Source organism: Paenibacillus sp. FSL R10-2734 (assembly GCF_037963865.1).
Taxonomy (GTDB): Bacteria; Bacillota; Bacilli; order Paenibacillales; family Paenibacillaceae; genus Paenibacillus_AQ.
In genome coordinates, this window is sequence record NZ_CP150170.1 from 980,414 (window position 1) to 1,211,099 (window position 230,686).

General features: G+C 44.5%; 181 protein-coding genes, 1 tRNA gene, 1 rRNA gene and 2 riboswitches (1 of these 185 only partly in view). Of the genes, 154 read left to right on the top strand and 29 right to left on the bottom strand.

Annotated elements, in window-relative coordinates; genetic code table 11:
• Together NSS67_RS04460 and NSS67_RS04465 are read left to right on the top strand one after the other, a co-directional pair.
• On the top strand, positions 1-618 hold the end of the coding sequence (locus NSS67_RS04460) for a DEAD/DEAH box helicase (RefSeq protein WP_339320500.1). The gene continues 1,191 nt to the left of window position 1, outside the view; the window shows 618 of its 1,809 coding nt (coding positions 1,192-1,809); its start codon lies off the left edge, out of view; it ends in the stop codon at positions 616-618.
• A gap of 198 nt (positions 619-816) precedes the next feature.
• Positions 817-1,680, top strand: a complete 864-nt coding sequence (locus tag NSS67_RS04465; RefSeq protein WP_339318502.1) for a M15 family metallopeptidase — start codon at positions 817-819, stop codon at positions 1,678-1,680.
• Positions 1,681-1,706: 26 nt separating this feature from the next.
• Here the strand turns inward: NSS67_RS04465 and NSS67_RS04470 are convergent, their stop codons facing one another.
• A complete protein-coding gene (locus NSS67_RS04470) occupies positions 1,707-2,651 on the bottom strand; it encodes an AraC family transcriptional regulator (RefSeq protein WP_339318503.1) in 945 nt (314 codons plus the stop codon).
• A gap of 140 nt (positions 2,652-2,791) precedes the next feature.
• Between NSS67_RS04470 and NSS67_RS04475 the strand changes: the two genes are divergently transcribed.
• From NSS67_RS04475 to NSS67_RS04495, 5 genes are all read left to right on the top strand, one after another.
• Entirely contained in the window at positions 2,792-5,257 is a 2,466-nt protein-coding gene (locus tag NSS67_RS04475) for a glycoside hydrolase family 38 C-terminal domain-containing protein (protein ID WP_339318504.1), read from the top strand.
• A 121-nt stretch (positions 5,258-5,378) separates the two neighbouring features.
• Positions 5,379-5,855 carry a glutathione peroxidase gene (locus tag NSS67_RS04480; RefSeq protein ID WP_339318505.1) on the top strand — a complete coding sequence of 159 codons (477 nt, stop codon included), beginning with the start codon at positions 5,379-5,381 and terminating at the stop codon, positions 5,853-5,855.
• Between the two features lie 250 nt (positions 5,856-6,105).
• Complete coding sequence (locus NSS67_RS04485) at positions 6,106-7,740, top strand: formate--tetrahydrofolate ligase (RefSeq protein WP_339318506.1); 1,635 nt, start codon at positions 6,106-6,108, stop codon at positions 7,738-7,740.
• Positions 7,741-8,078: 338 nt separating this feature from the next.
• Positions 8,079-9,443, top strand: a complete 1,365-nt coding sequence (locus NSS67_RS04490) for an FAD-dependent oxidoreductase (RefSeq protein ID WP_339318507.1) — start codon at positions 8,079-8,081, stop codon at positions 9,441-9,443.
• Between the two features lie 277 nt (positions 9,444-9,720).
• Complete coding sequence (locus tag NSS67_RS04495) at positions 9,721-10,548, top strand: formate/nitrite transporter family protein (protein WP_339318508.1); 828 nt, start codon at positions 9,721-9,723, stop codon at positions 10,546-10,548.
• A gap of 138 nt (positions 10,549-10,686) precedes the next feature.
• Here the strand turns inward: NSS67_RS04495 and NSS67_RS04500 are convergent, their stop codons facing one another.
• Positions 10,687-10,887, bottom strand: a complete 201-nt coding sequence (locus tag NSS67_RS04500) for a hypothetical protein (RefSeq protein ID WP_339318509.1) — start codon at positions 10,885-10,887, stop codon at positions 10,687-10,689.
• Between the two features lie 83 nt (positions 10,888-10,970).
• Between NSS67_RS04500 and NSS67_RS04505 the strand changes: the two genes are divergently transcribed.
• The 3 genes from NSS67_RS04505 to NSS67_RS04515 all read left to right on the top strand — a co-directional run bounded on the left by NSS67_RS04505 (position 10,971) and on the right by NSS67_RS04515 (position 13,417).
• On the top strand, positions 10,971-12,191 hold the full coding sequence (locus NSS67_RS04505; RefSeq protein WP_339318510.1) for an MFS transporter: 1,221 nt from the start codon (positions 10,971-10,973) through the stop codon (positions 12,189-12,191).
• A 70-nt stretch (positions 12,192-12,261) separates the two neighbouring features.
• Positions 12,262-12,792, top strand: a complete 531-nt coding sequence (locus NSS67_RS04510) for a GNAT family N-acetyltransferase (RefSeq protein ID WP_339318511.1) — start codon at positions 12,262-12,264, stop codon at positions 12,790-12,792.
• Positions 12,773-13,417, top strand: a complete 645-nt coding sequence (locus NSS67_RS04515; protein WP_339318512.1) for an MOSC domain-containing protein — start codon at positions 12,773-12,775, stop codon at positions 13,415-13,417. Before NSS67_RS04510 ends, NSS67_RS04515 begins: the two co-directional genes overlap by 20 nt.
• Before the next feature lie 304 nt (positions 13,418-13,721).
• On the opposite strand, the gene NSS67_RS04520 is transcribed toward NSS67_RS04515, so the two are convergent.
• Positions 13,722-14,270, bottom strand: coding sequence for a GNAT family protein (locus tag NSS67_RS04520; RefSeq protein ID WP_339318513.1), 549 nt, complete (start codon positions 14,268-14,270; stop codon positions 13,722-13,724).
• A gap of 230 nt (positions 14,271-14,500) precedes the next feature.
• On the opposite strand from NSS67_RS04520, the gene NSS67_RS04525 reads away from it, so the two are divergent.
• Positions 14,501-16,207 carry a glutamine--tRNA ligase/YqeY domain fusion protein gene (locus tag NSS67_RS04525; protein ID WP_339320501.1) on the top strand — a complete coding sequence of 569 codons (1,707 nt, stop codon included), beginning with the start codon at positions 14,501-14,503 and terminating at the stop codon, positions 16,205-16,207.
• Between the two features lie 74 nt (positions 16,208-16,281).
• Here NSS67_RS04525 and NSS67_RS04530 read toward each other — a convergent pair whose 3' ends face one another.
• On the bottom strand, positions 16,282-17,505 hold the full coding sequence (locus NSS67_RS04530; RefSeq protein ID WP_339318514.1) for an MFS transporter: 1,224 nt from the start codon (positions 17,503-17,505) through the stop codon (positions 16,282-16,284).
• Between the two features lie 386 nt (positions 17,506-17,891).
• On the opposite strand from NSS67_RS04530, the gene NSS67_RS04535 reads away from it, so the two are divergent.
• The 3 genes from NSS67_RS04535 to NSS67_RS04545 are packed head-to-tail and all read left to right on the top strand — an operon-like array spanning position 17,892 to position 21,422.
• A complete protein-coding gene (locus NSS67_RS04535; RefSeq protein ID WP_339318515.1) occupies positions 17,892-19,748 on the top strand; it encodes an ABC transporter ATP-binding protein in 1,857 nt (618 codons plus the stop codon).
• Positions 19,678-20,355, top strand: a complete 678-nt coding sequence (locus tag NSS67_RS04540) for a response regulator transcription factor (protein ID WP_339318516.1) — start codon at positions 19,678-19,680, stop codon at positions 20,353-20,355. The genes NSS67_RS04535 and NSS67_RS04540 overlap by 71 nt, the downstream gene beginning before the upstream one ends.
• Positions 20,352-21,422 (top strand): HAMP domain-containing sensor histidine kinase, encoded by a 1,071-nt coding sequence (locus tag NSS67_RS04545; protein WP_339318517.1) that lies wholly within the window; start codon positions 20,352-20,354, stop codon positions 21,420-21,422. Before NSS67_RS04540 ends, NSS67_RS04545 begins: the two co-directional genes overlap by 4 nt.
• Before the next feature lie 83 nt (positions 21,423-21,505).
• On the opposite strand, the gene moaA is transcribed toward NSS67_RS04545, so the two are convergent.
• Positions 21,506-22,507 carry a GTP 3',8-cyclase MoaA gene (gene moaA / locus NSS67_RS04550; RefSeq protein ID WP_339318518.1) on the bottom strand — a complete coding sequence of 334 codons (1,002 nt, stop codon included), beginning with the start codon at positions 22,505-22,507 and terminating at the stop codon, positions 21,506-21,508.
• Positions 22,508-22,924: 417 nt separating this feature from the next.
• Between moaA and NSS67_RS04555 the strand changes: the two genes are divergently transcribed.
• Positions 22,925-23,617 carry a molecular chaperone TorD family protein gene (locus tag NSS67_RS04555; RefSeq protein WP_339318519.1) on the top strand — a complete coding sequence of 231 codons (693 nt, stop codon included), beginning with the start codon at positions 22,925-22,927 and terminating at the stop codon, positions 23,615-23,617.
• Positions 23,618-23,906: 289 nt separating this feature from the next.
• Here the strand turns inward: NSS67_RS04555 and NSS67_RS04560 are convergent, their stop codons facing one another.
• The 3 genes from NSS67_RS04560 to NSS67_RS04570 all read right to left on the bottom strand — a co-directional run bounded on the left by NSS67_RS04560 (position 23,907) and on the right by NSS67_RS04570 (position 28,269).
• Positions 23,907-24,041 carry a hypothetical protein gene (locus NSS67_RS04560; protein ID WP_339318520.1) on the bottom strand — a complete coding sequence of 45 codons (135 nt, stop codon included), beginning with the start codon at positions 24,039-24,041 and terminating at the stop codon, positions 23,907-23,909.
• A gap of 25 nt (positions 24,042-24,066) precedes the next feature.
• Entirely contained in the window at positions 24,067-27,237 is a 3,171-nt protein-coding gene (locus NSS67_RS04565; protein WP_339318521.1) for an efflux RND transporter permease subunit, read from the bottom strand.
• 114 nt (positions 27,238-27,351) lie between these two features.
• Positions 27,352-28,269 (bottom strand): TetR/AcrR family transcriptional regulator, encoded by a 918-nt coding sequence (locus NSS67_RS04570; RefSeq protein ID WP_339318522.1) that lies wholly within the window; start codon positions 28,267-28,269, stop codon positions 27,352-27,354.
• Between the two features lie 225 nt (positions 28,270-28,494).
• Here NSS67_RS04570 and cls point away from each other — a divergent pair, with 225 nt between their 5' ends.
• Positions 28,495-30,003 (top strand): cardiolipin synthase, encoded by a 1,509-nt coding sequence (gene cls, locus NSS67_RS04575; protein WP_339318523.1) that lies wholly within the window; start codon positions 28,495-28,497, stop codon positions 30,001-30,003.
• A 101-nt stretch (positions 30,004-30,104) separates the two neighbouring features.
• Here cls and NSS67_RS04580 read toward each other — a convergent pair whose 3' ends face one another.
• Positions 30,105-31,634, bottom strand: coding sequence for a phospholipase D family protein (locus tag NSS67_RS04580; RefSeq protein WP_339318524.1), 1,530 nt, complete (start codon positions 31,632-31,634; stop codon positions 30,105-30,107).
• 187 nt (positions 31,635-31,821) lie between these two features.
• Here NSS67_RS04580 and fni point away from each other — a divergent pair, with 187 nt between their 5' ends.
• From fni to argH, 81 genes are all read left to right on the top strand, one after another.
• Positions 31,822-32,961 carry a type 2 isopentenyl-diphosphate Delta-isomerase gene (fni, locus tag NSS67_RS04585; RefSeq protein ID WP_339318525.1) on the top strand — a complete coding sequence of 380 codons (1,140 nt, stop codon included), beginning with the start codon at positions 31,822-31,824 and terminating at the stop codon, positions 32,959-32,961.
• A 39-nt stretch (positions 32,962-33,000) separates the two neighbouring features.
• Positions 33,001-33,474, top strand: coding sequence for a GNAT family N-acetyltransferase (locus tag NSS67_RS04590; protein ID WP_339318526.1), 474 nt, complete (start codon positions 33,001-33,003; stop codon positions 33,472-33,474).
• 161 nt (positions 33,475-33,635) lie between these two features.
• Positions 33,636-34,994 carry a S41 family peptidase gene (locus NSS67_RS04595; protein ID WP_339318527.1) on the top strand — a complete coding sequence of 453 codons (1,359 nt, stop codon included), beginning with the start codon at positions 33,636-33,638 and terminating at the stop codon, positions 34,992-34,994.
• 136 nt (positions 34,995-35,130) lie between these two features.
• Positions 35,131-36,231 carry a redox-regulated ATPase YchF gene (ychF, locus tag NSS67_RS04600; RefSeq protein WP_339318528.1) on the top strand — a complete coding sequence of 367 codons (1,101 nt, stop codon included), beginning with the start codon at positions 35,131-35,133 and terminating at the stop codon, positions 36,229-36,231.
• A gap of 233 nt (positions 36,232-36,464) precedes the next feature.
• Complete coding sequence (gene prfA, locus NSS67_RS04605; protein WP_339318529.1) at positions 36,465-37,538, top strand: peptide chain release factor 1; 1,074 nt, start codon at positions 36,465-36,467, stop codon at positions 37,536-37,538.
• Entirely contained in the window at positions 37,531-38,532 is a 1,002-nt protein-coding gene (gene prmC / locus NSS67_RS04610; RefSeq protein ID WP_339318530.1) for a peptide chain release factor N(5)-glutamine methyltransferase, read from the top strand. The genes prfA and prmC overlap by 8 nt, the downstream gene beginning before the upstream one ends.
• Positions 38,533-38,669: 137 nt before the next feature.
• Entirely contained in the window at positions 38,670-39,854 is a 1,185-nt protein-coding gene (locus NSS67_RS04615) for an FtsW/RodA/SpoVE family cell cycle protein (RefSeq protein WP_339318531.1), read from the top strand.
• A gap of 643 nt (positions 39,855-40,497) precedes the next feature.
• Positions 40,498-41,682 (top strand): FtsW/RodA/SpoVE family cell cycle protein, encoded by a 1,185-nt coding sequence (locus NSS67_RS04620; RefSeq protein ID WP_339318532.1) that lies wholly within the window; start codon positions 40,498-40,500, stop codon positions 41,680-41,682.
• Between the two features lie 83 nt (positions 41,683-41,765).
• Positions 41,766-42,521, top strand: a complete 756-nt coding sequence (spoIIR, locus tag NSS67_RS04625) for a stage II sporulation protein R (RefSeq protein ID WP_339318533.1) — start codon at positions 41,766-41,768, stop codon at positions 42,519-42,521.
• A 108-nt stretch (positions 42,522-42,629) separates the two neighbouring features.
• Entirely contained in the window at positions 42,630-43,970 is a 1,341-nt protein-coding gene (locus tag NSS67_RS04630) for an L-threonylcarbamoyladenylate synthase (protein WP_339318534.1), read from the top strand.
• A gap of 114 nt (positions 43,971-44,084) precedes the next feature.
• A complete protein-coding gene (locus NSS67_RS04635) occupies positions 44,085-44,657 on the top strand; it encodes a manganese efflux pump (protein WP_339318535.1) in 573 nt (190 codons plus the stop codon).
• A 48-nt stretch (positions 44,658-44,705) separates the two neighbouring features.
• The gene (locus NSS67_RS04640; RefSeq protein ID WP_339318536.1) at positions 44,706-45,293 is read left to right on the top strand and encodes a low molecular weight protein arginine phosphatase; all 588 of its coding nucleotides are present in this window, start codon (positions 44,706-44,708) and stop codon (positions 45,291-45,293) included.
• A gap of 48 nt (positions 45,294-45,341) precedes the next feature.
• Positions 45,342-45,424: riboswitch (ZMP/ZTP riboswitch) on the top strand.
• A 164-nt stretch (positions 45,425-45,588) separates the two neighbouring features.
• Positions 45,589-46,173, top strand: a complete 585-nt coding sequence (locus NSS67_RS04645) for a TIGR01440 family protein (RefSeq protein WP_339318537.1) — start codon at positions 45,589-45,591, stop codon at positions 46,171-46,173.
• A 114-nt stretch (positions 46,174-46,287) separates the two neighbouring features.
• Positions 46,288-47,535 carry a serine hydroxymethyltransferase gene (gene glyA, locus NSS67_RS04650; RefSeq protein WP_339318538.1) on the top strand — a complete coding sequence of 416 codons (1,248 nt, stop codon included), beginning with the start codon at positions 46,288-46,290 and terminating at the stop codon, positions 47,533-47,535.
• A gap of 418 nt (positions 47,536-47,953) precedes the next feature.
• On the top strand, positions 47,954-48,583 hold the full coding sequence (gene upp, locus NSS67_RS04655; protein ID WP_339318539.1) for a uracil phosphoribosyltransferase: 630 nt from the start codon (positions 47,954-47,956) through the stop codon (positions 48,581-48,583).
• A gap of 62 nt (positions 48,584-48,645) precedes the next feature.
• Entirely contained in the window at positions 48,646-49,806 is a 1,161-nt protein-coding gene (gene wecB, locus NSS67_RS04660; RefSeq protein ID WP_339318540.1) for a UDP-N-acetylglucosamine 2-epimerase (non-hydrolyzing), read from the top strand.
• Positions 49,807-49,983: 177 nt separating this feature from the next.
• The gene (locus tag NSS67_RS04665; RefSeq protein WP_339318541.1) at positions 49,984-50,217 is read left to right on the top strand and encodes an AtpZ/AtpI family protein; all 234 of its coding nucleotides are present in this window, start codon (positions 49,984-49,986) and stop codon (positions 50,215-50,217) included.
• Entirely contained in the window at positions 50,210-50,587 is a 378-nt protein-coding gene (locus NSS67_RS04670) for an ATP synthase subunit I (RefSeq protein ID WP_339318542.1), read from the top strand. The genes NSS67_RS04665 and NSS67_RS04670 overlap by 8 nt, the downstream gene beginning before the upstream one ends.
• Positions 50,588-50,616: 29 nt before the next feature.
• Positions 50,617-51,384, top strand: a complete 768-nt coding sequence (gene atpB / locus NSS67_RS04675; RefSeq protein WP_339318543.1) for a F0F1 ATP synthase subunit A — start codon at positions 50,617-50,619, stop codon at positions 51,382-51,384.
• 104 nt (positions 51,385-51,488) lie between these two features.
• A complete protein-coding gene (gene atpE, locus NSS67_RS04680) occupies positions 51,489-51,704 on the top strand; it encodes a F0F1 ATP synthase subunit C (protein ID WP_339318544.1) in 216 nt (71 codons plus the stop codon).
• Between the two features lie 97 nt (positions 51,705-51,801).
• The gene (atpF, locus tag NSS67_RS04685; RefSeq protein WP_339318545.1) at positions 51,802-52,290 is read left to right on the top strand and encodes a F0F1 ATP synthase subunit B; all 489 of its coding nucleotides are present in this window, start codon (positions 51,802-51,804) and stop codon (positions 52,288-52,290) included.
• On the top strand, positions 52,287-52,838 hold the full coding sequence (locus NSS67_RS04690; protein WP_060625972.1) for a F0F1 ATP synthase subunit delta: 552 nt from the start codon (positions 52,287-52,289) through the stop codon (positions 52,836-52,838). The genes atpF and NSS67_RS04690 overlap by 4 nt, the downstream gene beginning before the upstream one ends.
• Positions 52,839-52,849: 11 nt before the next feature.
• A complete protein-coding gene (gene atpA, locus NSS67_RS04695) occupies positions 52,850-54,361 on the top strand; it encodes a F0F1 ATP synthase subunit alpha (RefSeq protein ID WP_339318546.1) in 1,512 nt (503 codons plus the stop codon).
• Between the two features lie 152 nt (positions 54,362-54,513).
• Positions 54,514-55,383 carry an ATP synthase F1 subunit gamma gene (gene atpG, locus NSS67_RS04700; RefSeq protein WP_339318547.1) on the top strand — a complete coding sequence of 290 codons (870 nt, stop codon included), beginning with the start codon at positions 54,514-54,516 and terminating at the stop codon, positions 55,381-55,383.
• 261 nt (positions 55,384-55,644) lie between these two features.
• On the top strand, positions 55,645-57,048 hold the full coding sequence (atpD, locus tag NSS67_RS04705; RefSeq protein WP_339318548.1) for a F0F1 ATP synthase subunit beta: 1,404 nt from the start codon (positions 55,645-55,647) through the stop codon (positions 57,046-57,048).
• Between the two features lie 64 nt (positions 57,049-57,112).
• Positions 57,113-57,529, top strand: a complete 417-nt coding sequence (locus NSS67_RS04710; protein WP_339318549.1) for a F0F1 ATP synthase subunit epsilon — start codon at positions 57,113-57,115, stop codon at positions 57,527-57,529.
• A 196-nt stretch (positions 57,530-57,725) separates the two neighbouring features.
• Complete coding sequence (locus NSS67_RS04715) at positions 57,726-57,983, top strand: DUF1146 family protein (protein ID WP_339318550.1); 258 nt, start codon at positions 57,726-57,728, stop codon at positions 57,981-57,983.
• A gap of 201 nt (positions 57,984-58,184) precedes the next feature.
• On the top strand, positions 58,185-59,561 hold the full coding sequence (gene murA / locus NSS67_RS04720; protein WP_339318551.1) for a UDP-N-acetylglucosamine 1-carboxyvinyltransferase: 1,377 nt from the start codon (positions 58,185-58,187) through the stop codon (positions 59,559-59,561).
• Positions 59,562-59,796: 235 nt separating this feature from the next.
• Positions 59,797-60,951 carry a stage II sporulation protein D gene (gene spoIID, locus NSS67_RS04725; protein ID WP_339318552.1) on the top strand — a complete coding sequence of 385 codons (1,155 nt, stop codon included), beginning with the start codon at positions 59,797-59,799 and terminating at the stop codon, positions 60,949-60,951.
• Between the two features lie 61 nt (positions 60,952-61,012).
• Positions 61,013-61,750, top strand: coding sequence for a M23 family metallopeptidase (locus tag NSS67_RS04730; RefSeq protein WP_339318553.1), 738 nt, complete (start codon positions 61,013-61,015; stop codon positions 61,748-61,750).
• Between the two features lie 275 nt (positions 61,751-62,025).
• Positions 62,026-62,313 (top strand): sporulation transcriptional regulator SpoIIID, encoded by a 288-nt coding sequence (gene spoIIID, locus NSS67_RS04735; RefSeq protein ID WP_019915029.1) that lies wholly within the window; start codon positions 62,026-62,028, stop codon positions 62,311-62,313.
• 128 nt (positions 62,314-62,441) lie between these two features.
• Entirely contained in the window at positions 62,442-63,440 is a 999-nt protein-coding gene (locus NSS67_RS04740; RefSeq protein ID WP_339318554.1) for a rod shape-determining protein, read from the top strand.
• A 47-nt stretch (positions 63,441-63,487) separates the two neighbouring features.
• The gene (locus tag NSS67_RS04745) at positions 63,488-64,366 is read left to right on the top strand and encodes a flagellar hook-basal body protein (protein WP_339318555.1); all 879 of its coding nucleotides are present in this window, start codon (positions 63,488-63,490) and stop codon (positions 64,364-64,366) included.
• A gap of 51 nt (positions 64,367-64,417) precedes the next feature.
• Positions 64,418-65,239 (top strand): flagellar hook-basal body protein, encoded by an 822-nt coding sequence (locus NSS67_RS04750; protein ID WP_339318556.1) that lies wholly within the window; start codon positions 64,418-64,420, stop codon positions 65,237-65,239.
• 10 nt (positions 65,240-65,249) lie between these two features.
• Positions 65,250-65,486, top strand: a complete 237-nt coding sequence (locus tag NSS67_RS04755; RefSeq protein ID WP_339318557.1) for a DNA-directed RNA polymerase subunit beta — start codon at positions 65,250-65,252, stop codon at positions 65,484-65,486.
• A 256-nt stretch (positions 65,487-65,742) separates the two neighbouring features.
• Complete coding sequence (gene fabZ / locus NSS67_RS04760) at positions 65,743-66,165, top strand: 3-hydroxyacyl-ACP dehydratase FabZ (RefSeq protein WP_339318558.1); 423 nt, start codon at positions 65,743-65,745, stop codon at positions 66,163-66,165.
• 43 nt (positions 66,166-66,208) lie between these two features.
• A complete protein-coding gene (locus NSS67_RS04765) occupies positions 66,209-67,930 on the top strand; it encodes a phospho-sugar mutase (protein WP_339318559.1) in 1,722 nt (573 codons plus the stop codon).
• Positions 67,931-68,064: 134 nt separating this feature from the next.
• Positions 68,065-70,101 carry a DUF5693 family protein gene (locus tag NSS67_RS04770; protein WP_339318560.1) on the top strand — a complete coding sequence of 679 codons (2,037 nt, stop codon included), beginning with the start codon at positions 68,065-68,067 and terminating at the stop codon, positions 70,099-70,101.
• Positions 70,077-71,213 carry a polysaccharide pyruvyl transferase CsaB gene (csaB, locus tag NSS67_RS04775; RefSeq protein ID WP_339318561.1) on the top strand — a complete coding sequence of 379 codons (1,137 nt, stop codon included), beginning with the start codon at positions 70,077-70,079 and terminating at the stop codon, positions 71,211-71,213. The genes NSS67_RS04770 and csaB overlap by 25 nt, the downstream gene beginning before the upstream one ends.
• A 6-nt stretch (positions 71,214-71,219) precedes the next feature.
• Complete coding sequence (locus tag NSS67_RS04780; RefSeq protein WP_339318562.1) at positions 71,220-71,975, top strand: WecB/TagA/CpsF family glycosyltransferase; 756 nt, start codon at positions 71,220-71,222, stop codon at positions 71,973-71,975.
• Positions 71,976-72,091: 116 nt separating this feature from the next.
• A complete protein-coding gene (locus NSS67_RS04785; RefSeq protein ID WP_339318563.1) occupies positions 72,092-73,219 on the top strand; it encodes an MraY family glycosyltransferase in 1,128 nt (375 codons plus the stop codon).
• 159 nt (positions 73,220-73,378) lie between these two features.
• Positions 73,379-77,353: an S-layer homology domain-containing protein gene (locus NSS67_RS04790; protein ID WP_339318564.1), complete on the top strand. Its 3,975-nt coding sequence runs from the start codon at positions 73,379-73,381 to the stop codon at positions 77,351-77,353.
• A gap of 217 nt (positions 77,354-77,570) precedes the next feature.
• Entirely contained in the window at positions 77,571-77,912 is a 342-nt protein-coding gene (locus NSS67_RS04795; protein WP_042131350.1) for a hypothetical protein, read from the top strand.
• Between the two features lie 820 nt (positions 77,913-78,732).
• Positions 78,733-81,468 carry a hypothetical protein gene (locus NSS67_RS04800; RefSeq protein WP_339318565.1) on the top strand — a complete coding sequence of 912 codons (2,736 nt, stop codon included), beginning with the start codon at positions 78,733-78,735 and terminating at the stop codon, positions 81,466-81,468.
• A gap of 85 nt (positions 81,469-81,553) precedes the next feature.
• A complete protein-coding gene (locus NSS67_RS04805; RefSeq protein ID WP_339318566.1) occupies positions 81,554-82,090 on the top strand; it encodes a hypothetical protein in 537 nt (178 codons plus the stop codon).
• 153 nt (positions 82,091-82,243) lie between these two features.
• The gene (locus tag NSS67_RS04810; protein WP_042131347.1) at positions 82,244-82,513 is read left to right on the top strand and encodes an alpha/beta-type small acid-soluble spore protein; all 270 of its coding nucleotides are present in this window, start codon (positions 82,244-82,246) and stop codon (positions 82,511-82,513) included.
• A gap of 339 nt (positions 82,514-82,852) precedes the next feature.
• Positions 82,853-84,055 carry a methionine adenosyltransferase gene (gene metK / locus NSS67_RS04815; protein ID WP_339318567.1) on the top strand — a complete coding sequence of 401 codons (1,203 nt, stop codon included), beginning with the start codon at positions 82,853-82,855 and terminating at the stop codon, positions 84,053-84,055.
• Between the two features lie 202 nt (positions 84,056-84,257).
• Positions 84,258-88,298: an Ig-like domain-containing protein gene (locus NSS67_RS04820; RefSeq protein ID WP_339318568.1), complete on the top strand. Its 4,041-nt coding sequence runs from the start codon at positions 84,258-84,260 to the stop codon at positions 88,296-88,298.
• 229 nt (positions 88,299-88,527) lie between these two features.
• The gene (locus NSS67_RS04825) at positions 88,528-91,260 is read left to right on the top strand and encodes a stalk domain-containing protein (RefSeq protein ID WP_339318569.1); all 2,733 of its coding nucleotides are present in this window, start codon (positions 88,528-88,530) and stop codon (positions 91,258-91,260) included.
• A gap of 57 nt (positions 91,261-91,317) precedes the next feature.
• Positions 91,318-92,478 carry a histidine kinase gene (locus NSS67_RS04830; RefSeq protein WP_339318570.1) on the top strand — a complete coding sequence of 387 codons (1,161 nt, stop codon included), beginning with the start codon at positions 91,318-91,320 and terminating at the stop codon, positions 92,476-92,478.
• A gap of 4 nt (positions 92,479-92,482) precedes the next feature.
• On the top strand, positions 92,483-93,205 hold the full coding sequence (locus NSS67_RS04835; protein ID WP_042131342.1) for a response regulator transcription factor: 723 nt from the start codon (positions 92,483-92,485) through the stop codon (positions 93,203-93,205).
• A gap of 237 nt (positions 93,206-93,442) precedes the next feature.
• Positions 93,443-93,889 carry a glycosyltransferase family A protein gene (locus NSS67_RS04840; protein ID WP_339318571.1) on the top strand — a complete coding sequence of 149 codons (447 nt, stop codon included), beginning with the start codon at positions 93,443-93,445 and terminating at the stop codon, positions 93,887-93,889.
• A gap of 452 nt (positions 93,890-94,341) precedes the next feature.
• Positions 94,342-94,464 (top strand): hypothetical protein, encoded by a 123-nt coding sequence (locus NSS67_RS04845; protein ID WP_339320760.1) that lies wholly within the window; start codon positions 94,342-94,344, stop codon positions 94,462-94,464.
• A 595-nt stretch (positions 94,465-95,059) separates the two neighbouring features.
• The gene (locus NSS67_RS04850) at positions 95,060-96,277 is read left to right on the top strand and encodes a helicase-related protein (RefSeq protein ID WP_339320502.1); all 1,218 of its coding nucleotides are present in this window, start codon (positions 95,060-95,062) and stop codon (positions 96,275-96,277) included.
• 257 nt (positions 96,278-96,534) lie between these two features.
• Complete coding sequence (locus tag NSS67_RS04855; RefSeq protein ID WP_339318572.1) at positions 96,535-97,092, top strand: ComF family protein; 558 nt, start codon at positions 96,535-96,537, stop codon at positions 97,090-97,092.
• Between the two features lie 168 nt (positions 97,093-97,260).
• Positions 97,261-97,671: a TIGR03826 family flagellar region protein gene (locus NSS67_RS04860; RefSeq protein WP_339318573.1), complete on the top strand. Its 411-nt coding sequence runs from the start codon at positions 97,261-97,263 to the stop codon at positions 97,669-97,671.
• 102 nt (positions 97,672-97,773) lie between these two features.
• Positions 97,774-98,058, top strand: coding sequence for a flagellar biosynthesis anti-sigma factor FlgM (gene flgM, locus NSS67_RS04865; RefSeq protein WP_313639213.1), 285 nt, complete (start codon positions 97,774-97,776; stop codon positions 98,056-98,058).
• A gap of 12 nt (positions 98,059-98,070) precedes the next feature.
• Complete coding sequence (locus NSS67_RS04870) at positions 98,071-98,571, top strand: flagellar protein FlgN (RefSeq protein ID WP_339318574.1); 501 nt, start codon at positions 98,071-98,073, stop codon at positions 98,569-98,571.
• 54 nt (positions 98,572-98,625) lie between these two features.
• Positions 98,626-100,209, top strand: coding sequence for a flagellar hook-associated protein FlgK (flgK, locus tag NSS67_RS04875; protein WP_339318575.1), 1,584 nt, complete (start codon positions 98,626-98,628; stop codon positions 100,207-100,209).
• A 15-nt stretch (positions 100,210-100,224) separates the two neighbouring features.
• Positions 100,225-101,142 (top strand): flagellar hook-associated protein FlgL, encoded by a 918-nt coding sequence (gene flgL / locus NSS67_RS04880; protein ID WP_339318576.1) that lies wholly within the window; start codon positions 100,225-100,227, stop codon positions 101,140-101,142.
• Between the two features lie 15 nt (positions 101,143-101,157).
• A complete protein-coding gene (locus NSS67_RS04885; RefSeq protein WP_339318577.1) occupies positions 101,158-101,724 on the top strand; it encodes a DUF6470 family protein in 567 nt (188 codons plus the stop codon).
• Positions 101,725-101,832: 108 nt separating this feature from the next.
• Complete coding sequence (locus tag NSS67_RS04890; protein ID WP_339318578.1) at positions 101,833-102,288, top strand: flagellar assembly protein FliW; 456 nt, start codon at positions 101,833-101,835, stop codon at positions 102,286-102,288.
• A 1-nt stretch (position 102,289) separates the two neighbouring features.
• Positions 102,290-102,532 (top strand): carbon storage regulator CsrA, encoded by a 243-nt coding sequence (csrA, locus tag NSS67_RS04895; RefSeq protein WP_339320503.1) that lies wholly within the window; start codon positions 102,290-102,292, stop codon positions 102,530-102,532.
• Between the two features lie 242 nt (positions 102,533-102,774).
• The gene (locus NSS67_RS04900) at positions 102,775-104,412 is read left to right on the top strand and encodes a flagellin (protein WP_339318579.1); all 1,638 of its coding nucleotides are present in this window, start codon (positions 102,775-102,777) and stop codon (positions 104,410-104,412) included.
• A 198-nt stretch (positions 104,413-104,610) separates the two neighbouring features.
• Positions 104,611-105,009 carry a flagellar protein FlaG gene (locus NSS67_RS04905; RefSeq protein WP_339318580.1) on the top strand — a complete coding sequence of 133 codons (399 nt, stop codon included), beginning with the start codon at positions 104,611-104,613 and terminating at the stop codon, positions 105,007-105,009.
• Between the two features lie 17 nt (positions 105,010-105,026).
• A complete protein-coding gene (gene fliD, locus NSS67_RS04910; protein WP_339318581.1) occupies positions 105,027-106,574 on the top strand; it encodes a flagellar filament capping protein FliD in 1,548 nt (515 codons plus the stop codon).
• 28 nt (positions 106,575-106,602) lie between these two features.
• A complete protein-coding gene (gene fliS / locus NSS67_RS04915) occupies positions 106,603-107,001 on the top strand; it encodes a flagellar export chaperone FliS (RefSeq protein WP_076285674.1) in 399 nt (132 codons plus the stop codon).
• On the top strand, positions 106,994-107,329 hold the full coding sequence (locus tag NSS67_RS04920) for a hypothetical protein (protein ID WP_339318582.1): 336 nt from the start codon (positions 106,994-106,996) through the stop codon (positions 107,327-107,329). The genes fliS and NSS67_RS04920 overlap by 8 nt, the downstream gene beginning before the upstream one ends.
• Positions 107,330-107,564: 235 nt before the next feature.
• Positions 107,565-107,762 (top strand): cold shock domain-containing protein, encoded by a 198-nt coding sequence (locus NSS67_RS04925; RefSeq protein WP_019915069.1) that lies wholly within the window; start codon positions 107,565-107,567, stop codon positions 107,760-107,762.
• 316 nt (positions 107,763-108,078) lie between these two features.
• Complete coding sequence (locus tag NSS67_RS04930) at positions 108,079-109,518, top strand: S-layer homology domain-containing protein (protein ID WP_339318583.1); 1,440 nt, start codon at positions 108,079-108,081, stop codon at positions 109,516-109,518.
• Between the two features lie 229 nt (positions 109,519-109,747).
• Positions 109,748-110,296 (top strand): ribosome-associated translation inhibitor RaiA, encoded by a 549-nt coding sequence (gene raiA / locus NSS67_RS04935; protein ID WP_094871923.1) that lies wholly within the window; start codon positions 109,748-109,750, stop codon positions 110,294-110,296.
• A 282-nt stretch (positions 110,297-110,578) separates the two neighbouring features.
• Entirely contained in the window at positions 110,579-113,086 is a 2,508-nt protein-coding gene (gene secA / locus NSS67_RS04940) for a preprotein translocase subunit SecA (protein WP_339318584.1), read from the top strand.
• 363 nt (positions 113,087-113,449) lie between these two features.
• Positions 113,450-114,563, top strand: a protein-coding gene (prfB, locus tag NSS67_RS04945) for a peptide chain release factor 2 (protein WP_339318585.1) whose coding sequence is annotated in 2 segments (ribosomal slippage) — positions 113,450-113,521 and positions 113,523-114,563 — 1,113 coding nt in all. Because the reading frame shifts where the segments join, the coding sequence is not laid out codon by codon here.
• 154 nt (positions 114,564-114,717) lie between these two features.
• Positions 114,718-115,602, top strand: a complete 885-nt coding sequence (locus tag NSS67_RS04950; protein ID WP_339318586.1) for a YitT family protein — start codon at positions 114,718-114,720, stop codon at positions 115,600-115,602.
• A gap of 182 nt (positions 115,603-115,784) precedes the next feature.
• A complete protein-coding gene (argC, locus tag NSS67_RS04955) occupies positions 115,785-116,834 on the top strand; it encodes an N-acetyl-gamma-glutamyl-phosphate reductase (protein WP_339320504.1) in 1,050 nt (349 codons plus the stop codon).
• A gap of 20 nt (positions 116,835-116,854) precedes the next feature.
• A complete protein-coding gene (gene argJ / locus NSS67_RS04960) occupies positions 116,855-118,087 on the top strand; it encodes a bifunctional ornithine acetyltransferase/N-acetylglutamate synthase (RefSeq protein WP_339318587.1) in 1,233 nt (410 codons plus the stop codon).
• Positions 118,088-118,129: 42 nt separating this feature from the next.
• A complete protein-coding gene (gene argB / locus NSS67_RS04965) occupies positions 118,130-118,960 on the top strand; it encodes an acetylglutamate kinase (RefSeq protein ID WP_339318588.1) in 831 nt (276 codons plus the stop codon).
• A gap of 69 nt (positions 118,961-119,029) precedes the next feature.
• Positions 119,030-120,298 (top strand): acetylornithine transaminase, encoded by a 1,269-nt coding sequence (locus NSS67_RS04970; protein ID WP_339318589.1) that lies wholly within the window; start codon positions 119,030-119,032, stop codon positions 120,296-120,298.
• Positions 120,295-121,263, top strand: coding sequence for an ornithine carbamoyltransferase (gene argF, locus NSS67_RS04975; RefSeq protein WP_339318590.1), 969 nt, complete (start codon positions 120,295-120,297; stop codon positions 121,261-121,263). The genes NSS67_RS04970 and argF overlap by 4 nt, the downstream gene beginning before the upstream one ends.
• Positions 121,264-121,593: 330 nt before the next feature.
• Positions 121,594-122,829: an argininosuccinate synthase gene (locus tag NSS67_RS04980; RefSeq protein ID WP_339318591.1), complete on the top strand. Its 1,236-nt coding sequence runs from the start codon at positions 121,594-121,596 to the stop codon at positions 122,827-122,829.
• 94 nt (positions 122,830-122,923) lie between these two features.
• A complete protein-coding gene (argH, locus tag NSS67_RS04985) occupies positions 122,924-124,339 on the top strand; it encodes an argininosuccinate lyase (RefSeq protein WP_060625918.1) in 1,416 nt (471 codons plus the stop codon).
• A gap of 76 nt (positions 124,340-124,415) precedes the next feature.
• Here argH and fliB read toward each other — a convergent pair whose 3' ends face one another.
• A complete protein-coding gene (fliB, locus tag NSS67_RS04990) occupies positions 124,416-125,660 on the bottom strand; it encodes a flagellin lysine-N-methylase (protein WP_339318592.1) in 1,245 nt (414 codons plus the stop codon).
• Positions 125,661-125,916: 256 nt separating this feature from the next.
• On the opposite strand from fliB, the gene NSS67_RS04995 reads away from it, so the two are divergent.
• The 3 genes from NSS67_RS04995 to NSS67_RS05005 all read left to right on the top strand — a co-directional run bounded on the left by NSS67_RS04995 (position 125,917) and on the right by NSS67_RS05005 (position 129,303).
• A complete protein-coding gene (locus tag NSS67_RS04995) occupies positions 125,917-127,116 on the top strand; it encodes a phosphoenolpyruvate hydrolase family protein (RefSeq protein WP_339318593.1) in 1,200 nt (399 codons plus the stop codon).
• Between the two features lie 100 nt (positions 127,117-127,216).
• Entirely contained in the window at positions 127,217-128,425 is a 1,209-nt protein-coding gene (locus NSS67_RS05000) for a Tm-1-like ATP-binding domain-containing protein (protein ID WP_339318594.1), read from the top strand.
• A 41-nt stretch (positions 128,426-128,466) separates the two neighbouring features.
• The gene (locus NSS67_RS05005) at positions 128,467-129,303 is read left to right on the top strand and encodes a phosphoenolpyruvate hydrolase family protein (protein ID WP_042192344.1); all 837 of its coding nucleotides are present in this window, start codon (positions 128,467-128,469) and stop codon (positions 129,301-129,303) included.
• 113 nt (positions 129,304-129,416) lie between these two features.
• Here NSS67_RS05005 and NSS67_RS05010 read toward each other — a convergent pair whose 3' ends face one another.
• Positions 129,417-130,205, bottom strand: coding sequence for an alpha/beta hydrolase family protein (locus tag NSS67_RS05010; protein ID WP_339318595.1), 789 nt, complete (start codon positions 130,203-130,205; stop codon positions 129,417-129,419).
• Between the two features lie 188 nt (positions 130,206-130,393).
• Here NSS67_RS05010 and NSS67_RS05015 point away from each other — a divergent pair, with 188 nt between their 5' ends.
• Genes NSS67_RS05015 through NSS67_RS05025 form a run of 3 tightly spaced genes read left to right on the top strand, consistent with a single transcriptional unit; the run spans position 130,394 to position 133,347 of the window.
• Positions 130,394-130,984 (top strand): type II secretion system protein, encoded by a 591-nt coding sequence (locus NSS67_RS05015; RefSeq protein ID WP_339318596.1) that lies wholly within the window; start codon positions 130,394-130,396, stop codon positions 130,982-130,984.
• Positions 130,968-131,525, top strand: coding sequence for a prepilin-type N-terminal cleavage/methylation domain-containing protein (locus NSS67_RS05020; protein ID WP_339318597.1), 558 nt, complete (start codon positions 130,968-130,970; stop codon positions 131,523-131,525). The genes NSS67_RS05015 and NSS67_RS05020 overlap by 17 nt, the downstream gene beginning before the upstream one ends.
• A 13-nt stretch (positions 131,526-131,538) precedes the next feature.
• The gene (locus tag NSS67_RS05025; RefSeq protein WP_339318598.1) at positions 131,539-133,347 is read left to right on the top strand and encodes a hypothetical protein; all 1,809 of its coding nucleotides are present in this window, start codon (positions 131,539-131,541) and stop codon (positions 133,345-133,347) included.
• 65 nt (positions 133,348-133,412) lie between these two features.
• Here NSS67_RS05025 and NSS67_RS05030 read toward each other — a convergent pair whose 3' ends face one another.
• Entirely contained in the window at positions 133,413-137,858 is a 4,446-nt protein-coding gene (locus tag NSS67_RS05030; RefSeq protein WP_339318599.1) for a DUF5057 domain-containing protein, read from the bottom strand.
• A 375-nt stretch (positions 137,859-138,233) separates the two neighbouring features.
• Between NSS67_RS05030 and NSS67_RS05035 the strand changes: the two genes are divergently transcribed.
• The 9 genes from NSS67_RS05035 to NSS67_RS05075 all read left to right on the top strand — a co-directional run bounded on the left by NSS67_RS05035 (position 138,234) and on the right by NSS67_RS05075 (position 148,052).
• A complete protein-coding gene (locus tag NSS67_RS05035) occupies positions 138,234-139,898 on the top strand; it encodes an ATPase, T2SS/T4P/T4SS family (RefSeq protein ID WP_339318600.1) in 1,665 nt (554 codons plus the stop codon).
• A gap of 44 nt (positions 139,899-139,942) precedes the next feature.
• Positions 139,943-140,992, top strand: coding sequence for a type IV pilus twitching motility protein PilT (locus NSS67_RS05040; protein WP_339318601.1), 1,050 nt, complete (start codon positions 139,943-139,945; stop codon positions 140,990-140,992).
• The gene (locus tag NSS67_RS05045) at positions 140,992-142,197 is read left to right on the top strand and encodes a type II secretion system F family protein (protein ID WP_339318602.1); all 1,206 of its coding nucleotides are present in this window, start codon (positions 140,992-140,994) and stop codon (positions 142,195-142,197) included. Before NSS67_RS05040 ends, NSS67_RS05045 begins: the two co-directional genes overlap by 1 nt.
• A 166-nt stretch (positions 142,198-142,363) precedes the next feature.
• Positions 142,364-142,846: a type II secretion system protein gene (locus tag NSS67_RS05050; protein ID WP_339318603.1), complete on the top strand. Its 483-nt coding sequence runs from the start codon at positions 142,364-142,366 to the stop codon at positions 142,844-142,846.
• A gap of 93 nt (positions 142,847-142,939) precedes the next feature.
• Positions 142,940-143,689, top strand: a complete 750-nt coding sequence (locus NSS67_RS05055) for a prepilin peptidase (RefSeq protein WP_339318604.1) — start codon at positions 142,940-142,942, stop codon at positions 143,687-143,689.
• A 59-nt stretch (positions 143,690-143,748) separates the two neighbouring features.
• Positions 143,749-144,879 (top strand): transposase, encoded by a 1,131-nt coding sequence (locus tag NSS67_RS05060; RefSeq protein ID WP_339318605.1) that lies wholly within the window; start codon positions 143,749-143,751, stop codon positions 144,877-144,879.
• 159 nt (positions 144,880-145,038) lie between these two features.
• Positions 145,039-146,664 (top strand): pilus assembly protein PilM, encoded by a 1,626-nt coding sequence (gene pilM, locus NSS67_RS05065; RefSeq protein WP_339318606.1) that lies wholly within the window; start codon positions 145,039-145,041, stop codon positions 146,662-146,664.
• Positions 146,648-147,253: a type 4a pilus biogenesis protein PilO gene (pilO, locus tag NSS67_RS05070; protein WP_339318607.1), complete on the top strand. Its 606-nt coding sequence runs from the start codon at positions 146,648-146,650 to the stop codon at positions 147,251-147,253. The genes pilM and pilO overlap by 17 nt, the downstream gene beginning before the upstream one ends.
• Positions 147,254-147,449: 196 nt before the next feature.
• Entirely contained in the window at positions 147,450-148,052 is a 603-nt protein-coding gene (locus NSS67_RS05075; protein WP_339318608.1) for a DL-endopeptidase inhibitor IseA family protein, read from the top strand.
• 44 nt (positions 148,053-148,096) lie between these two features.
• Here the strand turns inward: NSS67_RS05075 and NSS67_RS05080 are convergent, their stop codons facing one another.
• Together NSS67_RS05080 and NSS67_RS05085 are read right to left on the bottom strand one after the other, a co-directional pair.
• Entirely contained in the window at positions 148,097-148,498 is a 402-nt protein-coding gene (locus NSS67_RS05080; protein ID WP_339318609.1) for a hypothetical protein, read from the bottom strand.
• Between the two features lie 179 nt (positions 148,499-148,677).
• Complete coding sequence (locus NSS67_RS05085; protein WP_339318610.1) at positions 148,678-150,105, bottom strand: VanW family protein; 1,428 nt, start codon at positions 150,103-150,105, stop codon at positions 148,678-148,680.
• A gap of 230 nt (positions 150,106-150,335) precedes the next feature.
• Between NSS67_RS05085 and ftsE the strand changes: the two genes are divergently transcribed.
• The 5 genes from ftsE (at position 150,336) to NSS67_RS05110 (ending at position 156,595) form a co-directional block, all read left to right on the top strand.
• Positions 150,336-151,022 (top strand): cell division ATP-binding protein FtsE, encoded by a 687-nt coding sequence (gene ftsE / locus NSS67_RS05090; protein WP_339318611.1) that lies wholly within the window; start codon positions 150,336-150,338, stop codon positions 151,020-151,022.
• Complete coding sequence (gene ftsX, locus NSS67_RS05095; RefSeq protein WP_339318612.1) at positions 151,012-151,929, top strand: permease-like cell division protein FtsX; 918 nt, start codon at positions 151,012-151,014, stop codon at positions 151,927-151,929. Before ftsE ends, ftsX begins: the two co-directional genes overlap by 11 nt.
• Positions 151,930-151,959: 30 nt before the next feature.
• Complete coding sequence (locus NSS67_RS05100) at positions 151,960-153,261, top strand: peptidoglycan DD-metalloendopeptidase family protein (RefSeq protein WP_339318613.1); 1,302 nt, start codon at positions 151,960-151,962, stop codon at positions 153,259-153,261.
• Positions 153,262-153,386: 125 nt separating this feature from the next.
• Complete coding sequence (locus NSS67_RS05105) at positions 153,387-154,853, top strand: S41 family peptidase (protein WP_339318614.1); 1,467 nt, start codon at positions 153,387-153,389, stop codon at positions 154,851-154,853.
• An 854-nt stretch (positions 154,854-155,707) separates the two neighbouring features.
• Positions 155,708-156,595, top strand: coding sequence for a PDZ domain-containing protein (locus tag NSS67_RS05110; protein ID WP_339318615.1), 888 nt, complete (start codon positions 155,708-155,710; stop codon positions 156,593-156,595).
• Between the two features lie 460 nt (positions 156,596-157,055).
• On the opposite strand, the gene NSS67_RS05115 is transcribed toward NSS67_RS05110, so the two are convergent.
• Together NSS67_RS05115 and NSS67_RS05120 are read right to left on the bottom strand one after the other, a co-directional pair.
• A complete protein-coding gene (locus NSS67_RS05115) occupies positions 157,056-157,709 on the bottom strand; it encodes a response regulator transcription factor (RefSeq protein WP_339318616.1) in 654 nt (217 codons plus the stop codon).
• A gap of 56 nt (positions 157,710-157,765) precedes the next feature.
• Positions 157,766-158,923, bottom strand: a complete 1,158-nt coding sequence (locus tag NSS67_RS05120; RefSeq protein ID WP_339318617.1) for a sensor histidine kinase — start codon at positions 158,921-158,923, stop codon at positions 157,766-157,768.
• Between the two features lie 165 nt (positions 158,924-159,088).
• On the opposite strand from NSS67_RS05120, the gene NSS67_RS05125 reads away from it, so the two are divergent.
• The 6 genes from NSS67_RS05125 to NSS67_RS05150 all read left to right on the top strand — a co-directional run bounded on the left by NSS67_RS05125 (position 159,089) and on the right by NSS67_RS05150 (position 168,059).
• Positions 159,089-160,024, top strand: coding sequence for an ABC transporter ATP-binding protein (locus NSS67_RS05125; protein WP_339318618.1), 936 nt, complete (start codon positions 159,089-159,091; stop codon positions 160,022-160,024).
• A 17-nt stretch (positions 160,025-160,041) separates the two neighbouring features.
• Positions 160,042-161,217, top strand: coding sequence for an ABC transporter permease (locus tag NSS67_RS05130; RefSeq protein WP_339318619.1), 1,176 nt, complete (start codon positions 160,042-160,044; stop codon positions 161,215-161,217).
• A complete protein-coding gene (locus tag NSS67_RS05135) occupies positions 161,210-162,370 on the top strand; it encodes an ABC transporter permease (RefSeq protein WP_339318620.1) in 1,161 nt (386 codons plus the stop codon). The genes NSS67_RS05130 and NSS67_RS05135 overlap by 8 nt, the downstream gene beginning before the upstream one ends.
• Before the next feature lie 281 nt (positions 162,371-162,651).
• The gene (locus NSS67_RS05140) at positions 162,652-163,806 is read left to right on the top strand and encodes a monovalent cation:proton antiporter-2 (CPA2) family protein (protein WP_339318621.1); all 1,155 of its coding nucleotides are present in this window, start codon (positions 162,652-162,654) and stop codon (positions 163,804-163,806) included.
• Positions 163,807-164,057: 251 nt separating this feature from the next.
• The gene (locus tag NSS67_RS05145) at positions 164,058-167,072 is read left to right on the top strand and encodes an efflux RND transporter permease subunit (protein WP_339318622.1); all 3,015 of its coding nucleotides are present in this window, start codon (positions 164,058-164,060) and stop codon (positions 167,070-167,072) included.
• Between the two features lie 195 nt (positions 167,073-167,267).
• Positions 167,268-168,059 (top strand): LuxR C-terminal-related transcriptional regulator, encoded by a 792-nt coding sequence (locus NSS67_RS05150; protein WP_339318623.1) that lies wholly within the window; start codon positions 167,268-167,270, stop codon positions 168,057-168,059.
• A 63-nt stretch (positions 168,060-168,122) separates the two neighbouring features.
• Here the strand turns inward: NSS67_RS05150 and NSS67_RS05155 are convergent, their stop codons facing one another.
• The 4 genes from NSS67_RS05155 to gcvT form a co-directional block, all read right to left on the bottom strand.
• Positions 168,123-169,313: a copper amine oxidase N-terminal domain-containing protein gene (locus tag NSS67_RS05155; RefSeq protein WP_339318624.1), complete on the bottom strand. Its 1,191-nt coding sequence runs from the start codon at positions 169,311-169,313 to the stop codon at positions 168,123-168,125.
• 252 nt (positions 169,314-169,565) lie between these two features.
• The gene (gene gcvPB, locus NSS67_RS05160; RefSeq protein WP_339318625.1) at positions 169,566-171,026 is read right to left on the bottom strand and encodes an aminomethyl-transferring glycine dehydrogenase subunit GcvPB; all 1,461 of its coding nucleotides are present in this window, start codon (positions 171,024-171,026) and stop codon (positions 169,566-169,568) included.
• On the bottom strand, positions 171,023-172,375 hold the full coding sequence (gene gcvPA / locus NSS67_RS05165; protein ID WP_339318626.1) for an aminomethyl-transferring glycine dehydrogenase subunit GcvPA: 1,353 nt from the start codon (positions 172,373-172,375) through the stop codon (positions 171,023-171,025). Before gcvPA ends, gcvPB begins: the two co-directional genes overlap by 4 nt.
• Positions 172,372-173,496 carry a glycine cleavage system aminomethyltransferase GcvT gene (gcvT, locus tag NSS67_RS05170; RefSeq protein WP_339318627.1) on the bottom strand — a complete coding sequence of 375 codons (1,125 nt, stop codon included), beginning with the start codon at positions 173,494-173,496 and terminating at the stop codon, positions 172,372-172,374. The genes gcvPA and gcvT overlap by 4 nt, the downstream gene beginning before the upstream one ends.
• A 186-nt stretch (positions 173,497-173,682) precedes the next feature.
• A riboswitch (glycine riboswitch) is annotated at positions 173,683-173,780 on the bottom strand.
• Between the two features lie 179 nt (positions 173,781-173,959).
• Here gcvT and gcvH point away from each other — a divergent pair.
• The gene (gcvH, locus tag NSS67_RS05175; protein WP_076286985.1) at positions 173,960-174,352 is read left to right on the top strand and encodes a glycine cleavage system protein GcvH; all 393 of its coding nucleotides are present in this window, start codon (positions 173,960-173,962) and stop codon (positions 174,350-174,352) included.
• A 459-nt stretch (positions 174,353-174,811) separates the two neighbouring features.
• Here gcvH and NSS67_RS05180 read toward each other — a convergent pair whose 3' ends face one another.
• Entirely contained in the window at positions 174,812-175,642 is an 831-nt protein-coding gene (locus tag NSS67_RS05180; protein ID WP_339318628.1) for a flagellar motor protein MotB, read from the bottom strand.
• Positions 175,639-176,421, bottom strand: a complete 783-nt coding sequence (locus tag NSS67_RS05185; protein WP_339318629.1) for a flagellar motor protein — start codon at positions 176,419-176,421, stop codon at positions 175,639-175,641. The genes NSS67_RS05180 and NSS67_RS05185 overlap by 4 nt, the downstream gene beginning before the upstream one ends.
• A 280-nt stretch (positions 176,422-176,701) precedes the next feature.
• On the opposite strand from NSS67_RS05185, the gene uvrB reads away from it, so the two are divergent.
• The 8 genes from uvrB to galU all read left to right on the top strand — a co-directional run bounded on the left by uvrB (position 176,702) and on the right by galU (position 191,395).
• Positions 176,702-178,693 (top strand): excinuclease ABC subunit UvrB, encoded by a 1,992-nt coding sequence (uvrB, locus tag NSS67_RS05190; protein WP_339318630.1) that lies wholly within the window; start codon positions 176,702-176,704, stop codon positions 178,691-178,693.
• A gap of 462 nt (positions 178,694-179,155) precedes the next feature.
• Positions 179,156-182,029, top strand: coding sequence for an excinuclease ABC subunit UvrA (gene uvrA, locus NSS67_RS05195; RefSeq protein ID WP_339318631.1), 2,874 nt, complete (start codon positions 179,156-179,158; stop codon positions 182,027-182,029).
• Positions 182,030-182,967: 938 nt separating this feature from the next.
• Positions 182,968-183,177, top strand: coding sequence for a hypothetical protein (locus NSS67_RS05200; RefSeq protein ID WP_339318632.1), 210 nt, complete (start codon positions 182,968-182,970; stop codon positions 183,175-183,177).
• A 152-nt stretch (positions 183,178-183,329) separates the two neighbouring features.
• Complete coding sequence (locus NSS67_RS05205) at positions 183,330-184,436, top strand: trypsin-like peptidase domain-containing protein (RefSeq protein WP_339318633.1); 1,107 nt, start codon at positions 183,330-183,332, stop codon at positions 184,434-184,436.
• A gap of 30 nt (positions 184,437-184,466) precedes the next feature.
• The gene (locus tag NSS67_RS05210) at positions 184,467-186,377 is read left to right on the top strand and encodes a stalk domain-containing protein (protein WP_339318634.1); all 1,911 of its coding nucleotides are present in this window, start codon (positions 184,467-184,469) and stop codon (positions 186,375-186,377) included.
• 130 nt (positions 186,378-186,507) lie between these two features.
• Positions 186,508-187,179 (top strand): hypothetical protein, encoded by a 672-nt coding sequence (locus NSS67_RS05215; protein WP_339320505.1) that lies wholly within the window; start codon positions 186,508-186,510, stop codon positions 187,177-187,179.
• A 520-nt stretch (positions 187,180-187,699) separates the two neighbouring features.
• Positions 187,700-190,222 carry a U32 family peptidase gene (locus NSS67_RS05220; RefSeq protein ID WP_339318635.1) on the top strand — a complete coding sequence of 841 codons (2,523 nt, stop codon included), beginning with the start codon at positions 187,700-187,702 and terminating at the stop codon, positions 190,220-190,222.
• 285 nt (positions 190,223-190,507) lie between these two features.
• A complete protein-coding gene (gene galU, locus NSS67_RS05225; protein ID WP_339320506.1) occupies positions 190,508-191,395 on the top strand; it encodes a UTP--glucose-1-phosphate uridylyltransferase GalU in 888 nt (295 codons plus the stop codon).
• A gap of 70 nt (positions 191,396-191,465) precedes the next feature.
• On the opposite strand, the gene NSS67_RS05230 is transcribed toward galU, so the two are convergent.
• From NSS67_RS05230 to NSS67_RS05250, 5 genes are all read right to left on the bottom strand, one after another.
• Positions 191,466-194,201, bottom strand: a complete 2,736-nt coding sequence (locus tag NSS67_RS05230; RefSeq protein WP_339318636.1) for an O-antigen ligase family protein — start codon at positions 194,199-194,201, stop codon at positions 191,466-191,468.
• A gap of 205 nt (positions 194,202-194,406) precedes the next feature.
• The gene (rfbC, locus tag NSS67_RS05235) at positions 194,407-194,961 is read right to left on the bottom strand and encodes a dTDP-4-dehydrorhamnose 3,5-epimerase (protein ID WP_339318637.1); all 555 of its coding nucleotides are present in this window, start codon (positions 194,959-194,961) and stop codon (positions 194,407-194,409) included.
• A gap of 20 nt (positions 194,962-194,981) precedes the next feature.
• The gene (gene rfbA / locus NSS67_RS05240) at positions 194,982-195,860 is read right to left on the bottom strand and encodes a glucose-1-phosphate thymidylyltransferase RfbA (protein WP_339318638.1); all 879 of its coding nucleotides are present in this window, start codon (positions 195,858-195,860) and stop codon (positions 194,982-194,984) included.
• An 861-nt stretch (positions 195,861-196,721) separates the two neighbouring features.
• Complete coding sequence (locus NSS67_RS05245; RefSeq protein ID WP_339318639.1) at positions 196,722-196,895, bottom strand: hypothetical protein; 174 nt, start codon at positions 196,893-196,895, stop codon at positions 196,722-196,724.
• Positions 196,896-197,500: 605 nt separating this feature from the next.
• Positions 197,501-197,677: a hypothetical protein gene (locus tag NSS67_RS05250; RefSeq protein ID WP_339318640.1), complete on the bottom strand. Its 177-nt coding sequence runs from the start codon at positions 197,675-197,677 to the stop codon at positions 197,501-197,503.
• Between the two features lie 519 nt (positions 197,678-198,196).
• On the opposite strand from NSS67_RS05250, the gene NSS67_RS05255 reads away from it, so the two are divergent.
• The 7 genes from NSS67_RS05255 to NSS67_RS05285 all read left to right on the top strand — a co-directional run bounded on the left by NSS67_RS05255 (position 198,197) and on the right by NSS67_RS05285 (position 208,858).
• A complete protein-coding gene (locus NSS67_RS05255) occupies positions 198,197-198,994 on the top strand; it encodes an ABC transporter permease (protein WP_339318641.1) in 798 nt (265 codons plus the stop codon).
• The gene (locus NSS67_RS05260; RefSeq protein WP_339318642.1) at positions 198,984-200,327 is read left to right on the top strand and encodes an ABC transporter ATP-binding protein; all 1,344 of its coding nucleotides are present in this window, start codon (positions 198,984-198,986) and stop codon (positions 200,325-200,327) included. Before NSS67_RS05255 ends, NSS67_RS05260 begins: the two co-directional genes overlap by 11 nt.
• Before the next feature lie 44 nt (positions 200,328-200,371).
• Positions 200,372-202,378: a class I SAM-dependent methyltransferase gene (locus NSS67_RS05265; protein ID WP_339318643.1), complete on the top strand. Its 2,007-nt coding sequence runs from the start codon at positions 200,372-200,374 to the stop codon at positions 202,376-202,378.
• A gap of 22 nt (positions 202,379-202,400) precedes the next feature.
• Positions 202,401-203,414: a glycosyltransferase family 2 protein gene (locus NSS67_RS05270; protein WP_339318644.1), complete on the top strand. Its 1,014-nt coding sequence runs from the start codon at positions 202,401-202,403 to the stop codon at positions 203,412-203,414.
• Positions 203,404-204,450, top strand: a complete 1,047-nt coding sequence (locus NSS67_RS05275) for a glycosyltransferase (protein ID WP_339318645.1) — start codon at positions 203,404-203,406, stop codon at positions 204,448-204,450. Before NSS67_RS05270 ends, NSS67_RS05275 begins: the two co-directional genes overlap by 11 nt.
• Positions 204,451-207,852 (top strand): acyltransferase family protein, encoded by a 3,402-nt coding sequence (locus tag NSS67_RS05280; RefSeq protein ID WP_339318646.1) that lies wholly within the window; start codon positions 204,451-204,453, stop codon positions 207,850-207,852.
• Positions 207,853-207,961: 109 nt separating this feature from the next.
• A complete protein-coding gene (locus NSS67_RS05285; RefSeq protein ID WP_339318647.1) occupies positions 207,962-208,858 on the top strand; it encodes a glycosyltransferase family 2 protein in 897 nt (298 codons plus the stop codon).
• 101 nt (positions 208,859-208,959) lie between these two features.
• Here the strand turns inward: NSS67_RS05285 and NSS67_RS05290 are convergent, their stop codons facing one another.
• A complete protein-coding gene (locus tag NSS67_RS05290; RefSeq protein ID WP_339318648.1) occupies positions 208,960-209,976 on the bottom strand; it encodes a glycosyltransferase family 2 protein in 1,017 nt (338 codons plus the stop codon).
• A 328-nt stretch (positions 209,977-210,304) separates the two neighbouring features.
• Here NSS67_RS05290 and rfbB point away from each other — a divergent pair, with 328 nt between their 5' ends.
• From rfbB to NSS67_RS05355, 13 genes are all read left to right on the top strand, one after another.
• Positions 210,305-211,327: a dTDP-glucose 4,6-dehydratase gene (rfbB, locus tag NSS67_RS05295; protein ID WP_339318649.1), complete on the top strand. Its 1,023-nt coding sequence runs from the start codon at positions 210,305-210,307 to the stop codon at positions 211,325-211,327.
• Positions 211,328-211,335: 8 nt separating this feature from the next.
• A complete protein-coding gene (gene rfbD / locus NSS67_RS05300; protein WP_339320507.1) occupies positions 211,336-212,199 on the top strand; it encodes a dTDP-4-dehydrorhamnose reductase in 864 nt (287 codons plus the stop codon).
• 118 nt (positions 212,200-212,317) lie between these two features.
• Positions 212,318-213,340 (top strand): glycosyltransferase family 2 protein, encoded by a 1,023-nt coding sequence (locus tag NSS67_RS05305; RefSeq protein ID WP_339318650.1) that lies wholly within the window; start codon positions 212,318-212,320, stop codon positions 213,338-213,340.
• A 103-nt stretch (positions 213,341-213,443) separates the two neighbouring features.
• Positions 213,444-214,397, top strand: coding sequence for a glycosyltransferase family 2 protein (locus NSS67_RS05310; protein ID WP_339318651.1), 954 nt, complete (start codon positions 213,444-213,446; stop codon positions 214,395-214,397).
• Entirely contained in the window at positions 214,394-215,800 is a 1,407-nt protein-coding gene (locus NSS67_RS05315; RefSeq protein ID WP_339318652.1) for an undecaprenyl-phosphate glucose phosphotransferase, read from the top strand. The genes NSS67_RS05310 and NSS67_RS05315 overlap by 4 nt, the downstream gene beginning before the upstream one ends.
• A gap of 111 nt (positions 215,801-215,911) precedes the next feature.
• Entirely contained in the window at positions 215,912-216,778 is an 867-nt protein-coding gene (locus tag NSS67_RS05320; RefSeq protein ID WP_339318653.1) for a phosphatidylinositol-specific phospholipase C/glycerophosphodiester phosphodiesterase family protein, read from the top strand.
• A gap of 229 nt (positions 216,779-217,007) precedes the next feature.
• Positions 217,008-217,727 carry a heptaprenylglyceryl phosphate synthase gene (locus tag NSS67_RS05325; RefSeq protein WP_339318654.1) on the top strand — a complete coding sequence of 240 codons (720 nt, stop codon included), beginning with the start codon at positions 217,008-217,010 and terminating at the stop codon, positions 217,725-217,727.
• A gap of 288 nt (positions 217,728-218,015) precedes the next feature.
• Positions 218,016-220,355, top strand: a complete 2,340-nt coding sequence (pcrA, locus tag NSS67_RS05330) for a DNA helicase PcrA (protein ID WP_339318655.1) — start codon at positions 218,016-218,018, stop codon at positions 220,353-220,355.
• Positions 220,356-220,617: 262 nt separating this feature from the next.
• A complete protein-coding gene (ligA, locus tag NSS67_RS05335; RefSeq protein ID WP_339318656.1) occupies positions 220,618-222,630 on the top strand; it encodes an NAD-dependent DNA ligase LigA in 2,013 nt (670 codons plus the stop codon).
• 200 nt (positions 222,631-222,830) lie between these two features.
• Positions 222,831-223,538 carry a response regulator transcription factor gene (locus tag NSS67_RS05340; protein WP_339318657.1) on the top strand — a complete coding sequence of 236 codons (708 nt, stop codon included), beginning with the start codon at positions 222,831-222,833 and terminating at the stop codon, positions 223,536-223,538.
• 19 nt (positions 223,539-223,557) lie between these two features.
• Positions 223,558-224,670, top strand: a complete 1,113-nt coding sequence (locus tag NSS67_RS05345) for a HAMP domain-containing sensor histidine kinase (protein ID WP_339318658.1) — start codon at positions 223,558-223,560, stop codon at positions 224,668-224,670.
• 64 nt (positions 224,671-224,734) lie between these two features.
• Positions 224,735-225,340, top strand: coding sequence for a hypothetical protein (locus NSS67_RS05350; protein ID WP_339318659.1), 606 nt, complete (start codon positions 224,735-224,737; stop codon positions 225,338-225,340).
• On the top strand, positions 225,337-227,244 hold the full coding sequence (locus NSS67_RS05355) for a PBP1A family penicillin-binding protein (RefSeq protein WP_339318660.1): 1,908 nt from the start codon (positions 225,337-225,339) through the stop codon (positions 227,242-227,244). Before NSS67_RS05350 ends, NSS67_RS05355 begins: the two co-directional genes overlap by 4 nt.
• A gap of 2 nt (positions 227,245-227,246) precedes the next feature.
• On the opposite strand, the gene NSS67_RS05360 is transcribed toward NSS67_RS05355, so the two are convergent.
• Positions 227,247-228,503 carry an MFS transporter gene (locus NSS67_RS05360; RefSeq protein ID WP_339318661.1) on the bottom strand — a complete coding sequence of 419 codons (1,257 nt, stop codon included), beginning with the start codon at positions 228,501-228,503 and terminating at the stop codon, positions 227,247-227,249.
• Between the two features lie 413 nt (positions 228,504-228,916).
• Here NSS67_RS05360 and NSS67_RS05365 point away from each other — a divergent pair.
• Positions 228,917-230,474: ribosomal RNA gene (locus NSS67_RS05365) — 16S ribosomal RNA — on the top strand.
• Between the two features lie 101 nt (positions 230,475-230,575).
• Positions 230,576-230,651 (top strand) — tRNA-Ala (locus NSS67_RS05370).
• Positions 230,652-230,686 lie beyond the last annotated feature (35 nt).

Here is a 230,686-nt window from a genome sequence, read left to right on the forward strand (position 1 = left end):
GCAGCGCGCACGGGCCGCGGACCGAAGACCGGCGGCTCTGGCCGCGGCGGTGCTCCGCGCGGCGAAGGCGGCGCGCGGCAAGGTGGCCGCGGCCGCGGTAAGGAAGCAGGCGGCTGGGGCGCGCCTGCAGAAGGACGCCGCGGTGGTCGTTCCGATGCGGCGGCTGGCAAGCGTGGCGGCAGCGGCTATGACGCTGGCGCACCTAAGGGCGGCGGCAAGGCTGCCGGCGTAGTGCGAGTAGGCGGCGGCTATGGCGCCTTCGCCGCCGCCTCCAGAGGCGATGCGTCAGTCAGCGGCAACGCAGCAGCGCCTAGCGCTGGTTCGCGCGGTGCGAACCGGAAGGGCGGCCCAAGCACTGGCTACAGTGAGAACGTAGCCAGAGGCGCAGACGGCGGTGCTTACGCTGGCGGCACACCACGAGGCGGCTTAGGTAGCGGCTACGGTGCAGGTCCGTCTAAAGGCGGCGGCAAAGGCGGTAAAGGTAGCAAAGGCGGCTACAGCGGTGCCAAGGGTGGCGCTGGTAAAGGCGGTCGCAACAGCGGAAGTGCTGGTTCCTCACGCGGTGGACGAGGCAGCTCCGGCGGCTTTAAAAGCGGCGGCAGAGGCACTTCCAGATAAAGTAAGTGGAATTTCATAACTAAAACTTGTTACCATAGGGAAGTTAGCGGACAAGCTAACTTCCCTATGGTAACTTTATTTTGTGGATGGATTTGAGCGATATTTGTCTAAAAAAGGATCTTAGTGTAACATTTTTGAAGGAAAGCTTGTCTAATAGATAAATAGAGTGTTTCGACTTCGAGGAGGAAGATCTTGCAGATGTCTAAAAAATTGAAAATAGTGAGCTTGTTGATTGTCGTTATTGCAGTGGGTTGGGGAATCGGGAAATATACGACAACTTCACCCTCTGCGTCGAACAATAGCGGGTCAAATATAAATGTACAGGATAATCTTCAAGCTAAGCCTGGTGAAGACGGTAATAGCGCCGAAGGGGGCTTAACGGATCCTGTGGTAGCTAATCCATCTAATTCAACGGATCCCTCTGATCCATCTGAATCGGACAGTAATGGCAAGGGTAGTAGCACTGATAATTCTTTTAAAGAGCCTGATAGCATAGCTGTGATGGTAAATAAGGAGTATGGACTGCCAGATAACTATAAACCAGCCGATCTTGTCTATCCGGATGTGCGGTTTACGTTTAAAGAGAAGATCGAGAAGCGTATGATGCGCAAGGAAGCTGCTGAAGCATTAGAGAAATTGTTCGCAGGCGCAGAGGAAGACGGGATTTACTTGGCTGGCGTTTCGGCCTACCGTTCTAAGGAGACCCAAACGAGGCTGTTTAATCGTTATGTTGAGAAAGACGGAGAAGAACTGGCTCGTACTTACAGTGCCGTGCCTGGCTATAGCGAGCATCAGACAGGGCTTGCTATCGATGTCTCAGGAAGTGACGGCAAATGTGCTGCGGAGAGCTGTTTCGGTGGAACGAAGGAAGCTGAGTGGCTAGCGCAGCATGCAACCGAATATGGTTATATCATCCGCTTTCCAGAAGGTAAGCAGGACATTACAGGTTATAAATATGAGCCTTGGCATATCCGTTATGTGGGCAAGGATATAGCTGCTTATATAGCGGACAAAGGGATTACGTTGGAAGAATATTATGATGTAGTTCCAGTATCCAAATAGCAGAGTTATAGAAAGCAGTCCTGAGATTATTCAGGGCTGCTTCTTTTCGTTGTTTCGCTTGTGTCTACCGTCATTCCGAGCTGCTGCTTACGGAAGCTCAGCGGGCTTAGTCCGTAATGCTTTTTAAATGCCCTGCTGAAGTAGCTGAGATCGGAGAAACCCGCTTGTTCTGCCGATTCGGAGACGAGTGCGTCTGGAAGGCGAAGCAGCTCGGCTGCTTTTTCAAGCCGGATTTGGTTCATTCGTTCCACTATTGTTAGTCCTGTCAGCTTCTTGTACTGCCGGGACAGATGACCGTAGCTCATATGCAGTGATGCAGCCAATTCGGCTACACTCAGGCGATCTCCCTGATAATCCTCCAGATAGATCTCCACCTTACGGACCAGCGGGTCCTGATGGGTTCTGGACAATCCCGTTTGTCCCTCCATCGACTGCTGAAGGTGACAGAGTTGTTCCAGCAATCCGACGAGCAGCAACTGCAGCCCCAGTTCCGAACGGTTCATGGCGGCCTCCCGCAAGAAATGAATCAGCATGGGGCCAAAGCCATCATTATCACGATAAGCGCCGGGTTTCCATCTATGAAGCCCTGTCAGCCGTGAGTATAAGGAATCTCCAGTTAAGTCCTCACTCTCCCCGTCAGCGCGGCGAATGCGCCAGCGGAAGCACAGCCCCTCATGCGGATTGCCCCGGGTGTATGTATGGGAATGAACCATGCCCGGAGGAATCAGGAAAAATTCATTCTCCCGTACACAGATGGATTCCCCGTCAAACCGCGTATCCAATTGTCCGGTCAGCACATAGTTAAACTCGAACCAGGTATGTACATGAGGCGGGCATTTGCTGGCGGTGCCAATATGTTCAAAAATGATATCTACCCATTGGATAGCAACGTCCATCACGCGTATTTCATGACATAATCTATTGAAAACAGGCGGAAGAGCGCTTTTCCACTCGTTGAGTTCCAATTTCATTTTGGCTTCTTTCCTTTTTTTTTGAAACGATTATATCATAATTGGACAAATAAACGTGTGATTTGGAAATGTACGCCGGCGCTGCGCGGCCTCACAATGGTAATGAGAGATGGATTATATTACTCAAGGAGGCGGCAAGAATGAAAAGACTGCATTTGCTCAGCAATGCCCACCTGGATCCTGTATGGCAGTGGGAATGGGAGGAAGGGGCTGCAGCAGCGGTATCAACCTTTCGCGCGGCGGCGGAATTTTGCGAGGAGTATGATGGATACGTTTTCAATCATAATGAAGTGATTCTCTATAAATGGATTGAGGAGTACGAGCCGAGGCTGTTCGAGCGCATCCAGCGATTGGTCAAGGAAGGCAAATGGAGGATCATGGGCGGGTGGTACCTGCAGCCCGATTGCAACATGATTTCCGGTGAGTCATTCGTCCGTCAGATCCTGCTGGGCAAAGCCTATTTCCGGGAGAAATTCGATGCAGAGCCAACGACTGCGATCAATTTTGACTCTTTTGGGCATACCCGAGGGCTGGTACAAGTCCTCCAGCAGGCCGGTTATGATTCATATATTTTCATGCGTCCTGACGAAATGGAAGCACTTCCTGCAAGGGACTTCATCTGGGAAGGCTACAACGGTTCGAAGGTGATGGCTCACAAAATCGAAGGTGGCTACAACACACTCATGGGCAAAACTTGCGAGAAGATCGAGCGGTGGCTCAGCGATCATAGTGATGCGGACACCGGGCTTGTGCTGTGGGGAGTAGGGAACCATGGCGGCGGACCGTCGCGCATTGACCTCACCCAGATCGGCGAGCTGATGGCGGAGCGGGAGGATGTTGAGATTATTCACTCCACACCGGAAGCGTATTTCGAGGACTTGCGAGCGGTAGACTTACCGTCCTTTGCGGGCGATCTCAATCCCCGGTTTGTCGGCTGCTACACATCCATGATCCGGATTAAGCAGAAACACCGTCAATTGGAAAATGAGCTGTTCATGACCGAAAAAATGCTGTCGACGGCGGCGCTGCAAGGCCTGTTGAAGTATCCCGCGGGTGAGCTGCATGAAGCGCTGTGCGATCTGCTCACTGCCCAGTTCCATGACATTCTTCCTGGCACCTCGGTGCAGCCAGCGGAAGAGGCTTCGCTGCGCCAGATCGACCACGGACTGGAAATCACTGCGCGCCTGAAGGCCAGAGCCTTCTTCGCACTGGCCTCGGGTCAGCCCAAGGCGGCGCTCAAGGAATATCCGATTCTGATCTATAATCCGCATCCGTTCCCGGTTAAGGGTGTATTTGAATGTGAATTTATGCTGGAGGACCAGAACTGGAACGAGGAGCTCTCCATGCCTATGGTTTACCGCGATGGACAGCTGCTCCCTTGCCAGCCGGAGAAAGAGCGCAGCAACCTGAATCTGGACTGGCGCAAACGAGTGGTCTTCGAGGCAGTGCTCGCCCCGTCTTCCATGAATCGCTTCGACAGCCGGATCGCAATGGTGGCGGAGAAGCCACTTCCGCAGCTTACAGAGCGGGAGGGCATTTTCCGGTTTGAGACTGACGAGCTGCGCGTGGTCATTAATGCCAAGACTGGCCGGATGGATGAATATACGGTCAGAGGGGTCTCGTACCTGCGCCAGAATGCGTTTGCTGCATTGGTGCTGGAGGATAATGAAGATCCATGGAGAATGGATACCATCACTTTTGACCGCGTAGAAGGCGTGTTTGAGCTGATGAGCGAAGATGAGAGCGGTATTTTCTCAGGCGTGAAGAATCCGCTCCCGGCTGTACGGGTCATTGAGGATGGAGCGGTTCGCACGGTGATTGAGGCCGTACTGCATTACGGGAATTCCCGCATCTGTCAGCTTTACAAGCTGCCTAAGCAAGGCACTGAGATTGAAGTCGAGCTGCGTGTGTACTGGAATGAGAAGGACAAGCTGCTTAAGCTGTCTATTCCTACTGTTCTTGAGCAAGGGGATTTCCTGGGTCAAACGGCCTTTGGCGTGAATCCGCTGAACGGGGAGGGCAATGAAGTCGTGGCCCAGAAGTGGATCGCGGTGGAAGAACTGGCTCAGAACATGGCAGTTACCTGCATCAATAACGGAACATACGGCGGGGATTTCCGCCAAGGAGAGGTGCGTCTGTCGCTTCTGCGCGGTGCGGGTTACTGCGCCCACCCGATCGGCGATCGTCCGATCATGGTGCAGGATCGCTTCCTGCCACGGATGGACCAGGGCGAGCGCAGCTATACCTTCTGGCTGAATGCCGGAGAGCTTGCTGACCGAAAAGAAGTGATCGACCGGGAGGCGCTGGCTCATAACGAGCAGCCATACGCACTGTCCTTCTTCCCGTCAGGAGAAGGGGAACACCTAGAATCCTTTATCGTCTTGGAGGATGAGCGGATTCAGCTCAGTGCGTTCAAGAAAGAGGAGCAGGGTGACGGGTACATTCTCCGTCTGTTTGAGCCGACCGGCTCTGGCGGTTTCACCATCGTCAGCATTCCTTCGCTTGGTATCCGCAGGGAAGTAAGCCTGCAAGGGTTCGAATTCAAGACATTTCGAATTTTTCCTGCATCGGGTACCTTCGAGGAGGTTCCGCTTTGCGAGCGATAATACACCAGCAATGCTCGGAGAATCCAGAGAGATAAGGATCATCACATTTTGCATTCCGGCAGCGATAGGGTAAGATGAAAATGAAAGAAAGTCGATAAACATACGAAGGGATGGAAGCACAATGTCTATCTACAAATTTTCCGGCGTTACACCTTCGGGTAAAGAAGTATCCTTTACGGAATATGAAGGCAAGGTGCTGCTGATTGCCAATACAGCCAGCAAATGTGGACTTACACCGCAGTACGGAGATCTTCAGAAGCTTTACGAACAGTATGGAGATCAGGGGCTTGTAGTATTAGGCTTCCCCTGTAACCAATTCGCTGGTCAGGAGCCGGGTACAAGTGAAGAAGCTGAAGAATTCTGTCAGATTAATTACGGTGTCACCTTCCCCGTATTTGCCAAAGTTGATGTGAATGGGCCGAATGCCAACCCTCTTTTTAATTATTTAAAAGAGCAACAGCCGGGTACTGGAGACAGCAGCGATATTAGCTGGAATTTCACGAAGTTTCTTATTGATCGCGACGGTAATGTAGTGGCTCGTGTTGAGCCGAAGGAATCGCCAGAAACGATGAAAGAACATATTGAGTCCTTATTGTAGCCATTTAGGGTCTGATGATTTGTTATTTGATAAGAATCCTTTCGACCTCGGTCTTTGGCCGAGCCTCGACGGGATTTTCTTTTTTACATAGGACTAAGGAATAGTCGCCTTGAATTTCAATGTGATAAATTATACTTGACGCTTTACAGAGACCATGTATCCTTTGAAGAGAATGTAATGCCCATGCAAAAAATATGCATAAAGCGTGGAATGCAGCAGGATAATAACGGCAGGAGGGTTTTATACAAGCATGAAGTTAATTACAGAGGTAGCATCACAAGCGGGAATCGACGAGCAGCATCTGGAACTATACGGAAAATATAAAAGTAAACTCTCGCCGTCCTTATGGGAGGACATGAAGAACAAGCCAGATGGCAAGCTGGTATTGGTCACTGCGGTGAATCCCACCCCTGCTGGTGAAGGGAAGACCTTAACAACCATAGGACTGGCACAGGCGCTGAACGCAGCAGGTGTAAAGACGGTAGCTGCCTTACGCGAGCCATCCCTCGGACCATGCTTAGGCATGAAGGGAGGGGCCACTGGCGGCGGCAAGTCGCAGATCGTTCCGGCAGATGAGATTAATTTGCACTTTACAGGCGATATTCATGCGGTGACTTCAGCGCATAATTTATTATCTGCGATGATTGATAATCATATCTTCCAAGGTAATAAGCTGGGGCTTGATCCACAGCGTATCGTTTGGAAACGCGTGATGGATATGAATGATCGCAGTCTGCGGAACGTCGTGACAGGGCTCGGAGATGGAAATGGAGTCGTACGGGAAAGCGGCTTTCAGATTACGACAGCGTCTGAGATTATGGCCGTGTTATGCCTATGCGATAATCTGAGTGATCTGAAGAAGCGTCTGAACCGCATTTTGATTGGTTATGACCAAGAAGGTCAGCCTGTAACGGCCGAGCAAATAGGAGCTGTTGAAGCAATGACAGCGCTGCTGAAGGAAGCGGTCAAGCCTAATCTGGTGCAGACCCTGGAGGGCACTCCAGTGATTGTACACGGCGGCCCATTTGCGAATATCGCACATGGCTGCAGCAGTGTTATCGGTACTCGTTATGCACTGAAGCTGGGAGATGTAGTGGTCACGGAAGCAGGCTTCGGAGCGGATCTTGGTGCAGAGAAATTTATGGATATTAAATGCCGGCAAGCCGGACTAACGCCATCGGCGGCTGTGCTTGTCGTGACGGTAAAATCCCTGAAATATAACGGGGGTGTGCCTAAGAATGAGCTCCAAACTGAGAATCGGACGGCACTGCGCTCTGGATTGTCTAATTTGGAACGTCATGTAGAGAATCTCGGCAAATTTGGGGTACCTGTTCTTGTTGCCATTAATCATTTTGAAGGCGACAGCCCAGAAGAGATTAATGATGTAGTGGAAGCTTGTCGCCGCTTGAACGTTCCTGCTGCTATATCTAAGGTGTGGGCAGAAGGTAGTGCGGGCGGACAGGAGTTGGCTTCAGAACTGAAGAAGCTTCTGGACCACAGCGACACCGAGCACTTTACTCCTTTGTACGAGAATGATCTCGACATCTCTTCCAAGATCACCAAGATCGTGCATGAAATTTACCGTGGTGCAGAGGTTAACTTTTCTCCTGCGGCGAAACGCAGCCTAGCAGTGATCGAGCGACTCGGATTAAATGATCTTCAAGTATGTATGGCGAAGACGCCCTATTCCTTCTCGGACCAGCCTAGATTACTTGGCGCTCCTGGAGGTTTCACCATTGGCATACGTGATATCACCCTTTCGCTCGGTGCAGGTTTTGCTGTAGTCATCACGGGCAATATCGTTACGATGCCAGGTCTACCGGCTAAACCAGCTGCTGAGGCGTTATGGATGGATGAGGATGGCGAGATTCACGGTTTAGTGTAAATTTAGTTTATGATCAGGCTTCTCCTGTTGTATTAGGGGGAGCCTTTTTTTGCGTGTTATAAGAAAGTATATCCTGCGGGATTAGAACATAATGCCCTACTTTCATGGCAAAGCTAATGAGACCGCACTCGGCAGCGGTGGCGAAAGAAATATTTAAAATTGTGAACAATCTGAGGATATAGGTGAAAAAGACTTGTAATGTGATAAATATCACAATATAATCAGTTTATAAAGTGAAATAAATCACAACTAACCCATTGTTGATCAGATTCGATAATTGATCGGTCATGCAAGTCCAATTATATAACCCGATTGTCCATTTGAAGGAGGAAGAAATAATGAAAGTAGCTGTCATTGGATGTACCCATGCTGGAACTGCCGCAATTGTAAATACCGCTCAACTTTACCCGGATGCCGAGATCACTGTGTATGAGCGTAATGATAATATTTCCTTCTTATCCTGCGGAATTGCTTTATACGTTGGTGGAGTAGTTAAAGATCCACACGGGCTGTTCTATTCTTCCCCAGATAAGCTTGCAGAGCTTGGTGTAAAGACCAACATGCGCCATGAAGTGACCGAAGTGGATACGAAGTCCAAAACGCTTCGCATTCGTAATTTGACAACTGGACAGGAGTTCGCTGATACCTACGATAAGCTGATTATGACTACGGGTTCATGGCCGATTGTTCCGAAGCTGGAAGGACTTGAGCTGGAAGGTGTCTTACTTTGCAAGAACTATGACCATTCCAACACCATTATAGAAAAAGCTAAACAAGCAAACAAAATCACAGTCGTGGGCGCTGGTTATATCGGCGTTGAATTGGTGGAAGCCTTCCAAATGAACGGGAAGCAAGTCACACTGATCGATGGTGAGGATCGTATTCTGAATAAATATTTGGACCCAGAGTTCACTGCACCGATACAACAATCCTTTAAGGATCATGGAATTAAATTGGCTCTAAATGAGAAGGTCAGTGCTTTTGCTGGCGAAGGCGGTAAAGTTACCAAGGTTATCACAAGTGAAGGGGAGCATGAGACGGATCTTGTTATTCTCTGCATTGGCTTCCGTCCAAATACTGAACTCTTAAAGGGTCAAGTGGATATGCTGCCTAATGGTGCAATTTTGGTCAATGATTATATGCAGACTAGTTGCCCAGATGTGTATGCCGCTGGTGACAGCTGTGCGATTCATTACAACCCTACAGGTAAGCATGCGTATATTCCACTTGCCACAAATGCCGTACGGATGGGTACCTTGGTTGCACGTAACTTGGTGACAGAGACAATTCCTTATATGGGGACTCAAGGGACTTCGGGCATTAAAATTTATGAAGACAATATCGCTGCTACCGGTCTTACTGAAGAAGGAGCCAAGGCTGAGGGAATAGACGTAGAGACTACCATGATTATTGACAACTATCGTCCAGAATTCATGCCAACCTTCGAGCAGGTCCAATTAAAAGTAGTATTTGATCGCGCTACACGCCGTATTCTCGGAGCACAAATCATGTCCAAGATGGATCTGACCCAATCGATCAACACAGTGTCTGTATGTATTCAAAATAAAATGACGATTGACCAACTTGCCTTCATTGATTTCTTCTTCCAACCTCATTACAACAAGCCTTGGAACTTCCTGAATACAGTAGGTCTTCAATCGCTGCCGACAACAGTATCAAGTAAAGAAACCGTAACGGTGTAACGTAATTGCATAAGAATAATCAGGCGAATGAACCGAGGCTATTTATGGCTTCGGTTTTTTTGCGATGTGAAAAGTGGTACTATTTACCTTTAAAATAATTTGGATCCTATTCTGACATTTGTAATTATGTAAGCATCACGCTAAATTTGACATGTCAGTGAAAACTTTCACTTAGTTTTTCATTAAGTGATAATTATCACGTTAATGTGTTTTGTGACACGCTACAATGGTCATAAAGGAACAAATTTTAAGTAAATAGATGAAGGGGATAAGAATCATGGCTTATAATAAACCGCAGCAGATTGCCGCAGTAACAGTCGAGAACGGCATTAAAAAGGCTCACAATCCTTTAAGTACCGTACTTATTCTGGGCTTTCTGGGAGGAGCGTTTATTGCGCTCGGATTTTTACTGGATATTCGCGTCATTGCTGGCGCACCACAAGAATGGGGATCCATTGCTAACTTTATTGGGGCTGCAGTGTTCCCTGTTGGATTGATTTTGGTACTGCTCGCAGGAGGAGAACTACTGACAGGCAATATGATGGCCGTGCCGCTTGCTTTTATGGCCAAGAAGATATCTTTCTGGGAAGTTATCAAGAATCTCGTATTGATTACACTCAGCAATCTAGCTGGAGCTTTGTTTGTAGCTTATTTTTTCGGTCATGTGGTGGGTTTAACCGCAGACGGTGTGTATTTGGAGAAAGTAGTCGAAATGGCTGGACATAAGCTAGAGGCTGGATTCTTGCCAGCATTTGTTTCCGGTATCGGTTGTAACTGGCTCGTAGCTCTGGCGGTATGGCTCTCCTATGGGGCGGATAACTTCAGTGGCAAAATCCTCGGTATCTGGTTCCCGACTATGGCTTTTGTAGCTATCGGCTTCCAGCACGTTGTAGCCAACATGTTCTTAATCCCAGCTGCAATTTTTGAAGGGTATTTCTCATGGGGAGAATACTTCCAAAACTTTGTACCGGTATGGCTAGGCAATTTGACGGGCGGTGCGATATTTGTTGCGGCAGCCTATTGGATGGCTTACCTGCGTAAAGAGCCTGCGGCCATTCAATCCGTAGACAGTAAGTCCGGCAGCGCTGTGAAAAAACACGCCTAAACCTATCTTATAGAGCACTCCTTAGAATCATTCGAGGGGTGCTTTTTGCTGTATAGACAACACAAAATTCGCCGTGATGTAATCGAATTCGGGGGAACGAATTCGGATGCACGGCGAATTTTAGAAGGGGGAGTGTTTCTAGGCTCTATTACCCTGATTATGTAATAATGAATCACTTCGTTTTAATAAGTCTGCTTTACGGACGACAGCGGCAACTATAAAATATAAATAGACGCCCTGATCCATGGGGAACGGAGCCGCTTTTTTCTCAGCTACGGTAGAAGTTAGACCGAAATAAGAGGTAGAGTATACAGTGACTTTATCACGATGCAACGTCAATGTGTTTGCTTGCTCCAAGCCCTGTTTTGGGATGATACTGGATGGAATAATGACACATATATTACAGGGGATGTACACTACTTATGAAGTTTTTACAGGCTTATCCTAAAGAAGTTAAAATATTTTTAATCGCCAGCCTTATTAACGCAACGGGTAGTGCATTGATGTGGCCACTTGTCACGATGTATGTTTTTGATGAGCTTGGACGCAGCATGTCGGATGCTGGACTAGTGATTCTTATTCAATCGGTTGGAGGGATCGTGGGTCAATTACTCGGGGGCTCACTCTATCATAAGGTGGGTGTAAACCGGCTGATTGTCGGAGCGCTGGCCATGAATGCACTTGCGCTGTTCACTTTGCCAGCAGCAAGTAACAACTGGATTTTGTTTATGGCCGCAATGGGACTAGTAGGACTTTTTAATTCACTGTCATTACCTGCGATTCAGGCGTTTATCGGCTTTCGTTTTACGAAGCAGCGCGGAGAGCTGTTTAATGTTATTTATGTCGCCAATAATATTGGAGTAGCACTGGGTACGGCGTTAAGTGGTTTTCTGGCCGATATTTCTTATATGCTCAGCTTTGTGATGAACGGCGTAACTTCAGCGGTATTTGCGGTATTCTTTTTTGTATATCTCAAGAAAGTCGGAGGAGATTCTTCACAGGAGGTCGCAGAACACCAGAAGGCTGGTCCTGAGAAACAATCCACATGGAAGCTAATGGGGCATACACGGATTTATCTTTATATGGGGATTGCCTCCATGTTCCTGCTGTTAGGGAACTCTATTTGGAATACAGGAGTATCTCCATTCATTATTTCTGAAGGCTGGCCTAAGAAAACCTATGGTTTTCTCTGGACGCTGAACGGTATTCTTATCTTTGCGGCGCAGCCGCTCGTAACGGTGATTAAACGCTGGTTCGCGTCTACCTCAACGGCGCAAATGACAGTAAGTGCTCTATTTTATTTGGGTGGGTATGCTGTTCTTCTATGGATGCCGACCTATTCAGGGCTAGTGCTTGGGATGGTACTCGCTACGCTTGGGGAAATGCTGATATCTCCAGCCATGCCTTCCTTTATTTCGGATCATGCGGGACGCAGTGCCCCATTCTATTTAGGGCTAAGTGGAGGCATGGGGGCAGTCGGCAGGGTGATTGGACCCTATTTAATGGGTAGGTTATACGATAGCGGGGGCTTAGCGCCTACCGCATGGTTGGCATGTGCGATGGCGCTGCTGTCCGTAGGATTCTTCCTCGTTCATGCGTATATTAATCGCCGAGGCAATTCGCTGGAGCGGACTACAGGGTAGTTATGCATGGTGGATTTAGTTGATCTGCTGTGAATTCTATAGAGGTGCGAGGCAAGGGGTGTACATCTTTATGAAACTAAGCAATAGGGATAGGTTTATAATAAGGCTCTCAGAGATCAAAGATGTGCGGGAACTGATTCATCTGGACCATATGATCTGGACGGAGGACACTAGCCCGGGGCCATTAATGTGGCGTTCCCAAGAGGATTATCTACTGAATGCTCCCCCGGGTTCGCAGCTAGTAGCGCTACAGGATGACAAGCTGTGCGGATATGTTGGGTTTGGCTGTCCTAGTCGAATGGAGAGTAATAGGCATGTGTGTGAAGTCAATATTGCGGTTCATCCGGATTATCAACGTTTAGGTATTGGCCGACAGCTCATGGAGGCCATTAAGGAACATGCTGCGGGGCATGCCATTCGTAAGCTTCGTCTACGCGTATTATCCTGTAATGAATCAGCGCTATCTTTTTATCGTAAATGCGGTTTTGTGGAAGAGGGACGTCTGCGGGAGGAGTTTTATCTTGGCGGCCGTTACGTGGATGAGATATTTATGTACTGCATGCTGACAGGAGGCAAAGGATATGGAGATCATCTCGCTTAATGTGGGGCGGCCGGTAACGGTGGATTATCGGGGCAAGCCTTTGGAGACTGGGATTTATAAAATGCCTGTAGAGGGATCAATTCAACTACAAGTGAGCGGATTTGATGGAGATGGCCAAGCAGATCTTAAACATCATGGGGGCCCTGATAAGGCAGTTTGTGCCTATCCCATCGAGCATTATGCCTACTGGGAGAAGCAGCTTGGGAAGAAGCTCGAATACTCAGCCTTCGGAGAAAATATAACAACAGCGGGGCTTCTGGAGACAGAGGTATGCATTGGCGACGTGTACGAAATAGGCACTACTTTGCTGCAGGTGAGCCAGCCACGATATCCTTGCTTCAAAATCTCACAAAAGCACGGGCCTGCGGATTTACCAGCTCAAGTGCTGGATACCAGATACAGTGGGTTTTACTTGCGTGTGCTTCGTGAAGGAAAGATTTCAACCGGAGATGCAATTGTCAAAAAAGAAAATGGAGCTGGTAATGCGCCCGTGGCGCATGTACTGCATTTAATGCAGGCTGGTCTTCAAGAGGAAGCTGCTCTGGCAGAACTTGTGGAGCTGGACGTTCTCTCTGCCGTAGTTCGGAACAAGTTTAGGAAACAACTAGGTATGCCAGAGAGTTAGACCCTGTCTGGGACAGCTTACGAATAAACCTGCAAAAGTACATTTTTTTATGATACGCGGAGGGTTAAAGCAATGATTCCTGCAAATCTGCAGGTATTCTTACTTCAGATGAAGTCACCGAGCTATAAGTGAGGATATACCTGTACATTCGCAGATTTAGGATTTAATGAGGAGAATATCTGCTCAAGAAACTGTACCCATGCAGGTTTCCTTTAGTCCAGCGAAAGGTACGGATGAAAAAAAGGGACTGTCCTAAAAGCCATGAAATGGCTGCTTGGGAGAGCCCCTTCTTTGTTTACGTAAATTAGCCGAGCAGCTGCCACTCACTACGCAATAAACCGTATACGGCGTGGTTCACATAGCCATCAGGCAGTTTCTCTACCTGTCTAATCACACCCTCAAGCACAAATCCAAGCCGTTCTGGAATCGCCCTGCTGGAAACATTGCCGGTCGCGCAGCGAATTTCTACACGTTGCAGCTCCATCTCCAGTAGTGCATAGTCCACTAGAACCCGACAGGCACTAGTCATATACCCTTTGCCTTCATATCCTTCACCAAGCCAGTAACCGATCCCGACGGATCGGTTATGCCAGTCAATCTGATGATACCCAATTACACCTGCTAATTCACCGCGAACCCATAGCCCAGCGGTAAAGCCACCATTGTCGGTGCTTTGTTTAACCGCATTTTTGATGAAATTTAGAGTGTGAGCCTGCTCCGTAACGGCATCCACCCAAGGGAGCCATTGTCTTAGTCGTTCCCGCGAGTGCTCTACTAACGTGAATAAATGGCGAGCGTGCTCTGGCATAAGCGGCTTTAACATAAGCTCTTCATCGATGACATAATTAAACAAGCGGTTGCCTCCTTTTCGGCACAAGGCCTTATGTATGATTATGGATTATTTCTTATGATTATCATGCTACTCTATCGTCCAGACAGAAGTCAAAAGGTCTAAAGATGCTAAAAAATGATCTATGTCCTATGTTCCCTTTTATTGAACAATCTACGGTTAACGGGTATATTAGTAGGAAACATGTTTATACAAGAAGTAGTGTAACACTACAGAACGAAAGGTTGATAGCTGTGGAGAACCGTAGCACCCCCTCCAATTTTATTAAGAATGTTATTACCGAAGACCTCCGTACAGGTAAAGTTAAGGAAGTTGTCACACGCTTTCCGCCGGAGCCGAACGGTTATTTACATATCGGACATGCCAAGGCGATCTGGATTAACTTTACACTGGCGGACGAGTTCGGTGGTAAGACTAACTTAAGATTTGACGACACGAATCCGGCTAAAGAGGATATGGAGTATGTGAACTCGATTCAGGAAGATGTGAAGTGGCTCGGTTATGAATGGGAAGAGCTGCGTTTTGCATCGGATTATTTCGAGGAGATGTACAAGCGTGCCGAATTATTGATTACGAAGGGCAAAGCTTATGTCGATGACCTCAGTGCGGATGAAATTCGCCAATTGCGGGGAACGCTGACGGAGCCAGGAAAGAATAGTCCATATCGTGATCGTAGCATTGAAGAGAATTTGGATCTGTTCCGCCGTATGCGTGCAGGCGAATTCAAGGACGGTGAGAAGGTACTTCGCGCCAAGATCGATATGTCTTCCCCGAACATTAACCTGCGTGATCCTGTAATATACCGTATTACACACGCACATCACCATAATACAGGCGATAAATGGTGTATCTATCCAATGTATACGTTCGCTCATCCGCTAGAAGATGCTATTGAGGGAGTCACTCACTCTCTTTGCTCGTTGGAATTCGAAGATCAACGCCCATTCTACGATTGGGTCGTAGCTGAATGTGAGATGCCAGCTGTCCCACATCAATATGAATTTGGCCGTCTGAATCTGGCTCAAACGATGACTAGTAAGCGTAAGCTGAAGCTGCTTGTAGATGAAGGACATGTGGACGGCTGGGATGACCCACGGATGCCGACGATCTCCGGTCTGCGCCGCAGAGGATATACCCCGGAAGCGATTCGTAAATTCGTGTATGAGGCGGGGATCTCCAAGAGCCAAGGTCTGGTGGACCTGCAAATGCTGGAGCACTTTATCCGTGAAGATCTTAAGCTAACTGTACCGCGTACAATGGCTGTGCTGCGACCGCTTAAGGTTGTAATTACTAACTACCCTGAAGGCCAAACGGAATGGCTTGAAGCAGAGAATAATACAGAGAATGAGGAAATGGGTGTACGCCAAATTCCGTTCTCCCGCGAGATTTATGTGGAGCGTGATGACTTTATGGAGAATCCGCCGAACAAATATTTCCGGTTGTTCCCTGGCAATGAAGTGCGTCTGAAGCATGCTTATTTCATCAAATGTAATGAGGTTATTAAGGATGAGAATGGCGAGGTTGTGGAGCTGCATTGTACGTATGATCCAGAAACGAAGAGTGGCAGCGGATTTACAGGTCGCAAGGTAAAAGGTACTTTGCATTGGGTTGAAGCTAGCCAAGCGGTTCCTGCGGAATTCCGTTTATACGAGCCTCTGATTTCTGCGGAAGAAGCGGATGAGGTTGTGGAAGTTGAAGGATTGGATTCCTCGGTAGAGAAATCGGAGCCTAGCTTCTTAGATCAGCTTAATCCTAAGTCCATTGAAATCTTGCAAGGTTTTGTTGAACCAGCCCTAAAGGATAGCGTGGCTCAGGATAAATTCCAATTCTTCCGTCACGGTTACTTTAATGTGGATAGTAAATATTCGGCGCCAGGACATCTCGTATTCAATCTTATCGTTTCACTGAAAAGTTCATTTCAGCCTCCTAAACAAGGCTAAATAGATAAACCGAGCAAGTAAAAAGAAGGCTCCAACGTCCTGAATAGGTACGTCTGAGCCTTCTTTTTTTTGAATTATAATATTTCGATTTCGCAGATCTCGTCCTCTTCCTCTGAAGGAGGGTGGTACCCACCACTGTTAACAAAGAGCCACATGAAACCAAAGCCAAGCGTTCCAAAGAGTGTCATGAATACACCGGCCTGATACATGCTCTGTGCACCTAGATTCTGATACATCCATCCTCCGAGAAGACCTCCAATAATACCGGCTATACCGCTCCAGCTGAGCGTGTAGAGCGCTTGTCCGGAAGAACGGTAAGACCGTGGAATCAGGAGCATCGTCAATTGAGTACCTACATAGAAGAAGCCGCCGAACGTTATGCAGTGTAAAATCTGAACGAGCACCACTTGAAGGGCTGTAGTGGCTTCAGCCATAAACCACCAGCGCAGAACAAACAAACCACTTACCAATGCAAGCCAACCGAGCAAAACAGAAATTTTACGTTTAAGTAGTCGGTCACAGAGAACAAATACACCTACCTCCAAAATAGAGGACAGGAATACCGCTAGACCAATCATTTTTTTAGAACCGCCCAGATCCGTAATATACAAAGATATAAATGTGGTGTTCATAGTGTTCGGTATGGAAACCAGAATACCAAATAATAAAAAGCACAAGAAGAAGGGATTAAAAATTAACTTGCTCATGCCCTTAAACGGCATCGGAGCCATCACGATGGTATGGTTAAGTTTAGGTAATACAAGAATGGATAGTATTGATGCAAACAGTAACGCTGTAAATAGATAGGACAGGATGGATACATTAGCCCAATCAAGGATAAAACCGGCGACAATCGCTATGATAGCCCACCCCAATGAACCCCAAAGCCGGAAAGAACGGAAGCGGTGGTTGGTTCCATCAATATAGCTGAGAATCATCGTGTTGCTTTGAGCGAATAGCGGTCCTTGAAAAAAATAAAATAAAATAATGGAGTTGTAGATCGTTTCATATGTATTTGCTCGAAACATTGATTGGGATAACACTAGCATTCCGATTAACATAAACAAAATGATACGGCGTATATTCTGAGTACGGTTTGTCCAGAACGCCCAGAATGGATTCGCAATAATGGACACCAATGCTCCAACAGAGAATAAGGCACCGATCTCTAATTTAGTCATCCCCACATCCAGCAGGTACAGCTGAAAGAAGCTGGTGAAGAGGACCATGGTTCCGTATACAAAAAAATTGAACCATTTTAAAGACGTGATAGAAGACGGAATAACGCCTTTTCGCAAATGGTTCACTCCTTTCTCACTAAATATCTTGCCTGGAGTATAATTGCCAATATTAGGCCCTTCTATCACTGTAACACGTGTTGAAAAGGGATACAAACACCCTTTTTTACTTTTTTACATTATTTTGGAGTTTATTTATGTTTGAGACGATAAGCGACAAAAAACGCATGAAATAAGAGCATAGGTGGTATATATGTAAAGCGTAACGGGTGTTATTTTGACCAGTGGCTATTCCCGGAAGATGGGAAGTGACAAGGCGCTGTTGGAGCTTGACGGAATACGGGTTTAACTTCAGTTTACAATCTGATTATAGTATGGGTTTAAGGCGAGAAAGATAGTACTACACTTTCCTCGTAGAGCTACCAAGAAAAGAGGGAGTTAATATTATGAAGAAATCCGAAACCAAGGGCAAGACGGCACTGAAGCCATTTCTAACGCTACTAAGAGAAACCAAGCCTTCATACGGCTTATTGGCTATAGCCATTGCACTAAGTATGATATCAACATTGGTCAGTTTGGTGATTCCGATGTTCACAAAGAATCTGGTGGATGGCTTCTCATTGGCCTCTGTTAGCAAGCTGCAGATTGTAGGCATAGCAGCTGCATTTATTGCCCAGACCATTGCTGGAGGGATCTCCATCTATCTGTTGAATTATGTTGGGCAGAAGATGGTTGCAGGTCTACGGGATCGGCTATGGCGTAAATTTCTAGTTCTACCTGTGGCTTATTACAACGACAACCGAACGGGAGAAAGCGTCAGCCGCATGACGAATGATACAGGGATCATCAAAACGCTGATTTCTGAACATTTAGCCAGTTTATTTACCGGAGTGATTTCCATAGTGGGCTCTATTGCAGTGCTGTTATTTTTAAACTGGAAAATGACGCTTGTTCTGTTCACCGTGCTTCCTTTATCTGCGTTGATTCTGGTGCCGCTTGGTCGGCAGATGTACAAAATATCCAAAGGTATGCAAGACGAGACAGCTTCCTTTACCGCTACGCTTAGTGGTGTATTGTCAGAGATCCGTTTGGTGAAATCTTCAGGTGCAGAGAAGAAAGAATATGAGGCAGGCAAGACCGGAATTATGAACCTGCTCTCCTTTGGCATACGCGAAGGCAAGATTAGCGCTATGATCAGTCCGCTCGTTTCCTTTGTATTTATGATGCTGCTAGTGGTTATTATCGGTTATGGCGGAATGCAGGTATCTTCCGGTGTTCTGACGGCGGGTGAACTAGTCGCCTTTATTCTTTATCTTATTCAAATCATTATGCCACTTACTCAATTGACCACGTTCTTCACACAAATTCAGAAGGCCAAGGGTGCCTCAGAGCGTATTATTGAGACCCTGGCGGCGGAAGAGGAAGTATATGAAGGACAGGTGGAGGCGAATGGCACAGAGGGGCCAATCTCGGTAGAGGGTTTAAGCTTTGGATATAAAAATGGTGAGAACGTATTGACCGATGTAAGCTTCCGTATGCTTCCGGGTCAGGTGACGGCTATTGTCGGACCGAGTGGGGGCGGTAAGACCACATTGTTCTCGTTGCTCGAACGATTTTATGAGCCTCTGTCAGGACTGATTAAGCTTGGTGACATGCCAGTGTCTACTTTCTCACTGCGTTCGTGGCGGAAGCTTATAGGGTACGTCTCACAGGAAAGCCCACTATTGGCCGGTACGATTGCTGAGAATTTAACCTACGGATTAGATCGGGACGTTAGCAGGGAGGAAATGCGCTCCGCTGCAGCAATGGCTTATGCCGATGGCTTTATTGATGCACTTCCAGAAGGATATAATACGGATGTTGGTGAAAGAGGCGTGAAGCTGTCTGGTGGACAACGGCAACGGATTGCCATTGCCAGAGCACTGCTGCGGAATCCGAAGATTCTTATGCTTGATGAAGCTACTTCCAGTCTCGATAGTCAATCGGAGGCGGTGGTACAGAAGGCGCTGTCCAATTTGATGAAGGGCCGTACCACGGTTGTAATTGCTCATCGTTTGGCTACGGTTGTAAATGCAGACCAGATTATTTTTATGGAAAAGGGTCAGATTACCGGAATGGGAAGACATGAAGAGCTGCTGGACAATCATGAGCTATACCGGGAATTTGCCACCCAGCAGCTACAAATGAATAACCCTGAGGTTCGTGATAATGAAGAGGAGGCTCCAGTGATCGATGACAAAAATACTAGTAGTGGACGACGATCCGCACATCCGCGAATTGGTAGAAGTATTTCTGAGAGCTGAGGGGATGGATGAGATCTATGGGGCTTCCGATGGACTGGAGGCTCTTCAGCTTCTCGGGAGCAACAACGTAGATTTAGCCATTATTGATGTGATGATGCCCAATATGGACGGCTGGGAGCTATGCCGGCGGATGCGCCAAAACTATGATTTCCCGATCTTAATGCTGACCGCCAAAGGGGAAACCTCACAAATTGTAAAAGGGTTTGAGCTGGGAAGCGATGATTATCTGGTCAAGCCATTTGAGCCGGTTGTACTGATTGCGAGAGTTAAGGCGCTGCTCAAGCGCTACCAGATTTCTGCCGCGCAAAGTGTGACCGTGGGTCGATTGCGAATGAATCGCAAAACCTATGAGGTCTCCTCGGAATATGGAGAGATCACGCTACCACTTAAAGAGTTCGAGCTCCTATTTAAGCTAGGCAGTTATCCGGGTCAGACGTTGACTAGAGATAGGTTGATCGAAGAGATTTGGGGTTATGATTTTGAGGGGAATGAGCGAACGCTGGATGTGCATATCAACCGTTTACGTGAACGTTTTAATCAAGATAACTATGGGTTCGTTATTCGGACGATCCGTGGTCTTGGTTATCGGTTGGAGGGTCATGCATGAAAATGCTTAAGAGTATTGCGCAGCATACTTTAATGTTTATTGCTTTTTTTGGTGCAGCTGCGCTTAGCTGGACTGCGGCTTATTTTCTAATGAACAAATTGAGTGCTGCTTGGGGTTGGTCACCCTCAGAGTATGTTTTGCAATTGATTACTGTTTTAGTTGGCTTAGTGATTTTGATGCTGATATTCTTGTTGTTTTCCACCTTCTTTCGCGGCTGGGAACGTGTTCTTTATAAATCGATTATTGATGGGATTCGCCGTATCTCTAAGGGAGATTTTAATGTTGTACTTGAACAAAATAGGGAATACCGTGAATTCGGCGAAATTGTAGAGAGCATTAATGAAATGGCTAGTGAGCTGAGCCAGATGGAGACTATGCGCCAGGATTTCATCTCCAATGTATCGCATGAAATTCAATCTCCACTAACTTCCATTCGAGGGTTTGCGCTTGCATTGAAGGACGAAACCTTAAGTAAGGAGAGTAGGAGGCACTATATTGATATTATTGTGGCTGAGAGCACCCGCGTATCTGGGCTCAGTGATAATTTATTGAAGCTTTCGGCGCTCGAATCGGGCAATTTTCCGTTTGAAAATCAGGTCTATCGCCTGGATAAGCAGCTTAGAGATACGATTCTGGCTTCTGAGCCACAGTGGCTGGAGAAAAATATTGAGGTAGAGGCTGAGCTGGAAGAAGTGAAGTTCTCTGCGGTTAAAGATTTAATGACCCAGGTCTGGACTAATCTTCTTCATAACAGCATTAAATTTACTTCTCAGAATGGATGTATTCATATCAAGCTTCGAACAGTAGATGGGCGAGTAGAGGTGGAGATTCAAGATAGCGGGATTGGTATCTCTGAAGAAGACCTACCACGCATCTTTGATCGCTTCTATAAGGCAGACAAAGCTAGAACCGCGAGCGGGGGAGGTAGTGGACTGGGCCTATCGCTGGTGAAGAAGATCGTTGAGCTGCACGAGGGTAAAGTAACCGTAGCTAGTCGACCTGGTGAAGGGACGGCTTTTATAGTGAGCTTGCCAGTAAAAAATACAAATGAAATAAATAGTAAGTAGAGCAGAGTAGCTATCTTTTATCTTAAACGAAACGCCGCTTTCCCCAGAATGCTTGGGGAAAGCGGCGTTTTTAATGAGACAGACTAGCCTCCAATTTGAGACATGCGCCGAGCCGTCGGCGTGTGGCTTTGTGCTTTTTTCTCCAAGGCTAAGGCCATTTCGTGGTTATGGGGCTTGTTGCCCAGTGCTTTTCGGAATAAGGCTTGCACCGCTGCACGGTCGCTGATTAAAGGGCGCACATGGTATTCATCTGCCCAATACAGACAAGCTTTGATATGACCATCTGCTGTGAGTCTCAGGCGATTGCAGTTATCGCAGAAGTGATCGCTCACGGGATGGATCAGACCGAACGTTCCTTGAGCTCCAATAACCCGCCGATTCTGGGAAGGGCCATTACCAGATGGCATCTCCGCTTCTTCGGTTTCCCATCCGGCTGCGGTACAAGCTTCTATAACAGTTTCGAGCGGCAGATAGGATTGGCGCCAAGAATCAGTAGCGCTTCCGATAGGCATATATTCAATAAAGCGTACATTTAGTGGACTGTTCATCGTAAGGGAGATGAAGTCTTTGATCTCGTCATCATTAATCCCTTTCATTAACACAACGTTAAGCTTGATCGGCTCCAGCCCAGCAGCTTGTGCTGCCTCGATCCCCTTTAGTACCTTGGAGACCTCACCGCCTCGCGTAATCATAGAGAATCGATCCTGCCGTAAAGAGTCTAGGCTGATGTTCACCCGTGACAGACCGGCTGCTTTTAGCAGCGCTGCTTTTGCCGGAAGCATTAAACCATTTGTAGTCAGTGAAATATCGTCGATCCCAGGAATGGCGGATATCATAGCCACTAGCTTCTCCAGATCTTTACGAACAAGAGGTTCTCCGCCTGTTAGCCGTACCTTACGTAATCCGAGTGGTGCTAGTGATTCTACAACTGAGGTGATTTCCTCATAACTCAGAATCTCGTCCTTCGGCTGGAATTCCATCCCTTCCGCTGGCATACAATAAATGCAACGCAGGTTGCAGCGGTCGGTAACCGAAATGCGGATGTAATCGTGTAAACGCCCAAAAGGGTCCGTCAGCGGCTCCATAGCGTTGCTCCCTTCATTTGTTGGTATTTTAAATCCTTTCCCTCCTTGAGAGAAGACGAAGGCGGTTGTACTTGTTTAGAATTTTAAAGATCGCTCGGGAGTACGTCAATGAGCAAAGTATTGGACGAGTTAAACAGCTCTTTTTTTGAAGAAAGAGGTTTATGGTTTTATTGCAAAATAATGGACAAACTAAAGAGAATGATCAAGCCGAAACAGCCTTGTGAGAATGTGACAAAAGTACGACAAATGATGTGATTAGACATAGAATGCTCACGGAAAGCGTTTAAAATATCCGATATAATCTAGGTGCGGATTACTTTTTACGTTCACTTTTGCGAAACAGAAAGGATACCGGAAATTGCACGTCGATCATGTGATGGTGTGTGACCGGGAAACCCATTGAGGAGGATTTGCAAAATGACTATGCAAACTGTTCCATCGCTCGCCGTGCCGGAGGCATTTAGCCATTGGTTGGAAAGTCGGGGATTAATATATCAGCTTTTAGTGGATTTTTTGGGTAGAAAACCATCACTCTCTCTTGTGGCTCAGTGGAGCCAAAATCGCAAGATGCGCGTTGCTGCAGAGATGACGGAAGGCGGGCGGGAACTGAAGCGCTATTTGAGTCAGGAACCGAACAAGCTCCCTTATATATGTGAGAAAGAGATCCAAGAATATAAACGGCTTATGCATGAACAGACAGTAAGTTCCTTTAATTTACGTGAAGCAGCTATACTGGGGCGTTCGGAAGATTTCTGCAACGTGCTTGCTGATGTGTATACTTCTGCAGGAATTGTATTCAACAAATGTAATGGTGAAGCTGATGATCATATTGCTATTGAGCTGGAGTTTATGGCAGTGATGCATGAGCGTATGTTGTATAACAGCTTTTCAATAAGAAGTGCTATGGATCTACTTGATATTCAGGTAGCCTTTTTGGAAGAGCATTTACTGCAATGGACTCCACAGTTCTGCGAGAAATTGAACGCAGCAACAGAAAGTACATTGTATTTGGGACTCTCCCATATGCTCGCGGAATTTCTACCCCTTGATCTGCAAATGCTGCGTTCCTGGAGAGCTTCACTGGAGACCAGTGCAGCGACAATGGTATAGGAGTACTTTAATATTACAAAACCCGGCCTATAATTTAGGTCGGGTTTTTCGTGCTATGGAGTGATCTAAGTGAATTGAAGCTCTAGAAGAATAATCAGGGAATTCCTCCCTATAATTCTGGGATTATTGGTCACAAGACGTATGATTAGGGAAAACCTCCCTATATTTCGCCTGATTTGGCGATAAATTAGGCAAACTAGCTAATTTACAGGGAGGAATTCCCTGATTTCATTAATTTAGCGCAATTATCGGAAATTTAGAGGGAGTTTAGTTTTTCCTTAATTAGTTGTTAGACCCACCGCCCATCACCCAACCCAAAAAGTCGAATGGTTAGGTAGCCCCCGTTACTTTGCCCATTACAATAAAAAGAAGCTGCCCCATAAGTAGTATTCACTACTTTTGGGGCAGCTTCTTGATTAAGCATGCTCACTTGATTTGCATCAAATGTTCTAGTCAATTACCTTTTTGCTGCGGAATTTCATCAGGAACTCATACACGACTGGAACTACTACAAGTGTCAGTAACGTGGAACTGATCAAACCGCCGATAACTGTAACTCCTAGTCCTCTGGAGATGATCCCTGCACTGTTTTCAAGTCCTGAAACCAGCGGCAGCAATGCACCAATCGTTGCAAGTGCAGTCATCAGAATTGGACGTAAACGTGTGCCGCCTGCTTCTAGCAAGGCTTGACGCGTGGTAAGTCCTTCTTTTTCCTTATGAATAACGCGGTCGATGAGGACTATCGCATTCGTGACTACGATACCAATCAACATCAGCGCACCCATGAGGGAGGAGACGTTTAAGGTTTCCCCAGCGATCAGAAGGGCAACGAGTACCCCGATAACTGTGAAAGGAAGTGAGAACAGGATAGCAAATGGAGCTAATCCACCGCCAAATGTAACCACAAGCACGAAGTATACGATGGCAATAGCAGCCGCCATAGCAATACCTAATTGACCAAATGTATCATTGATCTGCTCGGTTACACCACCGAAGCTGACCGTTACGCCATCAGGTAAGTCCATAGCGTCTACTTTTTCCTTCACGCTGTTTGAAGCACTATTGACGTCACTCGAAATAATCTCGGCAGTGACATCCACCTTCATTTTACCGTCCATCCGAGTAATCGAGTCAGGGGAAGAGCCATTTTCAATTTTAGCGACTTGCCCGATTGGCACGGAGATGCCTAGTGGTGAAGTCAATGTTGCCTCTTCCATTTCTTTAATACTCTTATACGTTTCTTTATCTGTTTCGATATAGACCTTGTAGTTCTTGCCGTCCATTTCTACTTCTGTGAGTACTGGACGTGTACCTGCAGGAGCAAGCTTCATCGCAATTTGTCCCGCTGTAAGTCCAAGGGAGCTAAGCTTCTCTTGATCCGCTACAATCGTATATTGATCGTAAGCTTCTTTGAGACTTGTTTCTCCATCCTTGAAATTAGTGGTGTCAGCCTGAACGATTTTGGCAATCTCATCCGCGACTGGCTTAATCTGATCCAGCTCGTCACCGAATACATTCACGGTTAGAGTGCTTCCACCCATACCTCCGCTCATCATGGCGGACATATCACCCCACACACCATCTGGGACTTCTGCGGTTAAGCCTTCAATTAACTTCTCTTTAACGTTGTCGAAATCAGGAGTATTACTATCATAAACGATGAAGAAGAGTCCTGAGTTGCTAGATCCGCCCATACCCATCGGGCCGCCGCCGCCGATAGAATATTGCATTTTATCAACATGCTGCTGCGCTAAAATATATTTCTCAGCTTTCAGGCCTTGCTCTTGAACTTCTTCAGTTCTTTGTCCAGCCTTCGGTGAGTAAGTTAACATAACCGTTTTATCCTCTTGGGAAGGCATAAAGCTAACGCCGATAGGCTTGATTAGGAACAAGCTGCCCGCAAGGAGGAGAACCGCTACTCCAAACGTAACGAGCTTATGAGAAAGACACCAGTTCAGAATTTTTTGATAACCGGCAGCTAGCTTGTCTGGTTTCTCACTGTGGGTTTTCTTACCCTTCAATCCATTGCGGAACAGGGAGTGAGCCATGGCAGGAACTAGGGTAATCGCAACTACTAATGAAGCGAGCAGGGCGAAGACCATGGTTAAAGCGAAAGGCAGGAACAGCTCGCCAACCATACCACTAACCAAAGCAAGCGGTAAGAACACCGCAATGGTTACAATTGTAGAGGACATGATCGGTACGAACATTTCACGTGTGGATGCACTGATCAATTCCCGGCCTTTCAGTTTCTCGCCGGATAAGGAGAGCCTTCGGTATATGTTCTCTATGACTACAATCGAGTCATCGACTACCCGCCCGATGGCAACGGTCATCGCTCCAAGGGTCATCATATTAAGCGTAATATCCATCTGACGCAGACATAGTACTGCGATCAGCAGAGATAATGGAATAGAGATGATAGAAATGATCGTCGAACGAATATTCCGTAGGAAAACCAAAATGATAATTACTGCGAAAAGGGCACCAAATACCGCTTTGGACAGCATTGTATTTACGGAGTCTTCAATCGGCTTACCTTGGTCAAGCAGAATCGTAAGGTCAATACCTTTATATTGTGCCTTTAATTCTTCTGTCTTGTCTTTCACGCCATTTACAACATCAACTGTATTGGCATCATTGGCTTTGACAATCTGGATACCGATTGATTCTTTACCATTCGTACGGGAGATGGATTCAGAATTCCCAACAACCTCAATTGTGGCAAGCTCTCCCAGCTTCACGGTTGGCAGTCCCATATTTGCAGCTCCGCCAGCAGCGCCTGCACCAGCGGCACTTCCAGCACCTGCTCCGGCAGCACCAGTAGCTCCAGCTCCAGGAGAACCAACCCCAGCAGCGCCCGTAGCACCAGTTGGCATAACTGGAATGGTCACATTTTTAAGATCCTCAACGGTAGTGACGTTGCCATCCACGACAACTGCCTTTTGCGCTTTGTCCATCTCGAACAGTCCTAGTGGAACACGGAGGGAAGAGCCTTGAATGATACCTTTAACCGTATCTTCGGTGAGTCCGTATTGATCGAGCTTCTCTTGATTGAACTTAAGTGAAACTTCTTTGACGTATTGTCCAGAGATTTGTATAGAAGCAACACCCTCAACATCCTCGAGGGCAGGGCGAATATCGTTCTCGACAATACGGGTTAGTTCCTCAAGATCTTCTGAATCCCCATTGGATAAACTGAGGGAGACGACAGGCATTGAGCTAAGGCTAAAACGGGAAATGGAAGGCTTCTGCACATCGTCTGGCAGAGAGACCTCATTTAGAGCCTCACGAACTGCTGCTGTCGCATTATCCAGATTCGTACCATAATCGAACTCGATCTGGATACTGGAGGCGTTCTCTAGCGAAGTGGAGGTAATCGTTTTTACACCATCCACATTGCGTAGCTTCTGCTCCAAAGGTTTGCTGACATCGTTTACGACACCTTCAGGTGCAGCCCCGGGATAAATAGTTGTAATGCTAAGATAGGGAATACTAATATTAGGTAAGGTTTCTTGCTTCATCGTAAGCCCGCTATATAAACCGGCAAATACAATAATTATCGTCAGAAGCCAAATTGCAAATTTGTTCCTGAGCGAGAAATTAATTAAGCTTTTCATAAGTTTTGATTCTGCTCCTCTCGGGCCTTTTCTTTATGAAATAGGACGCCATTTTGAAAATGTATAATACTCGCTATCCATGTTCTTCTCTCTCACGAACTCTTTATAGAGCAATTAACGAAATACGCATGAATGATGTGATAATGAGGGAACCAGCTTCCTCAATTCTTCCAATTCCGTAGTGAGCTCTGAGCGGACTTGGAGGTTGGACAACATCCCCTGTATGATCGCTTTTCGTGGGTGAGGCAAGAGAACTTCGCCTTCTAGAATGTTGAGTGATTCCAGCAAGTCGGCAATCTCATCGGATTCTATACCCTTTAATTTACTGACCACAGCCTTCATTTCTTTTATGAGCTTTAGTGGATTCTTACGCTTGCTCTCTTCATTCTCCTCCATCCAGCTTGCTAAAATAGTAGAGTTAATGAGTGGAGCCTGCTTACTTGTAAGAAGACCGGATACAATAATATCCAATAGATTCATAAGATGATCAGCCATAACGGCAATGGACAAATGGGTATCCTGACGAAAAATAACTGCAATATATGATTTGATCAGTCCATGTCCAACAATACATAAATCTCCGGTATAAGGAACGATGTCTTTTCCATAAAGGGTCTCCATCTTCACCTGAAACCAGCGTAAGAAGGAAGCATTGTTTCTACGTAGCCATTCTGGTACTTCCGTATCAAATCCTTTTCCGGCAACTTCCTGAATTTGACGCTGCAAGAACTCACGTAATTCGTACACATGACTCAGTAGAATTTCTATTTGATTCCTAAGCTTCTCACGCGGTGTTCTTTGGGTTTCTTGTTCTTCACGTAATAAAGGATCACGAATCATTCGGTAACAATAGAGGAAAATACTGCGTTCCAGTTCTTCTTTTGATTTGAATACTAGATACAAGCTTCCCTTCGAAATTCCGCATAATTCAGCGATCTCTTGCATGGACGTAGAAGAGGAGCCTTTTACAGCGAATAACTGCATGGCGATCTTAATAATCTGTTCCTGCTTGTCCACTGTTTTATCACTCATTGGGGGGATAACCTCCTTTCTGACTACCCAGTTCTATAATTGACTAATTGGTCAAAATAATTATATTCGATACATCCTGTCATTACAAATTTCAGAACAGAAGGGTTACAGTTTTGTCGTAAATAGACTTTTACACAGTATTGTCTAGGAAGAAATAGGTTCTTCATGTAATATATAAATGTGTCAATACAGTGTTGCTCGTATGAATAAGAAGGTAGGTACAGTATGAGAAGAGGACTTCAAACTATAATTATCATTGGGGCTTTCATAGCATTTTATTATTTTGGTTTTGGTATTTTTGGAAGTACTGCCGGAACGATTATTAGTATTTTCTCCACACTGACAGTCATTTCGATTAGCTTGGCTATTTTTATGGAGAATCGTAATCCTTCTACAACGATGTCATGGATTCTTTTGCTTGCGTTGATCCCGGTGCTGGGCCTGGTCTTCTATTTTCTATTTGGGCAGAATGTATTCAAGCGCCGTAAATATGATAAAAAAGCACAACGAGATCTCATGGCCTATGAGCGGATTGAGAATGACGCTTTGCGTACGCATCAAGATTGGTCGGTTTTTGACTCCTCGCGCCAAAAACTGCTGTTGTTATCCAAGACTTTAGCGCGAACGCCTATTTCCTTTGCTTCAGAAACACGCATTCTCACCAATGGTGAAGAGACGTTTGGGACATTACTGCTAGAGCTGCGACAAGCTAAGCACCATATACATATGGAGTATTACATCTTCCGGGCGGATCACATTGGAACACGTATTCAACAGATTTTGATCGCGAAGGCGCGTGCAGGTGTGTCTGTCCGATTTATGTATGATGCCGTAGGTAGCTTTCAGCTTTCTAGATCCTTTTTGAAGGAAATGAGTGATGCTGGAGTACAGGTGGCTTCGTACGGTAATTCCACCTCCTTTTTCTCTAGCCGGGTCAATTACCGGAATCATCGAAAAATCGTCGTCATTGACGGTGATGTCGGGTTCATGGGTGGACTCAATGTGGGGGATGAATATTTAAGCCGCAGCAAAACTTATGGATTCTGGCGCGACACTCATATGTTGGTTAGAGGCGAAGCGGTACGGACGATGCAAATTATTTTCTTGCAAGATTGGATGCATACTACGGGTGAAAAAATACTGGAGCAGGATTATCTCACGCCACAGCTACACTTTATGACAGGTGACGGAGCAGTACAAATCATTGCCAGTGGACCGGATAACGAACGCCGTGCGCTAAAAAATATATTTTTCTCCATGATCACCTCTGCTGAAAAATCTGTATGGATTGCCAGCCCGTACTTCATTCCGGACGAGGATATCCTGACTGCGATACGTGTAGCGGCTATCTCCGGTTTAGATGTTCGGTTGTTATTCCCTGCTAAGCCGGATAAATGGATTCCGTTTCTGGCTTCGCACTCCTATTTCCCGGCATTGCTGGAGGCTGGCGTGAAGATTTATGAATATGAGAAGGGCTTTATACACTCCAAGCTGTTAATCGTGGATGGTGAAATAGCGACCATTGGTACGGCGAATATGGACATGCGGAGCTTCCATCTTAACTTTGAGGTTAACGCATTGCTGCTTCAAACAGAGAGTGTTACACGAATCGTTGCTGATTTTGAACGGGATTTATTGTCTACCACTCAGATTGTGCACGAGACCTTTATGAATAAACGCATGGTGGTACGTATGCTGGAATCCGCCGCCAGATTAATGTCTCCACTGCTATAACTTCATTACAGATTAAACCACCGCAGAGGGTATTGCCTTCTCTACGGTGGTTTTTTTGAAATATATGAAAGTATAAGCTTCGCACCTATACTTTTTGTCCCTTAAAAAGTAGTAAAGCCCAAGTTGGTCTGCAGCCTGTACAGGATGTATTTGAACCAAGTCACATCGCTCTGATAGGCCTCAAGGGGCAAAGTGAATTCATGACCCTCGTTATTCCACAGCCGATTGAAGTAGGCTTCCATTTCTGTGAAGAGTGGCTGATCTCGCTTCATAGCTACCCACAGATTATTCTCCAGATTGTAGTCATCTAGATTGCGAATGGTGAAATTGGTGGAACCGCCAAGCACGGTGGAGCTGCCAGTTTGTTTGGCAATAAAGAGCAGCTTCGAATGATATTGCTCGCTGGTTGTATTGTACCAACGAATAGAGATTTTGCCGTTCGTACGCTTGTTAAGGTCCATGGCGACTGGACGGTTGGGGATCCCGATTTTATCACGACCGAAGGCGTTTTGATTTGGATCCAGGATCAGATTCACCTTAGCCCCGCGTGAAGTAGCCTCTACTAACGCATCTAGAATTTCATCATCAGCAAGATAGAACATACCCATCCATACGGTATCCCCCTTCTGGGCGGACTTGATGTCTTGCAGCGCATATTTATATATCTTTCCTTCTGTTAAATAGCGGACCTCCAGAGGTTCCGTTGACGGTAAGCTCTTTTCTTGGGTGAAGTTGGGCTTGTGAAGCAGCAGAGGACCTGCATCTGTAAGATTGATTGCCGCCTGCTCGGTCTGGAGAATATCAGCTATAATTGGACCTTGTACCTCCAAAGCAATATTGGAGTGGTAGGCGCTGGCATCGTGAATATTACCAGAGGAGATTAGTGCGGTATTCTCACTAACAAACACCTTGCGATGGTTAGCTTTTACATTTAGCAGCTTCAGGTACGATCGAGCAGTAATATCTGGCCCCCCACTTGCCATAAGATTGGGGATGTGGCCTTTACCTGATTGTCCAAACCATTGAATGAAGGTGCGCCAGACGGCTGAATAAGCAGGAGTAGAATCTCGCAGAGCATTAACATCGGTCATGATGACTCGTATCCCAGCAGCCTTCATTTCTTCCAATAGTTGATTGGGCGCTGAGTTGTAATTGGTATTGACCTCATCGGTAATGAAGACAATCTCCATTTCGGGATAGGCTTGCTTTTGAGTAATTAATTTATCTGTCAGCATTCGACTGACTGGAGGGAATGACTGATCCTTATGGGTATAGTCATTAAATAGGAATAAGTCAATGACTAAGAACTCCCTGGATTCCTCGATGATTTGTAGAATTCTTGGAAGAATTTCACCCTCTTGTTTACCTGTGTCGGTACCATCTGAATAAGTTAGGTCATGCCAAAAGGATACATTATTCACTTTGTATACGGGACTTTCATAGGAAATCCCTGCGGGAAGAGGTTTATGTGTCTGATATATCATTACGCTGATTAGCCAGAGAATGAGAATGAAGAAAGCCCATATCACTCGTTTGCGGCGTCGTGAAGAGGTGCGTTTCTTAGGAGCAGAAATATGGGTTTGATCCTGAATCGTTTGTAGCTGCACGGGTTGTTCACGATCTGATGTCATCGGTAGCTCCTCCTGAAAGTATTGCAGAGCACTTTCTTAGTGTTAATATGCTCCGGCATGTTACCATCCTATTAACACTTAGTGGGGAAAGATGAAGCAGCCCCGTATTTTCACTCCCCTCATATTGTAAATTCATCTAGAGGGATATGTTATAATAAGTGCAGTTTAGGAATAGGAGGAACGGAGCATGAATCATACGCCAGAAGAGGCCGTACCATATGATGCGAATAGGCAGCCTGGCGCGGATCATGGCAATGGCCTACCGACTGTAGAGGCTTCTGACAAGAAGTCTTTATTGCCTGCATCTAATACAGGTGAACGCAAAATAGAACATGTACGTCTTTGTCTAAATGAAGAAGTCGGTGGCGTCGGTGTAACTACGGGGTTTGAACATTACCGATTTCGGCATAATGCTCTTCCAGAGCTGAATTTTGATGATATATCATTGCAGACTACGTTTTTGGAACGTGAGGTGCGTACACCGCTGCTGATCAGCTCGATGACAGGCGGCAGTGCAGCTACCGGAGCGATTAATGCCAGACTGGCGAAGGCGGCGCAGCACCGTGGATGGGCGCTAGGTGTTGGTTCTGTTCGGGCGGCGGTGGAGCGCTCTGAGCTAACAGCAACCTTTTATGTACGGGATAAAGCACCTGATATTCCGGTCATTGCTAATATCGGTGCGGTACAGCTATCCTATGGTTTCGGAATTGAGGAATGTCGCCGGGCTGTAGATATTGCTGGTGCAGACTTTCTTGTACTGCATCTCAATGGTCTTCAAGAGGTCTTTCAACCGGAAGGGAACACTGGCTTTGGGTCCTTGCTATCGGAGATAGAGAAGGTGTGCCACGCCCTTGAGGTCCCAGTAGGTGTGAAAGAGGTGGGCTGGGGCATTGACGGTGATACAGCAGCACGTCTTTATGATGCAGGAGTAGCTTTTATTGATGTGGCGGGCGCAGGTGGAACCTCTTGGAGTCAGGTGGAAAAATTCCGGAGTGTAGACCCTATACGGCGCGCAGCCGCTGAGGCTTTTGCGGACTGGGGTATTCCGACGGCTGAGTGCATTACAGAGGTACGCGGAGTCTCCCCGAAGGGGGCTTTGATTGGCAGCGGCGGATTGAAGCATGGCGTAGATGCAGCAAAAGCATTGGCACTTGGTGCTGATTTAGCAGGCTTTGGTCGCAATCTGTTAGGGCCGGCTGTAGATTCTGAGGAGGCGCTTGACGCTGCATTAGCTCAAGTAGAGCTGGAGCTTAAAATAGCGATGTTTGGCATTGGTGCTCCCGATTTAGCAACTTTACGTGGTACTTCCCGTTTAATACGTAAATAAAGTATTTAGCAAATATAGAAGCGAGGAAGTGAAAAAAAGATGATGATTAAACTGGTCCATATGGACGAATCCGCCTTTCAATTTTTCTTAGGTCAAGCTACCCGTGATTACGCTGAAGATAAGATTAAAGCCGGCGCTTGGGATCCTGAAATCGCGATGAAGCTGTCTGAGGAAGCCATAACAAAGTCTCTACCTAAAGGATTGAGCACAGATGGCGCTTATCTATATTCTATAGTAGAAATAAGTAGTGATATCCAGGTGGGATACATCTGGTTTAATGTAAGTGAAGGCCGCAGCGGCCGAGAAGCTTTCATTTATGATTTCTATATTTTTGAACCGTATCAGAGTAAAGGCTATGGCAAGCAGGCTATGGTCGCACTCGATGAAGAAGCCCGTGAGATGAACGTCACCAAAATCGGGTTACATGTCTTCGGTCAGAACAATCGTGCATTTGAGCTCTACAAAAAAATGGGATATACCGTAACTGACATCACGATGTCTAAAGATTTGTAATACTTAACGTGGAGACCTCGAAGGAGGTCTTTTTTTGTTGTTCTATAAAATGTAAATAATTGTGACAAATCTATTTGAATTAGGATTAATAGAAAAATATGATTATTAAATAAATAGCTGAAAATGGTTTGAATAATAAAGAGAAATAGGAGGGGATTAAGTTGAGACCAACGATTGTATCGCTGGTGGTTGTTTCGGCAGTTGCATTACTATTACTGGTCAGCTGCAACAGTGGGGATTTGCCAGGGAAAAAGCAATCTGAATCAGAACAAGTTCAGGCAAGTCCGGTTGCGCCGGTAGTCTCTTCAAAGGTAGCGGAAGAACAATCGGAAGTAGCGTTAACACCATTGACGGTAGAACAAAGGTTAGAGGATTTTGATTATATGTGGAACATTATTGAAGAGAATTATCCTTTCTTTGAAGTGAACAAGCGTTTAAACGGAGAGGATTGGCTTGCGAACAAAGAGGAGTACCGCAATAAAATTGCAGCTGTGAAAACGGATGATGAATTTTTGGAGGAAATGACATTTGTACTTAGTAGATTGAATAATGGGCATACGGCCTTCATTTCTAAGGAAGAATACCCTTGGTATCTATATATCTATACGCGGTTAGGTTATGGTTTTGAGCCATGGGTCAACGTGTTTAAGCAGCCCAATGTATTGGCTCGATATAACCAGAAACCTTTAAATGAGCAGACAAGTTCTGATGAAATTAATAAGAATAACAATATGGTGGAAGAGGAAGGGGAAAGAAAAGAGACGTCGGGAAATGTAGAGAAGGTCATTATAGAGCCTGATCAAATAGCGTATCTAGGCATGCGAAGCTTTGGTGGCCATCTCATGGAGATGGACAGTGCCGAGATCAGAGATTTTTTAAAACAGGTAAAGGACTTCAAAACTCTAATCCTAGATATTCGTGGAAATGGGGGAGGGAGTAGTGATTATTGGCGCATTCACATAGTTCCTCAGTTGATTAATAAGCCTATTACTTATAATACATATTATCTTTATAGGGGAGGCGACTATGCCGAGGCCTTTATGCAGGCACGTCAGCTGACAGAAGGGCTACAGCCTATTGCCAACATCAAAGATGAACAGTTGCCCGAAATGCCGCCAGAAGCTAACAAAATATTTAAGAACTATAACAAAAAAGTTGATATAGTAACTCCTTATCAATCTGTTGGATTCAAGGGGAAGATCTATTTGCTTGTAGATAGATCGGTATATTCATCTTCGGAAGGATTGGCCGCTTTTGCTAAAGGAACCGGATTTGCTACGGTTGTAGGCGAAAAAACTGGGGGAGACGGTCTGGGAACAGACCCTCTCGTAGTAGCATTATCGAATAGTGGTTATTTATTTAGATTTTCACTCCAAATGGGTCTTAACTCTGATGGGAGCTGCAATGAGGAGGTAAAGACAGTACCTGACATTGAGGTTGATCCAGATAAATCCAAGCCACTACTAGACCAGCCGGCGATAATGAAGGTACTAGAGCTTGCGAGTTCTAAAGGAAAATGAGGCGATAACAAAGGGGTAATTGACACAACTGCATGACATCCGGTGTTGCTGGAGAATATGTTCTAATATATAATGGTTTAGATCGTATTACTTATTCGGATGATCAATTTAGCTGAAAATAGGAGTTGTCATATAAATGGCTTTGAAAGCTGGAATCGTCGGTCTTCCTAACGTAGGGAAATCCACATTGTTTAATGCGATAACGCAAGCGGGAGCAGAATCCGCAAACTACCCTTTTTGCACGATTGACCCTAACGTTGGTGTCGTTGAAGTTCCGGACGAACGTCTTGATAAACTGACTGAGCTGGTACAGCCTAACAAGACCGTACCTACTGCTTTTGAATTTGTTGATATCGCTGGTCTTGTGCGCGGCGCAAGTAAAGGTGAGGGACTAGGCAACAAGTTCCTGGCTCATATTCGTGAAGTGGATGCTATCGTTCATGTCGTTCGTTGCTTTGAAGATGAGAACGTTACCCACGTGGATGGAAAAGTAAATCCGATCAGCGACATTCAGACCATTAATTTGGAGCTGATTCTTGCTGACATTGAGAGCATTGAGAAGCGTATTGAGCGTTCCCGCAAGAACATCAAAGGTGGCGACAAGAAATACGCTCAAGAAGTTGAACTGCTTGAACGCGTCAAAGAAGTGCTCTACGAAGATAAACCTGCACGTAGTATAGAATTGTCGGAAGACGAAAAAATTATTATCCGCGATCTTCATTTGTTAACATTAAAGCCAGTGCTGTATGCGGCGAATGTAAGTGAAGATGAAGTGGCAAGTGCTGAGGACAATCCTTATGTACAGCAAGTTCGTGATTTCGCAGCTACTGAGGGTGCAGAAGTTGTTCCAATCAGTGCTAAGGTCGAAGCTGAAATCGCTGAGCTTGAGGGCGAAGATAAGGCAATGTTCCTAGAAGAGCTTGGGCTGGAAGAATCCGGTCTGAACCGTTTGATTAAAGCGGCTTACAAGCTGCTTGGCTTGTACACGTATTTCACAGCAGGCGTTCAGGAAGTTCGTGCGTGGACGATCCGTCGCGGAACCAAAGCACCTGGCGCTGCGGGTGTAATTCATACAGACTTTGAACGTGGATTTATCCGTGCTGAGGTAGTGGCTTACGCAGATCTTTTGGCAGCCGGCTCTATGAATGGCGCGAAAGAACGTGGTCAATTGCGTCTTGAAGGTAAAGAATATTTGGTGCAAGATGGCGACGTTATGCATTTCCGTTTCAACGTTTAAGAGGACTGAAGCGTACTAATGATATGAGGGTCATCTCAGTCGGTAGAGGGTATCTACTGCTGGGATGATCCTTTTTAAAATATTAGTCATTTATTAAGGTGTTTTTGCGTGCAGAACTGTAGCCATTTCACAATATCTTTGGTATAATATAAAGTCGTATATCTATTTTTATGACATATGTTTTAATCGCTTTATTTGCGAATTTGAAATTGAACTAGGAGAGGTGAATTCCCTTGTTGGACCGATTGCAATCCCTGGCGGACCGCTATGAGAAGCTCAGTGAACTGCTTTGTGATCCGGATGTTGCAAACGACAGTAAGAAACTGAGGGATTATTCCAAAGAACAATCAGACCTACAGCCTGCATTTGAGGCGTATACTGAATATAAGAATGTAATGGAAGAGCTTGAAGCTGCTAAGCAGATGCAAGCCGAAAAGCTTGATGATGAGATGAAGGAAATGGTCAAGATGGAAATTGACGACCTTTCCAAACGTCAGGTAGAACTGGAAGAGCAAATCCGTGTATTGCTGCTGCCTAAAGACCCGAATGATGATAAGAACGTAATCGTCGAAATTCGTGGTGCAGCGGGTGGAGATGAAGCAGCATTGTTCGCTTCCGATCTTTATCGGATGTACACTCGTTATGCAGATTCACAAGGCTGGCGCGTGGAGCTAATGGATGTCAACGCGAGTGACCTTGGTGGATTTAAAGAGGTAATCTTCCTTATTAACGGCCGCGGTGCATACAGTAAGCTGAAATACGAAAGTGGTGCGCATCGCGTACAACGTATCCCAGCGACTGAATCCGGTGGACGTATTCATACCTCTACTTCTACAGTATCGGTGATGCCGGAAGCTGAAGCATTTGAGATTGAAATCCATGATAAAGATATTCGTGTGGATACCTTCTGTTCAAGTGGTGCAGGCGGACAGTCTGTAAATACGACCAAGTCTGCAGTACGTGTAACCCATGTACCTACGGGCATCGTTGCTACCTGTCAGGATGGTAAGTCACAGAACTCCAATAAGGAAAAGGCGCTTCAAGTGCTTCGTGCCCGTATCTCCGATATGAAGCGGCAGGAAGAAGAAGCGAAATATGCTGGTGAACGGAAGAGCAAAGTAGGTACGGGTGATCGTAGTGAGCGTATCCGGACGTATAACTTCCCGCAGAGCCGGGTTACAGATCATCGCATTGGCTTGACACTGCACCGTCTGGAGCAGGTTATGAACGGAGAAATCACTGAAATTATTTCGGCTCTTTCAATTGCTGAACAAGCTGATTTGATGGATAGTATGGACAATGGATAATAATGCTTTGAACGATGGCGTATTTGTCATGTCGGAAGTAAAAAGCATCCGGGAAGCCTTTGCGGAGGCTTCTTCTTTTTTGAGCCAGAGCGGTTGTAATGAGCCGCAACGCAGTGCGCAATTACTGCTTGAGCATGTGCTTGGCTTGTCCAGGGCAGCGTATTATATGGCGCTGGCAGATCCTTTTCCAGCTGCGGTCAAGGAAGCGTGGGAGGCGGGAGTTACCCGCCGGAGCATGGGTGAGCCGGTGCAGTATATCATTGGCGAGCAAGAGTTCTACGGGCGTCCCTTTGAAGTGACGCCCGACGTGCTGATTCCGCGGCCAGAGACGGAGCTTCTGGTCGAGGCGATTGTGCGGTACGGCGCGGAGCTCTGGCCGGACGGCACGGTTGCGCCGAGCGAAGCGGCGCAGAAAGAAGGCGCTGCTGCGGGGGATGCAGCGCGGGATGTTGCAGGCGGCGGCGCTAGGAGTGAGCGCGCCGCAAGGCCGCTGACCGCCGTCGACATCGGCGCCGGCAGCGGAGCGATCTCCGTCACGCTGGCGGCGGAAGCGCCGGCGTGGCGGGTGTGCGCCGGCGACATTTCGCCGGCGGCCTTGGCTGTGGCCGAGCGCAACGCCTTGCGCAACGGCACAGCCGTGGACTTTCGGCTCGGCGATCTGCTCGAGCCGTTCGCGGGGATGGAGACGGATATTCTCGTCTCCAACCCGCCGTACATCCCCGGCGAGGATATCGCCGGGCTGCAGCGTGAGGTGCGCGACCATGAGCCGCGCACTGCGCTGGATGGCGGGGCGGACGGGCTGGACCCGTACCGCCGCATGATGGAGCAGCTGGCGCTGCTCCCGGCACCGCCGCGCCTGATCGGCTTTGAACTCGGCATGGGACAAGCCGAGCAAGTAGCTGCGCTACTAGAGGCGGCGGGCCATTGGGAAGAGATCATCATCATTAATGATCTGGCTGGAATTCCACGCCATGTGCTAGGTATAGCGAGATAAATCTGCATGCTGTGATGTAGTTTTGTTTGTTGCATGGTAGTAAAATTGTATTTTCATTCCGACTTCCTTTACAATAGAATTTAACCGGACTTCTTTGTGTAAACAGAAAGCCCAGATATAGAGTAGGGAGGCAGAACGTGCTTCAGAAGATTAAAAAGATTGATGGTGCTATTGTAGTCGTTCTGTTATTACTCATGACTGTCAGCATCTTCGCCATATATAGTGTGACTCATGGAAGAGAAAAGCTGGACGGACATCATATCCGTATGATGATGTATTATGCGATAGGCTTTATTGCTTTTATTGGGATGACCTTTTTAGATTACAGAATCTTAGTGAAATATGCGCTTTATATTTATCTGTTTGGGATAGGTATACTGGTCCTCGTCAGCTTTTTGGGCGAGACCAAAAATAATGCCCAAGGCTGGTTGTCCCTCCCTGGAGGACTAAGCCTTCAGCCTGCCGAGTTGTTTAAGCTGATATTAATTCTTTTTCTGGCAGCTATGCTCGTCCGTAAGAATAAGAGTAAACTCTTGTTTTGGCGGGATGTTGTGCCGCTGGGTCTCTTGACCTTATTTCCATTTCTTATTGTCCTTACGCAGAATGACCTTGGGAATGCCTTGTCTTACATTGTGATTCTTGCGGGTCTGTTATGGATTGGCAATATCAAGTACACTCACGCATTAATCGGAATAGTGATTATTGCAAGCTCTGCGATTGCTGGGATTATGAGCTATATCCATTATCATGATGAAATTAAATCGTTCCTTAACGATATTGGTCGATCACACTGGATTGAACGTTTCGATCCTTGGCTTGTACCGGATAAAGCGACAGCGAAAGCTCTGTATCATACCAAAAACGCTAAGCTGGCGATTGCCTCAGGTGGGATGAGTGGCGAGGGCTATATGAATGGTAGTTCTGTTCAGACGGATCGAGTGCCTTATACGTATTCGGACTCTATCTTTGTGCAGATTGCCGAGGAATTTGGATTCGTAGGTTCTGCATTTGTGCTGCTGCTTTATTTTATCCTGATTCACCGAATGATTCTGATTGCGCTGGAGTCCAGAGATCGAGCGGGGCCATTTCTGATCGTCGGTATTGTCGCGATGATGTTGTATCAGATTTTTGAGAACATTGGCGCGTTTATCGGCTTGATGCCTTTAACAGGTATTACGTTGCCTTTCATCAGCTTTGGGGGTACATCCCTGCTTATCAATATGGCCAGCATTGGACTAGTAATGAGTGTGCGTCTGCATGGTCGAGATGTAGAGGAAGATTTGCCCAAGCCTACTCCTTATGCAGCCGCCAAACAGGGTTAATCACAAAATCATAAAATACCGTCAGTACCTCATCCATTGTGGATAGGAACTGGCGGTTTTTTATTGTGAAGGACATCCTATCGCTTCGTTTTCATTTTCTGCAAAAGTTAAGGCATGGATTCGAACATTGGCATTGGGGAAACCTATTTTTAATGATCCCATCACTTTGGGATGTTTAACGGACTGAGTAGACCTTATATCCGCCTAAATGCATGTTTTAGTCGAACTAACGGACACCAGCGCCGTTATTCGCCCTAAATCACCCGGAAATGGGCTTGTTTTTAGGGAATAAGTGCAATACGGTCCGTTAACCCGACTAAATGTGCTAATTTACTGGAAATAAGGTCCATACGGTCCGTCCCTCGTGGAACCTCACTACGAAGGGATTAATGGATAGCGTTCAGAATTACCGATGTACTGGGCATTGAAAAAGTAGAGGAATGCACCCAAGTAGAATAGAAGGAAACAAGAACTTCAACAACGATTGGAATACATGTCCGTCCTGCAATCCGAGAGGGGGAATTTCTTAATTCGGATGAATTACATAAATTTGGAATTATAATCTCGAATGCTCTACAATAGAAGGAAGCGACTTTCCTCGGATGAGGGCGGTTGGGGCCTTAATAGAGTAAGGGGGTTACATATGCTTGAAAAGTTTAAGAAGATCGATAGCGTGATTATTATTGTTCTAGTTATGCTGATGGTCATTAGTATTTTTTCGATATATAGCGTGACTAATGGTAGATTAGTTCAGAAACTAGATGGTTTCCATCTGCAAATGCTTAAATACTATATATTAGGGTTTTTAGCTTTCTTTGTGCTCACCTTTGTGGACTATAGAATATTTGTTAAATATGCTCTTTATATTTATATCTTGGGTATAGGTCTGCTAGTGTCGGTTAGTTTTTTTGGTAAGGTGAAGAATGGCGCTCAATTGGGGCTAGAAATAGGTGGTCTTAGCTTTCAGCCTGCGGAGCTGTTTAAGTTGATATTGATACTTCTATTGGCCTCCATTCTGGTTCGTAAACAAGGGGTCATACTAACCTTCTGGAAGGGAATCGTTCCGCTGGCACTTCTTACTTTGCTCCCTTTTATTATAGTTATTGTACAAAATGATCTGGGGAATGCGCTAAGTTACATCGTTATATTGATCGGCCTTCTATGGATCGGGAATATCAAAATTTCACATGCACTCATCGGGCTAATAATAGTCGGCGGACTAGGTCTTGCAGGGATTATGAGTTATATTCACTATCATGATGAAGCGGTATATTTTTTTGAGGAAACCCTTGGTAGGGAGCATTTAGTAGATCGTTTTGATCCTTGGCTTGTACCTGATTTGGCGTCAGATGATGCAAGCTACCACACGAAAAATGCTAAAATGGCTATCGCCTCCGGGGGGATGAGTGGTGAGGGATATATGCAGGGTAGCTCTGTGCAGAATAACCGTGTTCCGTATACCTATTCGGATGCCATATTCGTTCAGATTGCGGAGGAGTTTGGGTTCGTGGGTTCAGCGGTGCTTCTTTTGCTCTTCTTCATTTTGCTCCATCGGATGATAGTGATTGCTCTAGAGAGTAAGGAGCGTAGTGGTCCGTTTTTAATTATTGGAATTACGGCTATGCTGCTATATCAAATCCTAGAGAATATTGGAGCCTTCATCGGCCTAATGCCGCTTACTGGAATTACACTTCCGTTCATCAGTTATGGAGGTACGTCACTTTTAATCAATATGGCCTGTATGGGGATTGTGATGAGTGTGCATCTTTATGGACGGGATGTTGAGGATGATTTACAACTGCCTAAGGCACTTGCCTTGAAGTTATAGATTTAATAGATTCATAGGTTTGCAGTCTCTCATCTCTGGACATACTACTAGCATGAGTGTTAAGAGAGAGGGGCTGCGAACAAATGAACGATAATCATATGGATAAAAGAGATTCCTTACGCGTGACTTTTAAGTATACTGCCATTTTAATTTGTTTTTTCATGATAGTAATCATGGCCTGGGAAGGTCAAAAAACCGATGCTGCAGTAGCCGAAGTATCTATTCCACAGGATTCCATCCGACTGCGTATTTTGGCGAATTCGGACGGAACGCAGGATCAGCTAGTGAAGCGGCAAATTCGCGATACAATCGTGGAGCAAATGAACCAGTGGGTAACTGCACTTGAGGACCCGCAGAGCTTAGAGCAGGCACGCTCTTTAATTAGAAACCATCTACCCGAGCTTAATGCGCTGGTTGGATCGGAGCTAGAGAAACGTGGTATTCAATATTCCTATAAAGTGGAGCTTGGTGTAGTCCCTTTTCCGACCAAATTATATGGTGGCACGGTGTATCCGGCCGGAGAGTACGAGGCTGTTCGGGTCACGCTGGGTGAGGGCAAGGGGCAGAATTGGTGGTGTGTACTGTTTCCACCGCTTTGCTTTATCGATGCAGGCTCCGGAGATGCGGCAGCACCTGCTGCTAACAAAGGGGCAAAAACCGTCTCGGCTGCTAGTGTAGATAGTGGAGCTAAGGCACAGCCGGCAGTAGGGGAATCTGTGCAAGCAGATTCTTCGACAGGGGATGTCGCAGCGGCGGAACCCGCAGAGCCAGAGGTGCGCTTCTTCCTTTGGGAATTACTGCAAAACCTTTGGAACTGGATTTCTGGATTGTGGTCGTAAAGCTAAAGTTGGCTCTTTGGTTTTGTGGAAATGATCTATAGTTTTGAACCTAGATATGTTACTATTTCATAAGCAGATCGACTGCGGCTCCTTCATTGGGGCCGTTTTTTGGTAAGATCAGAAGAAATGAGCATCCAGAGTATTTATCCTAAGTCTGCAAGAAAAGCTATTGTTCAATATATATCCTGTAGAAAGCCTGTGATAAGAATGAATGAACCAAACGAACCTTTATTCGCCGTTCAGCGGCGGAGTGGAAATAGGAATGAGACAGTGTATTGGAAACTGGATTTGTTAAGGGATGTAGATCCGGATTCCGATGTACTTCAGCCAAGTGAAGTGAATAAGTTAGCCATAGTGAAGGCGGCCCAAATACTTCGCGAAGGAGGCACGGTCGCTTTTCCGACCGAAACGGTCTACGGACTTGGAGCGGACGCAAGGAATACAGTGGCGGTTGAGGCTGTTTTTGCAGCAAAAGGGCGACCGTCTGACAATCCCCTTATCGTGCATATTGCCGATCCGGGTGCTTTGGACGAGCTTGTTACAGAAGTGCATCCTGCGGCGGCGGCGCTGATGGAAGCTTATTGGCCCGGTCCGCTGACAGTTGTGCTTCCTGTTCGTGAGGGTGTTTTGTCACCCTGTGTGACGGCAGGGCTGGATACGGTTGGTGTCCGTATGCCTGACCATCCGGTGGCTTTGGCATTGATAAGTGCGGCGGGCTGTCCAGTTGCGGCGCCCAGCGCTAACCGTTCGGGTCGTCCGAGCCCGACATTGGCTTCGCATGTGATGGAAGATTTGGCCGGATACATTGGCGGCGTTCTGGATGGCGGCGCTGCCGGAGTTGGACTGGAATCAACCGTGGTGCAGGTCCAGCCTGACGGGAAGGTTGCCGTGCTGCGCCCTGGCGGGATTACTTCGGAGCAGTTGGCTGCTGTAGTGGGAGAAGAAGCTGTTTCTGCTGAACCTGCTTCGGTTAAAGAAGCAGGAGCTTCCCCAGCAACGGAAGCTCGACAAGCTTCTGCACCTGCGGAGCTTCACGGTGCAGAAGCTGCTGTCGACAGCTCGGTGCCGCGCGCGCCCGGCATGAAGTACACACACTACGCACCGCGCGGCTGGCTCGGTGTAGTGCGCGGATCTTCTCCGCAACGTGTTGCAGAAGAAGCCGCAAGTCTGCTTCAGGCGGCGCAGCTGAACGGCGAGGTGACGGGCTTGCTCCTCTTCGAGGAGCATAAACCTCTCTACCCCGCCGATCCTGCCGCCTGTGTCCTTTCCCTCGGCTCGTTATCCTCGCCCGAGGAAGGAGCGCGCTCCCTATATGCCGCGCTGCGGCGCTTCGATGAAGCGGGAGCGACTTACATCTTGGCCGAGGCTTGTTCGTATACCGGCCTCGGCGCTGCCATTATGAACCGGCTTATGAAAGCCGCCGGTGGTTCCGTCATTGACGCCGGATAGTCACGGCGCCCTCTAGCATTGTTTCTTCTACTGCGAACACCTTAAGAAGTCATGATTACCCCCTTGTCCGCATATCGTTGTTGTACAAGATATTTCCGACTTGGGGGGTTAAGCATGGGCATAGGAGATGTATATGCCGATTGGGGGCAGACGGTGACCATTGCTATAATGGCGATTGCATTAGGAATGGATGCTTTTTCACTGGGTGTAGGAATCGGGATGAAGGGTATTCGTCTGTTGCATGTTCTACAGATGAGTGTGCTCATTGCTTTTTTTCATATGCTAATGCCTCTTCTAGGTTTATTGACGGGAAGTTATGTCGGGCAATTGCTAGGTCAAGTTACGACTTATGCAGCTGGAGGGCTTCTTGTGCTGTTAGGTGGACATATGGTGTATAACTCCTTTCGTTCGGAAGTGGTAAGTACACGGGCTATGAATCATCGAACCTTATGGGGAATGCTGCTTCTATCACTGAGTGTAAGTGTGGACTCTTTTTCCGTTGGGGTATCCTTAGGGATGTTTGTGAATGGCGTGCTTCTGACCATACTAGCTTTTGGTGCTTGTGGAGGTCTGATGTCGATTATCGGCTTACTTCTTGGACGGCATGTCAGCCGTGGGCTCGGGGATTATGGGGAAGCGCTGGGCGGGGCTATTTTATTGGGGTTTGGCTTGCTATTCATCTTTTGATACAATAACGACATTACAATATTTTTAATTTCATGGGGGTGCAAAAGCATGCTACATATTTTATTCGTCTGCACCGGTAATACATGCCGTAGTCCTATGGCTGAGGGGCTTTTGCGAAAGCTCGCGAAGGAACGTGGAATTGATCTGGAAGTGCGGTCTGCAGGTGTATCCGCCATTTCTGGTACTTCTATATCGAGACATGCTGCAGCTATATTGCAGGATGAAGGTATTCATGATCATTTGGAATCGTCGCAATTAACGGGGCAATCCGTCGGTTGGGCCGATCTTGTACTGACTTTGACTAGTGGACATAAGCAGCGTTTGCTACAGTATTTTCCGGAAGCCGTAACGAAAACATATACATTGAAGGAATATGTGCATAACGAAGAAGCTGTGACTGAGGATATTAAGGAATTGGACAGCCTTTACGCAGATGCTGAGTTAAGCATAGCTCTTGGCGGTGAACCCAACGCAACGGATCTACAGCGAATAATTGAAATCCGTCAGCGTATTCCGAGCTTTGATATTTCCGATCCATTTGGGGGCACGCGTGAAGACTATGAGCTTACTGCTGCTGAGATTCGCACCGCGCTGTTTAGCTTACTAGATAAACTGGAATCTATGCGTCATTTGTAAATGGTTGATTTTCAGTCCGCTTTGCTTTAAGATGAAAGTACAAATAATCGGTTCCGATGTAACTGGCGACAAATGTGGATCAAACCACGATGGAGCATCGGAATAAACGGCCGGTCGCCTGGGCAAAAGAGCAAATCCGCAGCTACCTGCGGACTGCTCTTTTTTGTTTAAATCATAAGAAAGTTTAACTCTTAAACCTTCTTATGTTCCTCGTATAAACCTTACCGTCCTTATAAGGATGTCGAAGGAGTTTGAGTTTGAATTGGGTTTGTTTGAAGTTTGAGGAGGTAGAGTGATGGACGAAGTTGTGGAGTTATCTTTAACTGAAGCAACCGTCACTGTGTTAAGGGAGTTGGCGGAAGCTGGAAACCTTGGATCAGGCAAAATTGTTGTCGTTGGAGTTAGCACAAGTGAGGTCGCTGGTGTTCGGATTGGAACCGGTGGTGCGCTTGAAGTCGCGCAGCAACTGCTCGAAGGGGTTCGTTTGGTCGCAGAGGAAAAAGGATTTCATCTCGTTTATCAGTGCTGCGAGCATTTGAATCGTGCGCTTGTAATGGAACGCTCTTTGTTAGAGTTGCTTAGGTTAAATGAAGTTTCAGCTGTACCCATACCGGGGGCTGGAGGTTCGATGGCTGCGGCTGCTTATCGCTCTATGAAAGATCCTGTTTTGGCGGAAATGATAGAAGCACATGCTGGTTTAGATATTGGTGAGACGCTCATAGGTATGCATTTGCGGCGGGTGGCAGTTCCTTTTCGGCCGACTTTACGGTACATTGGAGCAGCTAGGGTGAATGCGGCATGGACTAGACCCCCGCTTATTGGCGGCGAACGTGCAGTCTACCGTACTCCAGAGCAAAGTGGTTCACAGGCTTGTGATTAATGAACTTAGTTTTTTATTTTTTGCAGAAACGCAGGCCTAAAGCCTCTTCGTGGCGGGTAAATCGTTTCTACTTAAATACAACATATCTACACACACTAGGGAGGAAATAAGAACATGGAACAATTACGTAAGAGTGACCCGGCAGTACTGGAAGCGATGGAACTGGAACTGAAACGTCAGCGTGCCAACATTGAGCTTATTGCCTCAGAGAATATCGTTAGCGAAGCCGTAATGGAAGCCATGGGCTCAGTGCTTACGAACAAATATGCAGAAGGCTATCCAGGCAAACGTTATTATGGTGGTTGTGAAGATGTAGATATCGTTGAGAATTTGGCTCGTGATCGTGCAAAAGAGTTATTCGGTGCGGAACATGTCAACGTACAACCGCATTCCGGAGCACAAGCGAATATGGCTGTTTATCTGGCTGCGCTTAACCCGGGTGACACTGTGCTTGGAATGAACTTGGCGCATGGCGGACATTTAACGCACGGTAGTCCAGTAAATGCTTCTGGATTGCTCTATAACTTCGTTGCTTATGGTGTACAAGAAGATACTTTCCTGATTGATTATGATGAAGTGCGCAAAGCAGCCTTTAAACACCGTCCTAAATTGATTGTTGCTGGTGCAAGTGCGTACCCGCGTATTATTGATTTCGAGAAACTCGGCGCTATTGCTAATGATGTGGGTGCATTATTTATGGTAGATATGGCCCATATCGCAGGTCTGGTTGCTGCGGGTCTTCATCCGAGTCCAGTTCCTCATGCGCATTTCGTTACAACTACAACGCATAAGACTTTGCGTGGTCCTCGCGGTGGTATGATTATGTGCAGACAGCCATGGGCTGCTGCAATTGACAAAGCGGTGTTCCCTGGTTCTCAAGGTGGACCACTTATGCATGTTATTGCTTCAAAAGCCGTTGCATTCGGCGAAGCTTTGCTGCCATCCTTTAAGACTTATGCCGAGAATGTAGTGAAGAATGCAAATGTCCTCGCGGAAACACTGATCAGCGAAGGAGTTAACATTGTATCCGGTGGTACGGATAACCACTTGATGTTGCTTGATACACGTAACCTGAACATTACTGGAAAAGATGCGGAAAAAGTACTAGATTCCATCGGAATCACTGTGAATAAAAACGCAATTCCATTTGATCCTACCAGCCCTTTTGTAACTAGTGGTATCCGTATTGGTACACCTGCAGTTACTTCCCGTGGCATGGATGAGCAAGCAATGGTGGCTATTGGTCGTATCATAGCTAATGTTCTGAAGAATCCGAAGGACGAAGCGAAATTGACTGAGGCAGCTCGTCAAGTTGCTGAATTGACGGATCAGTACCCACTGTATCCAGAACTGAAATACTAGTTCTTATTCGTATTAATGAATGAGTCTACCTCCACCAAGTCCTGATTTCGGGTTTGGTGGAGGTTTTTTGTTGTTTATTGTTCACAATATTACAATGGAGATATTGATGAAAAGAATGAAATTAATTATGAAAGTTCATGGAATTTTCATAAAAATTAGTGAAAAAAATGTGAATAGTATGAAAAATGTAAACTTGCACAACCTAATTTAGGTTTTATAGCTGGAAAGGCACTGAAATTCCAATCCTTACCTTTCTAAACAAAGGAAATACAAGGGAAAAGCTTCAATATGGATACAAGTTCCTTTCTAGGTGAAATGCGACGATGGGAATGCTATAATAGACAGGATTTAGCCATAGAGAAGCAAAAGTGCTTTCTAGGGTTATAGACACGACTTACAATTACCGGAGGGACAGTAAATGGGAAAATTGGTGATTTGCGATCATCCTTTAATTCAACACAAACTAACATTTATTCGCGACGTAAGAACAAACACGAAGGATTTCAGAGAGCATGTTGACGAAGTTGCTACATTGATGGCTTATGAGATTACACGGGATATTCCTCTAGAGACCATTACAGTACAAACACCGGTCACTGAAACCGAAAGCAAAGTGATTTCAGGAAGAATGCTTGGGCTTATCCCTATTCTTCGTGCCGGCCTAGGTATGCTTGAGGGCGTCCTAAAGCTTCTCCCTGCTGCTAAAGTAGGACATGTTGGCTTATTCCGTGATCCGGACACACTTCAACCGGTAGAGTATTACATCAAGCTTCCTACAGATGTACAGGAACGTGAGTTGATCGTAATTGATCCGATGCTAGCTACAGGGGGATCCGCGATCGCTGCCATTACCTCGCTGAAGAACCGCGGCTGTACACAGATTAAAATGATGAACCTGATTGCGGCTCCGGAAGGTGTTGCTGCAGTTCAAGAAGCGCATCCAGATGTAGATATTTACGTAGCCGCGCTTGATTCTCATTTGAATGAACATGGATATATCGTCCCAGGACTTGGCGATGCTGGAGATCGTTTGTACGGAACTAAGTAAATAGTAATCAGTAACAGGTAATACATTGAGTTTTTAATTTTTTTGATGAAAGGGTAGGGGTTATGTCCAAAATTAAAGTGATGACTATTTTCGGAGTGCGCCCCGAGGCGATCAAGATGGCTCCTCTAGTTCTTGAGCTGAAGAAGCATCCTGAGCATATCGAGTCCATCGTATGTGTTACTGCACAGCACAGAGAATTGCTCGATCAAGTGTTGGAAGTGTTCAATATAACTCCTGATTACGATCTGGATGTGATGAAGGACCGTCAGACACTTAATGAGATTACTATTCGAGTGCTTGAAGGCTTGGAACCTGTACTCAGAGAGGTTAAACCTGATATCGTACTGGTGCACGGAGATACATTAACGACGTTCCTTGCAAGTTACGCCTCTTTCCTGCAGCAAATTCAGGTTGGGCACGTAGAAGCAGGACTTCGGACATGGAACAAATTGTCTCCGTATCCTGAAGAAATGAACCGTCAACTTACAGGTGTGTTAGCAGATCTACACTTCGCTCCAACCGATTGGTCAGCTGGTAACCTGAGACATGAGAACAAAAAAGAATCAAGTATTTATATCACAGGCAACACTGTAACCGATGTGTTTCAATATACCGTACAGCCTGATTACAGGCATCCTGTTTTGGATTTCGCTTCAGGGAAAAGACTTATTTTGATGACCGCTCACCGTAGAGAATCGCAAGGTGAACCGCATCGCAATATCTTCCGAGCAGTCAAAAGAATCGCTGATGAATTCGAAGATGTTGCCATTGTTTATCCTGTGCATCCGAGTCCTGCTGTTAAGGAACCTGCACATGAAATCTTGGGTGGACATCCGAGAATCAAGCTGATTGATCCACTGGATGTCGTAGACTTGCATAATTTTTATCCGCATACTCACTTGATATTAACCGATTCCGGTGGTTTGCAAGAGGAAGCTCCTTCATACGGAGTTCCCGTGCTTGTGCTTCGTGATACGACGGAGCGTCCTGAAGGGATAGACGCTGGAACGCTAGAACTTGTGGGCACGGACGAGGAGAAGGTGTATGAACGGACACATGCTCTTTTGACTGATAATGAGCTCTATCAGTCGATGAGTCGGGCCGCCAACCCGTACGGTGATGGCAAAGCCTCCCAACGAATTGTCAATGCGATTTTGCACCATTTTGGTGTGAACAAGGAACGTCCTGAAGAGTTTCACAGAATGTTCACAAAAAATAAATAATTTCATTTAAAGTAATATTTGATCTGTTAAAATCAACATACAGTCAAACTGTACGGTTTATATGGTTTTGGAACATTTTGCTGTGATTATTTTCATGTTTTCAAGGGTTTTTAAGTAATGTTCAATGAATTGACAAAGTCTCCAGAAATTCAGTAAAATTAGTTGGGATTGTAGCCAATGAAAGAACAAAATAGCAGGGACAGCTTGTTACAGACCGCGCTTATCATTGGAAGTGCAGGCACTATACTCGCCGCTTACATTATTATTGGTTTTTTTGCGGCAAGGTGGCTGAAAGACCTGATGGAAGGCCCAAGATATTGGCTCGCCATTGGCACTATAACCGGAATGATTCTGGGGATTGTGAACGTCGTCCTGTTAATTAAAAAATTTTTGGGGGAGCAGAATGGATAATATGACTCCCATGATCAATACCGTCACTAGAGTTACGCTCGTCCTTATGGCAGGACTCTTAATGGGCTGGGCACTTCATCATGAAACCAGGGATGTTACGCTGGGCATGACTCTAGGTCTGGTGGCGGGATTGGTAAACTTTCGTTATCTGGCCGTCAAGGTTCGACGGGTAACGCAGTCGATTGCGAGCAACGAAGGGAATGCCTTCAGCCTCGGTTTTGTTACACGGATTAGCTTCGCAATTTTGGTCACCATGTTCGCGGTCAAGATTGAGCATTTCTCCCTGGTAGCAACTGTTTCGGGCGTATTCATTCCTCAGCTTCTCGCCATTCCTGCGGGGATATATCTGAGTGTGAAGAACAAACTTTAACCAGATTAAAGAGAAAGGGGGATGATACTATGCACGCTATGCCGAAAATCTTTGTCGGAGGAATACCGATAGATATATCAGCCGTATTAATGCTTCTGATCAGTTGTACAGTAGTGTTTGTACTGGTGATGTTGTCGGTTCGCAAGCTTTCGGTTGAGAATCCATCTAAGCTTCAGAATTTTATGGAATGGGTTGTAGAATTTGTAGAAGGTGTCGTTAGCAGTGCTATGGACCTGAAGAAAGGAAAACCTTACATATCTTTGGGGCTAACGTTGATTCTGTTTATCTTTGTTTCCAACCTTCTTGGATTGCCTTTCTCAGTTGTAACTGAAGCGCATGGACCTGTAACCGTGTTTGGCCATGTAATAGAAGCAACCAGGAACTTGGCGCATGGTGATCATGTTGAGATCTTATGGTACAAGTCGCCGACTGCTGACATTAATGTCACTGCGGGATTGGCAATTATCGTGTTTATTTTGATGAACTTCCTGGGCATTAAGCTCAACGGTAAGCATTATTTCAAACACTATATTGAGCCGTTTCCAATCTTTTTGCCACTGAACATTATCGAGAACTTGGCAAAACCAGTAGCTCTGGCTATTCGTCTATTTGCTAACATTTTTGCCGGAGAAGTACTGATTACAGTCATTTTGAAACTGGGGATTCTCAGTATTCCGTTCCTGGCTGTATGGCAAGGATTCAGTATTTTCGTCGGGGCACTACAGGCGTTTATCTTTACAATTCTGACGATGGTTTATATCGCACAGATGACGATTCACGAAGAAGAAGCACATTAATGAACTGCTGCGAAGAGAACGGCTATCGCCTGATTTTCTTTCGCGGGAGATATCTTATATCATTAAACACAATATGAACCAAAATTAAAGGAGGATATTTACAAATGGAATTTTTAGCAGCAGCAATAGCGGTTGGATTGGGTGCACTTGGCGCAGGTCTTGGTAACGGTATGATCGTAAGTAGAACAGTTGAGTCCATCGCTCGTCAACCAGAAGCTCGTAACGCTCTTCAAACTACAATGTTTATCGGTGTAGGTATCGTCGAAGTTATTCCGTTGGCAGCAACAGTTATCGCATTCCTGATCATGTTTTCATCTTAATAAACCGTATTTACGGTTTGGCGGGGACGGCCGATGCCATCCGCGCCTTACTTTTGTATACGTCCGCATGACGCGGTAAGGGAAGGGAGTGACCTCAGTGGAAATTGTTTGGACAAACATCTTATTTTCAATTCTAGCCTTTGGGATTCTATATTTCTTGCTCAGTAAGTATGCGTTCAGCAAACTGTTCGCAGTTATGGAGAAACGCCGTGAGCTAGTAATGCAGCAAATGGATGAAGCTGCGAAGACTAGAGAGCAAGCGGTCGCGTATGTGGAAGAGCAGAAGCAGGCGCTGAACAGTGCACGCCAGGAAGCTCAACAGATTATTCAACAATCGCAAATTACTAGTAATCAACAGGTAGAACAAGCTTTGGCGCAAGCTAAAGTTGAAGCTGCACGTGTCAAAGAAGAGGCCGTGCGCGATATCGAGAACGAGAAGAATAAAGCAGTGGAAGAGTTGCGCAGCGAAATTGGAACGGCATCTGTTCGTATTGCTTCTAAGCTTCTTAAGAAAGAAGTTAGTGCTAGCAGTGAGCAGGAGCAGCTTGTGAACCAATACCTCAATGAGGTAGGAGGCCGATCATGAGCCGCGATACGGTAGTTGCCAAGCGCTACGCTAAAGCATTGTACAGTGCAGCGGTAGAGAAGGGGATTACCCTTGAAGTAGAAGAACAGCTCAAGGCAGTGGTCGAAGTATTACATTCAGACCAAGAGGTACAGCGGTTTATTCTTGCACCGCGTATCTCAGAGTCCGACAAGCTGAAAGTGCTGCGCACAGCACTTCAAGATAAGCTCTCTCCTATCGTGATGAACATTGTAGAACTGTTAGTAGAGCGAGGCAGAACCGATATTTTTGCCGAACTGCTGGATACGTATATCAAGATTGAAGGAGACGCTCTTGGCATTGGTGATGCTAAGGTATACTCCGTTTATTCTTTAAGTGAAGAAGAACAAGCGGCTGTAGCTGCAGAATTCGGCCAGCTCGTAAACCGTAAAATCCGGGTTACGAACGTGGTGGATCCAAGCCTGCTGGGAGGACTGAAAGTTTATATCGGCGATACGCTGTATGACGGCAGTCTGTCTAGCAAATTGGAACGTCTCGAGAAATCCTTTAATGATAAGCATAGAAGATAGGGGTGAGGATATTGGGCATCAGACCTGAAGAGATCAGCACTTTGATCAAAAGTCAAATTGAGCAATATAAAGCCGATATCGAAGTTGCCGAAGTCGGCACCGTCATTCAAGTCGGAGACGGTATCGCTCGTGTCTACGGTCTGGAAAACGCAATGGCAGGCGAGTTGCTAGAGTTCTCCAACGGTGTAGTGGGCATGGCGCTCAATCTGGAAGAAAGCAACGTCGGTGTTGTTATTCTGGGTGAGTACAAGGAAATTCGTGAAGGCGATCAAGTAAAACGTACTGGACAAATCATGCAAGTTCCAGTTGGAGAGGCCCTTCTGGGTCGTGTAGTAAACGCACTCGGTATGCCGCTTGACGGTAAAGGCCCAATTCAAACGACGGAGTTCCGTCCGGTTGAGAATAACGCTCCTGGTGTTATCGACCGTAAATCGGTTCATGAGCCAATGCAAACTGGCCTTAAAGCGATTGATGCGATGGTACCAATTGGTCGTGGACAACGCGAACTTATCATTGGTGACCGTCAAACAGGTAAAACTGCAATCGCAATTGATGCGATTATCAACCAAAAAGGCAACGGAATGAAATGTATTTATGTTGCCATTGGACAAAAACAATCTACAGTAGCACAGGTTGTAGAAACTCTCCGCCGTCATGGTGCGTTGGAATATACAATCATTGTAACTGCTTCGGCTTCCGAGCCATCCCCACTGTTGTATATTGCTCCATACGCAGGTTGCGCAATGGGCGAATACTTCATGTACAAGGGCGAACATGTACTGATCATTTATGATGACCTTTCAAAACAAGCTTCGGCTTATCGCGAATTGTCCTTGCTGCTTCGTCGTCCACCGGGTCGTGAAGCGTTCCCTGGTGACGTGTTCTACTTGCATTCCCGTCTTTTGGAACGTGCGGCTAAGCTTAGTGATGCGCTTGGTGGTGGTTCATTAACCGCGCTTCCTTTCATCGAAACACAAGCATCTGACGTATCAGCTTACATTCCTACGAACGTAATCTCGATTACAGATGGTCAAATTTTCCTTGAATCCGATCTGTTCAACTCTGGACAACGTCCGGCAATCAACGTCGGTATCTCCGTTTCCCGTGTAGGGGGTTCCGCTCAGATTAAAGCGATGAAGAAGGTTGCTGGCTCGCTCCGTCTGGATCTTGCCCAATATCGTGAACTTCAAGCTTTCTCGCAGTTCGGCTCAGATCTAGATAAATCGACGCTTGCTCGTCTGAATCGCGGAGCGCGTATGATGGAAGTTCTGAAGCAAGGTGTAAATCAGCCGTTGACTGTTGAGCATCAAGTACTCAGCTTGTACACAGCTGTAAAAGGATATTTGGATGATATTCCTGTTAAAGACGTAAAACGTTTTGAAAAGGAATTTCTTGCTTACATGGATAGCAGTGCTGCTGAAGTTGCTCAATCCATCAAAGATACAAAAGATTTGACAGCAGATAACGAAGCCGCTCTTAAAGCAGCAATTGATAAATTTAAAAGAGGCTTTGCTACTAGCTAATATAGATAGTGCGTAAACGGATCTTACTAAGTGAGCTTTGGCTCTGCCGAAGCTCAGGCTTTACTTATAAAGTTAGCTTTGACTCCGTTAAAGCTAAGATGATGCTTACGAAGTTAGCTTTGACTTCGTCAAAGCTTTAAGGTGGTGAAATCATGGCAAGAAGCATGCGTGATATTAAACGTCAAATTAAGAGTGTTCAAAACACAAGACAGATCACAAAAGCGATGGAAATGGTAGCCGCCTCCAAGCTGAGAAAAGCTCAGGAGAAGGCAATTGCCGCCCGTCCTTATGCTGAGAAGCTGAAAGAGGTTGTATCGAGTATTGCTGCTGGTACAGAAGGCATCCAGCATCCCATGCTGGTCAGTCGTCCTGTGAAAAAAACCGGTTATCTTATCGTGACCTCTGATAGAGGACTTGCGGGAGGATACAACGCTAATATTCTACGTAAGGTGACGATGCTCATCGCTGAGCGACATAAATCGAAAGATGAGTACGCCTTGTTCGTCATCGGTCGTAAAGGCCGTGACTTCTTACGCCGCCGTGAATATCCGATTGTACATGAGGTTACCGAGCTTTCGGATGCGCCGAAATTTGCAGATATCAAGACTATCGCGAACTTGGCAGTACAACAGTTTGAGACAGGTGAGTATGACGAGTTGTACGTTTGTTACAACCAATTCGTCAATGCTATTACCCAGATTCCAACCGTTGATCGACTGTTGCCTATGGAAGGCGTAGGAAATCATGAGCATCATGAAGCATCCGCAAATTACGAATATGAACCTTCACCGGAAGGCGTTCTCGAAGTATTACTTCCGAAATATGCCGAAACTTTGATTTATAGCGCAATTCTGGATGGCAAAGCCAGTGAGCTGGGTGCGAAAATGACAGCGATGGGCAGTGCAACAAAGAACGCGTCGAAAATGATCGGAGAACTTACCCTTACGTACAACCGTGCCCGTCAGGCGGCAATTACACAGGAAATTACCGAGATCGTGGCCGGAGCGAACGCTCAGTCTTAAAAATACAAGAAAAGTTAAGCAGTGTGCTTGACTTACCTTGTATTTTACGAGAAACAGTGCCGTGTTAAGCGATACATAGTATCGCCTGCTTCGGGAGTATAACTCCTTAAGAACGGCACTGCAGTTCTTCTTAAAATATAAGAAAGTATAGGTTTTACACTATACAAAATGCTTATATTTCTACGAGAAACGGTTGTCATCTTTATATGACGACAATGTCGTTTCTTCTTGACGTAACAGCTTTCGAGGAGGGAATTGAAGATGAACAAAGGACGCGTTGTAAGCATTATGGGTCCGGTTGTCGATATTGAATTTGAACGCGGCCAGTTGCCCGAGATATTCAACGCTATCAAAATTGAAACTGTCTTGGATAATGGTCGCCAGATTAACCTAACACTTGAGGTTTCCAATCACTTGGGAGACAATCTGGTACGTTGTATCGCTATGTCTTCTACAGATGGTCTGGTTCGTGGACTGGACGCAATGGACCAAGGAGGTCCTATTTCGGTTCCTGTAGGGGAAGCGACATTAGGCCGGGTATTTAACGTACTTGGGAATCCAATTGATAACGCTGGTGAAGTTGCAGCTGAGATTAGGAACCCAATTCACCGTTTGGCTCCGACTTTTGATGAATTGTCGACACAAGCCGAAATTTTGGAAACGGGTATTAAAGTTATCGACTTGCTGGCACCTTACGCTAAGGGCGGTAAAGTTGGTCTGTTCGGCGGTGCCGGTGTAGGTAAAACGGTAACGATTCAAGAATTGATTAATAACATTGCCCAAGAACACGGTGGTATTTCCGTATTCGCGGGTGTGGGTGAACGTACTCGTGAAGGTAATGACCTTTATCACGAAATGACGGACTCAGGTGTTATTAAGAAAACAGCAATGGTGTTCGGACAAATGAATGAGCCTCCAGGCGCGCGTCTACGCGTAGCTTTGACCGGTCTTACTATGGCGGAATATTTCCGTGATGTAGAAGGTCGCGATACGCTGCTCTTTATTGATAATATATTCCGTTTCACCCAAGCGGGTTCCGAAGTATCCGCTCTTCTCGGACGTATGCCGTCCGCGGTAGGTTATCAGCCTACACTGGCTACTGAAATGGGTCAGTTGCAAGAGCGTATCACTTCGACCAAAAAAGGCTCCGTTACTTCCATTCAAGCAATCTACGTACCGGCGGATGACTACACTGACCCTGCTCCGGCAACGGCGTTTGCTCACTTGGATGCAACAACAAACCTTGAGCGTAAGATTTCCGAGAAGGGGATTTTCCCAGCGGTTGATCCACTGGCTTCCAGCTCACGTCTGCTAGCACCGGAAATTGTTGGTGAAGAGCATTACAATGTGGCACAAGGTGTTAAACAATTGCTGCAACGTTATACCGAACTTCAAGACATCATTGCCATCTTGGGTATGGATGAATTGAGTGAGGATGATAAGGTTATCGTATCCCGTGCTCGTAAAGTTGAGCGGTTCCTGTCGCAGCCTTTCCACGTGGCTGAACAATTTACTGGCTTCAAGGGTAAATACGTGCCAATTAAAGAAACTGTACGAAGCTTTAGAGAGATTCTGGATGGTAAGCATGATGATCTTCCAGAAGCAGCATTCCTCTTTGTGGGAACAATCGAAGAAGCGGTAGAAAAAGCGAAAACGATGATGTAACCCTAAGCTTAGTTAATGCTTTCGATGCGAGCTTTACTTCGTAAAGCTTTTAGGAGGAATGGAAGTGAATACCTTTTTGTTGGAAATTGTCACGCCGGAGCATCTCGTTTACTCTAAACAAGTGAATAGCTTGACAGTACGAGGAGTCGAAGGTGAGTTAGGTATTTTGCCGGGACACATTCCGCTTGTGACTCCACTTCAGGTTGCTCCGTTATCCGTAAAATCGAACGGTGTTACGATCTCCATCGCCGTTCATGGCGGGTTCGTTGAAGTGCATAAGGACAAGGTAACAGTGCTGGCTGAAAGTGCCGAGCTGCCAACTGAGATTGATGTTGAGCGCGCCGAAGCAGCTAGAGAACGGGCTGAGCGCCGTCTCCACTCTCGTAGCAAACAAGATGAAATCGATCACCGCCGTGCGGAGTTGGCGCTGCAACGCGCTGTTACACGGATCAAAGTGTCCACTGGTAAAGGACAACAGTAGGATATTAGCGGTCAAGCTATAAGCTTGACTGCTTTTTTTATTGTATTAATCTATGCATCTAAGGTTAAAAATTGTTCATTTTCTTGGATATTGGCATTGAATTGTTTAAAAATTTGTAAAAGTACTGGATTCTTTTGCCCTGCACAAGTATGATATAAGAGTCGATTTCCGAGTAATACGAACACGGAGGGTTAGCATGGAGGATTTATTGTCCAATGGATGGTCTAGTGCAGCTGGAACCAGCAGCATGGTCTCAATGATTGTTTCTTTGCTCAGTGTTGTATTATCTTGGTGGGCATTGCAGAACCTTAAGCTGGATTTGGTCATAAGATATCCCAAGAGTCCTCAGGGAAGGCTACTGCACTTGCTATTGGCCATTGTACTTGGTCGTTTAGTTGCAGGATTCTTTCTGGATTACCTTAGCTGGAGTGGGATGATCCGCTATATGTTTTAGGAATTTGTAGTTTGGTTATAAATGTCATAGGTCGTAGTGGTCAAAAAGTGTCGAATAATAAGGTTTTATTATGTCAACACTGAACTTTAAGGAACATGCCCGGATGAATGGGCGTAATGATGGAGTATGCGAATTTTATTGCAATTACTTTTAATCTAAAAAAACAATTTAAGAAATAATGGACGCGGAGGGAAACCGAAAATGAGCAAATTTATCGTCCGCGGTGGCAACAGATTGACCGGGAGCGTGAAAGTTAGCGGCGCAAAAAATTCCGTATTACCGATCATAGCCGCCTCTCTATTGGCAGAAGAAGGAGTAAGCGTCATTGTGGACGCACCTCCGCTTGATGATGTAATGACGATTTCAAAAATGTTGGAATCTCTGGGTGCAGGGGTTACATATCAAAACGATATTATCCAGGTGGATGCTACAAACATCACTTCCTGTGAAGCACCTTATGAATGGGTACGAAAAATGCGGGCATCTTTTTTAGTGATGGGCCCTCTGTTATCTCGACTTGGTCAAACAAGAATCTCTTTGCCTGGCGGCTGCGCCATTGGCACACGACCGATTGATCAGCATTTGAAAGGGTTTGAAGCGCTTGGTGCAGAGATTAGTCTCGGCCAGGGATACATTGAAGCGAAAAGTAACGGTCGTCTGCGCGGAGCCAAGGTGTATTTGGATGTAGCTAGCGTGGGTGCGACCGAAAATATAATGATGGCAGCGGCACTCGCCGAAGGTGTGACCGTGATTGAGAATGCGGCTAAGGAGCCTGAAATTGTTGACCTGGCCAATTATTTGAACGGTATGGGCGGAATCGTGCGCGGTGCGGGAACAGGTGTTATCCGTATTGAAGGCGTTGAACGTCTGCATGGCGTTAAACATCATGTGATTCCTGACCGAATTGAGGCAGGTACTTATATGGCGGCCGCAGCAATTACAGGTGGCGATGTATATGTAGAGGGCGCAATCGCTGATCACTTGGGTCCTGTTATTGCTAAGATGGAAGAGATGGGCGTGACCATTATTCCTGACGAGAACGGTATTCGAGTAATTAGTGACAAACCTCTTAAAGCTGTTGATTTGAAGACTTTGCCGTATCCAGGATTTCCAACGGATATGCAGTCTCAAATGATGGCATTATTGCTACGCTCTGAAGGAACCAGTGTCGTTACAGAGACAGTATTCGAGAATCGGTTCATGCATGTGGATGAATTCCACAACATGAATGCTGAGATTAAGATCGAAGGTCGCTCAGCGATCGTTACGGGTAATGCGCAATTGGTCGGAGCAAAAGTTTGTGCTACGGATTTACGTGCGGGAGCTGCGCTTATCTTGGCAGGTCTTGTTGCTGAAGGTACTACTGAGGTAAGCGGAACTCATCATATTGACCGCGGATACGTACATTTGGCTGAGAAGCTGTCCGGACTAGGTGCGGAAATTTGGCGTATTTCCATGGAAGACACAGCCGTGCAAACGGTGAAGGGTGAAACTCTTAAACCAGAAGTAGCCAAGAGCGAATCGTGTAAAAGCGAAGAGGTTAAACCTCGCTTCCAGGTTCAAGCAACTTGGGTATAATATCAGTTATTAGGAGAGATCAGGCTGCAGTGATGCGGCTTGGTCTTTTTTTAATAATAAGAAAGTAAATCTGAATCCTCATCTAATGAGGATTTTTTTCGTTTGTAATTTTTTAACGCGGGGCATAGTGATAGATACGAGAAAGCTACTCTCTTTCTCTCAAATATTGTTCTAGTAGTTGCTGTAAATTCATATCTATAAGAATCAACAGTGACTCACGGAAGGAGCCATAGAGATGAAAGATTTCCGCTACTTGCGACGTAACAAGTCAACGCGCTGGCACTCGCGTCCCCTTGCTCCCCGGCTTAGGCGACTCGGTCCGGTCGCCTGGCTCGCAGCGCCTATCCTGGCGGCGCTGCTGATTCCACTGGCGGTTGTCCCGCAGCACCGGGGACAACCGGCGCCTCCGGCCGTGCCGACGGTACCGACGGTCACGGCCTCACCGGCGGCGCCGAAGGCAGCTGCGCAGGAAGAAGCGCCGCAGCCGAAGGTCTCTGTCTATTTGTCGCGCAGCGGACAAATAGAGACATTGCCGCTGGAGGACTACGTCAGCGGCGTGCTTGCGGCCGAGATGCCGGCCAGCTTTGAGCTTGAAGCGCTCAAAGCGCAGGCCGTAGCGGCCCGCACCTTTATCCTTCGCCGCCTGCTGGCTGGCGACAGAAGCGGCGTCCCCGTTCCGGGGGCGGATGTAACAGATACGGTAAGCCATCAGGCTTACGTATCTAAGGACACGCTGGAACGGAAGTGGAAGCTCGGCGGAAGAAGCGCCGACCTTGCCAAGCTTCAGCGCGCGGTCCTTGAGACGCGCGGTGTCATTATGACCTATAAAGGGCAGCCGATTACGGCCTCCTTTTTCGCCTCCAGTGGAGGATATACGGAGAACTCGGAAGAATACTGGAATGCAGCAATTCCCTATTTGCGCAGTGTGACGAGTCCTTGGGAGAAAGAGATTACCCCAAACTATGCGGTAACAACGACCTTTTCCATTTCGGAGATACTTACTAGACTTGGGCTAAACGACAGAGTAATCCCTGCGTCAAAAGAAACTATCCATTCAGTCACGACAAAGAAGATATCTACTTCCTCAGAATTGCCGGTAGAAGTGTTGTCTCTCACCACTGGACATCGGGTGAAGGAAATCTCTATTGGAGGCACTATTTTTACTGGAAGAGAAGTAAGAGAGAAGCTAGGGTTGCGTTCCAGCCAATTCAGTTGGGGTCGAAAAGGGAATAAAATCTATATAACTACCTTCGGAAATGGGCATGGTGTGGGGATGAGTCAGTGGGGTGCAAATGGGATGGCGAAGGAAGGCGGAACGGCCACCCAAATTCTCAAACACTATTATAGAGGTATCTCTTTTACGCAAATCTCAACTCTTCTGAAAAAATAAATTGGAAGATACGTATAAAAGAGAGAAGCCCGGTAACACTGGTTACTGAGGTGATAACCATATGAATGAACAAGACAAAAACAAAACAAACCATGATGAATCTCTCAAAAAATCGCAGGGAGATTTAGGTGCTAAACCTTCTTCATGGAGCAAGATGTTATCTAAACGTTGGGTGTTCCCAGCAGTCTACACGGCGGCAGCGGCAATTATACTAACCTTGGTGTGGGTCTATCAAGATGCCGGCCAAAAGCCGCTGGACACCGCCGCCACATCACAGCAACAAGCAGGAGCTTCGACTAACGAAGCTGGTACTGCAAACAGTAATCCAGATGCCCTTGAAGTTCTTGCTTCAGCGGAAAGCTTGGTATGGCCAGTAGCCAATCCAGGAGAAGTAGAAGTGGTCAAGCCGTATTATGATGAGAATGGTACTGAGGATAATCACGTTGCCGCCATGGTGCAGTATAACGACAAATTTATTCCTAATGTCGGTATCGATCTTGCCCGTGAAGACAATAACACGTTCGACGTCAAAGCAGCGCTTAGCGGTGAAGTGACTAGAGTTGAAGATGTTGCGGTGTTAGGTAAGGTAATTGAGATTACCCATCAAGGCAACATGAAGACCGTGTACCAAAGTCTTGGCGACACGAAAGTTAAACAAGGTGATGTTGTGAAGCAAGGAGATACACTTGCAACCGCAGGTCGCAGTGAAATCGAAAAGAACCTGGGCAATCATGTACACTTTGAAGTGTATAAGGATGGCAAAGTAGTTAATCCATCAGAGTTACTGCCAGGGCGATAAGAATATCTATAGCAGGGGGCGAAAGCTCCCTGTTTTGTTTTGTGAATAAGGAGGCTCTTCGTAAGCAGCATGCTTATAAAGAGTCTTATTTTTCGGCGAGAAAGGGTTATTGTCTTAAAGGATCAACAACGTTCCTTCTTGCTAATAACAAGGCTTTTTGGGTTGTCCATTAAATAAAATGAGCCTTCCCAGGCTTGTCATGTCTTGAAAGCGCGAATATATAAGCCCGCCCCTCATATAATGTACCAAACTATCCACAGTTGGGAGGCGGGAGCGTGCACGATTACATCAAGGAACGTACGATCAAAATCGGACGCTGCATCGTGGAAACCAGACATACGGTCCGGACCATAGCCAAGGAATTTGGCGTTTCAAAGAGCACGGTGCACAAAGACTTGACTGAACGTCTGCCAGAGATCAACCCTGATCTGGCCGATCAGGTGAAGCACATTCTTGAATATCACAAATCCATCCGACATCTTCGGGGGGGAGAAGCCACAAAAATTAAATATAAAAAAACGACGGGGAAAAAACGTGAGGTTGCTGTAGCATCAAAGCCATGAGATTTTCGGAAATTTAAGGAAATATTCAGTTATAACGCATTGTGTACATCCCCTAAAGTATGTTATTTTTAAGTTTAGTACTAACTGCTGTTTTTTAATTAAAATAACACTTTGGGGGCTCTTTCATTATGTTTAGCAAGGATATCGGAATCGACCTCGGCACGGCCAATGTGCTCATACATGTTAAGGGAAGGGGAGTCGTTCTGGATGAACCTTCCGTGGTCACAATTGAAAGTGATACGAAGAGAGTCCTTGCGGTGGGAGAACAGGCACGTCGCATGGTTGGACGTACACCTGGAAATATAATAACGATCCGTCCTCTACGGGATGGTGTCATTGCAGATTTTGAAGTCACGGAAATGATGCTGAAGTATTTTATCGACCGCGTTGGCGGCCGTTCCTGGTACGCACGGCCCCGTATTCTGATTTGCGCCCCTACTAATATTACATCTGTGGAACAGAAGTCCATACGGGATGCGGCAGAACGTAGCGGGGCCAAGGAAGTATTTATGGAAGAAGAGCCAAAGGCCGCTGCAATTGGAGCGGGAATGGATATTTATCAACCAAGTGGGAATATGGTCGTCGATATCGGTGGCGGAACGACGGATGTAGCCGTGCTTTCTATGGGCGACGTCGTTACCGCTTCTTCGATTAAAGTCGCTGGAGACAAGTTCGATGAGGCCATTTTAAGATATATTAAACAAAAGTATAAATTGTTAATCGGCGAACGAACAGCAGAGGATATTAAGCTTACTATTGGTACGGTTCGTCCTGGTTTGATGAAGTCCGAGATGGATATTCGTGGTCGGGACATGGTAAGCGGACTACCCCAGACGCTCACTATTACGTCTGGCGAGATTAAGGAAGCGTTGTGGGATCCGGTTTCTTCCATTGTGGCTGCAGCTAAATCGGTATTAGAGCGTACACCACCAGAGTTGTCGGCGGACATCATTGACCGAGGTGTTGTTCTTACTGGTGGAGGTGCTTTGCTTAACGGATTGGACGAGCTGCTCTCAGAAGAATTGCACGTTCCTGTCTGGGTAGCTGAAGACCCTATGCACTGTGTAGTAAAAGGAACAGGGATTATGCTGGATAATTTGGACAAGGTCGTTAAGAAAAATTTCTAAGCAGCCGATATAAAAGGTAGCATTAGATTCGGAAGGAGACTACCTTCATGATAAGAGGATTATATACGGCCGCTGCAGGTATGGTTGCGCAGCAGCGTAGACACGATACGGCAACACAAAACATCGCTAACTTAAATACAACGGGATATAAGCAGGTTGACAGTGTTAATCGTGCTTTTCCGGATGTCTTGATCTCTGCTATGAGTAATGGCACTACCACGCCGGTTGGGCGCCTTAACACGGGCGTTTTTGCGGAACAGTCGATATCCCAATATTTACAGGGGGATTTAAGGGAGAGCGGCAAGTCTATGGATTTTGCTTTATCTACGGATTTGCAAATGGTCGACCCTGTGACGGGTCAGAATATAGCCTTTGATGGTTCAGGGAAGTACGTAAGTCCTGATGGCGAGGTTATTTACCGTCCACAGGCTTTCTTTACTGTTCAGGATGTTGAGGGCAATAACTTATTTACCCGGAATGGAAGCTTCTCAGTAAATGCGGCTACCGGAGAAGTGTTGAGCAGTGGAGGTTTCAAGGTTCTTGATTCCACAGGCCAGCCTCTCGTCTTGACAGGAAATCAGGACACCCTTAAAGTGGACGGGCAGGGTAATGTACTGAGTCCAGTAACAGGACTTCCGACTGGGACTAAACTTGGTGTGAGTGTAGTTACAAAGCCACACGAACTAGTGCGTGATGGTAATGGTGTGTTTCACGCGGATGATGTAGCGGCGGCGGACATTCGTTATTCCAATGCAACTGATAACTTACAGGTGCGTCAAGGATATTTAGAGGGATCCAATGTTGATCCTACTCAGGTTACTGTAGATTTGAATGCCGCATACCGGGCGTATGAAGCGAATCAAAAGATCGTTCAATACTATGATAGCAGCTTGCAGAAGGCTGTAAATGAAGTTGGCAGGGTATAGACTGCTTTATGAATTGAGCTTTACAGGTAAAGCTTATAGGAGGTTTGATCTATGAACAACTCAACGATTAGTGCAGCAGTCTCCATGTCCAGCCTTCAGCAGCGGCTTGATATTATAGCGGATAATCTAGCTAATATGGATACCAATGGTTATAAAAGCAAGCAAGGCTCCTTTGAGGATGTGCTGACTCGTGTACAGCAGCAATCGGATGATTATGATCAGCCGGGCCGCGCTACACCTTTGGGCTTCAATATCGGTTTTGGGACTTATGTACCTTCGATTACAACGAATTGGGAGGAAGGCCCGCTTAAAGAAACGGGTAATCCTACCGATTTGGCACTTCAAGGCAATGGACTTTTTGGAGTTCAAGTCAATGGCACTACGGCCTATACACGTCAGGGTGATTTTCACTTTACTCCAGATGCAGCAGATGCAACGAAGATGGTCCTTGTAGATAATACAGGTAATCCTGTACTGAATACAGAAGGTACTCCTTTAACGGTCCCTGTGGGTGTGAATGCAGCTATCGATGAATCTGGCCGTGTATTAACGAAACAGACAGAGAATGGACCTGTTCAGGTAGCAGGTACTATAATGATTGTAGAACCTAAGACACAGAATGCTTTAAAGGCAGTGGACGGAAATTTCTATATGCTTGCCGATGGAGTTACAGCACAGCAGGCTTTTGTACAAAGAGCAGCAGGTGAGGCTTCTGGAATTGGAGTGCGCTCAGGGTGGCTGGAGCAGTCGAATGTCGATATGACCACAGAAATGACACAAATGATGCAGATTCAACGTACGTATCAACTCACAGCTCGGGCGCTTTCTTCCAGTGATCAGATGCTAGGTCTGGCCAATAACATGCGCGGGTAGAGGTGAAGGAATGGAACGTCAGAAAAAGGTGAAACCGGAAAACAAACCAGAAGACAAGAAAGAGACGAAGCGGCGAGGCGTTTCAAAATGGACACTCATCCAGTGGGTTCTTATTCCCTTGCTTCTCATAGCTGCACTTGGAGGCGGGCTGGCCGTCGGTTACGTCGTCCTTGGCAAGAAAGAGTTTAGCGATGTTCTACAATGGAGCACGTGGAAACATGTATATGATTTGGTTTTTGCTCCATAATTAATGATGATAACGACTCCCTTGTTATATAAGGGAGTTTTCTTTTTTATACGGATAAATGTATAATGGTGGGGGGCCTCGGGCAGCAAAAAGGGCCCTCTCCGCCATGCTGCCGCATCCGGTGGAGAAAGCCCCTTATCTTAACCTCCACTTCTGCAGTTGGTGAAGGATAATTATAGTTTTTACCGAAGTTGCCTAAATTTATGCAGTTCGGCAAAGAATAAATGAAGTAACATCCGAAAGGAGTTTTGTTATAATGCTGGATATCAACCAAATTCAAGAAATTATCCCCCATCGCCCTCCATTTCTACTGGTGGACAGAATTACCGAGATTGAAATGGGTAAACGGGCTGTAGGCATCAAAAATGTAACGATCAATGAACCTTTCTTCGTAGGCCATTTCCCAGGTTATCCGGTAATGCCGGGCGTACTGATTACAGAAGCTCTTGCACAAGTTGGTGCGGTTGCTATTCTGGGAGTAGAAGCGAATCGCGGCCGAATCGGCTTTTTAGCTGGTCTGGATGGATTCCGTTTCCGTGGTCAGGTCGTACCGGGAGATACTCTCAAGCTTGAAGTGGAGATCACTCGCCTTAAGGGCAGTATCGGAAAAGGTCAAGCTACCGCATCGGTTGAGGGGAAAGTTGTAGCTTCTGGGGAAATTATGTTTGCTCTGAGCTAATACTAATTAAATATACATTATACATGGAGAAGGAGAGATTATAATGACTCAATTAAGCCCAAAAGCGGCAGAAACCTTATCTCGCTGGTTGGAGAACGCCTCTGTTGATGAGTCAACGAAGGCGGAGCTGCGCGCTCTGGAGAACGAGCCACAGGAGCTAGAGGAACGATTTTATAGAGATCTAGAATTCGGTACAGGTGGCTTGCGCGGTGTAATTGGTGCGGGTAGTAATCGTATCAATCGTTATACGGTAGGTAGAGCGACTCAAGGCTTCGCTAATTATATTCTGGAGAAGCACACTGGAGAGGGCAGACCTTCTGTTGTTATCGCTCATGACTCCCGTCGTTTCTCGCCTGAATTCACACTTGAGGCTGCTCTTGTATTAGCTGCTAATGGCATTGAGGCTCATTTATTCACTTCTCTGCGCTCAACACCGCAACTGTCGTTCAGCGTGCGTCACTTGAAAGCAACGGGTGGTATTGTGATTACTGCGAGCCATAATCCTCCTGAATATAATGGTTACAAGGTCTATAATTCAGAAGGGGGACAGCTTGTACCTCACGAAGCCGAAAAGGTCATTTCCTACATACTAGAAGTTGACACTTTTGATGGTGTAAAACGGATTTCCCAAGAAGAAGCTGAAGCTCAAGGACTGCTGCACTGGCTTGGGGAGAAGGATGACGAAGCTTTTACCGATACCGTCGCTGCGGTTAGTCTTGCAAGTGAAGAAATTGCCTCTACGCTTGGAAAAGACTTCAAAATCGTATACACCCCGCTACATGGTACTGGTAACCTGCCAGTTCGTCGTGTGCTTGAGAAAATCGGTTTTACACAGGTGCATGTTGTACCAGAGCAAGAACAACCAGATTCCGAATTTTCCACGGTGAAGTCACCAAACCCAGAGGAACGCGAAGCCTTTACACTGGCAATGAAGCTGGGTGAAGAGTTGAATGCTGACCTCCTGATTGGCACGGATCCCGATGCAGACCGAATGGGTGCAGTAGTTCGCGACAATGAAGGTAAGTTTGTTGTTCTATCCGGCAATCAATCCGGAGCTCTGATGATTCATTACTATTTAAGTCGTCTACAGGAACAAGGAAAGCTACCTAGCAATGGAGCGGTTGTAAAGACTATCGTGACGAGCGAGATGGGGGCTGCTGTAGCCTCTCATTATGGTGCAACTATATTTAATACGCTAACGGGCTTCAAATATATTGGGGAAAAAATGACTCAATTCGAACAATCCGGAGATTACACATATCTTTTCGGTTATGAAGAAAGCTATGGTTATCTTGCAGGCAACTATGCCCGTGATAAGGATGCCGTTGTTGCTGCTATGCTGATCGCTGAAGCAGGTGCTTATTACAAAGCTCAAGGTAAAACATTGTATGATGTTCTTCAGGAATTGTACGAGCAGTTCGGATACTTCTTGGAAAGCTTGGAATCCCGTACATTGAAAGGCAAGGATGGCGTTGCGCAAATTCAAGGTATTATGAATGATTGGCGTAAGAATGCACCACAAGAAATTGTGGGATCTGCCGTTACAGAGGTTCTGGATTATTCGCTAGGCTTGAATGGTCTGCCGAAGGAAAATGTATTGAAATATTTACTGGCTGACGGATCTTGGTTCTGCCTGCGTCCTTCCGGTACAGAACCAAAAATTAAAGTTTATTTTGCGGTTGTTGGTGAATCCTTGCAGAATGCCAAGGACAAGGTAGCTGCACTATCCAAGCAGGTTATGGCACGTGTTGACGGGGAACAATAAAAAAAGGTTATAGACCGCGCTCTATATTGTGAATTTATATTTTTTACGTAGAAACGGGTACCGTCTCTAAAAGGATGACGATCCGTTTCTACTTTTGTAAAAAGAGCTTTGAAGTGAAAGAGGAGGTACTTTTGGTGCAGCAAAAATGGCAACGTTGGAATATTTCTTCCCGAAAGTGGCTGTGGATCATAGTTGTGGTTGGCGTTTTAGCTGCCTTGCCTGTTGTCTATGACCGTTTACAGACGGAGAAGTCTTCCAAGACAGTGGAATTTGTATTTGATTATCGTGATTTGGTTGAAGTCGCCAGCTATCGCACAAATCCGCAGGATTATATTTCAGAACAGCTTGATCGCCTAAAGGATGCTGGTGTACAAAGTATGGCGATTTACGAAAGCACGCTGGAAGATTACCGTAAGGCGCGTCGTCTAATGATGTGGGGTGCGGCTGATATAGCTAATCTTACGGATACGGTCATTCCAGAGAATGAGAACTTTACCTATGTTCTTTTTACTAATCCTAATTACTACGATGCCTTAGCCCCAGTTATAAAGGAGGCATTCGGCAATCTTGGAATTGCTTCCAGAGAGTGGAGCTTCCGCGGAGAACAAGGTCTTATTATTGAGACTCCAATAGAAGATGCTACACTGAAGCCGCTTCAGCCCGACCCGTTTACACTGGAGATGCTGCATGACAAAGGATTCTCCATTGTACCCCGTCTAGTAGATTCTCTGACTTATAATAAAGCGACAGTTGAGGCGCTGTTGGATCGTTATGAGGAATTGGGTGTCAAACGGATCCTTTTTGAAGGAGAGTCCGTTAAAGGATTTAATGATGATGTCGATACTGGCAGTATCACTGACTTTGCTAATCTCCTAAAAGAACGTGGAATCGGAATTGCAGCGATTGAAAATATTAAGAAACAGCAGAAGGGCTTTAACAAGCTTGCTTATTTGCTGGACTATAATGTGACACGGCTATATTCCCTTAGCGAGGGAGATTCTGCCTTAGATCCAAAAGTGATCTCGGACCGTTTCGCTCTGGCGACAAAGGATCGCAATATCCGTATGATTTATCTAAATACCATTCCTTCACGGAATACAGCTAAGGCGCAGATTACAGATACGCTGGACAACCTTATCACCAGTCTAAGTGATCCTGGGGGCGCCGTTGAGCAGATCAAAGACAATGGGTTTAAGCTAGGACAAGCTACGGCATTTGAGGTTGTGGATTCGTCTTATCAGCGTTACTTCAAGCTAGTTGCGGTAGTTGGCGCAGTATCTTTAGTAGCTCTGCTGATCTCTTACTTCATTCCTTGGCTTACGATCCCTGCTTGGGTGCTAGGATTACTGGGTAGTGCAGGACTTATGGTGTTGAAACCAGAGCTGTTTGAGCAAGCACTAGCGCTTGCCGCAGCAATAAGTGCACCGACACTTGCCGTTGTACTAGCTATTCGTAAGGTCAATGAAATGGGGCCTCCTCTGCGGAGCAATGCCCTTACCTATAAGGTTATGAGCCCGCAACGACGGTTTACGCATAGTCTGGTGCTTTATCTGAAGACTTCATTAATTTCTTTGAGCGCTGTACCATTCGTGATCGCGCTACTGAATAACATTACCTATAGTCTAGTGCTGAATCAGTTCCGTGGTGTTAGTCTACTTCATATGGCGCCTATCGGCCTTGTGGCACTTTATGTACTTTTATATCGTGGGGAGTTTGTCTTTAACAAGACAGGCAAGCTGCTACGAACACCTATCACACTGGCTTGGGTTATTGCAGCTGGAGTCCTTGGGGTCGTGGGTATGTATTACTTAAGTCGTACCGGAAACGGTGGCAATGTTAGTTCATTGGAAATGGCTTTCCGAACATTCCTCGAGAATGCGGTCGGTGTCCGACCGCGTAATAAAGAGTTTTTGCTGGCTCATCCATTATTAATTCTTGGCGCATTCCTGGCCTTTAGGTACCGGAGTGCAGCGTTCATTATGATTATTGCCGTAATTGGTCAGCTCTCCATGGTGGATACCTTTGCACACATTCATTCGCCTGTTCTGATCTCCCTGGTTCGGGGATTACTCGGCCTTGGACTCGGACTGATCATTGGTGTAATTGCCGTAATCGTATGGCAGATTGCAGAAGGGTGTTGGAAACGATGGTCGCCACTCCTAAAAAGATAGTTATCTCCGGTTATTATGGTTTCCGTAACAGCGGGGATGAGGCAGTTTTGCAGTCCATTCTAATTGCATTGCAGAAACAGTCTCAAGCTACAGGAATATCAATTGAGCCTATAGTATTGTCCATTGATCCTGAATGGACCAGTGCAACCTACAGGGTGAAATCCGTGCACCGGATGAAGCTTGGTGAAGTGCGTCAAGCCATCTATGAGAGTTCTGGTCTGATCAGCGGTGGTGGGAGTTTACTGCAAGATGTAACGGGAAGCAAGAGTATCCCGTATTATCTTGGCATAATCAAGCTTGCGCAGTGGATGGGTAGACCGACCTTTATTTATGCTCAAGGAATCGGACCGGTAAACCGTAAGCTTTTCCACCCTTTAATCAAAGCCGTATTTCGTAAATGTACCTATATATCTGTGCGGGATGAACAATCCCGCGAGCTTCTTCTATCTATGGGGCTCGAACAGAAGAACATAGAGGTTGTTCCCGACCCTGTAATGGGCTTGTCACTACCAGAGGACGCGGAGGAAGCTGAACAATCTCCAGAATCATCAGATTCACTTCCAGTGATCGGGATATCGGTACGGTATTGGGAGCAAGACCGTAAGGAGCTGGAGGCTCTTACACAAGGATTGATTAAAGCTAATCGTGAGGTTTCGTTGCATTTACGATTCCTCCCTTTTCACACCCCTTCGGATAATGAGGCTTCACGTTATGTGATGGAGAAGCTGGAAGAAAGTATTACAAGGGATGGTGGAAAGATCAGCATTTGTGAGGATGCTATTCACCCACAGCATATGCTTCGAGAAGTAGGACGATGCGATGTGCTGATCGGAATGCGGCTTCATAGCTTGATATACGCGGCTGGAAGACGTATTCCACTGATAGGTATTTCTTATGATCCGAAGATCGATCATTTTCTGAACAGAATTCAATGCCATCCTGTTGGAGCAACAAACACACTTGATGCTGAACATGTTGCTGTCGAGATTGTCCATCTTTTGGGAACAGCAGAGGAATGGAGAACAGAACGGGGAAATGTCATTTCCAAGTTGATTCAAGAGGCAGGGGCACCAGCCCGACACATTGTAGAATATTTTCACCATAAAGGATGATCTAAAGTGAAAGCAGAAAGCGCGGTACCTACTGTTCCTATTTTTGGAATTAGAGTCTCCAAAGTCGATATGGCAGCAACTGTTGCTTATTTGACGGAGGCTGTTCATACCCGTATCCCGCACCAAGTGATTACAGCTAATCCGATTATGGTCATGGCTGCACTGGAAGATCCGGCTTATATGGAAATTATGAAATCGGCTGAGTTGGTTGTCCCTGATGGGACGGGAGTTGTATGGGCTGCTAATTATTGTAATGAGCCGGTAACAGAACGAGTAGCGGGTTATGACCTATTACATGAATTGATGCGACAAGGTGAAAGATATAGTTGGAAGGTATATCTCCTTGGCTCTACACCTGAAGTGATTCGGGAAACGTCTGAAAGGTTACAATTCCAATATCCGGGTGTTATCATTGCAGGATATCACGACGGTTTTTTCGGTCCGGAAGCTGACGAAGAAATCGTTGCTGGAATTGTAAAAGCAAATCCTGACCTGTTATTTGTTGCCAGAGGTGCGGATAGTCAGGAACCATGGATTGCTAAATATAAGTCTAAACTAGGTGTTCCGATTATGATGGGGGTCGGCGGCAGCTTTGATGTGATTTCTGGGAAGAGCAAAAGAGCTCCAAAAGCTTTCCAAAAAATGCGAATCGAATGGTTGTACCGTCTCTTAAAAGAGCCTACACGGTACAAAAGAATGCTTGCGTTGCCGAAATTCGCATTAAAAGTGGTGCGTGAGAAAGATAAAGTAACAAAAGTCTAGCTAAATGCCGATATTCACCTAGAAAATCAGATTAATAGCCTAAAAAAGGGATTGGAATTTGTTTTTGTAACAGCGTATAATTCAATGCGGTAGAGAAATGGGGGTCGACTGATCAAATGTTAATCATATACATCGCTGGATTTATCGTATGCATGGGACTCGCACTTGGCCTCACACCTTTGGTGAAAAAATTAGCCATCAAGATTGGTGCAACAGATGTGCCGAATGCGCGTAAAGTGCACACGAAAATTATGCCCCGCCTCGGCGGATTAGCTATTTTTCTAGCGTTTGTGTTAGGCCTGCTTGCCGTATTGCCGATTATTCCATACGAGTTCACTCCGCGGGAGGTCAACTTCATCAAAGCGCTGCTGTGTGGTGGCGGACTGATTGTACTTATCGGGGCACTAGATGACCGATTTGAGTTATCAGCAAAAGTGAAGCTACTGGGCCAAATTATCGCAGCATGTATCGTTGTATTCGGTTTTGGTATTACTGTAGATTTTGTGAATATTCCATTTAACAATACGTATTCCTCACTGGAGAGCTGGATTGCTATCCCGCTAACGATTTTCTGGATTGTCGGTGTCACCAACGCCGTTAATCTAATCGATGGTTTGGACGGGCTTGCGGCTGGTGTCTCAGGTATTGCAATTGCTACGATTGCTGCGATGGCTTTCGTGATGGGGAACACCATGGTTGCAATGTTATGTCTGTTGCTTCTGGGTAGTATCATCGGATTCCTGTTCTTTAACTTCCATCCCGCTAAGATTTTCATGGGAGATACAGGCTCGCTGTTCTTAGGCTTTTGCTTGGCATTACTTGCCTTGCTAGGATTTAAACAGATTGCTGTGGTTTCATTTATTACACCGTTGCTTATTATCGGTGTACCTTTATCGGACACGTTCTTTGCGATCGTGCGACGTAAGCTGCAGAAGAAACCAATCTTCGCACCAGATAAAGGCCACTTGCATCACTGTCTACGCGAGCTAGGCTTTAGCCACCGTCAGACGGTACTTATTATTTATGGTATTGCTGCATTTTTCGGTATTCTTGCTGTCATTCAGTCATCAGCAGCTCTTTATGAAGCGAACTGGGTTACGTTCGTAGTCATCTGCATCATGCTCTTCTTCCTACAAATTGGTGCTGAAATCACAGGTTTGATTGGTAAGACTAAACGACCACTGATTAATTTCTTTTTAAGAATACGCATGAAGGCTGATCCGGAAAGAAGCTCTAAGTCTTAAGTAAATAAGCAATTATTCTAAAATTTTCTAAACTTAACAAAACTCATCCGATTTCGGATGAGTTTTTTGTTGTTTTCCCTAAAAATATCGCTTCTTACGACCGATAAAGAACAAAGTGAAGGTTTACGAGAACTTATACTCAAAGGAGAGATATAACACATGCAACGCTTTAAGAGACCGTTCGTTTGGCTGATGCTGGCGGCTTTGATCGTTTCTATGTTCCCAGGTAAATACACGCCGATAGCGGCAGCGGCTACCACGACTTACTTCAGTCCGGATGATCTTACGCTGAGAAATACAATTGAGCTGAAACAGGACATTGTACCGGATAATGATCCGAATGCAAAATATAATATTTCGAGACAATCCGTTTATAAGACAAGCAATCCTAATTTCTCTATTACTGGTACGTATGCACAGGTAACGGCCTCAACAATGCAGGTAACAGTGCAACAGTTGACACAGAGCGGAAGCAAGTGGGTTACCGATTCCACTCATACTACAACTGGGGCGGTTACTACTGACACCACAAATCCAGATAATCGATTTATAGCAAGTGGGCTTACATTATTTACTGGATTCAATAAAATCACCTTCAAGGGTATGCAGGGTTCACTGGAACGCTCAGAATCGTTCTATGTCCTTTATGATAAAGTTCCATATATATCTTCCCTTCAAGTACTGGGTGGTGGACCCTCAGCTATAAATCTAAATGAGGGTACTAAAGTCGTAGTTCCTAACCAACAGATTACGCTCCAAGGTAATGTCACAAATGCTACTAAGGTTGGTGTCTCTTTGAACGGCGGTTCTTCCCTACAGACCTCGCTATTGGAGGACGGGACGTTCTTCACTCCGGCGCTGACGTTGAAATCAGGCGAGAATACATTGGAGATCGTAGTGCAGAATGCTGCTGACTCGATAACGATCAAGCGTTCTGTATATTACTTTGATACAAACAAGCCATTTACTGAACTAATGATCTATCAGGGTACAGGGCCATCCTACGATGTTCATAATATACTAGGGAATGTTCCGACCATAACATCAACCGATAATACTGGTAATATTATAGGTCAAGTTCTATTGCCTTATAGTGCGAAATCCTTTGAAGAAGATCATGTTGTCAAAATTAATGATCAGGTTGTTAGCGTTGATGTACTAAAATCCTATACTGTTAAAGACGGGAAGGTCACTCTGGATGCTGGTACCCCAACTGATCAAAAGGAGACAGTTATTCCTGCTCCAGATGGAATAACGCCACAATATAGACTAGTTTCCTTTCAAACCAGAACGCCATTTACACTTGCTTCTGGGACTGGAAGTGTAGTGCTATCAATTAAGTATGGTACTTACGAGACAGCAGTGAAAGAAAGTTACAAATACCTTCCGAACGAAACAGTTATTTCGGACATGTTTTATTTGTCCGACTATAAAGAAAATGCCTTAGGTAGCGTTGATATCAAATCAGTATCTAAACTGGCATTAAATGGTGCGCAAATAGATAAGCCTGATTTTTTCATTATGGTCAAAACGAATGTTGAGGCTAAGAAAAAGTTATTGGCTTCATATCTCCCATTAGGGGCTTCATTAAGCTTGATTGAACAAACGAATGTTATAGATACAAGTAACACGGATACAAAGTTAGGTGAAAAATACAAGGTATACAAAGTAGAAGGGTTCTCTAACGGGCAGCAAAAGGTGAAATTTCAGTTTACTGACTCCCAATCTTTTTATAATGCTGACATTACGTATGTTTCCAAAAATTATATTTATGTAGCGAATCTGAATGATGGGCAGACGTATACCTTCAATTCAGAAACTGCTGGCAACAGCATGAAGATTTCAGGTGAGTATATCGGATTTGAGAATATTGGCAATCCTCAATTTTTCGTTAATGGGATTTCTAATGACAAACTAACGTTAATACCCTCGGATTATGACTTTAGCAAGATATCTGTTGCTAATCCGAAGTTTGAGTTTTCGCTGCCAATTAAAGCAGAGGGACCGCTGGTATATGGTGAAAACAAAATTGTATTTGTCGGAACCTCCATGGATAAGGTAGGTAACAAGAGGGAAATCCGCAAAGAAATGCGAATTTACATTGTCGATACCAATGTTTCTAATCTGACACAATTTCATCCGGCTTTGTCAAAAGGACGGTTTACATTTAATCACGATTTAGTAAAGGATTATACTGATGCAGAACTAAATAGTATTTTTGGTTTAAGTCCTGAATTTACTTACAAAGATGATAAATTTGTCACAAACCAAACCAACTATGATTTAGTGATTAAGGGTGGAGCGGCTTCCAAGCTTAATCTATATCAGGGTTCAGATCTCTTTTTATCATTGGATAAAACTGAATTGGCTAGTGACTCATCGAAAGGTCTTAATAAAACCGTACCATTTACCTATAATAAAAAGACATATTATTATGATTTTTCAGGAAATGGAACAGAATTCATGCTACGTGTTCAGGATATCCCAGCAGAAACCGCTGGAAGTATTGTTTATAATCTCGAATTAATCAATGATACAGGGGCACGTACGAATCAACGTCTAGAGGTTGTGCGTGAAGTATCTCCATATCGTATACTATCTCCAGTGGCTACTGTAGGCGAACAAATTGTTGTTAACAAAAACTTTGTTCGTTTTGATATTGAAGCTGAGGGAGCAACTAAAGTTATAATTGACAAATATGAGGCTGAGCAACGTACAGATCTGCCAAATCGCTTTACATTGGACTATGTGGGGTTAAAAGCAGACAAGGCTACTACTATTAAAATTCAAATTGTTCGCGCTGATTCTACTTTGAGCGATACGATAAGCGTGTACTATGCGAGTGCAGTTCAAGTCGATACGCAGTATATGGCTGAGAAAGTGGCTAACAAGTATAGTACCTTTAACAAGGGACTAGAGCTGTCTTTTCCTAAAGGTACGCTTATGAAGGGCTATACTACCTCAGGTGCTGCAAAGTATTATCCAGATACGAAGCTATTGTTCGGTATAGCTGATCCTTTGGACGGTGTTGTTGAACGTAAAAATGATTATGGCAACACTATTAACGTAGATGCTGATGCTCGGACACCAGGGGGAATGAGTACGCTGCTGATTCCATCGGACCTTGTATTGCGCTTTAACTCAACAGTTGAAACCAATAATTTCTCGCGTGTATCTGATATTTATTGGCTCAGTGGAGGACTTGGGGAAAAGGGTACCAAAGGTACTGCTCTTTATAAACCGGCTACTAACGGGATCGCTCCATACTCAATAGAAGGAAATTTCACGCAAATAGAAGCTGAACGCAAAATTGTACCTTCACAGCGTGGAGAGCTTACGCTTACCTTTAATCCAAGTATTGTAGATGAGGTAGGGTCCACAATTACTGTATTCCGTTACACGGACTCAGGACAATGGGAGAACATTGGCGGAGAAGTGGACACGAAGAAGCACACTATCACAGTGCCGTTTGATCAGTTTGGGTATTACACTGTAATGAAGCTTCGCCGTGGATATAACGATATTACCAATCATCCATGGGCACGAAATATCTTGAATGGTCTTTATTCTAAAGGCATTATGAAGAATTTACGATTTGACCAATTTGGCGCTGATAACACAACTACACGTGGTGAATTTGCTACATTGTTGGTGAAAGGCTTGAGCCTTCCACTGAACTATAATAATAATCAGCAGACGTTCTTCGATATTGTTCCTGAAGCAGTTTCTACCACTTGGGATTTCAAACATATTGAAACAGCTGCAAGAGCAGGTATTATTACAGGATTAAGCGACGGGTTCTTTGGCCCGGATCAAGCAGTTACACGTGAACAGGCTGCTGTGATGATTGCTCGCGCACTTAAGCTAAAGATGTCTATAAATGATAACAAGCTCCTAACCAGTCTTTCCAAATCTTTTGTAGATACCGGTACTATGGATTTCTACTCCCGCCCAGCCATTGAAGCTGTTTCCAAGGCGAAAATTATGGAGGGTAGTGCTGTAACAATTACGGGTCAGAAGAAGCCAGTATATAATTTTAATCCAAAAGGTAAACTTACCCGTGCAGAGGCTGGTAAGATTGCTGTAGAGCTTCTCAAGAAGAGTACAAGTATTTTCCCGAAAACCTTTAATTAAGCATTGAAATAAAAAAACGGCCAATTACGCTAGAAATAACAGCGGATTGGTCGTTCTTTATTCCATTTTAATGGGCAAACTTAACCATTTTTACATTTGTATAATAGTCAACTCGGAGAAAAGTGTAAACTTACCAGAGACATATATTTTGTAATCTGCTTCAATTTACGTTACAATAACGTAGAAAATATTATTTTCTGAAAGGTGAAAGCCAACCATGAAACCGATTTTAGCAAAAGCACAGTTGGATTACATGAAAGCCAAGAATATGTTTGAGAATAGAGCAAAAGTGTTAGAGAAGGAAATTGCGGCTAAGCGGGCACTACAGGAGATTACACAGGAGGTTATGGAAGAGCTTGTGCAGGCTACAGGATTCCATGATTCATACAACGAGCTTGTTGTTGCTGAGAATGCTCTTATCGAATGGTCTCATACTACAATCAAACATGAGAAGAGCTACCGCGAGAATCGCGCAGCTATTGATGCGATGTATGACAATGTAAACTCAAGTCCTGAAAAGCGTCAGGAATTGATCCAGTTATCTATGAAGATTCGTTAGACCTACTGTAATAGAAGCAAGCGCCGGCAACGGCGCTTTTTTGTTGCGCTCTGTATGGTTGTGGAAGCTTCGAAATACGAGGAATCAGTTGGAGTCGATGAGGATAGAAGAGTGAATCAAGATACTCACCCTAAAGTAATGGAAGAATCCGAGAACCTAAGTCAAAGAGGTTAAATTCTTAAGTTGGATAGATCCAACCCCTTACGAAATATTTCATGATCTGCTGTATTCAGTACGGAATAAATTCTAAGGTAATGTGAGATCGAGGGATATCAGTTCCTTTATATTCGATTTTTGTAGGATTGTTTAAATAAACAGCACAAGCGTTAATGATACTTAGTAAATATTGCATAATGACGATTAGAAAGCCACTATGGTATACTGTTTTCCGTAGCAACCCTTTATTAACAATAGTTAGTAGAACATACATATGTATCTTCTATTGGGATTGTACCGGAAAAACGAAATAGAAAATTATTTTTTGAAAAACCGCAACTTTTCCAAATCTCCTGCGTTTAAGGTGTAGAGTCATTTACACAGGCAGTTGAAATTAACCAGTGGTAAAGCCAATTTAACAAAATGGAAAAATTAGCTTTACGTGACTCGAGGCACATTGTATAATACTTAGGTATAATTAGGAATCTAGTATTGTCATGTCCTGATCATTGTTTACCAGTTTCTGTGATACCCGTCACAGACATTATTTATACTTAATTTGCTCAACTCTGGAAAGGGGGTGCATCGGCTAATGAGTGACACGAGCTACTCAACTAAAGAAAAATCTCAGTTTATGAACGTCCAAGGAGGAGAAAAAAAGGTTATGAAGAAAATTTTATCCGTAGCATTATCTACAGCAATGGCATTCTCGATGTTTGCCTCTGTAGCGTTTGGTGACGCAGCAACAACTCCGCAACAAAAATTTGACGCTTTGGCAGCAAAAGGTATTCTCAATGGGTACCCAGATGGTCAAGCTCACCTTGAAAAAGATCTTACTCGCGCTGAATTCGCGAAGATCGTTACTAAATTGTTCGATCTTACTGAAGTAACTAACAAATTGTCTTACAAAGACAAAGGTTACAACGCTAAGAACTGGGCAGTTCCTTACATCGAAGCTGTTACTGCAGCTAACTTGATGCAAGGTAAAGATACTGTTAAAGGTATCTTTGACTACAACGGTAAAGTAACAGTTGAAGAAGTGTCGGCTGTATTGTTCCGCGCTTTGAAACTTGAAACACCAGCTACATCTGACAACACTGCATCTGCATGGGCTAAAGGTTATGCTCAAGCGGTAATCAATGCTGGTCTGATTGCTAAAGACACTAACTTCAAAGCTAACGCTAGCCGTTCTTTGGTGGTTGAAACAGCTTATGCAGTTGATCAATTGACAGCAGCTCCTACTGTAGCTTCTGCAGACGCAGTAAGCCCAACTAAAGTAGTTGTTACTTTCTCTGATAAAACTACTACAACTGTTGAATTGACTACTGCTCTTGTAGCAGGCGTTGAAACTACAATTAACTTCAAACACAACAACCACGATTACACTACAAAAGTAACTTTGGCAGCTCCTAAAGTTGTTTCCGTAACTGCTCCAAACGCTAAACAAGTAGTTGTTAAATTCAACCGTGCTATCGATACTGATACATTGGCTGAAGGTGGAAAAGTTCTTGATGGCACTGTAAAAGTAACTAAAGTTGGAAGCAAAGATGATGAAGTAGCTAACGCTACTGTAACTTTCGCTGCTGACAATACTGAAGCTACAATTACTGTTCCTGGAACTAAAGGTCTTAAAGGTAACTACACAGTTGTAGTTAACGATGCTATTAAAACAACAGCTGCTGAAGCTATTCCAGCATTCACAACTTTGCTTACTGTAGCTGATACTGTAGCTCCAACTGTTGCTTCTGTTACTTCTACAGCTAAAGCAACTACTAAAGATGTTTACGTAACTTTCAGCGAACCAGTTAAAACTACTGGCATCGTTGCTTATGTAAATGGTTCAAATGCTGCTGTAACTGTACAAAATGATACTTACACTGAGTTCAAACTTAGTGGCGTATCATTGGATAGCGGCAAGACTTATGATGTATCTCTGCTTAACGTGACTGACTATGCAGGTAACGTAGCTAATCCAAACCCAATCAAAACAACTGTAACTGTTACTTCCGATGTTGCTGCTCCTGTAATCAAGAGCGTAACTCCAGTAAGCGACAAATTCGTTGAAGTTGAGTTTGACAAGAACGTTGAACGTGCATCTTTGGTTGGTAATGTTCGTCTCTTGAACGCTGTTGGAGAAAGCCAAGGAACATTCAGTGTTGTTACTACTGATAAAACTGGCAAGAAATTTACCCTGCAGAGCCCTCTGAGCAGCTTCCCATCCTCTGGTACTTTCACTGGATCCGTTGTATTCGGAGCAACTGTTAAGGATACATTGGGTAACACTTTGGGAACTGCTTCAAGTCAAGCAATCACTTTCACTAAGGACACTGTAGCTCCTACAGTTACTGGTATCACTTACACAACTTCTACTTCTGTTAAAGGTCTGAAACTGACTTTCTCCGAAGATGTTGTTAACACTGGAGTAGGTTCAGTTGTTCTGATCAATAACAAAACTGGTCAATCTACTCCGATTGCTAACACTACAAATGGTAGTGGAAAACACTTCACTTTCACTGGTGTTAATGTAGATGCTGGTGAATACTCTGTGCGTCTGCCAGAAGGACTCTTCAAAGATAAATCCTTCTCTGGTAATAAACTTGCTGCAACTGTATTAACTGTGAAAATTGGATCAGAATCTTCTGATGGCGATGCTCCAGTATTGTTCAACAACCAAATCGTAATCAATGACAGCACTGTAACTGGTAATGTTTATGGTGATGCTACTATCACTGTTGATTTGAAAGATACAAGTGGTTTGAACGTTTCTACTGTACTAGATGTTAATAGCTACACATTGGACGACAAGGCATTGCCTGCTGGTTCTTATGTAACTATTAAAACTCTTGATGAAAATGGAAAAGATGCAATTAGCTCTTCCAGTCCGAAATATGCTCGTGCAACAATCCATATCCCTAGCTCTTCGATCACTGAAACTAAAACTGACTACAAATTTGTAGTTAACGGCGTTGCTGATGTGAATGGTAACACTATTGACGCAGTTTCGAAGACAGGTACGCTTACTAGCAGAACTAGCCCAGTCTTTGATTCTGCAGTAATTTCCAGCGGAAATTCTTACGAGTTGGTTCTTGGATTCTCTAAAGAAGTAACTAATCTGCAAGTATCTGATTTGGAAATCTACATCAACAATGATTCTGGCGTTAAGCGTGTTAATGCTGATGGTAAGAATTACAAAGTAACTAAGATTGCTAACGGATCGGATAAAGGCAAGTGGTCTATCACTTTCACGAAGGCTGCTATTGGCGCTACCCCTGCTGGTGACGATTTGGATCTGAACTCCAATGATGTTAACAGAATTATCGTTAAGATTGCTAAAGATGCAACTGCAGTCGATAAGAATGGTAACAAAATCACTGGTGAAACAGAAATCTCCGTTAAGTAATCTCCGATTACTGAAGCACAGAATAGCCTCTTCGGAGGCTATTCTTTTTTTATAGGCATTTACCCCCATAAGAGGAGGAAACTCATTGAAAAAGGCATGGAAAGTATCAACTGCAGCAGTATTGCTGGCTGGTGGTGTATGGGCTGGATCACTTCTAAATGTTACTGCTGAAGGTGCAGGTGTGGGTTCACAACCTGGAACTACAGATGACCCAGTGGTTACCAAAAGCTATGTCGATCAGCAAATTCAGAAAGCACTTACTGGTGGTACAGGCACAGCTCCAGTAGCTACAGCTACTCCGAGTCCAAGCTCAGCTCCAACAGCTACAACAAACCCAACTACTAGCAGTGATGAATCCGTAATTGTCGATGTAAAACCTGGACAAACTTTAGTTGCTTCCGCAGGTGCTGAATTTATTGTTCGCGCGGGTAAAGCGGTTATCTACTCTCAGGATGCAAATGGTGTTGCTGATTTAACTGATGGTAAAGATCTTGCAAATGGTGTTGCTGCACCGTCTAACCATTTACTATCCTTCCCTCGTAATGGCCGTGGTATAACGGTTCAAGAAGGACAAACTCTTGGCCTTGTTGTTATGGTTCGCGGTGGTTATACGTTAAAGTAATGTGTAATAATATATATTCATAATGCCCGTAAAAGTACTTGATCATACCTTTAAACTGATTTCCAAAGTTACAAATCATTGGCGCGATTGAAGAGTAGATGTTGGACGCACAATATTCCTGTAATCTTACAAATTCACAGGAGGTGCTGTAACATGGCACGTAACAATCGAACAGTGGTACCGGAAAGTCGGGCAATGCTGAAGCAAATGCAATATGAAATTGCAGCTGAGTTTGGTTTATATGGAGCTCATTATGGAGGCGGGGCAGATACGGAGTTTGCTTCTGAATTAGGAGCAATCGGAGGTAGTGGTTCTGGCCGTAGCCAATATCTTGGACATCTAAGTTCAAGAGATAATGGTTCTGTTGGTGGGGAAATCACGAAGAGACTCATTAAGCAAGCTGAACAGTCTCTTTTTCAATAATATCAGGCTGTAGGAACTCCTTAATTTCCTTTCTGATATTGCTTTTTTATACCGTGGAATCAATATTTATACTGTGTTGGAGGGGCTCCGGAGTAATTGACACCACCTCCCAAATAAGATAATATGACTTTTGAGGAAAGCCTTAAACCTTTTCCATATGGGAAAGGTTCATTTTTTGAAGAATTTAGTGAATATAAACATGAAATACTGCAATCATCCTTCATAAAAAGAGACAGGCTCCTGAGTTTTTTGTTTTAATTTTTTATTAATTTGGCCTGTGTGATTATTAAGGAAACTCCTTATACAGTGTCAGACTTACCATAAGGGAGGTTGTTATACTTGTCTATTAAAGGGCGTCATTTGTTTACTTCCGAGTCCGTGACAGAGGGGCATCCGGATAAAATCTGTGACCAGATTTCCGATGCGGTATTGGATGCATTTCTAGCTAATGATCCAAATGCACGTGTAGCTTGCGAAGTAGCAGTAGCAACTGGTCTTGTTTTGGTGATCGGGGAAATCAGTACCAAATCTGAGTATGTAGATATTCCTGCCATCGTACGCAATACCATTAAAGAAATTGGCTACACTCGTGCAAAATATGGTTTCGACTATAATACTTGCGCAGTTTTAACTTCGCTTAATGAGCAGTCAGCTGATATTGCGCAAGGCGTAAACTCTGCTCTGGAGCACCGTGATCCAGCTCAATTGGCTGAGGAAACGGCAAATATTGGCGCGGGCGATCAAGGGTTAATGTTTGGTTTTGCTACGAATGAGACACCTGAACTGATGCCACTACCAATCGCTTTATCTCATCGTATTGCTCGTCGCTTATCTGAAGTTCGTAAGAATGGAACTTTGGAATATCTTCGTCCAGATGGTAAGACACAAGTTACGATTGAGTATCAGGATGAGAAGCCTGTACGCGTGGACGCTATCGTAGTATCCACACAGCATGCGGAAGAAATTTCTCTTGAACAAATTCAGGCAGATATTAAAGAACATGTGATTATGCCGGTTGTTCCTGCGGAACTGCTCGATGCTGAAACCAAATACTTTATCAACCCAACAGGACGATTTGTTATTGGTGGTCCTCAAGGGGATGCCGGTCTGACTGGACGGAAAATTATCGTTGATACGTATGGCGGATATGCTCGTCATGGCGGCGGCGCATTCTCTGGTAAGGATCCAACGAAAGTAGACCGTTCTGCGGCTTATGCAGCTCGTTATGTAGCGAAGAATCTTGTAGCAGCAGGTCTAGCTGATAAATGTGAGATCCAGCTTGCTTATGCCATTGGTGTGGCTACTCCTGTCTCGATTAATGTGGATACATACGGAACAGGTAAAATCAGTGAGGAAAAGATGGTTCAACTGATCAGCAACAACTTTGATCTTCGCCCTGCGGGTATCATCTCTATGCTTGATTTGCGTAAACCAATCTATAAACAGACTGCAGCTTACGGCCATTTTGGGCGTACGGATGTAGATCTTCCTTGGGAACGCGTAGACAAAGCGGAATTACTCAGAGGTCAGGCAGGATTGTAGTTAATTATATGTTCTTATAATACGTTAAGCTCGCAAGTTGGCACTTAGTGTCAGCTTTGCGGGCTATTTTTATGTCATGGACAGCGATTCCTATTGATTCTAACCATAGAGAAGTAGACTACTAAACTTTGTAAGCCCTTTAACCGAAATATAAGAATATACATAAAGACGTTAGTATGGTTTGAGAGGAGTCTATCACGGCATGAAAAGAAAAATTTCAATATGGACGGCACTTATTCTAGCGGGAGAACTGGTACTTGGCGCAGGGTATCCTTCTATCGGAATCGGAATATCGGCAGTACATGCTGCAGCGGAGTTTGGCATATCAGTTTCACCAGCGCCTGGAGCAACCTATGTAAATATAGGATCATCTCTTAAACTAAGCTTCGATCGTCAAGTAAACCCACAGGCTGGAGAAATTACCATCACAGGTCAAGGTGATAGTACACCTTTTGTGACGATTCCTATTGGTAGTTCTGGCTTAATTGGTAGTTCAAAAGAATACGAGCTTAAGTTAGGGCCAAACCAACAATTCACTCCGAATAAGGCATACACGGTCACAATTCCCAAAGGATTGTTCAAAGATAATGAGGGTAATGAATCAGGACTTACTTCATGGGCATTTACCACCGCTCCTGAGAGTAATACGGCTATCACGGCAGGCAACTTTACACCGGCTAGTAATGCAAGAGTGGATGCCGGGAGTTTAAAGGAACTTAGTCTGACACTAAATAAGCAGCTGTTAAAAGGTGGAGGCTCTATCCGAATCCTGTCCTCAGCAGATAATACAACAGTGCAAGAGTTCAAAATTAAAGATGATGACACTAGAGTTAACGTTCTGACTGATGCTAACTCTACTACAGTTAAATTAACGTTGGAGAAAGCATTGGCAGCCGGAGGGAATTACTATGTTCTTATTGATGCCTACGCTTTTAAGGATGTTGATAATCGAACGTTTTCTGGTATTTCTAGCGGGAATGTGTGGAGCTTTTCTACGAAAGGTGTAGCTGAAATTCCAATGACGCCATCACCGGCTAACGGTGCAGGTGGTATATCTACTAGAGGAGCGCTACAGCTCACTTTTGACCGTCCTATGATGCCTGCATCTGGTGTAATTACAGTATCGCCAGGAGCGACTAACGATGCTAGAACGAGATGGCTTAATGTGAACTCCCCAGCCGTTACTGGAGGAAGTAGCAGAACCATAACATTGAATCCAGCTTCAACAGCTTCACCGCTGCTAAACGGCACGCAATATACGGTTACGATCCCCCAAGGTGCTTTTTATGATCAAGATGGAAATGTATTTCCTGCCTCGGGTCCGTACATTTGGACATTCACAACAGTATCTTTGACTGGACTCAGCGTAAGCGCATTGAATCCATCTGACCGAAGTGAATCTATAGCTAACAACAGATCCTTTTCGATCGTATTTAATCGGGATGTGAATTACAACAGCGCAGTGGCCAATGGTGTAGCTCTTTTCAAAAGTGGAGGATCTCAGGTGCCAGTTACCGTCAACCGGAGCACCACTTCAGCCAAAGAATATATCATCACACCGTCTGCAGCGTTAGATAGTGATTCAACCTATTACATTGATATCGCCAAAGGAGCTTTTGTAGACGCAAGTGATGCTAACGTTTTATATGACGGGTTAAGTGGTAAAAATTCATGGAGCTTTAAGACCTTGTCTCTGGACAAAACAGCTCCACAGCTCACATCTGCACAGCTTGAGAATAACCGAACCATTCGTCTGAAATATAATGAGTCTCTCAATTCATCCATCGCACTGTTGATCTCAAGCTTTGGTGTTACGGTGAATGACGAGAATCGAGCGATTGAAAGCGTCTATATTCAGGGAGACAGCGCTTATCTGGTGCTGAGTACAGGAGTTGCTGTTGGGCAGATTGTGAAGGTCAGCTATAATGGCGGGCTGCGGACGATTCAGGATCCAAGCGGAAATGCAGCGAGCACCTTTAGCGCTAAACAGATCACGAACTCCATCGAGTCCTCCATGCCGACCCCTAAAGACGGGAGAATCACGGGGAGATCCGTAGTATTAAATTTTAACGACACATTAAAGTATGCTTCCTCTTACGCATATAACCAGTTTCTGGTGACTTCAGATGGAGGCTCACTTGGGGTCACTTCGATAAGTTCCAGTGGTAATACAGTTTATTTAACATTGAGCAGTGAAGCATCAAATGGTCAGAACGTTCGGGTGTCCTACTATGCAGGTTCGTATCCTTTGCAAAATTCTTTTGGACAAAACATTGCGGATTTTACTGATTTCAATATCCGTAACAGTAATGATACGATTCCGCCAGTGTTCCAAAGTGCAACCGGAGGCGGCACTAAAATCGTTCTGAACTATAATGAAGGTTTGTCTACAACCACTCTCCCACTGAATAGCCAATTCTCTGTGTTAGTGGGCAGCACGCCTAATTATGTGACGAATGTATCGGTCAGCGGCACTCAGGTCACTTTAACGCTTCAGACTGCGTTGACGGTTAATCAGAACGTGACCATATCTTATGTACCGGGTTCTACCGGACTGAGTGATCTGAATGGGAACCGTGCGGCGTATATTAACCTGCAGCCTGTAGATGTTACGGCGAACAGTGGCACTACCATTCCGGAGATTAATTCAGCTACAGTTTCAGGTGATGAGCTGACAGTTACTTTTGCAAAAAATATGCAAGCATCCGGTTCTCTCTACAGCAATCAATTTGGAGTTAGGGCGGATGGAAGCAGCGTGGGAATACAATCCTACTATATCTCAGGCAATACTCTAAAAATAACATTATCCTCGGTTGTGAAGACCGGACAAACTGTCGACCTGTCCTATATGTCCGGTAACGGTATGATTAAGGATTTGAGTGGGAATATACTGTCCTCATTCTCTGCATTATCCGTTCAGAATCTAACCGGCGTGACCACCGGATCTGGAAGTCGTCCATCTTATCTAGGAACACTTGCAACGAGTGAGTTTGGAAAAGAGTACGCACTACTAAAGAGCGATTCTTCACAAATTGTGGATGACCGTTCTTTATACAATCAATCTGTAAAAAGATATACTATAAACGCAGATCGAATCGCTGCTAGTTATGAATATCTGTATAAGATGAACAATGATATATTGGCCTTTGAGGTTCCTTCTACGGAGCAAGCGGCTTTTGTGGCGGTTCCGCTAAAACCTTTGCTTGATGCGGTGAATCGTAATAAAAATACTAAGTTCATGATTCGTCATGGAGACAACCTATATAGCGTAGGGCTCGATGATATTGATATGAATGGACTTGCGAGCAGCTTGATCTCGGACAGTAAAAATATTTCGCTCGTGTTTCGCTTAGATAAAGTTCCAGCAGGCACATTTACACCTTTTGAGCAAAAGCTACAAACGATGGGGATGCGAACCATTACTAGTCTTATGGATGTCCGGGTGACGGCGATCGTAAGCGGCAATTATTCGAATGCCAAGGCACTGACTGTACCAGGAGAATATACTGTACGTACTACTTCTTCGTTAAATAGTGCACAGACATCTGCAGCCAGACTAGACCTTTCCTATTACGATGCGGCTTATCTACCCACAAAAATCAGTACGGTAGGTAACTATACGATTATCCGTGCACGTACCGCTGGTAATCAGGTGTTAGGGACCTTCTTGTCCACTCGAGGCTTCACGGATATGAGCAAGCATTGGAGTAATACGATCGTAGCCGAGCTTAGCGCTAAGAATATTATCGATAGCAGCTACGGTAGTGCATTTAATCCGGAGAAAAAAATTACCCGTGCTGAGTTTGCCGTAATGCTTAGTCGGGGTCTAGGTTTGCTAGGAGATCGTGAGACCGCACAACGCTTCCGAGATGTGCAGCCTTCTACACAAACTGGAGACTACATTGGCGCAGCGGCTAAAGCTGGTATTATTACTGGAAATACGGATGGTACATTCCGTCCGAATAACAATATAACACGTGAGCAGATGGCAATTATGATGATCCGTGCGATGGAATATACCAATCATCCTATTACGCTAAGTGGCACCTCTGCCTCAACACTTGCAAGATTTAAGGATAAATCGAAAATTCAGAATCAAAGCGCTGAGTTTGTCGCAAAGGCAGTGCAATCAGGGATAATATTGGGCATGACAGCAAGTGAATTTGGACCTCAAGGGAATGCCACCCGTGCTCAAGCTGCTGTGATGCTGCAGCGGATGCTGAAGCAGGCAGAATTCTTGTAAACTATTCTTGCAAACAACGGAACAATTGGTAGAGCCCGGTAAATATGCCGGGCTTTTTTTTGTCTTTTAAATATGACAGTTTTGACTCTATAAAGCTTAAAATCTCTCAATTTCGCAACTTTTTGGCTTATTTTCAGTCTATTAAAAGAGTACTAGAAAAATAGGAACCAGTTTCCAGACTTTGATACGGACTGAAAGAGTACAAAAGAGATGGGAGAGTTACGTTGAAATGAATGAAGTTTTCATGGAGAAGAAGAGTAGCGAGGTTGTACGGGGAATAAAATTATCTTCCACTAAAAAGTGGATTGCTGCTTCATTGGCTGGTGTGTTATGGATTATGCCGGTAATCGGTAGTGAAGGTATGATGTTGTTTGGTCAGGCCTCTGCGCCAATCGCGGCTGCAGCCACAGCTCCTTTTAAAGTAAGTAAGCTGGGAGAAGAAGTGATTACTTCGGGCGCTATAATGATGAAATATAAATATACTACTACACGTTCTGGTGCGAGTGCTTCTGGGCTTGCGGATGTTATCCGAGTTGACCTCAACAATCCATATGTTTCTTTGGATGTCATGACTGGTAAAGGTGGAAACCTGACTACGCGGCAAAGTACTGGTGGCATGGCTAAGGAAACTGGGGCCGTGGCCGCAGTAAATGGCGATTATTTTAATACAGGCGGTGAGGGTGCTCCGATCGGTGGACAAGTGTCTGGTGGAGTACTAGTATCTACCCCTTCACAATTGAATGGAATGTATGCCTTTGCAGTGACAAAAGATCGCAAGCCTATTATTGATGAGTTCAGCTTTGAGGGGATGGTAACCGCGCCAGATGGCGCACAGTTTGAGATCTCAGGTATCAATAAAGGTGCTTATAGTCCTGAAGGCGGAAGCTCGACTTATAGTCATGCTAATGCCATGTATATCTATACAGATGTATGGACTGCACTCGACCGTCCTAAAAATAGCTCTACCACTCCAACAGAGGTACTTGTTGAGAATGGTGTAGTTACTCAAATATCAGAAAATACTGCACTCCCTATGGCGGTTCCAAAGGGAGCTTATATTTTGCGGGCACATGGCTTGGCGGCACGGTATGTTACTGCCCACTTGCAGGTAGGACAACCTGTAACAAGTGTGTATAACCTGAAATCCAAGACTACACAGCAATCACTGGATCCTGCGAATCTGCAAACAATGATCGGTGGACATACGATTCTCGTAAATAACGGAAAAGCGGCAACGTTCTCTCGTTCTACTAGTAGCATTGGCGGTTATCGTGCACGTACGGCTTTAGGATACTCTCAGGATGGACGTTATGTATATATCATAGCTGCTGAGAAAAATGGCAATAGTTCTGGAATGTCTCTAACTGAATTGCAATCCTTTATGACGAATATTGGCGTTTGGAAAGGTCTTAATCTCGATGGAGGCGGCTCTACAACGATGGTAGACCGGCCCCTCGGCGAAACCTCGACTACACTCACTTTTAATACAGAGTATGGCACAGAGCAACGCAGCATCGTTAACGGGCTGGGTGTCTACACTAACGCACCTCAAGGTGAAGTGAAAGGGATCAAAATTAGCGGAAGCTCCGTCCTATTGGTCGGGCAAAAGGCATCGTATTCTTTAAAAGGTTATGACACTTACTACAACCCTATTGATGTAGCAGCAGGTAATCCTTCTTGGGTATCAAGCGGAGGAAGCGCAACTGTAAGTGCAGGAGAAGTAACGGCAGTGAAGCCAGGTACTGTTACCTTAACGGCTAAAAGCGGGGCAGCAAGCGCCTCTACAACCGTTACAGTTCTGGGTGGCGATGATCTATCCAGCATGAGTGTAGGTACAGCTACAGCGCCACTGACAGCTGGAACTACTGTGTCTGTCCCTGTTACGGCAGCTACGAAGAGTGGAGCAACTATTAATGTTCCAGATTCAGCCCTGAAGTGGGAGTTTGTAGGCTTTAAGGGAGCCGTGCAAGATGGCAAGCTTACTGTAAACGCTGTGGATCCAGGGGTTACTACAGGTTACGCTATTGCTCGTTATGATGGATTTAGTGCAGTGGTTGTATTATCAACAGCAGCGGCTACAACATGGGAAGATTTCGAGAATGTGAGCTATCCAATCAACTTTACTACCAATGTCCCAGCGGTACAGGGCACTGCAACAATAGTGGATGGAACGGCTGAAAGAGTAGGCTCCAAGGTGCTGTCACTCAGTTATGATATGACGGCTGGTAGCGGTAAAATGTATGCTTATGCTCAGCTTAATGGTACAAGTGGAAAAACAGTTCCAGCGCTTGCAACTTCGATGTCGGTTGATGTGATGGGCGATATGAGCTTGAATTGGCTACGGGCTGAATTTGTAGACAATAGCGGAGCTACAGCCTATGTGGATCTGGCTAAGGTTATCGATTGGAACGGCTGGAAGAACATTAATATTGACTTGTCAGGCCTAGGAATCAAATTCCCAGCTACCCTGAAGAGACTTTATGTAGTTAATGTAGAGGAAGGCCAAGACGAACGGGCGAAGACGGGTACAGTTGCCGTTGATAATATCACCTTTACAATGCCTTCACTTTCTAGTGATGCAGGATTACCAAAAGGTACAGCTTCAATGAGCATTGGCTCGAAGGCAATGACCGTAAACGGAACAAAGAAAGCTATTGATGTAGCTCCAATCGTAAAAGATGGCAGTACTTATGTACCAATTCGGTATGTACTGGATGCCTTTGGAGGCAGTGCTACTTGGGATCAGGTGAATAAGAAGATCATGGTATTGCGAGGAGCAAAAGCACTGGATCTCACCGTAAACAAAAAGGAATTCTTGCTGAATGGTAAACGAAAGAGCGCTGAAGTAGCACCAATTATTTTACAAGGTAGGACTTTAGTACCGCTAAGACTAGTTTCTGAACAGCTAGGATTAACTGTAAAATGGGAACAGAAAACGAAGACCGTAACTATTGAATCGTGATATGTTAATATAAAGGGAAACCTTTATAACGATTCGATAGAAAAGGGGCAAGCATCCGTGGAATTTCAAACCGATGCGATTGATCGCGTCATTAAAAATACCATCGACGTGATGGAGAGCAGCAAGTATCAGATTTTTGAAATATTGCAGGTTGCTCGCGATGAACTTGCTGCACTTAATAAAGAACTGCAGCGGGTCATGGACGAAACGGATGAGACATTGAAAAAAGTAGACAAGCTGGAGCTGCAGTATCACCGCTCCAGAATCCGGCTGACAGAGGTCAGCCGGGACTTTGTCCGCTACTCAGAGAAGGATATCCGTATTGCCTATGAGAAGGCTACGGAGCTACAGCTCGAACTCATGATGACGCGTGAGAGAGAGGTCTATCTTCGATCAAGACGTGATGAACTACAAATGCGAGTGCGCAGTGTCGAAAATTCTGTAGAGCGTGCAGAGTCGATTGGTTCGCAAATGAGCGTAGTGCTCGAATATTTGTCCGGAGAATTAGGACAAGTGACGAGAATTGTCGAATCTGCGAAGAACAGACAGATGATAGGACTTAAGATAATCCTGGCTCAAGAAGAGGAACGGAAGAGAATTGCCCGGGAAATTCATGATGGTCCTGCTCAAATGCTGGCTAATCTAGTCCTTAGGACGGAAATTGTAGAAAGAATGCTGGTAAAGCAGGAATTTGGGCTGGTGCAGGACGAAGTATTAGATTTGAAAGGGCAGGTTCGATACAGCCTGGAAGAAATGCGTAAGGTCATCTTTAATTTACGACCGATGGCTCTCGATGATTTGGGATTAATTCCGACTTTGCGGAAATATGTGCATGATTTTGAGGAGAAGACGAAGCTGAGGACGACCTTGGAAACGAGAGGTCAGGAACATCGACTATCTTCAGCCATGGAGGCAGCGGTATACCGACTTGTACAGGAAGCTTTGTCTAATGCAGCTAAACATGCCTACCCGAGTTTCGTATTGGTAGAGATTACTTACCAAGCGCAGTTAATTAAGATTGTGATTAAGGATAATGGATTAGGTTTTAATGTACAGAAATTAAAGAATCCGCAGGGCAATCGTGAAAGCTTCGGGCTAGTAGGTATGCGGGAACGTGTAGAGCTGCTTGAAGGCAGAATGGAAATCATTTCAGCCGAGAATCAGGGGACAACAATCGTGATCCACATTCCGACGAACGTGGAGAAAGGGAAGGAGTAATGTGATGGAGAACTTAAACTCTACTAAAACGCCCATTAAAGTTCTTTTGGCGGATGATCATCAGCTTTTTCGTGAAGGGCTGAAACGTATTTTGAATATGGAGGAGGATATCGAAGTCATCGGTGAATGTGGTGACGGTATCCAAGTTTTAGAGTTCTGTAACGGAACTAAACCAGACATCGTACTAATGGATATTAATATGCCTATTGAGAATGGTGTGGAGGCCACTCAAAAACTGCGGGAAATGTTCCCGGAGGTTAAGGTTATTATTTTATCGATCCATGATGATGAGAGTTATGTGTTTGAAACCCTTCGTAAGGGCGCTAATGGTTACTTATTGAAGGATATGGAGGCTGAATCCCTTATTAATGCGATTCGTTCGGTTTGCGAGGGCCACGCTTTTATCCATCCAAAGGTTACCGGAAAGCTAATCAATCAATTGCGGCGCATGACTTACCTTAATGAGACTGGAGTAGCTGCAGATACAGTAGTGAAGGAAGCCGGTGTTAAATTTGTGGCCGGTGACAACAATCCTCTAACACGTCGTGAAGCGGAAGTACTACGCCTAATGGCGGAAGGTAAGAGTAACAAAATGATCGGTGAGTATTTGTTTATTAGTGAAAAAACAGTGAAGAACCACGTGAGTAGTATTTTGCAAAAAATGGAAGTTGATGATCGTACTCAGGCTGTAATCAACTCGATCAAATATGGTTGGGTAACCTTATAACAATGTCTTAAGATTTACGTTACATATAGGAATGAAATCAAGGAGAGCACAGCTTGTTTCTTTAAAATATAAGAAAGTATAAGTTTCACACCATACTTTATGTCTTATATTTCTCGCTTAAACGCTTACCGTCCTTGCAAGGACGCCGAAGGCGTTTATGCTTGATAGGAACGCTGGGCAGTCACCGACCTTTTAAAGCCGGCATATAGTGTTGGTATACAGAGGAGGTGCATCTCCATGGTAGCCCAGTTGATATGGATTGCGGCTGTTTATGTATCCGCTGCAGTGATTATTCATATGCTGCATAATCGGCAGAAGGTGCGGCAGACACCGCAGTCCGTGAAATGGATTCATTATATTCTCATTACCCGCAATCATGCATCTGTTGTGGAATGGTACATTCGGGCGCTGACATTTCAAGCTTTTTTAACCGGAAAACGATTTCGAGTAACGTTCATGGATGATGACTCGAGCGATGGAACTCTTGGGATTGTTTCCAGGATGGCTGATAGTGGCTGCTCTATCGATCTTGCAACATCTATGTATACTTTTCAGGTGAGTGAGGAAGAGTTGCAGCAACAAGGGATTGTAGTAGACTTGCGGTTGTCAGGGCAGTCTGTTTCGTTGCCTTTTATGGGGATGGCAGGAAGTAGGGGATGCGAATCAAAGCGCGACAGATCTTAAGTAAATATGTGAGTAACGGGTGAAGCACACTCTCCAAGAAATGGGGGAGTGTGCTTTTTGCGTTTGCGGCTGGACTTCAGTGAATATTTGGTTTTTAACTGCTGTTGTTGTAATAATCACTCGATTAATCCACTGAGTGTAGTTGTGATTCGGTTAGTTTTTTTTGGAATTCCTGCCCAGAGTACAACATTCTCTTTGTAATTTCGGGTAATTTCCAAAATTATTGTATAAAAGGCAGCATCCCCCTCCCTCTAAGCGGATTTGAAGGAACTTTCTTGTATTTCATACAACAATCATCCTGGATACTCAGGTATTAGGATTAAAAGCTGTAATATGTACAACATTTTCAATAATGGCGAGAGGTGAGCGAAATTCATGCGAGTTGCTGCATATGCTGTGAGCTGCAGGGAGAACTGGGAGGTCTGGATCTCTTTAGATCTTGCAGTGGATAGATGGTGGTGGTCTGGCGCTGGACCGGAGAGCATAGCTGGGGGCTTAGTAGCGATGGACAAGCTGGTTATATTATCTTCTGCATTACCGCTGGGGTGGGCGGTGAAGCTGCGCGATCGTTTTAAACAAAGAAGCGGAATGAGGAACTGGGGGGCTAAAGAGTGGGGGCAACTCGTGAGCATTGTCCTTGAGCCTGAGTTGAAGGAGGAGAGGGGAGCAGGAGGAATAGGGAAGGAAGAGTGCCTTAGTGAGGGGGGTTCGTTTTGGCCGTCTTATAAAACAGGTTCGGTGATAGAACAGGGTAAGAGGAATAATGAAAGATGGAGTTGTTTCGAAGGTGATGATTTGGATTTTGACATGCTCGAATCGGAGGCAGAACAATTATTTTGGGCTGTGGCCGGCCGGTCTTTACTGCAGCCGGAAATGGAAGCGCTGCTGGCAGAAGTATTGCCAGAGCTAGGGGGTTCCTGGCGCCAGGCGGCACAACTGGCGCATCTGCAGGGGCGGCTGGCACTTACAGCCGCCGTAGGTTGTGATGCCCCGGCTGCGCACGGGGCGTGGGCCCGCCAGCTCCCTGCGGGTGCTGGCGCTCTGGCGCGTGCGGCGGCTAGCCTGCCGCACGTGTTGTGGCGCGGCGCTGTCGCCCGCCGCGCGGTTTCGCGCTGCCTGCGCTGCGGCAGCGCCCCGACCGGCCGCACGGCATGCGCCGCGTGCGGCCTTATGGGCTGCGCCTATTGCGAGGCCTGCCTCGCACTCGGGCGCAGCCGGGCTTGCGCGCTGCTGCTGCGCAGCGCAGCGCTTCCGGCCGTGCGATGCACGGCCGCCCTTGACCCCACCGCAGCCGCAGGCCGGTGGGGGTTAAGCCCAGCGCAGGCGGGAGCCGCTGGCGCTGCGCTGGGTTTTCTGGCGGAGCCGCGCGAGCGCTCCGCCAAACCGTGCCCAGAGCGGTTCCTGCTCTGGGCGGTGACGGGAGCCGGGAAGACGGAGATGATCTTCCCGCTCCTAGAGGCGGTGCTCGCCGCCGGTGGGCGGGCGCTCGTAGCGACGCCGCGGCGCGACGTCGTACTCGAGCTCGCGCCGCGGCTCGCCCGGGCTTTCCCGGCGGAGACTCTCGCCGTGCTTTACGGCGGCAGCGCAGAACGCTGGGTGTATGGTCGCTTAACGCTCGCGACCACCCATCAGCTGCTGCGCTTCCATCAAGGCTTTGATCTCGTTATCATCGACGAGCTGGATGCTTACCCCTACCATAATGATCCCATGTTGGCTTATGCCGCCGAACAAGCCTGTAAGGTAGATGGTTCTTTTATCTACTTATCAGCCACACCACCTCAAGAAATGCAGCGATTGGTCCGCTCAGGCAGGCTTCCACACGCCAGAGTGCCAGTCCGCTTCCATGGTCATCCCTTGCCTGTGCCGCAGCATCTGACCATGTTATCAGTCCAAACCTGCCTGAAGCGCGGAAGTTTACCAAAATCGCTTATACATACGCTTCGTAAGTCGCTGGAGCGCGAGGCGCAAATCTTTTGTTTTGTGTCTCGTATTGCACATATTGAAGGATTGCTGGTTCTGCTTCGTCGGCGCTTTCCCGGCGTAGTCATCGAGGGGACTTCCTCCAAAGACTCATTCCGGGCAGAGAAGGTAACTGCTTTCCGCAGTCGCGCTATCTCCCTATTAGTAACCACTACAATTCTGGAACGTGGAGTTACAGTGCCACGCAGCGATGTATTTATTTTGGATGCGGACAGCGAGCTTTTTGACGAAGCCTCATTGGTTCAGATGGCGGGGCGTGCCGGGCGATCTAAGGATGATCCTGCTGGGCGTGTTGTATTTGCCTCTCCCCAGTGGACCCGATCACAGCGTAGAGCGATCTCCCAGATCCGTACTATGAATATTATCGCTCGCCGAAAAGGCTATATTAGCAAGGAGACGTCGAGATGAGCGCTATGTTCTCATGGTTAAGCAAATTTCAGTCCCTCTTGTCCCCCTCTGTAACTTCATGTTTAACCTGCGGAAAGCGCAAACTTGGATCCTCACAATTTCCAGGAGTTTGTAGGATATGCGTAGAATCCATTCCTTGGATACATTCCCCACGCTGCTTGAAATGTGGTCGGCATGTGGGCTGTCCTGACTGTACCCGCAGCGCGGAACCGTCACCGATTATTTGTAACCGGAGTGCAGTAGCCTACACTAGTGTTATGAGAGAATGGCTGGGTCAGTATAAATATCGCGGAAATGAAAGATATGCCCCTTTACTTGGCCTCATGTTGGACAGAGCTTATTTAAATCTGAAAAAAGAGAACCAGAGTGCTCTTTTATCCCAGAAACCATCCATAATCCATCGCCCTTGGTCTGCTGATTTATTAGTTCCAGTGCCTGTCAGTGCTTCTCGGCTTATGGAGCGAGGTTTTAATCAAGCGGAAAGATTGGCTGATGTGCTGTCTAGACATAGGAAGGTTCCACAGCTTCCGCTGCTGATTCGCACACACCATACGGGAAAACAGAGCTTTAAGAGTCGAGCGGAGCGACTAGCAGATATGAAACACGCTTTTGCAGAGAATCCGGCAGTAGCAACACAATTTACGGATTGGATGAAAAGGGAGGTACCTCAAAATCGTCCTGTTCGGATTATCATTGTCGATGATATTTATACAACGGGCAGTACCATTCGCGCGTGCGCTGAGATAATACAACAAATGGGTTCAGATTATGGTTTTGTGGTAGAAGTCTATAGCTTAACTTGGGCACGTTCCTAAGAGGAGCGAAATGCATGATTGTGAACAGCCTATTCGTTTTTTGAAGTGATCCATGCGCTTAATAGCGTTTCTTCCGTCCCATAGACGAATTCCCTGCAATCATGTAATCTAGGAGAATAAGGATATTATGCATTGTACAGAATGTACGGAGAGGAGCGGCTGCTTGTTATGAATCTAGACAATTGTCCAAGGTGCGGCCGGTTGTTTGTTAAGAATCTTATGGGTTTGTGCCAGCCCTGCATCAAAGAGCTGGAGCATGAATATGAGACCTGCGTGAATTATTTGCGGGAAAACAAAGGAACCAACATTCAAGAGCTGTCCGATGCTACGGGAATTTCGATTAAGGAGATCACCCGCTTTATTCGAGAAGGTCGGATATCTATAGCTAATGCTCCTAATATGATGTATCCCTGCGAGGTGTGTGGAACACTGATTCGTGATGGGCATATGTGTGATAGCTGTCGTACTCGGCTTAGGAAGGATCTCTCTAGTGCCGCCAAGGAAAGTACTGCCGAGGATACTACCAAAAAGACAACAGACGGCGCATATCGCGCCATAGATAAACTGCGTGGCCTATAAAATCTGCAAAAAAACGTTTGCAGCTATAAAGAATGTTTCAGTCTACGCCGATAAACTTAGTAAAGATTATCGGCTTTTTTATATTAGAAGGAAGGTGAAGTTATGAAAATTAACGAGACCGGACGAATTAACGCGATTAATCCGTATCAACGCAGCGCCGATGCGCAAAGGCAGGAACAAATGAAGAAAAGTACACGCAAAGATGAGGTTTCGATCTCTGATGAAGCAATTCAGCTCTTGCAAGCACAGAACTCTGGCAATGATGCTGAACGTGCACTTAAGATCGACAGTTTGAAGCAACAGGTCTCCGCAGGTACCTATCAAGTAGATGCAGCTAAGCTAGCAGAGAAACTCGCCCCTTATTTTAAGCAATCCTCCGAGAATTAGGTGAAACCATCCATGGCATTGACAACATTAATAGAACTATTGGAGCGGCTGGACGAAGTACATAACCAAATGCTGGAGCTGGCCGCTGAGAAAAAACAGACGATTATGGACAACAAGGTGGATGCATTAATCGACATCCTGAACCGTGAGTCCAAGCTAATGAAGCTGATTGGACAGCTCGAGGAGCAGCGAATCGCGGCTGCATATACCGTTTTGCAAGGTGTAGGTATTCGTTCCAACCTGAACCTGAACCTAACTGAGCTGTCCAGGCTTATATTTGACCCTGAAGACAAGGCACGACTGCTGCATATTCAGCAGAAGCTTTCTGGCACTTTGCACCGCTTGAAAGAAGCAAATGAGCTTAATCAGAAGCTGATAGAGCAGTCGCTTACTTTTATAGATTATTCTTTGGATCTGCTGGTCGGAAGACCGAATCAGGAGATTACTTATCATCATCCGTCCGATAAGGGCAATAGCGTAAATCGGCCGGGCATTTTTGATGCACGCGGATAGAATTGTACTGATGAAGTGTTCTGTCAGAGCAGAACATAAGGAGGAGTAAGCAGCATGACATCCACATTTCATTCGATAGAGACGGCGAGACGCAGCCTTTTTACTCAGACCGCAGCTCTTAATACGACTGGACACAATATCGCAAATGCGAATACAGAGGGGTATACCCGTCAACGTGTTAATATGAAGGCCGCTTTGCCTATTGAAGCATACGGATTTAATAAATCTACCGTTCCTGGTCAAATGGGTACAGGGGTGGAATTCTCATCTATCGATCGGATTCGAGAAATGTTTCTGGATGATCAGTACCGTGGTGAGAATTCTGCATTTGGTAACTGGAAACTTCAAGCAGATACTCTCTCTAAACTAGAAGCGATTGTTAATGAACCATCGGATACAGGTATTCGTACGGTGCTGGATAACTTCTGGAAATCCTGGTCAGATCTTAGTAAGAACCCAGAAGATCCTACTGCTCGTAAGATTGTAGTGCAAACAGCGCAATCTTTAACTGACGCCATGAATTATATGAGCACGCAATTAGATAATCTTGATCGGGATTTAACTACTAATATTGATGTTAAAGCGAAAGAAGCTCAAGGCTACCTGACCGCTATCGCAGATCTGAATAAATCGATCTATAAGATTGAGGGTATGGGTGATCAGGCGAATGATTTACGCGATCAACGCGATCTGATGGCGGACAAGCTTTCCAAGATTGCTAATATTACCGTTGTGGAGACGGAAGCTGGTTATAACGTTTCTCTGGGTGGACAGCCACTGGTAGAGGGTGGAGAAATTACTGCAACTGTAGATAGTGCATTTCTTAATAATGCTTACGCCTCTGGAACGTTGAAGGGCGGCGAGGCATACGGAATGATTTTCTCCAAAAATACTTATGTTACCGACTACAAAAAACAACTCAACGATATGGCTAGTACGATTGCTACTGGCAACGTTGAAATTACAATACCGGCAGGTTCCAATCTTCCAGAGGGTACGGTGCTAACTAATGATGCTAAGATTACACAAGCGGATGGCAGCGTAGTTACTTTGGCCGCTGGTCAGGCAATGCCTAAGGGCGCAACGATGTATGAGGATGCTAAAACCATTGTCAAAGGTTTGAACGGACTTCACAAGTTAGGTTATGCGATGGATGGAAGCTCTGGTCGTGATTTCTTTGTAACCTCTGGTGACGCTGGAACGATCAAGCTGAATCCGGAGATTGCTGCGGATGTAAGCTTATTCGCAACCTCACTGCGTACAGCTGTTGATGCGGATGGCAACACGCAGGTCGTTAAAGGAAATAACACCTTGGCGCTCTTGCTGACAAATCTGAAGGATAGCAAATTCACTACGCCGGACGGTAAAGTTAGCAATACTGTGGGTGGGCTTCTTGGCTCTATGGTTGGTCAGCTCGGTATTCAATCACAGGAGGCTGCGCGTCAGACCGATAACTCAGATTATCTGGTAGAGCAGGTTAACTCCCGTCGTCAATCTGTTAGCGGAGTGTCACTGGATGAAGAAATGTCGAATATGCTCGTGTTTCAGCATGCTTATAGTGCGGCTGCGCGTTTTATGACTACTTTTGATGAACTGCTCGACAAATTGATTAATTCCACCGGCACAGTCGGCAGATAAAAGGAGATATAGCGTATGTTGAGAGTCACTTCTAACATGATGAATTCACAGCTTCTGCTTAACCTTAACCGTAATGCGCGTACGATGAACGACACACAGCTACAGCTTTCAAGCGGACGAAAAATCAATAAGCCCTCTGATGATCCGGTAGGGATTACGTATTCCCTGCGATACCGTGCGGAGCTTTCATCTAACGAGCAATATACCAAGAATGTAGATAGCGCCCTTTCATGGCTTGATTATAATGATACAGTCCTAGGACAAGCTGGGGATGTTGTTCAAAAGATTCGTGAGTTGACCGTACAAGCATCAACAGGTAGTAATCCACAGTCCGCACTCGACAGTATCAATTCAGAGGTTATGCAGCTGAAGGAACAGCTTGTAGATATAGCTAACAGTACGCTTAACGGAAAATATATTTTTAATGGTGAACAATACAACACGAAACCTTATGATTTCGCTAAAGGTACAGACGGTACATATGATGTATCTAAGCCAATTACTACGGATACTGGGCAGATTCAGTTTATCGTAGGTGAAGATGTACGTTTGCCTATCAGTACGACGGGTAATGAGATATTCGGTAATATGGGAGATACTGATAATCTGTTTGCAATCATTAATAATCTTTCTGCTGGATTAAAGTCTGGTGATCTTAAGGCAGTATCGGGCCAACTTGATGTACTCGATACACGTATGGAAACTATTTTGTCTGCCCGTTCGGAGATAGGTGCTAAGACTAACCGCGTTGAATTGATGCAGGATCGGCTTAGTGATTTGAATGTGAATCTAACGGATCTCCAAGCGAAGACGGAAGATGCCGATTACGAAGGTTTGATTATGAATTCGAAGATTCAAGAGAATATCTATAATGCCTCCTTGTCTGTGGGTGCAAAGATTATTTCTACATCTCTTGTGGACTTTATCAGATAACGGAGGTGGTTCTCGTTGCTTCAGCCGATATTGCAAATCCGTCAGACACCTGCTGTGATAGGGATTGATGCCGATCCGGGCGCTTATTCGATTTCTCAGCCAAAGGCTGAGGTCAATGTCAGAACTACTCCGGGAGAACTAACGGTGGAGTCCACTCGGCCCGAGCTTACTGTAGATCAATCTCGAGCATGGGAAGCCTATAATGGTGGAAAGATGCTCGATATGAATAGACGGATTTATTCTGGGATTCAGCAGTTGTATCTACAGGGTATTGCTAGAAAGGTTGAGCAAGGGAATCGTATGGCTCAGTTTTTTAGACCTGGTAATACAATTGCAGAAGTGTACGGCACGGATACCCAGCCCAACTCGTTTCCTGAGATTCGTGGTCCAGCATCGTATGACAATGTAGATATTCACATCGAAACGAGAGCCCCACAAATCGATTATCGAGCTGCGAAAGTAGATATTCAGGTGGAGCGGCGAAATCCGGAAATTGAATATACCCGTGGAAAGTTAAATATTTATATGCAGCAATACGCTTCGATTCAGTTTATTCCACCAGAATTGAATGTTCAATTGTAGCTTCTTAAGCTATAGATGTGCCAGAAAGCGCCTCTATAGCTTTTGTGCTATATATAATGTAATAGGATTTCGTTAGAAGCTAGTTTTGCAGCGCAAAACTTTTGAGGAGTGAACAACTTGATTATAGAAACACTATCTTGGGGTAAACTGGAAGTAGATAAGGAGCAGTTATATCATTTTCCTAAAGGAATCCCTGGCTTTGATGAAGAAACTGATTTTGCATTGATCGTGATGGAGGAGACGCCTTTTTGGTATCTACAGTCAGTAAAAAGTAAGGGGCTGTCCTTTCTGCTGGGTGATCCGTTTGCTTTTTATCCAGCTTACGAATTTGAACTGCCTGATGCTGAGGCTGAAGAGCTAGAGATTAAATCGGATGTTGTTGTCCGTTGTATTATTACTTTAAAAGAAAATGTTGAGCAGTCTACGATTAATCTTCTTGCTCCAATTGTATTGAATCCGTTAGGGAACTTTGGTAAACAAATCGTGCTGCATAAATCGCCTTATCATACGAAGCATAGCTTACTGCAAGAGCAGTCGGTTATCGATGGAAAGGATGGTGGATGATATGCTCGTACTTTCCCGCAAAAAAGGAGAGTCCATCGTCATCCAAGATCAGATAGAGCTGACGATCTTAAGTGTGGATGGTGATACGGTGAAGGTTGGTATTTCCGCACCGAAGCATGTCGATATTTTTCGTAAAGAGATCTACCTATCGATCCAAGAAGCTAACCGTGAGTCCGTTGCTCCGCAGCAGACTGACCTGAATGCATTGATTCATCGACTTCGTGGTGTGAACAAGAATGATTAATTGACATATCGTATGCACAGAATCCAAAACCTGGGACTGCTTAACCGCAGACTCAGGTTTTTTATTTGATTTTGGAGAATTTCTCCAACAAATTTCAAAAAAACTTCGAATTGCTCTAAACAGTTGAGTGCATGCCGTCGATATATGTAGTAGACGCTGACCCGGCAGGGCGGCCGACCTTAATGGATCGGCGTTTACCACATGGATGTGGAACTAACTTAATTTCAGGGAGGAAATATCAAATGATTATTAACCACAATATCGCGGCGTTGAACACTCACCGCCAACTGACTGCTAACACTGCAAACACTAACAAAAATATTGAGAAATTGTCTTCCGGTCTTCGCATCAACCGTGCAGGTGACGATGCTGCTGGTCTGGCTATCTCCGAAAAAATGCGCGGCCAAATCCGCGGTTTGGATCAAGCTTCCCGTAACGCTCAAGACGGTATCTCTTTGATTCAAACAGCTGAAGGTGCATTGAACGAAACTCACAGCATCCTGCAACGTCAACGCGAATTGGCTAACCAATCCGCAAACGGAACAAACACTGATTCTGACCGTCAAGCTCTGCAAGACGAAATGAACCAACTGACTTCCGAAATCAACCGTATCGGTAACACTACTGAGTTCAATACTCAGAAATTGCTTAAGGGTGACGGAAAATCTAACCTTACTGGTACTGGTGTAGCCAAAGATGGTTTCTTGGCGAATGGAGAAACAACACATGCTCAAGCAAAACAAACCATCACTTTTGCGGCAAAAGGTACCGCTGGTGATGAGTTGACTGTAACAATCAATGGTCAAGATCTCTCTGCTAAATTGGCGGCGGGAGCAGGCCCTGCTGACGCAAAAGCGACAGGAGCAGAATATGCAGCTGCTTTGCAAAAGGCAATTGATGCAAATGATACATTGAAAGGTAGCTTTACTGCAAAGGCTGATGCTACTACAGGTGCTGTCACAATTGAAGCTGTAAAACAAGAAGATGGCGGTAAATTCGACGGAGCTCAAGGAAACATGACAGCTGCTAAAATAAACAATGGTGCAGCAGCTGGCGCAGCTGCTTCTGTTGGTACTACTACCTACACTCAGGCTAGTGGTACACTTGACTTTGCAGGACTTACTACTGCAGCAGATGTAGCAAAACTAGCTGGAACTGGAATTACTATCAATGGTGAACAAATTGAGTTTTATGATGCTACTAAAGGCGAATACAAAGGTAGTGCAAAGGGTGTAAACATTAGTGGCGCAGCTAATGGAACGGCTGTTGCACAAGCAATTGTAGATACTCTGGGAAGCAAAATCGATGGAGTTACATTAACTGCTGCTACTGGCGTACTAACTGTAACTGCAACTGCTAAAGGAGAAGCTGGTAATGGAATCTCCTTGAAAGATGGCGGAGTTCAAAAAGACTTCGAAACTTCTTTCCAAATCGGTGCTAACACTGGTCAATCCATGAGCTTGGCTATTGGCGACATGCGTGCTTCTGCACTAGGTATCACTGGTAAAGCTGGCGATGCTGGTTTCACTAAAGCTAACACTGTAACTGACGGAACTAACAATGTGAGCGCTGAAGCAGCTCTGAACATTTCCACTAAGGAAGATGCTTCTGCTGCAATCGCAATTCTGGATAAAGCTACTGCAACTGTATCCAGCTCCCGTTCTAAACTCGGTGCTGTTCAAAACCGTTTGGAGCACACAATCAACAACTTGGGAACAGCTTCTGAGAACTTGACAGCTGCTGAATCCCGTATCCGTGACGTTGACATGGCTAAAGAAATGATGCAACAAACTAAGAACAACATCCTTGCACAAGCTGCACAAGCTATGTTGGCTCAAGCTAACCAACAACCACAAGGCGTTCTTCAATTGCTTCGTTAATTTTAAAGTCAGCAACTATAGTTTCACAGAAAGAACCTTGGAATTTTTCCAGGGTTCTTTTTTTATGGATATTTATAATTATTAAAAAACTTCAGAATTCCGGGATTTTTTCGGGTTTATCTTTCTTAAGTCCTAAATTATCCCTGAATCTAACCGATATAAAGAGTATAAAATGAGCGTTGGTGGAGGTCGGGGTTTATGAATGTACAGTTTTCTCTTTCTGCTAGTTCAGCTAGTTCCGTAACAAGTGTACAGGGTGTATCTGAGGCAACGTCAAGTACTGCATCGGTGTCATCCGCGATTCAAGAAACGCCTATCCGAAATGCTAAGGATATGAACTTGAGAGAGAAGCAGGGCGTAAACGTGTCTGTTGCGGAAGAACAGCTCATTCGTACCATTGAACGGGCAGTGAAATCTCTACAGGGACCCCAGACTACGCTGCAGATCAGCATCCACGAGAAGACACATGATATTATGGTCAAAGTGCTTAATAAGGATACCGGTGAGCTCATTCGTGAAGTTCCCCCAGAGAAGACCCTGGATCTCGTAGCTAAGATGATGGAAATTGCTGGAATACTTGTAGACGAGAAAATTTAGTAGTAGGAGGTGCTGTTTTGGTTACACGTGTAAATGGATTTTCAGGGATGGACATCGATAGTATGGTCAAGAGTATGATGACTGCTAAGCGAGTCCCCTTAGATAAGCTTAATCAACAGAAACAGATCCTTAACTGGACTAGAGACAGTTATCGGGAAGTTAATAGTAAGTTGGTTGACTTTCGTACCAATAAACTTACGGATAAATATGGCGTTAACTCAGCGATGAATGCCAATAAGGCTGTTACAAGTGGTAATACGGATGCGTTAACCGCTGAAGCTACGGCTACTGCTAACGGGATTGATATGAAAGTAAGTATTACTCAGTTGGCTACCAAGGCTACAATTGAATCTAAAGGTGCAGGTTCTGGCTTGAGTGTGGCATCTTCTCTAGCACAGGCAAAGATTAATGATCCAAATAGCGAAAATGAAACGGTTACGGATGCTGACAAGGCTGAAAAATATAGTTTGGAGATTAATGGAGAAACTTTTTCATTTACAGGAGCAACAGGAATTTCAACAGTTATTGCAACGATCAATGGTAACAGTAAAGCTAACGCTATGGCGAGTTTTGATGAAGTCACTGGGAAACTGATTATTTCTTCTAAGACTTCTGGAAGTAAGGGTGAATTGTCTATAAAGTCAGGCAATGATACTAATCTATTCGAGGCTTTTAAAGGCGTTAATCAATACAATGGTGTAGATGACGTTAAGCCAGGTGTGGATGCTATTATATTCGTCAATGATACTATGATAAAAAAAGATAGTAACACTTTCTTGATCAACGGAATCCAAATGACATTATTGGCTACAACATATACTACTTTAACCCCTGAGGTAAATCCACCAGCAGGAGCGGATAAGCCCATCACAATCAAAACGCAATCAGATCCCCAAAAAGCAGTAGATGCAATTAAAGGGTTTGTCGAAGATTACAATAGTTTACTCACTTTGCTCAATGGTAAAATATCTGAAGAGAAGTACCGTGATTTTGCACCGTTGACGGATGAGCAGAAGACGGCGATGAAAGAGGCAGACATCACGACTTGGACAGAAAAAGCTAAAAGCGGACTTTTGAAAAATGATGATATCCTAAGAGAAGCGGTATCCTCTTTGCGCGGGGTTATCTCGAACCAGATCGGGGCTTTGAGCTCTATTGGAGTGACTACTGGATCTTACTACGAGGGTGGAAAACTGAAGTTAGATGAGGCGGCCTTAAAGAAGGCTCTTGCTAACGATGCCCAAGGGGTTATGGATCTATTCCAGGGTCCAGCTAGTGCATCGAACACAGGTATTTTTGACAAGCTAGCTAGTAAAGTTAATAGCACCTTGGATACACTAGTCTCAAGGGTTGGTACTAATAAGTTCTCAACAGACTTAACCAGTACTTTTAAAGAAGAAAGCATTATGGGCAAGAAGCTCAAAGAATACAACACTCGTATAACTTCAATGCTGACTATGTTGAATAATGCCGAAACACGCTTTTACAAGCAGTTCTCAGCTATGGAAACGGCAATGAATAAGCTACAGACACAGTCGTCCAGTCTTTTCTCCACATCCAGCTAAGATAATTATAAAATAGAGGGTGACATTATTGATAACATCTCCTTATGACAAGTATCGCCAATCTTCTGTCAAAACCTCAACGCCTGCACAGCTCGTGGTCATGCTTTATGATGGAGCCATTCGTTTCGTAAGAACAGCGATGGATGGTCTCAGCAAACAGGATTACGAGAAGACTAGTCTAAATTTTGGTAAAGCTCAAACGATTATAAGTGAGTTAATGAGCACATTAGATTATTCCTATGAAGTATCTAACAATCTCTACTCATTATATGAATATACAAACTTCTTGTTAGTGGAAGCTAACATCCGTAAAAGTCCAGAAAAAGCGGAAGAAGCCATCGGCTATCTTACAGAACTTCGGGAAACTTGGCTTCAAGCATCCAAAATCGCTGCAGGCCAAGGACAGGCTGAAAGTGCTCATGGATGAATTAATCGAGAGCCTGAAGGAACTAACCTTAGGCATCACAGATAGACTTGAAGAGACTACCTATGAAGAGTTGGAAGCTTTTGTCGAGGATCGTCAGGAGCTTGTCGATTCTATTGCAGAACAAACCGCAATTTGTAAGTCGTCGCCCGCACAAAAACAAGAAATTAATCGAATTCTGGAATTCGATAATGTGATCTTAGACAGAATGAACGCTCTCCGTTTGGAAGCGCAAGATTGGCTGCAGAAGCGTAATCAGGCTAAAGTACAGCGCAGCGCCTACGAGGCCGCTTACACCCCGGATAGTTTTCTAATGGATCGCAGAAAATAATTTATTTCAGTGTTTCACTATAGGAGTAGGCGGGTATTAAATACCGTCTGCTCTTTTTTTGATCGTTACGCCATAACTATTTCTTGATTATGGAAAATTAAATCTCTTATTTTACGTGGTAAATTATTGCATGTAAACATTTACTTTTCCAATTGACAATAAAGAAGTTGCGGTGGTATAGTCGATTTGTGAGCAAGACTCACGTTCATCTGATGACGAAGGGAATGTTTAATCAATGGAAGGTAAAGTAAAATGGTTTAACGCAGAAAAAGGTTATGGTTTTATCGAGACTGCAGACGGTGGCGACGTATTCGTACACTTTTCCGCGATTCAAACTGATGGTTTCAAGACTTTGGATGAAGGCCAATCCGTAGAATTCGATATCGTTGAAGGTGCACGCGGACCACAAGCAGCTAACGTAATCAAATTATAATCATACGGCTAAGCCGACCTACATATAAGTAGATGGTTAGCAATTTAGACAGCGCTAGCAAGGATCTTGGGAATTCTCCCAAGGTCCTTTTTTTATGCGATTATATGACTCTATCAAGACAGTTCATAGAAAGAAAATAGCGTAATTTGTAAATTCATTTTATGGGAAATGTTAGAACTCTTGAAAAGATGGGTAATAGTTTTACGTTGAGCTGTTTATCTTACCTCGACGCACACTAGGTTAGCTTAGGCCAATACTTCCACGGGAGATACATATAGCCTATGCTATCAAAACTTTTAGGAGGATGATTAGCAGGATGAAAAAGAAGCTGCGCGGTCTTATGACCGGAATTTTAGGAGTTAGTATGTTATTAGGATCTCTTGGCAGCGTATCTGCCGCTCCCGTACCTAAGGATATCCAAGGTCACTGGGCCCAAGGTCAGCTACAGGAATGGTTAGATAGAGGATACCTTGGTGGATACCCAGACGGCACGGTAAAACCAAACAAGGCTATTACCCGTGGAGAGTATGTGACTCTGGTAAACCGCCTGTTCGGTTTTACACAAAAAGCAACAGTAGGCTTTAAAGATATGAAAAGCACAAACTGGAACTACAGTGAAGTGGCTAAAGCCGTGGAAGCTGGATATATCGGAGGATACGAGGACAATACGTTCCGTCCTAATAGTCCGCTCACAAGACAAGAAGCAGCTGTAATGGCAGCGAAATTACTAAAATTGAGCACCAATACCACTTCTACTAAATTTAAAGATAATGCACAAATTGCAGCATGGGCTAAAGGTGCAGTAGCCGCTGCAGCGGATAAGAAGATCATTAACGGTTATCCGGATGGAACCTTCGGTCCTAAGAGATCGTTAACACGTGCGGAGGCTGTAGGTATTATTAATAGTTCAGTCATCCACTACCCAGGTAGCGGCACAGGTGGTGGTGTAATTCCTACTCCAACTCCAACAGCTACTCCAACTCCAACAGCTACACCAACGCCAACATCAGCTCCAGGTGGTAGTACTGGTGGAGGAAGCGGTGGATCTGGCGGCGGTAACGGTGGCGGAGGAAATGAAACAAAACCAACCGTCAGTGGGGCAACCTATGGTAACGTTGGTACGGTAACTGCTGATGTGTACCTTACTCCTTCCGTAACGGGTGCTGTGTATTATGTAGTCGCTCCTTATACTGCTAACGTAAATGCACCAAGTGCACTACAAGTGGAAAAAGGACAACTTAGTGACGGAACTGCAAGCGAACATCATGGTAGCGCTGCTACTGTAGCTAATACTAGGGTTACATTCTCAGTTTACGGATTGAATCCTGGTACACAATATGCGACTTATATCGTGGCAGCTGATGCTTCGGGTAAACTATCTGATGTAACAACCGTTCGTTTAACTACTGCTCAGGCAACTGCAATTACACTTTTTGAACCTGGGCAAGTAGGTACAGTTACAGCAGATGTATATATTCAATATGGTGCAACAGGTGGCACTGCAACACCGGTAAGATATGTAGTATTGCCTGCAAATGAAAAAGCACCTAGTGCAGCACAGATTGCTGTAGGACAGGATAGTACAGGTACTGCATTGAACGCTCCATGGACTGGCACGCCTTCAATTAATCCAGGAGTAAAGCATACGCATACTTTGACTGGATTGACAGCCAATACTGCCTATAAGGTATACCTTATTACAGGATCGGGTACGCAATTGTCACCTGTGGAAATCATCCAAATTCATACCAAGTAACTTGATCTTATACTGATTAAGTTAGGGAATATAAGAATGGAATTCGTACTATAATAACGACAGGTTTACTTTTAGTCCGGTGAGGCGAATAGTTGCTCTTACCGGACTTGTTTTATTTGTGAACGACAGGACAATATTTGTTATCTAATTGTAAGGGCTGTAAGGAATTACTTTTTACTTAGCCCTAACAATTTGGTATAATGAAGGTGTAACTAAAGGAGGAGTGGCCATGCAATTCACCATTCGAGGTCAACAAATTGACGTGACCGACGCTTTGAGAGAGTATGTTGATAAGAAGCTCAGCAAACTTGAGAAGTATTTCGAAGCACCCCCTACCTCTGAAGGGTCTGTGACGCTTGGCGTAGTTCGCGGCCTTCATACGGTGGAAGTAACCATTCCGCTTGCTGGCGTGACGCTTCGTGCGGAAGATCGCAGCGATGACATGTATGCTTCCATAGATGCCGTTGTGGACAAGCTGGAACGTCAAATTCGCAAACACAAAACGAAGATTAATCGTAAGTTCCGTCAAGAGGGACTGAAGACGCTGTTTGTGGATGGAGCTAGTACCGCTGTTGCTGTAGAAGAACAAGATTATGATGACTTGGAAGTTGTGAGGAACAAACGCTTTACCATGAAGCCGATGGATGTGGAAGAAGCAATTCTTCAAATGAACATGGTAGGACATACTTTCTTCGTGTTTTCCAATATCGATACTTCGGAAGTTAGCGTAGTTTACAAACGTGATGATGGCAAATATGGACTGATTGAACAGGGCTAGACCACGATGATGCCAGTTATGCTATTCAGTATAAAGGGCCTCGAGATTTATCCAGATACCTTAGAAATTTAAACCGAGCCCCTATTCGCTGCAGCGAATAGGGCTCTTGTGCGTATAAGAAGCAATATTTGAAAAATGTGGCTGATACACCTTGTATTGCGGCATCTCTTACAAACTGTTACAATTTATGAAGCAGCGGAATCGAATTTATAAATGGCCCTTTCAATTTTTTGTGAGGATGGGCTCGGTTCCACCATCTGTGTTGCATGAAAGGGGTTAACCATGCTAGGACTTGTAAAGAAAATATTCGGAGACACCAACGAACGTGATGTTAAACGTCTCATGAAGACAGTCGATGTGATTAATGGATTGGAACCGGAATTTGTAGCGCTATCTGATGAAGCGTTACAGGCTAAGACAGCGGAATTCCGTGCCCGTATTGAGAAAGGCGAAACTTTGGAAGAAATTCTTCCTGAGGCATTTGCTACCGTACGCGAAGCTTCCAAACGGACGCTTGGTATGCGGCATTTTGATGTACAGCTGATTGGTGGTATGGCTCTGCATGAAGGCCGGATCTCCGAGATGAAGACTGGTGAAGGTAAGACGCTAGTGGGTACGTTGCCAGTGTATTTGAATGCTTTGCTGGGTAAAGGTGTACACGTCGTAACAGTCAATGATTATTTGGCTCAACGTGACAGCGCACAAATGGCACAAATTTATAACTTCCTGGGCATGACGGTTGGGGTTAACCTGAGCGGTATGGACCATGCTGATAAACAAGCTGCTTATGCCTGCGATATTACGTATGGCACGAACAACGAATTTGGTTTTGATTATTTGCGTGACAACATGGTGCTCTATAAAGAGCAAATGGTTCAGCGCCCTCTGTATTTCTGTATTATTGATGAAGTGGACTCTATTCTTATTGATGAAGCACGTACACCTCTTATTATTTCCGGACAAGCTGAGAAGTCTACAGAATTGTATTTTTCAGCAGACCGTTTCGTGAAAAAGCTTAAGGCTGAAGAAGACTATACGGTTGATATTAAAGTGAAGTCTGTAGCCTTGACTGAAAAAGGTGTAGCTACAGCTGAGCGCGCTTTTGGTATTGAGAACTTGTATGATCACAGTCATGTAACCTTGAATCACCATATCGTCCAAGCCCTGAAAGCAAACGTAATTATGCGTCGTGACGTAGATTATGTTGTGAATGAGGGTGAGGTCGTTATTGTTGATGAATTTACAGGACGTCTCATGTCAGGTCGTCGCTATAGTGACGGGTTGCACCAAGCGATTGAAGCGAAGGAAGAAATCGAAGTGCAGAATGAGAGTATGACTCTTGCAACGATCACATTCCAGAACTACTTCCGTATGTATCGCAAACTGGGCGGTATGACAGGTACAGCGAAAACAGAGGAAGAAGAATTCAAGAAGATTTATGGTCTTGAAGTTCTTCAAGTACCTACGAACAAACCAAATCAGCGCGAAGATATGCCAGATGTTGTCTACAAGAGTGAGAACGGTAAGTTCAAGGCTGTTGTGGAAGAAATTGTAGAACGTCACAAGAAGAACCAACCTGTACTTGTTGGTACAGTGTCGATCGAGAATTCAGAGCTCGTATCTGAAATGCTGAAGCGCAAAGGTGTTAGACACCAAGTACTTAACGCGAAGCATCATGCTGAGGAAGCGGAAATCATTACACATGCAGGTCAGCCAGGTACAGTTACAATTGCTACCAACATGGCTGGACGTGGTACGGACATCGTTCTGGGTGAAGGTGTGACAGATCTTGGAGGTCTGCATATCATTGGTACAGAGCGCCATGAATCGCGCCGGATTGATAACCAGCTGCGCGGTCGTGCGGGTCGTCAAGGTGACCCTGGTTCTACACAATTCTACTTGTCGCTTGGCGATGAGCTCATGAAGCGTTTTGGCGCTGATAACGTTCTGAATATGATGGATCGTCTCGGATTCGAGGAAGATCAGCCGATTGAGAGCCGCATGATCACACGTGCTGTAGAATCTGCTCAGAAACGTGTTGAAGGTAATAACTTTGATATCCGTAAAGTCGTATTGCAATATGATGATGTAATGAATCAGCAGCGTGAAATTATTTATAAACAACGCCGTGAAATTCTGGAGTCAGATAATATTAAAGATATCGTGCTTGAAATGATCAAGCCAGTGATTGAGCGTATCGTTCTCGCACACTGTAGCGATGATATTCCTGAGAACTGGGAGCTGCAAGAAGTTGCTGATTACGTAAACAGCAAATTGCTTGAAGAAGGTGCTTTGACTCGTGATATTCTGTGGGGCAAAGAAGCTGAGGAGATCATCGAGTTCATTTTCGAACGTGTGCTTGAGAAATATGCTGCCCGTGAAGAACGTCTGGGCTCAGAACTCGTACGTGAATTCGAGAAGGTAATCGTGCTTCGTTCCGTAGATAGCAAATGGATGGATCATATTGATGCAATGGATCAATTGCGTCAAGGGATTCACCTGCGTGCTTACGGTGGTACGGATCCACTTCGCGAGTATCAATTCGAAGGTTTTGAGATGTTTAATACTATGACTGCTACGATTCAAGAAGAAGTAGCTACTTATATTATGAAGGCTCACATCGAGGCGAATCAGGAACGTCAATCCGTTATTGACGAGGATAAGATCTCTACAAACAGCGAACCTGTAGAGAAACGTCCGGTACAAGTAGAGGCTGTGACTGGTCGTAACGATCTTTGCCCTTGCGGAAGCGGCAAGAAGTACAAGAATTGCCACGGTCAAAACGCGTAAGACAAACGTTTAGTAATGCTCAGATTCAGGTGATAAAGCTGTAAGTCTTTATCCCTGATCTCCATGGGTATACTAACTATAAAGAGCGGCTGGGCCCGGGGGTATCCCCCGTTTACGGCCCAGTCGCTTTTTTGGATATTTAGCAGTTGAGTGAATGTGGAATGGAGAGAAGATTTGGAACTGGAGAAACGGAGTGTTCGCCTTTGTTTCCGGATTCCAACCGCGATGCGGTTATATATTCAAGGAATCTGGAAACAATAGCGATCGGAAGTCCAATCCTTCTCGGAATGGCTGAACATTCACTCACTAACTGTCCATCAGAGCGACGACCGTAACAACCCATTTTGAAAGGTGAAGTGACCGATGATAGAACCAAATGTAAAGCAGGATCTGCGTGAAATAGGCAAGAAACTAAATGACCTTAGGGGGTCTCTTTGACTTAGATCTTAAGCAAGAGATGATTTCTAACTTTGAAGAGAAAATGGCGGCCCCTGGCTTCTGGGATAATTCAGAGCAAGCGCAGAGCGTAATCGCCGAGATGAATGCTGTGAAATCTTCCGTAGATCAATACGAGAAGCTTCAACAGGAATACGATGATGCTGCGATGATGGCGGAGCTCGCTGATGAAGAGGGCGATGAGGATCTGGCGACTGAAATCGGAGAGACGATTCGCAGCCTAGGCAGCAAAGTGGATGAATTCGAGCTGCAACTACTGCTTAACCAACCATATGACAAGTTAAATGCTATTCTCGAGCTTCATCCGGGTGCAGGCGGAACGGAATCCCAAGACTGGGGACAAATGCTGCTCCGTATGTACACTCGCTGGGCTGAGAAACGTGGATTTAAGGTTGAAGTACTGGATTATCTACCTGGGGATGAAGCGGGAATTAAGAGTGTTACACTGCTCATCAAAGGCTTTAACGTATACGGATACTTGAAAGCTGAAAAGGGCGTCCATCGACTGGTGCGAATTTCTCCTTTTGATTCTTCAGGTAGACGCCACACCTCTTTTGTATCCTGTGATGTCGTTCCGGAGATTACGGATGATGTAGAAGTTGAGATCCGTACCGAGGATCTTAAGATCGATACTTATCGCGCAAGCGGCGCCGGTGGACAGCATATTAATACCACAGACTCGGCAGTACGGATTACTCACTTACCGTCGGGCGTAGTGGTAACCTGTCAGAATGAACGTTCACAGATTAAGAACCGGGAGCAAGCGATGAAGATGCTACGTTCCAAGCTGTATGAGCGCAAGCTGGTAGAGCAGCAACAGCAATTGGATGAGATTCGCGGTGAGCAGTCCGATATTGCTTGGGGCAGTCAAATCCGATCTTATGTATTCCATCCGTATAACATGGTCAAGGATCACCGTACTTCAGTGGAAACTGGTAATGTGGGTGCAGTAATGGACGGAGACTTAGATGCATTCATTGATGGTTACTTGCGTAGCCAAATCAAGGTTGAGGCGGACTAAGGGTTTTTTTCGGAAATATAGGAGAGAATAAGGTTACTCCATACATTATTTTTATAATTATTTTTTGGGGAAACGGATACCATATCTTTGATATGGATGAAATAGCCGTTTCTTCTTACATACAGCAAGATGACACTTTAAGGAGCGCCTTGAAATGCAAAAAATCAACTCACGCAATAAACCCCCACTGATTCCTCTGAATGGGCCAGTCCGACATGTAGTGGATACAACGCTTATTCTGATCGGTTCGCTAATCACGGCACTGGGGTTTAATCTATTTTTCCTACCTAATCAGATTGCTTCTGGTGGTGTGTCCGGTCTTTCCGTATTGGCTGAAGCTTGGTTTGGAGCTGAACCGGCGTTTACGCAGTGGGCGCTTAATATCCCGCTGTTTGTGCTTGGAGTAATCTTCCTAGGTAAGCAATATGGCGTTCGCTCACTGCTCGGGAGCTTTGTGCTGCCGCTGTTTATCTTGCTGACAAAAGATTTACCCACACCTACAACCAACCCACTTCTAGCCTGTATTTATGGCGGTATCTGTGTGGGGGTGGGACTTGGCGTTGTGTTCCGCGGACGTGGATCGACAGGTGGACTGACGATTTTGGCGCAGATTATTCAAAAGATATCCGGTCTTAGCTTCTCGGTTTCCGTAGTGCTGCTGGACGGGACTGTCATAGTATTGGCGGCGTTTATACTCGGTATGGAGCAGGCGCTATATGCGTTGATCGGATTGTTTGTTACAGGAAAAGCCATTAACGCGATTGAGGTAGGCTTCCGCTATACGAAGGTTGCGTATATTATCTCGGACAAGACAGAAGAAATATCTGCAGCGATATTAAATGATCTGGACCGTGGGCTGACGAAGTTGGACGCACATGGCGGGTATACTGGCGATGAGCGTACTGTTCTGATGGTAGTGGTAGGTCAAAACGAGGTTTCGAGACTGAAAGCGATTGTTCAATCAGTAGATACAAGCGCATTTGTTATTATTACCGAAGCACATGAAGTACTGGGTGAAGGATTTAAAAGGGAAGCGTAATCTCTCCTAATGGGGAGCTGACGCTTCTCTTTTTTTCTAAATAAGGTTATATTTAGGGATGAATAAAGTTCACACAATGTGTTGTATTTATATTAATACGGATGTATAATAATACATATTTCTAAGACGGTATGCATTATATTAAATATTATATTTATGATAAGCAGGAAGTGGGGATGACAGTGGAAGGCAAGCTGAGGGCGGCGATTGTTGGATCAACTGGTTATGGGGGCGTAGAGCTGATTCGGCTGCTACAAAGTCATCCTAAGGTAGAGATTACTTCGGTAATTTCCTCATCAAGTGCTGGGAGTGGGATAGAGGAAGGATTTCCGCATTTGACGGGTGTGATAGAGCGAAAGCTGGATGGTGTTGACCCGGCTCAGATGGCTGAGCAGGCGGATGTTGTTTTTACGGCTACGCCGTCGGGTGTGAGCGCTAAGCTAGTGCCGCAGCTGCTGGAAGCTGGACTCAAGGTCGTGGATCTGTCCGGTGACTTCCGATTGAAGGACGGTTCAGAGTATGAGCACTGGTATAAACATCCGGCTCCGGCTGATGAGTATCTAGAGCAGGCTGTATACGGACTTTGCGAGGTATTCGGAGAGCGTGCGGCAGGGGTGGATTTTATATCTAATCCAGGCTGTTATCCTACGGCTACACTTCTTGGACTAATTCCTGCGATTCAGGCAGGCTGGATCAAGCACGACAGTATTATTATTGATGCCAAATCAGGGGTTACCGGGGCAGGACGCGGAACGAGCTTGATGGTGCATTATGCAGAGATTAATGAGAACTTCAAAGCTTATAAAATCAATAAGCATCAACATATACCGGAAATAGAACAGACGCTCACAGAGATTGCCGGGGAAAAGGTAACCGTAACGTTCACTACACACCTAGTGCCGATGAGCCGCGGGATTATGAGTACGATGTATGCAGGAATGAAGGACAATTATACAGAGCAGGATTTTGTGGATTTATATCGTGAATATTATGCAGGCAGGCCGTATGTGCGAGTGCGCGATGCAGGTGTGATTCCAGCAACAAAAGAAGTTAGCGGCTCTAATTATTGTGATATCGGATTTGCGACAGATGCTCGTACAGGGCGGGTGACCATTGTCTCCGTCATTGATAACGTTGTAAAAGGTGCGGCAGGGCAGGCAATACAGAACCTTAATTTGATGATGGGATGGGAGGAAACCCTTGGCCTCGGCTACACACCTGTGTATCCATAGGGTTCAGCGGTACAAATAACATGAGCGAGAGTGAATTATTTACTACCTTGAAAGGCGGAAGCATTACTTCGCCTAAAGGCTTTAAGTCCGGAGGACTGCACTGTGGATTGAAAAAAACAGACCGCAACGATCTCGGAGTGATTCTTTGTGAGGTTCCAGCTACGGCTGCGGCCGTGTATACGACGAATATTTTTCAGGCAGCACCGCTGAAGGTAACACGGGAAAGCCTTGCGAACGGAACGTTGCAGGCGGTAATTGTGAACAGCGGGAATGCCAATGCCTGCACAGGTGAACAAGGCGAAGCGGATGCTTATGAGATGCGTGCTGCTGCTGCTCAGCATTTGGGTGTAGAGGTTAATGATGTTGCTGTTGCTTCAACTGGAGTTATCGGTGAGCTGCTAAAGATGGACTGCGTACGTAGCGGTATTGCTGCAATACCAGAGAAGCTGGACGGTGGGGCTGCTGGAGCGGAAGAATTCTGTCAGGCCATCCTTACAACCGATTTAGTTAAAAAAGAAATTGCCGTGAAGGTAATCGTCGGTGGTGTAGAAGTTACAATAGCTGGAGCTGCTAAGGGTTCCGGGATGATTCATCCTAACATGGCTACCATGCTTGGATTTATGACGACGGATGCTGATATTTCAGCGGAGGATTTACACAGTCTGCTGCGCTCTGCTACGAATGTTACCTTTAATATGATTACTGTAGATGGAGATACAAGCACGAATGATATGCTAGTCTCGATGGCTAGTGGGCTTGCAGGTAATGAGAAGCTGACTCGGCTTCATCCGGATTGGGATGCTTTTGCAGCTGGGTTTACGTATGTCTGCCAGACGCTTGCCAAGGCGATTGCCCGTGATGGAGAAGGTGCCACCCATCTGATTGAAGTGCAAGTGAATGGAGCGGTTCATGACGAAGCGGCTGCGGCGATTGCCAAGACAGTGGTTGGTTCTAGTCTAGTGAAATCTGCTATTTTTGGAGCGGATGCGAACTGGGGGCGGATCATTGCTGCGGTTGGACGCGCGGGTGTTCCGGTATCGCCGGAGCGTGTAGACATTTCATTAGGTGATATTGAGGTGCTGCTGCACTCGAAGCCGGTTGTTTTTGATGAAGAGAAGGCTTTGGCTTATTTGCAAAAAAGTGAAACTGTGCTGATCACTGTGGATCTGCATGATGGAACCGGAAAAGCAACAGCTTGGGGCTGTGACCTAACTTACGATTATGTGCGTATTAATGCCGCATATCGTACCTAATTTGTGGAGTGCTTAAGCCCACAACGGAAGGATACCGATGATATGACGCTAAATAGTGAGCTTGAACTTATAGATGCATTAGATGGTAGTGGATTGTTTGTGATGAAATGCGGCGGGAGTACGCTGGCGGCACTGCCTGATTCTTTTTTTGAGGATTTACGAGATTTGCAGCAGGAAGGCATTCAGCCTGTCATTGTTCATGGCGGAGGGCCAGCTATTTCAGAGAATCTAGCAAAACTGGGCATTGAAAGTAGCTTCGTGAATGGTTTGCGAGTGACTACCGAGGACGTACTAGATGTCGTAGAGATGACGCTGGCAGGGAGTATCAACAAGGCGATTGTAAGGCGGATTCAAGGGAGTGGCGGTCTAGCTCTGGGGCTTTCGGGCATTGACGGTAATATGATTATTGCTAAACCAGTGGCTAATAGTGCTGAAGTAGGTTTGGTAGGAGAAGTAACAGAAGTGAAGGCTGATATCGTAACAGGGATTATTGGTATGGGCTATATTCCTGTCATTGCACCTATCGGAGTAGATGCGGCTGGTCAGCGCTACAATATTAACGCAGATACAGCGGCAGGGGCTGTTGCTTCCTATGTAGAGTCTCCCCAAATGATCGTAGTTACAGATGTGCCTGGCATTATGAGTACGGTGGATGGTCAAAAGGTTGTGCTTCCATCCGTCACTGTGCAAGAAATTGAAGCCTTGATCGAAAGTGGAGAAATCTACGGCGGTATGATCCCTAAGGTGCGAGCAGCTATCGATTGCATTCAAGGTAGCGTATCAGAGGTTATCATTGTGGATGGAAAAGAACCGCGGGTGCTTAGTCGAGTACTGCAAGGTGAAGCGTTAGGTACACGTATTATTCGTTCGTAGGATCATAAATGAATATAAAATAGAGGCGCTATCTGATTACAGGAGTAGCCTATGGGAGAGTGACTTAGAATGAGCAAGCTTACACAAGCGGGGGCACAGCAGACCGATACAGTAGGATCAGGCACACCAGATGTTGCTGCAGGCAAGCTGAGTGCAGTGTTCCCTTCTTACGCCAGATATGATATCAGCTTAGTTAAAGGTAAGGGCACCTGGGTATGGGATGATAAAGGGAATAAGTACCTCGATTTCACTAGTGGATTAGCTGTGACCAGTCTAGGCCACGCTCCTGAGAAAGTCGGCGCTAAGCTGAAGGATCAGATTGATACGCTCTGGCATGTCTCGAATCTGTTCCATATTCCTGGACAGGACAAAGTCGCAAACCTTTTGACAGAGAATAGCTGTGCGGACCAAGTATTCTTTTGCAATAGTGGGGCAGAAGCGAATGAAGCTGCTATTAAGCTGGCTCGTCGTTACCATCAGAAAGTAAAAGGTGCTGATCGTTATGAGGTCATCACTTTCGAACAATCCTTCCATGGACGTACATTAGCAACACTAACAGCTACTGGACAGCAAAAGGTAAAAGAAGGCTTCCTGCCGCTTCCAGCCGGCTTCAAGACTGTACCCTTGCATGATCTACCAGCGCTAGAAGAGGCTATCGGAGATCATACAGCAGCTATCATGATGGAAATGGTGCTTGCAGAGGGTGGTGTGCTTGAGGTCGAACCTGAGTTCTTGAACGCTGTAGTGGCATTATGTAAGAAACATGGATTGCTTCTGATTGTAGATGAAGTACAGACGGGTATGGGGCGTACGGGCAAGCTGTTCGCTCATCAGCATTATGGAATTGAACCGGATATTTTCACCTTGGCTAAGGGGATTGCAAGTGGCTTTCCAGCAGGATTAATGCTTGGTAAAGGATATTTGCGTGAAGCTTTCTCAGCGGGCAGCCATGCGTCCACCTTCGGGGGGACACCACTCGCAACAGCGGTTATGGCAGCGACGATTGAGACGATGCTGGAAGATGAGCTTCCACAGCGTGCTGAAGAAATGGGTAAGTACCTGACAGGTCTTTTGAAAGAGAAGCTGGCGGACTGTTCTTTTGTGAAGGATATCCGTGGTAAAGGACTGTTGATCGGGATTGAATGTCAATCACCAGCGGGCGATATTGTTTTGGCTGGACAAAAGAAAGGCCTGTTGTTCGTGACAGCTGGTCCTAATGTCCTTCGCCTGCTGCCTAATCTATATGTAAGTAAAGAGGAGATCGACCAAGCGGTGGACATCCTATCCGAACTCATTCATACTTATGCTAAACAAGCAAACGGGGAGGTAAGCTCATGAGTCAGGGCGTACAGAGTAACAAGCACACCATTGCGCAGCAACTGAAAGGCCGTGATTTACTGGAGCTGAACGATTACAGCCCGGAAGAAATCACGTACTTAATAGATTCAGCGATTGAGCTGAAGAAGAAGCAGAAGAATGGCGAAGAATTTCAGCCGCTGAAGGGGAAGACGATTGGTCTTATTTTTGAAAAATCCTCTACCCGTACGCGTGTGTCGTTTGAAGTTGGAATGTATCAGCTGGGGGGGCATGCCCTTTTCTTGAGCAAAAATGATATCCAGCTTGGACGCGGAGAAACCGTTGGAGATACAGCGCAAGTAATGTCGCGTTATCTCGACGGAATTATGATTCGTACGTTCGGCCATGACAAAGTAGAGGACCTTGCTCGTTATTCCTCTATTCCGGTAATCAACGGTCTTAGCGACCTGGCACATCCTTGCCAAGTGCTGGCGGATTACCAAACGATATATGAGCACAAAGGAAAGCTCAAGGGACTGAAGCTGGCATATATCGGTGACGGTAACAATATGGCGCATTCTCTGATGATTGGCGGTGCCAAGCTGGGCGTAGATGTATCTATCGCTGGACCGGAAGGTTATGAGCCAGATGCAGCGGTTGTAGCAGAAGCTCGTGAGATCGCAAAGGAAACTGGAGCGAAAATTGTGGTCACTCGCAGCCCGCAAGAAGCTGTGCAAGACGCTGACGTCATCTATACCGATGTGTGGGCGAGCATGGGCTTCGAAGAGGAGCAAAAGGCGCGTGAAGCAGCATTCAAGGACTATCAGGTCAATGAGGAGCTAGCAAAAGGCGCGAAGAGCGATTATCTGTTCCTGCACTGCCTGCCAGCCCACCGTGAGGAAGAGGTCAGCACAGGCGTGATTGATGGCCCTAACTCGGTCATCTTTGATCAGGCTGAGAATCGCCTGCATGCGCAAAAAGCTTTGATGGCCGCGCTAATGGGTTAAGGATATAGAATAATTGAATACTAGGATTAACACTAATATTGGTCTTAGATTATATAAAATATAAAACACTATATAAATTTAAATAATGTTGTGTGATGTTAGAATTTTGACGATATAGTAATGGAGCGGAATTTTTGGAACTGTAGGAGCGGAGCGTTCGCCTTTATAATCAGATTTCAACTGCGAATGCAGATCAAAATCATGGAAATCTGATTATAACAGCGACCGGAAGTCCAAAAATGTAGCGCAGTTACGATTAATCGTCAAAGTGCTAGCGATAGCACGATTATTTTAATTTATATAGCCCACACGAAAGGAAGTTGCCCCACCATGCCTAAAGAAAAAATTGTACTCGCCTATTCCGGCGGACTAGATACATCCGTTATTTTGAAATGGCTTAAAGAAACCTATGATGCGGAGATCATCGCCTTCACAGCCGACATCGGTCAAAAAGAAGAGCTCGACGGTTTGGAGGAAAAAGCACTAGCAACCGGCGCATCGAAAGTATACATCGATGACCTACGCGATGAGTTCGCTAGCGATTTCATCTACCCAATGTTCCAATCTGGCGCGCTTTATGAAGGCCAATACTTGCTCGGAACTAGCATTGCTCGTCCACTGATTGCTAAGCGTATGGTGGATATCGCCATCGCTGAAGGTGCAACGGCTATCGCGCACGGCGCGACAGGAAAAGGTAACGACCAAGTACGTTTTGAACTTGGCGTAGCTGCACTGGCACCAAACATTAAGGTGATCGCACCTTGGCGTTTGGAAGAGTTCCGCAATCAATTCCCAGGTCGTGCGGAAATGATCGCTTATGCGGAAGCTAATGATATTCCGGTACAAGCATCTGCGGCGAAGCCGTATTCGATGGACCGTAACCTGCTGCACATCAGCTATGAGAGCGGCGTATTGGAAGATCCTTGGTTCGATCCAAGCGCACCGGAGAACAAAGGAATGTTCCTGCTGAGCAATGCTCCTGAGGATGCTCCGGATGAAGCGGAATATTTGGAACTCGATTTCGTTAAGGGAGATTGCGTAGCCCTGAATGGTGAGACTTTATCACCACTTCAAGTGATGGAGAAACTGAATGAGCTAGGTGGTAAACACGGTATCGGACGCGTGGATATGGTTGAGAACCGTTTTGTCGGCATGAAGAGCCGTGGTGTGTATGAGACTCCGGGTGGAACAATCCTGTTCGTCGCTCATCGCAAAATGGAATCCATCACGATGGACCGTGAAGTAATGAACCTGCGTGACAGCCTAATCACTCGTTACAGCACTTTGGTGTATAACGGTTTCTGGTTCGCACCAGAGCGTATTGCACTGCAAGCTCTTGTAACACAGAGCCAGCAAAATGTAACGGGTACTGTTCGTCTTAAACTGTACAAAGGCAACATCATCGGCGCTGGGGTGAAGAGCCCGGTCAGCCTGTACAACCCTGAAATTGCAACGATGGAAGCTGATCCTACACAAGCTTATGATCAAGGGGATGCAACTGGGTTTATCCACTTGAACGCATTGCGCCTAAAAGTTTCTACAGGTGTAAATGGAGCTTCGAAATAGAACGATAACATAAACTTAAACGGGCAACCCCGAAGGCCGTTCCTCCCGTCAGGATAGGAGCGGCCCTCTGGCGTCCAAGAGGAGGAAACTACAGGTGAGCAAGCTTTGGGGCGGACGGTTTACTAAAGGAACAAACAAGCTGGTGGAGGAGTATACGGCTTCCATTGGATTTGATAAGGCTTTGGCCAAAGAGGATGTGCAAGGCAGTCTGGCGCATGTCACCATGCTGGGAAAATGCGGAATTCTTCCACAAGAAGACGTGGAGACGATTAAGCAAGGTCTGAATAAGGTGCTCGACAAGGTTAACGCTGGAGAGGTTGTTTTCTCAGTAGCGGATGAAGACATCCATATGAATATTGAAAAACATCTGATCGAGGAAATCGGTCCGGTCGGTGGTAAATTGCACACAGGACGTAGCCGTAACGATCAGGTTGCAACGGACATGCACCTTTATTTACGGGGCCGTGTAGTTGAGCTAGTTAGCTTGCTGCATGAATTACAGGAAGCTTTAATTGAACAAGCCAAAGATAACGTAGAGACGATCATCCCTGGTTATACGCATTTGCAACGGGCACAACCGATCCTGTTTGCTCACCACTTGTTGGCTTACGTCTCCATGTTCCGCCGCGATGCAGAACGTCTGACGGACAGCTACAAACGGATCAACGTTCTGCCACTCGGAGCAGGAGCGCTTGCGGGAACGACCTTCCCGATCGACCGCCATTTTGTGGCCGAGCAATTGGGCTTTGACAGTGTTTACGAGAACAGTCTGGATGCTGTCAGCGACCGCGATTTCATCGTGGAGTTCTTGGCGAATGCAGCGCTTGTTATGACACATCTATCCAGACTCAGTGAGGAATTGGTACTGTGGAGTAGCACAGAGTTTAGTTTCGTGGAACTGGATGATGCTTTCTGCACAGGCAGTAGCATTATGCCACAGAAGAAGAACCCGGACGTACCAGAACTGGTACGGGGTAAAACTGGTCGCGTATACGGCAACCTGATTGGCTTGCTGACTGTACTGAAATCACTGCCACTCGCGTACAACAAGGATATGCAGGAAGACAAAGAAGGCATGTTCGATACCGTTACTACACTGACAGGTGCACTGCAATTGTTCGCGCCGATGATTTCCACCATGAAGGTGAACAAGGGACGTATGCGTGAAGCTGTGAACACGGACTTCTCGAATGCTACGGATATCGCCGACTTCTTGGTAGGCAAAGGTCTTCCTTTCCGCCAAGCGCATGAAGTAATCGGAAAAACAGTGCTCTACTGCATAAACGAAGGCAAGTTCCTGCTGGATCTGACGCTGGAAGAGTTCAAGCAATTCTCACCGCTGTTCGACGAGAATATCTATGCTGTTCTTCAACCGGAAGCGGTAGTTAACGCTCGTAACGTTTATGGTGGTACAGCCACCGTTCAGGTGAAGGCTGCGATTGAACGCGCGGAGCAGGCACTGCACGAAGCTAATGAATGGGTAGTAAAACACGGTGACGCTATATTGTAAATAATATTAAACATAAATCCCGCCTCGCACGCCTTGTAAGGTTGTGTGGGCGGGATTTTGATTATATAGCAGACATTTAGTTATTTATTAGAATAGCCATATACGCCATAGAGGAGTAGTTATTATTCTTAAGCAACTCAATAACCTCGCGTAAGTACAAGGAGTTGTGCTCAATCGTCTTGGCAAAGGATTGAATCAGTTTAATCACATGATCAACCCCAAAATCCTCCTTATGATATCCAGCCATGCCGATTAGATGTAATTTGATTAAAGAATAGTGAACAACAAGTAGAATATAGGAATCAAAAATATCCGTATTATTTGTACTTGGGAATAGATTTTTGAACACATAATTCACTAAATAATTCTCTAGTATATATTCGTTAGATGACATAAAGGGGGCATAGTATTCACTATATGCTAGTTGGTATATTTCAGAAATTTCCTCAACTGTAGAATCTTCCGTATATTGAATACCATGGAGTACCTCACCAAAACATTCTATATATCGTTTGCTCTGTACTCCCACGTTCATACGCACATCAGCCAGTTCTTTTAAGAGCTGCATTTGAATAGTTGTTGATGTAGGAATACCTGCCAAAGCGTCCCGGAAGCTTCCGTCTTCGATCATGCTGCTATAGGAAGCGATTTGCTGAGGAATTTCATTTACAGTTCCTTCTGAGAGAATTCCCTGTATTTTCTGATAGAACATTCCGAGGATGATTAGTCTATGTGCTATTGAATAACTTCGATTTTGTAAGACTTGAATTGTGAAAATACGCATATCCCAAAAGTATCCATTTATTTTATGTGAGGACGTTTCTTGCAAAGTATTTATTTTTTTATTCATAAAATTTCGGACATTTAGGGACTCTTCAATCTCTTTAAATTGAATGCCATTTGGGTTTAATAAGACCAAACGAGCCACTTCAGGACATGATAACGTAGCGGACTTCTCCAATGCTTCATTAACCTGGTTCGTGGTCCGAGGATAAGTACTACAAACATTAGATAAGTAGCCCTCCCCTAGTGTCTTTTGTATAGAACATAACTTATCTTCATTTAGAAGTGGACAAGCTGCATCAGAATCCATCACTATTTTTGCATAATTAAGCTCTGTTGGGTTGGAACGTTTACGTTTTATATGCTTATTTAGTAGAGGCTTCATTTCTCTATCGTTTACGTTTTTATATTTCTTATAGGTTTTTTGATCAATATCTACCCGCCAGCCAACGCAGCATGTATCTTCACAACTTGATCCAATACAAGCAAATTTCTCTAAGTATTCTGGAACAAGAACAACGCGCTTTTTTTCTATCATGATAGATTTCCCCTTAAAGTTTAGAATGCCATGTAGGTTTATTATCGGCAGAAATCATGATCCAATGAAGATGAATCTGGAACTGTGAACACGGATTTCTCGAATGCAATGGATATCGTGGACTTCTTGGTAGGCAAAGGTCTTGTTTTCCGCTAGGCGGGATTTTTTTATCTAATTGGACTCTAAACACAACAAGACTGGATTCACAGTGTTCTTTACGGTTATCCTTAGATTAGGGATAGGAGGGTTCATAAGTATGAGTAGAGAGCAAATCCTAGACGAGCTTAGATCGCAATTAAAACTGGGCAATCATATTATTGGAGTAGCCACAGGTGCTGGAATAACTGCGAAGTATGCGAAGCAGGGTGGCGCCGATTTCCTTCTGATGTTAAATTCGGGTAAATTCCGCCAGATGGGGAGGAGTTCTCTCGCTGGGATTTTGCCATTTTGCAATAGCAATGATATGGTGATGGACTTTGCATCTAGAGAGATCATACCTTTGGTAAGAGATATTCCTATTATTTTTGGCCTCAATGCAACCGATCCGACAAAAGACATGGAGACCTACATCAGTGAGATAAAGAATAAGGGGTTTTCCGGAATTAATAATTACCCCACGGTTGGATTAATAGATGGTCAATTTGGAGAAGCGCTCGAAGAAGAAGGGAATAGTTATCTACTTGAAGTAGAAGCTATAAGAATAGCCCATGAAAAAGATTTGTTTACCATAGCCTTTGTATTTGATGAAACCCAAGCAGTTCAGATGATCGAGGCTGGAGCGGATATTATTTGTGCGCATTTAGGCTTAACTGAAGGGGGATTATTAGGAGCTAAAAAAGTATTCTCTCTGGAAGCTGCCAAGGCTAAGGCGGACAAGATTTTTAATACATGCAATGCGCTAAAGCCAAATTTAATTAAATTGGTTTATGGTGGTCCAGTGAAAACGCCAATTGATGTGCAATATATGTACAGTAATAATCAAAACTTGATGGGTTATATCGGGGGATCTGCTTTTGAAAGAATTCCATCGGAGAAGTCCATTACGAATATAACCAAAGCTTTTAAAGTATCGGGCACGCTGGATGAAGATGATTTTATGGTTAAAATGTTAGACGGAATCACAAAGCACTATGATTATGTTGAATTTGTAAAAGAATACGTTGCGCAAAATTATATGAATGAGATCTTGTTTGCAGATTTAGCTAAGGTGGCGCATGTATCCCGAAGTTACTTAAGTAGCTTGTTTACCAAAAAAGTAGGCTGCAGCTTCCAAACGTATCTCGTGCAATTTCGGATGGATAAGGCAGCGGAAATATTACATAGAGACAATATCCAGTTATCTGAGCTAGCGCCATTAGTTGGATACCAAGACTATGCGCAGTTTAGCAAAATGTTTAAGAAGTACAAAGGTTACTCTCCGAAACAATATAAATCTAACATAAACACAAAAACATAAGACATAAAAGCGTTTTCATAGATAAACCAAAGAAGTATGATTAACTCATAAGTTGATCATGCTTTTTTTGTTGCAGATATTTGAAGAGGAGGTTGAAGAAATGAAGACGATTGCCATTGCCGGAACTTTTGACACCAAAGGTGAAGAATATCTCTACATTAAAAATTTGCTAGAAAGCTTGGAGCTAGGTACGTTTACGATTCATACGGGTGTGTTTGAGCCCACATTTACACCGGATATCTCCAACCGAGAAGTAGCAGAAGCCGCGGGTGTAAGTATAGATGAGCTCGTGGCCAAGAAAGATAGAGCATTAGCAACAGAATTATTAGCCAAAGGTATGGAAAAATTAGTACCTGAATTATATAAGCAAGGCAAATTTGATGGAATTATTTCCTTTGGGGGGACTGGAGGTACCTCGCTTGTTACACCTGGTATGCGGGCATTGCCTATTGGTGTACCTAAAGTGATGGTTTCGACCGTAGCTTCAGGGAATACCGCTCCATATGTAGGCACTAGTGATATTGTCATGATGCCATCCGTAGTAGACGTTGCTGGACTGAACTCCATTTCAACAAAGATTTTTACCAATGCAGCCTTCGCCATCGCCGGTATGCTTAAATTTGAGAATAAACAAGCGATAGAGAAAAAACCTTTAATTGCTACAACGATGTTTGGGGTAACAACACCTTGTGTAACAGCGGCCCGTAACTATCTTGAAGCTAGAGGATATGAAGTGCTTGTATTCCATGCAACAGGTGTAGGCGGCCAGTCCATGGAAGCGTTAATCGAGGCTGGTTTTATTGAAGGCGTATTGGATTTGACCACAACTGAATGGGCGGACGAAATTATTGGCGGCGTGCTGAATGCAGGACCTCATCGGTTAGAAGCTGCTGGTAAACATCTTATTCCGCAGGTTGTATCGGTAGGCGCGCTTGATATGTGCAACTTTGGCCCTTACGATACGGTACCCGAGAAATTTGCTGGACATAAGTTCTATAAGCATAACCCTACAGTTACTTTGATGAGAACAACGGTAGAAGAAAATGAAGCCATCGGCAAGAAGCTTGTCGAGAAATTAAATATGGCCAAAGAGAAAACGGTATTAATGTTGCCTCTTAAAGGGATATCCGGCATTGATGTTGCAGGGGAAGCTTTTTATGGCGTAGAGGAAGATCAAATGTTATTTGATACCTTGAGAAATGGTGTGAACAGAAATGTTGTCGAGGTTATCGAAATGGAATGTGCCATTAATGATGTAGAGTTTGCAGAAGCAGCAGCTCAAAAGCTAATAGATCTCATGAGCAAATAACACTAACACAGAACATTTAAATAATGATGGAGGCGTTACACATGAACAAAAATACAAGAACTGAAATCATGGCGAAGTTTAGAGAAGAAGTGGCAAATGGAAAGATTCTTTTAGGTGTTGGGGCTGGTACAGGGATTACTGCAAAAAGCAGTGAAGCTGGCGGAGCGGATATGCTGATTGTTTATAATTCAGGAAGATACAGAATGGCAGGTCGTGGATCATTGGCAGGGCTTTTATCTTATGGAGATGCCAATCAAATCGTAGTCGAAATGGGCTCTGAGGTATTGCCTGTTGTAAAAAATACCCCTGTATTAGCAGGTGTATGTGGAACGGACCCTTTTAGAGTGATGGAGGTTTATTTGAAACAACTTAAGGAACAAGGTTTCAGTGGTGTGCAAAACTTCCCAACCGTAGGTTTGATCGATGGCGTATTCAGACAGAATCTAGAAGAGACAGGGATGGGATATGGTTTAGAAGTAGATATGATTAGAGCTGCGCATGAATTGGATATGCTCACAACTCCTTATGTGTTTGATCCTGAGCAAGCTAAAGCCATGGCAGAAGCAGGCGCAGATATTTTGGTGGCGCATATGGGCTTGACTACCAAAGGTACAATTGGAGCTAAGACAGCTCTTACATTAGATGATTGTGTTGAAAGAATTGAAGCCATTATTAAAGCAGGGAAAGCAGTAAATCCAGATATTATGGTGATTTGTCACGGTGGACCAATTGCTGAACCAGAAGATGCTGCGTACGTAATTGAACGGACAGAAGGCATTGACGGATTCTTTGGTGCATCCAGTATTGAAAGATTTGCTGCTGAAAAAGGGATTACGGAGCAGACCGGATTATTTAAAAAAATCACCAAACAAGCATAAATGTCTTCGGCGTCCTTATATTTTAAAAGAACCCTCCGAAGAGGGTGATCTGAATAAAACAGATATTAAGGTGTAGCTTATGGCTGCACCTTTTTGTTATCTATTAGAAGAAGCTAGTTATTACTCAAAGGCAGCCAAGCCAAAATATCGCGGATTTTAGCATCCCAGTATCCCCATTCATGTGTTCCCGGGCCTTCCTCGTAGGTGAAATCAAGGGAGGTTTCTCGGCACGCATCGCGAAATTTCAGATTATCTGTGTACAGGAAATCTTCTGTGCCGCAGCATTGATACAGCGCTGGTTTGGGTCCGGTGGAGCGGTTCACTTCCTCGAGCAACCATAGTAGATCTTCGGGCGTTCCGGAGATATCTTCTGTGCCGAAGATCATTTCGTATTCCTTGCTTTTGACGGTAGGATCTTCCTCATTTAAAAAACGATGCGCCATATCAAGTGCTCCCGACAAACTTGCTGCTGCTGCAAAAGATTCCGGTTTACCTAGTCCCAGCTTAATTGCCCCGTAACCACCCATCGACAACCCTGCTACAAAGTTATCCTCACGTTTATCTGACAGCGGGAAGAACGAGCGCGCAAGCATCGGCAACTCTTCACTAATAAAGGTCCAATAACGACCGCCAACCGCCATATCCGTGTAGAAACTGCGATGCACATTCGGCATAACTACAGCTATTCCCATCTCGGCTACATATCGTTCTATAGAAGTCCGGCGCAGCCAGATCGAATCATCGTCTGACAAACCGTGTAGCAAATACAGCGTAGGGTGAAGTTCGCCTCTTGTTACGTTGCTCATCCCGATTTGTGTGGTTGTTTTTTGCGGCAAAATTACAGTCATTGAGGTGTTCAATCCTAGCACTTCTGAATAAAATTTACACTCTATTAAAGCCATTTCATCCATCCCCTCTCTTTCCAAATGATAGCATAGAGCAAAAGTGAGAGATATTGTAGAAATATCTGAATTATTAAGGTTTTGAGGATTGCTGTAGCTGGATATGAAAGAATATAATGGAAGTAGAAAAATAAGGAAGAAACGTGCAAATATGAAAGCATTCTCGTAGGCGGGAGGTAAAAAGTAGGATGGAATCAGGCCTAAAGCAGGAAAAAGGATTTACATTGATCGAAGTGCTAGCCGCTATTGTGATCTTGTCGATAGTTTCCCTGGTACTTACGTCTTACTTTACAAACGCCATGAGTTACTCTAAATCGAACCAGAACAAGACGATTATGGTCAATCTGGCGCGGAACGCGCTTTTTTATGTGGAGAAGCAGGATTTTGAGAAGATGAGCGATTTCTTTGCAACAGATCCACTAGAGCATAAGAAGATTGTAGAAGCAGGTGGGGAAACACCCATGATCAAGGCTTCGGAGTGTACAACGAAATTAACATGCGTATATAGCGATATTTTTGTGAATTCCGGAGCACTACCAGATGTATTAAATCCAGTCATTAACAACATCAAATATGAGATTAATATTCGCTACCAGTCCCAACTTCATCAGGAGATGCAAGAGGGAAAGGATAGTGGTGGAGGGGTCGATATTCGTAAGAGTGAAATGGCACCCTATCTGATACCTGTCGAGGTAGAAGTGAGTGGGAATGGAGGACCAGGAGGAAAAACTTACACTACGGTAGTGGAGGGATATATTACGGATGAGAAGATTCGCTAACTGCCTAAAAAATCAGCAGGGCTTCACACTGATTGAGATGATCGCCGCGATTACCCTATTCGCTATGGTTGCAGGAATGATCTCTATGGTGATGATGTTCGGTTTTCGTAGCTATCATAAAATAACGATTGAGAACTCACTTCGTGAGGAAGCAGATTTGATTATGTCATCTATAATTAATGAATTATATGTATTCGGGCCTACTAGAGTGGAGAATACGATAGATGGATTGAATTTGATAAAGGATATTGATGGTGTTATCTCCTCACGGACTATCCAGTTTGTGAAGGAAGAAGTATCTGCCGAAGGAAAGGAGAACATTCCTACCAAACTTACTATTAATAGTACCATAAACGATCCTCGTACCTCGATACAGTCCGACCTTACTGGGTCTACGATCGTTTCTACTAACTCTAATGGTATGGATTGCAAGCTTGATGCTCCTTGTGGAAGTGGGTTGGTCGATATAAAACTACTTTTAACTCAGCATTACGATGGAAGGACATATGATATGGAGATGGTGAGCAAATTTGGTTTTTAGGGGGAAACACATAATGACGGGACAACCTACCAGGTATGCCTATGTCAAGAAAGCTCATATCAAGAAAGCTCATATCAAGTTAAACCATTTAAAGGAAGAGAGAGGTTCGGCACTTGTATTGGTAATGTTCATTCTACTACTTCTTACTATTCTAGGATTGAGTGTGCTGAGCGCGACAATAGGTGGTGCACAGCGTACAGAGACGCGTAAAAATGATGTGCAAAGTCTACACTTAGCTGAAAAAACGCTTGATGAGGCTGTGGCGTATATTACGTCGAGATTAAATAAAGAGATAGAGACGAATAGAGATATGAGCCAAGCAGAACTGGATCAGTCGATAAATAATTTTTTGACTACACTGAAAACCACTCCAGATACACCTTCGGCAGGTCTTAAGGCAAGTACTGATCTGGCAAACGCAAGTGGAAAAATAAGTGGAATTACATATGCGTTAGAGAGGACGATTGGAACTGAAACGTTGGTCAAATACATAGTGACTATCAACTCGGAGGCTGAAGTTAACGGGGTCAAGCGTAACCTTAAACAAAGGGTATTTATTGATACTTTTCCTGACTTTCTTAAATACACTATAGGGTCAGAAAACAATCTTACGATTAATGGATCACCCTCAATTATTGGTGATATTTACGCAGGGGGTAAACTAATTGTTAGCGACAAGGCGGAGTACACCTATAAGAAAAATTTTCATAGCCTTATATCGTCTCCCTTTGAGTTAGACGGTATGGCGTATGTTCAATCCCTTGATAAGCTTATATATCGAGAAGATGGTAAAAGTGAGTTAAAGGCTTCTGATATTACAAAGGAAACTATAATGACAGGTAAGATCCCTCAAGATAAGGTGGGAATTCGAAGTCGTCGGACATTTGTAGAGGTCAATGTAGAGGGCTCATTTGTAGACAAAGTAGCAGAAGCAATAGGACCGGGTGCTGACAGAACTGCGATTCGGAATAAGCTTGCTACAGGGAGCCTAGCATCGTATTTAATGGGTATGAATCTTTATAATTTTGACGCTATTGAACAGGCTGACTTGATTAAGCCGGTTCTCCAGGATGATACACCTGAAGCTCAGTTGGCCTATGATAAAGCGGTGAATAACTTTACTACAAAAGTAAATATTATAAAGGGTCCCCAAAAATCTGTTATTTATAAAGGAAATCTGAATCTTGACGGTAGTAATGATTTTCCGGGAATTTTATATTCAGAGAATGATAAAAACTTATCATCACCTCGTAAGTGGTTTATTGTTGATGGGAATTTAATCATTGATAACTTTGGTAAAGAAAAAGCAGTAGAGATACTTGCTAATGTTTTGGTGACAGGAAAGGTAGAGATTCGGGGGAATGTTAAATTTGATTCTACCATGTTTGTACTGAAAGAACCCTCGACTATTGATGGGATTACCGAACATACTACTTTGGTTGAAGATGCAACACTTCAAGGATTGGATGGCAAGGAGCTAGTATTAATCTCCCGTGGGCCAATACTTATTAATCGCTTGGCCGCCTTCACTAACACCCCTACCAAGCTAGATGCTTTTTTCTATACAGATTCAGATGCAGAATTATACGGAGTGGGGTCCATGTTCTCACTTAGCGGAGGTTTTTTTGCGAAGGGAGATCTTACTATAAATGCTGTACGGGGAACAGCTGTAGAGAAAGAGAATATGATTGCAATAGACAACAATAGAAATTTAATCCGGTTTAAGGCAGCGTATAATGATCAGGTCTTTCAGGATCAGAACGCCGGACTTCCCCGTGTCAAGACAGTGAATATTAGCGTAGAAGACATGCAGTTAGAATAGCAATTGAATATGGAGCAAATAAACCCCCGAGGCGCTAAACTTTGCGACTCGGGGGTTTTGCCTTTTTAGTAACGATCTTCGTTCTCTACAATCACCTCTACAGAGGCTTGGATTTTAGGGTCTTCAATATACGAAACAGTAATAGTGGCTTTCCCCTTCTTTAGACCGGTTATTTTACCATCTGCTGAAACTTCCAGGATAGCTGTGTTGCTGCTTGTCCAGAGGAGTTTATCTTTAAAGTCATTCTTGATTAAACTTCCTGGCCAAAGCACAAGTTCGTTATTAAATAAATCTCTGGAATTATCAGACCCAACTCCTATTTTGTATGTTGCAGGTAAGGATAGGTTAATTAATTTAACACCAATTGCTATTTCTTTAAAGGCTTCAATCACAGGGGCAGAGTCCACCACCATCACTTTAACCTTGATTGATTTGGTAAACACGTTGCCCTTTAACATTATTGATTTGTTATCAGGAGAAGGTACGAATGTTGCATAATTGCTGCCGTTACCTTCGAGGCTCCATTCGTATTGAACAGAATCGGAATTCTCTGCAAGCAGAACGACAGACACATTTAACGGGATCTCACTTCCAATATTCACAAAAGAATCACCGTTAATCCGTATTTCACGAACAGGATTAGTAATTTTAATTGTATGTTCATCAGTATCGGCTCCATCAGGCTTCCGGGTTGTTTTCACCGTAGCTACAATAGTTACAAATCCAGATTGTTTAGCCTGCAAGGTGGCGTTACTTCCGATGGATGAATCAGGATTCTTGGTTATCGTTGCATCGGCTGAATTAGATCCTGGCTTGATGGACCATTCGTAGCCGGTTATCGTTTCTTCAAAGGGCTCATAGCTGGCTTCGAAGGGAATTTTCTCGCCGACTATAGCGTGATCTGCTCCCTTAATAGTTAAATCAGGTGAAACCACAGTTACTAATACAGTGGTAGAAACCCTACTTCCATCGTTTCTTACATCTCTTGCTGTAATCACTAATGTTGCTGCTTCAGCTCCAGCTCTCAGACCTGTAATGACCCCTGTCTCTGTAACTGATACAACATCTGGCTGCAACGACAACCAAATTACTTCTTTATTGTTGGCATCCTCAGGCGTTATAACGGGTAGAAGTTTCAGTTCACTACCTATCCGAATTCGAGTATCTTGAAGTTGAATGCTTGCTACTTTAACGATCGCTTCAAAGGAGATCGGCGAGAAGCTTATTGTTACCCGGTCCCGTATGACTGGTGTCGGATTCGGTAAATTCCCAGTGAATGAAGATAGCTCAATACTGTGCCCACCATTATATTGAGAGATGGATTTTCCGATTACCGAGCCAACAATATCACCTGTAAAAGATATATTTGCTAATGGAGCCAGAATTGAACCATAGATTTTGTATCCATGTAGGTTCAATGAAGTAGCTTCATAAAAATTGTATAAAACGTTATTACTGCGCACTCCCTCGAGGGTATTGGAACCATTGCTGACGGTTACATTCTGTCCAGGAATATTGACAACAGTAGTGGAACTAGGTGGTGTATTAATGTTCAGACTTTTAATATTTCCATTGATTGGTGATAAATAAAAGACGTTAAGGTTAGGATCAATCCCTTTTAGAGTGATGGTGTGCTCTGGACCTGTTGGTTTGGCAGTCTCCGGTAATGTTGCATACGATAAGGAGCGACTTTTCAGGCCTTTCGCAACCTCAGCGAAATTAATGAACTTATCTTTATGCAGGGTTTGTTTAAGGAGGTAATCTGGAGCAGTTATACTACCTCCGTAATAAGCCATCCCATTCAGTGTACCGCCATCTAAGCTCAGGTTTCCACCTGCTACAATAGTCGCAGTAGTTTTGGTATTCGTTAATGATTGCCCTACACCAAAAGAGTTGATATATATATTCCCGCCTGCTGCTATGCGCCAGTTATTGGTGAATCCAATGTTTCGAAAATCAATGTTCTCTAGCATAAAGATTGAATGATCATTAGCTATGCCGAGTGAAGTGATTGGAGCGCTGGATCCAGGAAAAGTAAGTGCCTCTGCATGAATATCCTCATAAGTGATTTTTGAATTATCTAGCAGGTATAACTTCTTTTCCTGCGGAACTGCTATAAGACTAAAAGAGATAGTAGTACTGTTTTCTGGCGTATAAGATTTGACGTTGTTACTCTCTGTTAACTTGTAAGTGATGTTTCCTAGATTTTTAGTTAAAGTATATCCTGTGCTTAAAGTACCGCTCTTGGTCATACCATCCGGGAGAGGTTCGCTAAATTCCAAATTCGGAGGAAACTTTTCTTCAAACTGAACGTCTGAAATCACTAGGTTATTAATTCCTTGTTCACCGGGATCAACAGCAAGATAGGGAACAGAGTTTGGCGTTACAGTGTACGTAAATATAATCGGCTTACCCTTCTCAACAGTAGCGGAAGGCTGTGTACGTTGAATCGTGAGGTTCGAATCGATCTTTTGTACAGTCACGTTTACGATTTTAGTTGAGAGTGCGCCTTGTTTATCCCAAGCAGTAATCTCGATTTGAAGATTTCCACCTGCAGGGAGAGGGTTGTTAAAAGCCTGAGTAACTGTCTCTCCAGATAAAATTGCCTTCTCGTTCATTATGTAGCCGGCAATTACATTGTCGTTTTGTTTAAACTTTACACTGGTAAATAGGTTCTTGTCCTTCAAATCCCAGTCATCGACTGTATAACTGACGACCAGTTGGTTCTGATACGAAGGCTTTATACTGTTGTCAGAGGGTGTGTGCACTGTGATTTCCGGAGCATGATTAGCACCTGTAAATGCACGGTACATCGTATTTACGAACAACTTTTGTTCCCACTTTGGAAAAGACGTTGCTTCATTTTTTTTATAAGATGTTCCAATGATATGTCCGGTTCCTGAGTAAGTCACATTTCCTTTTGAATACGTATAGTAATGGTTCCAGCTATCATTGCTATCCCGGTTACTACCAGTGATATTGTACCAAGGGGTCACTGAGGGGTCCTCTAAGTCAAGGGTGAAATATTGATTATGTGTACTGGCTACAGTATTCCTACCATCTTGAACACTTAAATTAAAAGGATATTGTGTGAGTAACCCATCATTCACAGGAGTAATAGATGTTGATGTGCTTGGAGCATTTAATCCCAAGTTGGTCTGAGGGGTGGTTTGACCGGTAATTCCTTGGAACTTCTTCGTCCATTGGCTGCTATTGTTGTTGCTGGTGTTAATATAAATAGTATCGTGAGTGAACATGGCAGATTGTTTAGTTTCATTTATGAATTTTAATACGGCATCCGCCGAAAGTTCGTTAATTGGAGCTTTTTCATTGTATATATCCCGGAATCCAAATAGGAGCATGTCGTATGTGCCGTTCAAACCGTATTTTGGTGTAGAACTTTCCTTATTCTTAATGTAATCGTTGAATTGAGTCATTGTTTTTGTATCGATAACCAGTTCGTAGTCTTTGTCTAGGCTATTTAGAAAACTGGAATCCATTACTAATTCATTATTAATGAGTTGGCTGTCATTATTTCCATCAGGTAATATCTGCAATACATTAACCATCGTCTTCTTACCCTTAAATTGGATAGTACCGGTAGTGAAATCACTTAGAACCTTTTGATTCAGAGAATCTACCGCCTCTAGCTTCCAATATAATAGACCTGAATAAGTCTTAGGAATCTTATATTTGATTTCACCGGCTGGCGAAGTGCTCAAGGACGTGGTAGCAACGACTTGATCTTCAGTCATTTTTATGGACTTATCTAAGCCCAGATAGAGCTTAACAAGTATAGGATTTGTTCCTAAATTAACATTTGAAACTTTGAACTTGAATGTGAGCTCATCGCCGGGCGTATAGATCTTGGGTACAGTCGCACCGTATTCGATAATTTGACTCTTGTTAGTAATCTCTAGTTGAGGTCTTTGCTTCAATTTGGACAAATAAGTGGAATTACTTTTTTTCAATTCGGAGATAAAGGCATTTAACTCAGAATCATTGAAGAATAGAACATTGGATTTTGGGGTTAATGCCTGGTATGTATTAAAGGTCTTATATAAAATTCCGTTCTGTGTTGGAGCTGAGAAGGGCTGCTTGTGGAAAATTACATATAACCCTTTGTTAATAAAATAATCGGTAATTTCTTTAGCTTTTAGATTAGTTATGTCGTTCATGACAGATTTAGTATTATGGTCTTTTCCAGAGACCTTATTCGTACTGTAAGTCCCCCTCCCTATATAAACCGCATCATATCTCCCGTCCAGATCATCCCGCAGGGCCACAAAGCGCTTTATACTCATTGTATCAACCGTGAAGTTAGATAATCCCGTTGTTAGAGATGTAAGCTCGCTGGTCCCGTTCTCTGTAACCTCCAGCATCCGAATCTGATAATCATTTGAACTGGCTTCGACATTTGTGAAGTGATTTTTGATAGGTAGAACAAGCAGAAGGAGAAGTAGGATGGATACTGTAAACAGATAAATCTTTTTGTTACTGGCGAAATTCATGGTCATCTCTCCCTGGTTGTTAACTATTGGCAGATATGGTCGTATCGTGTGTTATATATGCTAGTTTCCGACAGCTTTTTCAGCTGAATTCGTTGTAAAATTTCCCAATCTATGTTATATACATTCTAGGACATTCGGCATTGATAGACAACATAAATCTATTGAAATATACCTATTAATTTATAACTAAAGTCCTAAGTATGTTGAAAAATACTTTAGTCGGACAAATTCATGGATCCGTAATTATGGAAAAAATATTTTAATTTTTTTGTAGAAATTAAACTGGTAATTTATTTTCTTTTTTCTACTAGCATTATCCATTATTGAGGTCGGCATAAAGGTATAACCAATAACGGCATATGGAGCTGAACGGACATGGCCATCGCGAAAAAGAGACTTGGAGATTTGCTGGTAGAAAATAATATTATTTCGCAGGAGCAGCTGCTTGAAGCACTTGCGGAACAGCGTAAGAGCAAGCGTAAGCTTGGCGATCTGCTCATCTCTCAAGGCTATATCACGGAGCAGCAGCTGATTGAAGTGCTTGAATTCCAGCTCGGCATTCCGCATGTCAGTTTATTTAAATACCAGATTGATCCTGCGATTACGCAGATTATTCCTGAAAGTATGGCTAAGCGTTACCAGGTGCTTCCGTTCTTAAAAGAGGGCGGTAAGCTGATGGTTGCGATGGCCGATCCGCTGGATTATTTTGCGATAGAAGATTTACGAATGAGTACAGGGTTCCGGATCGAACCTGCTATTTCCACTAGGGATGAGCTGCAGAGGGCGATTGCGCGTCATTATGGGATGCGTGATTCTATGAATCAGATGCTAGTAGAGCTCCCGACACAGGAAGAGATAGAAGAAACGGAGATTACAGACGAGGACTCTCCAATCGTACGTTTGGTCAACCAGATGATTCAGCAGGCTGTTGCTCTGCGGGCGTCTGATATACATATGGATCCAGGTGAGAATAATTTAACGATCCGCTACCGCATTGATGGAACCTTACGGACAGAGCGGATTATTCCTAAGCAGATGCAGGGCTTTATCACCGCTCGTCTGAAAATAATGGCCCGACTAAATATCGCAGAACGACGTTTGCCACAAGACGGGCGAATCAAAATGCAGTTTGATTACAAAATGGTAGATATTCGTGTGTCCTCATTGCCGACGATGCACGGAGAGAAGATCGTGCTGCGGTTGCTAGATTTGAGTACTGGGGTTAAATCTGTAGATGCTTTGGGATTCAGTGAGGGGAATGCTGAAGCTTTTAAGGAAATGATCGCACGTCCTTATGGAATCTTGCTAATCACGGGACCTACAGGTAGTGGGAAAACAACGACTTTATATTCAGCACTAAATCAACTCAATGTAGAAAGCGCAAATATTATCACGGTTGAAGATCCGGTGGAATATCAGCTTGAAGGAGTAAATCAGGTGCACGTAAACTCGGCTATTGGGTTAACCTTTGCGGCTGGGCTACGTTCGATTCTCCGGCAAGATCCGAATATTGTAATGGTCGGTGAGATACGGGATGCGGAGACTGCTGAAATTGCGGTTCGTGCTTCATTAACGGGTCATCTAGTGTTGTCTACTTTACATACAAACGATGCGATTAGCTCCGTCTCTCGATTGCGAGATATGGGAGTAGAGCCTTATTTAATTGCCTCTTCGCTAATTGGTGTGGTAGCGCAGCGGCTCGTTCGCAAAATCTGCAACGATTGCAAAGAAACCTACAAACCATCCGAACAGGAAGCGATTATGCTACGCAGCTTAGGATTGCCAGCGGATGAACTGCATCGTGGGCGAGGTTGCGGTAGCTGTAGCAGTTCTGGTTATCGTGGGCGAATAGCGATTCATGAGGTGCTCAGCATTGACGATCACATACGGCAGCTCATTACGAACACTGCTTCAGTAGAAGAATTGCGCGCGGCAGGTAAAGCGCGTGGACTTGTTCAACTAATGGATGACGGACTCCTCAAAGTTAGTCAGGGAATTACGACGTTACAAGAAGTGATGCGCGAGACGGTCTCACACTAAAGTCCATTAGGTTTCTAGTATTTGAAAACAAGGGGGAGCAGCCGATGCCTATATTTACGCGCGATATTAGACAACTATTGCAGACGGCTTACTCCTCCAAAGCTTCCGACTTACATATTTCTGTAGGCTCTCCTCCGGTTATACGTATGGATGGAACGATTCACCCACTTGAGGGTGAACCAGTAACAGCCGATGAAGCTGCAGAAATGGCAGAAGCGCTGCTTGGCAGTGAACGAAGTGAAGTATTTCGGAATGCAGGCGAGGTGGATTTCTCTTATCCGCTGGATGGCGGCGTAAGATTTCGGGTGAACATCTATCGTCAGCGGGGGGAGATTAGTATAGCTGCCCGGGCAATTCCAGCAGAGATTCCAAGTCTAGAACAGCTGACGATGCCTCCGATTTTGTCCACTTTATCACTTAAACCACAAGGTTTGATTCTAGTTACAGGGCCTACGGGCAGCGGTAAATCCTCTACGTTAGCAGCTATGCTGAATTACATTAACAAGACCGAAAGCAAGCATATTGTGACACTAGAAGATCCTATAGAATTTCTGCATGGTCATGGAACCTGTCTAGTGGATCAACGTGAAGTGGGCAGCGATACTGCTAGTTTTGCGAGCGGACTACGTGCCGCGTTACGTCAGGATCCGGATGTTATTCTCGTTGGAGAGATGCGGGATCTGGAGACGATTTCAGCAGCGGTTACGGCCGCAGAGACAGGTCATTTAGTGATGGCTACCTTACATACAACAGATGCACCACAGACGATTGATCGAATTATTGACGCTTTCCCAGGCCATCAGCAAGGGCAGATTCGTTCACAGCTAGCTTCAGTTCTACTGGCAGTAGTCAGTCAGCGGTTGTTTCCAAGAGCTGGAGGGCGGGGGCGAATATGTGCAACAGAGATCTTAGTGAATACACCAGCCGTAGCCAACCTCATTCGCACAGATAAAACACATCAGATTAAAAATGTGATGCAAACCGGACGCTCGCAAGGCATGCATACGTTGGAAATGAGTATCCGTGAGTATCTATCGCAGGAACTCATTCACCCGGCTGCAGCAAAAGCATTTATGGCGGAGGTGAGCGGCTGATGCCTCTTTTTGAATATCAAGTAAAGACAACCGCAGGCAGATCCATTAAAGGAAAGCTAACCGCAACGGATAAACCTACAGCAATGGAGGAGCTACGCAAACGGAACCTTACGGTATTCTCACTGATCGAACGAAAAACAACGATTCTTTCGATGGATATTTATATTGGTAATCCAGTCAAACCGCTTCATTTCATCATTTATTGTAGGCAGTTTGCCACGCTTATGCGTGCAGGAGTGTCGATTGTGGATGCAACGCGTATTTTGGCTGAGCAGACTGAGAGTAAACCGCTCCGTAAAGCACTTGTGGAAGTGAATTCAAGCCTGATGCGGGGTATCTCGTTCTCACAAGCTGTTCAGGATCATAAGAAAATCTTCCCGCAGCTATTCGTCAGCATGATCCGTGCCGGTGAGGAATCCGGTGATATTGAGGGGACGCTCGACAGACTGGCGATGTTTTTTGAGAAGCAGCACTCCACGACAGAGAAGATCAAGTCTGCGCTCACTTACCCGATTACGGTCGGGGTTATGGCGATTGGAGCGGTTATATATCTCCTCTGGGCGATAGTTCCACAGTTTGTAACGATGTTCGAATCGATGAATGCTGAGCTTCCGGCGATTACAAAGATGGTATTAGCGCTTAGCAAAAGCATTCAAGGTCAATGGTATTTCTGGATACTCGGAGTTCTCCTCCTAGTGATAGCTTTTCAGATTACAAAACGCACGGAAAAGGGTGCCTACGCACTCGATTATGCCAAGCTGAAGATTCCGGTGTTCGGCAAGCTGAATCAAAAAGGTTCGATTGCTCAGTTTACGCGTACTTTTTCTTCACTATATGCCAGCTCAGTTCCGATCCTGCAATCCTTAGTGATTGTAGAAGAGGTAGCAGGAAACAAAGTCATTGGGGGATTTATCCGAAGTGCAGGTGATTCGCTGAGACAAGGAAACCCACTTTCTGAACCTCTCAAAAAAGCTTGGGTCTTCCCACCGCTAGTTACACAGATGATTGCGATTGGTGAAGAGACGGGGGCACTCGACACGATGTTGTCTAAGGTAGCGGATTTCTATGAGATGGACGTAGAAAATACCGTTGATCGTCTGAAGTCGCTGCTTGAACCGCTATTGATTGCTTTTCTAGCAGGTGTTGTAGGTGTGATTGTGGCCGCCATTATGCTGCCGATGTTCAGTCTGTACGGTAATATGTGAACTTGCTGTTCCTTGTAAATATTGAGAGGGGTGACGCCGGGGAAGCGGGGCAGGGTCGTAGAGCTTTTGCTGGCGCTAGACAAGGAAGGACGAGCATTGTAGCGGGATTCACGGAAATAAAAGATATAGGCAGTATCATCACACACCACTTAGAGGGGGAAATAAAATGTTAGCACAAGCCATTAAGAGAAGATTGAGCAAAGAGGAAAATCAAAAGGGGTTTACGCTGATCGAGTTATTGGCGGTTATCGTTATTTTGGGGATTATTGCGGTTATTGCGATACCTTTGATTGGGAATGTAATATCTAATGCTAAAAAAGATTCTGATGTGGCTACTGCTCGTCAAATTTATGATGCGGCTCGTTTATATATAATTGGTGAACAGGAAGGAGACTTTATCAGTAAGGAGGTTGCAATTGATAATGCAACTAGTCCGGCAACAGACTTAGTGGGGACTGGTTATTTGGATGAAAATCTGGTTCTGCCTAGTACAAAGGCTGCAATTACAGGAGGGACAGTGGAATTTGATGCTGAAGGTCAGTTAAGTGCTCTGTCAGTGACTTTTGCAGATAGCACAGAAAAAGAGTTCACGCCGGCTGAGGTTCTAAGTTCTGAACCAGCAGCGCCAAAAGAAGATGGAAAAGACTAATAAAGATGGAGTAATAAATTATTAAGAGAACCCCCAAGGAATCGGACTTCCCGATTCCTTTTTTAAAATCCAGAAAGCCAACAGAGGACATCCATGACGATATACATCGCAAGTTACATCATATTACTGGGCTTGACTCTAGGCTCCTTTTATAACGTAGTGGCACTGCGGGTGCCAGCTAAGGAATCGTTGCTTAATCCACCGTCCCATTGCCCGAACTGCAATACGCGGCTGAAGGCACGGGATTTGTTTCCGGTGATAAGCTACCTGCTGTCAGGAGGCAAGTGCCGTCACTGCGGCACAAGGGTGTCACCTTTATATCCGCTAGGAGAAGCGGTAACGGGTTTGCTTTTTCTATGGGTATACTTGCAATTTGGCCTGACGGGCAAGGGGATTATCGGATACGTACTTGTGAGTTTAGCGGTTATCGTGACAGTTGCGGATTTGAAGTATATGCTGATTCCCAACAAGGTGTTATTGTTTTTTTTACCGCTGCTGCTGATTCTTGTATTGCTATTTCCAGAAGGACCGCTATGGCATCACTTACTGGGAGCTGTGCTTGGGGGAGGTGTCCTTATTCCCTTTGTTTTGTTAGGAGGGATGGGTGCCGGAGATGTGAAGTTATTTGCGCTGCTGGGCTTGGTGATAGGATTTCCGAATGTGATTTTGGCTTTTTTGGTGGCTTGTCTGCTTGGAAGTGTGGTTGGAGGGCTACTAATGCTGCTCGGTATCATCAAACGCAAACAACCGGTTCCTTTTGGTCCATGGTTAGCAATCGGTGCTTTAATTAGTTTCGGATATGGTTCACACATCATTGGCGCGTATCTCTCGCTCATCGGATAGGAGGTGATCATCTATTGTACTCATACATGAGTTTACGATGATTAAGGAGTTGTTATCGGATGATTCTAGCGAGGAAAGTTAGACTTCTTCCAACACCTGAACAGTTGAAACAACTTTGGAAGTCTGCAGGGACGGCACGTTGGGCATATAACTGGGCATTGGCTAGACAACACGAGAACTACAAGAACGGCGGTAAGTTCATTCCCGATGGTGACTTACGAAAAGAATTGACGATATTGAAACGAACTGAGGAACTGACTTGGCTTTTTGAAGTGTCTAATAACGTGACAAAACAAGCGATTAAGGATGCTTGCGAAGCATTTAAACGATTTTTCAAGAAAAAAGCACAGTTTCCACGATTCAAGAGTAAGAGGAAGTCCAAGCCTGCTTTCTATAACGATAACGTCAAGCTAAAAGTAAAAGACAGCATTGCCTTGATTGAGAAAGTAGGTTGGGTTCAAACGGCTGAACCACTCCCGATGGACGTTAGTTATATACAACCGAGGGTTAGTTTTGATGGAAAGTACTGGTATTTGGCTATAGGTATCGAGCAAGACATGCACATCACTGAACTGACGGATGTTACACTAGGTATCGATGTGGGCATTAAGGACTTAGCCGTTCGTTCAGATGGAGAAAGATACAAGAACATTAACAAAACAAAAGTAGTGCGTTGGACGAAGAAACGCCTTCGTAGGTTGCAAAGAAGCGTTTCTCGTAAATACGATATGAACAAGGAGGGAAACCGTTTCGCCAAGACAAGCAACATTATAAAACAGGAAAAACAAATACGTTTGCTTCACCGGAAGCTCGCGAATATCCGTAACAATCATATTCACCAAGTGACAAATTCGATTGTGAAAACCAAGCCATCGAAAATCGTCATCGAAGACTTGAATGTGAGTGGGATGATGAAGAACAAGCATCTATCTAAAGCCATACAAGAGCAGAAACTACACGACTTCAAAGTGAAGCTAACCTACAAGTGTGACAAATACGGTATAGAACTTGTAGAAGCGGACAGATGGTATCCGTCTTCAAAAATGTGTTCCAATTGTGGAACCCTAAAGAATGACTTAAAACTATCTGATCGAGTATATCACTGCACTTGCGGCTTACATATTGATAGAGACTTGAATGCTGCAATCAACCTTGCGAATTGTGGAATACCAATTAGCGATCTAACATGATCTCGTTACCGCTAATATGTAGGACGCGTTGCATCCGAATTTATGCCTGTGGAGTGTCATATCAAACGAAAGTAGCCATTCGGCAAAATCGGATACGTAGAAGCAGGAAGCAAACAAAACTTATAATCTAGTATTTGTTTATGATAGTTTTATAAGTCTTTGGCAACGGACATCGATCATATGCTTGGATTAGGCCCTAAAGTGGCCGGGCTTTCAATTGAAGCTACCGGAATCCGTTACATTAGTTTTAAGAATAAACAGTCATGGGAAGTCCGCAAAAAACGGTTTCTCCCGCTCCTTCCAGGCATGATCATTGAGAATCAGGTGGCGGATAGCGAGGCGCTGTATGATCGGGTCAGGGAGTGGGTGAAGAAGGAAGGGTTAAGGGGCAGCAAGGTTTCCTTGTCTATTCCACCTTCGCAGATCATCATCCGCAAAATGAGCATCCCAAGTACCAACGACAAACAGGTAGAACAGCTTGTGAAGCTGGAAGTGGAGACCGGGCTACATCTGCCATTTGAAAATCCAGTGTACGACTATGTAACGCTCGAAGTGGATGAGGAGCATAGCCATTTGCTTGTTTTTGCCGCTCCGCGAAAATCAATTCAAGATTATGTAGAAATTCTGGAGCGCGCGGGCCTACGAATAAGCAGTGTTGAAATTTCGGCAACGGCATTGGCACGTAGTATAGCGACTGGACACGGAGAGAGCTTTGCGGAAACGATGCTGATTAACTTAGAGCCATCGGTCATGGACATTTATATGTTCAGAAGCGGAAATCCGGTATTCATTCGCACGATTAATTTGCTTGATCTTCATAAGGGTAGAAATATTGCGGCATTGGAATTTATGGCAGACAGTGAGACCTTGGCAGAAACAGCAGTTGCTGTGGAAGAACGCTTATCACCGGAGCAAATGGTGGAGATCACCGCGGAAATCTCGCGGATGCTCAGCTTCTACCAATACAGCTTGCACGATGGCTCAACTCGTATCAAAAACTTAGTCATAACAGGTGCCCCCTCCATTCGTAAACAGCTAGACCTAGAGCTCCAGCAGTCGTTGGCAGAACTCGAAATTACACCGATTAGTCTAGACCAGATGGCTAAAGATGCTGTATCTGATCCCGAGCTAAATGATTACCGAGTTGCAGCAGGGACAGCGCTAAAAAGCAGTATCAGCGTGGACACAATTGACCTACTACCGAGAGAAGATCGGGAGACGTTATTATTCCCTTATGTGACCATGGGTCTTGTGGCGATCTGGCTGGTGGGAACGATTGGGACGGGGATTTATTTTTCGGCCAATAAGGGTCAAATCTCTAATGGTAAAGAAGAGCTGCAAGGCTTACAGGATCGCAGTTTAATGCTACAGGTTGAGCTTGGGAAACTTAAGAACAGCGGACCTGGGCAGTTAGATCGGAAGACGGCAATCGCAGAAATTCAGAACAATAAGGTACTTGCTGTTCCTATTCTGGATGAACTAGTTGAAGGATTGCCGGCGGGTGCTTTTATCCGTGACATTAACTACACCTACCGAACATCGATTGACCTGACTGTAAATGTACCTACGATGGTGGATGCTTCTAACTATTTAAGACAACTACGTCAGATGTCTTTTACAGTGGATTCGCCTATTCAGAGGCTGACCGAAGGAACAACGAATGCAACAACTTCTTCGAATATGTACACTGCTATTTATAAATTAAACTTATTAGCAAATAATCAACAGACAAATGGAACGGATGCAAGCCAAGAGGAGGTGAACAGCGATGGAACAGTTCAATAAATACCGCTCTCCAATTGTACTAGGTGTATTGATTCTGTTCCTGATGCTGTTTGCTTTTTATATGCTGGGTGTTCAGCCGACCAATAAGGAAATATCTGCACAGAACGCCGAGATCAGCCAGCTGGAAAAGGAGGCAGAGATTCTCCAAACTAAAATTAATGAACTTAAAAGCGATGCTACTTCTGTGGATTCGGAACAACAAGAACTTCTAGCAGCACTCCCGAAAGGCGATGACAGCGAAGGCTTGATCGTTGATTTGTGGGGAGTTAGCACTTCCTCAGAAGCGCGACTAAAAGATGTTAGCTTTATTTTGGATGAGGCTAATCCGATTCAGCAAATGACAGGCTCAGCAGAAGTACTGTTCCCGACTGTCAAACAGATCAAAATGACTGCGGTAATAGAAGGTACGTATACGGGTATACGACAGTGGATGGAGGATTTACAGAAGCTGCCCCGTATCGTGAATGTAGACTCGTTTAATTTTCAACAATCCTATGAAGAGCGATCTAATGATAGTCCTGAAAGCATCTTGACCGCGAACGTAGCTTTTACCGCTTATTTTGAGGCTACTACTCCATCTTCCAATTAGGCTTCTCACCATTGCATGAATTCAATTACACTACTCCATTTTTCCTGTAAATCAGGAGGGTGGAGTTTTTTCATACCTAAAAGAATATAAATGCGTTTTCATCCTTCTGATTATTGGGTATTTTAGCTTGCGGGGTGCATAAGCTGGAACAGTGGCTATCGCCTGTATTTTTCAGATGACAAAGGAGGAATTCCGAATGAACAAAAAGTGGATGATTGGTTCGTTGGCGCTTTCTATAGGCCTGATCTCAGCAGGTGGGGGAGTTATGGCAGCTTCGCCGTCAGCAGGGAGCACGGCAATCAAGAAGGTGGCTGTGTCTGCGCCTGGGAAAGAGGGCCCTGCAACCATCAATAATTTGACGGTGAAAAGTATTATTCCGCTCGTAGTCCATGCAAGAGCTCTTTATTTCTATAGCAATCGAGGCGGGAATGTTTTCCCGATCGAAACCTTCACGTACAAAGCACAGGAGTACCGTTATCTTTCCAGTGACATTGGCACAAAGGCGAAGCTGATGAATTACATAAAAAAGGCCTACACTCACAATGCAGCAGCATATTATGTGCAGACTCAGTTTTTGGAGCATAACGGAAGGATGTCGCAGGTTAATGCAGATTTGGGTAATTTATTGATGTATGAAAAAGCCACCGCCCGCATGCTCTCCAAGACTGCGACAACCGCTGAATTTGAACTAACCGTTCCTTATCCAGAAGCGCAGGGAAGCAGTGAATCGGTGTATGTGAAGCTGAAGAAAGTGGAGGGATACTGGAGAATCGACACGTCGCCGGATATTCTTTTCTGAGGATAGGGGAAGGAAGAAGAGGAAGGAAGATGGAGGGGCTACGATTAACAGCGCTTCAGGTCAGAGGTATAGACAACACCTGCGAATTTGCCTTTACGGGTAATAATGACACAATCATTCTTCATAGGATCTGGGCGGCTCATAGCAGTAGCTAATACGGCGTCAACTGGAGTGGAGATATCAAAGAGGAGTGGAGTTTTGTTCATAAGCTTCATGGCAGGTTCTTTGTAGAACAGATCTACCCCTGATCTTCCTGTGGCTTTTAAAAAGAAACGTTCGCTCATTAACAATCCAAGCGGTTCATTCGTGGCGTTACAGACGACGATGCATTTAGATTCTGGATGCTGGAACATTACGCGCAGGGCTTCTCTGCAGGTACGTGAGGCAAAAATAGCAGGTGCACTGCGGACAATACTAGAGAGATCATTTACAAGAGCTGTTGACATGGTGTTCATCCTTTCTGATTATAGGTCTACTTCTAATGTACCCCCGAATCGTAAATTTTAAAGTCGGGAAAGGTCATCTACAGGTAAAATTAGTATATGAAAAAACGGTCGGACCTCAGGGGTCTGACCGTTTTTTTTGTTATGGGACACCGAAGGCGCTTATTATGGGTACGGGTACGCTATTCGCTACGAACGCCATCCTCTACTAATTGCTTTCTAGGGACTTCTGGAATTACAGATTTACTCACGCCTCCGCGATTGATGGCGATTAATCGTTTTTGCGCGTAATACACATCGCGGGAGAGCTTTTTTACTTCAGTAGATTTACCGTCAACAAACCGGGTGCTGTAGGTCTCCACAACATATCCGGTTTTCCCATTTTGTATAACACGTGTGCCTCCGCGGGGGAGTGAAGGATCGTTTACGTACTTGTCGACTGGAGGCAGCACCTCTACAATTTGTGAATGAACTTTATAAGTAACATTTTGCGGAAAGGTACCGAAGAGCTTAATCGTTAGTGATCGGCCTTGCACAGCCGCTTTAATGACAAGATATTTGCCAGTTGTATTGCGAAAACGGAAGTTGATATAGCCTTCAGCGAATGTCGCATCCTGGCCTTTGGGTAGATAGTTAACCGGCAAAGAATGGTTGCGCCGCTCCACAATCTCCAGTCCGGTGCGTAGAGCCGCGTTGTACAGCGTACTGGAAACTTGGCAGATTCCGCCGCCGACACCTGCCTGTAGCTTACCGTTCACGATTACTGGCGCTTCGCGGAAGCCATATTCTATTTTTGCTTTTTCAATAGCTTTGCCATAGTCAAAGACGGCTCCAGGTGGGAGCACGGTTCCGTTCACAGCTTTGGCCGCTGCTTCAACGTTGTAGATGCGTCCAGGTCCACTTGCCCCGAGAGAGGTGCTAAATTGCATGATTTTTCGCTCAATGCCTTGCTCCTTTAAAGCATTTAGGGTGATATCCGGTTGTAATATGGTTAAAGGAACTTCCAGTGTGATCCCCTTCTCCTGTAGCGCAATCAGACGAGTAAAGCGAGTGGGGGCAGCAGCCCATAGTGAAGTCATCATCCCTGTCCAATCTACCTCGAGGGAAGTCTTATCGGGCGTATACACTACACGATCATTTCCGGTAATTCGCCGCGTAGCATCCACTGGATCTCCAAAGGATTCTCTCTCCCAAGCGGGACTTAGGATGGTCTGTAATTGTGCAATATCCAGATGGGCTTCAAGACTCCAATTCTGGGGGAAGCTGTAGCGCGCTTTTACCCGATCCCATAGCTGGCCTTCTGTAAGATCCTGTAGACCTCGCTCAAATGCTGCGGCTTCATAGGTCATTCCGGCTTGTTTAAGATTGAGTGTAAGCTCAGAATTTCCTTCGACCTTCAGGACAAGAGGGACAGCTTCCAGGGCAGGGAGCTTCTTCTGTAGCTCGGAGCGAACCTCTGAGATGTTCAGCCCGCCCACCTCCCATCCGGCAAGGGTTGTACCCTTTGGAAGCGTGCTTTTATGACCATATAGATATAGTCCCCCATATATTAATGAACAGATAAGAATGAGTGCAGTAACTACTATGAGGGCAAGATGGATTTTTTTCATGATTAATCTCCTTCCTGGATAGCATCTGCGAGCGAGCACCGTAGGTGCTTTTTCTATTTATATGTACAGACATTACAAAACTTTCGAATTGTGGAGCAGTTACGGGGTACTCAATCGGTTACAGATTTGTTACAATAGATACATTGCGGAAATATTGAAGTTTATGGAAACTTACGCTAGACCCTGTCGATTCACACAAGTGGAAAATGTCATAATTGGGAAGTGAGAAAATGATTGAAATGCAAGACGTATGGAAGACATACCCTAACGGAACTCACGCACTGCAAGGAGTTTCAGTAAAAATTGACCGCAACGAATTCGTGTATATTGTCGGTCCATCCGGCGCTGGTAAATCTACTTTTATGAAATTGATTTATAGAGAAGAAGTGCCAACTAAAGGCCAAATTTCTGTAGGAGGCTTTAACATAGGGAAGCTTAAACAACGCAAAATCCCTTATGTGCGCCGTAATATCGGCGTTGTGTTTCAAGACTTTCGGCTACTGCCAAGGATGACGGCGTATGAGAATATCGCTTTTGCCATGGAGGTTATTGAAGCGCCTAAGAAGGTCATTAAGAAACGTGTGAATGAAGTTCTCGATCTGGTTGGACTTAAAAATAAAGCGAATCGTGAACCCTCACAGCTTTCAGGTGGAGAGCAGCAGCGAATTGCAATTGCACGTGCGATCGTTAACAACCCATCTGTTATTATTGCGGACGAGCCTACGGGTAACTTGGACCCTGAGACTTCATGGGGCATTATGCAGCTGCTGGACGAAATTAATTTTCGTGGAACAACGATTGTAATGGCTACCCATAATAGAGATATTGTGAACAAAATGCGAAAACGCGTGCTTGCAATTGAGAATGGAAACATTGTGAGAGACCAGGCGAGAGGGGAATATGGCTATGAGTTTTAAGACCTTCTTGCGACATATGCGGGAAGGCTTCAAAAGCGTATTCCGTAATGGCTGGATGTCGATTGCTTCTATCATTTCCATTGTCGTCTCTCTTTTTATACTAGGCGTATTTATCCTTCTTGTTCTAAATGTGAATGCTGTAGCGGATGAGGCAGACAGTCAGGTACAAATTAATGTGCATTTGGCACTAAATGTAGATCAGAAGATGCGTGAGACTTTGCAGACTGAAATTGGCAATATGCCGGAGGTCAGCAAGATTACGTTCATCTCCAAGGACCAAGGTCTTAAAGATCTTCGTGCAGATATGGGGAAAGATGCAGCCGAGCTTCTGGAAGGGTTCGATGAAGACAATAATCCTCTCCCAGATACACTTAAGGTAGAAGTTGTTGAACCTACTACGGTAGCATTTGTGGCTGAGAAGATTGAAGCACTCAACAAGACATATGCTGAACAGCAGCCTATTTACAAAGTGAAATATGGTAAGGGCTCGATAGAAACCTTGTTCAAAATAACGCGCGCCGTACGCAACATTGGTTTTATTTTTGTAGCAGGACTGGCTCTTATGTCTATGTTCCTCATCTCCAATACAATTCGGGTCACGATTCTAGCTCGTCGTAAGGAGATTGGCATTATGAAGCTGGTAGGTGCGACAAATTATTTTATTCGCTGGCCTTTCTTTATAGAAGGGGCATTGATCGGACTGATCGGATCGCTCATCACCTCGGGTATCTTGTATTTGGGTTACAGCAGTTTGGAATCCTCCATACAGGGCGATCCTATGCTCCAATTGCAGCTGATTCCATTTGGTGATATTTGGATGCTGTTCTTTGGAGTGCTAATTGGGCTAGGCGTGCTGATCGGCGTCTGGGGAAGTACGGTTTCAATACGTAGGTTCTTGAAAGTTTAATATTATTTAGTGAAGGATGGGGAGTGCGAGTTGAAGAAGATTGCCGCCGGACTAGCCGTAATATTACTAGCTGTCACTATATTCCAGCCCTCTGACGGATATGCCAAGAAAACAAGTGTTGCCGATATCGACAAGCAGTTAAAGCAGCTACAAAAAGAGGTGCAGGAAGCTAAGGCGCAGCAGGAGAAAGCGGCGTCCCAAACGCAGGAAGCACAGCATTATAAGAATAAGACGAATCTGAATCTGAAGTATGTATTACAGCAAGTGGATCAAGTTAAGGGGAAAATGACCGAAATCTCTACCAAAATTTCCGATACAGAAGTATCTTTGAATGTTACCGCAACGGAATTGGATAAAGCAGAGGCGCGAGTCGCCTCCAGAGAGGAAGTCTTAGGTTCACGTGTTCGGTTAATGTATACCGATGGAGCGGTTTCTTACTTGGATGTATTGCTCTCATCGACAAGCTTCGCTGATTTTCTAGACCGCGCAGATTCACTTAAGATGATTGTGGATCAGGATCAGGAGCTCCTAGTTCAACATAAGCTGGACAAGCAGACGGTTGTAGAGAAGAAACAGGAGCTCGAGGGGCAATATGCTCAAGCCAAGCAACTGTACACTTCTCTGGAACAACAGAGAAGTCTGCTGAAGGAGAAAGAAGCTGAGAAGCAGGAGCTTATCGCATTCTATGATAAGCAAATTCAAGAAGGCGATGAACTAAGCGAAGAGCAGAATGAGAAGCTGGTCAAACTGGCAAGCGAACGCTCTGCGCTGGAAACGCAAAAGGATAAGATTAAGGCAGAGGAAGCGGCTCGTAAAGCAGCAGCGGCCAAGGCAGAGGCAGCTCGTCGAGCAGCGGCGGCTGCCAAGAAGGCTGCTGCTAGCAAAGGAAGCAGTAGTTCAAGCTCCAGCTCCAGTGAAACGGCTTATGCAGGTGGAGATGGACCGTTTCTACTTCCTGTAGGATCAGCAAGAATTTCATCCCCTTTTGGGCCACGGACACATCCGATCACGGGTGAGAGGGGCAAAGTACACACTGGTGTCGACTTCGCAGTTGGACAGGGAACCAACATTCATGCGGCGGATTCCGGAACGGTTATCTTGGCTGAATGGTGGAGTGGTTACGGATACTGCGTAATTATTGATCATGGAGGTGGAGTTTGGACCCTCTACGGACATATACGCAAAGGCGGTATTAAGGTTAGCAATGGAGATAGAGTCAATCGCGGCGATGTGATAGCTGAATCCGGATCCACAGGTAATTCAACGGGTCCCCATCTTCATTTCGAAGTGCGGATTGACGGTAAGCCAGTAAATCCTATGCCTTATCTCTAATTTTTAAAGCACTTATAACTCATATTATTTGATTGTACGGCATATACTGGAAGAGATACCGTACCTTTCAGGACGGACATAGGGTATTGTTTACGAGATGGACAAGAAGGGACGGTGGAAACATCATGTTGAAAAAAAGCACAGCGGCATTTATGATTGTCGCCGCCTTGCTATGTGGTAGCCTGGTGACCTTGGGTGTGACGGGTTATAGTCATGTTTTTGGACAAGCTGCAGGCCAAGGATTGGCCTCGGCTTTGCAGATTGCTGGCTTACAGCAGAAGGAATCCCAGAAGCTTGGAACTGCTCTTAGTCTGATTGAGAGTAATTACTACGAGACGGTGGATCGGGAGAAGCTGATAGACGGTGCTGTCAACGGTATGATGGAAGCGCTGGGCGATCCTTATTCCAATTATATGGGTAAGGAAACCGCTGAGAAATTTGAAGAAAGTATCGAGGGTTCCTTCTCAGGCATCGGTGCGGAAGTCTCTTCGGAGAATGGCAAGGTAGTCGTGGTTTCCCCGATCAAGGGCTCGCCTGCTGAAAAAGCAGGAATTCAGGCCAAAGATATCATTCTGTCCGTTAACGGAGAATCGCTGGAAGGTACGGAGCTGAATGCGGCTGTTGCCAAGATACGCGGTCCTAAAGGCAGTAAGGCCACTTTGAAAATACAACGTTCCGGCTCTGTAGAGCCTCTGGAGTTTGTTCTTACTCGGGATGACGTGAAGCTCGAGACGGTCTACGCCACCATGGAAAAAGACGGGGTTGGGGTAATCGAGGTCACTCAGTTCTCCTTAAATACCGCAGAACGATTTAAGGAAGAGCTTGGGAAGCTAGAGAAGCAAGGCATGAAGGGACTTGTCATTGACGTCCGTAATGATCCAGGGGGTGTGCTCCCGATTGTTATTGAGATGGCTGAAGAGTTCGTTCCAGCTGGCAAAAACATAGTACAAATAGAGTACAAAGATAAAAAACGCGAGGTTAGCACCTCCAAAGGATCAAGTAAAGCTTATCCAGTAGTAGTGCTGATGAATAAAGGTAGCGCAAGTGCCTCGGAAATATTGGCGGGTGCCTTGCAGCAATCAGCGGGTGCTAAGCTTATTGGAGATAATTCATTTGGTAAAGGCACGGTGCAGACGAGCTTTGACAAACAGCTCGGAGACGGCAGCTTGCTGAAGGTTACCATCGCTAAATGGCTAACGCCGGACGGCACATGGATCCACGGCAAGGGAATTAAACCGGATATCGCGGTAGCGCAGCCGGATTACTTCTCAGTGGCTCCGATTAACAAGAGCGTGACGCTGCAATATAACATGAACAACGCTGATGTGAAGAGTGCACAGACGATGCTGGACGGTCTAGGCTACAAGCCTGGTCGAAAAGATGGCTATTTCGATGCTGGCACTAAGAACGCAGTGAAGAAATTCCAGAGTGAAGCGAAGCTTCAGGTTACAGGTATGATCGATGCCAAGACCGCGGAGGCGCTTGAGGTGGCACTGATCAAGGTGATCCAGGATCCTGCTAACGATAACCAACGGAATAAAGGGATTGCTGAAATTCAGAAGGAAATTAAGGCGGCAGCGTCGAAAAAGTAAGAAGGCTGAATTCAGCCTTCTTTTTTTTCTAAATATAAGAATCGATCAAGGGCATAAGCGCACGCACGGTGTAGCTCAAAGATGCTGATGGATGACTAATTAGTATAGATAACCGGCGAATTAACCTGCAATAATACATTTTTTTAATGGTACGAGGATGACCTAAACAATAATTCCTGCGAATCTGCAGTAATCCTTGCTCCATGAGGAGCTTTCGAACTATAAGTGAGGTTATTCCTGTACATTTGCAGTATTCGCGCTTAATGAAGAGGATATCTGTACAAAATGCTGCACTTTTGCAGGCTTTCTCTAGTCTAGCCAAAGTGAAAGGTATGAATGAATAAGAGGGATGAACATTTTCATTCTGGTATGTGAACAAGGGTTCATGAAAGTTTTTTTGTAGATAAGGAAGGAGTGTGACGAACAGTTTGAATGTGATTCAGGAACTGTTAGGAAGCTTGGGCACTGCGTTCTTACACTTGTTGATCCAGCCATATTACTATATTGCTATTATATTTATTGCGTTGTATTACCGTCGGCAAGTGGCATTAGAACGTAAGCTGATTCATGTGAAGCTACATAGCTGGGGTCAAGAAACGTGGCGAACGGTGTGGACTGGGCTAGTAATGGGACTGGTGGTATCTATTGCAGCCGTATTGCTAGGAGTATCCTTATCGGGCACAGCTGTAGCCTGCATTTGGGTAGTCAGTATACTGTTATCGCTATTACGTGTGCGGTATTTGTGCTTCGCTTATTCTATAGGTCTGCTAGGCGTGATTCAATTTGTATTGTCTTTCTTTCCGAATGCTTTATATAGTGGAACGGTCGGGAATATCACAACAGCCATACGGGAGATGGATATTCCTGCCTTGCTAGTGCTAGCTGCACTGCTGCATATGGCGGAGGCGTTGCTGGCCCGGTGGCAAGGGGCGAAGCTTGCGACGCCGCTCTTCTTGAAGGGCAAGCGCGGCATGGTTGTCGGCGGCTACCAGCTGCAGGCCTTCTGGCCGCTGCCGCTGTTCCTGCTGATCCCTTCGGGCGCAGGAACAATGGATCTGCCATGGCAGTCGCTATTGGGCGGCGGCCTTGGCATTGTCTCTTTGCCCGTCATCATCGGCTTCAGCGAGATGACGCAGGGCATGCTGCCCGGGCGCAAGGCGGCCCGCACTTCAGGACGGCTGCTGATTTACAGCATCGTCCTGCTGGGCTTAAGCCTGCTTGCATCCTGGTGGAGCCCGCTGACCCTGCTCGCGGCGCTCGCAGCGATGGTGCTGCACGAAGGGTTAAGCTGGTACAGCGCTCTGGAAGAGCGCAGCATCAGCCCCATCTTCGTGCATCCACCGCGCGGCCGCAAGGTGCTGGCCGTGCTGCCGGGCAGTCCCGGGCAGGAGCTGGGCATCCTGCCCGGCGAGATCTTACTGAAGGTCAACGGGGTCCTGTTGACCGATGCCGCGCAGCTACATGAGGCGCTGCGCATGAATCCAGCGTTCTGCAAGCTGGAGGTGCAGAACCGTGAAGGGGAGAGCAAGTACCTTCAGAGCCCGATCTACGACGGGGACCATCATCAGCTCGGCATCATTCTGGTGCCTGAGACAGATGGAGCGATTACTGCGGAGGCGAAGCCTTCCAGCATCTTCAGCATCCTCGCGATGAAGACAGGTACTCGCAGCCGGAATCTTCCGGACGGCAGAGCCAAACGAAAACACGCTGCTGAATCCAAGAAAGAATCAGCGGAAGGATAACTAGAAGGTGCCCCATAAGCCATGGAATGGTGGTTGGGGCATCTTCGTTTTTGTTAGATGTTACTTTCGCGTGCGAGGAGTCGTTATCGGACTCAGTTGACCTTAAACGCAGCATAATCGCCTTTTTGGAATGGTAACGGACCCCAAAGCCGCTATTAGCATGAAAAACGCCCCAAATGCACCGCTTTCTAAGGAATAGCTGCACTGGAGTCCGAAACACCGCTCCAAAGGCGAAAAATTTGCGAATAACGTCATATGAGTCCGTAAAGCAAAGCCGCCCAGAGAATAATTACCTCTCTGTGGTGCAGGCATGCAGAGCGGTCAACAAAAAAACACAGAGCAGTGATACTCCAGCAATGGGAGAATGCTGTTCTGTATTTTTTTTGAATAAAGATGGTCTCACTTTATATTAAATGGCTTATGGGCCAGCAACTGTTCCACATGCTTTATGAAACCAAGGCTACCCCCGCCCATTCTTCAAGTAAAAAATAGCAATTTGCGTACGATCTCGCAGCTCTAATTTGCTTAAAATATCCGTTATGTAATTTTTGACCGTACCCTCGCTTAGGAAAAGCTGTCCGGCGATTTCTTTGTTGGTGTGCCCCTCAGCGATCGAGGCGACAACGGCCAATTCCATTTTGGTTAGTCCGAAAGACTCCAGCGGTTGCACCTGAGGAGATTCGGGGCGGGCTGCTGGTTGTAGAAATGTAGCCAGTTTGCGCGCGATATCAGGATGTATCAGCATATTCCCTTCATTGACCGTTTTAATGCCTTGTATGATACGGTCAGGTGGTATGTTCTTGAGCAAATATCCACTGGCACCGTTGCGCAGCGCCTCAATGATATACTCATCGTCGTCGAAGGTGGTCAGCATCAGTACAGAAACTTGTGGAAATGCCAGCTTAATTTTCTCTGTTCCTTCAACACCACCACAGCCCGGCATGCGAATATCCATTAGAACGACGTCGGCCATATTTCCCGCTTGGAGCAGGCTCAAAGCCTCGTTTCCTTCACTTGCAGCACCGATAACATCAATGTCGGGGTCCATACCCATCAACACTTGCAGACTTTGGCGAATATAGGGGTCGTCATCTACAATCATTACCTTTATCATTAACGTGGCTCCTTCGTCCTAATTTAGATTTGTTCTACCTTCAAGTCCTAAATTCCCTACACAATCTCTCCCTGCTTATAAACGGGCAGCCGCGTAATCACAGTGAAATGCGACTCCAGCCGTAGTTCCAGGGTTCCGCCGAGTAGATGCGTTCGCTCGGACATCCCTTTCATCCCGACACCACCACTTCCCGACAGTTTGGTTAGATTATTGCCCTCGGGAAGCTTCCCATTGTTGCTAACCTCCATCGTAATTCCAGTATCACTGAAGTCAATTTTAATCCAGATCGCTGTTGCTTTTCCATGACGGAGGGCATTGGTTATGGCTTCCCGGGCGTTCTTATACAAGGTCACCTGAATACTAGGATATAGCGGATAAGGTATTCCATGTACTTGGTATGAGGTCTCGATTCCCGTATCGCGGCCGATTTCTTCGAGCAGTCGATCTAGTGCGTAAGCCCCCTCTAATTGTGGGGTGTAGTTGATACGTTTAACTGCGGAGCGCATATCGTCCATGCTGGCCGACAGCTGATCTCGAATCAGTTCCATCATTTGCATTCCGCTCTCATGGGAGGTTGGTAAGGTGTGCAGCGCAGCTTCCATCATCATTTTAATGCGAATCAGGCGGTGGCCGATATCATCATGGAGCTGTCGGGAAATTCGAACCCGTTCTTTGGACTGAGCCGCATCTTCTACTTGGGCGTTAAACTCCAGCAGTCGGTTGCGGGCTTCATCCAGCTCGAAATGCTTTTTACGTAGCTCATCGTACAGAAGAAGGGTATCCTCTCGTCCTCGTCCAGCTCTCTGTAATAGTTCATTGAGATAGGTGATGAGCAGAAATGTAATGTTGATGAAGGTTACTATGAGCTGTGGAGAATCCCAGAGCGCAACGTTTAAGACTATCAGATGCACAACCGTAAACACAAGAGGCGCTGCTTTAGGTTGAAGTCTGGAATAATAAAGTAATGCCGAAATCGCTGGAAAAATCATGATACTGCCGTACTGGTAGCATAACCATGCGGTGAACAGCACTTCAATAATGCTTATCAAAGCGTGAAAGGATCGGGGCAGCTTTGGAACCATGACAACAAGGAATAGCAGCATCAGAATATGCAGCGTGAAGATTCCGTAATCGGAATATTGGTAGATATATATAGTGAAAAAAGCTGGAACTATGATGAGTCCGTAACGCAATAGGTTTAGCTCTCTGGTCACGCCTGAGTCATCCTTTTTGTTTTTTTCTAATCTTAGCATATTCACCTACTAGTTCAGGAGATGACTTTAGTCACCTTCAAAAGATGACCTTTCGTACCTTCGCTGGAATGCACTTTAAGCTAAAATTGGAAATATAGGAGCACAAACGACAGGAGAGATGAAAAGATGGCAATCGCGATATTGACCGATGTGGTGAAACGATATGAAGGTAAATTAACAGTGGATCATGTAAATATGACGATACAAGAAGGAGAAATCTTTGGACTGCTAGGCCCAAACGGAGCGGGTAAAAGTACAACGATCAGTATGATCTGCGGCTTGCTTAAGATTGACGGGGGAGACATTATCATTGACGGTTTACCTGTGTCTTCGCAATCCCTAGAGGTGAAGAAAAGAATTGGATTGGTTCCACAGGATTTAGCCTTGTACGACACCATGACAGCGGCCGATAATGTCACTTTTTTCGGGAAATTGTATGGTTTGCGCGGCAAACTCCTGAAGGAACGAGTGGAAGAAGCGCTTACCTTTGTAGGACTTAGCGATCGTGCTAAAGAGAAGCCCTCGACCTTCTCTGGAGGGATGAAAAGACGTCTGAACATTGCCTGCGCCATTATGCATCGTCCAAAGCTGATTATTATGGATGAACCAACAGTGGGGATTGATCCGCAATCTCGTAATCATATCCTTGAATCGGTCAAGGAGCTCAATCGACTGGGCTCAACCATTATTTATACCAGCCACTACATGGAGGAGGTTGCAGCCATTTGTGATCGGGTAGCCATTATGGATAAAGGGCATATCATTGCTTGCGGTACGGAAAAAGAACTGCGTGAGCGGGTCGCCAAGGAAGAAAAAATTATGATCAAAGCCGCTAATGTTACTCCGGAGCTTGTTCACGAGCTGACGCTTCATCCTAGAATTAGTCGTGTAGAAGCAAAAGAAGGTGTGGTGGAACTGTATCTACCTTCTTCGCAAGGGGAGCTGCAGGATATTCTTTTTATTTTTGCCAAGCATGAGGGGATTATTGGCTCACTAAATATTGAAGAACCCGATCTGGAGACGTTGTTTCTTAACCTGACCGGACGGACCTTACGAGATTAAGAGGGGGGAGTATTCTGATGAATACTTGGACGATTATGATCTATGAGCTGCGAAGATTATTTAGCTCACGTTCTATGATATTAAATATGTTTTTGCTGCCCCTGTTATTGATCTTTCTCTTAGGTGCTTCGCTCTCCGGTGTTGTTGGTGACAAAGAAGGCTCCTCTAATATTGATATAGTACGGGTAGGTGTAGTTAATCTTTCTGGTGAGGGCTATGAAAGCTCGGTGATGGTGGATAGCTTTTTGAAGTCAACAGAGCTTAAGGATATCATTACTCCGGTTATGGTGGATAGTCGAGAGGCGGCTGAAAGCGGTCTGCGTACAGGGAAATATGGTTATGCGGTTATCGTCCCTTCAGGCTTTGATAGTAAGGTGCAGAGCGGTGAAACAGCAAAGCTAGAGTTTATACTTGGCAAAAAAAGTACAGACAACAGGGTCGCAGGGATTGTATTCGATAATTTTCTGAGAAATCTTAATTATAAGCAGTCTGTGGCGATGACACTGGGTCCAACAGCAGTGAGCGCTATTGCATCTAGTTCTTCCAGTAATCAGCCTTCCGTTAAACTTGGAGAACTGAGCGAGGGAGGGTATTCCTATACTTCTTCCCAATTTTATGCGGTGTCTATGATGCTGATGTTTCTACTCTATAGTGGATTGACTGTATCAACATCTCTTTTTAATGAAAAAGAAAATCATACCCTTTTCCGAATAAATTCAATGCCCGTCAAAGGCTCTGAACTATTCATTGGTAAAATGCTTGGCGTAGGTGTTGTAAGTATAGTGCAGTGCGCAGCGATTATCATTCTAACGAATGTGCTCTTCGGTGTGAATTGGGGAAATCGTCCGGGCCTGTTGCTCCTATTTTGCCTGCTGATGATTGTGGCTTCGATGACGTTATCTATCGTTATTTCTATGTTCACTAAGACTGGTGCGAGCGCGAGAAGTGTGGTTACGGTGCTCACTGTGAGTATGACCTTCATTAGCGGAGGGATGGCCCCCCTTCCAGAATCGTGGGTGAACTCTATAGGAGTTTTTACGATTAACCATTGGGCAATGCAGGCGATCTTGAAAATGATGCTTCACGCCGATGTGTCGCAAATCTTGCCGAATTTAGGAGTTTTATCACTAATCTGTTTGGTGCTGTTCAGTGCAGCTGTTATTTCGTATCGGAAGGTGGGTTACCGTGGATAAGATCTTTACGATTGGCTGGAATATGGTGAAACGAACCATTGGCACTAGGAAGGGCGTACTCATATATATTCTTCTTCCTTGTATTGTACTCGCAGGTATTGTTTCCGTTACTGGAGGGATGGGTGAGAGCCCGGCAGTCGTGCTGTATTCCAATTTGGATAACGGGGCTGCAGGTAAGCACTTGCTCGCTGAACTAAAGAAAACCGGCGATTATAAATTTGTTGAAAAGACTGACGAGTCTGCTTTAAGAGAGGGAGTTGTCGATCAGAATGGAGAAGCGGGGATTCTAATTCCAGCAGGCTTCACTTCGGCACTACTTGCGGGGGAAGAACCACAAATTAGTATGTATGAGCTTAAGACGAATGAGACTTCCGTTATGATTAAATTAAAAGCAAGCGCGATTGCTGATGAAATGCGGAATACCGCCACTTTAATTGGAGCAGCTAATGTAGGATCTAGCGATACTGAAGCGCAGTTCACTACGGTCATGCAAAGAGCAGAACAACACAATGTAGGCAGCATCCGAACCGATTATAATCTCTATCCTCGGGAGGGACTGGGAGTCGTTACGGGCTTAACGCTAATGTTCCTTATGAGCTTGGTCACGAGCTCTGTGTCTCTGATTATGGATGACCGAAAAGGCCGGACCATGATGCGGATGTTCAGTGCTCCGGTTCGTTCCTACGAAATTGCCATTGGTAATTTTCTGGGTAGCTTCATTGTCGGATTGATACAGATCGTCGTCGTGCTCGCTTTAGGTCGCTGGGTGCTGCACTATGATTATGAAATTCCAATATATTTATATTTCCTAATTCTTGCGGTATTTATGCTGGTGTCCATGGGAATCGCAAGTACAGTGGCCGGGTTAATTCGTAATCCTAATAATGCCGGTATGCTGAATTCGCTTATTATCACACCGACTTGTATGCTTGGAGGCTGCTTCTGGCCGCTATCCATTATGCCAGACTATATGCAGAAGGCGGCTAACTTTGTTCCGCAAAAATGGGCTATCCAAGCGGTCGACATCGCTGCAACCGGTGGGGGCTGGAATGAGTTATGGTTACCTTTTGCCATCTTAGGTCTTATGGCTGCCGTGCTACTGGCGATTGGTTCTGCAATTCTCCGCCCAAGTGAAGCGGGGATCAACGCCTAGGAATCTTGAAATGTGAGGCTACAGAATTTCCTTTACGCGAAGGATTCTACCTAAAGTAGTGTAGATAATTCTTTATTTACTAAAATCGGCATAGTGTAAATTATCTGCATATCTTATTTACAGGCTTTAATATTACGGGTATAATATAGTTAATAATACTAAATTGAATAATTTTTTGTTTTTTGGAGGAGCCTGTCAACAAGGGCTCCTCTTTGTCTTTTTTTGGCCTGGAGATGTCCCTGGTTGGCAATTCTTATATACAACAAGGGAGTGGATGAAACATGGAGTTTGTTCTATATCTTATGCTGATTATACTATTCACCAAGCTGGCTGGTGATTTATCTGTACGACTGGGACAACCGTCGGTACTGGGTAAGCTAATTGTCGGTATTATACTGGGTCCTGCGGTACTAGGTTGGATTCAGAATGGAGAGTTTATTCATTACTTTTCAGAGGTCGGTGTTCTATTGTTGATGTTCATAGCGGGGCTTGAGACGGATCTGGATCAACTGCGTAAGAACTGGAAATCAGCTTTCGCAGTAGCCGTCGGAGGTATCATTTTACCTTTTCTAGGTGGATTCGCCATTGGAGAGATGTTTGGTTTTTCTTATGCTAATGCCTTGTTTATGGGCGTCATTCTTAGTGCCACATCGGTCAGCATATCGGTGCAGGTGCTGAAGGATATGAATAAGCTGAACACACGTGAAGGTTCTACCATTCTGGGAGCCGCCGTTGTAGATGACATCCTGGTTGTAATTTTGCTAGCTGTACTAATGAGCTTTTTCGGCACAGGAGAATCAGTATCCATTGGTCTTTTGATTACGAAAAAAGTGTTGTTCTTCGCTGTAGCGATTGTTGTGGGCTGGTTCGTTGTTCCTCGGGTTATGAAATGGATGGCTCCGCTAAAGGTGACAGAGGCAGTTATTGCAGCGGCTCTAATGATTTGCTTTGCATTTGCGTATTTCGCTGAATATATGGGGATGGCAGGAATCATCGGAGCTTTTGCAGCTGGGATCGCTATTTCTCAAACCACCTTTAAGCACACTGTGGAATCTAAGCTAGAGCCTATAGCCTATTCAATTTTTGTTCCGGTCTTTTTTGTAAGTATCGGACTCAATGTTTCCTTTGAAGGGGTTGGCAGCCAAATTGGGTTCGTCCTCCTGTTGACGGTTGTTGCTATTCTAACCAAACTGTTAGGTGGCGGTCTAGGTGCGCGTCTTACAGGCTTTAATAACCATTCGGCGGCAATTATTGGTTCGGGGATGATTTCGCGTGGTGAGGTTGCGTTGATCATCGCGGCAACAGGTCTGAGCAGTGGATTGTTGCAGCAGCAGTATTTTACTTCCGTAATTATTGTGGTCATTGTAACTACACTTGTAACACCACCACTCTTAAAATATTTGTTCCGCGATCCAGTACGCGTGGGAGAAAAATAAAATTTAGCAAAGAGGTGTTCCAAAAGCCATTTTTACATGGCTTATGGGGCACCTTTTTTTGTTGTTCTTGCATTCCTATACCTTCAGAAGGAGAAAGTCCCCCGCCTTAAGACTGAGTATAAAACCAGCCGTAGGGCTGTTTTGACATCGACCAAAAATGTCTAAACTAAATCTCGGGATGGAAAATAATACATAATGAGGCAGTCATAAGAGGAGTACCAGAAATATATGGGGTGGAAGGGGAAACGAAAATGAAATGGTTAACCAAATGGTCATTCGGTAACAAGGCTGCGGTGGGACTTTTAGTGGTAATGGCTCTAGTAGTGGGAGGACTGAGCTATACTTCGCTACCGATGGAATTTATGCCAGAGGCAGATAATCCACAAGTTACAGTAACGGTGCTCGGTCCGGGTCAGGATGCCCATGCAATGGAAACGAAGGTTACGAAGCCGATTGAAGCTGGGGCTGCTTTTGTAAAGGGGAAGAAAGAAATACTGTCCACTTCCGGGGACGGATACGCACAGGTGAACATCTTCTATGATTCGAAAACGAATATGAAGGATGCTGCTGGGGAGGTGCAAAAGGTTGTAGATTCGTTGCAGTTCCCTGAAGGGGTGATGGCTCCTTTTGTACTTCAACTGAATACTTCCATGATCCCAGTGTCGCAGATCACTCTTTCGTTTGACGAAGGTCTGACTAAAGAGAACCTCAAGCTTGCTGAAGAAACGATCATTCCAGAGATGCAACAAGCGGAAGGTGTAGCTAACGTCGCCCTATATGGCAAAGTAACTCCGCAAGTGCGAGTGAAGCTAGATCCTAAACTAATGGCTGAAAAGGGAATTACGACACCTCAAGTTCTAGGGTTACTGCAAGGACGTAATGTGTCGGCATCCCTTGGGGAGCAGACGATTGGCGGTCAGACAGGTAACGTTAACGTGGTTTCCACGATTGATAGTATCGATACCCTAAAAAAGCTACCCGTATCCTCGGGAGTTAAGTTGCAGGATATTGCTGCCGTTGAATTGAAGCAGGATCAAGAAAGCGTTAGCCGCTCGAACGGGAAAGATGTTCTTTTCGCCATAGTGACCAAAGAGGCTAATGCAAACGCAGTGAGCGTCGGAAATCATATACAAGATACCGTAGAACATATTAATAAAACGATTCCTAACGCAGAAGCAGCCGTGGTATTCAGTACATCAGATATGGTAGTTACCTCCGTGAACAGTATGATGCGTGAAGTATTACTTGGCGCATTATTCGCGACAATCGTGATTCTGTTCTTCCTGCGCAACCTGCGTGCAACACTGATTACGGCGGTTTCTATCCCGCTTTCTCTAGCAGTTACCTTATATCTGCTTGATATATCCGGCATAAGTCTGAATATTATTACACTCGGAGGTGTGGCCGTTGCGGTCGGACGTCTGGTGGATGATAGTATCGTAGTTATCGAGAATATTTACCGTAGGCTGCAAAAAGAACCCTTCTCCCGCGAAATGATCATAAGCGCAACTGGGGAAGTGGCTAGAGCAATTACTTCATCAACGATTGCAACAGTAGCTGTGTTTCTGCCTATGGGTCTTTTGCGTGGTAGCTTACAAGCCTTTTTGCTTCCGTTTGCATTAACTGTCACCTATTCATTGCTTACCTCACTCGTGGTAGCTTTGACAGTAGTTCCGCTGTTAAGCTCATGGCTTCTGAGAAGAACTTCTATGAAAGAACACGAGCCATCTAAATGGTTTGTACGATTCCTTGATTGGAATCTTCGCCGGAAATGGATCACCCTATCGCTGGGTCTCCTTCTTCTGATTGGCTCCATTGCAGCTTATGTGACTATGCCAAAAGGTGCGCTGGATGCTTCAGATGCCAGCTATGTCTCTGTTCAGTTGAATTATCCTAAGGATACCCCTGTTAAGGAGATCTTGGAAAAAGGAAAGCAGCTAGAGCAAGATCTGATGAAGCAGCCAGAAGCGGAGACGGTGATTATGCAATCAGGGAACAGTGCGGATGCGGCCCAGTGGGGCACTGTCAGCTCGGAGACTTTGGTGGACTATACCGTTGTTATGAAAAAAGGTGCAGATGCTGAGGCGTTTATCGATTATGTCCGTGATGTGAAGGATTCTTATGCAGGGGCAACACTCGTTGCCAACCAGATGAGTATGATGGGTTCAAGCTCTACCAGCGAGTATATTGATATCGTGGGTGATAATCTTACAGATATAACTGCTGTTGCAGCAGAAGTTACGGAAAAGCTAAAGACTGTGGATGGCATTCAGAAAGTTAGTAGCAATATGGAGGATACCAAACCAGTGTTTTCCTTCAAGGTAGATCCAGCACAGACGAATGCGCAAGAAATTACCATGCAATTGTCGGCTATGCTGAATCCGATCCCTATGGGCCAAATCGACCTGGACGGTACTCCTGCTGGGGTAGTGTTAGATCCGATAGCTCAGCCAAAGTCTGAGCAAGATTTAAAAGCAATGACGCTCATGACTGCTGAAGGACCAAAGCCACTATCTCATCTCGCAACCTATGAGGTTCGGAATGAACCTGCACTGTTGTTCCATAAAGATGGGAAGCCCTATGCGAGAATTACGGCGGAAGTTGATCCGAAGAAGGTGTCTGAAATCGGAGCGAGTATTAAAAAGGAAACCGATAGTCTTACTCTTCCGAAAGGTGTCACCTTGTTTGCAGGAGGAGCATCGGTCGATCAGTCAGAGGATTTCGCTGACCTTGGTATGACGGCGCTAATCTCCATTGGGTTGGTGTATCTGATCATGGTCCTCACCTTCAAAACCCTTCGTGCTCCGCTGGCGATTATGTTCTCTCTACCACTAGCTGCGATTGGTGCGATTGTTGGACTTATCGTGTCCGGCGTTACGCCTGACTTCACGGCCCTGTTCGGGGCTCTGATGTTAATCGGTATCGTCGTTACCAATGCTATAGTGCTCATCGACCGCATTAAGCAGAATGAAGCGCATATGAGTATTCGCGAAGCGATTCTGGAAGCGGCCGGAACACGGATGCGTCCGATTCTAATGACTGCTATTGCTACCATTTGCGCCATGACACCACTGCTGTTCGGCCATGCCGAGATGGGCAGCATTGTTTCGCAAAGCTTAGCCATTGTGGTTATTGGGGGATTAACTGCGGCAACGCTGCTGACGCTGGTTGTAGTACCAGCCATTTACGAGCTGTTCTACTTCCGTAAATCGGCTAAAGAGCGCAAAGGCGCAGTGAAAGTAGAAACTCCGACGCATGGTGCTTAATAACAAGATGTTATAGTGATAAACAACCGAAACAGGCCATCCTCAGTCATCTTAATGATGCTGGGGAGGGCCTGTTGATTTAGAATATTAGAATTTTTTGCGTAATTAATGTCTAATAACTTAAGTCACTGTTATTCTTTAAATGCAGTGCTATGCTCTGTTTATTAAATTCCATAAGTTAGGAGAATTCTCCAGTTGGATAATTCTGAATGCGAACAAGCTTGGTTTACGGTAGAGGATCTAGACAAAAAATACGATGATTCCTTATGTGAATGTTGCCAATCTGGGAGTAACTCCGCAATGGTAAACTCCTGTTCTATAGAAGAGTTGGTTCCTAATGAGATATTGGTTGAAGTGCTGCATTCGGAATTAGCGAAGATTACGGAATTTCTTTCATTTCCCTTTGTATTTTTCTTAACAGACCGATCAGGTAATATTATGGATATTGTCAGTCCATTCGAGAAGGTTCATGAGAAATTAGAACACTTCGGAATTAAAAGTGGAACCAATCTTTCAAAGCAATTCTCAGGATTAAATGCTGTTTCCCTGGCAATGGAGGTTAAGTCTATTGCAGTAGTGCGGGGATATGAGCATAATATGCCAATGTTCAAAGAGTGGAATTGTGTATGTGCTCCTATAAAGGTGAACGGTCTCATATGTGGATATATTAACATCTCATTTGAAGCCCATCGACCCATTGGTTTTTCGATACTTTTTATTAAACAATTATCCGAAAAGATAGTTTTGAGGCTGAAGGAACGAAGTCCAGGATTAATTGAGTATAGCTTTCAAGAGAAGTGTAACTCGTATCACTTATCCCCTAGAGAGAGGGATGTGGCGTACCATTGGTCACTAAGAAAAGGTGCGCTGCAAATATCCAATGATCTTAATGTGACAGAAGGTACTGTACGGAATATCGTTAAGAGTATTTACAGTAAGATGAATATCAGCGAGCGATGGGAACTGATTGAGCTATTAAAGTTATAACTCTGGATAGATGAAGTTCAAACGGCAAGCCTCCGAGTCAGTGGGAGCTTACCGTCTTTTTGTTTATGGATTCAGCTTGTCCACACTAAGCGTATAGGTCTGATCCAGTAACCATTTGCCTTCTTTGGATTTCTTCAGCGTAGAAACAGAGGTTGTGCGGTTATCCTGAAAGTCAGGGCCTTTTAGTTTAGTACTCGTCTGAACTGTATAAACGGCTGCAGTATCCTTGGTATAATCAATGATTTTGGCTGATTCCAGAGTAGACTTTAGATCATAGACTGCAAAAATTTGGCTGAGGATCTGTTTTGTCTGTTCGAACACCGGTGACTCAGGATCAAGGGTAGAGAGCATGCCCTGCACATTCTCTGAATTGGTATAGTCCAGGTTGCTCTGAAGCACAGCCAATATATCTGTTTCATCCGCCTTCGGCACGGCAGGCTTAGCATTCAGTTGTTGGTCAGGGAGGGTATATTGTATAGCTTTAATCTGCAAATTGTTGATTTTCCAATCGTCAGTACTGGCAGTACGCGTTAAACTGTAAATATATTCAGTGGTATTATCCAAGCTGAACGGGCCGCTGTGATGTGTAGTCGTTTCAACGGTTTGAACCGTAGCTTCTGTGGGTTGAAGATTGATGATATCCAATTGGTCTAGTGACGTGGTGGAATAATCGGATTGTTCCATTTGACTCTTAACCTGCGGTCCGATGGCCGCTATAGGAGACTTGCTGTCGATCAGGCTCATGAATCCGTCGTAGTTGTTACTGTTAGAATAGGTGATGTATTTCTCAAAAAGAGCCTTGATTTCCTGCGGGTTTGCCTGGTCAGCCTTACTCGTGATTGCTACTGTCTTCGATTGTGCATTCCAGATCACCTCATTGCCGGTAGCTTCACCTACGAAGCGCAGCGGGATGTAAGTGGAATTGTTGATGAGCTTAGGAGCAACAGCCAGTGGGGTCACTACACCATTGATGCGGGCGTGCTTGCTACCTAGTTGTAGTGTAATCGTAAGACCTTCCTTAGTACCTGTGATAGTGCCGGTGGCTTGATTCCACTCGATTGAAAGTCCCAGTTTCTCAAAAACCGGGCGGAATGGAACGACAATCGTACCGTTGTCATTGAAGGGAGCCTGTCCCTTCAGCACAAGCTGCTGCTGATTGATCTGAATGGAGATCGGCTGCGCTGCGGCATGGGCAGGCCATGCGATAGCGGTGGAAAGAAGAGTTGCTGCGATTAGGGTGGATACGGTTTTCATTATGTGAATTCTCCTTTTTCTTGAAGCTTCCTTATCAAAAGTGATCTTATGTATAAAATGTATGATATAACCTCCAAATCATAAATATCCTATGATGTATATTTACAAAATACTCTCAATGTGCTAGCGGATGCTATATGTTCAGGAACTATGAATGGCTGCGTATATCATAGTGTTGATATTTATTTACATACAAAAAGCAGGCCAACGATACCTGGTATCGCTGCCTGCTTTTTATACTGTCATTTTCTATTAACCGCAAGAACAATTCAATACGGGCTTACGTGCAGCTTGTGTCTCATCCAAACGACTAATCTCTGTGGTATGCGGTGCGTTGATTACGATTTCTGGTGTCTCCTGCGCTTCCTTCACAATCTGGATCATCGTTTCGATGAAGCCGTCGAGTGTTTCTTTGCTCTCGGTTTCCGTCGGTTCGATCATCATGCATTCCTCTACAGTCAGTGGGAAGTACACGGTGGGTGGGTGGTAGCCGAAGTCGAGCAATCGTTTTGCAACGTCCAAGGTACGGACCCCATATTGTTTGAGATTTTTGCCGGACATTACGAATTCATGCTTACATACACCTGGATATGGGATTTCAAAATATGGCGCCAGCCGGTGCATCATATAGTTCGCATTCAGCACAGCATTTTCTGATACCTCACGAAGTCCATCAGGACCATAGGTACGGATATAGGCATAAGCCCGAACTAGAATACCGAAGTTACCGTAAAAAGCTTTTACGCGTCCAATGGATTCCGGTCCGCCAAAGTCGAGCGAGAAGCTGCTATCTTCATTCTTCACCACAGTAGGTTGTGGCAGGAACGGAATGAGGATAGATTTTACGCCAACAGGTCCGGCTCCGGGGCCGCCGCCGCCGTGCGGAGTGCTCATTGTCTTATGCAAGTTCAAATGCACAACGTCAAAGCCCATGTCACCAGGACGGGTAATGCCCATAATCGCATTGGAGTTGGCTCCATCGTAATAAAGTAAGCCGCCTGCTTCGTGCACAATTTCAGCGATTTCGACGATTTGGGTCTCGAACAAGCCGAGTGTGCTCGGATTAGTCAGCATCAGTGCGGCTGTGTCGCTACCGACGGCTGCCTTCAGTGCTTCAAGATCAACCATTCCTTTATCTGTGGATGGGATCGTGATCGTTTCAAGTCCTGCTGCTGAAGCACTGGCAGGATTGGTACCGTGCGAGGAATCCGGCACGATAACCTTCGTGCGTGTCTCGCCGCGGCTTTCATGGTAGGCGCGGATCATCATGAGGCCGGTCCATTCACCATGAGCACCTGCGGCTGGCTGCAAGGATACAGCATCCATACCCGTCAGTGCGGACAGATCATTTTGCAGAGTATACATTAATTCAAGTGCGCCTTGAATACTTTCTTCCGGCTGGTAAGGGTGGATCTTCGCTAGGCCTACGATGCGGGCAACATCTTCGTTAATTTTTGGATTGTATTTCATCGTACATGAACCGAGTGGATAGAAGCCGTTATCTACGCCGAAGTTGCGGCGTGACAAGGAAGTATAGTGACGAATGACATCCACTTCAGATACTTCTGGAAGCACGACGGGTTCGCTACGGAGTAAACCTGATGGGATCAGGGATTCAATGCTTTCTTCCTGCGGCACATCGCATTGTGGCAAGGAATAGGCCGAACGGCCCGGACGACTTAATTCAAAGATTAGACTTTGTTCCGGTTTCATAAACAGCCCTCCAGTGCGCTAGCGAATTGGTCGATTTCGTTCTTGCTTCTTTTTTCCGTTACGGCTACAAGCATATGACCAGCAAGTTCAGGATAATCCCGACCCAGATCATAACCACCGAGATAACCTTCCTTAAGCAGCTTCGAATTAATAGCACTCACGCTGCTTCCTTCAGGAAGCTTCACGACAAACTCATTAAAGAATGGGGAAGAGAAGGTGAGCTCAGCACCTGTTAGTTCGCTCAGTCTTTTAGCGGCATAATGGCTTTTGCGAATGTTCAGTTCGCCGACTTCACGCATGCCTTCTTTGCCCATTACGGATAAGTAGACGGATGCGCAGAGTGCGAGCAGTGCTTGGTTGGAGCAAATGTTCGATGTCGCTTTTTCACGGCGGATATGCTGCTCACGCGCTTGAAGAGTAAGGACGAAGCCACGTTTACCATTACGGTCAACGGTTTGACCAACAATACGGCCCGGCATGCGTCGCATCAAGTGCTCAGCTACAGCGAAGAATCCGCAAGTTGGACCGCCGAGGGAAGCAGGAATGCCAAGTGGCTGAGCATCACCGACTACGATGTCGGCTCCGAGCTTGCCCGGGGTTTCGAGTACGCCAAGGGCAATTGGGTTCGCACTGACAACAAGCAAACCTTTAACAGCATGGATCAGCGGCTCAACGGAGCGAAGATCCTCGATGCTGCCGAAGAAGTTAGGCGATTGCATGAGTACTGCGGCAGTATCACCATCAATGGCTTCGGCAAGCTTATCATGATCAGTAACACCGTCTTTATAGTCAATCTCCACAACCTCAAGGCCCCAAGCATTAGCCGATGTGCGCAGCACTTGGCGTGCTTCAGGATGAACGGTGCGGGAGACAATTAATTTTTTGCGTTTGGTAGCACCAGCTGCAAGAACGGCGGCTTCGGATAAAGCTGTTGCGCCATCATACATACTAGCATTGGCTACTTTCATACCGGTTAGTTCACAAATATAAGATTGGAATTCGAAAATCGCTTGCAGTTCGCCTTGGCTGATCTCCGGTTGATAAGGGGTGTAGGCTGTGTAGAATTCAGAGCGGGAAATGACATGGTTGATCACCACTGGGATGTGATGGTCGTATAATCCGGCACCGAGGAAGCTGGCATGCGAATCAAAGTCGGCATTTCGGTCAGCCAGACCTTTCATGTGGCGCAGCAAGGCGTATTCATCGAGTGCTTCAGACATGGGCATAGTGCCTTGATAACGAACTGCTTCAGGAATATCGGAGAACAGCTCATCTATGGACTGAATCCCGACGGCTTCCATCATCTCTATGCGGTCCTGTGCTGTCATGGGCAGATAACGGTGCTTCATTGAGGTTTCACTCCTTGGCTTTTTTTATAAAAAGGGGCCTTAATCACGACAGCCTTAAGCTGCTTGCCGCGTATCTCTACGAAAACCTCAGTACCTATTTCAGTGTAAGCTGTATCAAGCAATGCCAATCCCAGGTTACGCTTTAGTGTTGGAGATTGTGTTCCGGTTGTGACCTCTCCGATTTTAACGCCGTTTACATAGACTGGGTAATGGGAGCGCGGAATGCCTCGATCAATCATTTCAAGGCCGACAAGGCGGCGGGGAAGACCGGCCTCCTTTTGTTGTATCAACGCATCACGTCCGATAAAATCTGCTTTGTCCAGCTTCACGAAGAATTGAACTCCTGCTTCAAGGGGAGTGATTTCAGCTGACAGCTCCTGACCATACAGCGGTAATTTTGCTTCAAAACGCAGTGTATCACGTGCGCCAAGTCCAGCAGGCGTTAATCCGTGAGGAGAGCCAGCTGCGAGTAGGCCGTTCCATAACGTTGCTGCCCCATCCAGTGGAGCGTAGATTTCAAAGCCATCTTCGCCGGTGTAACCCGTACGCGAGATCAATACTTCTACGCCGCATACGGTTGCGCGTTCGATGAAGTGGAAAGGCTTTAGTGCCGAAATCGGGGCATCAGTAACTTCTGCGAGTATGGTCTCTGCCAACGGACCTTGCAAGGCGAGTAATAGCGTCTCATCAGAGACATTCGTGAGTGTGACTTCACCGAATTCAGGGGTCAGATGCTCCTGAAGCCACTGGAAGTCCTTATCGATGTTGGAGGCATTTACGACGAGCATATAACGTCCTTCACTTAAGCGATACACGAGCAGATCGTCGACAACACCGCCGTTTGGATAGCAGAGCAGCGTATATTGTGCCGCACCATCGGTGAGGCGGGTAACATCGTTCGTCGTCATTTTTTGCAAAAAGGCTTCTGCACCGCTTCCAATCACCATGAATTCACCCATATGCGATACATCGAACAGTCCAGCCTGCTGGCGAACGGCTTCATGCTCTTTCACGATACCTGTAAACTGTACCGGCAGCTCCCAGCCGCCGAAATCAATGCACCTGGACTCTGCATAAGCGGAATAGAGATCATAAAAAGGCGTTCTTTTCAAAGCATCCATGTCGTCACTCCCCTTGATCTAATTACATACGAAAAAAGGACAGGCAGAAGCAATCATGCATAAATGCACTAATCGCTTTCTGCTCTGTCCTTTGTACCTGAGAGTTACCCTGCCGTAACTAACCTGCAAGTTTCCCCGTTGGTGACCTGACGCACCTAGTCTTGCGTCTGATGCTCTCCAGAGATACGTCCGACAAAGGTCCTTTTGCCTGAGAGATTCACCCTGTTAGGGCTTACTCCTTCGGCGCCGTCTTCAAGTGAGACAGTCTCTCCCTATGCCATCATCCGCAACTGTATTTGTTTCTTATGTCTCCATTAAACGGGTATAGAGAGGCGCTGTCAACAAGAAAAAGTCAAAAAAATGACAAATTTATTTTTCCTGTTAGTAATATTGACATTGTGAGTCTTGATCACTTAGGCTATAACTAAATTTAGAACTCCAATTTGGAAATGAGGCGGCTAGAATGAGTGAAGTTTTAGATAACCTTCTTTACAGCGAAGAACATGAGTGGGCACAGCAAGTGGAAGGACGCGTAGTACGTGTTGGGATTACGGATCATGCTCAGCATTTGTTAGGCGATATCGTATTTGTGGAATTTCCAGAAGTAGGCTCGGCCATTTCAGCTGGCGACAGCGTTGGTAGTATCGAATCCGTTAAGACTGTATCGGAATTGTATTCACCCGTCTCTGGGAAGGTTACCAAGATTAATGATGGTTTAGAAGCAAGTCCAGAGCTAATCAACGATAAGCCGTATGGCGAGGGTTGGATTTTTGAAATCGAGGTTGACGGAGAGTATGCTGATGCTGTAAAAGGTCTGCTTGATGCGGCTGGTTATAGAGCTTTAGTAGGAGAATAATTGGGATCTTTCCTTGTATATTGATTACATCGATTGTGATATTTGTAGCAGCAAGTTTCTGATTTTGGGGACTTGCTGTTTGGTGTTTCTTGTGAAGAAAGTAGCGGGGATTTTTGCGTTGATTCTCACAGACGGTTCGGAAGTCCGGAGGTTTTCTTGGAATCCAGTCTATAGGGTATGCAATTAGGGAAAATCTCCCTCATTTTTGGTGAATATAGCGTAAAACTAAGGGTTTTAGGGAATTCCTCCCTGAAAATACTGTTCAACCGCTATTTTTGACTAAATAGGGTTTTAATCAGGGAGGAATTCCCTAATTACGCGCCTGGGTACGATAATGAGCACATAATTAGGGAGGTTTTCCGTAATTAGTAGGGGCGTACTCGTCTTGGTAATGTTACTTAGCAGATTGGCTCCCGCACAGGCACTAGCTAACGGACGTAGCTCTGGGTACAGCTATATTTACTCTACATCCTGAAGCTGCCGTAACACAATGATCTCTACACGGCGGTTCTTTTGCTGACCTGCTGCCGTTGTATTATTCGCAGTCGGCCGGGTATCAGCGTAACCTGCATATTGAAAATTGTCGGGGGTCATTCCTTCACGATCTAAGAAAAACCGCAGTACAGACAGTGCACGAGCACCAGACAGCTCCCAGTTGTCGTTAAAGTGAGAAGCCGAAGATACTGGCGTATTGTCGGTATGTCCTTCAATACTGATCTTTGCACCGATATCGCTGAATAAGCCAGATAACTGTTGAAGAGCAGGAAGTGCTGGAGATTTTAGGTCTGCCTTACCTATATCGAAGAGAAAACGGTCACTGAGTGTGATTTCTATCCCCTGCGGTTTGTCGGCAACAAATATTTGTTCTCCGAGATTATTTTGTTCTACATAGTTGGTGATCACACCCATTAATTCGGCAAGCTTTGTCTCTTGTTCTCGAAAAGCCAGCTCCCGTGCCGAAGGGGTTTCATTAACGGTTTTATCGTCTGTATTAGGGCTTGGTTCAGCTGCTGTATTTGAGTTATTAATTGTACTTTCCGGTTTACTCACAGATGTCTTTCCAGCATCTAAAATGCCGTCCCCACCCTCAAGGACAGTGCTGCCAGACTTGAAGGTCTCGGATAACGAGCCTGTCACAATATTATATTTGTCAGTGTCCAAGCTGCTCATCGCATACAATATAACGAAAAATATAAGTAAAAGTGTAATTAAATCAGCATAAGTAATCATCCAGCGGTCGCGGCTTTCCCGAGCTTCTACACGCCGCTTTCGCCGGTCTCTTTGTCTCATAGAAGACCTCTAGTTTCTGCGCGGTCATTCGTGTCCGTGTCTGAGATGAAGGAGTTCAGTTTTTTACGCACCAGCAGGGGATGATCCCCGTTCTGCAAGGAAAGAATGCCGACAAGCAGCATTTCCATACTATGTAGCTGGCTTTGACTGCGGGATTTGATTTTGGAAGCAATGGGTAAAAATATTAAATTAGCGATGGCGACACCATACAGTGTTGCGGTAAATGCAACTGCGATAGACGTGCCCAGATTTGACGGATCTGTAAGGTTGCCTAGCACACGGATGAGGCCCATTACCGTCCCGATAATTCCCATCGTTGGGGCATATCCACCTGCGGCTTCAAAAATCTTAGCATAACTCTCATGCTTCAATTCCTTGGCGTCCATTTCTAATTCAAGAATTTGCCTCACCTGTTCTGGGTCAGTGCCGTCGACAATAAGGAGCAGACCTTCACGTGTAAAAGGATCCGGATGTTCTTCCGCTTGTTTTTCTAACATTAAAACGCCCCCGCGACGGGCCACTGTTGCCATGGAGATGAGTTCTTCTGCTTTCTCTACATCACGATCGGGGTTGCTGCCGAAGGCCATGCGCAGTGCTGTTGGAATGGAGCGCAGCTTAGATGCTGGGAAGCTGATCATAACGGCAGCAAATGTCCCCCCAAATACAATCAAAGCTGCGTTAAGCTGCAGCAGTCCTGACAGGCTTCCGCCTTCCCAGAGATAGCCGCCGATTAACGCAGCTAGTCCAGCCAATAGGCCGATTATTGAAGTAATATCCATGCTTCAAGCTCCTAACATTTCTATGTATTATGGTTTGCATCGATCTAGTCAACACTGTATAATGAACGGGAACACATATTCTTATCTTCCATATTTTTTTAATTATAAGAATTAATTATAAGTTTCACGTTATACTTAATTCTTATAATTCTCGCACAAACGCTTAACGTCTTTTAGAGACGCCAAAAGCGTTTTAGTTTGCTATCGTATGGAGAGAGAACATTCAGACAACAATTATAATATATTAATCTAGTTTAGACGATAGAGGGGAGACGGGCAAATGAGTGATATTGTCGTCAGTACGAAGACTTTTGAATTGGAGTCCGAGTATACACCCCAGGGCGATCAGCCTCATGCCATAGAGGAATTACTACAAGGCATCCGGCAGGGCAAGAAGCACCAGACGCTGCTGGGCGCAACGGGTACGGGTAAGACGTTTACCGTTGCACAAGTTATTTCCAAATTAAACCGCCCGACGCTAGTTATTGCGCACAACAAGACTTTGGCTGCCCAACTAGCGAGTGAGTTTAAGGAGTTTTTTCCGCATAATTCGGTAGACTATTTCGTCAGCTACTACGACTATTTCCAGCCAGAGGCGTATATTCCCTCTTCCGATACTTATATCGAGAAAGATTCCAGCATTAACGAAGAGATTGATAAACTGCGCCACTCCGCGACGAGCTCCTTGTTCGAACGCCGTGACGTTATTATTGTCGCGAGTGTGTCTTGTATTTACGGCCTCGGTTCACCGAAGGAATATGGAAGTATGTTATTGTCATTGCGGGTAGGCATGGAAAAGCCGCGTAATGAGATGTTGAGCAGGCTTGTGGATATTCAGTACCAGCGCAATGATATCAACTTTGTACGCGGAACGTTTCGTGTACGTGGTGATGTGGTTGAGATCTTCCCAGCTTCCCAGGGAGAACATGCTATTCGGGTAGAACTGTTCGGCGATGAGATTGAACGAATCACTGAGATTGATGTACTGACGGGTGAACTAATCGGGGAACGCGATCATATCGCTATTTTCCCAGCATCTCACTTTGTTACTAAGGAAGAAACGATGCGAGTGGCCATTGTCAACATTGAAAAAGAACTGGAAGATCGCTTAACGGTGCTTCGTGACGCAGGCAAGCTTCTGGAAGCTCAGCGTCTGGAACAGCGGACACGTTATGATATAGAGATGATGAAGGAAGTGGGTTTTTGTTCAGGGATCGAGAACTATTCCGGACCGCTCACCTTCCGTGAGCCAGGGGCAACTCCATATACATTAATGGATTATTTTCCAGATGATATGCTGATTGTTATTGATGAATCCCATGTAACGCTTCCGCAGATTCGAGCGATGTATAACGGTGACCGGGCGCGAAAGACGGTATTGGTTGAACATGGTTTCCGTTTGCCGTCTGCGCTAGATAACCGCCCACTTCAGTTCGAAGAATTCGAAGAAAAAGTGAAGCAGATCATCTATGTTTCCGCGACACCAGGGCCGTATGAAATGGAGCACTGCGACACTATGGTGCAGCAAATTATCCGGCCAACTGGTCTCTTGGATCCGATCATTGAGGTTCGTCCTACAGAGGGACAAATCGATGACTTGATTAGTGAAATTCGTGATCGTGTGGAGCGAGACGAACGTGTTCTCGTTACAACATTAACGAAAAAGATGTCGGAGGATTTAACGGATTACTTTAAGGAAATCGGGATTAAGGTTCGTTATATGCACTCTGATATCAAGACGCTTGAACGGATGGCGATCTTACGGGATCTTCGTCTTGGAACGTTCCATGTTCTGGTGGGAATTAACCTTTTAAGAGAAGGTCTCGACTTACCGGAAGTATCGTTAGTCGCTATTCTCGATGCTGATAAAGAGGGCTTCCTTCGTTCCGAACGTTCACTTATTCAGACGATTGGTCGTGCGGCCCGTAACTCTGAGGGTCGTGTAATCATGTATGGTGATCGGATCACCGATTCGATGGAGAAGGCGATGAGCGAAACATCGCGTCGTCGCGCCATCCAGATCGCCCATAATGAGAAACATGGCATCACCCCAACTACCATTAATAAAAAGGTGCGTGACATCATCGAGGCAACGAAGGTTGCCGAGTCCAAAGCTGATTACCTCACGGGTGTTGGTGGCAAGATGAATAAGAAAGAGAAACAAAGCCTGATTCAGCGTCTGGAAGCCGAGATGAAGGACGCGGCCAAGAATCTGCAATTCGAACGCGCGGCGGAGCTGCGTGACGCATTGCTGGAGCTTCGGGCTGAGTAATAAACAATCTCAAATGCATCACCGATATTTAATATATGTAATTGAACGGTGCTGTCCCAGGCCGTTCTTTTTGAATAAATAGATGGACGCGCATCTCATAGGTGCGGCGCTTCGCAAACGCTATAATAGTTGTTGTGATTTTATGTTTTCTGCTCTTGATTGGTTGCGCGTATCCCGCAGGGACAGCGCCACGCAACGTCTATGACGGTTGCGTGTTTCTAAGCACTTCCTGCTCTTAGCAGGTGCGTCTAACGTCCAAGCGGTCCCGTAGGGATAAGCGCTCCGAACGCCGTAGTCACTAAGTCCCGTCCCCCCAACCTCCTTCGCCAAAAAATGCGGGTGTCCAGAGGGTGCAACCCTTGGGGCCCTCCCTTGGAAGGGAGGGTTTGGGAGGGATCGAAAACGCTTTTGATAAAGCTTTTGATAAAGCTTTGATATTTGATTCATTAAGGAGAGGTTCCGTTGGCGAACGAAAATATTGTAATTAAAGGCGCGAGGGCGCACAATCTCAAAAATATCGATGTGACGATTCCACGTGACCGTTTCGTCGTGCTGACGGGGCTGAGCGGTTCGGGTAAGTCGTCGCTTGCATTTGATACCATTTATGCCGAAGGACAGCGGCGTTATGTTGAATCTTTGTCCGCTTATGCACGTCAGTTCTTGGGTCAAATGGAGAAACCGGATGTAGATTCGATAGACGGGTTATCCCCGGCAATTTCTATAGATCAGAAGACAACAAGCCGCAACCCACGTTCCACAGTAGGTACGGTCACTGAGATTTATGACTATTTACGGTTGCTTTTCGCTCGGATCGGTCACCCTCATTGTCCAGATCATGGAATTGAGATTACCTCCCAGACCGTAGAGCAAATGGTAGATCGGATTATGCAGTATCCAGAGAAGACTCGTTTGCAGATCCTGGCGCCTATCATTTCAGGGCGTAAAGGTGAGCATAAAGGACTCTTCACAGACATCTCTAAGCAAGGGTTCGTACGTGTGCGTGTGGACGGTGAGCTAAGAGATCTGTCTGAAGATATCGAACTAGAGAAGAATAAGAAACACACTATAGAAGTTGTTGTGGACCGGATTGTCGTTAAAGATGATATGGAGACACGGCTGACAGACTCATTGGAGACAGCGCTGAAGCTTTCGGGTGGTAAAATCCTTGTAGATATTATCGGGCAGGAAGAGCTTCTCTTCAGCTCTAACTTTGCTTGTCCAGTGTGTGGTTTCAGTATTGAAGAATTAGCACCGCGTATGTTCTCGTTCAATAGTCCATTTGGAGCCTGCACGGAGTGCGACGGGCTCGGTTTGAAGATGGTAGTCGATCCAGATTTGCTTATTCCTGATGCTGAGAAATCCATTGAAGAGGGTGCTTTTTTAGCTTGGACTGGAAGTACCTCTAATTACTATCCGCAATTTCTGAAGTCCGTATGTGAGCACTTTAATATTCCACAGAACGTTCCAGTGAGCAGCTTAACAACTGATCATATGAATAAACTACTACATGGTACAGGTAGTGAGAAGGTTCGATTCAAATATGAGAATGATTTTGGACAAAAGAAAGATGCGATGGTTGCTTTTGAAGGGATCATTCCGAATCTGGAGCGTCGTTACCGGGAGACCGCATCTGACGGTATTCGTGAATTTATCGAAGGCTTCATGAGTGCCAAGCCTTGTCACGTATGTAAAGGCAAACGTCTGAAGAAAGAAATATTGGCTGTGACGATCAATGAACGCAATATTTCGGATATTACCGATCTGTCGATTGGTGACTGTCAGCATTGGTTTGAAGAGATAAAGTTAAGTGAGAAAGAGACAGCTATCGCCAATCTCATTCTTAAGGAAATCTGCAATCGTCTTGGGTTCTTGGTGAATGTCGGATTGGACTATTTGACACTTAGCCGTGCAGCAGGCTCTCTATCTGGTGGTGAGGCGCAGCGTATCCGGTTGGCAACTCAGATCGGTTCGAGTCTGATGGGTGTACTGTACATTCTGGATGAGCCAAGTATTGGTCTGCATCAACGGGATAATGATCGCCTCATCTCAACGCTTTCGCATATGCGTGACTTAGGTAATACGCTGATTGTTGTGGAGCATGATGAAGACACGATGATGGCAGCGGATTATATTATTGATATTGGTCCGGGCGCAGGTATTCATGGTGGACAAGTTATGGCGCAGGGAACACCGGAAGAAATTATGAACGATCCGAATTCCTTAACTGGTGAGTATTTAAGCGGTCGTAAGTTTATTCCGGTAACCGCTAAGCGTCGTGCTACCGATGATCGTTGGATAGAAATCCGTGGTGCTAAAGAGAATAACCTGAAAAATGTGAATGTAAAGATTCCATTGGGTGTTTTTACCGCCGTGACTGGGGTATCGGGTTCCGGTAAATCTTCACTTATTAACGAGATTCTCTACAAGAGCTTGGCGCGCCAACTGAATAAGGCTGTGAAGGTTCGTCCTGGTGAGCATAAAGAAATTCGTGGACTGGAAAATCTCGATAAAGTCATTGAAATTGATCAATCGCCAATCGGGCGTACACCACGTTCTAACCCAGCGACATATACGGGTGTGTTCGACGACATTCGTGATCTGTTCTCCAAGACGAATGAGGCTAAGGTACGCGGGTTCCAAAAGGGCCGGTTCAGCTTCAACGTAAAGGGTGGACGATGCGAAGCTTGCCGTGGAGACGGAATTATCAAGATTGAGATGCACTTCTTGCCGGACGTATACGTTCCTTGCGAGGTATGTAAGGGCAAACGCTATAACCGGGAAACGCTAGAAGTGAAGTATAAAGGAAAGAACATTTCCGACGTGCTGGAGATGACGGTAGAGGATGCGACAGATTTCTTCGTGAATATCCCACGTATTCATCGTAAAATGCAAACGTTGATGGATGTTGGGCTTGGTTACATTAAAATCGGTCAGCCAGGTACGACATTATCCGGCGGTGAGGCACAACGGGTGAAGCTGGCTTCTGAGCTATATCGTCGCAGTACGGGTAAGACACTTTACATTTTGGATGAGCCTACAACAGGTCTGCATGTGGACGACATCGGCCGTCTGCTTGAGGTATTGCACCGCTTGGTGGATTCCGGAGAATCGGTCCTTGTCATTGAACATAATCTGGATGTTATAAAGACTGCGGATTATATCATCGATATGGGACCAGAAGGCGGCAGTGGCGGTGGAACTGTACTAGCAACAGGTACACCAGAGAAGCTCATTACCGTTACGGAGTCTTACACAGGTAAGTATCTGAAGCCGGTGCTGATTCGTGATACGGAGCGGACTGAAGCGCTTATGCTTGAGACGGCGGAAACAACCTAAGAGGGTAACAAACAATAAAGGTCACGGCAATTTGCCGTGACCTTAATGTTTGTTGTCTGAAATTATTATTATTTTGGGAAAACAATTGATCGGTACAATTGCTGGTAGTCACCAGTAAATTAGAGCCATTATCCGTTCTGATGTCAGTTTTCTAGTAAAAGCTATATGACTTCTATAAAAAGAATGCTTAATAATAGACGGGATAGGCATATGTAGGGCATGTCCGTCGTAAGATTTAATGAGGAGCATGCTGTTACTGTAAGTGTACTTAATGGGTATTAGAATAACAGTAGGCTCGATGGTTCCTTGAAAAACAAATAACTAATTGTAATACACATTTAGCTCTATCAAAAGCTTCAGTTACTAGATTGGGGAAAGTATCCCTAAAAACTGATGTTTTGCAGGTTTGAAGCTCAAATCAGGGAAAACTTCCCTATTTATCGAGGCAATTCATCCATAACGAGGATATTCTCGTGTTTATTAGGGAGGAATTCCCTAATCCATAAAAGTGTAGACTATAGATCCAGATTCTAGATTCTAGATTCTGAATTCTAAATTCTAAATTCTAAATTCTAAATTCTAAATTCTAAATTCTAAATTCTAAATTCTAAATTCTAAATTCTAATCCCTAACCTCAAAATTCTAAATTGACTACCGAGATACTAACTCCCATCCAAGACACTAAATAACTTTCTTAATTACCTTCTCGAAGATTGACCATACCTGTTAGGCACACATTATTTTCAATTGAAAACAGCAAACGTCAATGAACAATATCATCAATTTATTCAATTTCACAGGGATAAAATATATTTTTTGCGACAAATACATAATTTTTCTACAAAACCTATTGCATCCCCCAAATGGTAGCGATAACATAGAAGAGAATATGGGCAATACTGGATCTTGCTTGACAACATTTTTGAGGAGGTAAGGTAATGCTACTTGCAGAAGTTGCCGCGCAAGGACCGTCTAAATTTAATACCTTTGATGTTTTTATGATTTTGTTTACCATCCTAATCTTGGTCGGAGTCGTGCGGTTACTTAGGGCTCCCCAAAAGAACAAGTTCGCCATTGGTTTCGGAGTGGTTAGTTTGCTGGTTTTTGTAATCTCTGACTATGCCATGGTGATGCATTGGTTGAGTTAACGAAGGAACTGAATTGAACAGCTTTGCACCAAAAGACTCCTTTAACGCCGTGGGCGCATTGAAGGCGTCTTTTTTCAAATTATACAATGTAAAAATTATCCATGTGCAGAGAGAGGGTCTGGTGAAGGTTAATGAGGATTGGGGAGAAGCTGGTGAAGAAAGGGCTAGGCCTACTGCTATTCGGTGTGCTGCTGTCAGGAGTATGGAGTGAGTCGGTTTTTGCGTTTGGAAGTACGACTAAGATGGTTAGCGCGGCCACGACTACCCAAGGAAACAAAGTTAAACATCCAACAACGTCAGAAGATCCCGTACCAGGAATTATTAAAAGTATCACCCCTTCCGTAGTGGGCATTATCGGCAAAGACGATAGTGGTGGCAACAGTGGGTCGGATGATCGGTACAATCTGACGCATGGTTCTGGCATTATTGTGAAGTCAAATGGATGGATTGTAACTAATGCACATGTAATCAAGGATCTGGAGAATGCCTTGGTGGTGACTTCGGACTCCAAAACTTACAGCATTAAAGAAACGTATCTCGATGAAGTTAGTGATCTGGCGCTGATCAAAATCAATGCCACCTCGCTTAAACCTGTAAAGTTTATTCAATCAGCCGGCAAAACAGTAGTTGGAGAGAAGGTCGTTGCCATCGGAACACCGATTAGCTTTTCTCTAAGAAACTCAGCGACCGTGGGGGTTATAAGTGGCCTTGACCGTGAAATAGATGCGGCTTACCGCCTAATCCAAAGCGACACTGCGATTAATCCCGGAAATAGCGGGGGACCGCTAGTGAATATGAAGGGCGAGGTACTCGGAATAAACAGTTTGAAATACTCGGCAGTGGGTGTGGAAAATATGGGTTTCTCTATTCCGGCAGATACCGTGCAGTATATTATGAACCAGCTTTTTAAGTATGGTGAAGTACAGCACCCGAGTCTTGGGCTGGAGTTAGAGGCGAGTTGGTCTACGATTGTGGGATTGCCAACATTAGATCCACTGACCGTAACTAAGGTGGTTTCTGCAGAAGCTCTCAAGGCAGGGATTGCCGAAGACGACGTCCTGTACAGCATTGATGGCCACCGCGTGGTCTCACTAGTTGATATTAATGAATTATTCAAAAGCTATTCACCAGGGACGACGGTACGTCTGGTTATGCAAAGTGATGGGGACATCGTCATCCGCAAGCTTGTGCTCACTCAGGGTGATCCCCTGCTAAGTGAAGAGGGTACAGGTACGGATGGGGACGAGCACACGGAATAGTGATCCGGAAATTGGAGAGGGGGACGGGATATGGGCTTTAAAGTATTAAAACAAGGATTGTGCGCGATGCTGGCCTTATTATTGCTATTTTCTTTATTACCAATACAAACAGCATTGGCTTCAGAAGCAGACAAGCTACAGCTCAGTCTTAAAGTTGGCAGTACCACTGCTACGGTCAATGGGAAAAAAGTTGTAATCGAGCGCCCTTTTGTGGAGAACGGAACCGTTTTGGTACCGCTTGGGGTTTTTAAAAAGACTTTTGGCAGCATGGTTTCTTTAGAGGGAAATGATGTTGTGAAAATAACGTACGGATCTCACACAGGGTTGATGACGATTGGCAGTACTATCGCTTGGAAGGATGGGGTCAAAGTTAAGCTTAGCTCATCGCCTCGGATGGTTTCAGGTGTGTTGATGGTGCCACTGCGTTTTGTGGCGAGTGTACTAGGGGCAGCCCTGTCCCCAGGTAACGACGGTGAGCTAATGATTACCCTGGTTCCTGCAGTCAACGATGGAGCTGAGCCAGTGGATACTAGCATTGATAGCGATAAGGGGAAGACTCTAATTGGGAACAGCTATTTTCAATGGACACTGAATTATCCGTCTGAACTAATTGCTGGGAATAGCGGTGGAGATGAGAGTGTGGCTACCTTTTCAAGTGCGGACAATCTTTATTATTTAGAGATTCATGCAAGTGATCGGGCGGTTTCGGTGGATGCAGATGGGCTGCTGGAACAGCTAGTTCGAGAAGTTGAAGAAGGTGGGGAGTTAATATTAGATCGGGAGTCTTTCCCAAAGGCCTCTGTACCCTATGCAAGATTGGTTAGTAAAGATTCCAGCGGAGCGCTCTGGGAAAGCAGGCTGATTTATACTGAAGGCAGACTTTACGAGATTTATTTGACCGATGAAAAAGCCACTAATTATAAAGACTTAGCTAAATATGAGGGTTTTCTGAGCTCTTTTCGGCCCTTTTTTGACACCAAGGATAACAAAATCCGTGATCTCTCTACTGTAAAGAACGGCCTGAGTGAAGCCTATAATGAGGACTATGGCATTTCACTTCAGGTTCCTGCGGCTTGGAGTAAGGATGAGCAGTATTTTTATTATGAGAGTAAGCAAGGAAGTCATCTGAGTGTGGCGGTTACGTCGGCACCTGCTGGTTCAACACTAGAGAGCTGGGCAGAAGAGTTGAAGACGAAAACGCAAGAGAACTTTGTAGCGGACGCGTATGTAATTAAGGACAACATGAAGTCGGATGTTTCCGGCGTACCTGCACAAATAATTGAGTCACAATTAAATTTCGGCAACGGGTGGACGACAGAATATCAGGTGCTCGTGCTTAAGAATGGGTATCGTTATTATTTTGAATATGTAACACCTGCTGGGCAAGAAGACGATAAGGCCAAATTTAAAGCTGTTATATCCTCTATTGATATTGATTTTGATCACATGAAGGAGAACTTCGGGCGACTCGCTAGCGATGATTATAAGACGCTCAAGAATAAAACGGTAACCAAAGTATCCCAAAGATACGGCTATGCCATCGATATTCCGCGTTTATGGACGCCTTATCAGGATGTATTCGAGACACAGTCGGTAGAATACCGCTTCATTGGAGGTCGCTTTCAGATCAACACGAATCCCGAGGGCTCAGTGGATTATGCAGTTAATGTAATCAAAGATTCTTATCAGAATAAAAATAATGATCCCAAAGGTCCTCGCGTTGAAAGTATAGTGGAGTCTACCTTTGCGGGTGTTCCCGCCACGATCATTACTGTACAACAAATCAAAAATGGTGTCCCTCTCCGCAGCAAGCAAGTCGTGTTTGGCAAAAATGAGGTCGTCTACACGATTACCTTTACGCTGAATGATGCTAATGCTACTGAGGAGCAGCAGGCGGTTTTGGATAAGACGGTGGGGTCGTTTCGGTTTGTGGGTGAGTAGTGAGAGTTGTGATGCAAGATGTAAGGCGGTTGAAATGAAGTATAGTATAATTTAATCAGACGAAGAACGTCCTAGTTGCCGATTTGGCTTGGGGCGTTCTTTTTTTATGCGAAGGGGAGGTAACTAAATGATGAGTTTGGATTTTGAGAATGAACATCGGCTACTACTAGAGGGGCATTTAAGCCTCAGGACGGGGGAGCGGAGAGGACGATTACTTAGAGGGCATCAATATGCTGAAAAACTATTACTTAAAAATGTCTGGTGGCCGCTATTCGGCAACTTGGACAATTTGCATCCGGAATATGAGGTGTATGATTGGAATCGCAAGTCACAGTTTCTTGATGTGGCCTTTCTCCCACCATTCGGACGGTTTGGACTAGAATGCGACGGGTTTCAGAGTCATGTTAAAGATATGGATCGTGAAAGATTTAGTTATTCTTTAAACCGAGACACCTTTTTAACGGGAATGGGATGGAAAATCATACATTTTTCATTCGATGATGTGCAGAACCGCCCGGAGATTTGCCGAATGCTACTACAAACGGTTATTGGACCCTCCTTAATCAGAAAAAGCTCAGTGAATTCTATTTCTCCTTTAGAGAGAGAAGTTACACGCTTAGCATGGAATTTGGGGAAAGGAATTCGTCCCAAAGACGTTATGAATCATTATAATGTAAATTTCCGCACTGCTCGCAAGTGGTTGCAGAGCTTAGTGGATAAGGGGCTCCTGCGCCCGATTATTAAAAATGCATATATTTGTTACTATGAGCCGGTAGAAGGATTGTCGGAAGGGTTGTTTTAGTTCTAGGAGATTCGAGGCCAATGTTATACTAGGCGGGCATCCTGTGAATAGTTAAAGGTAAGATTAGTGTATTTGATGCAACAATTTATTGGATGTTACGGCGATTCTAGCGAATTGTTGTACGTAGTGCAACTTTTTTGGATACTTATAGATGCAAGAGTTTGAAATTGATGCTTTATGTACAACATTTAGTTGATGGAGCACTGTATAGTGGATTAAAGATGTATTTTCTACAATATTTTGGGGAGAGGCGGATTAATCCAGACCAATCCAGATGCAGACAGGAGCAACTGAAAGTCCAAATATTCTCTATAGCCACGGCCAGTCCAGAACTAGAAAAAAGATAGTTTCATTTTAAAGTGAATATATTTATCTGATTTGAACCAGACATTGATAGCAATCTGCACATTGTACTATATAAATGTTGGTAAACACATGGCGCTGAGATGTGATATTTGATACAATTATCAAGTTAAGCAACTAGAAATGACCCGTCAAATGGCGGTTTGGGAGGATATAAATGAAAGAGCAACAAATACGCAGAGAAGACGTGGAGCTGTTGGCACCTGCGGGTGATTGGGACTGTATGCGTGCAGCGGTGGCGAACGGAGCAGATGCTATCTTTTTTGGCGTAGAGAAGTTTAATGCACGGGCTAGAGCGAATAACTTTCGTATGGACGAGCTGCCGGAAATTATGGCGTTTTTGCACAGCTATGGCGTGAAGGGTTTCTTGACCTTTAATATATTGGTTTTTGAAAATGAATTGTCCGATGCAAAAGAACTGATTGACGCTTGTGTTGATGCTGGCGTGGACGCGGTAATTGTACAGGATTTAGGTTTGGTCAAAATGATTCGTGAAATCTCACCGGATTTCCCGATTCATGGTTCGACGCAGATGACGATTACTTCACCGGAAGCGGTCGAGTTTACTAAGCCTTTCGATTTGGAACGTGTGGTATTAGGCCGTGAGAACAATCTGAAGCAAATTAAGACGATTGGGGAGCAAGCCCGCCTGCCGATGGAAGTATTCGTGCACGGAGCTCTATGTGTCTCTTATTCGGGTCAATGTCTAACTTCTGAAATGTGGGGTGGACGTTCCGCTAACCGCGGAGAATGCGCTCAAGCTTGCCGTCTGCCTTATGATCTGATGGTGGATGGTGAAGTTAAACCTATGGGTGATGTGACTTATTTGCTCTCCCCTAAGGATTTGGCAGCTATTGATCTTATGCCTGAGCTGATCGAGGCAGGTGTAACTTCTTTCAAAATTGAAGGTCGTCTCAAGACCCCGGAATACGTTGCGAATGTAGTTAGTAAATACCGTAAAGCGATTGACCGGTATTTTGATGGGGATATGTCTAAACCATCGAAGGAAGAAGTGCGCGAGCTGCAACAAAGCTTCTCTCGTGGGTTTACGCATGGTTTTCTAGACGGAACGAACAATAAAAAACTCGTAGACGGCACTTTCCCGAAAAGTCGGGGTGTATATCTCGGAACGGTTGAGCAAATTCTTCGTGACGGCGTAGTGTGCCGTATTCATGCACCGCTTAAGCGGGGAGACGGAATTGTGTTTGATGCAGGGGATCCGACGAAAAAAGAAGAAGGTGGACGCGTCTACGACCTTCGTCGTAAAGGTGTGAAGCTCGAAGGCGAAGCCGGAGAAGGTTGGATCATTGACATCGTAGCCGGTCGTAATGATGTTGATTTGCGTCGTCTAAATGTCGGTGACCGCATTTGGAAGACGAATGACCCTGCGCTAGATAAAGCGCTTCGTCAGACATATGAAACCGAGAAGCCGTACCGGGTATTCCCGGTACATGTGCGAGTGCAGGGCTGCGTCGGCGAGAAGCTGACGACTTGGTGGACGGACGTTCAGAAGAATGTTACCGTCCGTGTGGACTCGGAGCTCGCGCTGGAAACAGCGCAAAAGCGTCCGATGGATGCCGCGCTGCTGGAAGAACAATTCGGCCGCCTGGGCGGGACCGTGTTCCAGCTTGACGCGCTAGAGTCGCATCTGCAAGGCGACGTGATCGTCCCTATGCGCGAGCTGAACAGCATCCGCCGCCAAGCGGTGGAGCTGCTTGCGGGCGAGCGCCCGAAACCGCCCGTTTACGTGAAACGGGCGATCGAGGTCTACGGCGACGCTACCCGCAGGGGCGTCGCTCCTGATCACGGTGGTGAAGCGGAGCTCACCGCGCTGTGCCGCAGCCTGCCGCAGGTGCAGGCTGCACTCGAGGCCGGCGTGAGAAACATCTACGCCGACTTCGAGTTTATCAAGCAGTTCCCGGCCGCGGTAGATGCGGTACGGGCTGCAGGGGCCAGCATCGCGCTGGCCACGCCGCGCATTCATATGCCGGGCGAGAATGGCTACCACGCCAATATCCTGCGCCTGCAGCCTGATGCCGTGTTAGTACGCAACACCGGTGCGCTGTATTATTATCTGCGCCGCCGTCAGGAGCAACCGGATGCTGTGCATCCACGCCTGATTGGCGATTTCTCGCTGAATATCGCCAATCATAAGGCAGTGGATCTTTTCCTCGAAGCAGGCTGTGACGTGGTTACGCCTTCTTACGATCTGAACATTCAACAGATGGTTGATCTACTTGAACACAGCGATACTTCTCGCATGGAGATCGTAATCCATCAGCATTTGCCGATGTTCCACACAGAGCACTGTGTATACTGCACCTTCATGAGTGAAGGTACAGACTTTACGAACTGTGGACGCCCATGCGAAGATCACCGTGCTTCTTTGCAAGACCGTATTGGAATGTCACATCCAGTTCGTGTGGATGAAGGCTGCCGTAATACCGTCTATAACGCAGTCGAGCAGTCTGGTGCGGAGTATTTGAACAATTTCCGTGATCTGGGTGTATCCTCGTACCGCGTGGAGTTCCTGGAAGAAACACCAGAGCAAGTGGCCGAGGTAATTAGCCTTTACAGCCGCGCACTGCGTGGCGAGATCTCAGGTACGCAAGTATGGAAGAGCTTGAAGGCTACCAATCAGTTGGGGGTTACGCGGGGGCAATTGGTGAACGCGAAGTAATAAAGGGAAGATATAGGGCTAGGTGACTACCAGAATATGCTGGAGTTGCTTGGCCCTTTTTTGTAGATATCATCTCGTCCTCCTCATTACTTGCATATACTAGATAGTATATCGTACGAGATAGTAAAGCATCTCATCCATCTCCGATTTGATTGGAATTGATATACAAATATAACAAACACTCTGACATTAATCTGCTATAACTGCTATAATTAAAGGAAATATGCCATTTTACTATACAGAGTATTTAAGATGGAAGAGTAACCGACAGAAGGAGTTAATATGATGAAAATTCGTAAAGCCATTATTCCCGCAGCAGGTCTTGGTACACGCTTTTTGCCTGCGACCAAAGCAATGCCTAAAGAAATGCTGCCGATTGTAGATAAACCGACGATCCAATATATTGTGGAAGAAGCAGTTGCTTCCGGAATCGAGGATATTATTATCGTGACGGGGAAAGGCAAACGTGCGATTGAAGACCATTTCGATAACTCTTTTGAACTTGAGTTTAACTTAGCTGAGAAGCAGAAGTGGGAGCTACTTGAATCCGTTCGTAAATCTTCCGAGATGGCTGATATCCATTACATTCGCCAAAAAGAACCAAGAGGTCTTGGACATGCGATTTGGTGTGCTCGTAAATTCATAGGCAATGAACCGTTTGCAGTTCTGCTAGGTGATGATATTGTTGAAGCAAACAAACCGTGTCTCAAACAGATGATGGAAGTATACGAGCAGTACAAATCCTCCATCGTGGGAGTCCAGCCTGTGCCTTGGGAAGAAGTTTCCCGCTATGGATTGGTGGACGGAACTGAATTGGCTGAGAGGGTCTATAAGGCCAACCGTCTAGTAGAGAAGCCAAAGAGAGAAGATGCTCCTTCTAATCTAGCGATTCTAGGACGGTACATCTTAACTCCACGTATCTTTGATATGCTTGGTGAGCAGCAGGTGGGCGTAGGTGGAGAAATTCAGCTGACGGATGCCATCTCCCGCTTAAGTGAAGTGGAGCGGATTATTGCTTATGACTTTGAAGGCAAGCGTCATGATGTGGGGGAGAAGATGGGGTTCATACAGACCACTATACATTATGCACTTCAGCATGAAGAGCTTAAAGATGATTTACTTCGTTATATGAAAGAGCTTGTCGATAGTGAGGTTGCTAAGGCAGGGCTTTAAGTAGAACTCATATCATCGAAAAATAGCGTGCCACTGTAATCACAGTGGCACGCTATTTTCATTTCTTTCTTTAAAACTGTGTGTTTACGATTGTCTCGATCTGAGCTGCTTCTGCAGGATCAGCTGCGATCAACTTATCATAGACTGTTTGATCCTCATTGTTTGATTTCTTCAATGCAGCAAGGTACCAACGAGCAATCTCACGATTCGTTGCATTTGTGAAATCATCACTCAGACCAAGTTTCAAGGTCCCAATAGCATTTTGTAACTGCCCAGACATCAACTGAATTCTGCCCGCATTCAGAGCGATGCTTGGAGTAAGAATTGCGTGGTCACCAACCACTTGGTTATAAGCTTGTAGCCCAATCTTGAGATTAAGTAGTTTACTAGCATCGTCTTGCCCCGCACGAGCTTGTTCTGTCAGCTCATAAGCGCGGTTGATGAGCGCATCATACCAGTTCATATCCCAGAGTGTTCCATTGTTAATGATATCTGCGTAACTTTCATTAAAGCCAAGTTTCAAGGTAGCAGCAGCATCTTCAGCCTGTCCAGAGATTTGCTGCATTTTACCGACGTTCAAAGCTATAGTTGGTGTTACTGAGAATGGTCGTCCTTGCAATTGTTCTGGTGGAAGTGTCTTCAGATGTTCTACCCCGGCGAGAACATGATTGTATGCATTAAACTCTTCTGTGAAATACTCCTCCTTCTTAGCGTCATCCTTTTGATTAAGTGCTTGTTGACCTAATGCAAAGGAACGGCTAATGAGTGTGTCGTACCATTCAATATCCCAGTTGAACTTATCTGCATTGTCGCGGTAAACACCGTACGCGAGATCACGTTGGCCTTTTAAATCATAATAGCTTACCAATTGAGTTAGAAGATTTTTATTGTATGGCTCATCTTCGAGTGCGCGAGTCAGCACGCTATAAGCCTCATTTAGAAATTGCTCATCTTGGTTTTGGCTAAAAACCTGTTGATCTAAAGAGGCTAGGTACAAGGCTGACTCCGGATGACCTGGACGTGTTTTTAGAGCCTCAGTTAATGGTTTCTTAATTTCTTCGTAAGAAGTACTAACCCCAATTAAAGTTTTACCTTTTAGGGCAGCATTACTGGAACCAATATAGCTAATTGAGAGGAACATCAGGAATACTGAGCCTACCGTGAGTACAGCGAAATATCCAAGTCGCAAACCGGTTTTATTCCAACTTTTACTTATTAGCTGTTTGCTATCCATGACTACTGCCATACCTGCTAGTCCAAGGAAGACGAGTATCCCCATAAAAGCATAACTCATATTGAAATCGAGTAGACTGTGCACAAGTATAGATAGAGCAATAATTAGATAAAAGAAACCATTCTCAAAATCATTTTTATCCCGTTTCACATACCCACGGATGTATTTATAGAAAATATACAAAATGAATCCCATAAATGCGATGAACCCAAGGATCCCAACTTCAATCAAATATTGTAAAAAGAAGTTATGCACTTGGCGGCTAGTGTAAGGGTTGTTCTGATAATGCTCATACAGTGAGGACCAGCCACCACCACCAGCACCAAGGATCGGATAGTCTTTAACTACCTTCAAGGCATCTTTATAAAAAGTAATCCGCTCGAGTACGCTATGTTGCTGGAAGTTGATGTTCTCGAGACGAGTCGCCATATTGCTAGGTAAGATATTTTTTGCACTTGTGCCTATCAGCAGGAAAGCTACAATACCGACGAGAGCAACAGAACCGAGTGGGATCCATAAACCTGTCAGTTTACGCGAAGACCAATTACTTAGCCTCTCTTCCAGCCAAGGCGCGACAAAACGCTGAATGGCCCAAGATACCACAGCAACTGCTAGTGAAGCTCCAAGCAGGTATCCCCAGCCTTTTAAGGCGCCAGAAGAAGTGAAATTCGCATTTAACTCTATTCCCAGGTTAGTCACTGGAGTCGTAATGAGCAATGAAGCAATACCAGCAACGCCAAGATGCAGAATCCAGAGGATTTGCTGTGCGGGTTTCAAGAACAATAGAAGTAAAATGAACACAACAGGTAGCAATACTAAGCCACCGCGCGATAATGTTAATAAGATCGATACAATAATGGGAACTAACATAAAGCTGTGTGTCAATGTTCCATACCATTTCTTAGTGCGAATAAGGGCGAATATCGATACAAACAGAAAGGCCATCAAGAAGGCGGCGTAAGTATTTGCATATTGAAAGATCGAAGTCAGACGAAGTCCATTAGAATCCGTCATAACTGCATCTAAGTAGATACCGTTTCTAACGGTGTTCGAGAACCAACCCACGAAAGCTCCCGCTAATTTACTGCTACCTAGCCAATTTAAAAGTCCAAAACCTACTATGAAATAAGCAATTGCTAAAATAGCATTCTGAATGACAACATTTACTTGCTTTTGCTTCAAGAGATGAAAGGCTATAATGAAGACTGCAACATACATGCTCTGAATAAACAGCATATTCATCGCCATATAATGAGAAACCGCGACAAACAATGATAGAGCATAAGTCAGAGGTAGTAATATTGAAGTTGAAGCTACTAAGTCCCTCTGTTCATCTAGTTTGAACTTTTTGTAGTATAAGCCAACGCAGACAAGCAGCAAAAGTCCACTTACTAGCGCGGACACATATATGGGCTTCTCGAAGTCTAACTGCTGTCCGTTAAATAATCCCACTTGAAATGGGGCCCAACATAAAAATAAAATAAAAGCAACAACCAAGGCCCAAATCGGACTTGCTGTCTTTTCAACATTTCGCGACTGAGCTGCATTTTTACCGTATACTGGTTTCGACACGTTATAATCTCCTTTTCCTGTAGGTACGACAATATTTTAGCATAATTTTATTGACATAGTCTTGTACTAATTAATAAGTCATGCGACTAGGTTAGTTAGTCGATATAAATATATTTGGCCTGAAACCTTAAGATCCGAGTTGGGATTTAGGGTTTCAGGCCAATGTTTTTATGGTACGTTACGAATTTAAATGAATGAAATTATCTTAAAAATTGAAATTAAGATGGGTATCCTTTAAAAGAGGTGCATTTTTGTCCTTGGCCGATAACACTGGTACTACATCTATAGGCCACTCAATTCCTATTGAAGGGTCATTCCAAAGAATTCCCCCATCACACTCCGGTGCATATAACTCATCCACTTTATATTGGACCTCAACATCTTCCTCTAATGTCATGAAACCATGAGCAAAGCCCTTGGGAATAAGCAATTGTTTTTTATTTTCGGCTGAAAGTTTAATTCCGAACCATTGACCGAAAGTAGGACTTCCCTTGCGAACATCGACAGCGACGTCAAAAATAGATCCACGCGTACAACGAACAAGTTTTGTTTGTGCTTTAGGATTTAATTGATAATGAAGTCCCCGAAGTGTTCCTTTAGTAGCCGAATAGGATTGATTATCTTGCACGAAATCAAAAGAGAGACCATTTTCTTTGAATGTATTCTCACTATAAGTTTCCATAAACCAGCCTCGGTGATCCCCGAAGACAGCCGGTTCGAGAATTAGAACGCCTTCTAGTTTTGTTTGAATGATTTTCATGAGTGACTCTCTCCCGCTTTTCAATATTGTATTTTACCAGTAGCTACCTTGATCAGATATTGTCCATATCCTGTCTTACTTAGTTTTTGCCCGCACTCCAACAGGTGCTCTTTGGTAATCCATCCGTTAATATATGCAATTTCTTCCGGTGCGGAAATCTTTATGCCTTGATGATCCTCAATTGTTCTGACAAAATTAGTCGCATCGACCAGACTCTGATGTGTACCGGTATCGAGCCAAGTAAAGCCTCGGCCTAGTAAGGCAACGTCCAATTCTCCCATTTTCAAGTAAGCTTCATTAATCGAGGTGATCTCAAGCTCACCCCGACTCGAAGGCTTCACTTCCTTTGCCAAAGATACGACGCGATTGTCATAAAAATATAAGCCTGTAATCGCATAGTTGGATTTTGGATGTTCCGGCTTTTCTTCCACACTTAGCACTTTACCGGTGCTATCAAATTCAACTACGCCAAATCGCTCTGGATCAAGTACATGATAGCCGAATACGGTTGCACCGCGTTCTTTTTTAGCTGCCTGTTTAAGAAGTTTGGTCATCCCATTTCCGTAATAAATGTTATCTCCAAGGACCATTGCGACTGAATCGTCTCCGATGAATTCTTCGCCTATAATAAAAGCTTGGGCCAACCCGTCTGGGCTTGGTTGAACAATGTACTGCAGCGAAATTCCAAATTGAGAACCATCGCCGAGTAAATTTTCAAAACGAGGGGTATCCTCTGCTGTTGAAATAACTAGGATGTCATTAATGCCAGCCAGCATTAGCGTGGACAAGGGGTAGTAGATCATTGGTTTGTCATAAATTGGCAACAACTGTTTACTGGTTACCATTGTAAGCGGATAGAGGCGCGTTCCGCTTCCACCCGCAAGAATAATGCCTTTCATAAACGGAATCAACTCTCCTTAACTACATATAAATTATGGGGTTCGTATGAACAATTGCGTAATTAATCTATTCTATTCTACGCTTGATGGCCTTAATTTGTCTATTAAAGCGAGAAGGGAAGCTTAACCAATGTTTAATAGTAAATACGACGATTTCTAAAAATTACAATATTATTGATTTTTCATTGCAAGACTGAATCGGGATGACCCTCCGGGTACACGTAGACGAAGGCGATCACAATACGCTCTTTAGTGCTGTGGAGCAGTCGAGTGCGGAAAATTCGAACAACTTTAAAAAGCTAGCGTGTCCTCATACCGTTTCGTGTTTTTGGTGGCGACACCGGAGCAGATAGCGGAGATTATCGGCTTTTGCATCTAAGCGTGTTGCGGTGAAATTTCCGGTACCTAGGTTTGGAAGATACTCAATGCGACCAATCAGTGCCTTGGACAGCACAGAGTAAGATACCGCTAAATATTGCTCATCCTGAGTCTACGTAAATACCTGTTGATCCAGCGGAGATTTAATATCCTCATAAGAGTTAGTGACTCGAATCAGCTGCATGGCCTTACTGGCGTTCATAATGGAACCTTCCTGCGAGGACAATAAAGACCAGAATCCCCATGAACTCATAACTTAAATTAAAGTCCAAAAAATTATGAGCCTGCATGGAGGCTTTGATACTGAAATGAAATAAATGAAGCCATTATCAAAGTCTCCGTCGCCCCGCTTCAGATAAGCGCGGATGTATTTATTATAAATATAAACGATAAAGTTCATAAAGATGATAAAGCCTACAATTCCCATCTCAATTCAATAATGTAGCAAAAAGTTGTGACCTGACAGCTTGTGTACGGGTTGTTCTAATATTTCTCATTTAAGGATGCCCAGCCTCCAACACCGGCACCCAAAATCGGATTATCCTTGACGACCTTCATGGCATCTTTGTAGAAAGTGATACGTTCCAATAAACTGTGCTGCTTAAAATAGATATTTTCCACACGTGTCTGAATAATGTCTGGAAAAATATCACTCATGCTCGTACCTATGAGCAGAAAGCCATAATTGCTGAGTGCAACAGAGGCGGGCGGGAGCTACAGTCCGGCAAGCTTGCGCGAAGACCATCATTCCAACTCCTGCTTTAGACGAGGAGCCAGTTGGGGTTGGATAAACCAACAGTGAACGGCAATCACCACGGAGGCGGTGAGCTGGTAAGCTAAAGTCTCAACCCTCGAAGATGAGGTGAAGGTTGTGTTCAACTCTGTGCTAAACGTAGTGATTGGAGTGGAAATCGTCAGGGCACCGATACCGGAAATCGCGAGTTAAATAATCCAGAGAATCTGTTGCGCAGGTTTCAGGAAGTACAATAGTATAATAAACAAGACCGGCAGCATAACAAGTCCACCACGAGATAAAGTAAGCAACAGCGAAGCGATGATTGGGACAAGCACGAATGTATGAGTTATTGTTTTCCACACCGCTCTTCGAGTGACCAAAGTAAATACAGCAACGACATAAAAACCATTAAGAAAGCGGTATAAGTTTTGGCATATTGGAAGATCGACGTAAGCCGTAGGTCGTTCGTGTCTTTTATTAGAGCATCCAAATATTTACTGTTAATAACAGTGTTGAGCGCACCAGGCTACAGCCAATTTCCAGCAACGAGCCAATTCAGCAGTCCAAGTCCGAAAATGACATACTCGATCGCAAGCACAGTGTTTTGAATGGCAAGATTTAGTTTCTTTTGCTTCAAGAGATATAACGCTATAATGAATACTGCAGTATATACATATTGTATAAATAGTAGGTTCATTGCCATTTAGTGTGACGCCACGTATAAAGAGCGACAACGCATAAACAATGAGTAGCAGCAAGGAAGTGATGGGAAGGAAATAGTGTTGTTTCTCCAGTTTTATTTTTTTGTAGTATAAGCTAATGTATGCCACAGTTAACACCTAGATGGGGCTGGACATTTTTTCAACCTTTCTCGACTAGGCATCGGTTTTACCGTATACTGGTTTCGACACTGATATCTCCTTTTCTTATATGTAACGACAATATTATTTTTGCATAAGACTATACTCAAAGTCAGTGGAAATTCATTTTTATGTATTATACATAAAAATCCAACTGATTCAGAAAGGTGAAGAATACATGGAAAAGTCGAAATCGATGTTTGGAGGTAATTGGTTTAATGTATAATCAAATATGTATAACATATCGATTTATTAACGGTAGAGTCTGGGGGGGTTAGCTTAGCTAACAAGAAATCCAGAGTACTGCTTCACTATATGTAATATATAAAGTTTATTTTATCTGTAAATTAAGGAGAGAGAGTATGTCTGTTTTTTCATCTATTTCAAAAAATAAAAATTTAATAACACAACTAACTAAGAGAGATATATTAGTTAAATATAGAGGTTCAATGTTGGGAATGATCTGGTCAATTTTGAATCCCTTAATAATGCTGATTATCTATACTATCGTATTCGGTGAGATATTTAAGTCTAAATGGGGTAACACTGAAAATGAAAGTACCTTTATTTTTGGATTGACGCTTTTTACTGGGATGATTGTATATAATTTATTTTCAGAAGTTCTGAGTCGGTCAGCTACGATTATTCAATCAAATGTTAATTATGTGAAAAAAATAATTTTTCCGCTTGAAATACTGATTGTTGTCTTGATGCTAACAGCTTTGTTTAATGGACTTATAAGTTTAATTGTACTAATGATAATGAACATTTTTTTGGGACAAGCCTTGACTTGGACAATTCTTCTAATTCCAGTTGTTTTATTTCCAATTATTTTATTATCAATGGGACTGGCTTGGTTTTTGGCTGCCTTAGGCGTCTTTTTTAAGGACACAAATTATATTGTTACTCTAGTCCTTCAAATTGTGCTTTTTCTATCACCTGTTTTTTATTCAATAGAAAATGTTCCTGATTATTTGAAAGGTATCTATAATTTTAATCCTCTTGGAATAGTGATACAGCAGATGAGAGAAATTGTATTATGGGGTGAAATGCCAAACTGGATACAATGGGGCAATATAACCTGTATATCATTTGTGATTTTTGTCGGCGGTTATTATTTCTTTACAAAGCTGAAAGGGGCATTTGCAGATGTTATCTGAGAATAATGCTATAGAAATAAAAAATATTAGTAAAAAATATTATTTATATAATAGTCCTGCTGATAGAATGGTTTCTTCGCTATTTAAAAATTTTAAAAAGTTTAATGAAGTCAATGCTTTGAATAATATTAGTATAAATATCCCAAAAGGCAAGACTATTGGTTTAATAGGACAAAACGGTTCTGGGAAAAGTACCCTGTTACAAATAATTACGGGTATTTTGAAAGCTACTAGTGGTGAGATTGAAGTTAATGGTAGAATTGCAGCATTGTTAGAATTAGGATCAGGTTTTAATCCGGAATTTACCGGAAGAGAGAATGTTTATATGAACGCGACAATATTAGGTTTAACTAAAGAAGAAATTAATGATAGATTTAGTGATATAGAAAAATTTGCTGAAATAGGTCACTTTATTGATCAACCGGTTAAGACCTACTCTAGTGGTATGTTCCTAAGATTAGCATTCGCTACTGCAGTCCATACAGATCCTGATATACTTATTGTTGATGAAGCTTTGGCCGTAGGGGATGTGCGTTTTCAGAGCAAGTGTTTCCGTAAGTTTAAGGAATTTCAGGAACGAGGCAAGACTATTTTGTTTGTTACACATGCAACCGAACTTCTAATAAGACATTGTGACTACGCTTATTTAATTAATCAAGGAGAATTGATCCAAGAGGGACTTCCGAAAGAGGTTGTTAATACCTACTTGGATTTACTCTATGGTAAACAAAAAAAGCTGAATAATACGACTGAAACTCTAGAGGCAAATATTCAAAGTAGAGAAGTAGATGCCGAAATACAAAAGAAATATTCTCGAGAAATCATTGAATTTATTACAAGTGAGAATTTAAACCCAAACTGTGAAAACAGAAGGAGTTATAATCAAAATGAATTTAGATGGGGAGATAAAAGAGCTGAAATTATAGATTATTTAGTATTGTCAAACGATATGGTAGATCCAATCGATTGTAGTTCGTCGGAATTACTTCAAATAATCATGAAAGTGAAGTTTAATGATAAAGTGACTTCTCCGATATATGGTCTAACTATTAAGACAGTAGATGGCGTCACTGTTTATGGAAATAATTCTAGAGATGATTCGATTGAGGTCTCTTCACAAAACGAGGCTAACTTTTGCTGTGTTCAGTTTGCTTTTATTCCTCAACTTGTAGAAGGAGATTACTTTATTTCATTAGGAATAGCTGAAGATATTCCTGGATTAGAGGCTCCACCACTAGATAGAAGGTACGATCTTATACATTTGAAGTTTCATCATGATTCTTTAGGGTTTGGGATTGTAGATCTTGGAATGAAAATTGAACAATTAATTTAAGTTGTTTTAGATAACTAATTTTAATTTGTAATGAGGTGAGTATTATGAGTGCTAAAGATGAGTTTCAGAATTATACTAATCTATTGAATCTAAAATATTATAATGGAAAAGACAATTATAGTGACGGAGATATTGAAGATGAAATTATTAATTATCTAAAAGAGTCACAAGGTGACGATGCGAAATTGGATAATATTTTCGAGAAGGATACACGCTGGCCGATTATTTATCATTTATCTCATATTAGAAAAAATATTGTCAATTGGTACCCCTTTAAACAAGGGGCTAGGATATTAGAGATCGGCGCAGGAATGGGGGCTATTACAGGTACACTTTGTGATAATGCTAGTCATGTAACAGCGATAGAATTATCTAAACGAAGAGCAGAGGCTATTGCAATTAGAAATTGTAATAGAGACAATTTAGAAATAATTGTGGGGAATTTAAACGATATTGAACTACCCTATAAATACGATTATATTACTTTAATTGGTGTGTTGGAATATGCTGAGTCATTTACTCATGAAGAACAACCTTATAACGAATTCTTGAAGAAAATCAGTAGGTTTCTTGCTCCTGATGGTAAGCTTTTAATAGCTATCGAAAATAGATTGGGACTTAAATATTGGTGTGGTGCTGAAGAGGATCACACTAATATACAATATGATGGGATCTCTGGATATCCTTCTTCAAAGGGGGTAAGAACATTTGGGCGAAATGAACTTGAAACGTTATTAGTTTCTTCGGGGTTTAAGAGCAATCAATTTTATTATCCGTTACCAGATTATAAACTTCCACAGGTTATATTCTCAGATGATTATTTGCCCACTATTAAGAATTCGAAGAGATACAGACCTTTTTATGCTGGAATTGAAAATCTTCATTTGAGTGAACATAGTGCCATTGATGCTGTTATTGATAACAATTCGTTCCCTATGATGGCGAATTCTTTTTTTGTTGAAGCGACTTTTAACTATAATATAGATTCAAAAATTTCTTTTGTTACTTTTAACAACGATAGATTTGAACATTTGAGAGTGCATACAAGAATAGTAGACAATAAGAAAGTAGAGAAATTTTGTGATGAAAAGGCGTTGAAGCATTTAGAGGGAATCAAGGATAATAATTTTCAACTTACTAAATTGGGAATGCCAATGATCAAAGAAGCTATGATTAATAACCGAATAGTTAGTGATTTTATGCCTTATGAAACTGTTGAAGATAGAATTCTTGATTTGTTTAAAAACAGAAAAAAAGAAAGAGCTATTGAAGTGATTGATCAATTTTGGAATATGCTCGTGTCGTGTTCAACAAAAAAAGCTGATGACAATAGTTATTTTTACATGGAGGGCTATATTGATTTAATTTTTTCGAATTGCTTCATAAAAGAAGAGTTTTTTTGTTTTTTCGATCAAGAGTGGAAATTTGAAGTTATACCAACAGATTTTATTTTGTATAGAGCAATAACTAATTTATATCGTTTTAATAGTTTTATTGAAACGATTATCTCCATGAATGAACTTCTCTCAAGATACAATATAGATGAATATAAAATTAATCATTTTAAGGATTTAGATGAAAGAATAATGAACCGAATTCTTGATAAGCATATAGTAGAATATCTTGAGACTCGAAGTCAGTTTAATGATAGTAATTGCATTGAAGAGTCACATTCCGATCAAATAAATAAAATATGTAATGATTATGAAAGTGAAATAAAACGAATACATGAGGAAAATTCAAATGAGTTGAATAATAAAAATAATCAAATAAAATCAATTGTTGAAGACTATGAGAAGGAAATTGATAGACTTCAAAACGTGAATAATTCTCGTGTGCAAGAGATTCAAGGCATGAATGATTCTCGTATAAAAGAGATATGTAGTGATTATGAAAGTGAAATAGCTCGACTTAATGCAATCATTAGTGAACATAGTATTGAAATGTCATTGATAAAAGAAAGTAATAAGGAGCTAGAGTTATATAAAAATGAAACGCAACAAAATTATATATTAGTACGAAAAGCTTGGAAGAGCTATTTTAAAAAATAGTTAAATTTAAGGGGTAATGATTTTGAACATTAAACAAGGGATTAGAAAGATAGCAAAGCGAATTTATAGTTTGTTACCTGTTCCTTATAAGGCGAAAAAAAGAATGAGTTACTTTGTTAAACGTAATTTTTTTCGTGATTATACTGGGGAAGGGATTATTGATATATACAGTAATTCATATAAGTTATCTCAAATAAATAAGAAGATCAAACGAGTTTCAGTAATTATCCCTAATTACAATTATGCTGAATTTATAGTTGAACGAATCGACTCGGTATTACTTCAAACATATCCGATTCACGAGCTAATTATTGTCGACGATTGCTCCAAAGATAATAGTGTGGAGGTTATCGAAGCGCATTTGGAAAAATTGGGCAATCCTTCGAATGTTCGATTCATTATAAATGAAAAAAACAGCGGAAATGTATTTGCCCAATGGCAGTATGGGTTTGAACACGCTTCAGGGGAATATGTATGGATTGCAGAGGCCGACGATAGTTGCCATCCTAGATTTCTTGAAAGTGTAATGGGAGGCTTTGAGGACGAAGAGGTTGTGATTTCGTATTGTGAGTCCTTAACTATGAATGAATATAATCAAGTGTTAATGAAAGACTTGCGCCCATGGATTGATATTTATAAAACTGGAAAATGGGATAAAAGCTATATTGCGGATGGGATCGACGAAATTACTTCAACACTGTGTATTAACAATACAATAGCTAATGCTTCCAGTGCAGTATTTAAAAATGGAGATTATCATGAAATATTGGAAGTATCAAAGAATTATAGATTAGCAGGAGATTGGTATGCATATATGAGAATGTTTGAACTCGGAAGGGTAGCATATCTGGATGAATCACTAAACTATCATAGAATGCAGGAGAAGAGTGTAACTCTTAGTATTCATAAGGATTTGGAATTTAATGAAATCTGCCGTGTTCAAGATTACGCACTAAATAATTACCCGATAGAAGAGGTTGTTAAGCAAAGAGTGCTCGAAAGAAGAGAAAGGGAGAGAGTTAGATTTGGACTATAATAAAAAATTATCGGTTATTGTTCCTGTATATAATACCGAGAAGTATCTAAACCGCTGTTTAGACTCAGTGCTAGCAGCAATCCCTGAGCATTCCGAAATACTTATTATTAATGATGGGTCCCCTGATCAATCTGAAGTAATTGCATTGAGTTATTGTGAGAAATACCCTGAGATTATACGTTATTTTCACAAGGGTAATGGTGGATTATCTGATGCTAAAAACTATGGTCTTAGTCATGCAACCGGAGAATATATTATATTTTTGGATTCAGATGACTACATAGAGCCGGATATGTATAGAGAGATCCTAGGTGAAATGCAACAAACGGGATCCCAATTGGGGATATGCGATATCAATTGCGAGTATGAAGTAGAAGGAACGAATCTGATTAGCTGTTGTTATAATCCTAATCGCGGAAGTACATTCTTTCAAATTCTCGATACACCATTGATGGCAGCATCCTGGAATAAAATTATTCACAGAAGTTTATTTGAAGGTTTGGACTATCCTACCGGGCTTAATAATGAAGACGTAGCAGTTACACCTATTATATTAGGTCGCGCGAATCATTGTGTAATCGTAAAAAAGCCAATGTATAAATATGTTCAACGCCCGGGGTCCATTCAGAACTCAACATTTAATAATAAGCGTTTTGTCATTATTGAAACAACTAATATTGCTATTGAGCGTGCTGCTGACTTTCCGCTTCATATACAAGAGCAGATCAAAGGTTCTCTATATATCCATCAAATATTAGGGCTTGTTCTTTATCCCATTAGGCAGCAGAGCTTTCTTAAGAGATATTCGATGATCAAGGAATATATGAAGAAAGTTGATGGATATTTTATTGATTTTTTCCAAAACAGATATGTGATGGATAATGGAATGACAGATACGTATAAGAATCGAATTTTCAAAAGATTAAGTACCAGACTCTTGAAAAAAAAGCTGTATTTAGTTACTTCCATCTTTTTTGGGCTCGTTAATTTAGCCGAACAAATAAATTCACAAATGGTTAAGAAGGGGCATAAATAAGTGAGTGTTGATTTGAATGTTAATAAAAGAGTTGATTGGGTTGATATTTTTAAGGGCCTTATCATAATGATGGTTGTCCTCGGCCACGAAAATGGGTTTCTTGTTAAATATATTTATTTGTTCCATATGCCTGCCTTCTTTTTTATATCGGGATATACAGCTAAGTTAAATAAACAAAGCTTTTTTACATTCACGAAAGAAAGATTCTTGAGATTGATTGTTCCGGTGTATTGTATCAATATTCTTTTCTTTTTATTTCGTTGGGTAATGAATTTGCTGGGATTTGGTTTGGTATTTTATAGTGAACCGATGAACGCGAGTGATTTTCTCCATAGTATCTACAATCTATTTGCTCTTAATATCACCTCAGATTTAGCAGGTGTATCGTGGTTCTTCATTGTTTTATTTTTAGCTTCAGTATTGCTTAAATTAGTTCATGATATTTTCCGTGGAAAAAAATTGGCGATAGCTGCTACATCAATCTTGTTATTTGTTGTAGGATACTGGTTTGTAAGACATAATATCAGATTTCCAAAAACATTATTTGATCTGGTTCTGATCGCTCAGTTTTATTTCATGTGTGGGCGTTTATTATCTGAGAGTGGTTTTATGTCAAAGATTAAGTTCAATATTGATATTCTTGCTTGTATACTCGTAATACTTATATACCCTTTATATTATTTTGCTAATATATATTGGGGAGGGACAGACTACCCTAGTAGAAGCTTCGGCAACCCTATAATTAATGTGATTTCCGCTTTTATTGGCATAACCGCTACTATTGCTATAAGTTATCTTTTGAGGAATATTAGAATACTTAAATGGATTTTTATAAAATTGGGCGAAATAACGCTAGCGATTGCATTTATGCATTTTCTCGCTTTTAGAGTTTTCTTCGGGATTTTGTATCTGCTTAATATCGTTGATCGCTCCCAGGTGCAACAGCTAATTCCTAGCCAGAATGCGAATTATCAGCTAGTGCTGTTTATATTTACAATTGCCTTCTGCTGGATAATAAATTTCATATTACAGAAAAACGATGTTTGCGCGGCATTAATACTTGGCGTGAAGACGAAACCCTTCAACCGTATATCTTCCGTATTAGATTATATATTCAAACCGCTTCTTGATTTATGTGTAAGATTAAAGCTGTATTGTTCCAATCAATTATCAGCTGTGATACCTTATATTAAGCAAAGACCGATCTTATTTATATTCATGTTCATTATTATTGGATATAAGATCGTGTACTTTATGCGGCCATGGATCAATGTGAATGATGAGCTACTGATTCTAATAAGTTCTCAAAAAGGACTGGGCTCAATTTATGAATATATTGCTAATGTTAGTCTAAGCCAAGGTAGAGCCTATTTTCTGGGCAACTTAGTGGCCCTAATAATCTTTACAATTAAGAATGTTTATGTATTCCGCATCATTTGTTTATTGATACTTGTTTCTAACATCTATTCTTTCATTTTATTATGCAATAAGATCTGGAATAATACTGTTTTAAGCTGGATGTTATGCTTCTTATTTTTCGTAAGTCTTACTTTTTCATGGGAACCAGCTATTCCTAATGCTTATATCACATTCTATGGGGTAAGTATTACCGCATTGTTCTTATCATTAAGATATTTCTACCTATATATTGAGAATAAACAAACGAAATTCATTGTTTTGAGTATATTGGGATATATATTATGTCTCTTTACGTATGAGTTGTTTATTATATTTGCGCCACTATATTTATTAATAGCAATGAGTCGAATCAAGGGATTGAAAAAATCCATTTATAAAGTACTACCTATTATTATTTCTACAGCGGCTTATATTGTAATCTATCTGATTTGGAGAAAACTCTTCGGTTCTGGATACGAGGGTGCAAAGGTAGATCTCGCTAGCTTCTCCATTGTTGATTGTTTAAGAGCGATAGTAGTGATAGGACTTAGCGCTCTTCCAGGCGCATTATTATTAATCTCTAAATATCGGTATATATATTTTGATTTATATGGTGATCAACAATTTCAAAGTAAATACCTTAATATCATTGCACAGGTGTTCACAGTTCAAAATGTCATTCTAGGTCTTCTGGCATTCTATATCTTCTATAAATTATTACAAGAATCCAGAAGAGTTGTATTCTCAAATAGAATGATTATATATATAGGGATTGCTGCGGTATACATTTTTATCCCAAGTACAATATTGGCAGTGACTCCGCTCTATCAGGAAGCAGTGAAGAATAGTTCATTTATTACTTTAAATGCCTCTTATTTTTCACTATTTGCATGTATTCTGTTCTTTTGTTTATTGGTAATTAAGTTGCTACAGAGAGTTGGTTCTGAGAAAAAACAAAAGTTGGTTATCTTTCTAGGCGCTGCTTTTATTGCTATGATGTGTATTCTTAGTAATTTTCAGAGCGATACAATTACCAAACATCAGAATTATTTGAAACAGAGACTATCCTTTATTAATTCATTTATTAATAGTGATAGCTTCCGCAATATTCAAGATGGTGCGGTGATCTATGCTCCTTCAATATTTAAATCTGAAATGAGCCTAGCTATTCATGATTCGTTTTGGGATGAATACACCAAAATACGAATAGGAAAAAACGTTCACTTCACCAAAGAATTACCTGATTCTAGTGTCCATAATCCAGTATACTATTTAAAGGATATTGAGCTTGATTCAAGTCAAGAACGTTATCTCGTATTTGGCAAGATTGACGTTACTAACCAGCATAATGATTACTTAAGTGATGATGCTTTGGTGATATATAGTGGTAAACAGCGACAGCATATTATTGAAGGTAAGGTAAAAGATAATGGTATAGGGGAGATCAGCCTAAATGATCAAGGCACTACGTTTATGAATGGTGAATATCAGATCAGTGTTAGAAGTCAAGATGCGTTTACTAGTGATCAACTACCTGGATCTATGATATTTGCACTCAAAGGTCAGAAATTTTATTTGAATAGTATTCGTTTAGTCACTGGCCACTATGAAAGTTATGATTTACATGGACAAAAAGAAGGAAATACATTGGCTACAGGTACAGATAAATTGGGTTGGTATGCTCCTGAGAGTAATGGAAGCGGCACATGGATGAGTAAGGAAGCTAGTGTACGATTATTAACTGGACAAGCAGGTTCGCTTATCGTTAAAGGGTATATGACTGATTATATAGATTCTAACGAAATAGCTATTCTTGTCGACGGTGTTGAAATGGGAAGACAAACAGTAAGAAAAGGGGAATTTACCTTCAATGTTAAAGTTCCTGTAGATAAGAGTATTAAGGTTACTCTAGAAGCAGGAAAAACAATGATACCGGCTGATTTGAACATCAATAAGGATACAAGAGAGCTTTCTGTTTTAATAACCTCTATTAAAGCTGAATAGTAAAATGTGCGGTATTTAGAATTTTTACATGGCCCTATGTAACCTATGATGTAGAAGCTTCTGATATCCTTAATACGCAGGTGGAAAAATGGAAAAAATTCAAGTTCTCATGTCGACATACAATGGAGAGACCTATATTGAAGAGCAGCTTCAGAGTATTTTACGACAAACGTATCCTAATATAACTATTCTTATTCGTGACGATGGTTCAAGCGATGATACAGTGACCATCATTCAGAAATATATGAGTATGTATTCTGACAAGATTTATTTGATACAAGGTAGTAATGTAGGGGTTAAGCAAAGCTTCTATGAATTAATTCAAGCAGATCAATCCGATGCAGCATACTGCTGTTTTTGTGATCAAGATGATATTTGGATGGATGACAAGATTGAAAGAGCAATTAAACTTTTACAATCCTGCGATACTGCGGGATTGTATTTCTCATCAACGATGCTAACTAATCACATGCTAAATCCGATCAAGGTTTGGCCAACTCCTCCATACAAGACGCTACATTTCTACAATGCTTTAGTAGAAAATATTGCTGTAGGAGCAACAGTGGTTATGAATAAAACAGCGAGGGATTTGATCGCTTCAAAAATGATAGATACAGATAATCTTCAAATGCATGACTGGTGGGCTTATCTATGCGTATCTGCATTTGGCAGGTTATACTATGACGAAAGGCCATCTATTTATTATAGGCAGCATAGTAGTAATGTTGTTGGAGGTCATAGTACGTTATATCACAAATTGTGTAGTAAGTGGCAGAGCTTCCGTAAGCATTCTGGAGATAAACTATTGAAGAAACAAGCAATGGAGTTTTACAAGCACTACGGGGATGCGTTAGATATTGAGAAGCTCGAACAATTGAAGCTATTTATTCAAGATCGAGGCTCATTAAAAGACAAGTATCTGTTTCTTCAAAGATCAAAGCTATATCGACAATCTTTTCTAGAGAATCAACTACTTAAAATTCTTATTTTAATAGACTATATCTAGAATTTGCGTTTACTATTTCTAACACAAAGGATCAAATTCAAGGCGTGTCAGCGTCTCTCGAACTTGATCCTTTGTGTTGTCTTACTGCGGAGCTTTATTATTTAGTAGCTTGCTGAAGCTAGAACTGCAGTTTGGTTATTATTTGCCTCTACTTCAGGTATAGTAACAGTTTCAATGATATACCTCGGACGGACTTTAACTTCCTTATATATTTTTCCAATGTATTCTCCGATTAATCCCATAGCCAACAATTGTAGTCCGCCAATGAACCAGATCGACAGCATTAATGATGACCAACCTGAAGCAGTTTGTTCTGTTAATTTGCTAATAATAGAATAAAGAGCGACTAATATACTGAATAAAGACATTAGTATTCCTATAGCAGAAATCATACGAATTGGAGTCACACTAAAGGAGGTTATTCCATCGAAAGCAAAGGCTAACATCTTTTTTAATGGATATTTTGATTCTCCTGCAAAACGTTCATTTCGATCATAATATACTTCTGTAGATTTGAAACCAATCAATGGTATAATTCCTCTTAGAAACAAGTTAACTTCCTTAAATGTAGAAAGATGCTCAACAGCTCTCTTGCTCATCAAACGATAGTCAGCATGATTAAATACGACATTAACTCCCATAGAATGCATTAGTTTATAGAATGCAAGAGCAGAATTACGCTTAAAGAAAGTATCGGTTGAGCGTCCTCGTCTAACTCCATAAACAACGTCATATCCCTCTTGATACTTTTCAAGAAATTCGTATATAACATGAATATCATCTTGAAGATCAGAATCAATGGAAACTATACAGTCTGAAAAATCCTTTGCGAAAATTAAACCTGCTAATAATGCATTTTGATGTCCAGCATTTTTAGCAAGCTTCATTCCATGCACATAAGGATTAGTCGTATTATGTTCATTAATAATACTCCAAGTGCTATCTCTGCTCCCATCATCAACCAACAAAATCATACTGTTAATAGAAATTTTACTTTTACTGATTAGATCGTCAAAAATAATAGTAAGTTGTTTAATAGTCTCAGGTAAAACTGCTTCTTCGTTGAAACATGGAATGACTAATGTTAAAGCTGGTATCTTTGTATCACTAATACCCAAATCAAAATCGCCCCTTTAGATTATTTATGAATGTAAGTTTATTTTAACATTAAAAGTATTCTTGATAAACTGATTTGACAATCCAAGATTTAGGAAGAGTTGTTGATATAAATTTAGATTAATAATATTATTAGTAAATCAATAACTGAGCAATTTAGACTAATACCTTTTCCTCTAGAATGCCAGCAGCATATTATGAAGTGATTCGTCGTAGTGAACTGGCTATCTGTATATGACGGTATTAATTTAGCCTAAGGCAGATACTAAGTATTGTAGTAATTTGCAAGTATGAAATAATGTTTTCAATAGAATAAAAGGTGGAATACACATGAAACTCCTCATCACCGGCGGAGCCGGCTTCATCGGCAGCAACTTTGTATTATACATGCTGCAACAACATCCTGATTATCAAATCGTTAACGTAGATGCGTTGACGTATGCAGGCAACCTGGAGAATTTGAAGTCAATTGAAAATCATCCGAACCACAAGTTCGTAAAGGCAGACATTACCGATGTAGCAGCGATGGATGCGCTGATAAGCCAAGGTATTGACGTAGTGGTGAATTTCGCGGCTGAGTCTCACGTGGATCGGAGTATTTTGGAGCCGGAAGTGTTTGTGAAGACGAACGTGCTTGGAACACAAGTGCTTTTGGATGCGGCGAAAAAATACAGTGTCACTAAATTCGTTCAGGTATCTACGGATGAGGTATACGGATCACTTGGAGCAACTGGGTTGTTTACTGAAGAAACTCCTTTGACTCCGAACAGTCCTTATTCGGCCAGCAAAGCGGGTGGCGACCTGCTTGTACGTGCATACCATGAGACGTTTGGATTGCCAGTGAACATTACCCGCTGCTCTAACAATTATGGACCGTATCAATTCCCTGAAAAACTTATTCCACTCATGATCTCACGCGCACTTGCGGATCAAGCGTTGCCTGTTTATGGGGATGGAATGAATATCCGTGACTGGTTGTATGTTGAGGATCACTGCAGCGCGATTGATCTGGTTATTCACGAGGGAGTAAACGGTGAAGTCTACAACATAGGTGGCAATAATGAGCGTACGAATGTGCATATTGTAAACACGGTATTGCAGGAACTAGGCAAACCGGATTCTTTGATTACTTATGTTCAAGACCGTCCGGGTCATGATCGCCGCTATGGTATTGATCCTACCAAGATTATGAGCGAGCTAGGCTGGAAGCCAAAACACACATTTGAAACAGGTATTAAAGAAACCATCCAATGGTATCTCAATAACCGTGAGTGGTGGACCCGCATTCAATCTGGGGAATACCAGAAGTATGCTGAACTACAGTATGGCGATCGTTTGGGAGATTCTCTATAATGGCTCAACTGAAGGTGCTTGTTACAGGTGCGGCCGGACAACTGGGCCAAGACGTTGTTTTACTACTCCAGCATCAAGGTCACCAAGTGATGGGCTGCGACCGTCAAGAGATGGATATCACCGATCTGGATCAATGTATCCAGGTTATTGGTGAGTTTGGACCGGATGCTGTCATTCATTGTGCTGCGCATACGGCAGTAGATGCGGCGGAAAGTGACATCGATGCAGCGTATTTAATTAATGCTACTGGCAGTCGGAACGTAGCGCTAGCTACTGAAAAAGCCGGAGCTAAGTTGGTGTACATTAGTACGGATTATGTTTTTGACGGGATGGGCACGAAACCCTACCACGAATATGATAATACCGATCCACAGAGCATCTATGGGAAGTCTAAGCGGGCTGGAGAGATTCTAGTACAATCCCTTTCCTCTAAATATTTCATCGTACGGACATCATGGGTGTACGGCAAATACGGAAATAACTTCGTCAAAACAATGCTGAAGCTTGGTCAAGAAAAGCCGATGCTTCAAGTTGTAGATGACCAAAAGGGTTCACCAACCTATACAGTCGATTTAGCTCGATTCTTGCTTGAGCTTATCCAAACTGAGAAGTATGGTGTATACCATGCGTCAAATAGCGACTCTTGTACTTGGTTTGAATTTACTCAGGCGATTTTTGCAGAGGCTGAGGATATTTTGGGCTTGAAGTTCACTGCTAAGCTTGAGCCGTGTGCTACAGAACAGTTCCCACGCCCTGCACCACGTCCTCGTAATTCGGTGATGGAGCATTTGTCGATTCGGACGAATGGATTTAAGGATATTCGGCCTTGGCGTGAGGGGCTAAGAGACTTCCTTCTGGAGCTAAAAGAATAGAATAACAGTAATGGAACTCCCATTTCGTTTATAACGATACGGGAGTTTTTTGTATTCTTTCGCTATAATAAGAAGAGAGTAAGTAGTTAACAAGAAATATACGAAGTCGAGGGTACCCATGAACAACAAAACAGTTAGTGTACATATCGTCACCTACAATAGTGCGGATGATATCATAGATTGCTTGCAGGCAGTAAAGGCACAGGATTATCCTATTGAAAAAATTGTCGTTGTAGACAATGCGTCTTCTGATGGTTGTGCTGAAAAAGTAAACATTTTCTATAGCACAATCCCTAAAGCTTCACCAACTCATTCTCTTGAGAATACTGAGGAGTCAAACGTGTCGAAGCACGAGGATTTACCCACTGACCTAGTTCTCATCCAAAACCAAAAGAACACAGGCTTCGCCCCAGCCCACAATCAAGCGATATTCGCCACGAATACAGATTACGTGCTCGTCCTTAACCCTGACCTAACGCTGGCCCCAGACTATGTCTCTAGACTCGTTGCACAGATAGAGGACAATCCACAGATCGGCAGCGCCACAGGCAAGCTTTTGCTTAAGGCCGATCATGGGCTGGTAGATAGCACAGGTCTCTTGATGAACAGAGCACGGCGTGCTTTTGATCGTGGAGCAGGCGAGCCAGCGGACCAATGGACACAGTCAGGTTCTGTATTCGGCGTATCTGGAGCGGCGGCGATGTATTCTCGGCGGATGATCGACGACATAAGTGTTGATGGTGAATTTTTCGATGCGGATTTTTTCGCGTATAAGGAAGACGTAGACGTCGCCTGGCGCGGGCAACTCTTCGGCTGGCAAGCCTATTATGATGCTGAGGCGATCGGATATCATGAACGTGGCTGGAAAACGTCTGGCCGCAGCACCAAAGCGATGTTCATCCGACGAATATCTTACATTAACCGTTATAAAATGATATATAAGAATGAACCGGCTCGAACGATGTTGAAGACCATTTTAATTTCTCTTCCCTATGAGCTTGCCGCACACGGCTATATGCTTCTTAGAGAGCCGCAGCTAATCGTGGCATGGAAATCCTTTTTTACTCAGCTCCCTGCATTAAAAAGGAAGCGGAAGTATATACAGGCCACCATAAAAGAGAGAAAGAAACACAAAATCTAAACCGAATATGGAAAAACCTCCCTGAAACGTCACCTCCTCTCAGGGAGGTTTTATGTTATAATAATTGTCGGTAGATTACTATATTTGTCAGGAGCGTTACGCAGTGAATGTAGATGTAAGCATACTTATTGTTAATTACAACACGTGTCGCCTGACGATGGATTGTCTCAGGTCGGTATATGACTCAGAAACGAACTTTTCCTATGAGATTATTTTGATAGACAACAATTCCCATGATGATTCGGTAGAGATGATTAGTAGAGAGTTTCCAGGTGTGATCTTGATCGCAAATAACGACAATGTCGGTTTTGCCCGTGCGAACAATCAGGGAATGGAGGCTTCATCCGGACGGTATGTGCTTCTGCTCAATTCAGATACGGTAGTACGTAAGGATACGCTGGAGACAATGATCTCCTTTATGGATGGTCGGCCCGATGTGGGGGCGTCAGGCTGTAAGATTATTTTGCCGGATGGTTCGCTAGATAAAGCTTGCAAGCGGGGATTTCCTACACCTTCGGCTTCCTTCTATTATGCTTTTGGATTTAGTAAGCTGTTTCGGGATCGTCCGAGGTTTAATGGTTACCAGTTAGGCTATTTGGACCCTGATCTTGATTACCCGATAGATTGTTTGGTTGGTGCGTTTATGCTATTGCGGCGGGAGACGATTGATCAGGTAGGTGGATTGGATGAGGAATTTTTTATGTACGGTGAGGATTTAGATTGGTGTTATCGTATTAAAGAGGCTGGATGGGGGATTTATTATTATCCGAAGACTTCTATCGTGCATCTTAAAGGCGGCAGTGCCAGACGCAGGCCTTTCAAAATCGTATACGAATTCCACCGAGCAATGATTTTATTTCATCGTAAGCATTATAGTAAGAAGTACAACAGTATGATAAATGGAACGGTCTATGCTGGGGTAGGTGTGAAGTTCGCACTTTCGCTTTTACGGAATGCCTTAATCTCTCCTAAGACTGTCCCATCACCTGCTCAAAGTCTTAATACTGCCAGTGAAGCAGGTAGTCGTAACGATAAAAATACTGAGGTGAGTTCATGATTCGGCGGAATCAGAAATTTTTGACACAGCTCTACATGGTGGCTGACTTTCTTGTCATCCAGCTGTCCTTCTTAGTAGCCTGGTGGCTAAAGTTTAGAAGCGGATGGATGACGTATGAGAACCCGTTGCCTGTAGAGTCATACGCTTATTGGAGTTTGATTTATGGCGGAGTGGCTGTCCTAATCGGTATACTGCTGTCGCTGTATTTGCCTAAGCGTAAGAAACGTTTTGTCGATGAATTTATCAAGATTTTCCAAGTGCATATTATGGGTATTTTTATCCTGCTTGGTTTGATGTTCTTCGTAAAAGAAATAAATATCTCTCGGACATATCTAGCTCTTTATATGGGATTTAATGTTCTTTCTATTATGCTGTACCGTTATGTACTGAAGAAGATGCTTAAATCTTTACGAGAAAAAGGTCACAATCGTCAGTTCGTGCTTATCATCGGCGCAGGTACACTAGGCAAAAGATTCTACAACAATTTGGAGCAATACCCCGAGCTCGGATATGAAGCGATTGGTTTCCTGGATGACTATCATACTTGGGATACCATTGAGGAACAGCGATATAAACCTATCCTAGGAACGGTTGATCAGTTATCCGGTATGCTAGAGATGCTGCCTGTGGACGAGGTTATATTGGCGCTGCCACTCGATGCGCATTCGAAGTATCCTTCAATTATTGCGGCTTGTGAAAAAGCAGGCGTACGCACATTGATTATCCCTGACTTTTTCGACTACTTACCAGCACGCCCTTACTTTGATAATTTTGCAGGTATGCCAATGATCAATGTTCGTGATATTCCACTGGATATGACGGGTAATAAGATGGCAAAACGATTGTTTGATATTGTGTTCTCCTTATTCGCAATTATTATGATATCTCCTGTAATGCTTATCGTGGCTCTTGGTGTACGACTGACCTCTCCGGGACCGATTATATTCCGGCAGGAACGTGTGGGATTGAACCGCCGTAATTTTATGATGTATAAGTTCCGTTCCATGAAGATGCAGCAGGACGGCGAAGAGGATACAGGCTGGAGCACACCTGAAGATCCTCGCAGAACTCGATTTGGAACCTTCATCCGTAAGACAAGTCTGGATGAGCTTCCGCAATTCTTTAATGTACTGATGGGACATATGAGTGTTGTTGGTCCTCGGCCAGAACGCCCTTATTATGTGGAACAGTTCCGTGATGAAATTCCAAAGTATATGGTAAAACACCATGTACGCCCTGGAATCACAGGTTGGGCACAGAGCAATGGACTCCGCGGTGACACTTCCATCGAGGAGCGGATCAAACACGATATTTTCTACATCGAGAACTGGTCCTTACTGTTTGATATTCGTATTATTTTCAAAACGATTCGCAACGGCTTCGTCAACAAAAATGCTTATTGATTCCTGCACTTATTCAGATTTGCTAAAACTTTAATTGGATCCCCGTTTCTACCTATGGTAGAGCGGGGTATTGTTTTTCTAATCTAAACTTCGCAAAGGAAACTCTCACCTATGGATAAGAAAAAGATTGTTGCAACCGTAATCGTAATTGGGGCACTTGTAATGCTACTTGTAATCACTTTTAGTAAGGAAGATGAGCAGCCTGCAAGCGGCTTTGAATCTCATAAGGTCGTTGCACATGCCATGGGCGGCATTAACGGCTATACGTACACCAATGCCCTTGAGGCATTTGTTGCTAACTATGCACAGGGAACTCGCCTATTTGAAGTTGATTTGTTGTTAACGACAGATAACCAGCTAGTGGGTCGGCATGAGTGGTCAGAGAATATGAGTAAGCTTTTAGGTCAGTTGGATGTTCTTCCTGCTAATAAACAAGGTGTAGCTCTAGATTATAAGGAATTCATGGATAGTCCAATCCTGGATATATACTCCCCGATCGATGTCGAGAAGTTGCTTGATCTGATGCAGCATTATCCAGATGCTTATATTGTTACGGATACGAAAGAAAATAAACCTGAACTTATAAATAAACAATTTACATTGTTGACTGAAGCTGCGCAGCGGCGAGATCCAGCATTATTGGATCGGATTGTTCCACAAATATATAATCAGACCATGCTCGATGAGATTAATAAGGTACACTCTTTTTCAGAAGTGCTCTATACGCTTTACCAATCTCAGGATACGGATGAACAAGTCGTTGATTTTGTGAAAAAAACTGGAGTAGATATCACAATGCCAGCTAGCCGAGCGACTAAGGACTTTGTTAAAAAGCTGAAAAAGGCTGGAGCTCGTGTATATGTTCATACAGTGAATGAAGAAGATGAAATTCGGAAGCTCTACCGCATGGGTGTGGACGGATTCTATACCGATTTTGTACCTGAGGATGATTTGAATAACATGAGAGGTTTACGTTGAAATCTTTGACCACTCATTACCACTAATATATCCCCACAAAGTGGTGCTTTCCATAGATGCGTATTCAGGTACTTTGCGGGGGGGCCCCAAATTTATATACGAAAAAATGTTCGCATTTTTGTTCGCTTTAAATTGACACACCTGCTGTGCTGGCATAGACTAGATCTATATCTTTTGCGGCGGCAGGAGTGTCTTTGTCTTGCCCAAATGACTATTAAGGATGATTCTCATGAAATCAGTGCAGCAAATGATCAAACCTTGGCGGCATGTGTTTAAGCTGGACCCGGATCGGACGATTTCTGATGAGGATTTGGAGGCCGTTTGCTTATCGGGCACGGATGCCATACTGATAGGGGGCTCCACAGGAGTGACCTATGAGAATACAGTGGATCTCTTATCGAGAGTAAGACGTTTTGAGTTACCCTGTGCACTCGAGGTATCCGAACTTGAAGCTGCTGTGCCCGGATTTGATCTTTATATGATTCCAATGGTGCTCAATACTCCGGATCCAGCTTGGATTGTAGGCCATCATCGCCGAGCTATTGAACGCTATGGATTTATGATTCCATGGGATTTTCTACTAACAGAAGGCTATATTGTGTTGAATAGTGACTCTTCGGTTGCTCGGATTACAGGGGCTGAGACGGCCATTGATGCTGAAGAGGCGGCTGCTTATGCCCAGGTTGCGGACAAGCTGATGTCACTGCCAATAGTATATCTAGAGTATAGCGGGATGTTCGGGGATATGGAGACAGTACGAACAGTGCGCGAAATGGTGGAGCAAGCCCAGCTTTTTTATGGTGGGGGCATTACTTGTGAGGCGGAGGCCGAGCAAGCAGCCGCTCTGTGTGATACAGTAGTGGTCGGCAATATTATTTATAGTGATGTACAGCAGGCGTTACTAACGGTTGAGGCTGTGAAGAAGACAGTACAAGAGAAATTTGATTAGTGGTTATTTCCAGGACTACTTAAGATTGTTTACTCTAAAAATTAGAGATAGGCTAGACGTACGAATAGAGCGGAGGGTCGGGGGGATTCTGGAGAAACGCCAGTGGTCGCCTTTAAAGACCTATTTCAACCGATAATCTTTTTATTGAATCAAGAAATTGGGCTTTAACAGCGATCGTAAGAACCCTCCGAACCCGTAGCGGCTTGTTCTCGAACGATCAAACACTAATTTTAGTTTTAGGACTACTTATGATTTGTGATTTTACATTTAGAAAGGAGCATGTTACACATGCAACTTATTAGCATACAAGATGCAGTCAGCCGATTGAATCCTCCACAAAGGCAGGCTGTCGAAACAACCGAAGGCCCTCTTTTGATTATGGCGGGTGCGGGCAGTGGAAAGACGAGAGTGCTTACTCACCGAATTGCCTGGCTGATTGCCAATCGAAAGGCGCCGCCTTGGGCGATTTTGGCGATTACGTTTACGAATAAAGCCGCACGGGAAATGCAGGAACGTGTATCTAAGCTCGTCGGACCTGAGGGAAGAGATATTTGGGTATCCACCTTTCACTCCATGTGTGTACGGATTTTGAGGAAGGATATCGAGCGGATTGGTTTTACCTCCAACTTCTCGATTCTGGACTCTACAGACCAGTTGTCTGTAATCCGTAATTGTATGAAGGAACTGAATATTGATACGAAGAAATTCGAGCCAAAGGCTGTGCAAGCCGTAATCAGCGCATCCAAAAATGAACTGATCACTCCAACGCAGTATGAGCAGAAGGTCGGCGATTATTTCGAAGGCCTTATTGCTAAGGTATATAAGATGTATCAAAGGCGTTTGAGAAGCAATAACTCGCTCGACTTTGATGATTTGATTATGAAGACGATCGAATTGTTTAAGGAAGTTCCTGAGGTTCTTGATTTCTACCAAAAGAAATTCAAATACATCCACGTGGATGAGTATCAGGATACGAACAGAGCGCAGTACATGTTGTGCCGTATGCTGGCTGACAGCCACCACCGGATTTGCGTGGTAGGGGATAGTGACCAGTCGATTTATCGCTGGCGCGGAGCGGATATTACGAACATTCTTAATTTTGAAGAGGATTATCCAGAAGCGAAGACGATTCTTCTAGAGCAGAACTATCGTTCGACCGCTAATATCCTGAATGCAGCCAATGGCGTGATCGCGCTCAATAGTGGACGGAAGCCGAAGAAGCTGTGGACCGACTCCGAAGAAGGCGCCAAGATTAAGGTGTACCGAGCAGATTCCGAGCATGATGAAGGTTACTTTGTAACCGGAGAAATCAGTAAGAACGTGAAACAAGGTCAAGCCTATCAGAATCACGCGATACTGTATCGTACGAATGCCCAGTCACGGGTAATCGAGGAAATTCTGATTAAATCAGATATTCCGTATCAAATCGTTGGCGGGATTAAGTTCTATGATCGAAAAGAAATCAAGGACCTTCTTGCGTACCTACGTTTACTGTCTAACCCTGATGATGATATCAGTCTGACACGTATTATTAATGTTCCTAAGCGGGGATTGGGCGATACAACGGTTGGCAAGCTGGCAGCTGCGGCCGGTGAACGTGGTGTTTCTATTTTCCGCGTACTGCAAACTGTAGATGATTTGGGCTTTGCTGGCCGGACACGGAATATGCTAGTAGAGTTCTACGATATGATTGAAGCTCTGCACCGTATGGTGGAATTCTTGTCCGTAACCGAGCTGACGGAAAAAATACTGGAGATGTCGCAGTACCGTTTGGAGCTGCAAAATGAGAACACACTCGAATCACGCTCACGGTTAGAGAACATCGATGAATTTCTGTCGGTGACGATGGAGTTTGAAAAGAATAACGAGGACAAGTCGCTCGTCTCCTTCCTCACGGATCTTGCACTTATCGCAGATATTGATAGTGTGAATGATGATGAAGAGGATCGTAGTGACGCTGTAGTCCTGATGACGATGCACAGTGCAAAAGGACTGGAGTTCCCAACGGTATTTATTGTCGGGATGGAAGAAGGCGTGTTCCCGCACAGCCGTGCCTTCCAAGACAACGATGAGCTCGAAGAGGAACGCCGGCTTGCGTATGTAGGAATCACCCGCGCTGAGAAACAACTGTTTCTCTCCTGCGCGCGGATGCGTACGCTCTTTGGGCGGACAACGGCGAATGCACCGTCCCGCTTCTTGGAGGAGATTCCGGAGGAGTTGAAGGAAGATACCGCTAAGAATCAGGACCGCTTCCAGCGCGGAGGCGCGGAGGTAGGCGGTGCTTACGGCGGACGCGGCTTTAGCGGCGGTGGCCGTGGGAACTTCGGCGGCCGAGGCGGAGCCACCGGAGCTACGCCGGCTGGCGTCGGAAGCACAGCGTCAGCGGCGACAAGCAAGAGCAGCGTGACCATAACCTCAGGAGGCGCACAGCGTGCTCCTGGAGCAGGGGCTGCAGCGGCTGGCGAATACAAGGCGGGCGATAAGGTTTCCCACGGCAAGTGGGGCACTGGCACCGTTGTGGCCGTTAAGGGCACCGGGAATGACACAGAGCTACAGATTGCTTTTCCAGCACCAGTGGGTGTGAAACGACTGCTTGCTGGGTTTGCACCGATTACCAGAGTGGAATAACAGTAGTGCGAGTTCAAAAAGTACGGTTTTCAGCACCGAGAAGATTGGATGAAGGTAGAAACTGAGGAGCGGAGCGTAGTGGAAGCTTTTGTGAGCACCGGAAGTTTCGCCTGAATTCAATATTCGATGTCGAATAATCTTCTTGCAATTCTTCGTGATCAAAAGCGGACTTTTTGAACAACCTCTAGTAGGGAACGATTAACGAACGGATATTTAGCCCACGCTAACCGAAGGACACTTATTGACGGAGGGATGTACCTGCATGGATGCTATGCATGTGATGGAAGAGCTTGTTGCAGAATTAAATCACTATAATTACCACTACTACACGCTGGATGCACCGCTAGTCAGCGATAAGGAATACGATGTTTTGTACGACAAGCTTGTAGCGCTGGAGACCGAGAGTGGCTTCGTGCTACCGGACTCTCCTACACAACGTGTAGGAGGAGAACTGCTTAAGGGCTTTACGCCGCATCGGCATCTAGCTCCGCTTTGGAGTCTGGATAAAGCACAAAATATTGAACAACTGCGGAGCTGGAATACGCGGGTACTTCGCTTAGTGAATGAGTACAATCTTAAGAACCCAGACAATCCTCTACCCGATCCTTGTTATGCAGTAGAACTGAAGTTCGATGGCTTGACGCTAAATCTGACCTATCGGAATGGTGTTCTTGAACAAGCATCGACGCGGGGCAATGGTGTAGTGGGTGAAGGAATACTTGCACAGGTGAAGACCATCAAATCCGTTCCATTAACGATTCCTTTTAAAGAAGGAGTCATTGAGGTGCAGGGTGAAGGGATTATGAATCTGTCTGTGCTGGCGGATTATAATACGCAGGCTGCAGAGCCACTTAAGAATGCGCGTAATGCAGCAGCAGGTGCACTGCGCAATCTAAATCCGAAGACCACTGCAGAACGTCGTTTGAATGCATATTTCTATAATGTTGGCTTTGCAGAAGGTGTAGCGTTCGACGATCATCAAGAGATGATGGAATTTCTACGGAATAACAGATTCAAAGTGAATCCTTATCTGACCTACTGTAATGATTTTGATGATGTAACTGAGCAGCTTGCTGGAATCGAGGAGAGTCGTGCTGGTCTTGATTACCTCATAGATGGAGCCGTGATTAAGGTTACGGATTTCCGTATCCGTGAAGTGCTTGGTTACACGGATAAGTTTCCACGCTGGGCAGTAGCTTATAAATTCGAAGCAGAAGAAACAACGACCGTTTTGGAGTCCGTTAGCTGGAATGTAGGGCGTACAGGTAAAGTAACTCCGCTGGCTCGTGTTGAGGCGGTAGAGCTTGCTGGAGTTACTGTGCAGAACTGCACATTAAATAATGTGGGCGATATCGAGCGCAAAAACTTGAAATTCGCATTAGGATCACGGGTGTTTATTCGGCGTTCTAATGATGTTATCCCTGAGATTCTCGGTAAAGTGACCGAAGAGAATGACGGTGGAGAGATCATTTTCCCTGAGGATTGCCCAGCTTGCGGATACCTGTTAGAAATGCGCGGTGCGCATCTTTTCTGCAACAATAAGCTGAATTGTAGACCGCAAATTATTAGTCGGATCACCCATTTCGCTTCGCGTGATGCGATGGATATCGAGTCGTTTAGTGAGAAGACGGCAGGTCAGCTATACGACGAGCTTAATATACATGACTCTGCGGATCTGTATGAATTGTCCTTTGAGCAGCTTGTGCAGCTGAATCGTTTTGGTGAGAAAAAAGCACAGAATTTGCTGCAAGCGTTAGAGGATAGCAAAGGGCGCGATCTCGCTTCATTCCTCTTTGCGTTAGGTATTCCTAATACAGGCAAAGCGACCACCAAGATGCTGGCTGATCATTTCCGCGATCTGGATGCTGTGATGCAGGCTAAAGCGGAGGAACTCGCCGAGTTACCGGACATTGGGGGAATTGTTGCCGAGAGCATTGTTAACTTCTTTGCAGATCCTGTTGTAGTGGCAAACGTTGCTCGGTTGCGCGCTCTGGGGGTTGAAGCGAAGGCTCCGGAGGCACCACGTCCTGTTAGCACGGATTCCTTCTTTAGTGGAAAAACGGTAGTGCTGACCGGTTCATTACAAAAGCTTACGCGTGACGAAGCGGCTGAACGCTTAGAAGCTCTCGGAGCGAAGGTATCCGGAAGTGTATCCAAGAAGACGGATTTGGTTATTGCCGGCGAGAAAGCAGGCAGTAAACTGGCCAAGGCGCAGCAGCTAGGCATTCAGGTGATTGAGGATGAGGATGAGCTAATTCGACTGCTGGAGATGTAAGCATATTTATACGAGATCCTAAAAGGGTTCCAGTTCCATTTCGTTTAAGTACGAGAGGAACGGGGACCCTTTTTTGCGTAACCTACTTATTGTCATTCGATTTTAAGAACATGTTTCTATTTTCGAGGAAAATCGTTCGATTGATCTGCTAATATATAAGCAATAGATATTATTACTATATTTGAAAGGAAACCCCTCCTGTGAAGAGAGAAACTATATTGTTAGTAGATGATGAGAAGGAAATTGTAGAGCTTTTATCGATTTATCTCAGTAATGAGGGCTATCGACTGCTTAAAGCCTATGATGGAGTGGAAGCACTGGAGTGTCTGCAGAAGGAAGAAGTCGATCTAATTATTCTTGATGTTATGATGCCTAAGATGGATGGACTAGCAGCATGCATGAAGATCCGTGAAGAGCGGAAGATGCCGATTATTATCCTGTCTGCCAAAAATACCGATATGGACAAGATCTCCGGACTTAGTATCGGAGCGGATGACTACGTGGGCAAGCCTTTTAATCCTTTGGAGATTGTGGCACGAGTCAAATCACAGCTGCGTCGTTATCACGCATTTAATAAGGATAGTAATAGCTTGGGGAACGACAGCAAACTAAGCTTTGAAGATTTAACTATAGATACGTCTAAGCATGAGGTGTATGTAGACCAGCAGAGGGTTAAGCTGACCCCGCGGGAATTCTCTATTCTAGAGCTTTTGGCGAGGCACCAAGGTCAAGTGCTCAGCCTAGAGCAGATTTACCATAAGGTGTGGAACGAACCTTTTCTAGATGGAGGTAATACAGTGATGGTACATATTCGTAACCTCCGTGACAAAATAGAAATGGATTCGAAGCGCCCGCATTATATCCAAACCGTCTGGGGTGTTGGCTATAAATTAGACGGACCTTCCTGAAAGGATTAGGTGAGGCTTCTTGAATTCCAAATATATAACAACGATCCGGTGGAAGTTTATATTCGCTTTTTTGCTTAGTGTGCTCTCAGGTGGAGTACTACTGTTTGCAGGCTACCAGCTCGTTAACTTCATGATCTATCTGAATCCAGCTTCAGAGTCGGCTCCCTATTCACGTATCTTACGCTGGGTCATTAATAATATTGGCTCTATGCCACTATTGACCGCAGCTGGTATTATCAGCTTTTTGCTATTCTTTTTTATCTATACTCGTAAAGTAGTGCTGTATCTGGAGGAGATCACCAAAGGGATTCGGGAAATCACAAGCTCCGGGATGTCACACCGTATTGAGGTCAGAACATCGGACGAGCTGGGTGTGTTGGCTGAGAATATTAATGAAATGGCGGAGCGTTTGCAGCACTCTATGGAAGAAGAACGTAAAGCAGTGAATTCGAAAAATGATCTGATCACTGGTGTTTCACACGATTTACGAACCCCGCTTACCTCTGTCCTTGGTTTCCTGGAATATATAGAACAGGATCGATGTCAGGAAGAAGCAGAAATAAGATATTACGTGAATATAGCCTACAACAAATCCCTTGTGCTGCGTAAACTGATCGACGATCTTTTTGAGTACACACGTGTAAATAGTGGAGAGTACCCTCTTATTTTGCAGAGATTGGATTTAAAAGCCTTCATACGGCAGTTAGCCGAGGAGTCGGTTCCCGAACTAACAAAGGCTGAAATGACCTATGCGATTGAGGACCAAGCTGGTGAGTTGTGGATAGAGGCTTCGCCTAAAGAATTAGTTCGTGCGTATGAGAATTTGATTACGAACGCGATCCGTTACGGCAGAAGCGGCGGGAAAGTGGAGATTGGTTTCAGTAAAAAAGAAAATGAAGCAGTGGTCCGTATTAGCAACTTTGGAGAGATGATTGCGGAGAGTGATATCGCGTTTATTTTTGAACGATTCTATCGGGCAGAGAAGTCCCGTTCACAGCATACCGGAGGCTCAGGCCTTGGTCTTGCCATTTCCAAAAGCATCATCGAACGCCACAAAGGCGTTATTCATGTGGAAAGCACACCTCTTCGAACGGATTTCATTACCTGTTTCCCAATCTTCATAGAATCTTAAGAAAACTCATTACGGGTTGTTAAGATTTGGAAGATATCCTTGTGACCACAAGGAGGGAACTATAATGCATAGACTTCAGACAGTTCGCATCAGTTATCTATATATTTTCATAGGGAGTGCTCTCTTGAGTGCTGCCTTTCTTTTTGTTATCCAACGGGCTATCACATTGTTGTATTCTCATTATTCGGGGCAATCGGGAGCCTTTTTTGTCCGTCTTATACACTGGATCATTAACAATATTGGAAAAATCCCCTGCGCCATTGTTCTATTTATTCTAATTTTCAGTGGGTTGTTTATTCTCCGTTCGCAGAAAATAGCCGACGATCTGCACACGGTACTGGTTGGGACCTCAGAGTTGGCAGTCAAGGGGACTGCCCAAGAAATCAAAGTCCTCTCTGGAGGAGAATTAGGCCAAATCGCAGCTAACCTGAACCGAATACAAAGAATAGAAGTCCCAGATAGAGGAGTAGCACCGGAGACGATGGAAGATTCGCCAACGGTTGCTTTATTGTTAAGGACTCGGGCAATTCTACGCACTCTCCGTGAGGTGGAAGCGGCTGATCATACGGATAATGGGATGGAAGTCCAAATACAAATACTGCTTGAAGCAGCGAATGCTGAAGCCCGTAGTATGGAGCGGTTCCTAGAGAACCTGATTATCGAATCATGAGTACCATTACTGAAAAAAAACAAAGTGTAGCCCATTCAGACAAGGGTAGTAGATGGACCAAGCGCACCCGGATTCTCCGTCTGGGGTATTTATTATTTGATGTAAGTGTCATCGCAATAATAATAGCGCTCGTGGGTTTGTTTTATGTATTTCATTACGGTGGACTAGTGATTAAACAGCATGAGGATAAACTTCAATTGCCGGAATCGAGCATCATTAAAGCTTCGGATGGGACGGTATTACGGATGATCCCCTTACCGGGCTCTGGGTATAGACATACAGCGGAGCTGGAGGAGATGCCTGCATTACTGATAGATACCTTTTTAGCAGTAGAGGACCGCCGCTTCTATACCCATCAGGGATTAGATTATAAAGGGATTTCTCGTGCCTTTTTGAATAATGTCGTAGACATGAATCTATCCGAGGGTGGGAGTAGTATTACTCAGCAGCTTGCTCGTAATCTTTATTTGAATAGGAATAAGAATGTAATACGCAAGCTAAATGAAGCATCCATTGCTCTTGCATTGGAGCGGCAGCTATCTAAACGTGAAATTTTGGGGCTTTACCTCAATGAGATTTATATGGGACGAGGACAATATGGAGTAAAAGCAGCTGCAAAGCGTTACTTCGGCGTATCTGATTTAAAAAAACTCGAGATATGGCAAATAGCTACCCTGGCGGGGATCCCTAAAGGCCCATCTATTTATAATCCGGTAGACAATAGCGCATTATCCAGAACAAGAAGGAATCTCGTACTTCAGGTCATGCTGGATCAAGGACTAATCACTGATGAACAAATGATCGAAGCCAGGGATAAAGAATATCTGCCTCCTGCTACGAATAAACAAGAGGTCATTGGAGTGCATTATGCGGATGCATCTCTTAAGGAAGCGGCTCAGATCACTGGGAAGTCTGTGGAGGAGCTTCGAACGGGCGGCTACACTATCGTTACAGGGTTGAACATTAAAGCACAGCAGGCGCTTGAGCAGGCTTTTCTTAAGGAGGCTACTTTCCCGCCTGACGGAAAAGATCAACAGGTAGAAGCAGCTATGACCATAATGGATCATCGTACAGGTGAAGTGGTTGCAATGATTGGTGGGCGCGAACAAAACGAGGGAAGCTTGAACAGAGCTACAATTGATGCGCGGCAGCCAGGCTCCAGCTTCAAGCCTATCATTGATTATGGCCCCGCGTTAGAGAGTGGGAAGTATAGCCCGAATAGTATACTGTCTGACCGCAAATACGCTTATGGAAACTATGTACCTGAGAATTTGAATGGCGTGTATCAAGGGCAAATCACAATGAGTAGAGCGCTGCAAAAGTCCGTGAATGCACCTGCAGTATGGCTTTTGAAGCAAGTAGGAATCTCCTCTGCGCGACAATTCGCAGCCAAATTAGGAATTGTACTGACAGAGGAGGACAACCATTTATCGATAGCTCTTGGGGGTCTTCATAACGGAGTATCTCCACTTAAAATGACACAGGCCTACGGCGTCTTTGCCAATGGCGGAAAATTCAATGAGGCTCATATGGTTCGCACAATAATGGATTCCAAAGGGAAAGTCGTGTACAGACATCCCTCTGAATCACGTCAGGTAATATCGCAACGAACCGCAGAAGCAATGACGACTATGCTGCGTAGTGTTGTTAATGAAGGAACAGGCAAAAAAGCGCAAATGAACAGACCCGTAGCGGGGAAAACCGGAACAACCCAATTGGACCTGCCAGGCGTGAGCAGAAAAGCCAATCGAGATCTGTGGTTTGTTGGTTATACTTCGGAATGGACAGCTGCGGTGTGGATGGGATTTGATCGTACTAATAAAGATAATTATATGACTGAGGGCAGCGGGAAGGCTGCCGCTCTATTTTCTACAGTAATGAGTAAGGCTTTAAATGGCTATTGAGGTTATTGAGCCGCCCATTCTTCTAGCTTCTCATCTCGAGGAAGCAAGAGGGCAAGGAAACCAAGTAGAGGTAGGAATCCACAAGCTATAAATACTTTTGAAATACCTATGCTGTCAATCAGATTGCCGAGTACCAAGGAGCCAATTCCACCGAGCCCAAAAGCAAGACCAGTGATTAACCCTGAAACTGTTCCGATATTGCCTGGATAAAGCATTTGCGCATAGATTACAGTAACAGAGAAGCTGGACAAAAGGATGAAACCGCCAATCAGTAGGAGTATAGCTGCCCACATTTGATTCACAAAGGGGAGAGCCAGTGCGAAAGGCACTGTTCCGACCATTGAGAGAAGAATGAGATTACGTCGCCCGAAACGATCCGCCAATGGACCACCGAAGAATGTACCGACAGCTCCAGCTGCCAGATACATAAAAATATAGATTTGGGCTTTATCAAGCGTCATTTGGTATTTGTCCATTAAATAGAAGGCATAGTAACTGCCAATAGAAGCGCCGTACCAAGACCTTACAAAGACTAAGAATACAAGGATGATTGTTGCTGTTCGAATACTTTTGCGGCGGGCAGGATCGATTGCACGAGCTGTTGATTTCTTATGAAAAGTATATCCAGCATCCAGCATCTCCCGATACCAGCGAGCGACATAGGTTTGGACGGCAATTCCGGCAGCCGCAACGATAGTGAAGCCAAGAGCCCCAATCTGCCCAAAGGGAATGAATATCCATTTCGTAAGCATTGGACCTAAGGATTGCCCAGCGTTACCGCCGACTTGAAAAATAGACTGCGAAAGACCCTTCCGCTGGCCAGCAGCCATATGAGCAACGCGCATCCCTTCTGGATGAAAGGTGGCTGAGCCGAACCCGATAAGCATGACGGAGAATAATACAAGGATATAGTTATTAGCATAAGCCAATAAAAGTACACCTAGAAATGTGCTGCACATGCCCAATGGTAACAATATAGGACGAGGCTTACGATCAGCAGCATACCCGATGACTGGTTGGATAACGGAGGACGTCATGTTTAGGGCAAAGGAGATCCACCCGATCTGAGCAAAGGAGAGCATTAAGTTATCTTTGAGAATAGGGAAGATTGCAGGGATGACTGCCTGAATAGAATCGTTAAATAAATGAACAAAGCTGACTGCCAGCAAAATCTTATAGATTGTTGCTTGCTGCAGATTACGCTGCTTCTTGTCCTTGGGGGTTGTTTTGGTCGCAGCACTAGATGGATTGTTTTTCATTTAGACTCCTCTCTGTACGAATCATTCGAAGTTAATATATGAGATTACGATAAATTCTATTTAGCCACAGATCAAGGATTATTGGAATCAATTTGTGTTGGTTTGTGCTCGTTTGAAAGTATTTATACGTCAATTATTTTTATTTCAAAAAAAGCTTGCAAACACAATGACAGCATGGTATATTATCTCTTGTGCTTATGACGCATCGAACAAACGAAACACAAACGATGAAAAAATAAGTTGACAAGAAATACGACAACATGATATACTATAATTCCTGTGCATGAGACATTAAAAGTCGAAATGCTAGGAGCAAGTTCTTTGAAAACTGAACAAATGGAACGCGTTAATTTTTAAAAGATTCATTTAATGAATCGTCAGTTTCAAAATGAGCATATCGCTCTTTTCAATACTAATTGGAGAGTTTGATCCTGGCTCAGGACGAACGCTGGCGGCGTGCCTAATACATGCAAGTCGAGCGGAGTTATTTTGAAAGCTTGCTTTCAAAATAACTTAGCGGCGGACGGGTGAGTAACACGTAGGCAACCTGCCCTTCAGACTGGGATAACTACCGGAAACGGTAGCTAATACCGGATAATTTCTTTTTTCTCCTGAAGAAAGAATGAAAGACGGAGCAATCTGTCACTGAGGGATGGGCCTGCGGCGCATTAGCTAGTTGGTGGGGTAACGGCCCACCAAGGCGACGATGCGTAGCCGACCTGAGAGGGTGAACGGCCACACTGGGACTGAGACACGGCCCAGACTCCTACGGGAGGCAGCAGTAGGGAATCTTCCGCAATGGGCGAAAGCCTGACGGAGCAACGCCGCGTGAGTGATGAAGGTTTTCGGATCGTAAAGCTCTGTTGCCAGGGAAGAACGTCCGGTAGAGTAACTGCTATCGGAGTGACGGTACCTGAGAAGAAAGCCCCGGCTAACTACGTGCCAGCAGCCGCGGTAATACGTAGGGGGCAAGCGTTGTCCGGAATTATTGGGCGTAAAGCGCGCGCAGGCGGTCATTTAAGTCTGGTGTTTAAACCTTGGGCTCAACCTAAGGTCGCACTGGAAACTGGGTGACTTGAGTACAGAAGAGGAAAGTGGAATTCCACGTGTAGCGGTGAAATGCGTAGATATGTGGAGGAACACCAGTGGCGAAGGCGACTTTCTGGGCTGTAACTGACGCTGAGGCGCGAAAGCGTGGGGAGCAAACAGGATTAGATACCCTGGTAGTCCACGCCGTAAACGATGAGTGCTAGGTGTTAGGGGTTTCGATACCCTTGGTGCCGAAGTTAACACAGTAAGCACTCCGCCTGGGGAGTACGGTCGCAAGACTGAAACTCAAAGGAATTGACGGGGACCCGCACAAGCAGTGGAGTATGTGGTTTAATTCGAAGCAACGCGAAGAACCTTACCAGGTCTTGACATCCCTCTGAATCCACTAGAGATAGTGGCGGCCTTCGGGACAGAGGAGACAGGTGGTGCATGGTTGTCGTCAGCTCGTGTCGTGAGATGTTGGGTTAAGTCCCGCAACGAGCGCAACCCTTAACTTTAGTTGCCAGCAAGTAATGTTGGGCACTCTAGAGTGACTGCCGGTGACAAACCGGAGGAAGGTGGGGATGACGTCAAATCATCATGCCCCTTATGACCTGGGCTACACACGTACTACAATGGCCGGTACAACGGGAAGCGAAACCGCGAGGTGAAGCCAATCCCATCAAAGCCGGTCTCAGTTCGGATTGCAGGCTGCAACTCGCCTGCATGAAGTCGGAATTGCTAGTAATCGCGGATCAGCATGCCGCGGTGAATACGTTCCCGGGTCTTGTACACACCGCCCGTCACACCACGAGAGTTTACAACACCCGAAGTCGGTGGGGTAACCCGCAAGGGAGCCAGCCGCCGAAGGTGGGGTAGATGATTGGGGTGAAGTCGTAACAAGGTAGCCGTATCGGAAGGTGCGGCTGGATCACCTCCTTTCTATGGAGAATCGTTCTCTGCAATGAGAACATTCAAATCGGAAGTTAAACTTCCACAATCATTTAACGCGTATCCATTTGTTCGGTTTTGATGGAATTTGCGGGGCCATAGCTCAGCTGGGAGAGCGCCTGCCTTGCAAGCAGGAGGTCAGCGGTTCGATCCCGCTTGGCTCCACCAACAAACTTCATCTATTTGTTATGTCTAGAATATTT

Bases quoted from the DNA above. Each gene is read 5' to 3' on its own strand.
- NSS67_RS04465 (WP_339318502.1), top strand. From the start codon at position 817: ATGTCTAAAAAATTGAAAATAGTGAGCTTGTTGATTGTCGTTATTGCA.
- NSS67_RS04470 (WP_339318503.1), bottom strand. From the start codon at position 2,651: ATGAAATTGGAACTCAACGAGTGGAAAAGCGCTCTTCCGCCTGTTTTC.
- NSS67_RS04475 (WP_339318504.1), top strand. From the start codon at position 2,792: ATGAAAAGACTGCATTTGCTCAGCAATGCCCACCTGGATCCTGTATGG.
- NSS67_RS04480 (WP_339318505.1), top strand. From the start codon at position 5,379: ATGTCTATCTACAAATTTTCCGGCGTTACACCTTCGGGTAAAGAAGTA.
- NSS67_RS04485 (WP_339318506.1), top strand. From the start codon at position 6,106: ATGAAGTTAATTACAGAGGTAGCATCACAAGCGGGAATCGACGAGCAG.
- NSS67_RS04490 (WP_339318507.1), top strand. From the start codon at position 8,079: ATGAAAGTAGCTGTCATTGGATGTACCCATGCTGGAACTGCCGCAATT.
- NSS67_RS04495 (WP_339318508.1), top strand. From the start codon at position 9,721: ATGGCTTATAATAAACCGCAGCAGATTGCCGCAGTAACAGTCGAGAAC.
- NSS67_RS04505 (WP_339318510.1), top strand. From the start codon at position 10,971: ATGAAGTTTTTACAGGCTTATCCTAAAGAAGTTAAAATATTTTTAATC.
- NSS67_RS04510 (WP_339318511.1), top strand. From the start codon at position 12,262: ATGAAACTAAGCAATAGGGATAGGTTTATAATAAGGCTCTCAGAGATC.
- NSS67_RS04515 (WP_339318512.1), top strand. From the start codon at position 12,773: ATGGAGATCATCTCGCTTAATGTGGGGCGGCCGGTAACGGTGGATTAT.
- NSS67_RS04535 (WP_339318515.1), top strand. From the start codon at position 17,892: ATGAAGAAATCCGAAACCAAGGGCAAGACGGCACTGAAGCCATTTCTA.
- NSS67_RS04540 (WP_339318516.1), top strand. From the start codon at position 19,678: ATGACAAAAATACTAGTAGTGGACGACGATCCGCACATCCGCGAATTG.
- NSS67_RS04545 (WP_339318517.1), top strand. From the start codon at position 20,352: ATGAAAATGCTTAAGAGTATTGCGCAGCATACTTTAATGTTTATTGCT.
- moaA (WP_339318518.1), bottom strand. From the start codon at position 22,507: ATGGAGCCGCTGACGGACCCTTTTGGGCGTTTACACGATTACATCCGC.
- NSS67_RS04555 (WP_339318519.1), top strand. From the start codon at position 22,925: ATGACTATGCAAACTGTTCCATCGCTCGCCGTGCCGGAGGCATTTAGC.
- NSS67_RS04560 (WP_339318520.1), bottom strand. From the start codon at position 24,041: ATGCTTAATCAAGAAGCTGCCCCAAAAGTAGTGAATACTACTTATGGG.
- NSS67_RS04565 (WP_339318521.1), bottom strand. From the start codon at position 27,237: ATGAAAAGCTTAATTAATTTCTCGCTCAGGAACAAATTTGCAATTTGG.
- NSS67_RS04570 (WP_339318522.1), bottom strand. From the start codon at position 28,269: ATGAGTGATAAAACAGTGGACAAGCAGGAACAGATTATTAAGATCGCC.
- cls (WP_339318523.1), top strand. From the start codon at position 28,495: ATGAGAAGAGGACTTCAAACTATAATTATCATTGGGGCTTTCATAGCA.
- NSS67_RS04580 (WP_339318524.1), bottom strand. From the start codon at position 31,634: ATGACATCAGATCGTGAACAACCCGTGCAGCTACAAACGATTCAGGAT.
- fni (WP_339318525.1), top strand. From the start codon at position 31,822: ATGAATCATACGCCAGAAGAGGCCGTACCATATGATGCGAATAGGCAG.
- NSS67_RS04590 (WP_339318526.1), top strand. From the start codon at position 33,001: ATGATGATTAAACTGGTCCATATGGACGAATCCGCCTTTCAATTTTTC.
- ychF (WP_339318528.1), top strand. From the start codon at position 35,131: ATGGCTTTGAAAGCTGGAATCGTCGGTCTTCCTAACGTAGGGAAATCC.
- prmC (WP_339318530.1), top strand. From the start codon at position 37,531: ATGGATAATAATGCTTTGAACGATGGCGTATTTGTCATGTCGGAAGTA.
- NSS67_RS04620 (WP_339318532.1), top strand. From the start codon at position 40,498: ATGCTTGAAAAGTTTAAGAAGATCGATAGCGTGATTATTATTGTTCTA.
- spoIIR (WP_339318533.1), top strand. From the start codon at position 41,766: ATGAACGATAATCATATGGATAAAAGAGATTCCTTACGCGTGACTTTT.
- NSS67_RS04635 (WP_339318535.1), top strand. From the start codon at position 44,085: ATGGGCATAGGAGATGTATATGCCGATTGGGGGCAGACGGTGACCATT.
- NSS67_RS04640 (WP_339318536.1), top strand. From the start codon at position 44,706: ATGCTACATATTTTATTCGTCTGCACCGGTAATACATGCCGTAGTCCT.
- NSS67_RS04645 (WP_339318537.1), top strand. From the start codon at position 45,589: ATGGACGAAGTTGTGGAGTTATCTTTAACTGAAGCAACCGTCACTGTG.
- glyA (WP_339318538.1), top strand. From the start codon at position 46,288: ATGGAACAATTACGTAAGAGTGACCCGGCAGTACTGGAAGCGATGGAA.
- upp (WP_339318539.1), top strand. From the start codon at position 47,954: ATGGGAAAATTGGTGATTTGCGATCATCCTTTAATTCAACACAAACTA.
- wecB (WP_339318540.1), top strand. From the start codon at position 48,646: ATGTCCAAAATTAAAGTGATGACTATTTTCGGAGTGCGCCCCGAGGCG.
- NSS67_RS04665 (WP_339318541.1), top strand. From the start codon at position 49,984: ATGAAAGAACAAAATAGCAGGGACAGCTTGTTACAGACCGCGCTTATC.
- NSS67_RS04670 (WP_339318542.1), top strand. From the start codon at position 50,210: ATGGATAATATGACTCCCATGATCAATACCGTCACTAGAGTTACGCTC.
- atpB (WP_339318543.1), top strand. From the start codon at position 50,617: ATGCACGCTATGCCGAAAATCTTTGTCGGAGGAATACCGATAGATATA.
- atpE (WP_339318544.1), top strand. From the start codon at position 51,489: ATGGAATTTTTAGCAGCAGCAATAGCGGTTGGATTGGGTGCACTTGGC.
- NSS67_RS04690 (WP_060625972.1), top strand. From the start codon at position 52,287: ATGAGCCGCGATACGGTAGTTGCCAAGCGCTACGCTAAAGCATTGTAC.
- atpG (WP_339318547.1), top strand. From the start codon at position 54,514: ATGGCAAGAAGCATGCGTGATATTAAACGTCAAATTAAGAGTGTTCAA.
- atpD (WP_339318548.1), top strand. From the start codon at position 55,645: ATGAACAAAGGACGCGTTGTAAGCATTATGGGTCCGGTTGTCGATATT.
- NSS67_RS04715 (WP_339318550.1), top strand. From the start codon at position 57,726: ATGGAGGATTTATTGTCCAATGGATGGTCTAGTGCAGCTGGAACCAGC.
- murA (WP_339318551.1), top strand. From the start codon at position 58,185: ATGAGCAAATTTATCGTCCGCGGTGGCAACAGATTGACCGGGAGCGTG.
- spoIID (WP_339318552.1), top strand. From the start codon at position 59,797: ATGAAAGATTTCCGCTACTTGCGACGTAACAAGTCAACGCGCTGGCAC.
- NSS67_RS04730 (WP_339318553.1), top strand. From the start codon at position 61,013: ATGAATGAACAAGACAAAAACAAAACAAACCATGATGAATCTCTCAAA.
- NSS67_RS04740 (WP_339318554.1), top strand. From the start codon at position 62,442: ATGTTTAGCAAGGATATCGGAATCGACCTCGGCACGGCCAATGTGCTC.
- NSS67_RS04745 (WP_339318555.1), top strand. From the start codon at position 63,488: ATGATAAGAGGATTATATACGGCCGCTGCAGGTATGGTTGCGCAGCAG.
- NSS67_RS04750 (WP_339318556.1), top strand. From the start codon at position 64,418: ATGAACAACTCAACGATTAGTGCAGCAGTCTCCATGTCCAGCCTTCAG.
- NSS67_RS04755 (WP_339318557.1), top strand. From the start codon at position 65,250: ATGGAACGTCAGAAAAAGGTGAAACCGGAAAACAAACCAGAAGACAAG.
- fabZ (WP_339318558.1), top strand. From the start codon at position 65,743: ATGCTGGATATCAACCAAATTCAAGAAATTATCCCCCATCGCCCTCCA.
- NSS67_RS04765 (WP_339318559.1), top strand. From the start codon at position 66,209: ATGACTCAATTAAGCCCAAAAGCGGCAGAAACCTTATCTCGCTGGTTG.
- csaB (WP_339318561.1), top strand. From the start codon at position 70,077: ATGGTCGCCACTCCTAAAAAGATAGTTATCTCCGGTTATTATGGTTTC.
- NSS67_RS04785 (WP_339318563.1), top strand. From the start codon at position 72,092: ATGTTAATCATATACATCGCTGGATTTATCGTATGCATGGGACTCGCA.
- NSS67_RS04790 (WP_339318564.1), top strand. From the start codon at position 73,379: ATGCAACGCTTTAAGAGACCGTTCGTTTGGCTGATGCTGGCGGCTTTG.
- NSS67_RS04795 (WP_042131350.1), top strand. From the start codon at position 77,571: ATGAAACCGATTTTAGCAAAAGCACAGTTGGATTACATGAAAGCCAAG.
- NSS67_RS04800 (WP_339318565.1), top strand. From the start codon at position 78,733: ATGAAGAAAATTTTATCCGTAGCATTATCTACAGCAATGGCATTCTCG.
- NSS67_RS04810 (WP_042131347.1), top strand. From the start codon at position 82,244: ATGGCACGTAACAATCGAACAGTGGTACCGGAAAGTCGGGCAATGCTG.
- NSS67_RS04820 (WP_339318568.1), top strand. From the start codon at position 84,258: ATGAAAAGAAAAATTTCAATATGGACGGCACTTATTCTAGCGGGAGAA.
- NSS67_RS04825 (WP_339318569.1), top strand. From the start codon at position 88,528: ATGAATGAAGTTTTCATGGAGAAGAAGAGTAGCGAGGTTGTACGGGGA.
- NSS67_RS04835 (WP_042131342.1), top strand. From the start codon at position 92,483: ATGGAGAACTTAAACTCTACTAAAACGCCCATTAAAGTTCTTTTGGCG.
- NSS67_RS04840 (WP_339318571.1), top strand. From the start codon at position 93,443: ATGGTAGCCCAGTTGATATGGATTGCGGCTGTTTATGTATCCGCTGCA.
- NSS67_RS04845 (WP_339320760.1), top strand. From the start codon at position 94,342: ATGGTGGTGGTCTGGCGCTGGACCGGAGAGCATAGCTGGGGGCTTAGT.
- NSS67_RS04850 (WP_339320502.1), top strand. From the start codon at position 95,060: ATGGGCTGCGCCTATTGCGAGGCCTGCCTCGCACTCGGGCGCAGCCGG.
- NSS67_RS04855 (WP_339318572.1), top strand. From the start codon at position 96,535: ATGAGAGAATGGCTGGGTCAGTATAAATATCGCGGAAATGAAAGATAT.
- NSS67_RS04860 (WP_339318573.1), top strand. From the start codon at position 97,261: ATGAATCTAGACAATTGTCCAAGGTGCGGCCGGTTGTTTGTTAAGAAT.
- flgM (WP_313639213.1), top strand. From the start codon at position 97,774: ATGAAAATTAACGAGACCGGACGAATTAACGCGATTAATCCGTATCAA.
- NSS67_RS04870 (WP_339318574.1), top strand. From the start codon at position 98,071: ATGGCATTGACAACATTAATAGAACTATTGGAGCGGCTGGACGAAGTA.
- flgK (WP_339318575.1), top strand. From the start codon at position 98,626: ATGACATCCACATTTCATTCGATAGAGACGGCGAGACGCAGCCTTTTT.
- flgL (WP_339318576.1), top strand. From the start codon at position 100,225: ATGTTGAGAGTCACTTCTAACATGATGAATTCACAGCTTCTGCTTAAC.
- csrA (WP_339320503.1), top strand. From the start codon at position 102,290: ATGCTCGTACTTTCCCGCAAAAAAGGAGAGTCCATCGTCATCCAAGAT.
- NSS67_RS04900 (WP_339318579.1), top strand. From the start codon at position 102,775: ATGATTATTAACCACAATATCGCGGCGTTGAACACTCACCGCCAACTG.
- NSS67_RS04905 (WP_339318580.1), top strand. From the start codon at position 104,611: ATGAATGTACAGTTTTCTCTTTCTGCTAGTTCAGCTAGTTCCGTAACA.
- NSS67_RS04920 (WP_339318582.1), top strand. From the start codon at position 106,994: ATGGATGAATTAATCGAGAGCCTGAAGGAACTAACCTTAGGCATCACA.
- NSS67_RS04925 (WP_019915069.1), top strand. From the start codon at position 107,565: ATGGAAGGTAAAGTAAAATGGTTTAACGCAGAAAAAGGTTATGGTTTT.
- NSS67_RS04930 (WP_339318583.1), top strand. From the start codon at position 108,079: ATGAAAAAGAAGCTGCGCGGTCTTATGACCGGAATTTTAGGAGTTAGT.
- raiA (WP_094871923.1), top strand. From the start codon at position 109,748: ATGCAATTCACCATTCGAGGTCAACAAATTGACGTGACCGACGCTTTG.
- secA (WP_339318584.1), top strand. From the start codon at position 110,579: ATGCTAGGACTTGTAAAGAAAATATTCGGAGACACCAACGAACGTGAT.
- NSS67_RS04950 (WP_339318586.1), top strand. From the start codon at position 114,718: ATGCAAAAAATCAACTCACGCAATAAACCCCCACTGATTCCTCTGAAT.
- argJ (WP_339318587.1), top strand. From the start codon at position 116,855: ATGAGCGAGAGTGAATTATTTACTACCTTGAAAGGCGGAAGCATTACT.
- argB (WP_339318588.1), top strand. From the start codon at position 118,130: ATGACGCTAAATAGTGAGCTTGAACTTATAGATGCATTAGATGGTAGT.
- NSS67_RS04970 (WP_339318589.1), top strand. From the start codon at position 119,030: ATGAGCAAGCTTACACAAGCGGGGGCACAGCAGACCGATACAGTAGGA.
- argF (WP_339318590.1), top strand. From the start codon at position 120,295: ATGAGTCAGGGCGTACAGAGTAACAAGCACACCATTGCGCAGCAACTG.
- NSS67_RS04980 (WP_339318591.1), top strand. From the start codon at position 121,594: ATGCCTAAAGAAAAAATTGTACTCGCCTATTCCGGCGGACTAGATACA.
- fliB (WP_339318592.1), bottom strand. From the start codon at position 125,660: ATGATAGAAAAAAAGCGCGTTGTTCTTGTTCCAGAATACTTAGAGAAA.
- NSS67_RS04995 (WP_339318593.1), top strand. From the start codon at position 125,917: ATGAGTAGAGAGCAAATCCTAGACGAGCTTAGATCGCAATTAAAACTG.
- NSS67_RS05000 (WP_339318594.1), top strand. From the start codon at position 127,217: ATGAAGACGATTGCCATTGCCGGAACTTTTGACACCAAAGGTGAAGAA.
- NSS67_RS05005 (WP_042192344.1), top strand. From the start codon at position 128,467: ATGAACAAAAATACAAGAACTGAAATCATGGCGAAGTTTAGAGAAGAA.
- NSS67_RS05010 (WP_339318595.1), bottom strand. From the start codon at position 130,205: ATGGCTTTAATAGAGTGTAAATTTTATTCAGAAGTGCTAGGATTGAAC.
- NSS67_RS05015 (WP_339318596.1), top strand. From the start codon at position 130,394: ATGGAATCAGGCCTAAAGCAGGAAAAAGGATTTACATTGATCGAAGTG.
- NSS67_RS05020 (WP_339318597.1), top strand. From the start codon at position 130,968: ATGAGAAGATTCGCTAACTGCCTAAAAAATCAGCAGGGCTTCACACTG.
- NSS67_RS05025 (WP_339318598.1), top strand. From the start codon at position 131,539: ATGACGGGACAACCTACCAGGTATGCCTATGTCAAGAAAGCTCATATC.
- NSS67_RS05030 (WP_339318599.1), bottom strand. From the start codon at position 137,858: ATGAATTTCGCCAGTAACAAAAAGATTTATCTGTTTACAGTATCCATC.
- NSS67_RS05035 (WP_339318600.1), top strand. From the start codon at position 138,234: ATGGCCATCGCGAAAAAGAGACTTGGAGATTTGCTGGTAGAAAATAAT.
- NSS67_RS05040 (WP_339318601.1), top strand. From the start codon at position 139,943: ATGCCTATATTTACGCGCGATATTAGACAACTATTGCAGACGGCTTAC.
- NSS67_RS05045 (WP_339318602.1), top strand. From the start codon at position 140,992: ATGCCTCTTTTTGAATATCAAGTAAAGACAACCGCAGGCAGATCCATT.
- NSS67_RS05050 (WP_339318603.1), top strand. From the start codon at position 142,364: ATGTTAGCACAAGCCATTAAGAGAAGATTGAGCAAAGAGGAAAATCAA.
- NSS67_RS05055 (WP_339318604.1), top strand. From the start codon at position 142,940: ATGACGATATACATCGCAAGTTACATCATATTACTGGGCTTGACTCTA.
- NSS67_RS05060 (WP_339318605.1), top strand. From the start codon at position 143,749: ATGATTCTAGCGAGGAAAGTTAGACTTCTTCCAACACCTGAACAGTTG.
- pilO (WP_339318607.1), top strand. From the start codon at position 146,648: ATGGAACAGTTCAATAAATACCGCTCTCCAATTGTACTAGGTGTATTG.
- NSS67_RS05075 (WP_339318608.1), top strand. From the start codon at position 147,450: ATGAACAAAAAGTGGATGATTGGTTCGTTGGCGCTTTCTATAGGCCTG.
- NSS67_RS05080 (WP_339318609.1), bottom strand. From the start codon at position 148,498: ATGTCAACAGCTCTTGTAAATGATCTCTCTAGTATTGTCCGCAGTGCA.
- NSS67_RS05085 (WP_339318610.1), bottom strand. From the start codon at position 150,105: ATGAAAAAAATCCATCTTGCCCTCATAGTAGTTACTGCACTCATTCTT.
- ftsE (WP_339318611.1), top strand. From the start codon at position 150,336: ATGATTGAAATGCAAGACGTATGGAAGACATACCCTAACGGAACTCAC.
- ftsX (WP_339318612.1), top strand. From the start codon at position 151,012: ATGAGTTTTAAGACCTTCTTGCGACATATGCGGGAAGGCTTCAAAAGC.
- NSS67_RS05105 (WP_339318614.1), top strand. From the start codon at position 153,387: ATGTTGAAAAAAAGCACAGCGGCATTTATGATTGTCGCCGCCTTGCTA.
- NSS67_RS05110 (WP_339318615.1), top strand. From the start codon at position 155,708: ATGGATATTCCTGCCTTGCTAGTGCTAGCTGCACTGCTGCATATGGCG.
- NSS67_RS05115 (WP_339318616.1), bottom strand. From the start codon at position 157,709: ATGATAAAGGTAATGATTGTAGATGACGACCCCTATATTCGCCAAAGT.
- NSS67_RS05125 (WP_339318618.1), top strand. From the start codon at position 159,089: ATGGCAATCGCGATATTGACCGATGTGGTGAAACGATATGAAGGTAAA.
- NSS67_RS05130 (WP_339318619.1), top strand. From the start codon at position 160,042: ATGAATACTTGGACGATTATGATCTATGAGCTGCGAAGATTATTTAGC.
- NSS67_RS05140 (WP_339318621.1), top strand. From the start codon at position 162,652: ATGGAGTTTGTTCTATATCTTATGCTGATTATACTATTCACCAAGCTG.
- NSS67_RS05145 (WP_339318622.1), top strand. From the start codon at position 164,058: ATGAAATGGTTAACCAAATGGTCATTCGGTAACAAGGCTGCGGTGGGA.
- NSS67_RS05155 (WP_339318624.1), bottom strand. From the start codon at position 169,313: ATGAAAACCGTATCCACCCTAATCGCAGCAACTCTTCTTTCCACCGCT.
- gcvPB (WP_339318625.1), bottom strand. From the start codon at position 171,026: ATGAAACCGGAACAAAGTCTAATCTTTGAATTAAGTCGTCCGGGCCGT.
- gcvPA (WP_339318626.1), bottom strand. From the start codon at position 172,375: ATGAAGCACCGTTATCTGCCCATGACAGCACAGGACCGCATAGAGATG.
- gcvT (WP_339318627.1), bottom strand. From the start codon at position 173,496: ATGGATGCTTTGAAAAGAACGCCTTTTTATGATCTCTATTCCGCTTAT.
- gcvH (WP_076286985.1), top strand. From the start codon at position 173,960: ATGAGTGAAGTTTTAGATAACCTTCTTTACAGCGAAGAACATGAGTGG.
- NSS67_RS05180 (WP_339318628.1), bottom strand. From the start codon at position 175,642: ATGAGACAAAGAGACCGGCGAAAGCGGCGTGTAGAAGCTCGGGAAAGC.
- NSS67_RS05185 (WP_339318629.1), bottom strand. From the start codon at position 176,421: ATGGATATTACTTCAATAATCGGCCTATTGGCTGGACTAGCTGCGTTA.
- uvrB (WP_339318630.1), top strand. From the start codon at position 176,702: ATGAGTGATATTGTCGTCAGTACGAAGACTTTTGAATTGGAGTCCGAG.
- NSS67_RS05200 (WP_339318632.1), top strand. From the start codon at position 182,968: ATGCTACTTGCAGAAGTTGCCGCGCAAGGACCGTCTAAATTTAATACC.
- NSS67_RS05210 (WP_339318634.1), top strand. From the start codon at position 184,467: ATGGGCTTTAAAGTATTAAAACAAGGATTGTGCGCGATGCTGGCCTTA.
- NSS67_RS05215 (WP_339320505.1), top strand. From the start codon at position 186,508: ATGAGTTTGGATTTTGAGAATGAACATCGGCTACTACTAGAGGGGCAT.
- NSS67_RS05220 (WP_339318635.1), top strand. From the start codon at position 187,700: ATGAAAGAGCAACAAATACGCAGAGAAGACGTGGAGCTGTTGGCACCT.
- galU (WP_339320506.1), top strand. From the start codon at position 190,508: ATGAAAATTCGTAAAGCCATTATTCCCGCAGCAGGTCTTGGTACACGC.
- rfbC (WP_339318637.1), bottom strand. From the start codon at position 194,961: ATGAAAATCATTCAAACAAAACTAGAAGGCGTTCTAATTCTCGAACCG.
- rfbA (WP_339318638.1), bottom strand. From the start codon at position 195,860: ATGAAAGGCATTATTCTTGCGGGTGGAAGCGGAACGCGCCTCTATCCG.
- NSS67_RS05245 (WP_339318639.1), bottom strand. From the start codon at position 196,895: ATGAGTGATATTTTTCCAGACATTATTCAGACACGTGTGGAAAATATC.
- NSS67_RS05250 (WP_339318640.1), bottom strand. From the start codon at position 197,677: ATGGCAATGAACCTACTATTTATACAATATGTATATACTGCAGTATTC.
- NSS67_RS05255 (WP_339318641.1), top strand. From the start codon at position 198,197: ATGTCTGTTTTTTCATCTATTTCAAAAAATAAAAATTTAATAACACAA.
- NSS67_RS05260 (WP_339318642.1), top strand. From the start codon at position 198,984: ATGTTATCTGAGAATAATGCTATAGAAATAAAAAATATTAGTAAAAAA.
- NSS67_RS05265 (WP_339318643.1), top strand. From the start codon at position 200,372: ATGAGTGCTAAAGATGAGTTTCAGAATTATACTAATCTATTGAATCTA.
- NSS67_RS05285 (WP_339318647.1), top strand. From the start codon at position 207,962: ATGTCGACATACAATGGAGAGACCTATATTGAAGAGCAGCTTCAGAGT.
- rfbB (WP_339318649.1), top strand. From the start codon at position 210,305: ATGAAACTCCTCATCACCGGCGGAGCCGGCTTCATCGGCAGCAACTTT.
- NSS67_RS05305 (WP_339318650.1), top strand. From the start codon at position 212,318: ATGAACAACAAAACAGTTAGTGTACATATCGTCACCTACAATAGTGCG.
- NSS67_RS05315 (WP_339318652.1), top strand. From the start codon at position 214,394: ATGATTCGGCGGAATCAGAAATTTTTGACACAGCTCTACATGGTGGCT.
- NSS67_RS05320 (WP_339318653.1), top strand. From the start codon at position 215,912: ATGGATAAGAAAAAGATTGTTGCAACCGTAATCGTAATTGGGGCACTT.
- NSS67_RS05325 (WP_339318654.1), top strand. From the start codon at position 217,008: ATGAAATCAGTGCAGCAAATGATCAAACCTTGGCGGCATGTGTTTAAG.
- pcrA (WP_339318655.1), top strand. From the start codon at position 218,016: ATGCAACTTATTAGCATACAAGATGCAGTCAGCCGATTGAATCCTCCA.
- ligA (WP_339318656.1), top strand. From the start codon at position 220,618: ATGGATGCTATGCATGTGATGGAAGAGCTTGTTGCAGAATTAAATCAC.
- NSS67_RS05350 (WP_339318659.1), top strand. From the start codon at position 224,735: ATGCATAGACTTCAGACAGTTCGCATCAGTTATCTATATATTTTCATA.
- NSS67_RS05355 (WP_339318660.1), top strand. From the start codon at position 225,337: ATGAGTACCATTACTGAAAAAAAACAAAGTGTAGCCCATTCAGACAAG.
- NSS67_RS05360 (WP_339318661.1), bottom strand. From the start codon at position 228,503: ATGAAAAACAATCCATCTAGTGCTGCGACCAAAACAACCCCCAAGGAC.